We start from the raw sequence: 230,686 nt of genomic DNA, 5'->3' as shown, positions 1-230,686 counted from the left end.
CGAAGCTATAGCCTACAAGATGTACTTTTTCAAGTTCCAGATGATCTATTAAACCTATCAGGTCGGATGACATGTTGCCAAGGTCGTACCCATCCAAAAAGCGTTCACTCATTCCGTGGCTTTTCAGATCGTACATCACCACATGAAAGTGCTTGGCCAGCACAGGGGCAATATTAAAATAATAAATGGACAGGTTACTGAACATCCCGTGGATTAAGACCACGGTTTGTTCGGCACCTTTGTTGAGTTCCTGTATATGAACTTGTCTGTTATTGACAGTGATTATTGGCATTCGTAGATATAATTGATGATCATACTAAGGTCAAGATTAATAAGCTGGTCAAGATCCATAGATGATAACCAACCTGTAAAATCGATCTGATCGCCAAAATGCGCTTTAATCTTTTCGGAGAAAGAGACAATCTCTATACTGTCCATTTCAAGATCCTTCGTGAATGAACTTTCTGGAGTGATGTCCATTTCTTCTACAAATTCAGCACCTATCACTTCAGTAATAAAACCTTTTAATAAAGTAAAAAGTTCTTCGTGGTTCATTTTTAATGTTGTGTTTACAGTGTCCATCCTATGATATAATTTTTATGTTTAATAGTTTTGATTTCAATATTATTGATCCACAAGTGATCGTCTTTTATTTGTTCTACTTCGAAGGCTTTTGGATTTCCTTTCAATCCGGTTCCTAAGAATTTTCCGTAGGCTTCCTTCGCTACCCAGAAACGGGTGGTCCATTCTGCCTGATCTTTTCCTTTTAATAAGGCTAATTCATTATCTGTGAATACCAGATCATAGAATCCTTCGCTACGCTCTTCCATGAGTTCCATATCAATTCCTACGGATTTGCCATATCTCGCAATTCCCACAGCTTCTTTTCCTTTGTGAGCGAGTGAAATATGAATGTCTTCTGTAAAATCACTGATCAGGTATGGTTTCCCTACTTCATCGGAACGAATTTCAAAAGTAATAGGGAAGCACGCATGATTTTTTTCCTGACGAAGAAGATTTCTTACGGCATCTTTCACGGCAACACGGCTTACCATCCAGTTTTTCTTTTTATTTGGTAACAATTGCTGATGATGCTGTTTTTCCGTTTGGTTGAAATATCTTTTCAGAATAAAATCCCATGAGGCAACTCTGGTATAAGCTTGATGGAAGAAAAATACTTCCGGAGCAATCTCTTCAGAAAGACGGTTATGCAGTGGTGACATGGAGACATTCCATAAAGCGGCATCAATTTCCAGTCTTCTGTTTTGCCATCCGGTAATAGCACACCATACTTTTCCGTCTCTTTTAAGGATGATATTGGCGATAGCAAATTCATTATTAAGTTCGGTCAGCATACAGGTACATTCAAAAATACCTTCCTGATCATGCATATTTCCGAAGAATTCAATGTCCCTGATTTTCACCGGGAAGGCGATACGGTCTTTTACCAAGGTAAGCTGTAACCAAAGCCCGAATAATTGTCCGGCATTGTCCAAAAGAGAACCTTTTCCTCCGTTTCCTTTGATCTTTCCTACAATTCCCTTATCTCCAACTGCTGATACTTCAGTAATTCCCTGATACTGATCTCCATGGAACATGTGTGCATCATAGATTTCTTCAGGCGTTCTTTCAATAGGTAAAAGATTACCGATGGAAAGATTGAACGTTGGAGTAAGAACGGAGCCGGATTTTAAGATGACTTCTGCATTGGCAAAGTTCTCAATATCCAGATACGCGTGATTTTCGCCACGCCATTGTCCTTTCACGGTTTTTTCAAAAGGCTGTGCTACGTTCATCCATTGGAATACACTTACATTCATAATTTTATGAACCAATGTTCCCGGGATTTCCGCTTCTGCAATTTCTGCCAATTGTTCAAAGATCATGGTCATTGGAATTACCGGTTCCATATCGGCTACATGAGCCCAACCTTTTGGCTGTCTCAGTAAGCTGTGATCAATAAGGTATGGATGACTTTCCAGCGTTACATAAAGATCTTTTGAGAAAGTTGTGCTTCTTGGCACTTTTGTTACGACCTGTTGTGCGACAGGAGCAACTGATGCAGGATTTGGAACAGTGATTTCCGGACGGTTTTGGAATAAAGTCAAGACTTCTTCCTGCATACGGATCATCTCTGAAACGTTGTCCTGGAATGCCTGTACCAGCGGATGACCATTTTTGGCAGTCATTGCTGAAGCTGAGGCAGTGTATTGTTTTGGTGTTTCAAAGGCTTGAGCTAAGGCTTTCACTTCTTTGAAGTTTCGGATAATAGGTGAACCTAATTCCAGTTTGATCCCTTTTCCTGATGATTTTATTGAATGCTGCTGAATTTCTAAGAAGTCAAGAGCAATGGTTTTCCCTTCTACAAATAGTGAGGCAACAACACGTTGTAACTGTGCCAGTGCAGAACGGGTAGGAACACTGGAAGGGATGGTACTGAATGCTTTTCCTTTCAAGGTATCATCAATAAATCCGATCAGCCCTCCGGTACCCACCTGGATGAATACTCTTGCTCCTTCTTCGTATAATTTATCTGTCAGTTCACGGAAGCGAACAGGTTCAACCAAATGTTCTGCACTCAGTTTTCTGATCGCTGCCTGGTCAGCAGGATAAGGTTCTAAAGTTGTTGCAGACCACAACGGAATTTTTGTTTTCTGGAACTGTGCTTTTTCCATTCCCGCTAAAATCACATCCAGTTTATCAGCGATAAAAGGAGAATGGAATCCGGACTGAAAAGGCAGTACTTGATGGAAGATCTGTTTTGCCTTTAACAAAGGAACCAATTCATCCAATGCAGCATTACTACCACAAAGAATTACCTGATTAGGGCAGTTATCGTTAGAAATATATAAATCTGAAATTTCAGTAATGAAAGGCTGTACAACGTCAATTCCGGCTCCTATGGCAATGAATTTTGAATCTTTTAATTCAAAAGTTTCAGGATTCAGTACATCAATCAGGGCTTTTACAGAATTGGCTTCTGCTAGCTCTGATGAATATCCTGCCAGCCATTCTCCTAAACTGTGTCCTGCATTCATATCCGGAATAATTCCCAGTTTTTTCAGTGAATTATCAAGAATACTGCAGTTGTTGAATACGTTTAAGGCATCAGTTAAAAGACCTTCGCCTTCCGTTTCTATAGGAGCAGTTAATCCGAAATAACGGCTAACGCTGTCCACTTCACCTTTTGCCAGACCGTCTAAGCCAGGGAAAACAAAGGCTACTTTGCCACCATCTTTTAATAATGGGGTAGAAGTATACCAAATGTCCTGTTTATTTTTCCAGGTCAGGTTTTTGGAAACGATTTTAATGGCTTTTTCTATTCTTGCAGGGGTAGGATCAAATATCGCTACTCTGAAGTCTCCTTCTCCTAAAGTTGTATCATTACTTTCCAATGCGGATAATAATTCTGCCTGGGTAGGTCTTGCCAATAGCAATACTTTATCTTTTTTAGGCATATCATAACCCTCAAGAACAACGTGTGCATTGATTCCTCCAAATCCGAAAGCGTTTACTGCTGCTACTTTTGGCAGTCCGGTTTTTGACCAGTTTTTAGGTTCCTGTACAGGCTCGAATCTTGTGTTCTGCATATCCGAAGTCGGATTTTCGCAGTATAATGTTGGCGGTAAGGTATCATGATGTAATGCCAGACAGGTTTTAATTAATCCTGCGATTCCTGCAGCCGGCATAGCGTGCCCGATATTGGATTTTACAGAACCAATTCCTGCTGTTTGAGCAGTTTCTTCTTTTCCGAAGAATTGTGCTAATGTCTGAAGTTCTGTTTTATCTCCCAGCGGAGTTCCGGTGCCGTGGGCTTCAAGGTAACCTACTTTATTTTTATCCAGATCAGCATTGATCCAGGCTTGTTCTAATGCTTTCAGCTGTCCTTTTACGGATGGACTCATAACACTGGTTCCATTACCATCACTGCTGACACCTACTCCTTTGATCACTGCATAGATTTTGTCTTGATCACGAACAGCGTCTTCCAATCGTTTTAAAACGACGAAGCCACAGCCTTCTCCAATCAGCAGTCCATCAGCATCCATGCTAAAGGGCTTGATCTGCTGTTGACGGGACATAGCTCCCAACTGGGCAAAAATACTCCAGAAAGCAGCATTTTGTCCGGTATGTACTCCTCCTGCGATCATAATGTCGGAACGACCTCTCTGAAGCTCCTGTACAGCATGATCAACGGCAATTAAAGCACTGGCACAAGCAGCATCCACTGTGAAGGCAACACCTCCAAGGTCAAAACGGTTGGCTACCAATGACGCTACCAGATTGGGAATCAATCCCATAGCGGTGTCAGCGGCAAAACGTCCTTTACGTTCTTGGAAAGCATGTTTTACCTTTTCAATATCCGCGGAAGATACCTGGGGTAACAGCTCCTGCAATAGTGAGGAAATCTGTTCTCCTGTTCTTACAATTTCAATAGCGCGGGTAGCTCCCGGGCCTGTATAGTTTCCTTTCCCGATGACAATTCCTGTCTTTTCAAGGGAAGTATTCTTTTGAAATATTCCGGCATCTTCTAAAGCTTTCTGAACTAAATCAAGAGTCAGTAAATGATCGGGTTCTGTTCCTTCCACTGCAAGAGGTAAAATTCCAAAAGTGGTAGGATTAAACTCATAATCAGGAATGAAACCACCACGCTGACAGTAGAAACGGTCAACGGGATTTGTAGCATCACTAAAGTGTACCGGATCTATCCTATCAGCCGGAGCCAATTGGGTAGAGTCTACTTTATTGACAATATTCTGCCAAAAAGTGTTGGCATCCTGTGCCCCGGGAAAGACACAGGATAAGCCAATTACAGCAACATCTGTTTTTTTCATACTTAGTTTATACAGAGGATTACCAATTATTTCCTGACATGATAAGCACCTGGCTTTCTGTTCCGTATTTTATTTCGTTAAGGAAGATTTCTTTTCCTTCATCCAATGGAATTAAAGAGATACCACGACGCTCATATTCTGTTTCCAGGGTGGAAGAAACCATTCCTGCTCCTTTCCAAGGTCCCCAATTGATAGAAATTACTTTTCCTTTTAATCTTTTATTCAGAGCGTTCGCGTAATCATCCAGAACACTGTTTGCGGCAGCATAATCTGTTTGTCCTTTGTTTCCATATACGGAAGCAATACTTGAGAATAGTACGACGAACTGACAGTCTGAACGAAGTTGTTCTGCCAATACACGAAGAGGTTTTACTTTGGTATCGAATACACGTCCGAAAGAAGAAGTCGTTTTTTGTTTAAAAAGTTTATCTTCCAAAAGACCGGCTCCGTGGATTACTCCATCCAAACGGTTGTATTTCTCGTAAATACTGCTGATCAAATTGCTTAATCCTTCTTCATCACAAAGGTCTAAGGATTGATAAATAATCGTATTTCCAAGCGCTTCCATATCACGGATGGTGCGAAGGATCTGATTGTTTTTGAAAACTTTTGTCGTTTCTTTTTCTATTTCTGCAGGAGAAGTGAATTTTCCGGACTTGATAAGGAAGCTTCTGATTTCTTCTTTAGTCTTCATTCCTTCGAATTCCTGTGCAGAGGTTTCATTTCTAGGGTCTGCTGATCTTCCTACTAAAATATAAGTACAAGGGTACGCCTGAGACATGTGTTTTGACAGTTCTGCAGTGATTCCCTGTGCTCCTCCAAGTACAAGAACAACAGATTCTTTGTCCAGTTGGATGTGAGCTTCACTTAAACTTGTTGACAACGGGGAAGGGATAATGTCTACCTTATGTCTTTTTTCGTTTTTATAGATAATCTCAGCAGGTTTATCGTTGGTTAAAATTTCCTTTAAAGTAATTTCAGCAATTTGATCGAATTCCTGAGGAGTACTTAAGCTGATTAATCGGCAGATGGTATGATCAAATTCTCTGGCCAGACTTTTGAAAAGTCCAGGATATCCCTGATGATGGCGTAATACACGAGCATCTGTTACTTCCTGAAGATGTGAGGCAATGTCCGAGATTAAATAAACCCACTTTACTTTATCAAAATCGAGTTTTTTAATCAAGTCAACATGATCGATGATGCTTGGTTTATCTGTAGCAGAGAATAGATCCAGCATGATTAATCCATCAACATTCGAAAGATCTTTGCCAGCCTCTACAAGCTCTACGATAGCTCCATATTTTTCCAATTCGTTTTTAATAGCTGAAGTTTGCGCACTGTCATCCTGAGTGATGGCAAAACGTTTTCCCTGCAGAATTTCCGTATTCTGTACAGATAAAGCATCTGTAGGAGTAATATCGAAACGAAGTCGAGATAATACGTTATTGTTTGGTTCTGGAGTGTTTATTTCTTTATTTATAGCAGGTGCTTCATGGGAGTCTCCATTCATTTCACTGATCCAGCTTGCCAAACCGCGAAGGGTTTTAATAGCAGCCAGTTTTTCCATCACATCATCAGCCTGCTCAAGATTTTCGCCAAAACCAATTTTGTTTTTAAGGTCGGCAATGATTTCCATACGTTTGATAGAGTCAATGCTAAGGTCGGCTTCCAAATCCAGGTCTAATCCTAACATTTCTTTCGGATAACCGGTTTTTTCGCTTACAATATCAAGGATAGCATTTTGAAGGTCTTCAACAGAAAATGCAGATGAAGTTTGTGGCTTAGAAGCTACAGGCTCTGTCGCAGAAATTGTGCTTGCTGGGGTAGCTGCTGTATCTGCTCCCGAAAATTCAGTAAGCCATGATACTAAACCGCTTAATGTTTTGATGGCAGCCAATTGTTCCATTACCATATCTTCATTGGTATTACCGTTGGCTAAAGTTCCTAGTTCACTACGAAGTGTTCCTATAATTTCCACTCTTTTGATAGAGTCGATACTTAGATCGGCTTCAAGGTCCATTTCCATTCCCAGCATTTCCTGAGGGTATCCTGTTTTATCGCTTACAACCTGTAGCAATAAGGATTTGATGTCTCTTACCGGAGCTTGTTTTACCGGAGCAGCAACTACTGGCCTTTCCTGATGAACAGGTTGTGCCTGAATGGGTGCTACAGGCTGATGAGCCGGAGCAGGAACAGGTGTGGTATAAATCGGTGCAGGCTGTACCTGAGGATTCTGACCCATAAAGGAAAGCATTACATCTCTCTGTGCCTGAATCATCAGCTTCATACTATTTAAATATTCCTGCAACATACGTTCTGCTGTAGACAGATGTTCGGGAGCCGGGGTTTGTGGGGTATTCGTAAAATTGTTCATGGGAATAGGATTTAAAATTGGCAATGCACCGTTAGAAGGCAAATTACCGTTGGTTGGATGGGCCGTTTGCCCGTTAACGCGCCATATAGCTGGGCTTTTCTTGTAAAGTTCAGGCTGTTCGATATTGATCAGTTTTACATGACGTCCATGGAAAAGTTTTTCAATATTAAAATGACGTCCTGTCCCTAAATACTGTGCAAGCATACAAAGCAGATGGGTAAACTTATTACGGCTGTTGTCTTCAACATATAAAGTCAGCTGATCTTTTTCCAGACAGGATTTTGTCAGTCCTGTAAGAACTTTTCCTGGGCCTACTTCGATGAAGATTCTGGCTCCGTCATTATACATTGCCTGAAGTTGTTCTACAAATCTTACCGGTTGTACCAGGTGATCTGTAAGTCTTTCTTTTATTTCTGATACCGTTGAAGGATATACTTCTGCTGTGGTGTTGGACCACACCGGAATCTGCATTTCTCCAAACGGAACGTCTTTTAATACTTCTGCATATAATCCTTTAGATTTTGCAAGCAATGGACTGTGGAAAGCGCAGGCAACTTCTAATTTTTTGGCGGAAATACCTTCTTGTTTAAGAACTTCCAATAGTTTATGAATGGCTTCAGTACCTCCGGCAATAACGCATTGATTAGGCGCGTTGAAGTTCACGGGATAGCAGCCTTCCACTTTAGCAAGGATAGGTTCCAAACGTTCTTTCGTTGCACTTGCAGCTAACATTGATCCAGGATCGCCACCTTCTACAGAGTCAAGAATAGATTGAGCTCTCTGAATACTTAATTCTACCAGCTTTTCTTCTTCAAATACTCCGGCAAAACATAATGCGGGTAATTCTCCGTAGCTATGTCCGGCCAGCATATCAGGAACAATTCCTAATGATTCAAGGAATTTTGCCAAAGCAAGGTCTACAATTCCTAAAAGAGGTTGTGCAAGACGTGTATCTTTAATGGTTTCTTTCTGTTGTTTTAAAGAAGCTTCATCAAATGTTTTTGATGGGAAAACTACTTTTTCCAGTTCAGGATACTCATCAAGAAGTTTGCGCATTGCAGGGAAAACAACAAATAGATCACGAGCCATATTGATTCTCTGGCTGCCTTGTCCTGGGAACGTAAATGCTACTTTACCTTCTTTTTTATTGACTGTAAAAGTGTCTTTTGTCTCAATCCCTAGCAGTACTAGGTCGAGCTTCATCATTAGGTCTTCCGCTGTGTCTGCTACGATACTGAACTGGATAGACTTTTCTGAACTGATACTTAAGCTGTAAGCGATATCTTTTAAAGGTATACCATCATTAATTTCTAACAGAACTTTCACCTGATTTGCTTTTCCTTTAGCTTCTTCGTAAGAATCACCCCGGAAGACAAATAGCTCTGAAGGCCAGGATTGCATCGCAATGGAATCGTCTTGTTTAGGATGGTTGGCGATCACGGTATGGAAGTTGGTTCCACCAAATCCAAAAGCACTGATTCCAGCGTAACGGTTTTTCTCAGGCCACAATCCACTTTCTGAATGGAAAGAGAAAGGACTCGTTTCTGTATTATAATAAGCGTTAGGCTTTTGTAAGTGAAGGGTAGGTGGCTTTACTCCATGATATACTGCTAATGAAGCTTTAATTAAACCAGCCAATCCTGCAGCACATTTGGTATGTCCAATTTGAGTTTTTACAGATCCTAAGTGTGTCTGCCCAGGAAGAGCTCCCGAACGGATGAATAGGTTCGTTAAAGCGCTCAGTTCGGTTTTATCACCAACTACAGTTCCTGTACCGTGAGCTTCTACCAATCCGACAGAAGCAGCACTGATCCCGGCTTGAGTATAGGCTCGTTCTAATGCTCTTACCTGACCGATTTTTCTTGGAGCAGTAAGTCCAAGAGCTTTACCGTCACTAGATCCTCCCACACCTTTGATTACTGAATAAATACGGTCACCATCGTTCACTGCATCTTCATATCTTTTCAATACGAGAATAGCAATTCCTTCTCCAAGAGCGATACCGTCTGCATCGCTGTCAAACGTAGCACATCTTCCTTTTCTGGAAAGAGCATGGGTACTGGAGAACATCAGGTAATCGTTGATTCCGTTGTGTAGATCTGCTCCTCCTGCAAGAACCATATCAGATTTACCTAATACAAGTTCCTGACAAGCTAAATCAATAGCTGCTAATGAGGAAGCGCACGCTGCATCTACGGTAAAGTTTCTTCCACCAAGATCCAGTCTGTTCGTAATCCTACCTGCGATCACATTGGCCAAAATACCAGGGAAAGAATCCTCTGTAGTATGTGGAAAGGCTTCTTTAACTTCTTCATGAAGTTCACCAAAAACCTGCTTGTAATATCCTCTGAAGCTATAGCTGTTGGCAAGGTCATTTCCACCTTCTGCACCTATAATTACAGATATATTTTCTCTGTTAATATTTTTTTCACCATATCCCGCATCTTCCATAGCACGTTTTGCTACTAATAAAGTAAGCAATTGTGTAGGTTCAATAGCGGCAAGAGATTGTGGAGGAATACCGAATGTTAGCGGATCGAAATCAATTTTAGGAATAAATCCACCCCACTTGGAATGAGATACATCCGGTCCGTCAGAATCTGGGTGATAGTAAAGATCTTTATTCCATCTTTCATCCGGAACTTCAGTAACACTGTCTTTTCCTAAGATGATATTTCTCCAATATTCTTCTAAGTTTTTAGCACCAGGGAAAATACATTCCATCCCTACAATAGCGATGTCGAGCGGTTTTTCGGTAGATACCGGAAGTTCCGACAGTGCTGCATTTTTAATATATTCGTAGTTATCTACTACACTTTGATGAAGAGCTGCCAGAGAAATGACGCGATTGTGCATTGTAGCAACCTGCCCTATCATATACATTCCAAGGTCAAGCTGATCCTCTTTAGGGATGTTGACAAGTTGATCTCCCTGGCGTTCTATTCCTTTAGCGGCAATACGGAGACGTCCTACATTTAATTTTTCAAGTTTTTCCCAGATTTCTTTTTTATCCATTCCTTCAGCCAAAAGTCTTGACTTTTCGGTGTTGAAATGATGGGCAAAAGTTGTATTTAAGCAACGGGTTTCGTGTCCTGGAGCGGTTTCAAGCAAAACAGTATCTTTTGCCTGCATCGCCTGCTGCTGGAACTCTTCCTGAATGGCTCCTGTAAGTACAGCTTCATGAGTATAAAGATAGGCAGTCCCCATCAATACACCAATCTTTACACCTCTTGCTGCCAATGGTGCAGCCATGATGGATACAAATGCAGTTGAGAATGCGTTGTGAATTCCTCCAGCAAAAAATACACTGATGTTTTCAGGATGATCTTCTTTTAAAATACGCTCAATTTGTTTTTCCCAAAGAACCATACTTGAAAGCGGGCCTACGTGGCCTCCACATTCACGTCCTTCAAAGATGAAATTTTGTGCTCCTTCTTTCAGGAAAATATCTAATAGAGCAGGGGATGGAACGTGTAAAAACGATTTTATTCCGGCCTTCTCAAATACTTTAGCCTGTGCAGGTCTTCCTCCTGCGATCAATACTACAGGCGGTTTTGCTTCTAATATATAAGAAGTTTGTTCTTCTCTTAATTCCTGAGGTGCAAATCCTAGAATACCAACTCCCCAAGTTTTATCACCTGCCAGCCTTTTGGTTTCATTCACCAAAGATTTTGCAGATTCTCCTTTCAATAAAGATAAAGCAACAAAAGGTAATGCTCCGGCATCGGCAACAGCATTGGCAAATGAAGGCACATCACTTACACGGGTCATTGGACCCTGAGCAATTGGATATTGCAGTCCAAGCTCTTTAGCCATAGCATTGTTTTTATCAATCACCTGAAGTGCTTTTGCCTGTTTCAAATGACCATACATGGCTTCTTTGAATCCGAAGAAAAGTTTTTTCAGTGTTTTGAAATCCTCATAAAGATCAACGGCTAAAGAAATATCTTGTCCCATTGGGATATAGTTCTTACTCAAATCTAAGCCGTTAAAATATTTTTTCAGATCCTCAGCAGTTACATTTTCCGGTAATGCCGGGGAATTAGGTCTTACCAAAACACGGTGGTTGGCGATGACCTTTGTTTCAGTTCCATTCAGTTTTGAGCATACGTCTTTTAAATCCTGCGGAACAGAGGTTTCCGGGAATAGAGCCAGTTGACTGTCGAGTACAACTCCTGTTGCTCCAAGTGCCTTTACTGCAGCTGCAGTGTGAAGTCCTACTCCTCCCTGTACCCATACCGGGATGTTTTGGATTTCTTTAATGACCCTTTGAAACAGAATAAAAGTTGATTCGTAGCCTACAAGGCCAGCAGCTTCATTACCTTTTATGATAATACCTTTTGCTCCCAAGTTTTCTGCCTGTCTGGCTTCTTCTAAACTGCTTACCTGGTAAACAATAGATAGATCAGAAGTGGTAACTGACATACCCAATGGAAGGATGGCAAATTGTACTTTTTCAGGAATTTGAAGGGAAGTAAAATTGTCGTTGGAAAAGCAAATACCATAAGCTGGTACATCTATTTGTTCAAGTTGATTTAACGCGTCCTGAGCAGCATTCAGTTCATGCCCCAGATTGAGAACGGGAAACGCACCCGCCTGATGCAATTTGGGCATTAGCTTAACATCCGGTCTTTCAAAAGGCGTTAGTCCAATAATGGTTAAGTTTTTCATGGCGTGATAATTATTGAAATGATAGCAAGAGGTCATAACAACGTGTTCCGCTTCAAAATAAAGCAGATGTTACGGTTATGATATAGTAAAATTTGTTTTTGTTATATATTTAGTCATAATCGATATTTTATATCGATTGCATAATAATTCATTGACTATCAAGGGATTGATTGAAATGAGATTGGTTTCCGGCTTTTTAAAGGGTTTTGCCCTTAGTGTTGTCAAGTTTTTCATAACATTTATGGTATTGAAATGATAATATGAAATTTCACAACAAATCACTGTATTCATCAATATATAGAGCGATTTGTTGTTATGAGGGAATAAAAATAATAAAATTATATTATATCTTTAATCATAAATGCAATTTAGTAATAATTTTTTAACAATAAAGTATTAATTATTTAAACGCTATTAAAGTGTATAGTTTATTTTTTTATTCTTAGAAACAAGCGGTTACAATCTTACTAATTATAATTATAAATGATTATAATTATGGTAATGTTAAGCAAATATAGGAATAAAAAATAGAATATTTCAAGATTAAGAGATTTGTTTTTTTTATATTACGAAAAGATAATATGAATAATGATGGGGTAAAAATAAGGGTCAGTAAATTTTGAAAAATGACTGAATTTCATTTTTTGGTTAAAAAATAAGTGCGTTTTGAGGGGTGTAAAAGCCGTGACTTACTGTTAAAGTGAAAGTTATGATTGAGGAAGTATTTAAAGGATATTATAAATTGTACCCAATAGCTTTGTATGCTGAATTTTATAAAGTTTTTTAACTTATTGTTTTACAGTAATTTTAGATTTTATTAATAAAATAAAGTTGTTCTTTCTATCAATTCTTTTTGAATAGTTATAAAATGATGATTCTCTATGAGTTTTGCTTTATCCTTAAAAAAATATTAAAATTTAAAAACAAGAGTTTTGAATCAGAGTTTTTCACTTTCTTCCTTTTTGTTTGGGTAATTCTGTGCTAAATTTGTAGATTTGCCGAATTATAAACTTTCGCATAGTTTTATATCTGTGTGTTTATGCCTACTGCCTGATAATATTTGAATTCTTTTCAAAATATTTTTGCTCCGAATCTTTTGTATCTGGATTTTAAAAGCGAAAATCAAAATTATCAAAACCCATTAACGAATTTTTTTTGTCAATCATTATTTGAATGGTTGAGAATGATTTTGTTGCGTTTTAAGTAAGGAGTTCTATTTCTTGTTTTGGACATACTTTGAGAATTGGTTGCTGGACTCTTCGTGAAAATTTAACTAAAAAATAAATAGGTATGAAACAGAAAACTGTTTTCAAATCAAATGATGATAAAGAAAAAGTATTGATGCAGTATGAAAATTCTTTGTCAAACTTTAATGGAAGTATTCAGCAAGATATTGTTGATACAAGTTTTGGGAAAACTCATGTCTTGAGTTATGGTAATGATGCTCACCCTAAACTTGTACTGCTTCATGGTGCAAATTCTAATGCAACTTCGTGGATAAAGGACTTCTCTTTGTATAGCGAGAAGTATAAAGTGTATGCTGTTGATGTTGTGGGTGAACCAGGGAAAAGTGATCAAAATAGACTTCCTTACGGAAATGATAACTATAGTGATTGGTTGAATGAGGTTTTTCAGAAACTACAGATCGAAAATGCAAATTTGATTGGACTTTCCCAAGGTGGATGGCTTGCTGTGAAGTTTGCCGTGAAATTCCCTAAAAAAGTCAATACATTGATTCTTCTGTCGCCTGCCGGAATTGTAAATACAGAAGGCGGTTTTATTATGAAAGCGGTGTTGTATTCTCTTTTTGGTGGTTTTGGGAAAAGAAAAATAAATCAGCTGATCATGGGGAATCAAAAAGTAGATCAGTCCGTTGTAGATTTTATGGATTTGATGCAGGCTTCTGTGAATTCAAGAATGGATAAAGAGTATATTTTTTCTGACGATGAACTGAGGAAACTTACCATGCCTACTTTCTTCATTGGCGGTGCGAATGATGTTATTCGAAATTCGGTGAAAATTAAAGAAAGACTGACGAGTTTGCTGCCAGATTTTACATTTTATATCGATCCTGAAAAAGGACATGTGTTGATTGGTCTTACGGAAAAAATAAAAGCTTTTTTATCGAAGAATGATTAATAAAATAAAAAGCTCCAAAAACAGATTGTTCTTTGGAGCTTTTTAGTATTTATGTACTATTGATTTTAAAATATACTTAAACCATACTGTTTGACAAGGTCTAAGATCATATGATAGCCTGCCAATGAATTTCCATGCTGGTCTAAAGCTGGGCTAAAAACACCAATTCCTATTTTTCCAGGAACACTCACTGTGATTCCTCCTCCAACACCGGATTTGCTAGGCAAACCAACCATACGGGAATATTCTCCACTGAATTCATACATCCCAGCTGTCAACATTTGCGATTCTATTAATTGGGCAACGTCAGCATTTTTGTATTGGGAATCTCCGTCAAATCTTACACATTGGTTGGCAAAGAAATAGCCTATTTTAGCAAGATCTTCGGCCGTGAGTTCAATAGAGCATTGTTTGAAATAATTATCCAGCTGATCTTCATTTCCGGTAATAAGTCCGCTGTTTTTCATGATGTAAAACATTCCTCGGTTACGATGTCCGGTTGCTTTTTCAGATTCGTAAACAGATTTGCTGTATTCGATAGCTGGGTTTTTGGTGATGTATCGAACCATATCCAGAACTTTAAGAAAAGGTTTTTCCCCTTCTCCGGAAATCAGGGAAGTGGTAAGGATGGCACCGGCATTCATCATCGGGTTTAATGGTTTTCCGGTTGTTTCCAGATTGGAAAAATGATTGAAAGGTTTATCTGATCCGAAATATCCTATTTTGTCAAAAACATGAGCTTCACCTTTTTCATTTACCGCAATCATAAGAGCAATGATTTTGGAAATGCTCTGCATGGTGAATTTTTTTTGTACATCTCCGGTACTGAATATTTTACCGTTTTTATCTACTACAGAAAAAGCAATGGCTTTCGCATCCATTTTTCCCAGCTCAGGAATATAGTCAGCAACTTTTCCCTGGGTATAGTAAGATCTGTTCTTCTCCAGGATCGTGTTTAATGTTTTTTCTGTGATATTGGGAGTATCTGCAGTTTTTTGAGCATTAACGACTGTATTTGCTGTAATACAAGCTGCTATTAGAATCGCTTTTGCAGAAAATAAAGGGCTGTTTTTTTTCATATACATATAAAAGAGGATCTTCAATTTTGATTAACCTAAAAACAAAGATAAAGTATTTCGTTGTGGCTGGCAATTTACCTTTTGTGTTGATGTTTTCAGACGAGTAACTGTTAGACAACTAGAATACTTCCCCGATATTGGCAAAAAAACCATGAGAGTTATTTTGTCCAAAGGCATAATCTATACATAAATTGGTATTGCTGTGCTTGTTGAGCTTGATGCGCAATCCAACCCCATATCCGAGAAGAAGCTTTTTGTATTCATCGGAGAGGTCTGCAGAGAAAGATTGTACATTCGCAAAGACCACGCCTCCTAATAGACCATTTCGGGTAATTCCGAAGCGGTATTCATTTTCGTAATAGTACATATTTCTTCCACGAAACCTGCTTTGTATATACCCTCTTCCTAAATTGTTCTGATCATCCCATCCCGTACTGGGAAGCATGAGATATGGGGGAGCGTTTTTGCTTGTATTGAGCCATGCAAATCCCCAAAAAGCAAGAATGTTTTCCGATTTTGCAGGAAAACGGATATATTTCCTTGCATCTATCTGAAGTGAAGACCAGTTGGATTGGCTGCCTAAGAATGTAAAATTGGGACGGTAGGTGACACTCAGGTATTCGCCGTTTTGAGGATTAATCTGATTAAGTCTGTTATCATATAATGCTTTCAAAGCTATTCCGGAAGCTCGTTCATCGGTTTTTAAATCTCGGGTAAGTAAGTGGCTTATTCTGGTGCCCAGTGAATCGGTGACTTTAATATTCCAAAATTGGTCATAATAAATTCCTCCTCCTGCATATAAGTCTTTTAAAACCTTAAACATGATGGACTGATGAAGTTTTATATATTTAAAATTAACTGTATAAGCCGTATTGGAGTTGGCTTCTATTGAAATTCTTTTGCCTCCTAAACCATATATTTCCGAAGGATAATTAAGATATTTAAAATCAGTGATTAGGTTGATTTTATTGCCCTTTGTCCATATGTTGGCGTACAACGGAAAAATGGTCTGCTTGTATTGTGAGTAGGTATAGCTAGTTGTGATATTAGAAATTTTCTGGTCTTTTGAATTTTGCTGATAGAAGCCAATATTACCACTCACGACTCCTGCAAATCCTGTCTGTAAAGTGTATCCCGCAGCTGGAATTAATGACCAGTTGAATTTTTTTCCTGCACGCACTGTATCTCCGTTACTTTTTTTATGGAGGATTCTGTGGAGGATATCGACAATGTCTTTTTGTGGTATCGCAGATTGTCGCAGGGTGTCGGATGAAATTTGAGACTCGGTGTTCTGAGCCTGGCAGAAGGTAGAAAAGATAATAAGCATAAAGCAAATGAAAGTTCTTTTCATTGTTTTGAATTTGTAATAACAATAATACATATAAATTCCTAGGTGAATATTAAATAATCCAATATTTCTATTTTTAAATACAACTTATAGGTAATTTTTGTTTTAATAATATTTGAATTATTGAAAATCAAGCAAGATTTTGGGTTGAAAAGATGTTCCAAAATTTAAAAAAAGGATCATATTATTTCTTTGATTAATTGTTTTGTTTAAAATTTTCTATATAAAAGTATTTTTAATTAAAATTTTATAATTTTTTATTGATTGATAGAATTTTTTTTGTTCTTTTAAAACGATGTAGGTAAAAAATAAATTTCGGCTTCTGAGGCTTCTCTGAATTGGTTTTTACAAATAACTATAATGCAAGTGAAATAAGTGTTAGTAAAGAATATGTTTATATAATTGATGTATAGGTTTTAATTTCGCAATTGTTTTCACTGTTAAATGATTTTTGTATTAATTTTTTTACTAATTTGGAAGAAAATTAATAACACTTTTTTAATAACTATGAAAAACAACACCTACTTTAGTAGGCAGTGCATCTTCAGATGGCTGCTACTATGTTGGCTTCTGGTGCCGTGGGCACTGCAAGCACAAGCTCGAATTACATGGACCTCTCAGGTCGGTTGCCAGGAATTCCGTGGCGAAAAAGAAGGACAAGGAGATAATGGCGTAGCCACCTCCTACATCAACTCATCGCAATGCCTCCGGGTTTGCGAGAATTCATCGGTTCTGTATACGGTCGCTGGTTCGAACGTGTCCAGTGTCCAGTGGACGGTTTCAGGAGGAAATTCTTATATTTCAGGTACGGGAAATACCTTGGCAAATGTCCAGTGGGGAAACGCAGGCAGTGGTTCTTTACAGGCTGTTATTACGTATAATGACGGAACTGTTGAAAATCAGACCATCTGTATTGAGAAAATCAATAGACCGATTGCCAAGTTTGAAATGGTAAATTTAGATTATTCAGTATGTAAGAATACGACGATCTATTTTGACAATCTTTCTGAACAGAACGGCGGTTCGGATATCATTAACTATTACTGGGAATTTGGAGATGGAACAACATCTACAGCCTTTGAACCTTCCCATGTGTACACCGATCCAGGAATTTATACTATTCGTCTTACGGTTACCAATAAATGCGGATGCGAAAGTTCTTTTAAAAAAGAAATTGAGGTATTAAAAGCTCCTCCGGTAGAAATTACCTGTGCATCAGTAGTATGTGAAGGTAGTGTTGAAAAGTACACTGCTCAGGACGGATGTAAAGAAGGAAAATGGAAAGTAATCGGCGGATCCATTGTAAGCAATAATGGTAACTCGATTGAAGTAAAATGGGATCAGGTAAATCCTGCCGACGGATTTGGTTACGTAATGTACCTGTCAGAATGTGCTTGTCCGGAGTGGACCACCATCAAAATTCCGGTTATCCTATCCAAAGTAGAGATTAAAGGACAGACTGTTGTTTGTGCTAACAAGCAGTACACGTATGCAATTCCTCAGTGGCCTACTACAAGTGTTAAGTGGTCTCTTTCAGGTCCTGCAGGCGGTCAGCTGAATTATACGCAGCAGAGAAATGAAGTGATTTTCTCTGGCAGCCAGCCGGGAACTTATACGCTTACAGCAGATTATCAGAATACATTATTATCATGTGGAGGTAAAGGATCGATTACTATCGTGGTAGAAGATCCGGTAGTGATAAGTGGAGGTACAGACGAAATTTGTGCAGGAACTGCCCAGACCTTTACCGCTTCTCCGAATGTACCGGTTATATGGAAAGTTACCTCAGGAGGTTCAACTTATACATCACCCGCTACAACAGGAGTGTTTGGATACACATTTACAACTCCGGGCACTTACACTATTACTGCTACTAAGCAGGGAGGAGGGTGCGAAAGTAATGTAAGAGTAATTAAGGTAATGCCTATTCCGGCAGCACCAACAGGATCTATTACAGGAGAGAAAAAAGTATGCGCAGGAAAACCTTATGTGTATACAATAAGCTCCGTAGATCCGGGAATGATCCCTGTGTGGGAAGTGACAAACGGAACGATTCAGGGAAGTAATACAGGATCATCAGTAACCGTAATATTCAACTCAACGGCTTCCACCTACGTGGTATCAGTAAGAAACAGAGCTGCAAATTCAGCAGCAGGATGTCTTTCTGCTCCGGTTTCACTGAATGTTTCTAAACTGGATCTGAGTACAATTACAATCAATCCAAACCCTGGACCTTTCTGTCCAAGTAGTACACAGACCTTCAGTGCTAACCTTAATGGTATCGTTCCTGACTTTATGGAATGGAGCTTTGCTAATTCCAGCTTCGGAAGTGTTGTTGGAGGGCAGGGAACTTCAAACATTACAGTAAATTTCAATGAAATTGCAGGTTCAAACAGTAGTACTAACCTTAATTTAAGAATAGTAAAATGTGGGGTTACCTACAATGTTTCTATTCCTGTATCATTATTAACACTTCCTGTTGTTAGCTTTATCAATGTTGGAAACATCTGTTTGGGATCTAATGTTAACTTATCAGTTAACCAGGGAACGATTACTTCAGCCAGCCAGGTTCTATTCAGCTTTCCAAATGGAACGTCGTACCCTGCGACCTTTAATTCATCAGGAAATTATGTTATTCCGTATGGATATATTCAAAATACAACCGGAAGTAACATTACTCAAACGATCACTGTAACTTACAGCGGTACCAATGGTTGTAACTATAAGCCGACGGCAAGTGCAAACTTTACGATATTCCCGGAAACATTTATTACGATTTCCCCTGTCTATAATATTGCAGTTTGTGATCCGCTTACAATGTCTCCTTATACCCTTACTGCTAATAGTTCTACAGGACTTACTAACACGACAGGATGGCAGTGGTATAGAAATAATATGCCAATCTTAGGAGCAACGACTAATGTATATACAATATCAGGAGCTAATGCTATTGGAGTATACAAAGTACAGGCAACAGATCAAAACAACTGTGTTGTCTTTTCTCAGGAGGTTAAAGTAATTCAGTCTTGTCCAAGTAGCAGTGGCTGTACAACAGATCCTCAGATTAATTTTACTCCTCAATGGACGGCTTGTAATACAATCAGTGTTACTAATTTAAGCTATGTAGGAACTCCTAATGAAATTCAATGGGTTTCCGACAGTGTACTTAATCTGGTTTCTCCTCAGGGAGCATCTACTGCAACGTATCAAACGACTCTTGCAGGAGCACATATTGTTTTCGTACGTTTAAGATATGGAACATGCTGGTATACCAAAGGAGTAGAAGTAAGAAAAAATTATGAGCCTAAATTCAATGTAAGCACGGTTTGTAGTGGAAACGGATATAATATCACGCTTCATAATACTTCTACCATCTTTGCTATCACTTCACCGATTACCTATACATTCAGTGGTGGAGGGCAGCCAAGTCAGTCTGGTCAGACGGCTACTTATAATAATCTGGCTCCTGGTACCTATACGTTTAATTTGACGATGTCTGCACCAGGTCTTCCGCCGTGTACTACGACTCAGACGATAACATTGGCGCCATTACCAAGTACTAACTTTATCATTCCAAGTTCTGCTTGTGTAGGAGAAGTTATTAATCTGAGCCCGTCCAGTTATAACCCTGCCAATACTTATACATGGTATTTCTCCACAAGTTCAATAGTGGCTTCTGGAGCCAATACAGCGGTTACGATCAATACGGTAGGAAATACCACTGTGAAGCTTATGGTGAAGACTCCACTTGGATGTGTGTATTATTCTCCTGATGTACCTATTTCCATCAAAGCAGCAGTTCTTGACGGAAATATTGTACCAATCAATGCTGTCGGATGCATAGGAAGTGGTCCTACGATCAGCTTTGTAAGCACTATTGGAACTCCTACAAGTTATATCTGGATGAATGGTTCCCAGCCTGTAAATGGAGCACCTAACTCAATGACATTTACCCCTACACAGTCAGGAAGCTACTGGCCGGTACTGGTATCTGCAGATGGTTGTAAAACAAACATTATGAGTACCAAAGCGGCTACCGTGACACTGAAAACGCCTCCATACGTTAATATCTCCGGAAAAGCGAATATCTGCGCAGGATCATCTACGGTACTTAGCGGTATTGTGACTGATAATACACTGGAATATCAATGGAAAAAGAATGGATCTGTAGTCGCGGCATGGGCTTCTTCTCCTTATCCTATTGTTTATAACACAGGATCACTTACAGCGGGTACGTATGTGTATACGTTAGAAGTAAGAACACCAGGTACTTCAGGATGTACAAGTTCTAAAAACTTTACCCTTACGGTAAGCAATCCACCGTCTCCGGTTTCTATTACATACAGTTTACTGAGCTGTCAGCCTTATCAGGTTAAATTAACGGCATCAGGACCATCTGTAGGAGATTACAACTGGAGCAATGGAATGTCAGGACAATCTATTGTGGTGAATGAAGGAGGTGCTTTCGAAGTAACCTATACCGCACCAAGTGGTTGTAAAGTATCAAGTCAGACTCAGGTGCCTTTAAGTCTTGAAAGTCTGATGTGGGTATTCCCTACAGGATGTTATGATGAATGCTATAGAAAGAGCTATATTCTTGGACCAAAAGGAATATTTGATCACCATGAATGGCAGCTGTTTGGAAACAGTATTCAAAGTGCCAACAATAACTTTATTAACCCACTTTATCTTGGAACATCAGGAACTTATCAGTTACAGATTAACCATTTAGGATGTCAGTATACTTCTGGAAATCTGAATTATTTCCCTGGTAAAGAATGTGGAGTAGAGACAGATTGTAAATTGGATGCTAAAATAAAAGGTCTTGAATGGGCTGGTGATCACTATAACGTTCATGGCGTAATCATTAATAGCGGAAGCCAGGCGATTACTCTGAATGTTTCAAGTGCTAATGGATACGGAAGTTACTTCCCGTCTATTATTACTATTCCTGCAGGCGGAATGTATGATTTGAACAGCAATTCATTTGTGTTCTATCCGAATTCGAATTTCTCAGGATCTGATGAAATTTTATTCATGAATGAAACGTGTAAGTTTATCACTAAAATAGTGGATCCTAATTGGGAAGGAGGTATCAAAGCAAAAAGAGGAGTAAGTGTAACTTCTGCTCCTTCGCTGAAAATGCTGCCAAACCCTGCGAAAGAAAAAGTGAAAATCTCTTATAATACAGGCAATGAAAGTTTACAGGCAAAACAGGTTACAGTTTTTGATGCCATGGGCAATATCAAATTCCGTAAAGAACTGAAAGCATCTTCCGGACAGGTGGATGTAGAAGTTTCCAGCTGGTTGCAAGGTGTTTACATTGTCATTGTACAAACAGGAGATACCTCATTGCAAGGAAAACTAATTAAAAATTAGTGACATATAAATCAGTGTTCTCTTCGGAGAGCACTGTTTTTTATAGGATGTAATAACAAAATGAATATTTATGATACAATTGAAAAACAAACTCTGGGGACTGATGCTGATATTTCCGGCATTATCTTTCAGCCAGACTTATCAATGGCAATGGTCAAAACAGGCAGGTGGGATATCAGGATCTGCCGATCCGGGATTTTCATATCCGTTTGACGAATCTATACGTGATATTGCCGTAGATAACAACAATAATACCTATTATCTGGCTACCATGCGGGAGCAGGGACAAAACCTTAACGGGTCAGCCGTTACCAACTATGGGCTTAGTGATTTGTTTTTATTTTCTACTGATTGTCAGGGAAATATAAGGTGGTCAAGAGCGATAGGAGGTTCTGGAAATGGGGAGAATGCGTGGCATATCAAGGTAGATAATAACGGAGGGGTCTATGTAATGGCAACGCTTTATAATGCGGCGGATACCAATGATCCGAGTGCTGTTCCTATACATTTTGATGATACCCATACCATTCCGCCGTATACCTTTACGGATCTTACCACTCCAGACCCGGGCTATAAATCGGCTTATTTATTAAAATATAATACCTCCAACGGTATATTGGCATGGAGCAAACCTTTACAGGGAGATGTCAATTATCTCAGCAGAATATGTGATGTTCATATGATGTATATGGATTCGTCCAAAAATATTCATGCTGTGTTAGGTTTCAGGGCCGGAACTCATTTGAATGGGCTGATTAATGTGCCATCTAGTTATTCGTCATCCTTTCAGTATTATCTTGTAAAATTCAATTATGACAATGGTAACATGACTCCTTCAACGCCGGTATTGCTTCCTATTACAGGAACATTGAAAGCGGGAGCTACAGAAGGAAAAGTGAATTTGCTGTATGACGAATCCCTAAATCGTTATTATCTTGCGGGAAACAGGATGCAAGAGACTACAGGGTTGGAAGATTTTGCCTATAACAATATTCCTTTTACCAAGAAGGCGTTTCTGCTTGCTTTTGACGGCACTGCAGGAGCAGAATTATGGAGAAAGGAAATTACCACCAACATTACAGGAACTTCTTTGGATGATGAAATTCATTCCATTATAAAAGATCCCACATCTTCGGATATCTACATCTCTGGACGTTATTTTATGATAGGTACAACGCCCACTTTTGGAAACTATACTTTTCCTTCCTCTTCTTATCAGGGGCAAACCCCTTTTGTGATGAAATTAAATTCCGGAGGAAGCGTGCAATGGACGAAGATTGCTGACGGAATCACAAGTTTTGGAGGATATCCTTTTGTAAAAGGAAAGCTCGCTATTAACGGAAATGAGCTGGCCTTTGCCAAAGGAAGCTGGAATGACATTTGGGGAAGCTATTCTATGGTGCGTCCGAATGGGGATAAAGCAGATCCTTTATTAGTACGTCTTAATAAAGATTCGGGAGCCATTATTGGAGCTGCGGAAGTTAAGAGTAATTATGATTCTCAGGATGAATTTACTGCTATTGCTGTAGATAATGATGGAAACTATATCTTGGGAGGTCTTTTTCATGATCAATTATTTACCGATCCTAATGATGGGATCAATACAATGGGAGTGAATGTAATAGGAGGGAAATCTCAATCTTTTTTTACAAAATATGCGAAATCTGCTTGCAGTCAGATGTCAGTTGAAGAAACTGCAGCCCAGGCAGGAATGCAGCTGTATCCAAATCCTGTACAGGATGTTCTTACCGTTAGAAGCAAGGAGCCTTTGGTTTCCTATGAAATTTATGGTGCAACAGGACAGTTGATCAAACAGGGTCCTTTAAATATGACGCAGGAGCAAATAGTATTATCTTCTCTTCAAACAGGAGTTTACTACATAAAATTAAAAACAAAATCTTCAACAGTAACAGAAAAAATACTTAAGAAGTAAAAAACCAAACTGAAAACTAATAACCTTATATATAAAACAGTACTATTCTACGGATGGTGCTGTTTTTTTTATCATATTCAATCTTATGAATGATTCCCAATAACATCAAAAAATAACACAAAAGGAGTATTTCTTTAAGCTCATTTTATGCTTAATTTTATATAACAATCTTATACCAATAGAATAAGACTCTCTTCTTATCATATGAAACCAGATGTTTAATTAAAAAAATAAAGCCATGAAAATCAAAAAACTACTAACGGCAGCTTTATTGCTGATGATCACTTTTTGCTGGGGACAGACTGTTCATGATCTGTTTGCAACCAATTTTATTTCCTTTACTGTTCCTCAAAGCTATGAAGGGCAGATAAGCTATCTCAACTCCAATGATTTGATCGAGAAAAAATCTGTACATGATGTGAAGCATGACAGAACCCTCTTGCCCTCTTTTCCCAATTTGGTATCTAACGTTACCTTGTATGAGGAAAATGGAAACGGAGTACTTTCTTTGATTGGAAACTCCCTGTCTGTCAATAATAAAAGCTACACTGTTATTTATGACTATACCCAAACTCAAACCATTCTTATTAATGATGCCTCTACGAATGTAAATTATTACGCATTGATAGGAATAAGTGTAAGAATGGTTGCTAAGATTGTCTCTAAAAGTTCAGGAATAAACCTTGCCAACCTATATGGACTGAGTTTAGCAGCAGATAAGAAAAAAATTGCAGGATCACTTGAAGTAAGGGTTAATGGTATAAGTTCTCAGCAGATCAATGCGTTGGTTCCCGTTACTACAGATCTGTCTTCTTCCTCAATAGCGAACGCTCTTCAGGCTTTTGCTACCGTGAAATCTCATATCTATGATGCTGAAACCAAAATAACACCGCAGTTTCTGGCTTTTAGTGTTATAGGTAATGATAAAAATAAAGACATTGATATTAATAAACTATCAGAAAAGGTAAGAAGTTTTACGTTTTAAAATAGAACGGTCTAAATTATAGGATTGCGATGAGGTTGACCTTGGTTAAAGTATATAATAAAACAAATACAATCCCTGCCATTCTTCTGATCTATTCCTTATTTTTGTAGATAATTTATTCTAACATATGGACACTGAGTTTTCCGGGAACAGTCAAATAGGTATCGTTTCCTCATTTTCTGAACTGATGAATACCGATTTTCAGGGAAGTACAAATGCTCTTTGCTGGTACAGAAATTTAGCCGGAGACTTTAAAGAAATTGTATCCAAACTTCAGTTAAAAGAAAATATAACAGAAATATCTCCCGAAGACCTTTTGTCCCTCGATTTGTCAGAAAAAGGATGCATTGCAAGGGAAATTATTTTGAATGATTTACAGCAGTTAACAGATTTTGGAGCTTTACCTTCTCTCAATTTATTGAAATCCTATGATCGGGATGAAGAATTTGATTTTATCTCTACAGATGTCTATTCCTTTCATGTAGATCGCTCCCCCGTGGGAACAGATACTTTTCTATGTACTTATTATGGCGCCGCGAGTGATATTTTACCTAATGATCAGGTAGAACAGAAAATTTTAATTCCTGAAATCAGAGAAAAACTTAAAGAACTCCATGATGGCCCTGAATCGGAATTTGAAGATTTTTTGAAAGACTGTTTCTTCGATCTTCATTATCAGCCCAAACCCAATGCAGAGCCAACTAATTTAAAATTAGGCCATCTTTGGCGTTTAGCTGTAGATCATCCAGCACAGAAGGTTTTGCCTTGTGTTCATAGAGCGCCTGTAGAAAATGATGGAGAATATAGACTGTTGCTGATTTGCTAGTGCTCCATAAGTGTTGAAAAAGTGTACTGATTGTTTTAAATCTTCCGAAAGGTGCTGCAGGATCCTGCTTGAATCCATTGATGGAAATACATTCGGTATTGAGCTGAATAGTTACACTTTGAGATCAGTTTCCTATATGTAGGTGGCCAGAACCTAATCTGTATCATTGGCTATTTTTATTAATGCTTTTATAGATAATAACACGAGACTTATTAGTTATCCGTTTAAACCTTTTCTATCGTAGATGTCTTGGTTTAAGATTCAGTGCTGCACTTTCTACGACTTCCTCTATACGCTTTTGCCTGGTTTCTTGTTTTCCGACGAGGATAATCCAGCATAAGATTATTTTTCTTGTTGATTTGCTTAAACTTAAAAAATAATCTTTCGAGCCCTTATGTTTTTTGAAAGCAATTTCTAAGTCGTCCGGAATTATCACTTCTTCTATTTCATCTAAGATTGTCCAATATCCATTCTTTTTTGCGATTTCAATACTTTCATAGCCTTGTTTTGTCATTCTTTTGCTGTCAATGAGCTGCTGAACTTTTTCTTTGTTGATTTTTGACCAGTTGCTTTTCGGTTTACGTTTGCCAAAAAACTGCATAAACGAGATATCGTTAACCTTTTTCCTTGTGCTGTCAATCCAACCGAAACAAAGCGCTTCGTCAACGGCTTCACTCCAACTTAAAGAAGGAATGTCCGACTTTTTTGTATGATAAACAAGCCAAACAGATTGTTTGGACTGATGGTTCTTCTCCAACCATTGTCTCCAATCTGTTTGACTTTGCGGACAATATGTTTCAATTTCCTTATTATGCATTTTGCTGTGCTAACCATTTTACAATTGAACGGTTGGTTTCCTCAGGTTTTTCCTGCTGAATCCAATGACCACAATCTAAACTGACAATGTCAAGATTAGGAACGATATTTTTAAGATTTTCAGACTTTGGAATCGTATCCTGTTCTCCATATATCATCAGAGTTGGCTGATGAATGATTGGCTGTATGTTCGCCATCAGGTGCCAGTTTCTATCAAGGTTTCTGTACCAATTTATAGCTCCGGTAAATCCAGACAATTCAAAGGTAGAAATAAATACAGACAGTTCATTATCTTCCATTAAAGGCTTTCCCAAAGGTTTTTCTTCTCCTGCAAGATTGATCATCAGCATTCCCGGAGCAGGTGGAGCGGGAGGTACGTCTTTTCGAAATAGGTTACGCAGGAATCGAGCTGTATTTTCATGCATGATAGCATCTGCAACTCCCACTTTCTTATTGAAATGAACAAAATAGAAGTCTTCTCCAAATAGGGTTTCCATCAACTCAATCCATGGTTGTTCTCCGCGTTCCTGATAAGGCAGAGCTAAGTTTATGATTTTATTGACCCGTTCAGGATGCAGTAATGCCAGATTCCAGACAACATTTGCACCCCAGTCATGACCTACGAAGGTAGCGTCCTTGTATCCATAATAATCGAGTAGGGCAATAAGGTCATCCGTCAGGTGCTTTATATCATAATCGGTTATTTCGGTTGGGCAAGATGAGTTGCCATAGCCACGTTGATTGGGGATAATGACATGATAACCTGCTTCAACAAGAGCAGGTATCTGATAACGCCAGGAAAATGCATGTTCCGGAAAACCGTGGCAGAGAACAATCGGGTTCTCTGAATTTTGTTTTCCTGCTTCAAATACTTCTAATATCACATCATTGACTGAAATCATAGTAGGCTTTGGAAACTCGGTGGAATTGGATACTGTACTGGATAGGTTTCTCATGTTTTATAGTTTAATAAATTGTTATGAGACAAATTTAAACCTAGCTTGTGACAACAGAATGTCAGGAGTCGAAAGTACTTGGTGATAATTATTTCTCAACCCCTATTTTTTCGAGTCTTTTAATCTTATCATGAATAGATGTGAAAGATCAATTTTTGCCGAATTTACCTTCTTTTTAGAGTACTTTCCGCCCCTTCAAGTTATCCTTATCGGATTTTCTAAAGAATAATTTTCTGTTTTTTAAATTTTTGCAATCGAAAAAAGAATATTATTCTTTTATAAACATATGAGAAGAATAATTTACTGAATTTTAATGGTATTTAATTTAATTGATCTTTTATTTTGAAATTTGCAAATAAAAAAAACTGTTGCCCATTAAATACAATCAATTATGTTACAAGATTTGAAAATAAATGAAAAAAAATATATGGAAGGCACTCGTAATACCATCAATAATGATTTTGTATTCACACTAAAGAGTATTTATTTCAATGAGAATTATATACCGTCCAGCAGTACGCGTACAACAACCAACTTTGCTAACCTGGCAAGAGGCGAAAGTCGTCAGGAAAACTTACGCAACACCATTAATATGATCAACAATCGTTTTAATGCTCTGGCGAACTGGGATAATCCCAATAACGATCGCTATTCGGTTGAATTAGAAATTGTTTCTGTGGATATTGATATTGATGGTAGTGGGGCAACATTCCCATCGATTGAAATTTTAAAAACGCATATTATCGATCATAAAACAGGCAAACATATTGAAGGTATTGTTGGGAATAACTTTTCTTCGTATGTGCGTGATTATGATTTTAGCGTATTGCTTTTAGAACATAACAAGGATAAAGACCAGTTTAGTATTCCGGATAATTTTGGTGAATTGCATGGCAATATATTTAAACATTTTGTAAATTCAGAAAGCTATAAAAACCACTTTGTCAAACTTCCTGTTATCTGTTTGAGTGTATCAGATAATAAAACATATCAACGTACAGGAAACCATCACCCGATATTAGGGTTTGAATACGAACCGGACAGTTCTTCGTTAACAGAGCAATACTTCAAAAAAATGGGCTTACAGGTTCGTTATTTTATGCCAAAAAATAGCGCTGCACCTCTGACGTTTTTTTTCTTTGGCGATTTATTGGCTGATTATACCAACCTTGAATTAATCAGTACCATTAGTACAATGGAAACCTTTCAAAAAATTTACAGGCCCGAAATCTATAATGCCAATTCTGTTGCTGGATTGTGCTATAAGCCTAGTTTGAAAAACCAGGACCATTCTTTAACGAAAATTGTATACAACCGCGAAGAACGCAGCCAGTTGGCAATTAACCAAGGTAAATTTACGGAAGAGAATTTCATTAAGCCTTACAAAAGTGTTTTAGAAAAGTGGTCTGCCAATTTCGATCTTTAAATAATACAAAAAATTAAAACTATTTCTATAATGAAGAATCTATTATTACCAACCTCAATTGTTGGAAGTTTACCCAAACCGGCCTGGCTTGCACCACCCGAAAAACTATGGTCACCCTGGAATTTAGAAGCCGAACAGTTATTGGAAGGGAAACAGGATGCTTTACGTATCACATTGCAGGAACAGCAATTAGCAGGGTTGGATATCGTTTGCGATGGTGAGCAGACACGCCAACATTTTGTAACCACTTTTATTGAGCATTTGAGCGGTGTAGATTTTGAAAACCGTAAAGTCGTAAAAATTCGTGACCGTTATGATGCAAGTGTTCCTGTGGTTGTAGGTGAGGTGGCTCGTCAAAAAGCAGTTTTTGTTGAAGATGCTAAATTTTTGCGTAAGCAGACTGATAAACCTATAAAATGGGCATTGCCTGGCCCTATGACAATGGTAGATACTTTGTACGATAACCATTACAAAAGCAGAGAAAAATTGGCGTGGGAATTCGCGAAACTCCTCAATGAAGAAGCAAGACAACTTCAAGATGCGGGAGTAGATATTATTCAGTTTGATGAACCTGCATTTAATGTATTTTTTGATGAAGTAAACGATTGGGGGATGGCAGCACTGGAAAGAGCCATTGAAGGTTTAAAATGTGAAACTGCGGTACATATTTGCTACGGCTATGGAATAAAAGCGAATAATGACTGGAAAAAGACCTTGGGTTCAGAATGGCGTCAATACGAAGAGATTTTCCCTAAAATTAAAAATTCAAATATAGATATCGTATCATTAGAATGCCACAACTCCAATGTGCCTTTAGATTTGATTGAACTTGTTCGTGGTAAAAAAGTAATGGTGGGAGCTATTGATGTGGCAAGTAACACGATCGAATCTCCCGAAGAAGTAGCGGATACATTACGTAAAACGCTTGAGTTTGTAGATATCGAAAATCTTTATCCTTCTACCAACTGTGGAATGGCTCCTCTGTCCCGAAATGTGGCAAGAGGTAAGCTAAGGGCTTTAAGCGCAGGAGCTGAAATTATCCGCAAAGAATTTGCGGTTTAGTTCCTATGTGTTAATTGATAAATGATTTTGGATCAACGGAAAAATATAATAAGAATCCTTTGAATAAGTTATTAAAAGTATTAAAGAAAGCAGGTTTCGACGGTTTCCTGTTAATGATAGGAACCATGATTCTGCTGGCCTATTTTTTACCGCAGCCTGGTCTGGTCAAAGAACCTGTTTCACTGGAGGAAATTGCCAATGTAGGAGTATCATTTATTTTCTTGTTTTATGGCGTACGACTGAGTGTTGAAAAACTAAAAGCCGGACTCGCCAACTGGAAAATGCATATCGTCGTTCAGCTGACAACCTTTTTATTTTTTCCGCTGATCGTTTTAGCTTCTCGCCCTTTGTTCGTTCATACTAACTTTGAGTTGCTTTGGTTAGGAGTATTCTTCCTGGCGGCTTTACCGTCCACGGTTTCATCTTCTGTAGTGATGGTATCTATCGCTAAGGGTAATATTCCTGCAGCCATTTTCAATGCGAGCATTTCCAGTTTGATTGGAGTAATAGTTACCCCGCTCTGGGTTGGGATGTTCATTGCTTCTGCAACAGGCGATTTTGATGTTACTGATATCTTCATAAAGTTGGTTCTTCAGGTCCTATTACCTGTTATCATCGGGATCAGCCTTAATTCCCGTTTTGGAGCTATTGCTGAAAAATATAAGAAACACCTCAAATATTTTGACCAGGCAATTATTCTCACAATCATTTACACCTCGTTTTGTAAGTCATTTTCCGAACATCTTTTTGAAGGTTTCACCACCCTTGAACTTGCAGGATTAGCCGCGGGGATGATGGTGTTATTTTTTGCCGTATTCTTTTGTGTTGGGCTGATCAGTCGCTTTTTGGGCTTTTCAGATGAAGATCGTATCACGGTATTATTTTGTGGATCTAAAAAATCATTGGTACACGGCACTATCATGTCAAAAGTACTCTTTCAGCAAAGTACCATCACCGGTATCGTATTGTTGCCACTCATGCTTTACCATGCTTTGCAATTGATTGCCGCCAGCATCATCGCTCAGGGTATGGCACGACGAAAAGAAGTATAATTTTTACAAAAATATCTTATGCAGATAGTTCAGGTGATGTATCAAAAACATGTCTAGCTACTGCATAAGAATTGTAAACGGGGTTTAGCTGCCAGCCGTTGACTAGCAGTGAATATAAAAAAAAATAGCGGTATGAAGCTTTTAGAAAAAATACAGTTAGGCAATATCAACCTAAAAAATAGAATGGCTATGGCTGCGATGACCAGAGGTCGTACCGACATAAATGGTTTAGTAGGAGATATGACCGTAGAATACTATACCCAAAGGGCAGACGCAGGTTTGCTGTTTACCGAGGCTATCAGGATTAGTGAAGAAGCTACGGGCAGTCCGCTCACGCCGGGTATTTTCACGGATCAACAAATAGAAGCATGGAAGAAGGTTACAGCGGCAGTACATGATAAAGGTGGTGTTATTATAGCTCAGCTTTGGCACACCGGCCGTATAGGACATTCTATAGATAGGAATGGCAAGCTCCCTTTTGCGCCATCATCTTTGCCTATCCAAGGAATGCAACATTTTACCTCGGAGGGTAGGAAGGACTACGAGATTCCTCAGGAAATGACAATTCTGGATATCAAACAAACTATAAAAGACTATGGTCAGGCCGCAAAAAATGCTATAACAGCAGGGTTTGATGGAGTACAGCTTCACGCTGCCAATGGTTATCTGCCCAACCAGTTCTTAGCCGAAAGTGCTAATCAAAGGACAGATGATTATGGAGGAAGCATCCCTAACAATGCCCGATTTGTACTGGAGGTGATGCAGGAATTGATTGATGCGGTAGGATGGGAGAAGGTGGGGATTAAAATATCTCCTTTCAATTCCTACGGAGATATAGTATTGGATGATTCTGTCGGTACTTATATCTATTTGATTGAAGAACTGAATAAGCTTGACTTTGCTTATGTAGAACTCATGAGGTGCAGCCCCTATTCCGCTTCACCTGAAAATGATGGTGCCAACAATGAAATTGAATTATTTGGTAGCAAGATTCGCCAGACAGTTATTGCTAATTCAGGATACGACAAGACTTCTGCCGAAGCAGAACTCGAAAAAGGCATTGCAAAGCTGATTTCCTTTGGAAGATTATACATCGCAAACCCTGATCTATCTGAACGGTTTGAAAAAAATGCTGCACTTAGTGAGCCGGATAAGACCACAATATATGGAGGCGGAAAACATGGTTATATTGATTATCCTCTTTGGAGCGAATAAAATTTCAAATCAATGAAAGTAAATGCAGTTGATCGACAGCTCGTGATTTATACAGGATTCCTCATTAAGCTGTCAGTTATAATATTCATATTTTTTTTATTTTATCAAAATCTAACAGGATTTTTAGAAAAGGATATGATCTATTCTTCAACAAAATTCTGAACAAACCGTACAACGGAAATTTTACCACCAACAGAACACAGGCATGTGGAAATGTCTAACAGTTCTTTTTTGCCATCAATTTCAAATGAAGAAGTATTTTGCCATTTTATCGGAGCCGGATTACAGGATGATCTTAGAATACTACAAATACCAAAAGGTTTGATATTAGCATGGGGTTGTTTACATCTTCTGTAGCTTGTGGTTTTCCTTCAATATTCATGAAAGACTGACTGGTTACTGTGAGTGGACTTGATGAAGCTCCTTTATCACATTTTAGTAGGGCGGTATCAGTAATGTATTGTGGCATATTATCACTTTTTTGTTTTCCTTTTTAATGCTACTCCAACAATTTTTTTTACATAATTGTCTAGGTCTTTGGATTCATAGAAATCCATACAATTCCAAAAAACATAATTTGCTTTACTATCTTCTAAATTCTCTGAGACTCCCATCTTATAATATTGGGAAGTATTCTTTATAGTAAAATCATTTACCTTATTCAAGATATTAGGATCAGCATTTTTTATTTGTACAATATAGGATGCTGAATAATCGTGACTAGTAAAAGTTGAGTCAATTGAATTATAATTCTCTTTTAAACACTTTTGTAATGCGTATTTTTTTACTATTTGTATTTCTTCTTTTGATTGAGAATATAATGTATTCCCAATTAACATGAAGACTGCTATTATTTTAATTCCCATACTCTTATTCTATTAGTTTGCACAAAATCAAGCTCATTTTTCTTATTTATTTTAAGATATAACATACTAAAGTAATATCTGGGACTTGTAGGATCGTCATGCTCTGGCCCGCCAGGATATATTAAGTGTTGTGTATCCCATAAAGTAAAGTGTCCTGTTGCATCATCCCACCCTGATACATCAAAAACAATTATACCTTTTATTTTTCTAAGATTAGCCCATTCAGTAGTACTTATTACTTTTTTCATTGCTTTTAATTGCTGCCATTCGGTAGAGGTTACATTTTTTCTTTTTTTGTAAACATCAGGCATTTGTATTTTGTCTAACTTAATATCTATTTCAGGTTTTCCTAGATGGTCTGCAAGATATGGACTTAATTCTCTAACGCGTAACCAATACGAAAGCTTATTATCCCCACTCATGATTCCCCCTCCTGTGCCATAGCCCTTATTACTAGCAGGAAGTTTAAATCCGCTCAGATTTAATCCTCGACTCATTCTTATAGCACAGGAATTAGCTAAATAGGATTCTAGTAATTCTTTATCTGTTTTGAATTTTGGAAAATTACCCCCAATATCATTATATAGATCTTTTGATTTAATAGATACATCTGGATAGTTTTTAATCATATCTCTCCAGCTTGGTCTTAAAACCTGAACAGGTCTTGTCTGTTGATTCCCACTTGTTGCAACAATACCTCTCCGTTGTTCAAGTAATGTTGGTATAAAACTATTAATTTTCATGATAAGATTTCTATGTGTTTTCTGTTATAAGTTCAATAGTATAAGCTTTTAAAGGTTCTTTAAAGATGACCATTCCATCTCTATCAACGGCTCCTGATAGATTTAATTCTTGCAAACCTTCTGCAATTGGTTCTTCATACTCAGATTTAATCAGTACCTCTATATTCTCTCCTTCTTCATAATTTCTTGTTTGTACGACCAAATTCATATCAACATAGAATCTTGAGTCATCTATTAATGGAGTATTGTCTTCTCCATATGCCCAATATATATTTACAATCTGTTTCTCTTTTGTATACTCAAACTCCCCATTTTCAGGAAGCTTATTCATTTGTGGAGCTTTGTACTCAATCTTGTCTTTAGCAGTCAATAAAGAGTTAGCTCCATAGACATGCATCCTGTCTTTGGCTCCAAACTCTGTCTGTCCATCTGTATAACCTATGAATTTTTCTTTGCCATAAAGGTCTAAGTGAGCCTTTGCTGATATTTCAGTATTGGTTCCTGCATTAATGATGGTCTTCTTACCACTATCTTGGCTGATCTCCTGCTTGGCAATAATCTTAATATTTTGTCCAACATTCGTATCCATATTCTTTCCTGCTTTGGTTTCAATATTTTCTTCAATATCAAACTTCAGGTTCTTAGATTTTATAGTGATGGTTTCAGGGGCAGTAATGTTAATGTTACTTCCCTCTGTATCAAACCTCAGCTCATTGCCACTTTTATCAGTCAATAAAATACTTTCATCTTCTGTAAACATCAATCTATGTCTGCTTCTGGTCTGTAAAGATTTTACCCGATTATCCATTCCTCCTCCCAATCCTATACCTCCGTGAAACATTCCTCCCATGGCAAAAGGAAAGTCTGGATTATGATATTCAAAACCCACCATTACCTGGTCTCCAATCTCTGGAACCGCTACAAAACCTCTATTCTGGCTTATAACATCCGTTCCTCCTGCATCAGGGCTCATCATGCGAATGAAATGAGTAGTATCATGCAACTGCCAGTCAAATTGAACCTGTATTCTGCCTTGATTCAATGGGTCTATATTGGAAATAACTGTAGCCACTTGTGGTTCTGCTTTTGGAACGGTAAAATTAGGTTTGGGCATGAAACCTGTTCCTTCAGCTATGGCTTCAAAACTTCCAATATAATATCCTCTTGCATCAACTTCATGGTTTACTTCGGTCATCATTAATGTTGTGAAATGAGAAGTCTGGTTACTGTCGTGATTTCTCATATCTATGTCTGCGACACAACCCACATATAAAAAAGGGACTGTTGTCTTTCCGGAAACCGTAAAAACCTCTACTGCTTTACTTCCTCTTGCACTTTTTTGGGAATCGTCCACGTCCAAAAACATATTAGCATTGAGAGGCGCAGGAGTGAGCGATCGTGTTTTGAAAATACGATCGTTTAATTCGTATGCTTTTTGAGATAAATCTCCGAGATGTTTTATCTTGTTATCAGAGCCAAGCATTTTAGCATGACTATCGCTATTGTATCCAAAATATTCGGGTTTTGTATGAATGGCTTTTAACTCTACCTGTACATCTGTAACATTGCTTCCATAAACAAGTTTGATAGGCTGTTCAGATGGAGGAAGTTTTCCAAAATGTAAAATATACCCATCGTAGTAGAACTGTTCTCCATAGGCTTCTGCTAATCTTGCAAGATAATTATAATGGGTTTCGCAGTATTGAGAGCTATAATTGATATATCCTTTATTCTGAGATTCTATTCTGTAATCAAACTTACTGGTTCCCAGAGATTCCTTAATGATTCTGTCGGCAATAATAGAAGTGTTTGCCGATTGATTTCCACCAAAACTCTGGGTATGAGGCGCCGAATCCATTAAAATTGTTGGGCTATATCCTTCCAGAACAATATTTCCAAGACTCATTTGCTTTTGACTAAAAGCGACTTTTGTAATAACCCCTACAAATGTTCTTTCAGGACTTTTACCTTCGTAATCCTTATACTTGAAAGTGACTGTAATTCTTTTTCCTAGAAATTGTCTGGCTTCTTCAAGGTTGTGATTCTGTACCTCACCTAAAGAATCATGAGCTAAAGTCAGTTCAAAATGATGATGCGTTCTGGCGCTTTGCTGTAAACGGAAATGTTTAAAATGACTGATAGATTTCCCTTCAATCACAATGTCAAGCTTAACCACACGGTTAATTCCGGCAATATGATTCTCTGAAATCCTTTCAGAATTAGAAAGATTTTTTTTCATCGATAAAGAGTGATTTGTGTTGGTATCAAATATAGATAATTAGACAATATCACCCATACTAATTTTGAGAAATTTTGAAAGTGTAGTAAAACTACGATCAGAATAAATTGATCTATACCTGTTGCTATGTATTATTGAAAGAAATTCCTCTTTTTAAAAGAGGAATTTCAATACAAGATAAAATATTATTTAAGGTGCTTTAAGTATTTTTTTAAGCCGGGCTATTTTGTAATGATAAAATAATCATATTTCCTAAAGCGGTTATGGTTTGAAGTGCTGCCAGAGATTTTACATTCAAAGTAATTATGTGTAGATGAAGAGCTAAATCATCAATAATTTCATGGGTGGGATTTAAATAAAATATATTTCTTATTTCCCAATACAGAATGTGAACCTCTTTGATCTTCAATCAATTGATAAATCTGGGAGACATTTGAAGGGCAACTCATTGATAAAATGATAATTATCAATTTAAAGATACTTTTTTTTAAAAATCGAGCCAAAAATTTTATGATATTTTTTATCGATTTATTTATTCTCGTAATGTGCTTCTTGATATGAAACTTAGAGTTCAAAACAACCTATTGTTTATCAGTGTGTTAAAATTTACGTTGGACACTTGATTATACGTGAATTTTAATCGCAATAAGTTGGGTTAAAGGTGGGTATGTGATTTGGTTAAAACAAATTTTTTATAAGAATTGTTGATATTAGCTGTATTTATTATTGAACACTAATTTATTTTCATATCGATAAAAATTCAAGTCGTTGGTTTATTAGAGTTTATTGTTTTTTATAAATTTTTCTTCCCGCATCTTGCAAAGAGATAGTACAACCGAGCACTTACTCCCTTTTCTTAATATTTTTAAATGAGATAAGGTAAATCATATTTATACTTGATGCTGTATTATATTATTAGTCGCTTCTTAAAGTGAAAAAGCCTAACTCTTCATCAATCAATACTCTTCTATCCAGGCTTAAGTTCATTTCTTCACAAGCGGTTTCAGAAACTAATGAACAGGAAAAACAAGCAGATAGATTCAAATCAAGAATTCCTTGTCCATCAGATTCCCAACACAAAGGATCAGAAGAACAGTTTTTAGATCTTTGGAGTCCTTTTTTTAAGATTTCTAATATCTTTTCAGGTTCTCCCTGGGATACCAGTCCGCCCATACTTCCTTCAGAACCTTCTGCTGTATAAATCAACACACCGGACATCACTTTTTCAGAAGTATTGGATATATACAATCTTTCTTTTAAACTAGCTGTAGGATAACCGCAAGAAAATTCGAGTTCTCTCATCATTAAATGAGAAAAGGAGTGAATTAGAAAATGCTTTATGCCATTGTTCTTTATTCTCTGTTTTATTCCTGCCAATTGTTCTTTTCCATCAATTTCTTTATTAAGGAAGCTAGAAAACCTTCCTTCCAATTGTGAGGAATTATCTTCTATCCATTTATTGATAGTGTCATCGTTGAATTGAAAAAACAATCCTTCTCCATAGGTTTCATTTGCAGGAAGTACAAATAATTCTTCTTTTTTTATTGAGAAAGTGTTTTGACCAACAGATGCTTCTTCAACAACCTTTTCACCACTTTCATTTATGCGAACTATTCTTTCTTTAGGCCTTACCCTTGTAAAATCTAATTGGATGTTGGTTACTTTTAGTTCTTCAACTTGCTGTATTTTAGTGAAAAATGGCTCTAATTCTGTAGGTAATTGAATATCTTGAAAGTTAAGTCCTTTGTTTTCTTCAATGTCAGAAATAGATGAATTTTGAGATAAACACCTGTATTCTTGCCACCTATATTCTTCGTGTAGGTCTTTTATTTGATCAATATCAACTTTTAAAAACAATTTTTTTAAAGAATCCTCAAACTGAGATTTATCAGTATTTATCACTATTGCATTGTCATCCAAGAATTCATTAAAGTCTGTAGCAACTTTTTTACTCCAAAACTCGTCTTTTGAAATAGGGCTGCTACTATTTTTCCTATTATATCGTTCTTCTAATATTTCAAAAGCATCTATTAACTCTCTTGTTATATCTTCAGCTAGGTGCATTGGAATGAATAAACTGGAAAAACCATTAGCATAATAAACATTGTTTGCTGTTACTAATGAGATTTGCATTTTCTCGCAATCATTTTGCTGTTCACCACGGATATAGCATTTTTCAGGAAGAATAAAATCAGGATTATTTAAGTCCATCTGCCAGGGTCTATGTCCCTTGCAATTAGGCTGTAGGCTATTAATTCCTTCTAAATTAACTTTAGTACCACAGTTTAAGCACTCTATATAAATACTTGCATAACCTTCTGATTTTGTCGAGTTCTCTGTCCATTTTAGATTGGAATTACTGCAACAAGGGCCAATCGGATCATTATCAAATAAGTTTTCACCTTTGTCGCTCGATGGGAGTTGAAAAGAATCTTTTAAGCTTTTCCATTTTAAAAAGTTAGGCCAAGGTATATCGGATAAATGTCCATTAGGGCAAATTAGAATAAGATTAGTCTGTTCAAGTTCCCTATATTCCCTATAATTTATTTCCTGTCCTTCAATATTATATGTTTTGAACTCTTTTATAAAATCCGAAGCATCTCGTGGAGGAGCAAAATCATTAATAGTAGGTGTACCACCATTTTTTTTTCCTTCATTTTCCCACATTTTCTTCCATTTAGAAATTTCTTTTAATTCTCCTTTTCTGTTCTTGAACCATTTTGGAAAATGTGTTCCAACTATCATAAAATCACTTGAAATTCCATTATCACCAGTTCTTTCTAAAGCTGTTTTTATCGGATGATTTTTCCAGTTTGGTGTATTAAAAGACTCACTAAGAGACATATGTGGTATACCTATTAAACAAACTAGATTATTTAACTTTTTTTCATTTCTAATAAAACGAATAAATCGTTGATCATCAATAAATTCAAATCCACGATTAGACATTTCTATCTGGCTAAGTTCATAAACCTTTCTATTGTCAGAATTATTTTTACGAATTAATTCTATTTTAGTATTTGCCCATTTGATGAACTTCCACTTATTCATGTCAGAAATCAATATATAAGATCCAACTTTTGTAGTGATTATAGAGCCTACACCAGCCGTAGAAGAAAGTAATTTATATTTACCGATTCCCTGATTATATTGGTTTGATCTTAGTATTTTCATTTTAAATTGAATTAATTTTAATAGCAGTTTCCGGTTCTATGACTCTTAATGACATAGGAACCTGCCATTTTTTGCTATGAATATTTCCTTCGTATTCTTCAATGTCAACATATAGTTGTTCTTGTTTTCTTTTCTGACTTGTCATATTTTTTTTATTATTGAAGACTAAATCAGTTGTATGGTCTAATCCTTTATATAATGATTTCCACTCATCAAAAGCTTCCTTAATCCATCCTTTAATTTGAATTATATTCTCCTGTTTTAACAGATTATTGATGAGCTTATCGAAATCTGAAAGTCTTTCCTTTCTTCTTTCAAAATAATTAGTCAATTCAGAAACAATTGAAGAAAGCTCATCATCATTAATGGACGAGATATTCCTTGCAGAATCTCTTTCTGTAAATCTTGGAAGTGTATGTCTTATCATTGTTGCTAAATATAATCCCATATATCTTTCAACAGATTTTTTTGTAAATGGGGTAATCGATATTGGTTCAACGTAGCTGTACATTTTTTCATGAAATTCAATGAATTTTTCATAATGTGATACATCTCTTGCTCTAAAAGGATGATGTACTGTAAGTACTAAACCATAACTATTTCTTGCCACACGACTACTTGCCTGAATATATTCAGCTGTATTCCTCGGCATTGAATTCATAATGATCGTATTGAATCGTGATACGTCAATACCCACAGATATCATATTGGTAGCAACTACAAATTCGGGTGGAATATTTCCTTTTGAGGTTTCTCCATTCTGAATATTAGCAAATCTATTCTTCGCAGTCCACTTTGTTTCTACATTTTTCAGTTCATTTTTGACTTCTTCTCCGGATAATCTACCTGTCAATTCTGCATCGTGTATGGGGCCATAAGTATAAAAAGCGTGCATGAGTTTTTGAGGACGGATTACCCGATTATAAACCCTTCTAAGTTCTTTTAGAATATAGGTCTGTACCTGAGATTGAGTTTTTCCAACTTCTTTCAAGCTATTAAAATAGGATATTGTGGTATGATAAAAGTTCATGGCTTTTTCAAACTCCTCGGTATAGCAATCAAAATCAATGGGAGTATTTTCTGATAGTTCCTTGAGTTCAAAAATAGCCCGATGTGTCATAATAATAGCTGACAGCCTCATTTGCATCCAGATTTGCGTCCTGCCTGTAGGTAATACTCCTATGTATTTTCTTTTAGACAAATATTCCTCGCCTATATTTTCTGCATTTGTGAATTTTCTTCTATAAAAGGCAAAGAATGAATCATCGCATTCCACTCCGGGTTTTGGAAATAGATTGACCTTTCTGTCGAACAATGCAGCTATCTGTAGCTGTGTATTTCTTGTTGTTGCTGTTGATGAAATGATTTTAGGCCTTGTACCATCTTCCCGGACGCAGAGCTGATCGACTGCTGATTCGAATAATGCAACTGCTGAACCTAATGGGCCAAGTAATAAATGAAGCTCATCCTGAATTATCAGGTCAGGAGGTAAATAGCCATTCTTGGGTTTGCCCGCTTCCCAATTACCTTTACCAAAAAGACGTCTTGAGTCAGCATTTCTTCCATCACTTTTTCCATTTACTTTGTGAGCCAGTTGGGCAAATTTGTCTACTGTTCCAAATAATAATGTTGGGGGATGTTGATATATAATTTCGTCTGATAAGCATACAGGTATTGCTCCTTGGTCATTACTTCTCGTGGCACTTCTTCTTTTAGGATAGGAAAAGGAACATTTATTATTAACACATTTCAAATGTGCTTTATTAGCAAACCATTGATTTTCTCTGTTACCCAGATTTTCTGTATCTTCTTTATCTTCTCCTTCAATATTACTTCCACACCATGGACAATTTGAAAAGGGTATTTTATTTGATCTTTTATTTTTTAGATTTTCATATTCTTTAGTTAAATCTTCAGTTTTATTAGGTAGTGAGTTATCTCCAACCCACAAACCTATGGTAATAGGTTCTGCACCTAAATTGTATGTACCCCAACGTCTTATTAATTCTAATGCCATTATGACTAAGGTGGCTCTCTGAAATTGTTGCATGGTAAGAAGACGTAATGTATATCTCATGATAGATGCAACACCTCCACCCTGTTCCTTATGAAGCTTTCTGCGATTTATAATTGTAAGGGCTATCAATCCAAGATATGCCTCGGTTTTACCACCCCCAGTAGGGAACCAAACTAAATCTACCCATTCGTTTCTTTTTGACCAGTTTTCATCCGTTTCAAGTTTAAAAATACCATCAAGATTGAGTAGAATAAAGGCCAGCTGGAATGCTCTCCATCCTGCTGATTCTATATCGGAAAATAATCTATCATCTGCTTTTTTATAAAAATCAAGGTCAAAAACCTTAAAATCTCCGTTTTCAATCAGAGGAATTACTTTTCCTTCCTTAACTTTTTCAGCGTGCCATAGTTGCATAAACATCGCTGCATTCATCAAACGAAAAGTCTCGAGGTTGTCTTTATTGCTATCTCCTTGCAATAATTCCTCAATATTCTTTTTCATTCTATCGTAGTCATCTTCACATCTGCGTAGCTCCTGATATGCAATATCTTTCAGTTTGGATTGGTATTTTACATTCTTTTTTTTATTCTCAATCCATTTTCCATAAGAGTCAACAAAGGCGAGTAATCCATCTACAACTTCTTTATTCTTTGCATTAGAAAGTACAGACAGCCATTTGAATTCCTGAGATTGTGAGTTTTCTAAAAATAGGGGAGAAACATAATCTCCATCTTTATTTTTTATTGCCGGTTTGCTTTTATCTCTTGGAATAGGATCAATATCGGGTGTCTCGCATTCTGGAAGATATTCTGTTTCTATTTTATTTGTTGTTTTATCCCATTTTACAGAACATCCATGTCCAACACCATAATCTTCAAACTGATCATAAATGAATCGAGTAGTTGTATCTTCATCATATTCGTTTATTTCATTGGGAATATATTCATAATTCGAATATGGAGCTAAAAATTCGCTTTCGACTGATATTTTAACACCAAAAAAAGCTCTTTGATTTACAATTTCATTGAAAGTTGAATAATACCTACTGTCTTTTTGTTTGTCTAAAACGAATGCTGTACTCGTATTAATTAACTGAATTTTTATAAAAATTTTATCATCATCTTTTCTTGAATCTCTGGTTAATTGCACATTAGCCGAAAGTGAAGCATATTCATTTTTCTTCTCATTCAGATTAAACTTAAATACATTTGATAGTCCATTTTGTTCAATTTCGTTTTCATCAATTACAGTAATATTTTGCTCTTGATTTGGTTTGTTGTATAAGAATGATATTTTATTCTGTGGCTTAGGAAAGTTGATGTTTTTTAACTTAACCACTCTTTTTATTGGAGTAGATTGCCACAGACCATATCCACCAGAATAGATATCTAATAAATTTTTTAAATGATCCGTAATATTTTCAATCAGCTCTATTTCCTGAGATATTTCATAAAGTATTTTTCTTTTTGTATCATCAACAATCAAAGCTTTTAACTCGTAGTATATTGTTGATTTAAGGTTACTTAAATAACACTTTTCTTTGCTTAAAGAAGAAGGCGGACTCATTATCTCTTTCGTTTTATCAAAGAGTTTTTCTGCATATTCTTTTTGAATGTTAAGTAAAATATTCTTTAGATTAGAGATTTCTGCTGTCGTAGTTTTTGATAATAAAATAAAATCATTTTGCCCTACGGTCGTAATAGTAAATTGAGATAATTTATGGAGGTTTAAAAATTCTTCGAAATGTTTTTTATCAACCTCACATAGCAGACCATATTTTTTATTAAATAGTCCTTCCTTGTCTTGTTTAAGTTTTTTATAATATCTGAATGAAACTGTAAATGCTATTTCGTTACTTTCTAAACATTCTTCGTCCAAACAACAGGTTAATCCCATCAATTTTGGAAACATTTGATTTAATTCTATTTCATTTTCTTTGTTTTCTGGGTCTAAGCTATTGTCCTGGGAGTCTTTTTCTTCTACACCATCCTGTTCATCTCTTTTTTCATTATTATCCATAGCAGCTCCTTGACCACAAGTTCCGCTTTTATCTTCCGGAAAAAGAATTCCTGTACTATAAATTGCGGCAGGAACAATGTCTAAAATCTCTGAATCATAGTTGATGTAAGATTCAGTTTTTAGATTTTTTTTTATCAGTGAAGTGTCTTCCAAATCAACATATTTATACCCGTTGATTCCCGGGCCCAATGTTTGTTCACGAATAAAGGTTTCCAAGGAATTTCTTTTCTCTAATATTTTATTCATTATTTGGTCTTTTTGAATTTTCTATTTCTTTTAATCTAATCTCAGGTTTTATTAATTGGACTAGAGCAATTAAATTTTTCCCAAGATATTTTTCATCTATTCCTAATTCATCTAAAGGATGTTTACTTTTATACTTTTCAATATTGGCTGCTATTAACTCACTCAGATTTATCCCATCATCAAAACAACCGTCATTAAATAAGTTCTGTAAAAGCCTGTTCATTTGTTGAGTACTTTGACGGGATGATTGTTTAAGTGTATTACGTAATCGCTGTATGATCATTAAATATTCTCTTGGTAATCCAAGAAAATTACATAATTCGATAAATACTTTTTTACTAAGAGGTGCGATCGAATCGCTTTCAGGATTTAGCCAGTTATTTTGAAAATGATTTAAAGATACTATTTTGAGATCTTTCTTCTCGAAATGCTTTTTCAGATTATCATATACAATGTTTTCTCCTAAAAACTGTGCTTTCTGCTTCAATAAAATCTTCCAAAGTCTCCCAGTAGTTTCATTTTCAACACCAAATTTTTCACGGATAATATTCAATTCCTCCTCATGCTGATTTTTATCTATTATCCTTTCGTATATATTTATGTTTTCTTGTATTTCATCAAGATTATGAACAGAGTATTCACTAACATCATCTGATAGATTAATGATGTCGCTAATTTTTTCTACTCTAAAACTTATGTTATCTATTGAATAAATAAACAAATCCGAACTATTAAAAGTTTTTTCTCGTGCACCTTTTAGTTTTAATTTAATTGTTTCACGCTCAGAACTCCCTGCATATTGTTGTTCTAAGTTCCAATCTATTTCATCTTCTCTTTGTGGCCTTAAGTTATTTATGGAGTCTTTCAATCTTTCCCAATGGAAATATCTCTTTCTAATAGGATGATCTGTAAGCTTGTATATTTCTTTTGATATGTTATGTTTTGCCCATTGGTATCTATTGTAAAATAAAAACTTATGAAATATTGCTTCAACAGCTGTAGACTTAGCAACTGTTGTTTCAATTACATTGGGATAAAAATAGTATGGATATTTTCCTTGATCCTGATAGGATAAGATAATGATTGCTTCGTTTTTAAGGTTTTCGAAAGCAGACCAAGTGACCAACTTATTTTTACCCGTTAATAAAAAAGATGAGGATATCAGGCTACGTAGCTTCTGTGAATTGAGTATGAAATTATCGACTATAAAAATTGTATCACTTTTTATTTTATTGATTATTAGCTGTTTTATGTCAGAACTAATGATCATATTTAGCATATTTTCTAATGATTCTTTTAATGCTGATAAATCATCACTTCTTAGATATAATAGTTTTTGCTTGGTTTCGTCTGATATCAAATATGAGGTTTCTGCTTCTGAGAATATTTCTTGAAGTATATAATCTTTGATTTCCTGACTAAAGCATAAAGAATATAAGTTCATCATCTTTACTGATCTTAGTTCATACAAATCCTGAATGTTCGTTTCAAGCATAAAAGTGTTCCAAAAATGAGATACATCTAATCCAAGGAATGAAATAGGAATGTATTTATTTGATTTGTTTCCTAAAGTGTAGTCAATCTCAGATCGAATGAGGGGATAGCTATTCTCATCAGTTACCTTAAATCTATTCTGTATCAAATTTATTCTATCCCGCAAGTTTTGAGTAGAAGTACTTTTAGTACCAAAGGTTATGATTAAATATTTTTTCAACTTTATCTCATAATCGCTAATATCTTTCAGGGAGAAATATTGCATCAATTTCTTTCTCTCACAATCAAAAAGGATTGTGGTTTCCAAATTATCAATGATAGAGTTATCTATTTCATCTATTTGGTTTAATGTTAATTTTGTATTTAATAAGTTGAATGTAAGGGGGTTCTTTTTACTTTCAATTTCTTTAGCATATGGTCTTGTTTCAAAAATATTGTTCAAGGAATTTGCTAATTGAACCTGACAATTAAAAAGAGTATTAGTAGATATTTCGATGTTGTCATTTAATTGATTATAAAAGCTAATTAATGTTTGTACATCTTTTTTCTCCTTGATCCAGTTTTTATAAATTTTGCTTCCACCTTTAGCTCCCTCGGGACACTTCTCGGATATTCTTTTTTCTATTGATTGTAATCTTATTTTGAATTCTTGTAATTTAGTGATTTCATCATTGTTAATTTTGTTTGTGTTTTTATTTTCTTTAAAAAAACGTATTAAAAGATATTGAGCAATTATTAATAGTGAATCATCATTAAGATCATATTCAAAATGTAAGTGGAGCGTTTTTGTTTCTGATATTTCTTCTGGAAATATCTCATTTAATAATAAATGAATATAATGGAGTAGAAGATAATGATCCTTTTTTACCTCACTTTGGATTATCTCAAAAATGTCATTAAATATCGAATCTCCTTCCTTTTGAAAATGAAGTAAATGTTTACGAATATGTTTATCTACCATGCTCATTACTTTACTATATTTATTTCAAGATTTAGTATTGCACGAGTAATGCCCACAAATATTTCGTACTTGTTGAGATCCGACGGTTCGGAAATCACTAAATAAACATTCTTTTTCTCTAATCCTTTAAATTTCAATATCGAAGTATATCGCAATTTGTTTGCAGTATCTCTAATATTTGATTCGGATAGTTCTTCAATATCTTTGATAATTAGTAATTCTTGCAGGTCTTCTTTTCCTTTATAGTTACCTTTTAAAAAAGTTGACTCAATTAGAATAATACAATCATCACCTTTCAGTGATGAATCGGTTTCACGAATTGGTGTTAAAATATTTTTTACAATATGTTTTTTTACACTTTCTAAATTTTCGTGGTATAAAACAGGTATATCGGGGTATGAATTTTTAAAAGCTGCAGTATTGATTATTCCTGGACTATCCAATACCTCGGAGCTTAATTTTCTAATATCAGGGTTTTGAGCACTTCTTTTTACTTCATTTAATTTGAAATGAGAATAATATTCTGATATCAAATCGGCAAGCTCAGAAACATTCCTTCCACTGTTTGAATAGCTTTGATCAATATCATAGAGAATTAGGGAGTTACCATTTAGAAGTCCTTTTTTATGGTATCCAGAGAATGAGTTTATGAATAAGTCTAATCCTCTATCAAATAAATCCTGTGCTTCATCTATGACTAAGAAATCATACGGAATTAGCTCACTTGCCAGCTCCAATCTTGCAATTGTTTCTTTTACCAGAGCATAAAAATCATCTTCATTGAATGAACTAAGTGTATGATAATCTATATGTTGATTTAACTTTTGAAAATAGCGGAAAAATGTAGTAACCTCTACATTATCCAATATTCCCCTTTCATTTAGTAAGGCCTTGGTGTAATGCATCAGCAAATTGTTCCAACATAAATAAATTCCTTTTTTATTCTGTTGTTTGTCAATAAAGGCTTTTGCAAGAGTTGTTTTTCCGGATCCGGGAGGCCCCTCGAGTAATATTCTTTGGTTTTTATAGAGTCCCTCCAGAATTTCTATATTTTGGATACCAAGCCACTCCAGAGTATTTATAGAATTATTGTGGTTTCTATCTCCTATTATGGGACTAAGGATTTTTTTTATGGTAGTATACTCTTTCAGAGAAAGGTCATTATAACTTCTAAAATGCCTTTTGTGTTTGGTTTTAGAGTGAGTAATAGCATTTAGAAGAAACTTTTCAATAGACTGATCAAAATTACAGGCATTATGTGCTGTCCAAAGCAGATTTGGGTCTATTAATTTTGATTCGAAAGGGTAGTCAACATGAGGAAAGGCAACAACCTCACAAAAAAAACAATTCTTTAAATTGTTGAGTATGTTGTCTTTCAGCGTGAATTTATATCCTTCAACTTGCTTGAACGGATTCTGCTTCATTGGAGTATCAAAGTTCTTTCCATAATAGAACTTGTTCGACATCGTAGAAACAGGTCCTCCTTTTACTTCCAATACAATTAATCCGTGTTTGGAAAGTATTACAAAATCAATCTGAGAACTTGTTTTTTTGTAGTAATTAAAGTGGTCTGAATGTTCAGGTAGTTTTAGATCATGCCAAACATCCCATTCTAATTCACTTTTACTTAAATCATCCCACAATTTTCTATAGATATTTATTTCTCCATGGAGAGGGCTCCCATCTTCTTTTATAAGAATGGTTTCTAAAGCATCTATCGGATTATTGGGATAAAAATGAACTGGCATAATTTTAAATTTATACTACATCTGTTTCGTTTGTAAGTGAAGCTATTTTGTTCACTGCATATAAGGCTAGAATTTGTTTTACAGGAACTTTATCCTTGAATTTGAATATTGTATTTGACAGGTCTTGATTATATAGCTTATTATCTACTTCAATATCATTAATTATTTTTTTGAGATCGTCCATCAACTGCGTAGGTTCTCTTTTTCCATTTTCACATTTTTGATGCTCGTACATTTTTTGCATCAATGATGAATGGGCAATTTTCTCAGAAAAGCCATTGTTTATGATTTTGATAAATAATTCGCCTTTTTTTACTTCCTTTTTTATAATTTTTTCGAGCTTAAGATAGAAATTATCACTGATTTCCTGATGTTTAAACTTGGCTCCTGTACCATATTGAATTGATGTCAGCCATTTGCCAGTCGTTTTTTCATTAGTTGAAATATCGAAATTGGAAAGTGTAACGGTTAGATTTCCATCTTTAAGTGGGTGTCTTCTGTATTTTGAATCTTTATTCCTCTTTGGTGGATTTATAAAGGTACTTTCCGTAAATGTGTTTAAATTTATAATTCCGTCTAATTTGACTTCTTTTTCCAGAACCCATTTTGGAGGAACCGAATAGCTATTTTGTTTTAATACTTCAATAGCTAAAGCTCTACTTATTGATGGACATACTGCATTTCCAACCTGTCTCCATTTCGCATACAGGTTTCCAGTAAACTGATAGGTTATTGGAAACCCCATTATAGACGCAATTTCCCTAACTGTTGGAGATCTATATTCACCATCTCCCTTGCGAGCATAGTCAGATTTATATACTAACCCTTCTCTAGACGTTCCACTCTTAATTGCTGTTACTGTCCTACTGGGTTTTTCTAGATTTTCAGGAAAAGCCATTTTGCCCATACAATGGTGATTGGTTTTCAGCTCTTTGGACTGACGCCATTCACACTCATAAAGACCACTGTCATAAAAGTGATCTGTTAGTTCTAACTTTTTTATTTTAATATCAGGATATATGGGATCAATAATCTCTTCTTTGACTATTTCCTGAGCAGGAGAAGGAAGCATATTAATTAATTGTCCGAGGTTATTCCAAGATTTTAAATCTTCACCTTTTTCTTCATGTGTTGGTTTGGGAGTTATAAATGCTTGTTTAGAAATTATTTCTCCTGATATTGATCTTTTTCTCGCTTGATATGAACCATAGTCGGCTGAATTCATGACAATTGTGTTTGAAAATACTCTTAATGCTTCACTTTTTGGAGATTTGCCAATTGTTTTTGCCCATTCACTAAGATTTAAATCCTTAAAAGTGTAAATTTCCTGTAAATGTTTTTTTGAATTAACAACATTCTCCATAAACCACCCTTGAAGAATTGAATCGGGCTGATGTTTTTTTACTGCAACGATTCTTAAAAACGTCTTTATGAGGCGTAGTCCTAGTTTTTTATCAGCTTTTCCTGATTTATTTGAATTTGAAAAGCTGACACAAGGGGGACTACCCAAGATTATTGAAGTATCAGGTATATTTTGAATTTCTTCAATTGAATACTCAAAATCAAGTATGTTTTTTACTTTACATTGTAAGTTAAAATTATGGTTGTATGTTTCAATTGCTGGATTCCAATTGTCATACCCACAGACAACATTATAACCGACTTGCCTGAAGCCCTCGGAAAATCCACCTGCTCCGCAAAAAAAATCTACTACAGTTAATGATTGGTTATTTTTATTTAGTTCTTTCACTCTTTCAGCTGATATTATTTCGTTTTTAATTATATAGAGGAATATTGTACAGTTTTAAAACGCCATCATTACTTCTGTCTTCATTAATTACATAAATATGATAATTTTTTTAGTTGAAATGTGTTATCCTTTTCAAAATAATCATGTATCAAGCTAGCTAAAGTACTTTTCATCTAATTGATTCTAAACTTAGTAAAAATAAATTAATTTATCTATCTTATGTTACGGTTTTCCGTACTCTAACTTTTAATTTTTTGAATCAGATGTAAAGTCATTTATAAAAAACAAAGCATAATGTTTTTTAATTATTATCATAGTATATAGATTACCAATGTTTGAATGTCAAAATATAAATCGAATAACTCTCAGTTTGCATACATTCCTTTCCAAGAGCAATCTGTTCACATTATGTATTATTACTCAAATCTAATTTAATTTTTTCTGAAGCTTCTTTTGTCAATTCATCTACAATCCTCACATAAACTTCCGTATTTTTAACATCCTTATGTCCTAATAATTTTGATACTGTGTAGATATCAGTGCCGGATGTTAGCTGCAACGTTGCGAATGTGTGACGAAAACCATGGAATGTAAAATGTTTTTTTACTCCAGCATTTTTAAGTTAAGCCAACAGGGGAGGAATTTGGTTACATCAGAATATGCTAGGCCTTCGAAGATTTTTGCATCATATTCACCATGAGGATTCAGTAGAGAAAGAGTATCATCTGAAATAGGGTAATATTCTGCCTTTCCAGTTTTATTCTGCTTATAAAGTATATAATAATTACCAGGAGTTCCCTATATATCGTCCCACTTTAGGTTTTCAATATCACAAAAGCGAAGCCCTGTTAACACAGAAAACAATCCCGCTTTTTTAACAATGGGGGAACTGCACTTGGAATTGGCCATTTTTTGTAATTCATCCTTGAAAAGGTAAGGCCTATGGGGATCGTTTATTTTGATATTATAAATGGTATTTCCGAGATCTGTCGAAATGTATTTGTTCCTATAGGCTTTTTAAGAGCGGATTTAAATCTTGAAAAATAAGTGGTTGCTGTATTCTTTTGAATTTTTCTTCTTGAGCGCCGAAGTGCTGGGGAGGATAATAGATAATTTTTATAGGCCTCGCAGAGCGTTTCATTAAGATGTTTGAATAGAAATACGTTACCCACAAATTTTTTAAAATAGGCAACTGCCATACTCCAATGCACTGATCATGGTCTTTTTTTTGGCTTCTTTTTGAAAAAATTCTATGAAATCGGAGTTAAATTTGGTTTTATTTAAAAATCCATATTCAGCGTTATTGAGGTCAATTTGTTGTTGAGCACGTATGTGCTCAGCCAATGAAAAGGTTTGTTTATTATGGTGTTTTTCAGCCTCAGATCTTGGCCGATTGTAAATGAATAGTTTAAGATAGAATTTTCTAAGTGGCTTGCCGGTTGTTTCACTTTGGATAGGAGGGTAAATGTCTAAAAACAAGCTTTTTCTTCCTTTGCCTATTGGTTTATGGCGTAGGGTTACTTTTGCCATGATTTTGATATTATGGATGAGATTATCGTTGGTCTTTGTCAAATTGACTCATAGCAAATTGCTGTTGAAGTCCTCTAAAATATCATGAATTCAATCTTTCCTGTATTATGGTTATTATTGATTCTAATAAATTAGTGCTAGATCTAATACATTAATTCTTGTTTTTCTCACCGATAGGTTGATCGCTTTTAAACGGCCTGTCGTGATTAAGAAATACACCATTTTTGTCTGCATTTTAATATTGCAGAAGCTTCTTTTATCGTAAGGTATATCAGAGGACTTATAGATTGGTACTTTAGTTCTTCAATATTTCGAACCGTATACTTTGAGTAATCTATTTTTTTATTTCTTTGTTCGAGTTTATAGGCTTTTCTATTACAGGTGTGACTACAGTATCTGGTAACTATAGTTTTGCAATGAATTTTGTAGCACAATATTGGCAGACTCTTTCAATTCTGATATTTGGGCTCATAATCAGATTTTTTTAAGTCCAAAAAAACTTATTTAGGCCATAGGCTACAATAATGGCATTAGGGATGTCATTATACTCCTTTATTCAGGATAATACAATTAAATGGATACAAAATTCAGCCCAAAGAATAGGTCAATCTGTGAAAAATAATTCTAAAATTTAGTTTTTTAGCTCATCCAGATGAAATTAAAAATTTTTAAATTGATTACAATTTTTAAAAATGGTCAAGCAATGGAGTTTATAAAAACATAGTTTCTCCAAATTAAGGGTATATAGAATCCGGTAGTCTTCTTCAAGGATCATTTAATAACCATTAGGTTATTTTAGACTAAGGAATTCTATAACCATTCTATTTTCTTTTGCTCAAATTTTTGTGATTTTATACCAAAGGGACAAGAAAAGGGACAAAAATTGTAGCATTAGAAACTTCAAAATTACATAAAATCAATATATTATGTAAATGATATTAAAAATATCAACTTATTGTTTGTCGGTGGTTTACGCAATCTATTTCCCGATACAAAAATAGTTATTGCTGATTTTCAGTAAATTAAATTTAATAGAAACATTATAGAATCAAATAATTTAAAATTCTTAATCTTAAATGATAAATTTAACAATTTTAAAGAGATTAAGAATTGTAGCATATTGATATTTGAAATAATAAACACTAAAATTATTTGATACCATTTTAAACATATAGAATAATAAAGAGATTTATATTTTAAAAACAAAAAAATAAGTTCCTTTATAGTTTATTACATATCTTAATTCTAATATTATTATTTTAAATGTATGCTCCCTCCTTACTTTAATTTAGATTACAGATTGACAGGAGGGGGTATACCAAAAACTGATTAGATATAGGGGGCTTTCAATTGATATACCTTCTCTATCAAGACATATATCTTTGTATCTAAAATTTGAGAGTTTTATTTCCTGTACTATAATAATCACCAACACAATATTCAGTTCCATCTAGTTTATCAGAAACCATTGAAGTGGTAAAAATGATTTGATGTTCTTTGCCTTTCTTTAAATATTCATTTGAAAACTCTGTTATGATTTCTTGAAAGTTTTGGGTTCTTTCTTTTTCCATTCCTTTATCTTCCATATTATCACACAGAATAAATCTTGGGTATCTCATAAAATCAAATTCGAGACTAGTGAAAAATATCGAAAATAAAACTGCATTTTTAAAATACGTTTTTGAACTCGCCGAAAAGTTATTTCCTCCGTCTAAAGAAAATGTATCCCTTAAAAAATCGACTTCAACATATCTTCCTCTTTTAAATTCATCTTGTCGATCTAAATCACGTTTCAATATTTTTAAGGTTATCTCTTGAATTTTTTCAATAACTAATGTGAATTTGTTTTTCTGCTCAGATTCTTTTTCCGAAATGCTTAATTTTAAATTTTTAATACCTTTTTCAAGCTCAGTAACTTCATTTTTTAATTTTTCGATCAGTTCTACAATCTTAATATTTTTAGTAAGATTTTCAATCTTACCCTCCATAAAGCCAATATTTACTAAAAGAGTATCTATTCGTTCATCTCTGGTAGATTGTGGATCTTCAATAGATAAATCTAAAGCTTTTTGAAGAAATCTCATTTTTTCAACTAAACCAGGTAGCTCTGTTTGAAGTTGAAAATATTTCGACTCTTTCATTTCTAAAAGTTTTTTAGACTCTTTAACTTGTAATTGCATTTCTTGTAATAATCTTTTAGCATTTGTTTTTTCTGCTCCTTGTAAAGTTTTTTTACAAAGTTTGCAACAATCCTCCGGCGTATTAAAGTCAAGTTCCTCTAAACATTGAGGACAATGAGTCAAAGGTAATTCTCCTATGGAATGTCTCGTTAAAATTGAATTATCTAACTCTAAAATTCGCTTTTCAAGAGTTGAAATAAACTGTTTAGAATCTGCTATTTCTAAATCATAGCTGTTAATAAGTGATATTTGATTATTAACCTTATTTTTATATTCGGTCAATTGTTTTTTTATTTGCTCTGTTTTGGTTTCTGTTTTTTTTGTTGTCTTTACAATATTTATCTCTCTTAATTCCTGTATTTGTTTGTTAAATGCTATTAATTGTTCCTTTGCCGATTCTAAGTCTTTTTCAATAATATTTTTGTTTATTGAACCTCCAGAGTGTATTATAACGTTTACCAAATTTTTATATTCCCTTTCCTTTATGTCTAACTGTTTTTCATTATTTCTAAGATTTATTCTATCTGAATATAAACTATCATCATAAATACCTAACAATATTTCTGATATAGTTTTTCGTGTTAATGGAGGGTCAAAATTTTCGTATCTGAATATACTTTGTGGAGGTGTTTCTTGATCCACGTATAGAAGTCTCAGAATTTGATGCATAGTAATATTACTATCTAAATCACTTTTAACTTCAGGAAAATTAAGAGCATTGAAAAGTACATTTGAGAAACTTACTGTGTTTTCTGTGCCTCTATATGGATAAATATTCCAATTAAAATTATCGATTTTAGATTCTTCGTAATTACCCCAAAAAATTTGTAATGGAACCAAAAAGGATTTACCAATATCTCTTCTAAGAGTAAATACTGCATCATTTATTGAAACTTCTGCTGTAACATCTTTACAGTTGTTAGCCTCTGTAGTCCAATTGTCAAATGCACCTCCTAAAATATAAAATATGAAATTTGATATTGTCGATTTTCCTGAGCTATTCTTTCCCCTAATTATATTTACACCTAAATGAAATCTTTCATCGTAAACTATTTTATTTTTATAATCCCTTACAATTAATTCATTTAATATTAAAATAGGTCTACTTTCTGTCATATTTATATTCTATTAAGCCTGTTCTCTCTTTAATTCCCCAAAGTGAAAGATCACTAAAGCCGGTGATTAATTTAATAACATTTGATTTTTCTATACTAATTTCGACTAGCTTTAACTCCAATTCTTTTGGCAATTCCTTATCAGTTCTTTTAATAATATTTTTCAAAAACAAACCACTATCTATCAGCCCATAAGCGGATAAGTATTTCAAGGCAGAAGATTGATAAGGTTTCATCCTTTGGATTATCCGCTGTGGATCTATAAGATCTTCATAAGGATTATTAGCTTTATCTTTAAATACTTTCTTCAATTCTAATAAATCGATAGGAAATTTAATCCTTCTAGCTTCATTTGGAAATGTTAAATAAAAATCCCAAATTCTAATTCGATCAAATTCAACTTCGGTTTGCTTAATATTGTTTAATAATTGAAGCATTCTAAATGCACAATTATATATATCGAATGCTGGATGATATACTAACATATTTCTAATTCCATTTAATATGACAGTTCCCAGTTAAAAAGAAAATCATTCCCATTATATCATCTTCAGTGTATCTAAATAGATTTATCCCTAGATCATCTTGGACTGGCTTAATAATCCTTTCTGTAATTAATTGATTTATTTTTTCTTCTGGTGCTCCATCACAAATTAGACCATAAATTTCCATCATAAATCCCCTTCTTACTTTAGCCAATAAATATATATTTATTTCTTGTGCAATAACTGAAAGTTGAGAATTTTGCAAAAGTTTACGATGAAATGCATCTTTTACGGTTAAAGCATAAAAAAGAATTCTTTCTCTTCCACCTTGTCTAAGTTTCTCCTCAAGCCCAATAACTTGTTCGTCAATTACTGAGTTATAATAATCTAGTTCATCACAAAAATCTTTAAAGCCGGGATTTTCTTTTTTTTCCTTCTCATAACGTTGATAAAGATCTTGTATATATGTAGAGCTTGAATTGGAATAATTATAGTTATAAGTTTTATAACTATCTCTACCGACTAAATCTCCACCAATACTTGAATCTTCAACTTTTACTTCATTATTGTTGTCGTTCATAATTAATGTCTATCACGACCAGTAAAATCTCCGCCAACATTTCCTTTCATGTTAACGTTGGTGTTATTATCACCTTTAATTCTTTGTTTTAGTTTTAAAACTTGGGAAGCGGCAAATATGCTTATTATAAATCCTAGTATTCCGCAAATATCTGAAATTGTAGAAATTGTTTCGTTCATGGTTTGTTTCGTTTTTTATCAAAAATTATTTTAAAAATATAAATATTTTAAAACTCCTACAAAATAATAAATAAAAATTAAATAATTATTTTTTATTAACAAATTGCCTGTAGGCACAAAATTTGTAGTTTTGCGCAAAGACATCAACGAAATTTAATAAGTGTAGACTTATTTGCTTTGTATAGGAAAATTTGGCGATTTAAAAATACAACACTAAAGCAAGAGTCGGACACCACACGATTGTGTGGGCGTTCTGCTTTTGTGTTTGTGGGTTACGCCAAATACCTCCTATACGAAGTGTGAATTGCTCACACTTTTTTTATTTCCTAAAACTTAAAGTATGAATATTTTTAAACTAAGAGAAGAGGTAATAAATTTGGCTAACATTGGAGAAATCCTTTATACTTTGCCCAAATCTGACAAAGATTATAAAAACAACATTTTTATTAGCAATAATAAGATTGAAAGCGTACGATATAGCAACTTCATTGCTAAATCTATTCTAAACTTACATCACGGAATATTTTCACAAAATACTTTTGAGCTGCTCAATACTTATGCAATTCAAGATGTGGAATTACAAAATACAACTTGCAGAAGCGCAATAATTGAAAATATGTTTTTTACCATTTATGGAGGTAAACCTGATTTTAATAGAATAATAAATCAGCCTATATATTCTCAAAATCTAAATAAGATGTTTTCTCCATTTTATTTTGTAGAAGCATTTGATTTGATGTTTGATCCAGACGAATACAGAAGAAAAGTTATTAACAAAATATTTTAATTTATGAAAAAAATCATTTTTACATTAGCATTGGTAGTACCAACTCTTTATTTTGCACAAGACTCTCAAAAAGACAAGAAGTGTGATCTACCCTCAACTTATCAAGAACCTGCACCGGATAAGAAAATACAGTCTTTTCTAAAAAAAGTAGATGCTACAACAGAAGATCTTAGAAAACATATTGCAATCGATAATGATTGTGATGAGAAAGACATTGTTTTTCTTCGTATTTCAGAGCAAAAAGGAAATGGAATTTATGATGTGTGTGTCAAAGGCAAGTCAATGAAATATAAAAGGATGGGATCAGTCTTTATGAAGAATAGTGAAAATCCCTTTGATACAGGAAAATGAAATCAATCAGTTGGGTGCATTACATCGTTAGAATTCAAGAAATATAGTATTTGGGATAATATTTTAATTTTATTAGTGTCAATTACATTTCTTATTTTATACACTGTTTGTGCATTTTATATTATGTATGGTTTAAAATTATTGAGCAAAAGTTTAAAAAGAATTTTTAACTAAGCTAAAAACCTGTCTAATGACAGGTTTACTATTTTATAAAGTAAAAAAACCGTAAAAATACGGATAGATTTCTTCATAGAAAATCCGATATTGTAACAAATAGTAACTTCATGAAAAATATTTATATAGATACAAATGTATATCTAACATTTTATCATTTTTCAAATGAGGATTTGAAGGAATTAAAGAAACTTATAGCATTAATAAACACAGATAACATCTGTCTGTATGTACCAGAACAGACAAAGAATGAATTTGATAGAAATAGAGAAGTTAAGATTGCAGATTCGCTTGACAAGCTTGTTTCCACTAAGTTTAATAATCAATTCCCAATGATTTGTCATAACTATGATGAATATACAGAAATGAAAAAAGCAATAAAAAAATATGAGTCAAATAAAAACTCCTTGCTGAAAAAACTTAAACATGATGCAGAAACTAAAACTCTTCAAGCAGATGAAATACTAAATAAACTTTTTGAGAAAGCTAAAACAATTGAAACAACAGATGAAATAATTAGCAAAGGAATTTTGAGATATAATATTGGCAATCCTCCAGGAAAAGATAAATCATATGGTGATGCTATTAACTGGGAAAGTCTTTTAGATGATGTACCCGATGAACAAGATTTATATTTCATATCTGACGATAAAGATTTCTATTCAAAATTAAATGATAAAAAGTTTAATGATTATTTACTTAGTGAATGGCAAGAAAATAAAAACTCCAAATTATTCTATTATCGAAAAATAACTGACTTTTTTAAAGAGCATTTCCCACATATTGAAATCACCAGTGAGACGGAAACAGAAAAAGAGATAATTATTAAGAATTTATATGAAGCATATTCATTTGATAATGCTAAGTATGTAATTAGAAAACTTAGAAATTATGATAATTTCTCAATTAAACAATTAAATGATATTACAACTGCATTTACTAGCAATAATCAAATATATTGGATAAAAGATGATTCTATTGTTTATTCTGCACGAAAACAAATTATTGAAGAAAATAGAGATAAAATAGATGAAAATCTTTATAAGCGATATAATACTGCTTATTATTAACGTTAATGATAAATCTTAATTTTAAAAACTAATAATTTTAATTATGAAAAAATTATTTGATGGAAATCATCTTTCCAGTTATTTATTAGGTGTAAAGGAAAAAATTACATCACAACTTAATTCCTATCCGGAGGGAGAAATATTAAATCTTGAAAAAGAAAAAATTATTGAAAGTAATTTAAAAGTATTTAGAATTAAAAACATCGGAATTAATTTTGAAAGTAGGACTTCAAAAATAGGAATGATGCCTTTAACGAAAGACCAGTTTCCTTTGCATGCAAGATTTTCTTTAGAAGCTGGCAAGAAATATGATTGTGCTAAAATTACCTATACTTATGATATTACAGGGGATGGTATTTTTTTCTATTTACGTCCAAGTAAATTTTATTACCAGATAAATTTTGATACGGGTATAGTGCAAAATAAGTTGAAAATTAATATTCAAACCACTTATGGATCTGAAAATCTTAGTGACCAAATAAAAAATGAAGTCAAAGGTTTTATGCGACGGTTTGAAGATGAGGTTGTAAAAAATATAGAAACAATTAATCAAGAAATCAACGAATTTAATGAAGAGCTTCCAAAATTCATAAATGATTTAATTGACCAGCGAAAATCAAAAATTATTTCAAAAAAGGATGCTGAAAATGATTTGAATAATTTTTAGTTTAGAATTTCATAAAATAAAACTTAATCTGACAGTTTAATATAGCTTAATTATAACTTATCAGATTAAGTTTTTTAATTTTAATTATTTCTCTAGCTTAAAATAGTAGCTTTTAAAAGTATAAAAATTGCGATACAGAGCCATTAAAAACTTAAAAAATGTGCATTAAAATTGCAGACTTACATTGTTATGTCTCGTTAGCTCTATTTCTTTATTAATTTCTTTAGAAGTAATAAAATTATCTTTTAGCCAGTTTTGAATATCCTTACTATCTTTTAATTCTAAATTATGATTTTTTTCTTCTAACCATTTACTATCGTGAGTGAAAAAAGTATTTGTAATTAACATTCCTGCATTAAAATAATCCACCAAATTCATCGCACCTACAAAATCTCGTACTTCGCCAGCTGTCACTTTTTTGGTAATATTAACTTTATATTTGATTTGGATTGCAATAATAATATTTACAATATCTTTTTTGTATGCTATAACATCTATTCCTCCATCAGCTTTATTGGTACTCCCTGATTTTTCTATACCAAAACCTTTATTTTTTAATAACGTAATAATTAAGTTTTCAAATATATCGGGAGTTATTTTGTCTAAATTTTTGAAATCCTTTCTTATCCATTCTATAATTTCAAAAGTGGGATCGCTTAAGATTATATTAATATTATCATTGTCGTCGGTTTCACTAAATAAAAATCTTAAAGCATCTTCTTCAATTAGAGCATTAGGATTAGCATCAACTTTAAAATTATTTTCTTCCAAAAGCAAAACAAGTCGTGACATGGACATATTCAATTCCTTAACAACTTTGTTTAGTCTCATTTTTTTTGGTATAGCTCTATTTTTAAGTTGAATGGGTTGGCGTATTTTTTTTTGTTTTTCTAGATCTTCTAAATGTTTTAAATGTTTTCGTTTAGCTTTATCTTTTTTAGCAAACTTTTTTCTCATTAGTTTATTTTAAATAAAGATAATAAATACTAATCTTAATAAAAAGACAGAAAGTAGAAAACCCTTCTCTACTTTCTGTAGTTATCAACTCCGGCTTCTATACAATGTCCGTAAACTAACAATCTAATAATTCCGTAAACTTATTATCCATAAGCGATAAGAGTATTTTTTTATTTTCTAATAATTTATTTTTTTCAAAGTATGGGTAAGCCTTTTTCGATTCTAATTTGAAATTATCCTTACTTAGTTCAGACCAATACTTATTTGAGCAATATTTATATAGCTTATTTTTCTTATAATGTGAAAAATCTCTAACCTCGATATTATCAACGCACATTAGTTTAAATTTAACAATGCTATACAATTTGTTATACAGAAAAATTAAATTATCTCGGTCATCTAAATCGCTTAGACAATAAATTCTATTTTTATTGAAATCTCTTTTATCTAAAAATTTGATCTCAACTCTTAAAATCGCTTCTCCATTGCATTGTTGCCTACCCTTATGATAGATTTTAAGTCTATAATTGCCTTTTTGAAATTCTTTATAAACCTGCTCTTCTGTGGGGGGAGGGAATTTTGAAACTTCACAAAAGTCATAGAGAATACATTGTTCCAATATAAATTCATCCAAATCAAATGGCACTCTTAGATTTAATCCAAATTCTAAACCTTGTGAAAGCTCTAGTTTATAAACCGGGAACTTAATCCTATCCTCTAGAAAATCAATTGCATTAACAAGGGAAGAATGCTTAAAATCATTATGATTTCCATCAATTCCATACATTATTTTATTATAAAAATGATGTAAAGAGTTATGAATATATGCTCCTTGATTAGTGATTTTAAGTTCCATATTTTCAAATTCTTTTTTGTAGGTCTCATAGGAAACAAGTGCATTCTCAGCTTTATCAAATCTAGTATAACTTATTTTTTCAAGGTTGTAATTATCTTTCATAATTCCAAAAATTTCATTTTTATTAGGAAAATATGCTTTAATGTAATCTATCATGTCTGTAAGAATTAAGATTAAACATATTTTCTACTATCAAATCCATGATTTACTTCAGCACCAATCATTGTAATTGATTTGTACTGTGTTCCTGACGCAATCTCTTTGATTAGTTCACGCTTCAAAACAAGAAACTTATTAGTAATCTTGCATTTGTAAGCAGGAATTAAACCTGAATTAATCTTTTGAACTATTACTCGCTCGTTCATATCGAGAAGTTCTGCAACATCTTTTACTGTTAAAACAGTTTTTGAAAGAGCTATTTCACTCAATTTTTCTAATTCTGTTGCATAAGCAGTTAAGTATTTAGTTACTTCTGTCTGCACCAATTTTTCGATTATAGAACCGAAATTTTCGTTATGGCTGGATTTCGCCGTCATGACATTATTGTTCATGTCACGAGTGCATCAAGAATTTAGCAATTGTGCCAAAAACGGAAAAACTCCCACTTTACAATGGGAGTTTTAAGTAATTAACAATCAGTATTTTATAATTTAAACTGAAATATCAATTCATTTATAATACCTGATTTTATTAATAAAATGTAATTTTTTTATAAAAAATACAAAGTAAGAGTTTGTTATTTTATGCTTACTACTTCATCAAGAATCCTAAAGCAATTTTCTAAGTTCAAAACATCTGATTGATTTGTTGAGTATTTTAAATCTTTTAGTTTATCAGAATTTACTTCAGCATTATTTTGATAAATGAAAAAATCGGATAAGATCTTCCAATGTGTATTATTTGTTGAAGTAATAATATTTTTATCATTCAAAACTTTATACAAACTTTTTAGTAGTGAAGGTGTTTTAAGCCAAATAATTTTATCTCTTTCTCTTCTTCGATTATTGAACAAATCATCTACTTGCTCATAAGTTGTCAAATTTGAAATGAACCCATTTTCTAACAAACCATTTTTAATAGAATTTATTACAATTTTCCTTGCTTCATCAGTTAATCCCTTTTTAAAATTAGGTCTATTTTCTATCTGAAAAGATTGAACTTCTTTCTTAGAGGGGTAAACAAGTTTTTTTAAAGCATTAAAATTATCTTTAGATAAATAATCGACAAAATTAGAATAGAAATCACGAAAAATATCTAAATAGATCTCTTTAACAGCAATTCCATATTTAGAAAATACATTTTTTTCCTTGCGAATTGCGTCATCTAAATTATTATAATCACTCAACAAAAGTTTAGTAAGTTTGTTAATATAGTTAAACTTATTCTTTGACAGGATATACTCATGCCGAAGCAAAGTTTGTGATTTTGTCTTTTCTTTTAACAAAGCATTATACAAAGGTTCAAAAAATGAAACCATTTTAAGTTCTCCGTCTTCACCTTCAATTCTCATCTTACCTTCAACTTTATACTCAAATCCATATTCTTTAACATTGATAAAGTAATGATATGCTATAAGGTAAAAGTAATCACCTCTAATGAAGATATTTTTAAACATATCAAAGTTTTCTATTTTCGTCTCATCAATATTTAAACCTTTTGGACGTAAACTTTCTTTATTCCAAAAGAAATAACGAAACTTTGAAAATGGGTATACATCGAATGCTTCGTCGTCTTTATTCCCTTCTTCAAAATATTGAAATAGCGGAGAGAAATCAAAATCATCATCTATAACAGGTAAAAATTCTATCATATTCCCAATATTATATTATTAATTGTACTTACTTTTCTTTTATCCACTATTTTAGCATAAATCTCGGTTGTAGTTACATTTTTATGACCAAGCATTTTTGAAATAAGATATATATCTGCTCCGGCTTCTAATTGTGTAACAGCATAGGATGTTCGAAAATTATGAAAAGTGACTTTCTTATCAATTTCTGCCTTCAACAGCCATTTCCTCAAATTATCATTGAGTGAATGATATGCAATTCTATCAAAAATAAAATCTGATTTTTTTGTTCGATCTCCCATTAAATTTACAGCTTCTTCTGAAATAGGATGGTATTGAAATGCTGAGGTTTTTTGCATTCTGAAATATATGTAACTTACCTTATCTCTTACAACGACATCTTCCCATGTTAAATTATTAATATCACTATAACGAAGACCTGTTAAGAATGCAAATATGCAGTATCTTCTTAATGTTTCATCAGAAAATTCTGTTGTGAATAGAGTTCTACACTCATCAATTGTAAGAAAATTCTTCATGACTTCCTCTTCTTCAATCCAGCCGATACGTCCCTTAAAACTTTGTGATAGATAATTATCTTCATAAGCCATTTCTAACACTTGTATAAATCGAATAAAATAACTTGCTGCTGAGTTTCTTCTTAGTTTATGTTTGGTGCTTTTTAGTTGATATGAGTCAAGTAATCTATTTTTGAAATCTTCGATTAAAGTTTTATTAATATCACTGAAAAGGACATTATTATAATATTTGACAAAATACCCGTAACAAGCTTTCCATGCGCCAACTGAATTAGTTGCGTTTTCTGCTTTCTCTTTAAAGTATTCTGTAAATATTTTCTTTTTATTTTCAGCTAATTCTAATGTTTTCAGTTCCGTTTCTGTATAAATATCAGGCTTCGTAATTTCCCTGAATCTTTTGGCTCTAAGTAATTCAATAGCTTCAAGTATTTCTTTATTGTGGTGCTTTTGCGCCGGAGTAAGAGTTAATTTTTTAGGGCTACCCGTTTTATCTGTAATAATTTCAACTTTAGATTGTTTTTTGCCTTTTGAATCGTTGTAATATACAGTCTCGCTTTGGAAGTCATTATACAAAAAGTAACTGGTCTTCTCGTAACGTGTGTATTTCCCTGTCTTTCTATTGAAAACGGGCGGATAGAAGTTTAAAGATAAATTACTTTTGTTGTCTTTTACAAGTTTTTTAAGTACCGTAACTTTTTTACTCATTATTGAAGATTGTATTTACTAAGTTTTTGGGAACATACACATTTTTACCTTTTGGAATTTTCGGAATATTATGTTTTTTGCATAAGTGATAAAATGAACCTGAACTCACTTTAAATGCGTTTAAGACTTCGTTAATCGTGTAATAATTATCATCACAGAAATATGGTAAATCATATTGTTTTTCTTCGTTATTTTCGGCTTTTTGTCTAAAGAGTACATCTAAGTCGATTTTCCTAATTCTAACCGATTTAAAGCCTTCTAATTGGCTTAATCTGCCATCTTTTAACATTCGATAAATAGATGTTCTACTAATATTTAGTAAAAGCATAACTTCTTTGATTGATAAGTAGTCTTTCTTTTGGATTTCTTCAATATCATAACCTTTAATTTGTACTTCCAAATCCTTATCACTCGCTTGAATCTTTTCATCACGTTTTCTCTTTTTGTAGAATTTCTTAGCACAGTCATCGGAACAGCATTTTGTTGTGGTCTTTTTAGCTACAAATCTATTTCCGCAGAATTGACAAATTTTATTGACTTCCATAACGTCTAAATTCTCCCTAAAAATGTTTCACATTGTTTCTTCATGTTTCCCACTGTTTCAAAATGTAACATTTTTTAACGATGAAATAACAAATTGTATTCCAAACTAAATTCATAGAAACGAAATAGAAACAAATACAATGTATATATTCCGCAACGTTAAATTTTGAAACAAAACAAGAGACAATAAAAAACCCCTTAAACATTATATTTAAGGGGTTTTTCGTATTGTTGCAATTGTAACCTATATGCAATCTAAAACATAGTCTACTTTCCGATACAAAACTTAGAGAAAATATTCCCAAGAACTTCATCATTAGTCACTTCACCTGAGATCTCACCAAGATGTTCCAGAGCATTTCTCAGTTCATAGGCCAGCAGTTCTGTCGAAATTTGAAAAGTAATGGCTTCTTTTACTTTATGTACGGCTTCTAAAGATTTTTGTAATGCTTCAAAGTGACGTTGGTTGGTAATTACCACATTATTTTCTTCAGTCTTTAAATGCTCAACATAGGATGAGAGCTCATTCTTTAAATCCTGAATGTTTTGATTTTCAACTGCTGAAATTGTAATGAAATCAAAATCATGAGAAATGGAATTTCTGAAAATAGTTTCTACTGTTTCATATTTCGTAGGAACAACTTCATCAATCTTGGTAGCACAGATAATAAGTTTTAAATCTTCTCTCAATAAAGATTGGATCATCTCAATATCTTCAGAAAAATCTTCCGTAGCGGCGTCTGCCAGGTATACAAGGATATTGGCGTTTTCTACTTTTTCCTTCGCTTTTTTTACTCCGATAGCTTCAATTTCATCTACGGTCTCACGAAGTCCTGCTGTATCTATAAGTCTGAATGCATGACCTTTGATATGAAGAACTTCTTCAATAGTATCTCTTGTGGTGCCGGCGATATTGCTGACGATCGCTCTTTCTTCTTTTAGTAAGGCATTGAGTAGGGTAGATTTCCCGGCATTGGGTTTCCCGATAATAGCAACAGCAGTTCCGTTCTTAATAGCATTTCCATATTGGAAACTTTCTATAAGAGAATTTAGCTTGATTTCAATTTTGTCAAGCAATCCTTTCAGGGCGGTTCTGTCGGCAAATTCTACATCTTCTTCTGCAAAATCCAGCTCCAGCTCAATCAAAGAGACAAAATTAAGAAGATCTGTTCTCAGTAAAGAAATCTCATTGGTGATTCCTCCCTTCAATTGGTTGATGGCTACTTTTCTTGAAGCTTCATTTTCAGAGGCAATCACGTCTGCAATTGCTTCTGCTTGGGAAAGGTCAATTCTTCCGTTAATGAAAGCCCGAAGAGTAAATTCTCCGGCCTTAGCCATTCTTGCTCCGTTTTTGATCAGCGTTTCCAGAATACGTTTTCCAATATGCGGGGAACCGTGAAAGGCTATTTCTACAGAGTTTTCTGTAGTGAAACTTTTCGGAGCCAGAAAAATAGACAGCATTACTTCGTCAATAGCTTCTTCGCCATCCATGAAATATCCATAATGAATGGTATGTGACTTCTGCTTTTCCAGTTTTTTAGCCGGAAAACTTTTCTGAACTATGGGTAATGCTTCATCTCCTGAAACTCTGATAATGCCCAGAGCACCTATTCCATTGGCGGTAGCCAGTGCGCAAATAGTATCGTTATTCATGGTGCAAATTTACGCTTTTAATGGGAATTTATAATCAGGGCTTTTATTCAGATTATCTATTGCTTTGTTAGAATGAAAAATAAGGTGGTTTTTTGAATTTAATGATTAGAATTATAAAGAAATGAGAACATTTTTTAAACGATTTGTACACTTTCTTTGATGCTGTTCATGACGAAGATGCTTTTAGTTTGCCCGATTCCTTCAATTTCGGAAAGTTTGTTGACAAAAAACTCATGGAAGTCATCCATGTTAGGAGCTAAGATCTTTAGCATAAAATCAAAATCTCCGCTGATGTTGTAAAACTCAACAACTTCTTTCAGTTTACTGACTTCTTCAATGAATTTTCCTGCCGTTTTTTTATTGTGAACATTCAGGGCGATCATACAGATAACCATCATTCCTTTATTTACCTTCTTGCGGTCTACCACAGCAGTGTATTCCTTAATGATTCCCTGTTTTTCCATACGTTTAATACGCTCATGAGTAGGGGTGGGACTTAGATTGATTCTTGCCGAAATATCGCGAACACTCATTTTAGCATCTTTCTGAAGAAGCCGGAGGATAGACAGGTCTTTTTCATCGGGAGTGTAATTTTCTGTTGCCATTTTGTTCTGTTTTATGAGTAATTATGGGTTAGAACCGTTATTTTGTTCTTTTAATATATTTATATTAATTACTTTGTTCCAAATTTAAGACTTAATTTTTATATACGTTCTGTTAATTTTAATTTTGCAGGAAATTTGAACATATGGATACAAGGAAGAATATCATTTTAATATTAGCATCAGTAGGGACTTTTGTGGAAGCATTGGATATTGCCATTATTAATTTAACGATTCCTGCCATTCAAAAACAGTTTCAGATTGGAGCCGAAACGGTTCAATGGTTGCAGACTTTGTATGTATTGTTCTTCGGTGGCTTTCTGATTATTGGAGGGAAACTTTCAGATCAGATCGGAAGAAAAAAAATGTTCCTTTGGGGTGCGCTGATTTTTATGTTGACATCACTAGGTGCTGGGCTGTCGGGAAGTTTTGAAGTGTTGGCAGTATTCCGTGCTTTACAGGGATTGGGTGCAGCTTTGGTGATGCCTTCTGCATTATCTATCGTTACCAATACGTTCAGGGGTGAACAGGAGAGGAACCGTGCTATTGGAGTTTTCAGTTCTTTTGCGGCCATTGGCTCAGGAAGCGGACTTTCTGTAGGAGGAATCATCAGTACTTATATGAGCTGGCATTGGGTTTTTCTGATTAACGTGCCTATCCTTTTTGTTACTTTAATTTTATCTTACTATTACCTTCCAGCCGATGAAAAAAATGAGACGGCTCAAAAGACAGACCTGGTTTCCGGTATTATGATGGTATTGGGACTTCTGAGTCTTACTTATGGAACGCACGAGTTGCTTCATATTAAAGAACAGCCTTTGCTTGTAGTAGGTTCTTTAGTTTTGGCGGTGTTGCTTTTATTTATGGCTTTCTATCGATTGAAATCTGTTGCCGAGCCCTTGTTTGATTTAAAATTATTTAAACATAAATCATTAGTGGTTTCCAATGCTGCTTTCTTTACTTTAGGAGCATTTTTTATAGGATTCTTATTCTTGATTTCCCTGATGCTTCAGAAAGATATGGGATATAGCGCAGCTTCTGCGGGATTAATGCTTGTTCCGTTCAGTGTATTGTCTGCACTGACTGCCAAGTTTGTTCTACCTTACATTTCAAAAAGATTAAGTTCTTCTCAGATGGGAATTTTTGGCTGGTTGTTTATGTTGGCAGGAGGGCTGTTGTTATTAACGTCAGTATTTACAGGACACCCTCTGGTAGTGGTTTTGTTGGGGGCGGCTTGTATTTCCGGAGTAGGGATGACCTTCTGTTTTACCGCACTTTCAGTAATGGGAATTCAGGATGTTGACGCTTCAAATTACGGATTGGCATCAAGTTTGAGTTCTACAAGTTACTTCTTGGGAGCTGGTATTGGATTGTCTTTCATGACTTTGATGAGTCAGATCTTTCCTTCAGAATTTGCAGTAGGAAGCCTGAATCTGATTATTTTGATCGGTTATGCTCTTCTGGCACTCGGGATGTTATTTTATTTTATACTAAGAAGCTTAAAGGTGAAGCAGGCAGATATAGCCGTTTCATAGTAAGCGGCCTTAAAATTACACAAACTATATGAGGAAGAATCGGTGCTTAAAGTGTCGGTTCTTTTTTTATTGATGAGCTGAATAATCCTTACCAAAGATTTACTAATTATATGTTTTTTTATTTAACCATAAAAGACACAAAAGTTTTTTAACATTTTAGTTATTTTAAGTTTATAGCTTTGCGGAGATAAAGTACACATAAGCTTTTGAAAATCTTTGATTTTCATCTAAAGTGAACTAACTTATAAAGGAAGATATTAAACTTTCTGAAGTGTACTGAAGTGTTTTTAAATTGCTTCTTACAGAATGACAAAGTATGAGGATAGATGAAAACGCTTTGTTTGTTATTCCGTAGAAATCTGGCTTGAGTTATTTTTCTATTTTTGTACAATGAGAATACAAGTTATCAGCGATCTTCATCAGGAATTCGGAAGCACGGAATTGAATTTTGATCATTCCGATGTGGTAGTGTTGGCTGGTGACGTTAATCTCGGAACAAAAGGTATTGAATGGATAAAGCATAAGATTTCTGATAAACCAGTCATTTATGTCCTGGGTAATCATGAATATTACAAAGGATCTTATCCGAAAACGTTGAATAAAATTAAAGAAGCAGCTTTGGACTCAAATGTTTTTGTGCTGGAAAATTCTTTCGTAGATATCGGCGATATTCGTTTTCATGGCGCTACTTTATGGACGGATTTTTCAATCTTTGGTAACCCTGCTCATTACGGAATGATCTGCCAACCCCAGATGAATGATTATAAAATGATCAGAAGAGATCCTTCTTATTCGAAATTGCGAACAATGGATACTTTTAAAATTCATCAGTTTTCAAGACAGTGGCTGAAAGAAAGCTTAGAAAGTTCAAAAGACCTTAAAAATATTGTTGTTACCCATCATGCGCCAAGTCTTCTTTCTGTTCCTGAAGAGTATAAAGAGGATCCGATAACGTCGGCTTATGCTTCAGATCTTGAAGAGATGATCACAGAATATCAGCCATTATACTGGATTCATGGGCACATTCACACTCCGTGCAGATACAGAATTGAAAATACAGAAGTTATTTGTAACCCTCATGGCTATATCAGTGAAAAGTACAACGGCTATGATAAAGAATTAATGATTACAGTCTAAGAGAGAAGAGCTGTCATTTCATCCATGGGCTCTTGTGCTTTTCAGCAATTTCACCTTTTTTACTACCTTCGTACTTCATAATCCGCTTTCCATGGCTAGAAAATCCCACAAAAAATCTCTTACAGAACCCGAATTTGTATCGCAGCTTGCTTTTGACGAGGTACTCCGACAGGTGGAGTTTGACCTTAGAATCCAGGAATTTGTGGTGATGGAAATTGATCGGGCAGATTATATCATACAACCTAATATTCCTTACAGATCCGATTATTTCTGTATTTATCTGGTACAAAAAGGAGGAGTTACCTTTAGGCTGGATGAGACGAGTTATAAGGTTTCCAAAGGGGATATTGTTTTTTGTCCTATGGCAGAAACCTTTTGGCTGGAGGAGATTGCAGAAGATTATACGGCAAAATATATTTTCTTCTCGCTGGACTTTATTTCTGATGCAGGTTTTAATTATAAATCCAATAACGTGCTCAAAAGCCTTTCTTCAGATCCTACCCATATTATAAGAAAGGAGGCGGATGTATACAGGAGATTGGATTTTCATTTTGATGAGCTTAAAGCATTGAATAATAAAGAAAAAGATAACTATTATTTCAATGAAATGATCTGGCATCACTTTTCGCTTGTTATTTACGAGATTGATAATTACTTTAAAAAGATAGAAAAGCCACATGTGGTTACCCATCGTGAAGATGAACTTACCACCAGCTTTTTTAAATTGGTTCAGCAGTATTTCAAAGAAGAGCATAATGTTCAGTTCTACGCCGATAAACTGTGTATTAGCCGTAAGTATCTTACCAAAGTGATCAATAAAACAGTGTTGAAATCACCAAGAGATATTGTTCATCAGGTATTGGCAGTTGAAGCCAGGCTGTTGCTTAAAAATCCTAATCTTAATGTAAGTGAAGTGGCTTTACAACTAAAATTCTCTGATCAGGCATCATTCAGTAAGTTTTTTAAAAAGCATACCGGCAGATCTCCTTTAGAATATCGTAAAGATGATCTGTATTGATAATCAGTGTTTTATGATTTTAGGTGTCTTTTTGCTAAAATGAGTTATTTTTTCGATTTAAAATATTAAAATATCATATTTATTCTATCTATAAATGATATTTCTCATGTTTTGATCAACAAGGAGTCTTTTTGACAAAACAAGGAGTTTTTTGAATAATCCTATTGAATTTTTTTCGTTCGATTTTTGTGCGGAAAATTTAAAAGGAATATTGTTATGCAAAGATTTTTTATTCAGAAATCAACCATACTTTTCCTCTCGCTCATCGTTTTGGCGGGATGTAGGAAAAATAATCAAAACCAGTCTTATCAGCAGCAGGCACCGGAGCTTCCCGTAGAAACAGTGAAGCAGGGAGATGCCTCTGTTTCCAGAGAATATGCAGCATCTGTAGAAGGAATTTCCAATGTGGAGATCAGACCACAGGTGACAGGGTATCTAAGCAAAATTTTTGTTGACGAAGGAGACTTCGTAAGAGCGGGGCAGGTGCTGTTTAAAATCGAAGATCAGGTTTTTCGTGAGCAGTTGAAAAGCGCTCAGGCATCCTTAATTACAGCCCAGGCCAATCTTTCTAGTTCAAAAATAGATCTGGACAGAAAAAAGGAGCTGTTCCGTAATAAGATGGTGTCAGAAATTCAGGTAAAAGAAGCAGAAGCAGCTTATAATGCAGCGAGAGGGGCTGTAAGTCAGTCAACTTCTTCCATAGAGTCGGCAAAGATCAATCTTAATTTCTCAACCATTAAAGCTCCGGTAAGTGGGTTTATCGGAAGATTCAACTATCGCTTAGGAAGCTTGATGACACCGGGTAATCAGGATCCGATCACGTTACTGTCCGATATTCATCAGGTGTATACTTACTTCAGTTTAAGTGAAAATGATTTTAATAATTTTCAGAAACAATATGTAGGAAGCAGTATTGATGAGGTGATCAAAAATACTCCGGCAGTATCGTTATTGCTTTCAGGAGGAGAGAAGTATGCTGAAACCGGAAAGATTGACGCTGTAGAAGGACAGTTTAACAAAACTACAGGCTCCATTACTTTAAGAGCAAAATTCAATAACCCAAAGAACATTCTGAGAAGTGGAAACACAGGAAAAATTCTGTTGGATCAGTTTTACAGCAATGTTATTTTACTTCCAATTGCTTCTACCAGAACCATTCAGGATAAGGTTTTTGTTTTCACCATCAAAGACGGAAAAGCAGCAATGCTTCCTGTTGAAGTGAATGGGAAGGCAGGTGATCACTTCATCGTATCCAAAGGACTTAAGGCAGGTGATCAGTATATCGCCAGCGGTTTCGACAGGCTGCAGCCCGGAACTCCTGTAGTAGCACAAAAGAAAAACGCTCAACAGAAAAAATCGTAAGAAAGAATCATGCTAAAGAAAATTATAAAAAGACCCGTACTGGCCACGGTTATTTCCGTATTGCTGGTTATTCTGGGGGTTGTAGGGATGGTAAGTCTGCCGATTACCAAATTTCCGGATATTGCACCGCCTACGGTGATGGTTACCGCCGTGTATCCGGGAGCGAATGCTGAAACCATTGCGAGATCAGTAGCACCACCATTGGAAAATGCCATCAACGGAGTAGAAAATATGGATTATATTACTTCTACTGCGAGTAACGATGGAACATTGAGTATTACCGTTATTTTTAAACTGGGTACAGATCCGGATCAGGCTGCTATCAACGTTCAGAATAGGGTAGCGCAGGTTACCAATCAGCTTCCTGCCGAAGTAATTCAGGCGGGGATCACCACGGTAAAAAGACAGAACAGTATGATTGCGATGGTTTCCCTCACCAGTAAAGATGGTTCTATGAACGATCTCTTCCTCGAAAACTATGCAAAAATCAATATTGTACCGGAACTGAAAAGGGTAAAAGGAGTAGGAGATGCAATGGTATATGGGAATAAAGATTACTCAATGCGTATCTGGCTTGATCCTAATAAACTGACTTCCTATAATCTTACTCCTTCCGATGTATCCCGCGCGATTCAGACTCAAAATCTGGAAGCAGCACCCGGAAGATTGGGGGAAAGAAGTAAGGAAGTTATGGAATATGTTCTTCGCTATAAAGGAAAATTCACCGAGCCGGAACAATATGAGAATATTACAATTAAAGCCTTAAATGACGGTTCCGTTTTAAAACTGAAGGATATTGCGAAAGTGGAATTCGGAGCGTACAGCTATACCGTTTCTTCCAATTATAACAAAAAGCCTTCTGTGACGATGGCTATATTCCAGATGGCGGGTTCTAATGCGAATGAAGTACAGATCGCTCTTCAGGCAAGAATGAAAGAACTGGAAAAATCATTCCCGGAAGGAATGGATTATGAGATTCCCTATGCTACAAAAGAAGCGTTGGACCAATCTATCGAACAGGTGATTCATACCCTGATAGAAGCATTTATCCTGGTATTTATTGTGGTGTATATTTTCCTTCAGGATTTCCGTTCAACGTTGATTCCGGCTATTGCAGTTCCGGTGTCTATTGTAGGCACATTCTTTTTTATGAAGGTTTTCGGATTTTCCATCAACATTCTAACATTGTTTGCTCTTGTACTGGCGATCGGTATTGTGGTGGATGACGCTATTGTTGTTGTAGAAGCCGTTCATGCCAAAATGGAACATAAAAAACTAAACCCGAGGGCCGCTACGATGTCAGCGATGAGTGAAATCACCGGGGCTATTGTTTCCATTACGCTGATCATGTCTGCGGTATTTGTTCCGGTGGCCTTTATGAGTGGTTCCACAGGATTATTTTATCAGCAGTTTGCCTTAACGCTTGCGATAGCGATTGTGATCTCTGCTATTAATGCATTAACATTGAGCCCTGCGCTATGTGCTTTATTCTTAAAACAACATCATCCGGGAACACATGAGAAGATGAATTTTAAAGACCGTTTCTTTGCAGGATTTAATGCCAGCTTTAATAAACTGACCTTCCGATACGGAAAAGCGGTATTATTCCTCTTGAAAAGAAAATGGATAGCATTAGTCATCATCGTGGCATTTGGTGGATTGTTTACCTGGATGTCTATGACAACGCCTAAAGGTTTCATTCCCGATGAGGATCAGAGTTTCATTATTGTAACGGCTAACCTGGCACCCGGAGCATCTAAAGACAGAACGTCAAAAGTAGTTTCGGATACCGAAGATCTTTTAATGAAAAATCCGGCTGTTGAAAAAGTAATTTCTGTAGACGGGCTTAACCTTTTCAGTGGATCGATGTCGTCTTCAGCAGCCTCTATCTTCGTTAAACTGAAAAAAGGAGGAGAAAGAGGCCCTGTTAATAATATCAATGAGATCATCGGACAGACTCAGGGAATGCTTTCTCAGGATAAAAGAGCCAACTTCCTCGTGATTAATACCCCAACAGTAGATGGTTTCGGGAATACCAGCGGTATGGAGCTTGTTCTGCAGGACCGTACCAACGGAGAGCTTCAGAACCTGGGAAATATTTCTTACGGAATGATGGGCGCTTTGATGCAGAGACCTGAAGTAGCTGTAGCTTTTACCACTTTTGATGTAACCTATCCTCAATTTGAGGTATTGGTAGATGAGGTAAAAGCAGCTCAGTTGGGTGTAAATGTTTCCGATGTATTGGGTGTAATGCAGGGATATTATGGAAGTATTCAGGCTTCGGATTTCAACAGGTTCGGTAAATATTACAGAGTACTGGTACAGTCTACTCCTGAAACAAGACAGGATAAAGAATCGTTGAATGGCGTTTTTGTTAAAAATAATTTAGGACAGATGGTTCCTATTAACACATTGGTGAGCCTAAAGCAGGTAACCGGTGCAGAGGTGGTAGACCGTTTCAATCTTTTCAACTCTTCCAACTTAACAGTGATGGCAGCTCCCGGATACAGTACAGGGCAGGCAATGGCAGCAATTGAGGAAGTCAGCAAGCAGGTTCTTCCTCCGGGATATACGTATGATTATAAAGGGATGAGCCGTGAAGAGGCAGGTTCAAGCTCACAGTCTGTTATGATTTTCGGATTATGTATTGTATTTGTATTCTTCCTGTTGTCTGCACAATATGAAAGTTATATCCTTCCATTGGCAGTACTTATTGCAATTCCGGTAGGATTATCGGGAGTTTTTGTAGGAATTACATTGGCAGACCTTTCCAACAACATTTATGTACAGATTGCTTTGGTAATGCTGATCGGACTTTTGGCCAAGAATGGTATCCTGATCGTAGAATTTGCCATTCAGAGACGTAGAGCAGGAAAAAGTCTTATTGCTTCTGCTGTAGAAGGGGCTAAAGCGCGTCTCAGACCTATTTTGATGACCTCTTTGGCATTTATTACCGGATTACTTCCATTGGTATTTGTAGTAGGACCTTCAGCGATGGGGAATCATTCTATTGGGTATGCTGCCATTTCAGGGATGCTTTTCGGAACGATCTTAGGAATTTTTGTGGTTCCGGTTCTTTTCGTGGTATTCCAGGCTTTACACGAGAAGATCAACGGAAGAGTAGTAACGGATGCCGACTGGGAATATTAATTCAAATGATTTTAAAAATGAAAATTAAAAATATAGCCTATATCGCACTCATTTCAGGAACAGCGGTTTCCTGTAAAGTTCAGAAGTATGAACAGCCGGAAGTTAAAATGCCTGAAGCTTTCAGGAATGACACTATCGTTGAAGAACACAATGAAAATATCGCTAAGATCAGCTATAAAGATTTTTTTAAAGATCCGGTTTTAGTAGGACTGATCGATAAAGCGATGGCACAGAATAATGATCTTTTGGTTGCTTTAAAGCAGATAGAGTTTGCTTCATTGGCCTATAACCAAAGCAAATGGGCCAATATACCCACTGTAAGCGCCGGAGCCAATGCCAATATCAACCGTCCTTCAGACAACAGTATGAACGGAATGATGGCGGGGCAGTTCATGGGAAAAAGATATATGGAAGATTATACAACCTCCATCAATCTTTCCTGGGAAGCAGATATCTGGGGCAAGATCAGAGGAAGAAAGGAACAGGCTTTAGCGGGATATCTTAAAACTCAGGAAGCTGCAAAAGCGGTGAAAACACAATTGGTAGCTTCGGTAGTGCAGGGGTATTATAACCTTTTGATGCTGGATACCCAACTGGAAATTACAAAGTCTAACCTTACTTATGCGGACAATACCTTACAATTTCTTACCAAGCAGCAGGAGTTGGGATTAACAACAGCGTTAGCCGTTCAGCAGCAGGAAATTGTGAAAGATCAGATCTTGAAAACTATTCCGGCTATTGAAAGCTCTGTCACTACACAAGAAAATGCTTTGAGTCTTCTTACAGGATCCATGCCGGGGAAAATTGAAAGAAAGGTAAGCCTGAATAATGTTCAGTCTCCAGATCAGATTTCTGTAGGAATCCCTTCTGAATTATTGAGCTACAGACCCGATATCAAAGCGGCAGAACTTGAAGTAAGGAAAAGTGCAGCTGCCATTCATGTGGCCAAAATGAGCATGTATCCTTCACTGAATATTACAGCGCAGGGTGGTGTGAATGCTTTTCAGATCAGCAAATGGTTCAGTGTTCCGGGATCTCTTTTTGGGATGGCTGCCGGAGCGATTGCCCAGCCTATCCTTAATGGCAAACAGCTGAAAACGCAATATGAGCAGTCTAAAGTATTGGCTGACCAGGCGGAAATAAGTTTCAAGCAATCGGTTTTGAAAGCAGTTGGAGAGGTTTCTGATGCTTTGGTCCAGATTCAAAAACTGGAAGAACAGCAGAAAATTGCCGAAGGACTGGTACTGAAAACCAACGAGGCTGTTAAAAAAGCGGATATGCTATTTAAATACAATTCAGCCACTTATGTAGAAGTAATTATTGCACAGACCAATAAGCTTCAGGCTGAGCTGGAGCTGGCTTCCCTGAAAACGCAGCGACTGAATGCCATTACAGCACTCTATCGCTCTGTAGGAGGGGGATCACAATAAAGTAAAATTGAACCTGCTTCGTCTTTATTCATGAAGCAGGTTTTTAATCCATTATCATTATGAAAACAACTATACAAGAGGGCATCATTCTTATTCCGGATTTCAGCGGATTTACAGAGTTTGTATTCAATACAAAACTGTATACGGGAGAATATATCGTAAGACAGCTATTGTCTACGCTGATTGACGTGAATGACCAGTATTTTGAAATTTCAGAAATTGAAGGGGATGCTATTTTATTTTACCGTTACGATCAGAACCCTTCTTATAAAAGTATCTCCGGGATGCTTTGGAAAATGAGGAGCGCCTTCAACAGAAAAATAGAAGAACTCAGCAAAAGCCTGAGTACAACAATAGATCTGTCTCTCAAATTTATTGTTCATTATGGATCATTTTCTCAGTATAATATTGGGAATTTCAGAAAACTCTACGGAAAAACCATTGTGGAAGCGCATCAGCTTTTGAAAAACGGGGTGGCAGAACAGCCCTCATATGCCCTTTACAGTAATTCTTTCCTGGAAAATACTCAACGTCAGGAAACTGATTTTAATAAGGATAATATTCACTTACCGGAGGTAGGCGTTATCCATTATTTTGAAAGCTTAAACTAGCACTTATTTTAATATCCTTGTAAATTTGCTATTGCTAGCGGCCCGGGTGAGATCCGGGCTTTTTTGTGGAGTATATTTCCAGAAAATTCTCTGTAAAATTGTTGAAATAGTATTGCAGAAATCCTTTTCTGGATAAGGCTGCCATTGAATTTGAATTCTTTTTTCAATAAAAATTAAATTACAGTAAAACTGGTTTTATAGTTGTTTTCTTTATCAAAATATTTATTATTAACATTTTTTATTATTGAATTTTCATTGTTATTGTATTTATGGTTAATATATATGCTGGTATATTATTGAAAGTTAGATATTTATTTTATTTTTTTTTACTTTTTGATGTAACATTTTTATGTTTATGATGGTCTTATAGGTAAAACTATAATCTCAAATGAAAGTATTATTATTTCCAATTGCATTATTAACGGGTTCTCTGGCTTTAGCTCAGACCCAGGCTGCAAAGGATACTGTAAAGACGAATGCCAAAGAAATAGAAGGAGTTACCATAGTAGCCAGAAAGCCTACAGTAGAATCCAAAGTAGACAGAACTGTTTTCAATGTAGCCAACAGTGCTATTGTGGCAGGAAATACAACCTGGGATGTCCTTAGAATGACTCCTTTGGTGAGTGTTGATAATAATGATGATGTAAAGGCTGAAGGACAGATGGTGACTGTATATATCAACGACAGAAAATCAGTTTTTACAGGAAAAGAACTGAAAGAATATCTTAAAACCATTCCTGCAGACAATCTCCTGAAGATCGAAGTCATTACCAGCCCGTCTTCACGATACGAAACTTCCGGATCTGTGATCAATATTGTTTTGAAAAAAAGAGACGATGAAGGGATGAAGGGAAGTATCTCTCTAAACAACCGACAGAGTACCAAAAACTCACAATACACCAATTTTAACCTGAATTATCATAAAAAGAAATTTACTCAAACTTTAATTGGAAGTTACAGTAACGGAACCTACGTACAGAAAAACGAGACGTTGGATACCCGATACAAAAATAACAGGATCAATACCACCAGCGTAGAAACAGAGATGAGAAACGAAAGTCCTTCTCTTTCTTCCACTTCCGAATTTGAGATCAATGATAAAAACAATATAGGTCTTGTGCTGGAATATTACCAAAACAGGAACTTGTCATTCGGTGAATCTGGCGGAAAGCTTACAGAAGATGGTAAACCTGATGATATTTATAATCAGACCCAGAATACATGGGGATTCAGCCGTACTTTAGGAACGAATGCTTTTTATAAGTATTACGATAAAGAGAAAAACAGAATCCTGGACGTTAATATCGGAACCAATTATACGGGAAATGATAATGATAACCTGATCGATAAGAGAGGAACATCCATCGCAGATAAAATGGGACAGCTGGGAGTGCTCAGCAATAACCAGATGCGTAATTATTATCTGAAAGTGGATTATACGCAACCCTTAGGGAAATCGGGAGGAACAATCGAGGTCGGTGGTAAGACAGAGTTTAACAACCATGTGATTTCCAATGGTCTGTATGGGACAAGTATTAATGATCCTCTATCAGAGTATTTTAACCTTGCAAGAAATGACAGATTCCACTATGAAGATAATCTGAGCTCTTTATATGCTAACTACAGCAAAACATTCTTCAAAAAACTGGAAACCAGAATCGGGATTCGATACGAATACATGGATTTTAAAGTAAGACAGGATGTAGCAGGAACGGAAAGAAAAGATTCATATGGCACCTTTTTACCGAATTTATTGCTAAAGTATAGCTTTTCAGACAAATATGATGTAAGTCTTACCTACAACCGAAGTATCTGGAGACCTTGGTATTCGGAGTTTAATCCTTTTCTTGTTCCTGATATCAACGGAACGTACTCGCGAGGAAACCTGTCCCTGAATCCCAATCCTAATGACCGTCTTTACCTGAAGTTCGGAATTTTGAAGAAGTACTTTATTTCTGCAAGATATATGCATACCAATCAGGATTATTGGACAACTTATGTAACGGAAAATGGAAGAACGGTTTCATTACCGGGTAATTTTGATGGAAAAGTTGAGAAGTATTACCTTTTTGCCAATACGAACCAGAACTTTCTGAAAAATAAGCTGAATGTGAATGTTGGATTTGGATGGTATTACATTAATAATAAAGATTTTAATGAAAAAAATCAATTAGGAGCTAAAGACTATATCAGTTATTGGGGAGGTTCTGCAAATATATCGTATACCAACCTTTTCAATAAAAATATTAACCTGAGTGCATGGATGGAAATTGCGAATCAGAATAACGGAAATTCATATGCGAATAATACCAATGTTTTCCATAATATCTCGGTGACCAAAATATTCCCTAAAACACAAATGGAATTGAGTATGCAGCTGATGAACATCTTTAAAAGGCCGTATGCTGATAATACCACATACAGCCAGGATGGAACTTTTAGAGAATATTCAAAATGGGACTGGTACGGAGTTTCGCTTACTTTTGTGAAACGTTTCGGAAACCAGAAAGTAAAAGAAAATACCAAAACAGATGTTGAAAAGAATTCCGGAGGCGGAAAATAAGTCAAGATGGTTGAGATAAAACAAAAGCAGGTTCCATGGGAATCTGCTTTTTTTTTGAATCTTACTAATGATGAAAGTGCGTAATGAAAAGATTTTAGAAAAACAAAAGCAGGAGTTCCTGCTTTTGTCATAAAATTGATTTCTGATTTTTTATTCAAAATATTTGAATTCCAATATTTATCTTTTGGAAATATTCCATTAACCTAATGCTATTACCTCTTTTTCAACAAAAATCCATTTCCCATTTTTCTGCTTAAAATAATAAATCTCAAATTTCGCTCCACTACCTAAAGATTTAACAACCTCAATACATGCATATTGATTGTTTTTACTGATAATAGGATTAACAAAAGAAATATTTATTACATCAGTTCGTTTTTGAAAAGCATTGTCTTTATCTAAAAAAAGTGAATAGTTGCCTATTTTTACTGGAATTTTTCTAATTTTTATTTGACCGTTGAATATTTTTTCATTATTTAAATTAAATCTATTTTGAAAATTTTTAAGAACAATCTTCTGATCCGATTTAATCTCACCAACATATTGATAAATCCCAACAGATAAAGGAGTATCATTTGTATTAAAATAATCTAAATTATCTAATAAGACGGGTAAGTTTTCCAAAATTAATTCTTTACCTATTTCATCGGTCTTTTCACTATTTTGACAAGAAAATAATGAAAAACAGAGTAAAAAAAACGTTAAATAGTTAAAATTTCTAAACAAAACGTGAGGGTTTATTTATTTTTCCAATACGGAGGAAGATGTGGGAATTAGTTTCCCTTTATATATATATTCTACATCTTGTATTGCAAATTTATCTTCCATTTCATAGGCTTTTAGCAAATAGTATTCTCCTATTTTACTTTTAGTGTCATACTCATATTCTATACCTATACTTTGGATTAGCATATATGTATTGTAAAATGCTCTCTTATAATTATATTTATCTGCCATCATCATGCTGTAATACAAAAATTCTCTTTTATCACCATATACTGTAAAAGTTTTATAAGCTTTATTATAAGATAAGGTATCCCCTTTCTTAATAATATTATTCAATAATATTTTGAGACTATCGCTTTTAGTATCATTTATTTTGAAAGTTTTTTCGGACTCTGTTCCTTTGTCAATGACTTTTCTTTCTTTTTGATTACAGCTTACGATGCTAGCTGTAATGCAAAAAACTATCATATATTTAATTTTCATTTTTAATTATTTAATAAAATCTCTATATAGTTGATGTTTTATGATTATTCCATTGAGATACACTTTAGCCCATCCCCAATTATCCGTTGAGTCTTTAAATCTGTTAACCATTGGAAATCCTGGAACATTAGTGGTGTAAGGTATCCATTTTTCAAAACCTACTACTACTGTTTTGGGGTGCTGAATTGATATTTTTTGCCCTATTGATTGAATTTGCTTATTATCATATCCTGATAGGCATGAATACAGAAGAAGCATTGATTTTTCCATTTTATCTACATTTTTCCAACGAGGGTTTTTACTACCCATAACCTTATCAAATGTATCTGCATCTTTAATTAAATTATCTCCATCCCATATTCCTCCTTCATAGCCATGTGCAAAAACTCTAAAAATTCCATCTCCTTTTGTCATTCCAAAAGTCTTCTGCATTTCCTTAAATTTATCATGAAAAACTTTTTCATCTGTTTTCCCAAAAAAATTCACAGGTTCTTCATCATTCATATCACTACTTGCAAAATAGAAATTACCAACATTCATTTTATACCCTCCATATGGACTATCCGTAAGATCCGTAGAAGTCATTTTATTCTCAAATACATTAGCTGTATAAGATAACCCACCAACAGCACCGCCTAAGAAATTACCTCCTGTAAAGGCAGAATTTAAGCCTCCTGAGACAATACTTGGTAATACAAACTTAAATGCTCCGGGATTGCTAGCTATATTTCTCAATGTTCCTGAGATGGCTGCTCCGCCAATAGCCCCTCCTAATACGGCACTCCATGTCTTCTCCCAGTCCCATTTTCCGGGATTCCATTTCCCACCATTGGCAGCCACTCCATTTAGGTATCCCCCTAATAAAGCACCTCCAAGCGCTAACCAAAATTCACCATCCGGATCATTATACATCAGGGGATTATTCATCACATACCTGTACTTATTATAGTAATACTACAACCAAGTATCTATAAACCAAAAGTAGGAAACTTCCTACTTTTGGTTTTAAGTATTAGTCCTATTTGAAGTCAATTTTTTATTCTTTCTTGTATATAAATCTATACTCTTTATCAATTTCAAAATTATCCACTACTTCAACAGGTTTTCTATTATCTCCTTCCATTCCATTTTTGAAATTTCTTTTGTAAGTAACAGATATTGAAATGTTTTTTCCATCAAAATTATTAATCCTCTTTTCAGTATTTTCATTCCAACTGGCTATTATTAAATTTGATTTGACTTGTTTATTTTTGGAATCATAAATTGTCCAAATCAACTCTTCACTATGTAAATCGAAATGATGTAAATAACACAATATCCAGACATTATTAGAAATTTTAATCTTATAACCTGCATAATACTTACTTTTTAAATAAGATTTCTCATACATTGTTTCATTCACTGGGTAAAAGAAAGTATTAGAGATAACCTCATAAGGAATTATTACAGACTTATTAATCTTAGTAAGATCACCATTTAAATTATCTGTTTTATCTATGAAGTTATTTTCAATGTTATTAAAGTCAAAATTTTTTGATTCATGCGTTTCCATTTCTTTACTATATGTTTTATTTAAGACGTTCCTTGGCTCGTTATTAGAACAGGATATTGCAATGAGTAAAATAAGAATAAACATTTTCATAATAATTAAGGGTATTGTTTGTAATAATAAATGTTATTAGGATTATAGTATTTTCGCAAAGGTATATTTGGCCTGACTTCAGTCATGTAATATATATTATTACCATAACCCTGGCCTGTTATTGTTCTATTGGAGTAAATATACAACCTATTAATTTGAAGATTAGTTGTATTTCCAACGTTATCATAAAAAGAGAAAAAATTTCTATTTGTATGATAATCATACCCCATACCTACTACTGTAATAAAATGATCTGTAATTCTGTTATGATTTCCAACTTCATTCCGAGCATAAGTAACCCCAATTGTTATTGGTTTGTTACTATTTAATTCATTCATGAGGGTTTGAATAGCTGATACATAAGAAAGTTTTAATTGATCTCCACCATGCTTTGCTTGATAAGGATTATCAATAAATGTTTGCAAAGCTTCTAATGGCCCAGAAGGATTTCCTCCACCATTAATTGTTTGAGCTTTCGCAGCTCTAAAACAAACATTACCATTTTCTTCATAAGATTCAAATTTATTACCTTTCAGAACGTTTTCAATCGTTTTGAATTTTTTCCCAAACGGAGCAATCCAATTATCTGAACTTTCTTCGTTATTATAATCTGGAGAAACAAGATATTTATATCCCAAATTAATTCCATCTGTAGAAGTCATTTTATTCTCAAATAAATTAGCTGTATAAGATAACCCACTAACAGCACCTCCTAAGAAATTACCTCCTGTAAAGGCAGAGTTTAATCCTCCTGATACAATACTTGGCAGCACAAACTTAAATGCGCCTGGGTTGCTGGCAATATTTCCCAGTGTTCCTGAGATCGCTGCTCCGCCAATAGCCCCTCCTAATACGGCACTCCATGACTTCTCCCAGTCCCATTTTCCGGGATTCCATTTTCCACCATTGGCAGCCACTCCATTTAGGTATCCCCCTAATAAAGCCCCTCCAAGCTCTAACCAAAATTCACCATCCGGATCATTATACATCAGGGGATTATTCATCACATACCCGTACTTATTATAGTTCTGGGTATTCATAGGATCCTGAATATTCTCATCCGCATTTAAGAACCTTCTCAGCATTGGATCATACAGTCTGCCATTCATGTGGATGATTCCCACGTTCATAAAGTGCTCATGACTGGTATACCCACGGTCTATAAGAAGTGAAGTTTCTGCAATAAGATTTTTATCTGTTATTACGACCCCGTTATTCCCAAATGACAAAGCTGCTAAGCTGCCCCAAGCATCATAATGTCTTTGCTCCAGTTTATTCCCAGCTTCATCGCTAATGGCCAGGATACTTCCTATGTAATCTTTATGAAGGAATTGATAAGAACCGCTGCTCTGATCACTTACTTTCAAATATACGATATCCGATTCATAAGGACTGCCTCCAATGTATAAAATATGCTTTTCCTGCCCTGAAAAAAGATCCATCGTCACTTCAAAGCTTCCGTCTTCACTGTATAGTTTTGTTAAAGTATTTACCCATTTAGGAACACTAGGACCCACGGGGCCATCTGTTGTATTGGGGTCTGCGCCTGCTCCAGTTTTTTTCCGTTTAGCAATATTAACCTGCTGTCTCATGCTCCCCAGTCCATATTCGAAATTTACACGGCTTTTTTCTCCGTCAATCTGCACCGGGTCGTTATTCTCATTATAGGTGATATTTTGGATTAGATCCCCATTATAATTCTGTGTTCCCTCCGCATTTAATGTCATTCCGGTAAGCTGATAAAGCTTAGCAGCATTTTCATACTTCATGATTCCCACCTGGTCATTTTCCTAAATCCTTCCTTTTATATCATAGATATTTCTATTATCTGAGTTCTCCACTCCAGTTGCTGTAAAGGTTTTCTATCACAACTTTGGTTAGAGTGCCCGAGGAGAGTAATAATAAACAAACCCGATTTTGGGAAAAGTCGATAGTACTTTTGGAAGAAACCAAGTATTTATTAAAAAGATAAAAAATAGAAATATGAGAAAATTAATTAAACAATTGAAATTCCACACTGTCGCAGTAGTGGGAGTGCTAATTTTATTAGCGGGAGTAATTATGTATTCCGTAACAGTTGAAAAGAATTCCGGAGGCGGAAAATAATTCAAGATGGGTGAGATAAAACAAAAGCAGGTTCCATTGGAATCTGCTTTTTTCTTGAATCTTTTTGTGGTCATAAAGGTGAGGGATAAAGAGTTTTTAGAAGAATAAAAAAACAGATCCCAAATCGGGATCTGTTTGCATTCTATCAAATAATAATTAAATAGCAGAGCTTATACTCTTACCTTTCAATTTTTTGCTTATTTCAAAGTAAATTTCACTTTCGTTTTGATGGCATCTGAAGAGTTACCGATCTGAGCTTCAAAATCTCCCGGTTCAGCTACCCAGTCGTGTTTTTGGGCATCAAAGAAACTTAATGCCGTTTTATCAATGGTGAAAGTAACTTCCTTTTGTTCACCCGGATTCAGGTATACTTTTTCAAAACCTTTCAACTCTTTTGCAGGACGTGGAACAGACGATTTCAAATCGCTGATATAAAGCTGAGCAACTTCTGCTCCTGCTTTTTTTCCTGTATTTTTAACGCTTACCGTAAAGGTGATCTTATCATTTTGATTGATAACGGTTTTATCAGCGGTTGCCTTTCCAATTTCAAAAGTGGTATAGCTTAATCCATGTCCAAAGCTGAATAATGGTTTAATATTCTTAGTGTCGTGCCAACGGTATCCTACAAAAACGCCTTCATTATAAGTGATGTTGATCGGGTTTTTCTGATCTTTTCCTTTTCCAGCAGCCAATTCATCTTTCTGACCAGGATATTCTCCAAGCTGATGCGCCGAATTGTCTTCAAGCTTCACAGGGAAAGTAAACGGAAGTTTTCCGGAAGGGTTAGCATCACCAGCTAAAACAGCGGCAATAGAATTTCCCGCTTCAGATCCCAGATACCATGCCTGTACAACAGTGGGTACATCTTTGATCCAAGGCATGGCTACTGCATTTCCGGTTACCAGAACAACAGCCAGGTTTTTATTGGCTTTTGCAAGAGCAGAGATCAAATGATCCTGGTTGTAAGGCAATCCGTAGCTTTTTCTGTCGTTCCCTTCGCTATCCTGGAAGTCAGCTTTGTTTAATCCTCCGACAAAGATCACATAATCTGATTTTTTTGCCAGTTCTACTGCTTCATTGATCAATTCAGCTTCTGAACGAGTGTCTTTTAGATCCTGTCCAGATTTTACACCGTTGTATTCTCCGCCAATATCACCCACATATCCTCTTGCATATTGTACGTCAGACTGTTTCCCGAATCTGGATTTGATACCGTCCAAAGGAAGAGCTTCGTATTTTACTTTCAAAGATGAAGAACCTCCACCCACGGTCATGATCTTAATAGCATTTTCACCAATAACAGCGATTTTTTTAGCCTTATTAATATCGATAGGAAGAACATTTCCCTGATTTTTCAGAAGAACAATTCCTTCTTCTCCAATTTCTTTGGCAATGGCCTTATGTTCCTCTGAAGCGATGTTTCCGAAAGGTTTATTGCGGTTCATCGTCGTTTTATAAGCAAGACGAAGTAATCGGGTTACTTTGTCATCAAGCTCTTTTGTACCCACTTTCCCGGATTTAATCAAATCGAGATAAGGTTTTGCCAGGTAATAATTGTCATAAGCATTTTTAGTTCCGGCAGAAAGTCCGTTGGTCCATGAACCGAATTCAAGATCCAAACCATTGTGGATGGCCTGTTCTGTATTGTTTACAGCACCCCAGTCTGAAACAACTACTCCTTTATAATTCCATTCTTTTTTCAGAATATCATTTAAAAGATATTGGTTTTGGCTGGCATACTGGCCTTTATACATGTCGTAAGCACCCATGATCGTCCATGAATCTCCTTCTGTAACTGCCGCTTTGAAAGCCGGTAGATAAATTTCATACAGGGTTCTGTCATCTACTTTTACATTGCTGGTATGGCGGAACATTTCCTGATTGTTGAGTGCAAAATGTTTTACCGAGGTTGCCACTCCGTTAGATTGTACTCCTTTAATGTAAGGAACTACCATTTTTGAGGTCAGATAAGGATCTTCCCCCATATATTCAAAGTTTCTTCCGTTGAGAGGTGTTCTGTAAATATTAACTCCAGGCCCAAGAAGGATATCTTTTTTTCTGTAGCGGGCTTCTTCACCCAAAGCTTTACCATAGTTCCAGGACATTTTTTTGTTCCAGGTTGCAGATAAGGCGGTCAAAGCAGGGTAGGCGATGATAGAGTCATTGGTCCAGCCGGCCTGGTCCCATTCATCCCACATTACTTCCGGGCGTACTCCGTGAGGACCATCTGTTGTCCAGAATTCAGGAATTCCCAGTCTTGGAACTCCAGGTGAACTGAATTTCGACTGTGCATGAAGCATAGCCACTTTTTCTTCCAGGGTCATTCTGGAAAGTGCATCCTGAATACGCTGTTCTACGGGTTTTGATTCATCTAAATAAACGGGTAGAGTAGTATTTGTCTGAGCCATATAAGAAGCAGAAATAAAGGTGAATAAACTTATAATGACGGTTTTCTTTATCATAATTCCTTTCTATTTGATTGAAAACAAAAGTAAAGAAAATTTTTTATTATCTCAAATTGAGAAAATAAATTTTTACGGATAAAAAAACTGCCACTTTATAAGTAGACAGTTGATTATTTACTATTGATTGTATTTGTAAGGTAAAAGGACAGGGAGAAAAAAGGTTTTTCAGGTGTATTATCTAAAAAAATAAAAAAATAAGATGGATGATTTTGTGTATCTGCTTATTATGAAACCTTTAAACCCTGCGATGTATTAATCCCAACCTTTCACAGCACCTCCTTTGAAAATTTCTTTGGCCTTCTTTTCGACTTCTGGGGATTCATAGGCTTTTACAAAGTTTTTCACTTTCTGGCTGTTTTTGTTGTCTTGTCTGGCAACGATCACATTCACGTAAGGAGAATCTTTATCTTCTACAAGAATCCCTTGTTTTTCCTGATCCAGACCTGCCTGAGCTGCAAAGTTATTGTTGATGATTCCTACCACCACATCTCTGTCGTCCAGAACTCTTGGGATTTGTGCGCCTTCAATTTCCATGATCTTCAGCTGCTTTGGATTTTCTGTAATGTCTGTAACTTTTGGAAGAAGTCCGACTCCGTCCTTCAGTTTTAACAGCCCGCTTTTCTGTAGCAGAAGCAGGGAGCGTCCGCCATTGGTTGGGTCATTGGGAATTACAATTGTATTTCCTTCCTGCAGCTGACTGATATTTTTAATCTTTTTTGAATAAGCAACGATAGGATATACAAAAGTATTTCCTACGGGAACCAGATGGTATCCTCTTTGTTTGGACTGTTCTGTTAAATAAGGGATATGCTGAAATGCATTGGCATCAATATCCCCATTGGTAAGTGCTTCATTGGGAACCACATAATCATTGAAAGGGATAAGCTCCACTTCCAGGTTGTATTTTTCTTTAGCTACTTTTTTAGCCACTTCCGCAATTTCCTGTTCCGGACCGTAGGTGATTCCTACACGGATAAAGTTCGGATCGTCTTTTCTTCCTGAACAGGCTGTGAATAGAAGTAATCCGGCAGTTAAAATACTTAAGATCTTTATTTTTTTCATTTTATTTTCTGTTGAGAATGAGTAGGGGTGAAGAATGCCAAGTAGGAGTGAGCCATAAAGTTGATTATTTTTCAATTTCAACTTTCTTCAACCTTCCGATTCTTCAACCTGTTTTATCTATGATCGAAACTTTTTGATAACCTGTCTCCGGCAAACTGGATGATAAATACCAAAAGAACCAGTAATATTAATACAGTATTCATAATGACGATATCATAGCCAATGTATCCGTACTGATAACCAACCTGGCCTAATCCACCAGCACCTACAGCACCTCCCATCGCAGAATATCCTACTAAAGTAATCAAAGTGATGGTTGCATTGTTGATTAATGATGGAAGTGCTTCCGGTAACAATACCTTTTTAATAATCTGTAATGGAGAAGCACCCAATGCTCTGGCCGTTTCTATCAGACCGTGAGGAACCTCAATAAGGCTGTTTTCTACAAGTCTCGCAATAAACGGAGCTGCACCCACACTCAATGGAACCAATGCCGCATTTACTCCAATAGAAGTACCCGCTAAAATTCTTGTAAAAGGAATCATCCATACAATAAGAATGATGAAAGGAATAGCACGGAAAATATTAACCAAAATAGATAAAATTCTGTGGTAAAAAGCATTTTCCATAAGCTGTCCTTTTCTGGTTAAAAACAGCATGATTCCTACAGGAAGCCCAAGGACAAATCCGAAAAATCCGGATAAAAATGTCATATAAACTGTTTCCCAGGTTCCTTTTGCCAAAAGGGCAATTACCGTATCACTAAGCATATCCTTTTACTGTATTTTGAATTTTATTTTGATTAAAATAATAGATCGCCTGCTGGTTTTCTTCTTCCTCACCCTGTAGCTGCAGCAGAAGTTTGCCAAAATTGGAATCTCCCAGATATTCTACATCGGCCTTTAAAAGTCTGTAAGGAATTTTATACTGATTGTATAATGTAGAAAGAATCTGCTCCACACTGATGCTTTCATTAAGTTCTATTTCGACCAGCGGGAATAAACCTTCTTTCGGTTCTTTCTGCAGTCTGTTATTGAGTTCCTGTGGCAGGGTCATGATGTCTGAATTTATAAATTGTCGGATCACCGGATTTTCTTTGTCCGAAATGATTTCGCTTAAAGTACCTTTTGTTAATAATTTTCCTTTGTCTATTACCGCAACATGGTTACAAACCGCTTTTATCACGTCCATTTCGTGGGTAATGAGAAGAATCGTAATTCCCAGTCTCTTATTGATATCTCTTAAAAGCTGTAAGATAGACTGTGTGGTAGCCGGGTCTAGAGCGCTCGTCGCTTCATCGGAAAGAAGAAGGTGAGGGTCGTTGGCTAATGCTCTGGCAATGGCAACTCTTTGTTTTTGTCCTCCTGAAAGGCTTTTAGGATAATCGTTGGCTTTATCTTCAAGGCCTACAATTTTCAGAAGCTCATTCACTTTTGCGTGGATTTGTTCTTTGCTTTTTTGATCCAGTTCCAGAGGAAGTGCTATATTATCAAAAACAGTTCTTGAAGAAAGAAGATTGAAATGCTGGAAAATCATTCCTATTTTTTTGCGTTCCTCAGCCAGTTGCTGAGTACTTAGTTTTGTAAAATCTTTTCCATTGATGATCACCTCTCCTTCATCCGGTCTTTCCAGTAGATTTACGGTGCGGATCAATGTACTTTTCCCCGCTCCGGAAAAACCGATAATTCCTACGATATCTCCTTTCTCTATAGTAAGGCTCACCTTATCCAGTGCCTTAAAAGACTGTTTTTTCTGGTGAAATGTTTTTGATATATTTCTTATTTCTATCATTATGATATAATATACTGTTTAAATAGGCTGATATCGTCTGCCTGCTCTGTTAAAAAATCTTCTTAATCGTCTGATTTTGACCTTTGACCGTTTCGAAAGTCTGAAGTACTTGGTCACATTGGTAAGTAGTACTCCCAGTAATATGATCGACAGACCATACAGCTGACCTCCGTTGATGCTTTGATGAGCAACAATCCAGCCTGCAATAACTGTTACAATAGGATTAATGTAGGTATGGGTGCTTACTAAAGCGGCGGGTTTCACAGACAAGAGCCAAATGTACGACAAATAAGCGACTATTGATCCAAAGAAAATCAAAAACAGAACACCAAACCATGCCGATAATGGAACTGCAGAAAACGAAAAATTAACCCATTCTCCCCTTAATAAAGCAATAGCAAACGATGCCAATCCTGCCACAATAAGCTGTTGAGCAATATTCATGAAAGTAGATTGGGACGCCGGATTTTTCTTGGAATATAAAGAACCCAATACCCATGCTATTGAACTTAGACCTAATACAATAAAAGCAGTGATACGTAAGTTTCCATTCGCTGCCGCGTGGGCTGCATTTGAAGTAACGCTTCCTTTTAAAAACAATATCAATCCTACAAAACCAATCACCAAACCGATTGGGATAAATTTATCAGAAAAATAATATTTCCAGTTTTTCTTATCAATGGCAATAAACCAGAACGGGCCGGTAGCAATGGAGATGGCAGCTTCCGAAGCCGTGACATATTGCTCTCCCCAGGCAACAAGTCCTGTTCCTCCGGCAAGGATAAGAATTCCTGTAATGGCATTTTTCTTCCAGTTGATCAGAGAATTGGCCTTTTCTCCTTTGGACAGAAGATAACTGATCATCAGAACCCCTGCTACCAGAAATCTTAACCCGGAAAGAATGAATGGTGGAAAACCTTTTAAGCCAAATGAAATAGCTAAAAACGTAATTCCCCATATCACATAGATATTTGTAAACGCTAATGGAATCAACCATCTGTTTTTAGAATTGCTCATTTTTTATTTTTTTAATGTTGTTTGTTTTTTTTAATTAAAAAAGGCCCTACAACGTGGTAGGGCCTCAGCAAAATATGTCACATAAAAGTAAGGTCAACCACAGTATTCTAAATGCGTAGGCATACAGATAGCCATCATCATATTTTTGATGGTATGCTTCTTTATTGAATTATTTTTGAATTCTGCCTTCATTTTGTTTTATTTCCTGAATACGTTTGCAAATATATAATATAAATTTTATTAGTCCACTAAAAAAGTAGACTTTTTGAATGTTAATTTATTATTAATTTCTTAATTAATTGATTTTTAATCGTTTGTTTGTTATTTGTTTTGTGTTTTAAAATGCTTTGAGATCATTTAAAACTTCATTTAACTCTCTTTTCATTGAAACAAAGAGTAAAATGAGGTTATAGAAAAAGTAAAATAAATCTGTTTTTTTAAGAATAGTATAAAATTGTGAAGTGTTTTTTTAATCGGAAAAGCATTTATTAAACTAGTTAAATGTGCAGGATTTCCATGAGCTGTAATTTAGCATCAAAATTAAAAGACATGGACAATAGAATATTAGGTCTGCATCATATTACAGCTATAGCAGAAAATGCCAAAAGAAACTTAGACTTTTACACGCAGGTTTTGGGTGTAAGATTGGTAAAGAAAACCGTAAATTTTGACGATCCGGGAACCTATCATTTTTATTTTGGTAATGAAAATGGAACTCCGGGAACCATTTTGACTTTCTTTCCATGGGAAGGAATTGGAAAAGGAACCAATGGAAGCGGTATGGCTACACACATTGGCTACTCTGTTCCGAAAGGAAGCCTTGAATTCTGGGCAGAACGTTTGAAAAGTTTCAACGTCAATGTAGAAGAAGGCGAGATTTTCGGAGAAAAAATGATCTCTTTTAAAGATCCGGATGGTCTGCAGCTACAGTTTATAGAAGCATCAACAGAAGACAACAGAAAGATTTGGACAACGGAGGATATTAAAGATGAAAATGCTTTGAAAGGATTCCACAACGTAACTTTAACTCTGAAAAAAGCGGATCCTACGATCAAAGTTCTGACTGATCTTTTAGGATATACGATACAAAAACAGGAAGGAGAAAGATATAGACTGGCTACAGATGCGATTGATGCCGCCAACCTTATCGATATTATTGAAAATGATAAAATTCCATCCGGAAGAAATGCTGCAGGAACCAATCACCATATTGCATTCAGAGTGAAGGATGATAATATTTTAATGGAATACCGCGAAAAAGCACTGTCTGCCGGATTAAGCATCACTCCGAAAATCAACAGAGACTATTTCTACTCATTGTATTTCCGTGAGCCGGGAGGGGTTTTGTTTGAGATCGCTACAGATAATCCTGGCTTCACTGTAGATGAACCATTGAATGAGTTGGGGACACATCTGAAGCTTCCTGCACAATATGAAGGAATGCGTGGTAAAATAGAAGGAGTACTTCCGAAATTATCATAGATCATCGGCTGCATCGCATAAAGACGCTAATTTTGAATTAATAATTAAAAACAAAAAAATGGAAAGAACAGAAATAGTTTTAGAAGGAAGAAGAGGAGAAATTCAACTTTTCTCAGACAATCATAAAGCAGGGAAAATGGATATCTCAGTGATCGGACAAAAACTGACAGTATATCATACAGAAGTTAACCCTGAATACGAAGGCAAAGGTTTTGCTAAAATTTTACTGGAAAGACTTGTATCTTATGCAAGTGAAAACGATCTCAAAATTGTACCGTTATGTCCTTATGTTCATGCACAGTTCAAGCGTCATCCGGAAGAGTATAACGATGTATGGATGAAAGAAAACTAACATCAGTATAGAAGACTGATCATTCAAAGAGCCTTTATCAACGACTATTAACATTCAATTTTCAACACTATGAATCTTATTACAGGACTACACCACGTTACCGCTATTACCGGCAATGCACAGGAAAATATAGACTTTTATACCGGAGTTTTAGGACTTCGCCTGGTTAAAAAAACGGTTAATTTTGAGTATTCCGATGTCTACCACTTTTATTTTGGAGATGAATATGGAACACCCGGAACAATCATGACCACTTTCCCGTATGGTAAAGATCTGATCAACGGAAGACATGGAAAAGGAATGTTGAATACTACTGCTTTTTCAGTTTCTATAGAAGCATTGGATTATTGGTTGAATCGTCTCGATCAGTTTAATATTCCCTACAAACATCCGCAGCAAAGATTTTCTGATGAGGTATTCATTTACCTGGAAGATTTTGACGGATTGGGGCTGGAATTGGTTTTTACAGATAAAGACGAAAGAAAAGGATACTACAACGGATATATTCCGAGAGAATATGCTTTGAAAGGAATTCACCATGTTGAAATATGGCAGGATGCTTATGAAAGAACAGCTGCTTTATTAACTACTCAAATGGATCACAAAGTGATTGTTGAAAGCCCTGGCAGATTGAGATTAGGTACAGAAAACCTTCCGGGAAAATATGTAGATTTATTATCAACGCCCAATGCGTTGAAAGGACTGGCAGGAAGAGGAACCGTTCATCATGTTGCCTTTGCCACACCGGATGCCCAGTCACAGCTTGAAATGGTAGAACGATTAAACGCTTACGGATTGGAACATACTGAGGTGAAAGACCGAAAATACTTTACCTCAGTATATTTTAAAGAACCTGGCGGAGTATTGTTTGAAATTGCCACTTCAGGTCCAGGTTTCGATGTAGACGAAGAAGCAGCCTTTTTAGGCGAAGATTTGCAGTTGCCTTCACAATTTGAAGAACAGAGAGATCGTTTGATTGAGGTTCTTCCGAAAATACATTATCCAACAGAAAAATTCAGATAACTACAATGAGTCATATAGTAAATATAAAAACAGCAGGAATACTATTAAAACAAGCCCAAAAAGCACTGATTATGGTACACGGAAGGGGAGGAAGCGCTCAGGATATTTTAAGTCTTTCCCAACATTTAGAGGTAAAAGACTATGCATTGCTTGCACCGCAGGCTTTGAATCATACCTGGTACCCTTATTCGTTTATGGCACCGGTTGATCAGAATGAGCCATGGTTGTCATCAGCACTGGAAATGATAGAAGAAACGGTAAAAATAATCGTAGAATCAGGAATACAACCTGAAAATATTTACTTTTTCGGTTTCTCTCAGGGCGCGTGTCTTACGCTGGAGTTTTTGGCCCGTCATGCACAGAAGTTTGGAGGAGCTGTGGCAATTATTGGAGGAGTAATCGGTGATAAAATCAATCGGGATAACTATACCGGAGATTTTGCGGGAACTCCTGTTTTTTTAGGAACCAGTAATCCGGATTTTCATGTTCCGGTGGAAAGAGTATATGCAACAGCCAATATTTTAAGAGAAATGAATGCAGATGTGACCGAGAAAGTATATGCCAATTTCGGACACGCTATCAATGAAGAAGAAATAGAGCTGGTTAATTCAATAATATTTAAAAAAGTAAAAGAGTAAAAATTTGTTTTAAAGATTCATTTTCATTCTTTACCTTCCATTCTCAATTCAAAAGAAATGCACGAACAACTACTTCTAATTCTTGGACTTCTAATGATCGTTATGCTTTTGGTCATGCTGGCACAACGTATCAAAATTGCTTACCCTATTTTTCTGGTCCTTGCAGGATTAGGAATCAGTATGATCCCCGGAGTTCCCGTTTTGAAACTGGACCCGGATATCATATTTCTGATCTTTTTGCCTCCGCTTTTATACGAAGCAGCCTGGTATACCTCATGGAATGATTTCTGGAAATGGAAACGACCTATCAGTCTGCTGGCTTTTGGTCTTGTATTTTTAACTTCTTTGGTGGTCGCTTATACCTCTCAGATGCTGATTCCCGGTTTTACCCTGGCATTAGGCTTTTTACTGGGAGGTATTGTTTCACCACCCGATGCAGTAGCTGCAACAACAGTATTGAAAGGGTTGAAAGTTCCCAAACGGACCATTGCAATCCTGGAAGGAGAGAGCCTTATTAATGATGCTTCGTCATTAATTGTTTTCAGATTTGCTCTGGCTGCGGTTGTAACAGGAGCATTCTCGATGCATGAGGCTACCGGACAGTTTTTTCTGGTGGCAGGAATGGGAATTGTAGTCGGAATTGTGGGTGCCCATATCTTTTATGCCATTCACCGATTTTTACCTACAACCCCGGCGATTGATGCAGCACTTACGGTAATGACTCCCTATATTTTGTTTCTCTCTGCAGAACATTTTCACTTTTCGGGCGTAATGGCTGTCGTAAGTGGAGGATTGTTCATGTCTTTCCGTGCTCATGAAATGTTTAAAACAGGAACTACAAGAATCAATATGACGGGAGTATGGAATACCCTGATCTTTGTGATGAATGCTCTGGTCTTTGTTTTAATAGGTCTGGAGCTTCCGGATATTATCAATGGTTTAGGAGAAACCTCCTTAATGGATGGGATTAAATATGGATTAATTATAAGTCTGATCGTAATTGTAGTCCGTCTTTTATGGATTTATCCGGTTGCCCATATTCCAAGGTGGCTGAGCGAAAAAGCCCGAAAAGACCCAAGCCCGGGATGGAAGAATCCTTTAATTATAGGCTGGGCAGGAATGAGAGGTGTTGTTTCTCTGGCAACGGCATTATCTATTCCGGTGATGATGAATGATCAGGCTCAGTTTCCGATGAGAAATCTTATTATTTTTATTACTTTCATTGTTATTTTTGTAACATTGGTTTTTCAGGGGCTTACGCTTCCTCTGATTATTAAATTAACCAAAATCGGAGAGATCGATTCTATTCTTCCTTCTCATGAGCAACAGGCCGGGATTCAAATGAGGTTGGATAAGTTGGCTGTTGACAGGCTTCATAAAGAATATGAAACTTCCATAGAAACCAACAGTCTGGTAGAAAACCTTAAAAAAGCACTGGAAAATGATATTACCCTTCACCAAAATCATTTAAGTTCCCTTGAAATGTGCAGCAACAGACAGAGTGATATGAAAGAATATCACAAGATCATGCTGGATATTTTTTCTCATCAAAGAAAAGAGCTTTTTAAAATGAAACGCGAAAAGCAGTTCAGTGATGATGAGATCAGAAAAGCAGAGTCGCAGCTGGATCTGAACGAACTGAAAATAACAGGAAATAAACATCTTTAGAAAAGTAAAAAAACGAAAAGGTAGAACCTAATCATAGAGTACTTATAGAACTTTTAATCTCTCAATCATAATGAAAACACTCCATTTTTTAGTCATCGGAAAGAATCAGGAGATTCTGGAAGTTTTAAAAAGAATTATTGAAAACAACGAAGGTTGGACAGCTGAAATCCAAAGCGACGAAAATTTTTGCTATACCTACCTGAAAGAAAATGAAGTAGATATCGTTCTTTTGAGTTCGGGTCTGGAAGATGAATTTGAAAAAAATATCAAAGTATTTTGTGAAAATTTAGATAAAAACGTAAAAGTAATTGACCATTATGGAGGAGGAAGTGGCCTTTTGAAGAACGAAGTTTACAGTCTTTTTCCTAATTTGCGGGAGTAAACTTTATTTTATGTTTGAAAACATCATCAAAAACATTACACGATTCATTACCATTACTCAGGAAGAGGAAAAAATATTTACAGACTTACTGGTTTGCCAGTCATTTCCTAAGAAAACCATTTTATTAAGAGAAGGAGAAGTCTGTCAGTTTGAAGGATATATTCAGAAAGGATGCTTGAGGATGTACTGTTTGGATGATGACGGTTCGGAAGTTACTTTATTGTTCGCTATCGAAGACTGGTGGATCAGCGATATCTCTTCTTTTCAGGAACAGAAGCCTTCTAAAGTATACATCGAAACCCTTGAAGATTCAGAAATTTATATGCTGAATCCGACCACGAAGGAAAAACTGCTTAATGAAGTTCCGAAATTTGAGAGAGTTTTCAGAATGCTTGTACAGAGAAATCTTGCAACACTTCAGAGTCGTTTGGTGAATACGATTTCAAAAACCGCTTCAGACCGCTATCTTGAATTCATCAAAGTATATCCCTCCATTCCACAGCGAGTGGCTCAATATTACATTGCTTCTTATCTTGGGGTTTCTAAGGAGTTTGTGAGTACAATCAGAAAGCGTTTGGCTTCAAAAGAAAAATAGGTACAACTTTATCATAAAAGCGTACCTATAAACGAAATAATTTAATCATCAATCCAAAAAACCATTAATCAACCGGTGCTTGTTTATCTTTTTTTCCACAACCACGAGAATTTTAAGTGATAAACCACCGGTTGAATTAAGCTAATTTGAAAAAATTATATATCGAGTTTTCTATGGTGTTATTTGTTCTTATTTAACCATTCCAATCTTCGTTGATCAGGAAGGTGCTTTACCTGAAAATGTTCAAATTTGGCATTGAAACCATTTCCATCGGGGCAGGCGGCCATTAAGCCAACCATCACAGGCGTATTATCCTGCAGATGAGCATTTCTCATCATAATATAATTTTTGTCATCGAAGGAATAAAAGATCTCAACGGCATCTAAGCGTCGGATTGCTTTAACCCAGACAGATTGCGGCTTGTCTTTCAGTTCAATCACACTCCAGTCACTTGTGTTGTGGGTAACAACGGTACTTAGATTATATTTTCCGTCTACGTATTCGATTCCGAATTTTATATAATTCTGAGGGTCTGTGCGCAGCATCAGACCCATCTGATCAAATCTTACTTTATAATCACCGGTGATTTTTACTTTAACCTCAAACTCACCGCCATAGGTTGAATAATAAAACGGAGCATCATCTACCGTAAATCCATAATGTGAAATTCGCCAATAGTCACTTTGAGGAGTAACGAACATGGATAATGTATTATCCTTTATTTCCCATTTTTCAGGTTCATTGAACCAATTCATTTTTTCTAAACGTTGCGCTCCTACATGGTGTAAGAATCCTGTCATGACAGAAAGGGACACTGCCAGTAATAATTTCTTCATTAAAAATATATTATAAACGTATAATGAAACAGAATATATTTTTTTAAAGTGATATCCTGCTTCATTGAATAACCACTAAAAAATCTATATTTACAAAGGTAATTTGCCCCCAAAAAGAATTCAATAGTTAGTAATAACCATACGATGAATATTAAGGCTCAACTTGACAAAGCATTATTAAACCAGTCTTTTGAAAATAAAGAGACTTCGGAAATCTGTATAAAATACAGATCTATTGCAAAGCTGTACGCTGAAATTGAAAATGCTATCTGTGTACTTACAGACCTTAAGACTAGGAAAAGCGTGATTCATTATGGTGGTATAAGTTCGCTGATCGGGGAAGATCGGAGGGGAGATGAAATAGGAATCTCTTCGATTTGGGAAGATGATATACTGAGTAAAATACATGCTGAAGATGTCAGAAAAAAACTCGTTCTGGAACATTACTTTTTTCATTTTCTGAAAGACATTCCCATAAAAGAGTGGGCAGATTACTACATGGCTATTAATCTTAGAATGCGAAGTAATTCCGGAGAATATATAACGGTTTTGCATCGTATGTTTTATGGTATTGAAGAAGATAAAGTAAGAATGGCGCTCTGCATTTATAATATTTCCGGAAATAATGTAAATGCCTTACTTCACGAAAACGGAGTCATCGTCAATTCTATGAATGGCGCTACACTTTACTACAAAGAATTTACATATAGCGATGTACTGTCGGCAAGAGAAAAGGAGGTTCTTTTGATGATTGCTCATGGTAAAATGAGTAAGGAAATCGCTGAATCACTCGGAATAAGCCTAAACACGGTCAACAGACACCGACAGAATATTCTTCAGAAATTACAGGTGAAAAATTCAATTGAAGCATACAGACTGGCCAAAGCAATGGGAATTGTCTAAACAATAATATACCGAAATAGGAAAATATTTTTTTCATTACAGTCATTTATTAAACTAGTTAAATGTACAGGGATCGTAAGTGGTCTAAATTTGTCATATCAAAAACGAACAAATAAAGAACTTTAGATATGGACAGAAAAGATTTTATAAAAAAAGGATTATTGGGAACAGGAATGTTTGTAACCTCTGCTTCTCTTGCCAACACCATGAAGAATGATATTGACGAGATTGAACCGTTAGAACCTATCGGGTACAATCACTTACCCAACACCCCATCCAAAATCAAGGAAAACTCTGTTATCCATAAAGCAGATTCACGAGGGAAAGCAGATCACGGATGGTTACTAAGCCAGCACACCTTCAGCTTTGCCAACTATCACAATCCTGAAAGAATGCATTTCGGTGTTTTGAGAGTTCTTAATGATGACAAAGTAGAAGGAGGAAGAGGTTTCGGAACCCACCCTCATGATAATATGGAAATCATCAGCATTCCTTTGGAAGGAGATCTTGAGCACAAAGACAGCATGGGAAATACAGCAATTATCAAAAGTGGAGACATCCAGGTGATGAGCGCAGGAACAGGAATTATGCACAGTGAGTACAATAAAAGCAGCGACCAGCTTGTGAAGTTCCTACAAATTTGGGTATATCCGAAGAAAAGAAACTTAGCTCCAAGATACGATCAGATTACATTAGACAAAACCCAAAGCCACAACAGGTTTCAACAGATTCTTTCTCCCAATGCTGATGACGAAGGAGTATGGATCCATCAGGATGCATGGTTTCACCTGGGAAATTTTGAGAAGGATACAGAAACAGTATACGAAATAAAGAAGAAAGGAAACGGAGTCTATTTCTTTATTATTAAAGGAAGCGCAGAGATTGAAGGCCAGAAAGTAGAAGAAAGAGACGGATTCGGGGTGTGGGATATTGAAGAGTTGCGTATAAAATCGACGGCAGAGGAAACAGAAATTCTTTTAATGGAAGTTCCTATGACGATGTAAAAAACAGGTAGAATTTTCGAATAATACAAAACAAACAGCAGCCAGAAATCATGAAAAATATTCTTAATAAAACATCGATCATGGTAGGCCTGATCTTTTCGGCCTTTACTTTTGCACAAACAACCACTACGTCAACTGCAAAAACAACAGCCATCGGAACCTCTAAAAATTGGGGAACCGTAGACGGAATCTCTATGGTAGGGCTCGTACAGGGGCCATCTTCAGCCGATGCCCATCTTCAGGTAGCCTGCGTTTTTGAATATACAGACAGAGATATTTTCAATGCGCCGGCTTTACCCGCCAATTTGAATGGATTGGTACATTTGGACGAAGCTTTGAAAGGGGAGCTAACCAATATCAGAAAATCTGGTCAATTTCAGGGACATTCTTTAGAAACTATTTTAATAACTCCTCCTTCCGGATCTATGTCGGCAAAGAAATTATTATTGATCGGTTTAGGTGATCGAAACAAATTCTCTCCTGACCTTATGACCTCCGTAGGAGAGGTGGCAGCCCGTGAAGCATTAAGATTAGGCGTTACCAATTTTGCTTTCGCCAGCGACCTGAAAGATGCAGGAATAGATTCTCCCACTGCTTTGGTAGTCGGAAACGTAGTAAGAGGAATTGTACATGCCAACCGTTCTGAAAATTACCTGAAAGAACATCAATTATCAGCGACCAAGAAAATCGAAAAAGTATATCTTCTGGCTGGCCCTGCCTTCTTTGAAACCGCAGGAGGCGGGATTTCAGAAGCCATTGCAGAAGTGAAAAATAAATAATGAACTTAGTTTCATTACCATTGTTGACTTGGCCTTCTTTTTATAAGGGGGCTTTTTCATAGTATTTTCTCTATATTTAGAAAATAAAAAAACTGATAACTATTTACTATTTGTATTATTATGAGTGGGAATTTTGAATTTACTAGAGAAAATATTAGACAAGTTGAGCTACTTCTACCTAAGCTTAAATATTCTGTTTTACCTACTGACATCATACGATGGCTGGAAAACTTTGAAGATAAAGATATTCCCCATGCTTTAGATATTTTAAAAGTTTTTGAGTATATCTCTTTTAATGAGTTTATGAATAGAATAAATAGTTTATTAAAAGAAGCCTTTAAATTGATTCCAATCAATGAAAGGGCTATTATTTTCCCTTATGGTAAAGTGGGTAAAAGCGGAACTCTAGTTACTTACCCATTATCACATACAAATACTTATAAGAGAAGAGAAAGAGTATCTAAAGCTAATCTTTCTAAAGCTAAAAAATATGATCATAATATTATTACTCATGATTTAAAAAATATTTCTAATCCAAATGATTTTAAACATATTATTTTTTTAGATGATTTTATTGGTAGTGGTAAAACTTTCGTAAAAGCTATTAATGATGAGGAAACTAAAAAATGGTTAAATACATATAAACTTAATAGTTACTTTTTATTAAGTTCAATCATTATGAATGAGGGAGAAAAATATATTTCCTCGAATTTTCCAAAACAAAAATTAATTATTTGTGGTGAAAGAAGATACAAAGCTTTTGATCCTGAAAATTCTGTGTTTAAATTATTCAATAATAATATAATCATTAAAGATTTGGTAAAAGCATATGGAAATAAAATTATTGTCAATTATAATCCTCCTTTAGTCGCTCCGTTAGGTTATGATAATAGTGAATCATTAATTTCTTTTTTTCATGGAACCCCTAATAATACGCTTTCTATAATTTGGGGTGATAATTCATGGAAACCATTATATCCTCGAGTGGCAGAATTAAGGATTTCAGAAGCTTCTAAATACAAAAGAAGTATCAAGTATCTTTTACTTTTGTGCGAGAAGTTAGGAATAGATATATTTACAGGTATAGAAAAAATTGATAATCTACCAGATAATAGAACTGAAGATACGAAAAAAAGGAAAAGACAAAATCATTCAATTGTTGCCTTGTTGAATTTAAAAAGTAGAGGGTATGAAAATATTTATATTTGTCAATTATTAGGTTTAACCAAAAATGAATTACATGATGTTTATATTGAGGCTAGAAATAAAAAGCTAATAAATTCACAGTATACAGAAATTACAAGGAAGGGACTTGATATTCTTAAAGAGATGAGAGAATTATCAAGTAAGTATATTAATCGTCGTGAAATAGAAGAAAATTTTTTAATAAAAGAAGAAAATAGTATATATATACCTTACACGTTCATGGGAATGAAATAATTTGTTAGCAATTATCTGCAAAGATTTCTCAGTGCCTTGTATTGAGAATTAATAAAGAGTCTTTATGAAAATTAATGTGATTGTATACTGTTATAGGACAGTTGCAATATACCTATAAATGCTAAAAGGAAAGATGTATAAAAGCTCTTATATGAAACCAATTTTAATATTTGTTTTATTTCAAAATTTAATTTCAGAAAAGGTTATGCTATTGGTATCAATAGATTGCTGAAAAAAGAAAGAGAAAAAGAAATAGAATCGGGAAAATGAAAAGGAATGAATGAACTAAGGATTCCACTCCATATTAAAAATAATTTTTAACATTCAAGTAAAGTAGTAACAATGAATTCATTCCCAATTGAACGTTTTATTGCACTAGCAAGAGATAGAGGTCATTCCGAAGATTATATTGAGGCCTGTGTTCAATATGCTCAAAAATTAATAACAAATCAATATCCAGTTCTATTTACCTTAGAGCACTTGGCTATTGCAATGGGAGTTAAGTCTAATTTTCTTAGATGACTTATTGGTGATCTAAAAACTCAAGATATAGTATCAAAAAGAAAATTTGAACTTAAGCAAAGAAGATATAAATTATTTTCAATAAAAAAAAAGAGAGGTGGAAAGAGAGAAATTATGGCTCCTGATAAGGACCTTAAGTATATTCAAAAATGGATTACCTTTAATATACTAGATAAATATCCATTAAAAAATAGTTGTAAAGGGTTTAGACAAAGAGTCTCTATAAAAGACAATGCTTTAGTACATGAGGGAGCATATAGAATTTTAAAAATAGATCTATTAAAATTTTATGATACCATTACGGAAGAGAGGGTTTATGGTGCATTTAAGAATATGGGATATCAAGGGAACTTAGCAGTAAGTTTATCGAAATTATGCACTTATAAACATAGTTCTGAATACTGGAATAGTTTTGAATCTAGAGAAAAAGCACTTTTGTCTACTTATATAAAAGAAATGCCTGCTATTCTACCTCAAGGTTGTCCTTCAAGTCCCATGCTTGCTAATATTATAGCTTCCAAAATGGATCTTAGATTTGAAAAACTAGCAAAAAAGATGAATTTTTCTTATTCTAGATATGCAGATGATTTAACTTTTTCAATTAAAGATACAGGAAGCTTACCATCAATATCATTTATAAATAAAATTATTTCAGACGAAGGATTTTATATTAACAATGAGAAAGTGACATATATGTTAAAAGGTCAAAAACAATATGTTACAGGTTTATCAGTGACGAATGGGGTTCATACTCCAAAGAAATATAGAAAAAAAATAGCAAGACATATTTACTTTTGCCGGAAGTTTGGTGTAGAAGTTCACTTAAAGAAAGTTCGTAAAGATTTTTTAGGATATACAACATTAAATTTTCATGATTGGTTGTATGGGCATATCTGTTTTATTAATTCAATTGATAAAGAGCATAGTGAAAAATTATTAAAAGATTTTAATAAGATTAATTGGTTTATATAAAGTAGTTTACTTTCCCCCAATTTGCAATGTCAAAAAAAATCACGATTTTTGCACTCCTTCAATAAATCCGAGTTCATGAAATTATGTATTGCCGAAAAACCCAGTGTTGCCAGAGATATCGCCAAAGTATTGGGCGCTACCATGCCTAAACAAGGCTATATGGAAGGAAACGGCTATTGCGTAACATGGACGTTCGGACACCTTTGTACCCTGAAAGAACCTCATGACTACGGTCCACAATTCAAATCCTGGAATCTTTTTTCACTACCGATTATTCCCAACAGCTTTGGAATCAAGCTGATCCCGAATAAAGGGGTGGAAAATCAGTTTAAAGTTATTGAAAGATTAGTGGAAGAATGTGATGAGGTCATTAACTGTGGGGATGCCGGGCAGGAGGGAGAACTCATTCAGCGCTGGGTATTGCAGAAGGCAAAATGTAACAAACCGATTCAGCGTTTATGGATCTCCTCTTTGACGGAAGATGCTATTAAAGAAGGGTTTGCGAGTTTAAAGCCTGCAGAAGATTATAAAAACCTTTACCTGGCCGGAAATGCCAGAGCGATAGGAGACTGGCTATTGGGAATCAATGCCACTAGGCTGTTTACGAAGAAATTTGGGGGAAATAAAGCCGTTCTTTCTATCGGAAGGGTACAAACGCCTACACTGGCCATGCTGGTGCAGCGTCAGAAAGAAATTGATGCCTTTACCACAGAAGAATATTGGGAACTGAAAACGAAATATCGTGATGTAATTTTCAATGCAGCGATCGACCGTTTGAAAACATTGGAACGTGCAGAAAAAGGATTGGAATATCTTAAAGTTAATCCTTTTGAAATTGTTTCGTTCGAAATTAAAGAAGGAAAAGAAAAAAATCCACGACTTTTTGACCTTACCGGACTTCAGGTAGAAGCCAACAAAAAATACGGATATTCTGCGGAGAATACCTTGAATTATATCCAAAGTCTTTACGAAAAGAAGCACGTTACGTATCCCCGTGTAGATACCACCTATCTATCCGAAAGCTTATATCCTAAAATAGAAGGAATTCTTCAGAAAATGCATCCTTATCAGGACTTGATCGCTCCTTTGTTAGAAGCTCCGATTCCAAAATCAAAGGCAGTGTTTGATGATGCAAAAGTAACCGATCACCATGCGATTATTCCTACCGAAGTTCCTCCTTCTCAAAACCTGAGTAGAGAAGAAAAACTGATTTATGATCTGATCGCGAAACGCTTTATTGCCGTTTTCTATCCTGAATGTAAAATTTCCAATACTTTAGTAGAAGGAAAAGTAGGAACGATTCCTTTCAAAACCAGTGGGCGACAGATCCTGGAACCGGGCTGGAGAGCGGTTTATGCGAAAGAGCCGAAAGAAGAATCTACAGATAAAGAAAAAGAAAAGGAGGAAGAACAGACCATTCCTGAATTTATTGTGGGAGAAACGGGTCCTCACGATCCTATGATTCATCAGGGGAAAACAACCCCTCCCAAACCGTATACAGAAGCAACATTGCTGCGTGCGATGGAAACTGCAGGAAAACAGGTGGAAGATGACGAACTTCGAGAACTGCTGAAAAATAACGGAATCGGAAGGCCATCCACCCGTGCCAACATTATTGAAACCCTTTTCAAAAGAAAGTACATCGAGAAAAAAAGGAAAAACCTGATTGCCACTCAAACCGGAATTCAGCTGATCGATACCATTGAAGATGAGCTTTTAAAAAGTCCGGAACTTACCGGAGAATGGGAATTGAAACTCCGTAAGATTGAAAAAGGGGAATACGAAGCCAATCTCTTTAAAGAAGAACTGATTCAAATGGTTACAGAACTTACTGATAAAGTGGTGTATGGCAAAGGCAAAGTGATTACCCTTCAGGAAGAGGAAAAAGAAGAAGTAAAGGAGAAGAAAAAAAGAGAACCTGCACAGAAAAAAGAACTTCAGTCTTGGGAAGAAACGAAATGCCCAAAATGTAAAGAGCACAATCTGATCAAAGGAAAAACCGCAGTAGGCTGCTCCGATTTCAAAAATTGTGGTTTTAAAATTACTTTTGAAATTTTCGGTAAGAAATTATCAGATAAACAGCTTTTAGACTTGGTATTAAAAGGAAAAACTTCAAAATTAAAAGGATTTTCTACCCATCCCGAAGCTATTGCAGAAGGTGTTTTGACATTGAGCGACGACTTTCAGACACAACTTAGCTAATCCATAATAAGTTTAATCTGAAAGCCTGCCCACATTGTTCAATCTGTAAGTTTTGCGAATACTCAATTCATCATAACAGACTTATGCTACCTCAATATTATCCTTTTTCTGCTTAAAGAATTGAAAAACAGATCCAGCGATAAAAAGTATAAAAATAACCAGAAGGGTCTGACCAATAATTGGATCCTTGATATCTTTAGCTAAAGGATGTCCTAAGGGAACTCTTGTAAAAGTCTCATTAACAGTGGGGACCAGAGAAAGAAAAAAGCTGAATGACAACAGGAAATTCTCAAAATATCGTGCTTTTCTAACCCCTTTTTTGTTGGAGAAAAGAAAGTAGGCAATAGAGATCAGCACGATGATAAATAATGAGAAGATATGCCCCGCATTGAAACCTCCATGTTTTGAAATACCCAGCGCGGTAAGTGAGGTAATGGCGGTTGCATAAAAATAGACTTTTCCGGAGAGCCGGTCCAGATTGATTTTACCATATTTAATAAACCCTGTAATGGCTCCCACAAGCGCTGTGATGCCAATAATGGTATGGAAAATTCCTAAACTTGATAGATTCATATTGATAGTATTTAAAATGTATACGTATTCAGAGAGAGTTGCAGGCATATTTCTATTCCCTGAAACTGACCGTACAAATTTGCGCTAGAAATACAGAAATGATTTTATGATTTAGTTCAAGAATTTGAGATTTTGGTCCAGAAAAAAGACATCTCTTATTAAAATAAGAAATGCCACTATTATGATATTAAAATACTTCCAATTATTTGTCTTTCTTTTGCTGTCGGTAATTTGAAGGAGCAATGAGAAATTTATCACTGAAATTTTTTGTAAAAGTCGCCAGATCATTAAAACCGCAGTCCAATGCTATATCTGTAATGCGTTCATCCGATATCAACAGTAATTCGGCCGCTTTTTCCAGCTTTTTATTTCTTATGTAGTTGGCAGGCGTATCATCATAGAGTTTTGCAAATTCTCTTTTAAAGGATGATATACTCAGATTGCACTGTTCAGCAAGCTGTTCAATGGTTAGCTGCGAAAACAAATTGGCTTCAATAATCTGCTTAAAAGAATATGTCGTAGGAGAAAAAAGTTGGGAGAGGATCAGCTGAACCGCTTTAGCATTCTGTGACTGAGCCAGCAACAACATGATTTCTTTTAGTTTAAGAATTAATATATCTTCATTAACGAGGGAAGGATTTTCAAAATAAAAAAGGAGCCCTTCTACATATTTTTGGATCAGGAAATCATTATTTATTTTCTCATTCGATTTGTTAGAAACCATATTTGCCGGTTTTTGCAGCAATAGAGGCAACTCTCTGTCATAAATCTTTTTCAGGATATCCGGATAGAAAGTAACGATAACAATTTCACAATGATCCTCTGACTCCGAATTTTGAATATACTTTCCGGAAGTGATACAATTAAGAAACAGCGAATAATTGGCAGCAATAGTAAACTCCTGTTCAGCTGTTTTATATTGAAACTCACCTTTAATTACATACAGAAAACAAGCTTGCTCTGAAACCGGAAAATCAGATCTGAATGGGGCTTTAATATCAATTTTCTGTAATAAAGGTTTTCCAAACAATTCGTGTTTTTTATAATCATTCAGCATAATGGAGGACTTTCGTTTTGAATTCTATCATACGGAAAGTTAAATAAATTTTTGCTGTCCATGCAAAGCAATATTCCTTTTTTATAAGATAAAGTTTTTGTGTCTTTATGCTATTGGTTTACAAAAATAAATCCTGGAAAACCTGATGAAAATGATTTGCGAGCTATTAAATTTTACCAAAAATATATTCAAATGTTAGTTATTTTTCTCTGAATACCATAATTTAGAACATTGAAAACATAATAACGTTGACAAAAAAGTAAAATCGAAATCCATGAAAACACTCTTTATTACCATGTTGCTTTTTACTTTAGCATTTATCAATTGCAACAAAAATAACAGGATCTTAGACCAGGCAAAAGATGATAAAGGGAAGACCTTTTATTTAAATCACGAGATGAGCAATATTGATTACGAGATATTTTTAAATGATATCTTGGTAGGGCAATCGTTCAACAATAATGGTTTGCCTTCTCCCATTAATTTAAATGCTTATATTTTTGAAAACGGATTGCAGAAAGTAAAAATAAAATTAACATCAGCTCCAGGAAAAAAAATAACTCAGGAAGTTATCAGCAGGATTAATAAAAACTTAGCTATTCATTTACTCACTGGTCACGATTATAATGGAATAAAAGAGGTTGTAAAATTAGATTTTCCAGCCATCCTTTCACCTGTACAACAATATGAACATGAATGGTCATTTCAAGCCGATGCGATAAAAGGAATTGATCATCTGAAAGACTCTCAGAATCTTGTCCAAATCAATAAAGAACTGCTGCAAAAAGAGGTACTACAAAAATTTGAAGAACTTCGTAAACTTCTTAATGAAGGTAACGGACAAGCTTTTATGAAGGAAATCGAAACAGCCAAAGAAAACTTTTTTCTTGCCGAAAATATGTCTACAGATAAGCAAAACGAGTATAACGCTGATATGAAAGAATATTTTGATTCTCATAAAGGAACTTTACCTGCTTTGGGAAATTCCACAATGAGAATTATGGGAAATGGCCGAGCAGTGGCATTAGAAAATAACAGTAATCATAAAGGATTGGGTATATTATCTTCCGAAGATGTCGAAAATAATACATTCAATATGAATTACATTATTTTACATAAACCGATAGGTTCTGATCAGTTTAACATATTCAGATACAACTGTAATTATACAAATCTGAAGTAATATAATCAAGATAAATCACAGAACTCAGATTCTACCGGAATAATTTATCATACCATCTGTCAATATCCGCTTTAATGTCCTCATGATATTTGCATAAGATTTTGGCAAGTTCCAGTTCAGATCTATCAGATTTGTAAGGGTTCAAAGTAAGATATCCGTAAAAATTTCCATCCTGATCTACAATGGCCGGAGGATAAGAGGCATAGCTGCTCCACGGTGAATAGGTGCTGTAAGTACCTCCATAATTTCCATAAGAATTCCAGATGGATTTTGAACTGTATACATTTCCAAAGTCTCCATACTTATTCCAAATCGAAGCTTTATCAAAGGTATCGCAATTTAAACAGCCCAGGTATTGCTTCTGATCCGCACCTCCATATAAATGTAAAGTTTGGGCATGGAAAATACATGATAACAGAAGGCTTATCCATACGAAAGATCTTTTGAGGTACATCGTTCTTTCCTTCATAAGTAGTTAGTTGATTTTAAACTTCTTCGGAGATTTTCCGGTGATCTGAGTGAATTTTCTGTAAAAATATTCCAATGTATTGAAGCCCGATTCAAAGCATATATTTTTAATACCTATTTCCGGATTGCTGATCAAAAGCTGCTTCGCGTGTTCTATCCTCAGCTGAATAATATATTCTACAGGAGTACAGTTATAGGAATGCTTAAATTTTTTAAACAGATTAGCTTCACTCATTCCTGCAACAGTCGCCAGTTTTTTTATTGTAATAGGTTCTCTGTAGTTTTGTTTGATAAAATGAACTACCTCCTGAAGCCCGTTCTGCATATTTTCAGCCTTATCAGTATGCAGAAGGATATGTTTCGCATTGGTTTTCATCAGTTCATAGATCAGCTCTTTGAGGCTTAAGCTTAAGAGAAAATCTGATGTCCCGTACATGCTTCCGTCTATTCTTCTGTTATAAAGATTGGTAAGACTTCTCCATAAAGATTCATCCGAGCTTACAAACTTTTTCACGGCATTCTCTTTCATCATAATTCCCGTTCTGTCCCAATCGGGATGCCAGTTTTCAATAACTTCCGAAAAAACGCTGTCAATATATTCCTGCTCTATATCCAGTACCAGGCATTTTGTGGGTTCCCGAAAAACAGGATGAATATCAATGCTCAGCTCCTTATTGCAGGGTGGGATGAATACACTTCTTTCATTAAACTCAAACGTTTCTTCCTCACTGCGTATTATCTTATTACCACTCAGCATCAGCGTTATGACAGGCTTTTCAAAAAAAAAGGGAAAATCGTGGCATACTACATTCGTTTCGAACACATTCAGCTCACCGAAGGGAATACTGAAAACCGTTCTTTCTTCAATCTTTTCCATTATAGCTTAGAGTTTAGGTTAAAAAATATAGAGAATAAGCAAATGATTTATATCATGTTTTCGTCATTTTCGAGCTATGTAAAATACAAAATAATTTAAACAATGGAAAATACATCATTTGTAGAAAAATCCCATATTGCAGATACCTCATTTTTATCTTTAAATCCCTCTACCTTAGAGGTTATTGGTGAAGTTGTCAATACTTCTACAGAAGAAATAGATGCTAAAATTGCAAGAGCAAAGAATGCCCAAAAGCAGTGGTCAGCAAGGCCGGATGAAGAAAGAAAAGAGATTTTACTAAAAGTAGCAGAAGCTCTGCAGAACAACTCGAAACACCTGGCAGAATGGATTACCCGAGAACAGGGAAAACCTCTGAGCGGTCCGGGAGCCAATTTTGAAATGCAGGCATGTGTAGGTTGGACCCAGGTGCCTGCTTCCTTAGACTTACCGGAAGAAGTTGTGTTTGAAGATGATACAAGAAAAGATGTTCTATATAGAAATCCTATCGGAGTGGTCGCTGCAATTGCTCCCTGGAACTGGCCTCTGATGATTGCTATCTGGCAGATTATCCCGTCCCTTAGAATGGGAAATGCTGTGATTATCAAACCTTCAGAATATACAACTTTCTGCAGCCTGGAAATGATAAAAGTAATCAATACTGTTCTTCCAGAAGATCTTTTACAGGTAGTTACCGGTAGAGGAGAAGTGGGAGGTTACCTTACCTCTCATCCGGAAATCGGGAAAATTATGTTTACAGGCTCTATTGCCACAGGAAAAAAAGTTATTGAAGCTTCTGCTAAAAATATGGCGCGTTTAACATTGGAGTGCGGAGGTAATGATGCCGGTATCATATTACCAGGCCTCGATATCGCAAAACATATAGAAAACATTTTCTGGGGTGCCTTCCTGAATATGGGGCAAACCTGTGCCTGTCTAAAAAGACTTTACGTACACGAAGATGATTATGAAAAAGTAACCAATGCCTTGGCAGAATACTCTTCTCACATTCCAATGGGGAACGGAGCAGAAGAAACGAGTGTGCTGGGACCCATACAAAACAAAATGCAATATGATAAGATTCAGGATCTTATCCATGATTCTGAAAATATCGGTGCCGACTTTATATTTACAGGACAAAAGCCTGATCTCGAAGGTTATTTCATCCCGGTAACCTTAGTCGGCAACGTTGACAATGGAGATCGAATCGTAGATGAAGAACAGTTCGGTCCTGTTTTACCTATTATAAAATACAAAACGTTGGAAGAAGCCATCAGTAAAGCCAATGATTCTGAAAACGGATTAGGAGCTTCCGTGTGGAGTGATAATCTTGACCAGGCACAGAAAGTAGCCGCACAGCTGGAAGCCGGTACGGTTTGGATCAATCAGCATGGAGCCATTCATCCGTTTGTCCCTTTTGGAGGAGCAAAACAATCCGGATATGGAGTAGAATTCGGAATCGAAGGACTAAAAGCGGTAACTGTTCCCAAAGTAATCAGCATCAAAAAGTAACAAATTAAATTAAAACTTATGAATTACGATTTTATAGTAGTAGGATCAGGTTCCGCAGGAGCTGTAGTGGCCAACAGATTAAGCGAAAACGAGAATATAAATGTACTTCTCCTGGAAGCAGGGCCGGATGATAAAGTGGCAGAAGTAGAAGAACAGGCGGGCTGGCCTGCCATATGGAATACCGAGAGAGACTGGGCCTATCACACCGTTCCTCAGGAAAGTGCCGGTGGGAATACCAGATATTGGCCGAGAGGAAAAACGTTAGGAGGTTCAAGCTCGATCAATGGAATGATCTATATCAGAGGTCACCAACAGGATTACGACAGCTGGGCGTACAAAGGCTGTGTGGGCTGGGATTGGGAAAATGTTTTGCCTTATTTTAAAAAATCTGAAACCCACGAAGAAGGGGAAGATGACATGCATGGAGGAGAAGGACCTTTGTTTGTAAGCCGTATCAAACATCCCAATGCAATCTCCATAAGCGCCATAGATGCCTGTAAAGAATTGGGCTATCCTTTGACAGACGATTTTAATAAAGAAATCTGGGGAGCAGGTCTCAATCATCTCAGTGTAGGAAAAGACGGGAAAAGATGTTCCACAGCAAAAGCATTTTTGGATCCCATTAAATCGAGAGCCAATTTACATATTGAAACGAGTGCGCTTGCTCAGAAATTAATTTTTGAAGGAGATCAGTGTGTCGGAATTCAGTATACGAAAAATGGAGAATTGTTAGAAGCAAGAGCCGGCAAAGAAGTTATTGTATCCTGTGGAACCATAGAATCTGCCAGACTGCTGATGATTTCCGGGATTGGAGATAAAGAAGAACTAGATTCTGTAGGAATTACTGTGGTAAAAGATCTGAAAGGTGTTGGGAAAAACCTTCAGGATCATCTTTTAACCAGTGTTATTTTTAAAGCTAAAAAACCAATTCCGGCTCCGGAGGCCAATTTACTGGAAGCGCAGCTTTTCTGGAAAAGCAAAGATGAAATGGTTTTTCCTGATCTGCAGCCTTTATTCATGGGGCTTCCTTATTACAGCCCAGGATTCACAGGACCGGAAGATGCTTTTACATTCTGTGCCGGATTTATCAGACCTGCGAGCAAAGGATATATCAGGTTGATCTCTTCGGATCCTGCTGCAGCATTGGAAATCAACCCCATGTATCTCTCCGAAGAATCTGACCTGGAAGCCCTTTACCGTTGTGTAGAAATCTGCCGTGAAATGGGAAGAACAGAAGCCATGAAAGAATGGAATGACGGTGAAATTTATCCAGGAGAAGGAAAAACAAAAGAAGAAGTCATTGATTATATCAAAAAATCATGTTCTACCTACCATCACATGACCGGAACCTGCAAAATGGGAATTGACAGTCTTTCCGTAGTAGATCCGAGATTGAAAGTCTATGGAATAAAAGGCCTTCGTGTGGCCGATGCTTCCATAATGCCCGATGTCGTTTCTGGAAATACCAATGCTCCTACCATTATGATTGGAGAAAAAGCAGCCGATATGATTAAAGAAGATCATCATCTGAATGCTTCATCAACATCCGAAAAGTTATTGTTAGTTTGAAATAGAGGGTAATCCTTAAATAAAGAGCCGTTTCACAACCTGTGAGATGGCTCTTTTCATGAAAATTTTCCCTACCATAGAGATTAAAAAGCCTCTAGCACTTACCTTTGTTTAAAAATAAAATTCATGACACCGGAAAAAAGAAAACTCATTACAGACAGCTTCGGCCGTTCAGAAACATTGCAATTCTACAAAGCAGAACTTTTGGAGGTAGAAACCGATTTTATCTCTATGAAAATTCCTAAAATGGAAATGATGACCCGAAAAGCAGGAATGTTCAATGGAGCTATGATTGCTTCTTTGGTAGATGTTTCGTCAGGTTACGCCGCCGTGAGCCATTATCCCGAAGATTGTTATGTTGTAACTGTAGAATTAAAAGTAAATTATCTTCGTCCCGCAATCGGAGATGCTTTGGTTTCCAAGTCGTATGTCATCAAAGGAGGAGCCAAAATAAGTGTCGTAAGAACAGAGATTTATGTTCAGAATGAAAACTCTGAGTCGGAAAGCCATGTTGCCACATCACTGGTAACGATGATGAAAATAAAATAAAAACATTCGCGTAGCAGGAAAAATAGGAGGAAAAATGGAATGGCTTTTGCACCATACCCCCCATAAACATTAAAAAATTAACAAAATGAACTTTATTATCCGATTATTTGTCACGGCAATAGTTGCTTTCCTATTAACTAAAATTTTACCAGGAGTACATTTTGAAGGATTCTCCTCAGCAATTATATTTGCTATTGTACTGGGTGTTTTAAATATATTTGTAAAACCTATTTTAAGTCTTTTCGGGCTTCCGTTGACTATTATTACATTAGGATTCTTTGCATTGGTCATCAACGCAGCGATTATTCTGATTGCAGATTATTTTATCGATAGTATGACCGTTAGTGGTTTCTGGTCAGCATTTATTTTCAGTATTCTATTGTCTATTGTAACCTCTCTGGCCAACTCTATGTTTTCGGATGGAGATTAAGAATTAAAAGATATATCAATAATAAAAAATCCGCTCTAAGAGCGGATTTTTTATTTCTTAATAAATTTCAATACTACCAGATCTGCCTGTTGATCTTTTAGTTTGATATAATAATTTCCTGAAGGAAGCTGATGAATAGATATCTCCTTCTTAAACCGGTCTTTCACCACTAATTTTCCACTGGCGTCTACAATTTCATACTCCTGGAAATTCCGGTCGGTATTTATTTTTAATACATCTGAAACAGGATTGGGATAAATTTTAATCAGAACAGCTTTATTTTTCTGTAACGTTTCATTGCTCGCTAAGAATAAACAGGAAGGTGGAGAGGTAATCACCCCATCTGTAAAATCATAATATAAAGTACTTCCCGCTGGGATCATGCTTGTACTGATGCTTTGAGGAATATTTTCAAAAAGGGTACAATTATTAAAACGTACATTGGCGTTTTCAAAATTTCGGGTAATCTTATACCAGGATTCACAGCCTGCAGGTTGCATAGCAAGCCCTGGCCAGAAAGTATCAATAGCAAACCCATCAATTGCATTGGGATTTACCATATCGACCATGATACAGCTTCCTGATGTCCAGTTAGAAGGCGCTTTAAAATAAATAGCCGCCTCAGGAATACTTCCAGTATAATATTTCTTACTGATGATGGCTGAAGAATTTCCCTGCCCATTCACCAGAAATGCTTTGATTTCTTTAGTCTGGTTAATAGAGATTTGTACATTGTTGACTGCCGAGCTTGAATTCAGAGTCGGTGTACTTCCGTCAGTTGTGTAATAGATGGTTCCGTTTCCTGAAATAGTGGCCTGATAAGGGTTGGAATAATGTGTCGCAACAGGAGTCATCGTTAGCTGCGAAAAAAAGAATGAGGACACCAAAAATGAAGAAACAAGTAGAAGCTTTTTCATAGAAGATAGGTATTAGTTTATGATTGCAAAACTAATCAAATTCATTACAACATAGAAAGATTATTGAAACTTAAATGTTAATTCTTTCGTCCATTTTTATTTTAAATATTAACTTTGGCAATCTTTGAATGTAATAAAAGGATAAAACAATCGCGCAGATTTTATCCGTTAAAAAAAGAATAGCAATATATGAAACTTAAGTACAGTCTGCTGGCTCTGGCAGCTCCGCTTTTAATGAACGCACAACAACTAATGACGCCTGAAATCCTTTGGACTTTGAAAAAAGTAGGAGTACAGGCTGTTTCACCAGATCAGGCTTCCCTTATCTATAAAGTAGGGCAGGTAGATCTGAAAACAGAAAAAACGAAAAATGAGAACTATTTCCTAAATGTTCTTAACAATCAGTCTACTAGAATTGATTTTGGTAAGAAAGCCCTGATTCAATGGGACAAAAACGGAATCTATGCTCAGGAGGGAGATAAGATTTATCTTTCAAAAGACGCAGGAAAAACCTGGACAGAATTTTATACTATCGGAGAAGCTGATAACATTGTTATTTCTCCAGATGGGAAGAGAATTGCTTTCAGCAGACAGGTTTTAGTAGAAAAACTGATGGGGAAAGATAAATATGCAGATACTCCTAAAACCACGGCTCAGGTATATACAGATCTGAACCACAGACATTGGGACTACTTCAATGAAGGAAAATACAATCACGTATTTGTGGTGAATACCTCAGACAAAGTAGACGCAGCGAAAGACCTTTTAGAAGGAAAAACATGGGATTCTCCTCAAAGACCTTTCGGTGGAGCTGAAGATTTTATCTGGAGCCCGGATTCTACCCAGCTTTTATATGTTACAAAACCCAAAAACGGTAAAGAATATTCAACCAGTACCAATACTGATATTTTCGCGTATGACATGGCTTCAGGAGTGACTAAAAACCTTACTGAATCCAACAAAGGTTATGACGTAAATCCAAAATTCAGTCCTGATGGAAAGTCTCTGGCTTGGCAAAGTATGGCAAGAGACGGTTATGAAGCAGACAAAAATGATGTGAAAATCATGGATTGGAAGACTGGGAAAATCACTAATCTTACAGCTGCTTGGGATGATAGTGTTTCTGGAGATGTTCTTTGGGGAGCAGATTCAAAAACAATCTACTTTACGGCAGCTTTCAGAGGAACAAAACAGCTTTTCTCTTTAGATTCAAAATCTGCAAAAGTACAGCAGATCACCAAAGGAGATTTTGATGTAAATGAAATTTTTACGGATAATAAATCTTCTCTTGTAGTAGGAAGAACAGATGCTAACCATGCGACAGAACTTTTCTCGGTAAATCTTAAGAATGGAGAAATGAAGCAGGTTACCGAAGCCAATAAAGAAACCTATGCTAAACTGGCTCAGGGGAAATCTGAGCTTAAAATGGTAAAAACTTCCGATGGTAAAGAAATGGGGGTGTGGTTTCACTATCCGCCAAACTTCGATCCGAACAAAAAATATCCTACATTGGTATATTGCCAGGGAGGTCCACAATCTGCATTGACGCAGTATTTCAGCGTGAGATGGAACTTTGCTCTGATGGCAGCCAACGGTTATATTGTGGTGGCTCCAAACAGAAGAGGTATGCCGGGATGGGGAACAAAATGGAACGAAGATATTTCTAAAGATTGGGGAGGGCAGCCGATGAGAGATTACCTTTCAGCAACGGACTATGCTAAAACATTACCTTATGTAGATGGAGATAGAGTAGCTGCTGTAGGAGCGAGCTACGGAGGATACAGCGTATTTATGCTGGCAGGAATTCATGAAAACAGATTCAAAACGTTCATTGCACACGATGGACTGTTCGATATGAAATCATGGTATCTGACTACGGAAGAGCTTTGGTTTGCGAACTGGGATCTTGGTTCACCATGGGAAAAGCCATTACCAAAAGCATACACAGAATTCAACCCAAGTAATTTTGTGGAAAAATGGAATAAGCCAATCATGATCGTTCAAGGTGGAATTGATTTCCGTGTACCTTACGAGCAAGGGCAGGAAGCTTTCCAGGCTGCTAAATTGAGAGGATTAAAGTCTAAACTGGTTTACTTCCCGAACGAAAATCACTGGGTACTTCATCCGCAAAACGGATTGGTATGGCAGAGAGAATTCTTCGATTGGTTGAAAGAAACATTGTAAGACAAAATAGGATAAAATATCAATAGAAACGGGCTTTAGCCCGTTTTTTTATGATTAAAAAATCCGATGACTTTTAGTAAAATGTATATATTTGAATATGCAAAACCGTATTTCTTCATTTTCGCCAATTATTGACGACCAATCTGAGATTTTAATTTTAGGATCAATTCCCGGAGTGAAATCATTAGAAAAGCAGCAGTATTATGCACACCCTCAGAACAAATTCTGGAAAATTATTTTTGAATTGCTGCATGAAGAATTTACGGATCATTATCCTCAAAGAATAGATACGATAAAAAAATATCATATTGCCCTTTGGGATGTCATCGATTCCTGTGAACGTAAAGGAAGTCTGGATTCTGAAATAAAAAATGAAGAAGCCAATCAGATCGAGGAGCTATTGGAAGAATATCCAAATATTAAAGTTATTTTTTGCAACGGCGGAAAATCCTATAAAAATTTACAGAAACTGTTAGGGAAGGAATATAAATTGCCTGTCTTTTTATTGCCTTCAACCAGTCCGCTTCACGCCGTTTCTTTTGAAAAGAAATTGGAAGAATGGAAAAAAATCTTAGGCTTTTTAAGCCTGAAAGAATAAAAAGACGGGCAATCATAAAAATTACTGTCCGTAATAGGCCATAATCAGTTTCTCTCTCATTGTATTGAGGTAGTGAATATCTTTTGTGTTGGAGAGAATAATCAAAGTAATACTTTTGTCTGCCAAATGTACCCAGTTGGCGCTGTGGCCATATCCTTCACCTTGGCGTTCCACAAATATTGTATTCACAGCTCCGAACTTTTTAGGATAAACCCAGAAGCCAAGTGCTGTATCTTCCAGCTTTTTATCTGCAGTAAGCATGGTTTCCAACGTTTTTTTATTGAATAAGGTATGATTGAATATCGCCTGATCAAATGCCAGAAGATCTTTCGGAGTCGAATACATGGCTCCTGCTGAGTAGAAATTATCAATATAAGTATTGGTAGGCGTGTGAAGAGCAAATGCATCGTTTTCGTCAGCGGAATATCCATCATCAATATTCTTAATAATGTCATTATGATGAAGAAATCCGGTGTTCTGCATGTTGAGAGGATGTAAAATCTGCTCTTTAAGAACTTCCTCAAAAGATTTGTTGTATATTTTTTCAATAATTTTTCCCAACAGGATAAAATCTCCATTGTTGTAGCTGAACTTGGTTCCTGGCTGATCAATCAGTTTTTCAGAAAGATACGTCGTGATAAAGTCATCAAGATCCCAGATCGTATTGTCATAAGCCTGATGAATAAGCTCCGGAGAGCTGATGTCCTTGTTGTACCTTCCGCTGCTGTAGGTAAGAAGATTTCTTATCGTAGCCTTATGGGCCGCTTCACCTTTATATTCCGGGTAATACTTGGAAATAGGAGCATCCAGATCTATTTTTCCTCTTTCATAAAGCTGCATGATCAGTACGGCTGTAAATGTTTTGGTGAGGGAGAAAATATGAAACCTGGTCTCATCTGAAAAAGGAATATTGTAATGCCTGTTAGACAACCCTTTGTAGGTCAGTAATTCAATTTTTCCATTTTTTGCCAGCAATACAGAACCGTTGAAATTATCTTTTTTGACAAAGGAATCAATGGCCTGCTCAACTTTTTGTGCCTGTGGATAAGCAAACTGGATCATAATCAATAACAATCCGGACAGTTTTTTTTTCATAATAAAAGTTTCTGTAAAGAAAGGAGTTAAATAATAATAGAACTACACTTTGATAAAGATGAGAAAATCTACTGATTGATCCATGCTTTTCTTAAAGCAAGCTGTTTAGGATCTGGATGAGGAATAGTGGTTACTTTTCCGGTCGCTTCATCATAATTTAAACCTGCTTTTTCCAGATATTCTTTCAATGGAATAGGTTGTCCGCCTTCCACAAAATCACGGAAAAATGTACGGATTTCCGGATAAGTCATTTTGGTAATTTCATCAAATAAATCATCATCTTTAAAATATTTCCCTGCTCCATATTTTTTCATCAGCATCAGCATCAGATCCTGAGTCCCCATTTTTCCACCGGAAAGCTCTCTTAGTCTAATGTCTAAACATAATCCCAGTAACGCTCCTTTCTGATAGAAATTCATGTACTGATCCTGTCTTTCCATAGCGTTTTTACTGATTTCTGTGAAAGATAGTTTGTTGTCAAATTCTTTCATGCCCTGTATCTTCTCTTCAATACTTTTTTCAAAATCTTCCAGGCTGATCATTTTTTGTTTGATAGGCATATGGATGGTTGCATACTCTGTCATTCCTTCATACATCCATAAATGTTCAGATAGAGTAGGATTTAAGAAATCATAATGCTGAATTTGCTCAGAATGGATATTCAAAGGAGTAATGATATGGAAGAATTCGTGAGAAGCAACTCTCCTTAAGGCATCAGAGAGAAAATTCATATTTCCGGCATAGTACAGGCAAACGGTAGATTGAGAATGTTCAAGGCCGTCTCCCATATATCCTCTCTGATTGGATGATTCAACATAGATTAGAAAAGCATATTTATTGACAGGCAAAGTTCCTCCCAGATAAGCTTCTTGGTTTTTCAGGATATTTTCGATCTCCTGAGCAATCTTTTTAGAATAATGTCTTTCTTTTTTATTGTAGAATGATACCAGAACTTCGGTTTTACCAATCTTCAGCCAAGTTGTATCGGGAACGCAGTATAGAACAGGAGAATCTACTAACTGTCGGTAATCTTTAGCCCATACCACATCGGTATTTTTGTCTTTCTGTTGATAATCTAAAGCAGAAGAGGCATAAAAATCTTTATTTTTTGTAATTGTAACCTGATAAGGAATGTCTTTTATTTTTTCAAAATATCCCACTAACGAATTATAATTGATCACAGAAACGCTGTCTTTTTTAAACATACTTCCTGGAGATTTAGCGCCTTGGGTCTTCTGTTTTAAAGAATTCCAACCACCCGCTACTTTATACGATATGGAACTTACATTCTTCAGGTCATGAATCATCCAGCTGTTTTTATCCAGACGTTCCGTGGCTACTTTTTTTCCTTTTTTATCCGTAGCAACAAGATTGGAAACATACTGTCCGAAATCCATCGCCTCATAAAATCCCGGTACCAACTTGGGAATAATAAATTTACCTTGTTTAAGATTGTTTTTAGGGGGAGCAAAAGAAACCCTGACTTCATCATTAGACATATGAAGAAGATCTATATTGTATTCGTACTTTTTCTTCGAAGTTTGAGCGATCAGAATATTAGGAAATATAACGATTGCCAGGAATAACTTAATAAGGGTATTCATTTGAAATTGATTTTGTTATGATTAAAATATAAGATGACCTCTTAACTTTGCTTATCTATTTTCCATATAGTAAACCTCTTCGTAAGGCTGAATAAGCACCCATCCATGTCCTGAAAACTTCATTTGGAATTCTTCACCGCTTCCTCTTCCCATAAGGCTTTTGAAAGAAATATTGGTTTTCAGTTCAGGGCTGAGGTTTCCAGACCAGGCAACGGTAGCATTAGGGTCTGTATAAACGGGAGTATCTGGAGTAACAACCAAAGTTAAAGGATCACCATGAGTAGTAATGGCAATATGACCGGTTCCCGAAAGCTTTACCTGAAAAAGACCTCCGGACATTATTCCTGCAATACTTTTAAGCATCGTAATATCACTGTTGATGCTTTGTTCGTGGGCTAAAACATCATTTCCGTTTACACATACCGATTCATTATTCAGATAAAGAATGCGAACCTTCTTTCCTGAATCTGCTACATATAGTTTTCCCGTGCCTTCAGCTTTCATCAGCTTGCTGCCTTCACCGCTGATCGCCTTTTTCAGAAGATTTCCAATTCCACCAGCAAGCATTCCCTGTCTTTCAAAATTGATATTACCTACATAGCTTACCATACTTCCTTTTTTGGTCCATACCGATTGGTTATTAAGGTTGATTTCTAAAAGGTGCTTGGTTTCCAGTTCAAAATAATCTCTTTGCTGAGGATTTTCTTTCGTTTCGTTGATGAATGCTTCTATTGAATATTTACTCATGATTATATATTTTTATTTGTTACATTTTCTACTGTCACTATTTTAGTTTGTCGAGTTTATATTCCCTTTTGTTACTTTCAGGATTATGAAAATCTTTAAATTCAGTATTGAGAATCTGTGCTTTGAACGTATACTTGGAGCTCCGGTCAGAAATATTTTCATCCTCTTCCTCGTTGTCATGATCATCATTTACATACTATTTTTAAGTTTTTAAGTGAAAATCAAACCCTATAGATTCATCTTCATCAATTCACCCACATCAGTAGAATGTGAAAGTTTTATGACCATTAGAAAACAGATTATGAAGGAAATAGATTGTATTGATCGTTTCCATATTTAATTTTAACCCCTCTGAAAATAGGGTTTTTCGACTTTGAAATGCTCTGTAAAATCAAGGTTTTATATTTGATTGAAAATAATACTTGACAAAGGGGTGTCCAATGTCGTATATTTGCACTCCGAAAATTACACCATGTAATTTCAGTAATTTTTAAACCGTAATTTAAAAAATGAAAACATCAGATTTTAATTTTGATCTTCCTGCGGAATTATTGGCAGAACACCCATCAGAGCACAGAGACGAAGCTAGACTAATGGTACTTGATAGAAAAACACAAACTATCGAGCACAAATTATTCAAGGATGTAGTAGATTATTTTGATGAAGAGGATTTATTCATTTTCAACAATACTAAAGTTTTCCCTGCACGTCTTTACGGAAATAAAGAAAAAACCGGTGCTAAAATTGAAGTTTTCTTGTTAAGAGAGCTTGACAAAGAAACCAGAGTTTGGGATGTATTGGTAGATCCGGCAAGAAAGATCAGAATTGGTAACAAATTATTCTTTACAGAAGATGAGTCTTTGGTAGCTGAAGTTATCGATAACACAACTTCAAGAGGAAGAACATTAAGATTCTTATTCGACGGTTCTTACGACGAGTTCAGATCTAAATTAAAAGAATTAGGAGAAACTCCACTTCCAAAATACATCAAAAGAGCAGTAGAGCCGGAAGATGCAGAAAGATACCAAACGATCTACGCTAAAGTAGAAGGAGCGGTAGCTGCACCTACAGCTGGTCTTCACTTCTCTAAGCACTTGATGAAGAGATTGGAAATTAAAGGAATCAATTTTGCTGAAGTAACGCTTCACGTAGGTTTGGGAACTTTCAATCCTATTGAAGTAGAAGATCTTTCTAAGCACAAAATGGAGTCTGAGGAGATCATCATTGATGAGAAAAATGCTGCTATCATCAACAAAGCGGTAGATGCTCACAGAAGAGTATGTGCAGTAGGTACCACTACAATGAGAGCATTAGAGACTTCTGTTTCTTCAAACAAAAAAATCTCTGCATTCAATGGTTGGACAAACAAATTTATTTATCCGCCTCACGATTTCGGAGTAGCGAACTCAATGATCACCAACTTCCACACACCGAAGTCTACTTTGATTATGATGATTGCTGCATTTGCCGGAAGAGATTTTGTAATGCACGCTTATGAAGAAGCTGTAAAAGAAAAGTATAAATTCTATTCTTACGGTGACGCAATGTTAATCCTATAAAAAAAGATATCAGGTAATAGGTTGTAGGTAATACTATCTGCAACCTGTACCTAAGATCTGCAATATACCCTGAAATGAAAGATATCCGTATATTATCACTAGACCAGCTTAAAGACTACTTTGTATCTTTAGGAGAAAAGCCGTTTCGTGCGAAACAGGTCTATGACTGGCTATGGAGCAAAAACCTCCATTCGATTGATGAAATGACGAATCTTTCGAAATCTCTTCGTGAAAGAATTTCAGAGGAGTATACCATTAATCCTGTTTCCGTAGATCTGCTTCAGAAAAGCTCGGACGGAACCATCAAAAACGGAGTGAAACTTCATGACGGGCTGATGGTGGAATCTGTTCTTATTCCAACAGAAACAAGAACCACAGCCTGTGTTTCTTCACAGGTAGGCTGTTCATTGAACTGCGAATTCTGTGCAACGGCAAAACTGAAAAGAATGAGAAATCTTGAAGTTGCCGAAATTGTTGATCAGGTTGCCCTGATTGACAGCCAAAGTAAAATGTACTTTGAAAGACCGCTTACCAATATCGTATTCATGGGAATGGGAGAACCTATGATGAACTACAAAAATGTAGTGGAAGCGATCCGGAAAATTACCCAGCCTGAAGGTTTGGGAATGTCTCCAAGAAGAATTACCGTTTCTACATCCGGTATTCCTAAAATGATCAAAATGCTTGCAGATGACGAGCTGCGTGTGAAACTGGCGTTGTCCCTTCACTCTGCGATCGAATCCAAGCGTAATGAGATTATGCCTTTCTCCAACAAATTTCCGTTAACGGATATTATGGAAGCGCTTCAGTACTGGTATCAGAAAACGGGTTCTGTAATCACTTTTGAATACTGTGTATGGAAAGGAATCAATGATGGAGATGAAGATATTAAAGCGCTAATCAAGTACTGTAAACAGGTTCCTTCTAAAGTTAACCTTATTCAATACAACCCAATCGGAGACGGAAAATATGACCAGTGCAACAAACAGGCGGAAGAAAACTACATTCGCCAGCTTGAAAATGCAGGCGTTACAGTAATGGTCAGAAGAAGCCGTGGAGGGGATATTGACGCAGCTTGCGGACAGCTTGCCAACAAAAATGCAGATTAAAATTTCCTTAAAAAACTCTTAAAGTTCTCTTAAAACCCTACCTTTGCAAAAATTATTTTGTGATGATGGATTTTCTAATGAGCGAGGATGGGCTAGAACACGTGTATGCTTGGGCTGTTCCATTGCATGCTACAGTTATTTTAGCCGAAATGATTTACAGCCATGTTTCAGAAGCGAAACTATATAGTGGTAAAGATCTGGCAACCAATGTTTATCTGGCACTGATGAATTTTGGCCTTGATTTGATCATGAAAGCGTTTGCGATGGGAGTGATGTTTTTCTTTTACAATCACAGACTTTTTTCATGGGATCTTAGTATTTGGTACTTACTGGCTTGTTTTATCATCACAGATTTTGCCTATTATGTGCTGCATTATGTAGATCATCGTTCCAGAGCTTTCTGGGCAGTTCATATTACGCACCACAGCTCAGAATACTTTAATCTTACCACAGGTTTCAGAAGCCCGGTATTACAACCTCTTTACAGATATTTATATTTTTCACCACTGGCTTTTTTAGGATTTAATCCTTGGCACATCATGGTGGCTTATGCAATTGGACAAGTCTATGGAACTTGGGTACATACACAGACCGTGAAGACTATGGGATTCTTGGAATATATTTTGGTAACCCCTTCTCATCACCGTGTACATCATGCCTGTAATGTAAAATATCTGGATAAGAATATGGGAATGTGTCTGATCATTTGGGATAAAATATTTGGCACTTTTCAGAAAGAAGACCCGAATATTCCGGTGAAATATGGTATTTATCCTAAAATGCCGGATAACAGGCCCGATACTGTTTTATTTTATGAATGGCGAAAAATCTGGAAAGATCTTAAACAGCCTGGATTAAAGTTCACAGACAGAATTAATTATATTTTCAATTCGCCGGGATGGAGACATGACGGAACAGGAAAAACGGTAAGGCAATACCAAAAAGAGTATTTTGCAAAACAGGCTAAAAAGAAAGAACAACAGCAAAATCAGAAAGAGCAGAAAACGGCTTAACTTCTGGTTATTATCAATAGAAATCTAAGGGAAAAGCGGGCTATTTTGGCCCGTTTTTCTATTGTAGATAAATAAAGGTAATCAGTCTATAAACCGTATGATTTATATATCCGAAAACCTTCCAACCTCTGAACTCAGAAGAAAATCCTATTTTTGTTGTATGAAAAAATTCGTCCTGATTATTACTTTAATACTTGCTCAATCGGCATTTTCACAACGCCTGGACTATCTGAAGATAAAAAAGTACAGAGTAAGCCATCTGGACGATAGAATAAAAGAGACTTCAGGGCTTAATTTTCTGAACGGAAAGCTTTACACCTTCAACGATAGTGGAAACAATCCTGAATTATTTGAAATCAACAGAACGACGGGAGAAATCGTCCGTATTTTAGAAGTTAAAGGAAAGAACAAAGATTGGGAAGCTCTCACCAATGACGGAACCCACTTTTATATAGGAGATTTTGGAAATAATAACGGGCGAAGAAAAGATCTTGAAATCTATAAGATCCCTGTTTCTAATGACAGTCTCAAAAATGATCAGATCGGCAAAATTCAATTTCAGTACCCGGAACAGGAAGATTATATTTCGGGATATTTGCATACCGACTTTGATGCAGAAGCCATGATTTTTGCCCATGGAAAAATTCATCTTTTTACCAAAGAATGGACCTCAAAAGCGACAACTCATTATACCATTAATCCTGAAACCTATGAAAAGCAGGATGCTGTAAAAACAGAAACTTATACAACCGGTTTTGTTGTCACCGATGCTTCGTATTTTCAAAATAAATTATATCTGGTGGGATATACGAAAAAGACAGAAGTGTTTTTAAATGTTTTTACAGAAACAGAACCGGGGGTGTTTTTTAAGGAAACTCCGAAACGGTATTATCTTGGAAGTGCCTTGTCAATAGGTCAAATTGAGGGAATTGCAGTAGATGAAACCGGGATGTATATCTCAGGTGAAAAGTTCAAATCTCCGTTGGGAAGTACAAAACCATCATTCTATTTTATTCCAAAAGAGCAACTCAAAGATTAATTTTATCTTAAAATTGAGCGAAAAAAATTATCTTTGTGAGAATTAATAATTATTCACCCAGCATTCGCAGATTGTGGCAAATACAGTAGAAGAGATTAAACGACCGATCAATGATGAAATGAAGCTTTTTGAACAGAAGTTTTATGAATCAATGCAGAGTAAAGTAGCTTTATTGGATAAAGTAACCCGTTTTATTGTTACCACAAAAGGGAAACAGATGCGCCCTATGTTTGTGTTTCTTTGTGCTAAGCTGGTGGGCAGTGTGACAGAAAAAACGTATCGCGGAGCTTCTATGATAGAACTCATTCATACCGCTACTCTGGTGCATGATGATGTCGTAGATGAAAGTTTTAAGCGTCGTAATTTTTTCTCAATCAATGCTTTATGGAAGAATAAGATTGCTGTTTTGGTAGGAGATTATCTTTTATCAAAATCAGTATTATTATCTACCGATCATAAAGATTATGATTTACTGGGAGTCATTTCCAGAACCATCCGTGAAATGTCTGAAGGAGAGCTTCTTCAACTTGAAAAAGCTAGAAAACTGGATATTACCGAAGATGTATATTATGAAATTATCCGTCAGAAAACAGCAACGTTAATTGCAGCATGCTGTGAAATTGGTGTCCTTTCTAACAGTACAGACGAAGCTCTTGCGAAAAAAATGCAGGATTTCGGTACCTATACAGGAATGGCTTTCCAGATCAAAGATGACCTTTTCGATTATTTAAGTTCCAATGTGATTGGTAAACCGGTCGGAATTGACATTAAAGAACAAAAAATGACCCTTCCTTTAATTCATACGCTGAAAACAGCAGGAGAAAAGGACAGAAAATATTATTTCGATACCATTAAACGCTACAACAACAATCCTAAGAGAGTGAAAGAACTTATTGAATTTGTTAAAAACTCAGGAGGATTGGAATATGCAATTACCGTGATGAAAGACTTCCAGCAAAAGGCGAAGGATATTCTTAATGAATTCCCTGATTCTGAAGCCAGAAAATCGTTGCATATTATGCTTGATTATGTAATTGAACGAAAATTTTAAATTAAATTATCTTTAGGGTTACAATTATAACGGCTAGAACTATACAAAATAAAGCGATTAAAAATAAATAATCCGCAATAGTCTCAAACGTGTATTCCCGCTTCTTATTTTCTGTTCTGATCGCCAGGAACGAAAAAAAACAGCTGCAGGCAAAAAGCATACAGGCAAACCCTGCAAATTCATCCAGATACGTACTCTGACTTATTCTGGCGATTTTCAAAGATGTGATAATAATCAATGAAAACCCTAAAAGATTGCTCGAAGCATTCAAAATATGGGGCGATTTTTTTTCCATCTTTACAAATTTTATCAAAGTAAAGCACAATTTTATTTATTATCAAATTTTTAAAAAAAATTATTAAAAATTAAAATTAATTTAAAAATTGTATATTAGCAAAATACTTGAAGAATAAAAACTTTTTTACTTAGCTATGCAAACAACCTATATTGAAACACAGCAAATATCCTTTCAAGATTTTAAAAATCAGATACTTGAAGATTACAGGTTAGGAAGGATCTCTCGTGAAATGTCTTATCTTGGAAGAAGAGAAGTACTTACGGGGAAAGCTAAATTCGGAATTTTTGGGGATGGTAAGGAACTTCCTCAGCTGGCCATGGCGAAAGTTTTCAGAAATGGAGACTTCCGTTCAGGATACTACAGAGACCAGACTTTTGCATTGGCAATAGATGCTCTTACAGTAGAAAGTTTCTTTGCACAGATGTATGCAGATACCAGTGTGGAAAGAGAGCCTGCCTCTGCGGGAAGACAAATGAACGGGCACTTTGCAACAAGAAGTTTAAATGAAGACGGAAGCTGGAAAGATTTGACAGCACAGAAAAATATTTCTTCTGATATTTCTCCTACAGCAGGGCAAATGCCAAGATTATTGGGATTGGCTCAGGCTTCTACGATCTATAAAAGCGTAAAATTTGAGGGTTCTGAGAAATTCTCAAGAGAAGGTAATGAAATTGCTTTCGGAACCATTGGAGATGCTTCTACAGCAGAAGGTCATTTCTGGGAAACATTAAATGCTGCCTGCGCGCTTCAGGTTCCTATGATTGTTTCAATCTGGGATGACGGGTACGGAATTTCGGTTCCTACAAAGAATCAAAGAGCTAAAGGTGATATCACCGAGATGTTGAGCGGTTTCCAAAGAAAAGAAGGAGAAAACCAAGGATGTGAGATTATTCAGGTGAAAGCTTGGGATTATCCTGCATTATTGGATGCTTATGCGAAAGCAGAACATTTTGCAAGAACAGAAAGTGTACCTGTTGTAGTACATGTTGTGGATGTAACGCAGCCACAGGGACACTCAACTTCAGGATCTCACGAAAGATATAAAAACGAAGAACGTTTAGCTTGGGAAGCTGAGTTCGACGGACTGGTGAAATTCAAAGAATGGATTTTGAATTATTCTATCGAAATTGACGGAAAAGAGGAAGTAATTGCTACTGCTGAAGAATTAGATGCTATTGACGAAGAAGCCAAAAAAGCAGCTAAGACAGGTCAAAAATTGGCTTGGGAAAACTATCAGAAAGCTATTACAGAACTTATTCAGTCTATTTTACCTTTAGTAGAAAACCTTAAAGGGCAGAATGCTGAAGTAGAAACATATATCGCTCAGTTTAACAAATTGGTTTCAAAAGCTAAAAAAGATATCTTCCATTTGGTGAGAAAATCTTTACTGGCAACAAGAGGAACCAACTCTGCAGAGAGAAATCAATTGATGCAGAAGTACAACGAAGCTTCGGCTGTTGAAAAAGATAACTATTCTTCTCACTTATACTCTCAGTCTGAGTGGAAAGCTGAAAACATCAAAGAAATCAAGCCTGTTTATTCCGACAGTTCTGAAGATGTAGACGGTAGAGTAGTGATCAGAAATAACTTTGACAAAATTTTTGAAAAATATCCTGAAACTTTAATCTTTGGTGAAGACACCGGAAACATCGGTGACGTAAACCAGGGATTGGAAGGAATGCAGGAAAAATACGGTGCATTGCGTATTGCTGATACAGGAATTCGTGAAGCAACGATCCTTGGACAGGGAATTGGTATGGCCATGAGAGGATTGAGACCTATTGCTGAAATTCAGTATTTAGACTATGTTCTTTACTGTTTACAGGGAATGAGTGATGATTTAGCAACTGTTCATTACAGAACCAAAGGAGGACAGAAATCTCCGCTGATTATCAGAACAAGAGGACACAGATTGGAAGGAATCTGGCATTCAGGTTCTCCAATGGCAGGGATTCTTAACCTTTCAAAAGGTATTTTGGTGTTAGTGCCAAGAAACTTAACAAAAGCGGCAGGATTCTACAATACCATGCTTCAGGCTGACGAACCGGCAATCATCGTAGAGTGCCTGAACGGATACAGACTGAAAGAAAAACAACCGGATAACTTAGGAGAATTCACAGTTCCGGTAGGTAAAATTGAAGTAACGAAAGAAGGAAAAGATGTCACTTTGGTAACATATGGTTCTACTTGGAGAATTGTAACGGAAGCAGCCAATGAATTAGAAAAATTAGGAATTTCTGCAGAAGTGATTGATGTTCAGTCTTTAATTCCTTTCGATTTATCTCACGAAATTGCTGAAAGCGTTAAGAAAACCAACAGATTAGTCGTAATTGACGAAGACGTAGAAGGAGGAACTACAGGATTTATTCTACAGCAGATCCTTGAAAAACAGAAAGCTTTCAGATACCTGGATTCAGATCCGTTGACGATTTCTGCAAATGATCACAGACCGGCGTATGCAAGTGATGGTGACTATTTCAGTAAGCCATCTACAGACGATATGGTAGAAAAAATCTATGCAATGTTTAATGAAACAAATCCTCAGAAATATCCAGCGATATTCTAATTGGGATTTTAGATAAATTTTAAAACCGCTTCCTTTTGGGAGCGGTTTTTAGTTTATATTTGCTTGAATCATTCAATGATAAACCATGAAAACTAGACTCTTATATTTGCTATTAATTATAAGTTGTAAAACAGAGGATAAAAAAGAAGTATTGCTGGCAGACAGAGAAGCTCCTTTAGGCTGGATGTATTTAAAAATGTATGATGATAAAAGCTTCGAATTTATCTCTCAAGGAATGATGCGAGATAAAGATGTGTATACCGGAAGTTATGGTTTAAAACATGATACCCTTTATTTTGAATATAAAGATTCAATTCCTAAAGCAGGTTCAAAAGCTGTTATAAAAAAAGGATTTGTGAATTATATTAATGGTAGTTATCATGAAAGCGTTCAAATAAAACTTAATAAATTATCAATTCCCAAATAAAAATAAGTACATATGGGCACCTCTTTATTGATTAATCTCCCTTCGCTAAAGTAATTCTCAGTTTATTCAAAGTATTCATCAGAGTTATACTTGCTGTAAGTTCTACAATCTCTCGTTCTGTAAATTGATCTATCAGCTTTGCTTTTATTTGTTGCCAATTATCTTTACTGTAAATAACAGCCTCTGCCCATTCTAAAACAAGCTTTTGCTGATCATTGAAGACTTGGGTGTGTTTCCAGCCTGGGAGCCTGTTAATGATGTCCTGTTCAAAGCCGAAATCAGATAATTCTTTAGCATGATAACTACAGCAATAAGCACAGCCATTAATCTGAGATATCCGAAGTTCTACTAACGCAATCAGTTTTTGATCAATTCCTGATTTTCGGATGCTATTGTGGGCTTTATATAGATTCCCAATCGTTTCTTTTGCAATGTCTTTGTAATTCATAATTAAAATTTTTCTGCAAAGTTGTATCAGAAATAGTGTTGAACCTATATACTTACCTTTTCGTTCTATACTTACCTTTTTGAAAGTGGCTAGATATTAGATTCAATTTTAAGCACAAAAAAAGCGATCAGATATTGACCGCTTTTTTCATTTTTTTCTGTTCTAAAAGAGTTTTACAATCCTCTGCTTTATCAGGATCATAAACATGATATTTTGTTTCCCATTCTTCCAATTGATATAAAATCGGTAGCAAAGCCAGCCCTTTTTCTGTAAGGGAATATTCTACTCTTGGGGGAAGTTCTTTAAACTCTTCCCGAATCACCAGACCATCAGTTTCCATTTCTCTCAACTGATCGGTCAATACCTTTCTGGAGATCACATTAATGCGTACAGCAAGCTCTCCAAAACGTAATTTTCGGTCTTTAATCACCAATACAATGATGGGTTTCCATTTGCTCCCCAGTGCGGCCATTGCTTTACCTAGCGGGCAGCTGTATTGCATTAATTCGTTCTGTTTCATAAAGAGAATTTTTGTTAAAGTGGAAATGAAACCGGAATTTCATATGTTACTTTCATGTTACTAATGTAAGTTACTGCGAAGTTACCACTATTTTTTTAATAAAAGATACAAAAGTGAACTATTATTAGTTACTTTGTGTAACAATTATAAAATACAATATTAAATATGAGTACATCATCATTATTTAAACCTTTTCAATATAAGAATTTAGAGCTTAAGAATAGAATCGTAATGGCTCCTATGACCAGAGCTCAATCTGATAATGGAGTTCCTACACAGAATATTGCTGACTATTACAGCAGAAGAGCGGCTTCTGAAGTGGGATTGATCCTTTCAGAAGGAACTGTGATCAACAGACCCGGCTCAAAAAACTTACAGAATATTCCCGATTTCTATGGAACTGAAGCTTTAAACGGCTGGAAAAATGTAATTGATGCCGTTCACCACAATGGCGGTAAAATGGGACCTCAGATCTGGCACGTAGGAGATACGAGGATGTCAGAAGAGTATCCTTTGGTTCCTATGGAGAAGGCTTCTACAATGACTATTGAAGATATTCAGGATACGATTGCTCAGTTTGCGGCTTCTGCAAAATCTGCCAAAGATCTAGGCTTCGATGTTGTTGAGATTCACGGGGCTCACGGATATCTTATCGACCAGTTTTTCTGGGAAGTAACCAATACAAGAACGGATGAGTACGGCGGTAAAACCTTAAAAGAAAGAAGCCGATTTGCTGTAGAGGTAGTAAAAGCCATCAGAGCAGCAGTAGGAGAGGATTTCACTATTATTATCCGTCTTTCCCAATGGAAACAGCAGGATTATAAAACCAGACTGGCATTTACTCCTAATGAAATGGAAGACTGGTTGTTACCGTTAAAAGAAGCGGGCGTAGATATTTTCCACTGTTCGCAGCGTCGTTTCTGGGAACCTGAATTTGAAGGTTCTGACTTAAACTTTGCAGGATGGGCTAAAAAAATCACAGGTCAGCCAACTATTACTGTTGGGTCTGTAGGATTGAACGGAGACTTCCTAAATGCTTTTGCAGGTCAGGGAACAGAAAAAACAGATTTAACAGAATTGATCAGAAGACTTGATAATGAAGAGTTTGATCTTGTGGCTGTTGGCCGTGCGATTTTACAGGATTATCAGTGGGTACAAAAGATCAAAGAAGGAAATACAGAAGCGCTTCTTGACTTTTCAGCAGAAAGTATGGGCGTATTATTTTAATATCAATAATGAGTAGAGAATTTGCTTTGCCGTCATTTTTTTTAACAGCATATTTTATGGCTGGTAAGGCAAAATCCATCATTCATTCCTGGTATTAAATTATCATAATTCACTTTATTTTATATTTAATTTTCACCTATTTATTAAACGACGGGCTTTCAGATTTTCTGGAAGCCCGTCATTTTTTTGATCAGCATATGAATAATTATACAGCAATAACCAGAGTGGTATCAATGTAAAATCAAACCCACTTCCGAATTCAGAAATGGGTTTGACGATCTTATGGGCATTCCATGGTATCTGGTACACATCTCCAACGTGGAGGGATTCCATTGCTTCCTGGAATATAGCACGCTGTAGTTCCTTCCGGACAGTTAGGAGCACTTCCACCATTGATTTTCTTTAAATCACGTTTTGCTAATTTTATTAGATTTTTCATGAATAATATTTTGTTGATTCCTACAAATATAATATTTTTTATAAATTAGACAATACTTTGCACATTCATTTGAAATATAGGTTTTATTGAGTAATTGCTTTGCTGAAACTGTTATATTTATATTCTTAACAATAAGCATATGTCTCAAATAACAACATACTGGAAACAGTTTACAGACAGTTTAAATAATAGTTCTTCAGAATTGCCCGAATTAACGGGTTTCTTTCATTTTGGAGGAAAAGAAGACGCTACATCTATTGCAGATCTTGTTATTTCTGGACTTAAAACTGCTACCGGTTCTTTGCTCTGGGTTTATGAGCATGAAAATACCCCGATTCCTTCTGTCGGAGAATATAATATCATTACAGATTCTGATGACTGTCCGGTTTGTATTATTCAAACTACAGAATTAACGGTTATTCCTTTTGATCAGATAAATAATCAGTTTGCTTTTGATTGTGGAGAAGGTGACAGAACCTTAAGTGACTGGCGGGAAATCTATCTGGAATATATTCAGTCTGAATGTCAACGCATCGGAAAAAGACCTTCGGCTGATATTCCTATGGTTTGTGAGTACTTTAAAGTGATATACAAAGAACCTTTGGCTGAAAGAAATATTTTATCATAAAAACAACCCCGCTCCCGAAATTTTCGGGAGCGGGGTTTAACAGATTTAAATATCTAGACTGCCATCATTAAGACAGTAGAAGTGATTTTTTTACAAACCAATATTCTTAGTTGGTTTCAATTGCTTCAAAATATTTTTTGGAATAGCATTTTTGTGAACAAGGATCGCCGTAGATTTATACTCAACGTAAGGTCTTGTTACATAAAGATATCCAGCGAAATCGTTGGTTACACCCCAAGAATTTTTCACCATATAATATTCTTTACCTGTTTGGTCTTTTGCCAAACCTACGATGTGCATACCGTGATCATCCGTTGTAGAAAGGTTGTTAAGAGCTTTCTGACGCATATCTTCAGTAATCGTTTTGTCTTTCTTAGGTTCTGTGAATAAAGTCTGCTTATTCTCAGCATTGATTTGGTCTAGATCCATATCCGGAACGTAAGCCACTCCATTTTTATAAGAGAAATAAGGCTCAGAAACATCGGTTGCCCAACCTACAGAATATCCTTTAGTTACCGCATTATCTATAATGGCAGTAAGATCTTTCATAGGAACATTCCAGTCAGAATCGTGGCTCCAGTTATCAGGAATTGGAACAACAAATTTTTGATAATAAGGATAATCTTTGTACGAAGATAATTCCACATAATCTTCAGGGTTGATTCCTACCACTTCCTTAGCAAATGTTTTTGGAGTGTAGTTTTTCCCTTCATAAGTGAAATTAGCAGGTACTTTTCCTAAATATTCGTCAAGAATGGCATCCACAGAATCCATCCAGTTATCAGTAAGCTTCCCTTTTGAAGATGCCTGAACAAGGCTGTCAAGAACTGGTTTCAGTTTTCCCTGCATCTCCTTAAAGTTGTTGGTCGTCTGTCCAGATTTCAAACCTGTGTACACATCTTGTGGAACAGCTCCGTACTTTTTGTACATATTAATTACATCATGAAGCTCTCCTCCATCACCCCAGCTGATTGCTCCATTATTCAAAACGTATAATTTCGCCTTATCATGGTAAGAATTTCTTGCCGTGAAGATCTCAGCAAGATCTACAGGCTTTTTGCCCATCCTCTGCATTTCAGATTCAAGGAAAGAGTTTCCTGAATAGCTCCAGCAAGTTCCTGATGAACCTTGGTTCTTTACAGAAGTTGCGCCAACGTCTTTTAACGTTGTGAACTGGAAATTAGCATTTTGTGAGTGGTTGTTTTTTAACTTGTTGATCAAGTCATCTTGGGCAAACATCATACTTCCTGCAGACAAAACAAAAAGTAATGATGCAATTTTCGCGTTTTTCATTACTATAAAAAGATTATTTGAATTAATAGTCGTTCATAGTAAAGATATGTTACAAGAGGAAAAGTTAAATTTGAAATGAATTTTTTATGAAAAAATATATAACTAATAAAACCAATCACATGATATGATACACAAGCTTCTTTGCTTTCTGTTCTCCATTTGCTTTCTTTGTTTATTCATATGACATATTATTTGAAAAAAAGTTGATCATGTTTCCAACCTTTATAAAAAAAGCCGCATCTACTATAATATAACTCCTGACTATGGAAAGAGAATTATTATTGGAATGCCAGCGTAGCAACCGCAAAGCACAGCGGGTGGTTTACGAGAAAATGGCGGGCAGGCTTTACTCAGTCTGCAGACGCTATTTGAAAAATGATGAAGATATTGAAGAAGTATTAGCCGATACATTCTATAAAATCTTCACGAAGATCAACCAGCTACAGACCCTTGAAACTTTTGAAGCGTGGGCCAAAAAAATTGCGGTGAATGAATGTTTGCAAAAACTGAGAAGTAATAAGACCTCTTTTATTTCTTTGGAAGAAAATGACATTCCACCTTCCACAGCCAGCGTAGAAAATCTCTCATTTGAAAAAGATATGATGAACCTGCTAAACTTTCTCCCTGAAGGCTGCAGAGCCATTTTTAATCTTTTTGCGATTGAAGGTTATCCTCATAAAGAAATAGCTGCCATGCTTTCTATCAGTGAAGGTACATCGAAATCCCAGCTCAATTTTGCAAGAAAAAAATTGCAGGAACTTCTAGCGAATCAACATATCTAAACTTTTACAACAATGGAAAATAATCATATAGATCAACAATTCAATGAAGCCTCTAAGCTTTCAGAAGAACCAACAGTTTTTCCTGGTTTTGAAAAAGTGTGGGGAGAAATTGAAGAGAAATTAGATAAAAAAGAAGAGAAAAAGAGAATCATTCCTCTTTGGCTGCCATATGGTATTGCTGCAAGTCTGGTCATCGGGATGGGTGTATTTTATTTTGTGAATAAAAAAGAAACTGCAAAACCTTTAATAGTAGAAAGCCAAACCCTCAGAGGTCCTATTAACAAAAAAGATATTGCCAAAATAGACCGCACAATAAAGGAGAATATCAGAAAAGAAGAATCATTACCTATTCCGTTGGTACATCAGGTTCCATCAGTTGTAGAAATAGATGTGTACACATCTCGACATACCTGCAGTATTCCAGCTGTAGAGGCTCCTCCTAGAATAACAACAGCTTTACCTAGAATATATCATGATAGTTTAAAAGAAACGAATATAGATGAAGTCGTTGTCATGGGGTATGGTAGAAAAGTTAAGAAAGAGATGGTAACATCATCTTCCACAATAACGATTGCTTCTACTGATAAAGTGCCTATGAAGCCCTCTGCTGTATTATCTTCTTTAAGCGGAAAAGTACACGGAATCGCAGTTGCATCTGCCAAAACAAAAGAGGGTATATCAATAAGAGGAGCAAAAAGTATTGATGGTAGCTTTTCCATTCCACTATATGTGGTTGATGGAGTGGTAATAGGAAATAAATCTGGCTTTTTTGATGTATTGGAAGCCGGAAATATTAAAGAAATAAAAGTGCTAAAAGGTACTGAAGGCAGTGCTTTATACGGAAGCAAGGCCAGTAATGGAGTTGTTATAATTACGACTAAAGGCTTATCCAAAGAAGAAATTGAAAAACTTAGAGAAGCTTCTGACAAAAGTGAGAAAAAGCTTGAGGAGCCGGAAAAAGAACTTCCAAAAGCAGGACAGCTTACAGCAGGAGAAGTCAATGATTTTTCAAAATGGAATTATTGGAAAGATATTGCGGTTCCTACCTTGGATGAATATAAAAATACCTGGAAGTTTTTCCCTGACAGGAGGGTTTCTGTTCAGCTGGTTAATCAAGATAAGAAACCGGTTGTTGGCCAGAAAGTAAAATTGTTGGATGAATATAAGAATGTAATTTGGGAAGCTGTTTCAGATAATTTGGGAAATGCAGAGTTATGGATTTCGCCGATTACGGATAAAAATTCAGTTTCAGAAAAATATTATTTGACAGACGGTTTTGGGGAGGTCATCAGTTCCAATCTTCAGGAGTTTAAAAACCGACAGAATGTAATTATATTGAATAAGCCCTGCCTGGAAAAACGAAATTTAGATTTAGCATTTGTAGTGGATGCCACAGGCTCTATGGGAGATGAAATCTCTTATCTGCAATCAGAACTATTGGATGTCTTAAAAAACGTTGAAAAAAAATTACCCCATACAAAAGTACGATATGGATCAGTATTTTACAGAGATGAAGGCGATGAATACATTACCCGGAAATTTGATTTTTCAGATCATGCGGAAGATCTGATCGGTTTTATCAAAGAACAAAATGCCTCAGGCGGCGGAGATACTCCTGAAGCTGTCGTAGAAGCAATGCAGGTTTCTATTGATGAACTGAAATGGACAGATGGAAATTCCACAAAGATTATGTTTTTGATTTTGGATGCTCCTCCCCATCAAACAGAGGAAAATATACAAAAACTGTATGATAAAATAAAAAGCGCAGCCCAAAAAGGAATAACTATCATTCCTTTAGCAGCTAGCGGTATAGATAAACAGACAGAATATCTCATGAGAACTTTCGCTTTGCTGACGAATGGAACCTACACATTTCTTACCGACGACAGCGGAATCGGAGACAGTCATATAAAACCTACCATCGATTCTTATGAAATTGAAAAGCTTAACGATTTATTACTACGGTTAATTCTTCAACGAGCTGTTCTTCCGGCTTGCAGTACAGGAATTTCCAACGATAATATCAATAAAAAAATGGAAACAGAAATAGGGAATCATACAGATAGCAAAACAGTGATATTTCCGAATCCTACAAAAGGTGTATTGCAGGTGAAAACCAGGAAATCTATAGAAGAGCTATTTATATATGACCTTGCAGGAAAAATTATTATGAGAAAAGAAAAACTGCCTGAAGGTAAAAACACAATTGATTTAATTGCTTATCCACAAGGTGTTTATCTGATCCGTGTTCTTACGGATGGAAACTGGGAAACATTTAAGATCATTAAAAACTAACTATAGTTGAAAAAAGAAATTTCCCCGGAAATTTCTTTTTTCATATTTTTAAGCATACTAATCACCAATGAAAAAGAATTATTTGCTGCTGCTTCCATTTACTATTACTGTATTTCACGCTCAAAACTCACAATTATATTACTCAGGGAAATTTTTAAACTCAAAAAATAAATCAGAGAATTTTTTAAAGATCCATAATAAAAACAGTGGAGTTTATGAATTGACTGACGAAAAAGGATTTGCCATTATAGCCGCCAAACCTTTTGATACTCTGGTATGGAATCAGGGTAAAAACAGCCATGTGATAACAAACTATCAGCTGAGAGAATTAAAAGATATTTTGGAACAGCAAACAGAGAAGAAATATGTAGAAAATATTTACAGTAAAGTTTATGACAGCCTGACTTCAAAACAAAACAAGGACGATTTCAGCATAGAAAAAGCGATAACGACTCTCGGTAAGGGATCCAACAAATACTTTGATAAAGTAAGAAAACTGAACCAAAAGAATGACGAAACTTTTACGTTAAAAAAACTAAATCACAGAACACTCACTTTAAATGGGAACTTCCTTACCTCTTTGGATGTTAAAAGCAGAAACAATATTCCGGAAACTCAGGATCGGTATGTTCAGGGTAGATCAGAAAATGGAACTTTAATTTGGCGAGGACCGGAAACCAATGAAATGTTCAGTTTCGGACCGGATATTTCCTCTCTGGGATTTGATGGTTCACCTTATGAATACGATCAGAATGGAAGGTTGGTTCCATGGGCAGATGGCCTTCGGAATGCCAAAAAGTATAACAATAATCTTTTCAAAACAACGGTAGGATACAATAACCAGCTTAGTGTAAATGCAGTTGTAAAAGAAAATTATGTAGAAAAAACGCGACTTTCACTGAATCTGGGGCAGCAGAAAAATCAGATGTACTTTATAGACCAGTATGATATTATCAATACTTTTAAAGCTAAACTGAGCAAAAATTTTCATGGATACACTTTTGATTTTGCTTTTAATTATCAGGATAATAAAGCTACAAATACCAATAGAATAGGGCTCTTTAATCGTGTGTATCAGAATTCATTGCTGACGCCTGTTTCTTTTTCAAACGATCAGCAGATTTTTTTGAATAACGGCTCACAGAGAAGCTACAGCAAATATGCAGATAATCCTGTATATCTTTTTACTCAGGACAGCAAGTACCGTTATCAGAACAATCAGCGGCAGTATAGTTTTAATGCCAATAAAACATGGGGTGATTTTAAACTGAATCTCAACCAGTCTTATGAAAACAACACTATAGAAAACAGGGATCAGTATCAGCCGTCTACTCATGGTTTCAGTAACGGGATATGGAATGAAAGGACACAAAATAACAGGCTGTATCATTCCAACATCATGGGAAGTTATTCATTGGGTGGCTATGATTTTAAGAATGATTTTAGTCTGAATTTTATTTTAAATGACAGAAAATCTGATGTATACAATAGCTTTACAAACAAAAAGTATCTGTATCAGAGAACTTCGCAGGATTATATTTTTAATTATAATATGCATATTAGTGATTATTATTCTGATTTTGAGGCAGATTTTAATCTTGGAAATTCATTCTATATTTCCAATACTTCCCTTAAAAACAATTACTGGCTTCCAAAAGCAGGTGCTTATTTAAATTTTAGAAGGATCTTCAACTGGTCAAATTATGATTTTAAGATCCTGGGAGGGTATACTCAATTGAGCTCGGAGCCAGAGATTACAAGATCATATGCTTCTTATGCTACCACTTTACTGAATGCAGAAAATTCTTATCAGTATTTCCCAATACAGGAAGTCGAAAGTTACAGAGGACTTTCCAATATCAATACCAAAGAATGGAAAGCCGGGGGAAGATTGAATATAGGATATAAGATCAGTTTTGAAGGAGAGTATTTCAGTAAAAAAATAACGGATGATATATTTCCCGTGTTTGAAGACGGCCTGTTGAAGCTAAAAAATACGGTAGATCATACGTACCACGGATTTGAATTCAACTTTGCATATGACCGTCTTTATCTTGGCCAGGATTTTTATACCAGCAATAAAATTTCATGGTTCAAGTACAGAGATATTGTGGACAGAGTTACTCCGGAATATCAGAATCTTGCGGTTTCCGGATTTAAAGATATTTATAAAACACTCTCGGAAGGCCAGGTTCTCGGAGCTGTTATGGGAAGCTATTTTGAACGGAATAAAGAAGGTCAGCTTATCATTGATGAATTCGGATATCCCAAAAAAGCTGCAGGGATGAAAATTATTGCAGATCCTACTCCCGATTTTGTCATGAAATTCAATCATACAATCAACTATAAAAATCTTTCTCTGGATATCAACTGGGAATGGAAAAAAGGCGGCCAGCTGTGGAACGGAACGCAGGCTGTACTGGATTATTATGGTCGTTCTTATGGATCCGGAGAAGAGAGAAATATAAAAAATTATGTTTTTCAGGGCGTACAGGCCAATGGAAATGTCAGTCAGATTCCTGTCGATTTTTATGATCCGAACAAGAATGTTCAGGAGAACCGATGGTCGAGATACGGTTTTACAGGCGTTGCAGAACAGTATATTCAAAAGGCAGATTATATAAGAATTAATAATATTTCCCTGTCTGCCAATTTTCCAGTGAACTTCAGTAAACAGTTTGTGAAAATTACTTTGTATGTGAATAATATTCTGCTGTGGCAGGCTAATAAAGGCGTAGATCCTAACCAGAGTTTTTATGATACGGACAATGGTCGAGGATTGGATTTTTTCAATCTTCCTTCTTTTAAAACAATGGGCTGTATTGTTTCATTCAAATTTTAACTTATGAATCTCAAATTTAAATCATATATCATTCTGCTGAATATCCTGCTTTCAAGTGTTTTTATACACGCGCAGCAGTCATTTCAGAATTTTGAAAAAGAAAAAACGTACATCCAAACAAACCATGTTTTTTATAAACCGGGGGAAGGGATGTATTTTAAAATTTATGTGGTAAAAGGGAAAGATAATCTCCCCGCCGAAGATAGCCGAGTCGTTAATCTGGAAATTCTGGAACCCGATGGAAGTGTGTTCAAAAAACAAAAATATGAGATAACGAATGGCTATGCTCAGGGATATTTTTATTTCTCAGACGACATGAAAGGGGGAATTTATAAACTTCGGGCTTACACCAACTGGATGCAGAATGAAGAAGGAAAAAACATTTTTGAAAAAGAGATTACTCTTCAGAAAATAGTATCACCAAGAATTTTGATGAAGCTTGATTTTCCTAAAAAAGGATATGGCCCGGGAGATGAGGTGACTGCCGATTTTTCTATGAGAAGTCTCAGCAACCTTCCAATTCCTTTCTATGAAGCAGATTATACGGTGATGCATAATGGTGAAACTGTTTCAACAGGCAAACTGACCACAGATAAAGAAGGGAAAAAGGTCCTGAAATTTAAACTTCCGGATACATTAAAAAATGCAGATGCGTTGTTGAATATAAAAGTCAATTTTGATGGCTTCACAGAGTCAATTTCAAGAAATATCCCGATTGTTCTGAATAATCTGGATGTTAAAATGATGCCTGAAGGCGGAACTTTTATCAACGGAATTGAACAGAATATCGCTTTTAAGATCGTTGATGAATTTCAAAAACCGGTTGATGCCGTTTTGGGAATTTACAATCAGAAGCATGAAAAAATACAGGAAATCCAGTCTTATAATTTTGGAATGGGAAGCTTTCTGTTCACTCCCAAACAAGGAGAACATTATTATGCAAAAGTGATAAAACCCGAAAATATCACCCCAATTTATCCTCTTCCTGAAGCTCAGAATGATGGAGTGGTTTTTAATAGTAAGAAAGAAAATAAAAAACTCCTGTTAACAATTGTTTCTACCCAGGAAAGAACGGTTAGCTTGAAAGGAAGCTTCCGCGAAAGAGAGGTCTATGCTAAAGTTTTATCATTAACGAAAGGAATCAATCAGTTTGAACTTTCTGAAAAAGATTTTCCGGTCGGTATTTGCAGATTCACCGTTTCGGATACGCAGGGTCCTATTGCAGAACGTATTATTTTTACCAATAAAACCAATCAGCTTACCGTAAAAATTAAACCTGTAAAACAGTATTATTTACCCAGAGAAAAAGTGGTTTTGGATATTGAAACTACAGACGAAAACAACAAGCCTGTTACTGCCAATCTCGGAATAAGTGTTGTAGATGATAAATTATGGACGTATGCCGACGACAAACAAAATCACATCATTTCGTGGTTGCTGATGGATTCTGAATTGAAAGGCAAAATTGAAAAGCCACAGTTTTATTTCGATCCAAAAGAAGAAAAAGCAGACAAAAGTCTTGATCTTGTAATGCTGACCAATGGCTACAGGTATTTTGAACTGATTCCGGATGTCCTTAGAACCAACAAATACAAATATCTTCCTGAAAAGAAAAATACTGTGTATGGCACTGTAGAAGATGAAAATAAGAAAGCGGTAAAAGCAGAGGTTTTTCTTACAGATGGTAATAAAATCCTTAAACAGACGACTTCTGAAAATGGGAAATTCTATTTTTCTGACTTACAGGGAGGTGTAGATTATAAAATCATTGCCAAATCTTTTCAGCCCAAGCATACAGTAAAGATTAAAATTTCATCGTACAATCTGGACATTAATCCTTTAACGAAACAAACTCTAAGCAATATAGAGGTACAAGAAATTGTTAAAGAAGCAGAGTTAAAAGAAGCCGCGAAAATAGAAAACAGACCGAATATTGCACACCTGAACAAGCCTGAAAATTTAGAATTTGACACAATGGGTTCTCAAAGAATTGAAGAGGTAATAGTGATGGGGTATTCTATGGCAAAGAAAGATTATAAATCAGCTTCTGTGGTTACTATAAACTCTAATGTAGAAATTCAGAACCCAGATATAACTTCATTATTGAATGGAAAAGTTGCAGGACTTATCATAACTCCTACTGGAGAAGCAGGAGCCAATACTCAGGTAAGAATCCGAGGAGAATCTTCTGTGACGAACAAGAACCCACTATTTATTGTAGACGGTGTTCCAGTGGAAAATTTTAATACCACCATCAACTCGAATGACATCAGCAGTATTACTGTTCTTAAAGATGCGGCTGCAACATCTATTTATGGGAGTAGAGCCGTCAATGGGGTGGTAATTATGAATTCTTTTAAAAACGATACCTCAAAGATCCAGTTTGATATTACTCCCAAAACCTATTTTGCCGTAGAAAGAATTCCTTCCGGGAATTTTACATACTATGCGGAAGCCCGTCAGTTCGCTTACCCGGAGTATACCAGTACCAGCACTTCGCATCGTTTTGATTATAGAGAAGCTCTTTATTGGAATCCCGTGGTAGAAACCGATAAAAACGGAAAAGCAAAAGTTGAGTTTTATAATTCCGATGCCAACACGACATTCAGAATCATTACAGAAGGGATTTCTGATGCAGGGCTCTTAGGAAGAGATGAAACTACATACGCTGCAAAGAGTCTGATTTCAATAGATGCTAAAATTCCGCAGTATCTTACCAGAACAGATCAGATGATGATTCCCGTTGTCATTAAGAACAATTCTAAGGAAACTAGAAAAATGACGATGGATGTGGTGGTTCCTAATGATGTAAAACTCATAAAAGCAGACAGCCTGATCACCTTAAAACCATTGGAATCAGGAAGACTTTTTGTAACCATACAAACCGATGAAGTGGTAAAATCCAATCTTCAGTTGATTATAAGATCAGGAGATTTCAGAGAAACGGTTATTTTGCCTTTTAACGTTGAAGAAAAAGGATTTCCGCACAAATATTCTCTTATCAACAATACAACGGAAGATCTCAAAATCAATATTCCTGAGTATATCAACGGAAGCTTTTTCTCCTCTTATTACATATTTCAGAACGCTGCTTTGCAGATGTTTGAAGATCTGGAACGCTTGAAAAGAGAACCTTATGGCTGCTTTGAACAGCTTTCGGCAACCGTTTATCCGAATATTTTTATTTTGGATTTTCTAAAAGCCACACAGAAAATAGATTCTTCCACAGAAAGTTTGGTCATCAGAAATCTGAAAAAAGGATTCCAGAAAATGTTAAGTTATAAAAATAATGATGGAGGGTTTGGGTATTTCAATAGTTCAGAGTCTGATGTCACATTGTCCGCATTTGCATTACTGGAGTTTAAAGATTTACAGAAATATGTGACAGCAGATCCGAAGCTTATTCAGAAATTATCTGCCTTTATATTATCCAAAAAGAATGCTACCGGATTGTTTGAGGTAAGAAAGAACTATGAATTCAAGACGGCAATGACTGAGTATTCATGGTCCAGAAATATGTATATCCTATATGCGTTATCAAAAATTGGATTTAAAAGCGAGATTGAAGATTCTTATAAAGTAATGCTGAACAGAGCCCTGGCTACCAAAGATTCCTATCAGCTGGCTTTACTTGCCAACGCATCTGCCAAGCTCAACAAACATAAGGAATATGATGATCTGATGGCTATTTTGAACAAACAATATGAAACGGAAAAACTGAATACCGAGGCTACTTTTACCCATTCCGGCGGAACTTCAGCCAGTGCAGAAACTTTGTCTTTGTATCTCATGGCTCTTCAGAAAAATGAAAAAAATAGTGAAATAAAAATAGCAGCTGTAGCAGATAAATTAATCGCACTCAATGGATATTATGGATTTGGTTCAACTCAGGCTACCAGTCTCGGGATTGAAGCATTGTCTGAATTCTTCTCAAAACATGAAAAGCTGTATGGTAATGATAAACCTGTGATTACTGTCAATAAAGCTCATACTTCGCCATCTCAAAGTCTTTCTTCAGCATTTAAAGTAGGAGAAAACCAGATCGGCATACAGTATTCCAATCAAAAAGGACTTCCCTATAAGTTAGATTACGAGTATTATACCTTGCAGGTTCCAGAAAGTAAAGACATTCCTTTATTATTGGAAACAAAACTTGCCTCTGAATCTTCAAAAGTAGGAGAGACCAACAGAATGACGGTAAAGGTCAAAAATAAAATCAATGGTAACTTACCCATGACGGTCGCAAAAATTGGTATTCCAGCAGGATTGACACTTCAAAATGCTTTGCTTAAAGATATGATCGATAAAAAACAGGTTTCTTATTACGAAATCTTTGACAATTATCTGGTCTTGTATTGGGAACACCTTGAGGCAGAAGAAACAAAGGTTATCAATCTGGATCTGAAGGTGGAATTTGCTGGAACATATACCGGAAAATCAAGCAATGTATATCTGTACTATATGCCGGAATCAAAATATTGGAATCAGGGAATTACGGCAAAAGTTGAACCTTAATGTGTTCTTTATTTACATAGTATATAAATCAAAATTAGTTAAAGCAGATACTTTTCGGAGTGTCTGTTTTATTTTAAAAATTAATTTTCAAAAATTATTGAAAATTCAAAAATTATAATTACATTTGTATCAGAAACTTTAAAGAATAGAAGATGCAGCTTTCAGAAGCAAAAGAAAAATACATTCAGACCTGGGGAACCTTTGCTACCAATTGGGGGATCAACCGTACAATGGCACAGGTGCATGCTCTGCTTTTGGCGAGTGATAAGCCACTTTCTACCGATGAGGTGATGGAGCAGCTTGAAATTTCAAGAGGAAATGCCAATATGAACCTCAGAGGACTTATTGACTGGGGAATTGTAAAAAAAGAACTTATAAAAGGAGATCGAAAAGAGTATTTTGTGGCTGAAAAAGATGTTTGGTATCTCTTCAAGCAAATTACCAAGGAAAGAAGAAAAAGAGAAATTGAGCCTGTGATTTCTTTCCTGGAAGAACTCAAGAATATTGAAGATAAAGACTCTGCAGAAGCAAAAGAATTTATTAAACTGATGGATGATTTCAGTTCTGTAACAGGAAAAATCAACAATATTATGGATCTTGCGATAAAAAGTGATGACCATTGGCTGGTAGGGAAAATTACCAATCTGTTGAAATAGAAAGAGGATGAAAATCCTTTTTTATTTCAATATTATTTTCAAAAATTATTGAAAGTATAAAAATTATAAAATGTTTAATATTATTTCATATGTCGTTTTCCTGTGCATCAGTTCATATATAACCATTGATGTAGGAAGAAGATGCTACCACGAAGGAAAGGCTTATCTTCAATATTTACTCCATGACGATGATCTTTGTCTTACGATTAACAGGATACTTCTTGGGTGCTATTATTTGGTGAATCTGGGGTATATCGCAATAAGCCTTACTACCTGGACTACCATCAACAGCATAGAAGATATGATGACGGTTACAGCTACAAGAATTGGTTTTATTATTTTGATTCTATGTGCATTACATTATTTGAATATTTTCATTCTTTACTTTCTAAGAAATAAATTAACACTAAAATAACACTATTATGGCAACTACAGTTTTAACCACAACGTATAACTTTTCAGCGTACATGATTTATTTGCCAATCGTAATCAGCCTTACTATATTGGTTTCCCAGTTTCTATTTAAAAACTCAAAAACATTCATGGTTGATATTTTTCATCAGAAAAAAGACATTGCTATGGCAACCAATTCTCTTTTTAAAATAGGTTTTTACCTTTTAAATATAGGTTTTGCCCTTTGCATCATTGAATTCTTTCAAATTGAAACCGTAGAAAGACTGGTGGTGGCACTGAGTAAAAAAATAGGCGGGTTTTCCATTTATTTGGGCGTAATGATGCTTCTCAATCTATTATTATTCTTGAAAGGACGTAAACAGGCGTTGAGAAAAGAAAAAACAGAAGACGATCAGATAAGTGGTATTCAAAGAAACTAATTTTTATTTGGAATAATCTTTCAAAAATTCCTGAAAATTTTAAATAAATAGTAATTATGAAAAATTTTATCATTCACCTATTTCTGATTCTTTATTTCAGAAAAAAAGGTTCACATTAAATTGTAATAGCCATGAAAACATTTGTAAAATATGACTTTTATATTCAGTTGTTCTTTTTAATGGTGTGGCCACTGACTCTTTTATTGGTAGGGGGACCAGCAATAATCTGGTTTTATTTTATGGTTGGATTTCCACAGCTGATCAGCTTTTTAATCAAGCTTTTCCTCAGATTAAAAAAAACACTACCATTTTATATCTATGGCGCTTTCATCATTCCAGCCTGGATTTCTCTAGTGTTGATTGTTGTTTTCAATATAGAGGGGGCTTGTAGAGAGATTCCCGAAATGATTCTTATGATGGCCATTTTATACAGCCCTCCTTTGGCCATATTATACATCTGTGAAAATTATGATTTGTATCAATCTTTACATCACTACAGTGAAAACAATCAAGAATAGATTTTATTATTAACTTTTATAAAAACCCTTTGGAAAATGTCAAAAATTTATTTAGTAACCCTTATCAATGCTGATATTCATGATGTTTTTGATCTGGCCCGCAATATTGATCTGCATCAGAAATCAACCGCAAAAACTAATGAAAAAGCCATTGCCGGACGCACAACCGGATTGATTGAAGTGAACGAAACGGTAACCTGGAGAGCAAAACACTTGGGAGTATACCAGAACCTTACTACAAAAATCACGAGTATGGACAAACCTCATCAATTTACAGATGAAATGCAGAAAGGAGCCTTCAAATCTATGAAACATCAGCATATTTTTAAAATGATCAACGACAATACATTAATGATAGACATCTTTGAATTTGAATCTCCATTGGGAATAATAGGACGATTCTTTAATAAGATTTTCCTTACCCATTATCTTGAAAAATTTCTGTTGGAAAGAAACGCTTTAATAAAAAGTACAGCAGAAGCTTCCAAGATCTATACAATAGCAACTTGAAGTCAGAAATAACAGCTGATCTTTCCTTAATCATTAAAAACACGCAATTATGAATTTTTTAAAAGCAGAATGGCGGAAACTAGCCATCATCAATTACGAAATCGATCCTCAGATACTGCTGAAATATCTTCCTAAAGGCACCGAACTTGATTTTTATCAAGGGAAATGCTATGTAAGCCTTGTGGGATTTATGTTTTTAAACACAAAACTGTTGGGAATTCCCGTTCCTTTTCATCGCGATTTCGAAGAAGTGAACTTAAGGTTTTATGTGAAGAAAAAAGAAAATGGAGCCTGGAAGAGAGGTGTGGTTTTCATCAAGGAAATTGTTCCGAAACCTGCACTCAGCTTTATTGCCAATTCTGTGTACAAAGAAAATTATCATACCCTGCCGATGAAGAATTGTATTCATGAAAAAGAAGGTGAGCTATTGATCAAATATTCCTGGAAAGACAAAAACTGGCACTCTATACAGATCAAAGCCGATTCAACCGCTCAACCCATGGAAGACGGTTCTGAATTTGAATTTATCACAGAGCATTACTGGGGATTTACCAAAAAAGAAAACAGAACATCAGAATATGAAGTCTGCCACCCAAAATGGGATTTCTATTCAGTAAAAGAACATCAGCTGGAAATTGATTTTGAGAAAATCTACGGAAAGGACTTTGAGTGTTTAAATCATCAGAAACCTATTTCAGTAATGCTGGCAGAAGGTTCCGGAGTTCAGGTGAAAGTCAAAAGTAATGTGGTGTAAAAGCCATATGATCAGATACTATCGTAGTAAATTCAAGTAAAATAATACACGATTCAATTCTTCAATTTTAAAATTCAAACAATGAAAATAATTATCGCAGGCGGTACCGGATTTCTTGGCGAACATTTAGAAAGATATTTTACGGAAAAAGGAAATCAGGTTTATATTTTTACCAGAAATCCAAAACGTTCTAACGAAATATACTGGAATGCAAAAGACCTTGGGGATTGGAAAAATAGACTTGAAAACGCAGATGTCTTAATCAATCTTACCGGAAAATCCGTTGATTGCCGTTATCACGATAAAAATAAGCAGGAAATTTATACCTCCAGAATTGAAAGTACGCATGTTTTACAAATAGCATTAGATGAATGTATGAATCCTCCTAAAATATGGCTAAATGCAAGTTCTGCCACTATTTACGTTCACTCAGAAACACATGTGAATACTGAAGAAAACGGAATTATAGGTGATGATTTCTCTATGAATATCTGCAAAAACTGGGAAAAAGAATTCTTTGCAATTAACAACGAAAAAATAAGAAAAGTAGCACTTCGTACTTCAATAGTGCTGGGCGATAAAGGTAGAGCTTTTCCAAAGCTGAAAGCAATTATCAGAATGGGCTTGGGAGGAAAACAGGGAAGAGGAAATCAAATGGTCAGCTGGATACATATCGGAGATTTTTGTAAAGCCGTAGAATGGATCATTCAAAATGAAGAAATTTCAGGACCCATCAATATAACGGCTCCAGAGCCTATATCAAATGAAACCATGATGAGAACATTAAGGAAAAAGCTCAATATTCCATTGGGATTAAATGCTCCGGTATGGCAGTTAGAAATAGCATCCATCTTCCTGAAAACAGAAACCGAACTGCTTTTAAAAAGTCGGAATGTTTACCCTGAAAACCTCATAAAAAGAGGATTCCGATTTGCTTTTCCGAACTTCGATCAGGCACTTGCTCAATTGTTGAAACCTTAATGTTTGTAGATTAAGCAGAGGATAAGTAAATTAGCAAAAACTATTTCCATATGCTAATCAGGCCCAAAGCAGGAATTCTGCTCTTATCATTACTGCTCACCGGTTCATTTTTATTTTCACAGGCTCATAACGTTTCCGAAGGCTATCAGAAACCTACCGATCCACTTGTTGTTCAGAATCTGGAACAGTGGCAGGATTTGAAATTCGGACTTTTTATGCATTGGGGAACCTATAGCCAGTGGGGGATTGTTGAAAGTTGGAGCCTGTGTACTGAAGATGAATCGTGGACGCAAAGAAAACCTGAACATGGTGCTTCTTACTACGAATATGTAAAAAACTACGAAAATCTTCAAACGACTTTCAATCCGACTCAGTTCAATCCACAAAAATGGGCCGACGCGGTAAAAAAAGCTGGAATGAAGTATGTTGTTTTTACCACCAAACATCATGATGGTTTCGCTATGTTTGATACCCAACAGTCTGATTACAAGATTACCTCTGCAAAAACTCCTTTCTCACAAAATCCAAAATCCGATGTTACGAAAGAGATTTTCAATACGTTTAGAAAAGAAGGATTTAAAATTGGTGCTTATTTTTCAAAACCCGATTGGCATTCCAATGATTACTGGTGGTCTTATTTCCCTCCGAAAGACAGAAATGTGAACTATGATCCGAAGAAATATCCAGAAAGGTGGGACAACTTTAAAAAATTTACATTCAATCAGCTGAACGAACTTACTTCCAACTATGGGAAAGTAGATATTCTTTGGCTGGATGGAGGTTGGGTTCGTCCCTTTCATACCATAGATCAAAAAGTTGAGTGGCAGAGAACCATCAAAGTAGAACAGGATATTGATATGGACAACATCGGTACCATGGCCAGAAAAAATCAACCTGGGATTATCATTGTAGACCGTACCGTTCCTGGAAAATGGGAAAACTATGTGACGCCCGAGCAAGCCGTTCCTGAGAATGTTCTATCCATTCCGTGGGAAAGCTGTATCACGATGGGAGATTCGTTTTCTTACGTTCCGAATGACAATTATAAAAGTTCTCAAAAGATCATTGAAACCTTGGTTAAAATCATTTCAAGAGGAGGAAATTATTTGATGAATATTGCCCCAGGACCCACAGGAGATTACGATGCCATCGTTTACGAACGCCTAAAGCAAATTTCTGCATGGATGGAGAAAAATCAATCTGCGGTTTTTGCAACAAGAGCGGTTGCTCCTTATCACGAAGGAAGTTTTTATTATACGCAAAGCAAAGATGGAAAAACGGTTAATATTTTTCATTTAGATGATAAAGCAGATTATATCGCTCCTTCAACCTTACATTTTGCAGTTCCTGAGAATTTTAAGCCAAAGTCATTGAAAATATTAGGATTATCGAATAAAATTCACTGGAAAATATCGGATAGGTTTATTGAAATAAATCTGCCAAAAGAAAGAGATCAATTAAAATATGCAACCGTAATTCAAATTACTCAATAATGAAGTTGAGATATACTATAGTGGGAATCTCATTATTGAGTTCTGTTTTTATAGCAGCCCAAAAACCTTTATATAAAGATTCAAAACAATCTGTTGAAGCCAGAGTTCAGGATTTACTGAAAAGAATGACCCCTGAGGAAAAATTCTGGCAATGTTTTATGATTCCTGGTGATTTGGATAACGTTCCCAAAGGACAATATTCTCATGGAATTTTTGGATTACAGGTGAGTGCCGGGAATTTAGGAGGAGGAGCTGCCGGGCAATTATTGAAATATAACGCGAATGAAGATGCTGAAAAACTGGCAAAAAAAATAAATGCGATTCAGAAATATTTCGTGGAAGAATCAAGGCTGGGAATTCCTATTATTCCCTTTGATGAAGCCTTGCACGGACTGGTACGCGAAGGAGCCACTGCTTTTCCACAGGCGATCGGACTGGCCGCGACTTTTAATCCTCAACTGATGAGTACTGTTTCAACAGCAATCGCTAAAGAATCAAAATTGAGAGGAATTTGTCAAATTCTGACTCCGGTTGTCAATTTGGCCAATGATGTAAGATGGGGAAGAACAGAGGAAACTTACGGTGAAGATCCTTTTTTGACTTCCGTAATGGGGGTATACTTTGTCAGTTCCTTTGAAAATCTGGGAATTATTACCACACCCAAGCATTTTTTAGCCAATGTAGGAGAGGGAGGCAGAGACTCATACCCAATTCATTGGAGTAAAAGATATCTTGAAGAGACGCATTTGGTTCCTTTTTACAATGCTTTCACAAAAGGAAAAAGCAGATCGGTGATGACATCTTATAATTTGCTTGATGGTAGGCCTGCGACAGCAAACCATTGGTTACTGACCGAAAAGTTAAAAAAAGAATGGAATTTTCAGGGTTTTGTGATCAGTGATGCAAGCGCAGTAGGGGGTGCAAATGTTCTGCATTTTACAGCAAAAGACTACGATAATGCTTCTGCACAGGCTATAAATGCCGGACTGGATGTGATTTTTCAGACAGAATATAAACATTATCAGCTGTTTATTCCTCCGTTTTTGGATGGGAGAATTTCTCAGCAAAGAATAGATGATGCTGTTTCCAGAGTTTTGAAAGCGAAATTTGAACTCGGATTGTTTGAAAATCCATATGTATCTCTTAAAGAAATCGAGGAATTAAAAAAGCTCAATCATAAACCTTTGGCAGAGAAAGCCGCTGCTGAATCTTTCGTTTTGCTCCAGAACAATGGGGGAACACTTCCCATTCCGGGAAATGTGAAAAAAATTCTGGTGGTTGGCTCGGATGCTTCGGATGCGCGACTGGGTGGATATTCAGGGCCGGGAAATCAAAAAATAAGTCTTATCGATGGAATTAAAAGTTTTACTAAAAACAAAAATATTGAAATTCTTTATTCAAAAGGAATCGACTGGAATATACAAGACTTTATCCCGGTTTCTAATGAATTTATATCTTTTGAAAATAAAAAAGGTTTAAAGGGGACTTATTTCTCCAATTCTGATCTGAAAGGAAATCCTGCCTTCGAAAGACAGGACGGGCAGATCAATTTTAAATGGACATTATATTCTCCCGATCCTGAAAAACTTCAACCGGATAATTACAGTGTTCGATGGACCGGAAAACTGGAAGCTCCGGATTCTGGTCAATATCAATTGGGACTTCGGGGGAATGATGGTTTCAGATTGTATCTGGACGGAAAATTAATGATTGATCAATGGGAAAAACTGAGCTATTCCACCAAAACTATCAATATAGATTTTATAAAAGGAAAAAAATATGACCTTGCGATAGAATTTCGTGAGAATCGGGGAGAAGCCAATCTTGATTTGATCTGGAATTATGGTTTACCTCCTTATCAAAAAGAATATAATGAAGCCTTACATCTAGCTCAAAATGCTGATTATATTATTGTAGCGGCTGGAATTCATGAAGGAGAATTTCAGGATCGTTCATCATTAAGTCTCCCGGGAAATCAGGAATCGTTTATTCATGACGTTTCAACTTTGAAAAAACCAACTGCTGTGGTTCTTGTTGGAGGTTCTGCAATAAAAACAACATCGTGGAAAGACAAGGTAGGAGCAATTCTTGATATCTGGTATCCTGGAGAAGAAGGTGGAAATGCCGTTGCAAAAGTTCTTTTCGGAGCCGAAAATCCATCCGGTAAATTACCTATCACTTTTCCCATTGAAGAAGGGCAGTTACCGCTGAGCTATAACCATCACCCTACAGGAAGAGGAAATGATTACCATGATTTGAGTGGTGAACCTTTGTATCCGTTTGGTTTCGGGTTAAGCTATACCTCTTTTGAAATCTCAGATTTGCAGGTTAATAAAGCTCAATATTCCGAAAATGAAACTATTACAGCCAAAGTGAAGGTGACCAATACAGGTTCCAGACCTGGAAGTGAGGTCGTTCAGTTGTATGTGAAAGATTTACTGTCTACGGTTTCAAGACCGATCATTGAATTAAAAGGATTTCAGAAAGTAGAACTAAAGCCCGGAGAATCAAAGTTAGTTACTATAGAGGTTCCGGTGAAGCAACTTCAGTTTTTGAATGAAAAAATGGAATGGATTGTAGAAAAAGGAATTTACAGAATTATGGTGGGGAATTCTTCTAAAAACCTTACATTAAAACAAAATGTTGAGGTTTTATAGATTGATACCAAGAAATCAAAAGGAGCAGAAACACATCTGCTCCCTGGTGAAAGTAAGTGATTGAAGTCCTTAATATTTTCTCGCTAAAAGGACATTTAACAAAAATGTTCCTGTCCAGTTACTGTTATTTGATCCATTATTTCCTATAAAATCAATACGTGCAACTGATACGGTAAGTCTGGTTCTTCCAGCAGTTCCATTATTGGCAAGACTTACAAATGATGCTGTAAATACATCCGGAAAACTCGAGTTATTTCCTGCGGTAAGAATAGGATACATATTGGCCACATTAAATGGTGTTCCCTGATATTCATACACAAGAGTCATTCTACTTGCATTGGAATAAGCTGCTGTGTGAGCATGATCTATTGATCCTTTACTGATGATCCACCATCTGTCATTAGTGGCTCCGGTATCGTATGACGCATTGGCATGAGCTGTCCAGTCTGCAACAGGAGCTGTTCCAAGAGCATGAGGAGGAATAGCAAGCTGTGTACCATAAATTTCCACATTACTTGGTTTGGGAAGGACAGTAAAAGAAAGATCCCAGGTACCGCCTGAAGTATTGCTGTTATTTACTACCTCGGCATAGGCTCCTGTGGGAATTACAAATGAGGAAACGGGAGTATTGTCGATTCTTAATGTATTACCACTTGATGCCTGAAGGGTAATACCTGCCGTCGAAATGTTTTTGATTTTGTAAATTCTTCCTGTATAACTTGTGGTTCCAGTTCCAATAACCGGTAGGGTAAAGGTGGCATCGCCTGTTCCATTATAAGTAATGTAATGATCTGTTGCCAAGATACTGTAAGTTGTAGTAGTAATTTCTTTATAGCCAGCACCTAGAGAACCGTTAATGGCTAATGTACTGTTAGGAGAAGTGGTGTTAATACCTACTTGTGCATTTGAAGACGCTCCTACAAACAGAAGAATTAAGAAGTACTTTTTCATATAAATTTTTTTTAATGTTTTGTGTGATTAATGAAGATGGATTTTTTTTATCTTATAATATATCAGTGTTTTATTTTTTTTGATTTTATATTTTCGTTTTCAAAAAGTCTATACCAATCTGCAGGGAACTTCAAGATCTTCGGTCAGATAATAGCTGCAACATAAGCGGTGATAACCGTCAGCAATGATCAATTCATTTTGACCTCTTACCAGTAAAATGGGGGAGAGTTTTTTATTTTTCTCTACTTTTTTTAGATTTTCTTTTACATGAATGTTGGTTTCGGGAAGTAATGCGAGTTTGCTGGCTCTCAGAATATCTTTAGATTTTTTATTGATAGTGGTAGCTTTCTTCAGTTTTTCCACCAGTTTTTGTGCCTGTTCCGGTTCAAAGAGAAGCTCCAGATAATCCTGAGCTGCTGGGAAATCATGAGGTTCAGGATCCTTTAGCCAAATTCGGTCTTTGCTAAGTAAATTTTTCTTCATGGGTGTGATCAAATGTAAAATATTAAATAAATTTATGAAAAAAGATTCATAATCAGAACTTTAATTATTGAAATTGTTTGCTGAAAATTATTCTTTGCAGAGGAAATAAGATCAACTTTATGTATTTTTTAAGAAAACGTTGGTACGATATATGTAGAATACCTTACGAACCTGAATGTTTTTCATCAGTTTTTATAGCTTGATGAGATTCATTTGCAAAATATAAATATCATGAGAAAGTATTTAATTTCAACCTTATTCGTATTAGGTTTAGCCATGAATGTTTCAGCCCAGAAACATCCGCCAGTTCCGCCACATCCTTCAAAAAATGAGCTGGTCAATATTAAAATGCAAGAGCTTACCAAAAAATATAATACGGAGAAAAAACTTATCCTTAATCACCCACTTGCAACCAAACAGATGAAGAGAGATCAGATGAAAGCCTTGAATGAAAGATTTGCAGCTGAAAAACGATTACTTAGACAAGCAAAATAATTGATATTTCTTGCTGTTTTTAAAATCAAAAAAGCCTGTTTTTATGCGGTGAGTTTTGTAATATTTTTAATATAATTAGAAAAATATTGAAAAAGGACATGTTTTGTGTCCTTTTTCTTTGTTTAAAATTGAATGAAAATAGTATTATTAATGCATTTTAAGATCAGATTTCAGAAACATAAAACATCCAATATTTTTCCTTAAATTCGCATAAAAATTTTTAAAGTAATGAATTACGATATTATTGTCATTGGAAGTGGTCCTGGTGGATATGTTACCGCGATCAGAGCAGCACAGTTGGGTTTCAAAACTGCAATTATCGAGAAAGAAAACTTAGGAGGAATCTGCTTGAACTGGGGATGTATTCCAACTAAAGCTTTATTAAAATCGGCTCAGGTTTTTCATTATATCAACCATGCTGAAGATTATGGTTTGAATAAAGTGGAAGCAAGCTTCGAATTTCCGAATGTAATCCAGAGAAGCCGTGGTGTTGCCAGCAAAATGAGCAAAGGAATCGAGTTCTTGATGAAAAAGAACAAGATTGACGTAATTCTAGGTACTGCAAAAGTACAGAAAGGAAAAAAAGTTTCTGTTACAGATAAAGAAGGTAAAGTAACTGAATATACAGGTACTCATATTATTATCGCAACTGGAGCTCGTTCAAGAGAATTACCAAACTTACCTCAGGATGGTAAAAAAGTAATCGGATACAGACAGGCATTATCTCTTCCTGAGCAGCCAAAATCTATGATTGTAGTAGGTTCTGGAGCTATTGGAGTAGAATTTGCAGATTTCTATAATACAATGGGAACAAAAGTAACTGTTGTTGAATTTATGCCAAATATTGTTCCTGTAGAAGATGAAGAAATCTCTAAACACTTAGAGAAATCTCTGAAAAAGACAGGAATCGAAATTATGACCAATGTTTCTGTAGAAAGCGTTGATACTACAGGTGAAGGCGTAAAAGCTACTGTAAAAACAGCGAATGGAAACATTACCCTTGAAGCTGATATCTTATTATCTGCTGTAGGTATTGCTGCTAATATCGAAAACATCGGTTTAGAAGAAGTAGGAATCCAGACAGATAAAGGAAGAGTATTGGTAAACGAATGGTACGAAACTTCTGTACCAGGATACTATGCAATTGGTGATATCATTCCAACTCAGGCATTAGCTCACGTTGCTTCTGCTGAAGGAATCACTTGTGTTGAGAAAATCAAAGGAATGCACGTTGAGAAAATCGACTATGGCAATATCCCTGGATGTACTTACTGTCACCCTGAAGTAGCTTCTGTAGGTCTTACAGAAAAACAGGCGAAAGAAAAAGGATACGAAATCAAAGTAGGTAAATTCCCTCTTTCTGCAAGTGGTAAAGCGACTGCAAACGGAAATACAGATGGTTTCATCAAAGTAATTTTCGATGCTAAATATGGTGAGTGGTTAGGATGCCACATGATTGGTGAAGGAGTAACAGATATGGTTGCTGAGGCTGTTGTAGCAAGAAAACTTGAAACTACAGGTCATGAGATCATCAAGTCTATTCACCCGCACCCAACGGTTTCAGAAGCGATTATGGAAGCTGCTGCCGCTGCTTACGGTGAAGTGATTCACATTTAATCTTTCAACAGATAGTATTTAATATATAAAAGCTCAGAGATTTCTGAGCTTTTTTTATTTGTTGGATTGTACATCGATTTCAGTATCTTATTATAGAAGTCAATTAAAGTCATATTTATTCTCTACATTTTAAAATTTTATAAGGGACTTTTTGACTATTTTGTATTCACTTTCATTAAAATAATTTTAAAATCGGCATATTTATAAAAATTAAGCCATTTATCTCATCGTGTTTTCTTAATTTTATTCAATGAATTTTGAGAAAGTAGGTCTTGTTTTATCAGGAGGTGGTACCAAAGGGATCGCCCACGCAGGAGTATTAAAATTCCTGAAAGAAAAAAACATAGAAACCGATATCCTTTCCTGCTGCAGCGCCGGATCTATCGTAGGGTGCCTTCATGCAATAGGAAAAACGCCGGAAGAAATTCTGGACTTTTTCAATTCAGTCTATTTTTTCAACTGGAAGCATTTTACCTTTAATCAGCCGGGATTGGTTTCTTCCATCATCTTCAGAAACTATCTTAAACCGATCTTTCACGATATGAAATTGGGAGATCTGGATATGGAAGTGAAGATTGTAGCCACAGAATTGGTCTCCGGAACTCAGAAAATTTTTGATAAAGATTTTGAGATTGTAGATGCTATTATTGCCTCCTGTTCCATTCCGGGAATTACAACTCCTTACATTATTGGCGATGAAATGTATTGTGACGGAGGTGTTCTGAACAATTTTCCGGCAGATATTATCAGAGAAGATTGTGATAAACTTATCGGGGTATTTGTATCGCCGCCAAGTGATGCCAAAATCAAAGACCTTAATTCTATCAAAGCTATTGTTTCCCGTTCATATGATCTTCTTTCTTACCGAATAGAAAAAGTAAAGTTTGAGTATTGCGACTGGTTTATTTCATCTCAAAAACTGGCTACTTATGGAACTTTTGAAAGAGGAAAAGACCGGTTAGAACAAATTTTTAATATAGGCTATAAAGCGGCAAAAGAGAGCTATGAATCCAGTGGCTTTCTTACTGAACTGAAACAGTCGGGGACATAAAAATATCTTCTCACTAGCTTTATACTTTTAATCATTCTTACTCTAACAATACACTAAAAGCTATATAGAACATTAAAAAGGCCATCTTAAAAGTAAGATGACCTTTGTTTTTTATAAATGTAAGATAGCATATGGCTATTTCTTCACTACATATCCATCCTGATTTACAATTTCATGATCGTTAGGATCATTTACCACAAGGGTATAAGGTGCTTTTTTCGCAGAATCTGTAAGATAATTTCTCCATACCTGATAGGTATGTCCTTGATTATTAAACAAAATATAATAATTACCTCCGCTTCCATCCGGAACCAGCTCACCGTCACTGATAATCATATTGGGTTTGGTGGTAATGTTAGCATTAGCGCTCCAGGATTGATACAGATACTTACCGTTGGGTTGTTTATCAATTCTTATCTTAAACTTTTTAGTTTTAATAATAACTGTTTTAGGAATCTGCTGAAGAGTAGAAGAGGTTCTAAAGCTATTATTTTCTGAAACATAAGGTACTTCTTTAGCATAAGCAAAAGAAAACTGAGCCAGGCAGAAGGCTCCTAATAAAAAATGCTTGACCATAGGTAATCAGTTATTGGTTAACAAGCAAACTTTATCAAATATAACGCCATCGTTACTGAAAATTACCGGAAATTATTTCTTGATTATTTTCTTAAAAAACTTTTTGCCAATACTCATGAAATATATCCCCGAATTTAAATGTGAAACATCAATTTTTTCATTTGAATTTCGAATTACCTTTTGCAAAACCAATTTTCCGCTAGAGTCGTTTAATTCAATAGTATTACTCAATACATCTTTATTAAGATCTTTGATATTGATAATATTGCCAACAGGATTGGGATAAATAGATATAGTAGGTGAAGCATTTTCTTTTACAGATAAGTTGGTGTTTACATTCACCTCAATCAGATAGCTTCTATAGGGATTTCTCCCATTATTTATATTATTGAAATCATACTTTTTAGTAAGAACTTCGTTGGAAAGGTCATATTCGAATATCACTCCGTCTGAAGTGGACCCTCCCCAGTAGGTCATACCATATACTTTGTTGTTTGAAGCCTGCATGAGACTTCCAAAAGGCATTCCTCCTATTGTATCTTCATTAAAATCTACTTTTTTCGAATATAAATTGGTACCGGGATTCAATTCGTATAATACTCCATTATTATGAGCTCCTCCATACATTGTCATTCCATATAAAGAACCGTTCGTAGCCTGCATTAATGTCCCTGTAGACTTTGTCCCGTGAGAATATTCAAAACTTTTTATTTGGGTAATAGTATTGGTTGCTATATTGTATTTATAGATTGTTCCCCAGCCATTATATCCTTTATCATTAGTTGCCCCGTAAAGATTACCATCGGCTGCTTGTAGCAAGTCACCTGTGGGTTGGGAACCATGGTCATAGTTAAGGAAATTTACCTTTTTAGTCAGAACCCCGGTGTTGATATCAAATTCAAACAAAACACCACTATCTGTGTTGCCACCAAACCCTGTAGTACCATAAACCTTTCCATTCGAAGCCTGTAATAAGCTTCCCATGGGTCTGTTTCCGTTCGTACTATTAAAGTCTACTTTTTTTATATAAATACTGGTGATAGGATCGTATTCGAAGAGTGCTCCATTGTTGTTTACACCTCCGTACTGAGCGAGGCCATACAATTTTCCGTTGGTAGCCTGTATCAAATGTCCCGTAGGAACTTTTCCATTGGAGGTATTTTGAAATTCATATTTTTTGGTCAGTGTTCCAGTATCCAGGTCATACTCAAATAAGACTCCATTATTATAAGCTCCTCCGTATTCGGTAAGTCCGTATAATTTTCCGTTTGAAGCCTGTATCAGACTTCCTGCGGGGTTAGTTCCATTGCCAGCTCCGTTGAAATCGATTTTTTTAATGTTTTCGTTGGTATTATAATCGTATTCGAACAACGTTCCTTTATCAGAAATTCCACCTCGGAAAGTCATGCCATAAAGTTTTTTAGTCTGAGCGGGAAAAGTTAAAATTGAGAATACTGAAAATAAAAGAATAATTTTTTTTGACATCAATTATATTTTTGCTGTATAGTTTGCAAAAGCTTCTTCCAGACTTTCAAACTTACCTTTAAACTCATCAATAGGGCAGTCCTGCAGAATATTTCCTTTATGAATAAGAATTACTCGAGAACAAAGCGCTTCCACTTCCTGCATGATATGGGTAGATAGTAAAACAGTTTTTTGCTGACCAATTTCTTTCACTACATTTCTGATTTCAATGATCTGATTAGGATCCAAGCCATTGGTCGGTTCATCCAGAATCAGAAGATCCGGCTGATGAATAATCGCCTGCGCCAATCCTACACGTTGCTTATATCCTTTTGAAAGCTGACCGATTTTCTTAGATTTCTCCGGAGTAATTCCCACCAATTCAATGACTTTATCTACTCTGGATTCAGAAATTTTATGAATATTGGCAACAAACTGAAGATATTCCTTTACATACATTTCCAGATAAAGCGGATTGTTTTCGGGCAGGAAACCTATTTTTTTCTTGCTTTCAATTTCGTGGTCGGAAATATTTACTCCGTTAAAGATGATCTCTCCCTGATCTATTTTTAACGCTCCTACAATAGATTTCATCAGCGTAGATTTTCCGGCTCCGTTGGGCCCCAGAAGACCGATGATCTCATTTTTTTCAATAGATATGTTGATGTTATTAAGAGCAGTTTGTTCACCAAATTTTTTGGTTAGATTGATTATCTGAAGCGGCATAATTTTTAATGTCTTTTTGCAAAAGTAAAATAAAAAAACTCATCCGTTAGAATGAGTTTCGTATTATTTATAAAATATAATTATTTTTTCGATTTTTTTCCATTTCCGGCGCCGCTGCCTGTATTGTTACCTGCCTTGTTGGATCCATTATTGTTGATAGCAGCAGGTTTTTCATACATAGCGAATTTTCCATTGGTTCTTCCAAACACTTTTTCTACCTGTTTTTGGGTTAGAAACTGAGATTTTCCAATATATTTTCTGTTTTTATTGATGACCTGGATAAACTGTACAGTCTGTTGCCCGTAGTTTCTCTCATAATGAAGCTCAATGATATCATTGGGAAGTTCAAGAATGATGTTTTCATCCGGTACATTGGTAAAACCATCTGTGATGAGTTTGTACAAACCTGTCACATCGCCATTCAGATTTTGGAATGAAAAAGATCTGATAGTGTTCAGATTGCTGGTGTTTAAATCCTGGTAATTGATGGTGAATTTATCATCCTTTTTATACAAACCAACGGAGTTGTCCTTACCGATTTCCACCAAACTTTCATTTTTCAACACTTTGATCTGTGAGAAAACTGAAATACTGAATATACATATAATAAGTAGAATTATTTTTCTCATGGGGTGAATTTTAATGTTTTATAAATTTGGTGCACATAAACTTACTAATAAAAAAGCTAAAAAGCAATTATATTCATTGTGACAAAAATAACATTTTTTTTTAATATTTGTAAGGCTTAATCGGCTAATATCACTAGGTTTTTCAATGATGTAACGACTTATTAATCATATGATTGTTCTGTTTTGAATAAAAATACTTTTGACAGGAAGAGTTGAAAAACAGAAAAATAAATGGTAGATAATGTGCTGAAAAACAGATCAAAAATATCTTCACTTTATGTTGAATTAAAATTTATTTTAAATAAATGTTAAAATAACACCCGAGAAAATAAAAAACTTGTCATTAAGGTTGTAAAGTGTTTATAAACAGTGTTATATCAATTTGTTTTTTAGAATGGAGGCCGTAAAAGAATCATATTCCTGCTTATAACTTCTTCCTACAGGAAGCTCATATTTTCCAAGAAGAACTTCATCGTTACTAAAAGCAGTGACAAATTCTCTGTTGATAATAAATGATCTGTGAATTCTTACAAATCCTTTATTGGCTAAAATCTTTTCAAGATCTGCAAGTTTATGCTTTGAGATGATATTTTCTGAGGTATTCAGTACCATTTTCACATCATTTCCCTGGCTTTCAAAATAGATAATTTCGGAAAGAGGAAGCTTTCTGTTCATGCCTTCTGTTTTAATAATGATAAAATCTTCTTTCGTATCGGTTGTCTTTCTCAAAAGGCGTTCTACAGCTTTGAAAAAGCGTTCAAAAGTAATGGGTTTCAAGAGATAATCGACTGCTTCGAGTTCAAAACCTTCAATGGCAAAATCCCGGTAAGCAGTTGTAAAAATGGTTTGGGGTTTGTTGGAAAGAGATCTCAGAAAATCGATCCCGTTTAAATGAGGCATCTGAATATCAAGAAACATAAGATCTACCGATTGGCTGTGAATCATTTTGTAAGCTTCCAGGGCATTGGTTGCTTTTCCGTAAAGATGCAGACCATCAATCTTGGAGATATGGTTTTCCAGCAATGAAGCTGCTAAAGGCTCGTCGTCTACGATGATACAGTTAATCATGTTGGGAAGGAGTGATGAGTTCTACTTTAAAGATAAGGTTTTCCTGTGAAATATTGCATGTGAAATTTCCAGGATAGTGGTGCTGAAGCTGTCGCTGTATATTTTGAAGACCAATGGCTTTATCATTTTTTGTCTGATTTGGAGAGACTGTATTTTCTATTCTAAAAAGAGAATATTTCTCATCTGTTTCAACCTGAATGGTTATTTCTGTAGGTTCTGAAGTTTTTCCCGCTCCATGTTTAAAGGCATTTTCAACCAAAGTAAGATAAAGAAGTGGCGGAATCGTATTGGTAGAATTGATAGTAACGGTCTTATTTATTTTTAATCTTTCAGAATGATAGCGAAGACTTTCTAACGCAATATAATCATTGATAATGGAGAGCTCATCGGTAACAGAAACCCATTTTTTCTGACCTTTATAGAGAATGTAATCGAGAATGTCTGAAAGCTGACTGATGGATTGGGACGTGTTATCAGAATGGCTGATAGAAAGCGAATAGATATTATTCAGGGTATTAAATAAAAAGTGGGGATGAAGCTGAGACTTTAGAGATTGTAGCTCAAGCTCGGTTTTTTCCTTTTGCAATCGGACACTGTTTTCCTTTTCATCTTTATAACGTATGATAAACATGATGGAAATGAATATAAATGCACCGCTGATAACAGGAAAAGTATAGTGAAGAAGAAGATACTTAATGTCGGTGAAAATACTGAAAAAACTGTCTTGATCTTCCGTTACAAAAAAAGGTTCGGCGATATAAACAATAAAAATTCTGTTGATCACAGAAATAATATAAAGGCTGGCCATAAGATATAAGGAAAATTCAAAATATCTTTTTCTGTCAAAAAAATGACGAATCAGAATATAATAGATAAAATTGGCTCCCATGATCTGAAAAATCCAGTGGCAGAAATTATAAATCACCAATTCCTTTAGCGGTCCATCGCTATATTCACCATAGATTCTCCCTATTCCAAATACAAACAGAGCAGGCCAGAACAATAACTGAAAGTAAAAGCTTGGGTTGATAGGATTGTTCTTTCCATTTTTCGTCATGATCAAAAATATAAAAATGTAAGGGATAACGTGTGAAGCTCATGCAAAAAGCATTAAAATAAGTCTAAATAACATATTTCACAGTTCAGACAGCAAAGATTGCATTTGGCATTCATATTCAGGCTTTCCAAATGTTGTGGCAGAAATATATACTATCATTTATCAATATTTGCAGAAAAAATAATGACAGAATTTTCAAAAAGGCTGTATGGACTGGATCATCTTAGAGCCGTTGCCATTGTATTGGTCCTCATGTTTCATTACCGTGCTTTCAGTCATCCGGAATGGATTGATACTATGGGTAAATTTGGATGGACAGGCGTAGATCTGTTCTTTGTATTAAGCGGTTTTTTGATTTCGGGACAATTGTTTCAAGAGCTTGAAGAAAAGGGACAGATTCATGTAAGGGTATTTTATACCAAGCGTTTTTTCAGGATTATTCCGGCTTACTTTTTTACCGTTTTTCTGTATTTTGCATTTCCTTTTTTCAGAGAAAGAGAAGCTTTGTCTCCTTTATGGAAGTTTATGACTTTTACGCAGAATTATGGATTGGATGTTATCAACAGAGGTACTTTTTCTCACGCCTGGTCTTTATGTATTGAAGAACAGTTTTATTGGGTTCTTCCGGTAATCCTTAGCGTTATGGCCCGGATCAAGGTATTGAAATATCTGGTGATTCTGATTGTTTGTGTCATTCTTTTTTCCATTCTTTCAAGAGTTGTGATGTGGAATGAATATATTGTTCCTACAGATAAAGAGTCTTCTGATTTCTGGCTTTTGTGGTATATGAAAATCTATTATCCTACTCATACCAGACTCGATGGATTGGGAATTGGAGTTCTTGGAGGTTATCTGATGCAATATTCATCTTGGTTTAAGCGCATAGTCCATAACAACGGAAATATACTCTTTATTTTGGGAATGAGTATGTTAGGAGTTTCGTTTTGGCTTTGTAGCGATCAGGTTTCGAAAATGGCTTCTATTTTTGGGTTTACTATGGTTGCTGTAAGCTATGGCGTGATCGTGATTTCCGCTGTTTCATCATCTTCTTTCCTGTATCGGTCAAGATCTTATCTTACTTCGCAGTTGGCCGCTTTATCCTATGCTGTTTATCTTTCTCATAAAGGAATTATTCATATGGTACAGGCCCTAATTCATTATTTTGATGGCGAGACTTCAGATAATACCTGTCTTATTATATGTTTGTTGGCCTGTATTTTGGGTGGATTATTGTATCGATTTTTAATAGAAAATCCTTTTTCAGCCATCAAGGCGAAAGTTTTAAAAAGAAAACAATAAGTAAAAAAGTGGTCTCAAGAATCGATTTTTTGATTTTTGAGACCACCTGCTTTTTATAATGAAATTCGCCAGAAAGCTATTTTGACGTCATATTTTTCAACACTACATTTTTAATGGCCGCTTCCTGAAAACTCCAGTTCTCACTGTTTTTAGGCATTTGATTTTCAAGAATAATCAATGAGGTATCTGTAGAAGGGAAATAGACATTCAGGCAGGTAAATCCATCTCCAAGACCGGTTACTCCATAATACGTAAGCCCTGCTTCTTTAATAATTCTTACATTATATCCAAATCCCATACTTTCTTTCCCAAAAACATTATGCTGAGACATTGTAGAAGGGAAGAGCATCTGCTTCTTAAACTGTGGAGAAAGAAGGTTCCCTTTGAAAAGAGCCTGGTCCCATTTTGCAAGATCCTCTACCGTTGAAACAATCCCTGCAGAAGGTGCTATTTCATTGGTTATAAAAGATTCTTTTACCTTTTCAAACTGATTGTTTTCACTTTTGAAACCTGGTACCAGTGACTGATTGTTTTGAGTATTGTAAACAAAAGTACGGTTCATTTTCAGTTTTTTGAAAAGCGAATCAGCCAGTTCTGTGAATGTTTTTCCGGTTGTTGTTTTTAGAATATCTCCTAAAAGTGCATACGAGAGATTTCCATATTTAAACTGTGATCCAGCTTTGAAAAGTGTCGGTTTTTCGGTATCTGTAATACCATGAGTATGGTTCAGAAGATGATGTATTGTCACAGTATCTGCCCACGGCTGTGTAAGAGAAGGAAGGTACTTTTTGATTGGGGTATGAAGATCCAGTTTTCCCTGCTCTGCAGCCTGTAATACCAAAACAGCAGTTATCTGTTTAGAATTGGACATCACTTCAAACTGATCGTCTGTTTTCAAAGGGATCTTTTTTTCAAAATCTTTATATCCTTTTGCTTTCAGATATTGTATTTTCCCTTTTTGAGAAACTAAAACAACTCCATTGAATGTAAGCGGAGAGGTAGCAGCCATAATGCTGTCTATTTTATGAGTATAATTCTTTGTTTTCTGCGCGTTTGCCGTAAGGGATAGAAAGACAGAAAGTGTGCAGGTTAGAAATGTTTTTTTAGAAATCATTGTTTATTTTTTGTTGTAGTAATCATAAGTGGCTTTGGCAATATCTGCGATAATTCCTTCCGCATCTTCAAATTTTTCGAAAGTGTCATGAACAAAAACGGCAATATATATTCTCCTTTTGCCGGGAAGTTCAATGATTCCGAAATCATTGATGGCTCCTGTCATTCCTGTTTCATTCGTAAAAGATGTTCCCGTTCTGTGGGCTAACTTTACGGTATGGGGAAGCTTGCCTTTTAATCTTTTGGTTCCTGAAACATTATTGAGCATTGCGGTATAAAGCCATTGTGTATGTTCTTTGTTCAGGATTTTACCAGTATAGAAGTTCTGAAGCTGTCTGGTAGCTTCTTTGGGCGTTATGGTATTGATAAACTGAGATTCCCAGTCTTTGTGCATATCTTCTTCGTTATTTTGAATAATGAAGTTCTTACTTTGAAGCATTTTTTGAACAGGCTCTGTACCGCCAATCAGTCTCAGAAGAATATCCGTTAAATTATTATCACTGTAAGAAACCATCCACTTCATGGCATCTTCAAGAGTGATCTCTATATTTCCGCCAGGATGTTTTTCTTTAAAGGGGCTCCAGGTATTCTCTAAAAGTTCTTCTTTTTTGATGAATAATTTCTGTTGCATAGACAGTTCCCCTTTTTCTATTTTGTGAAGAATAGTTAAAGCAATAGGGAATTTTACGGTACTCAGCATGGGATAAGGTTTCTCACCATTTACCTGTACTGCCGTTTTTTTAGAAAGCTCAACAATGGAGACTCCTACATCAGCTTTTTTACTTAAAATGATAGAGTTAATAGTTTCTGTCAGTTCTTTTGGGGTTTTGGTTTGAGCAAAAAAAGGTGAACTTAGTAGTAAGGTAAATACAATGAAAATAAAATTATTTTTCATGTTGAGTCTGGTTGGTTTTGTGTTTTTTTGTTTTCAAATATAAGCTTTTCAGGTATATTTTTTGACGGATAGGTATAAAATTAATGAAAAAGATGGAGATCTGTTTTTATAGCATATTTTCAATGTGTAAAGGTTAAATACATGATACTATTGACTTATTTATCGCAAAAGAATTGAGGCTGGCTCATTTTGAGCCAGCCTCAATCTTCAGAATATATTAAAATTGTTGTGCTTTACAGCAACGTGTTTACTTATCTATTCATTTTGTTTGATTTGCGGGTTATTATTAATCTCTTTATTCGGAATCTGAAATTTGAATTTATCCGGCGCCAGGTTAAACCTTCCAAAGGTATGATTGGTTCCTGTATACACTCTTTCCAAAGGAACATTCAATCTCTTCATATCAAACCAGGCGTAGCCTTCACCCCAAAGTTCTATTCTTTTCTGAAGGATAATTTCATTGATCAAATCATTGCCGGATTTTGTAGATAGGGTATAAGTCACATTCCTTTTAGAAGTAATATCAAACAGAACTTGTCTCGCTTCCGCTTCTCGTCCCTGTCTTGCAAGAGCCTCCGCCTCTATATAATACAGTGAAGAAGCTCGGATATAGATATAATCTCCTTCAAAAAGTGTAGGATCCTTAAACTTCCAGCTCACATAGGCCGGATAGTTTTTGGTTTTTCCGTTGAAAGTGTATTGAGCATTCTGGCTTCCATTGAACACCTTTTTACGGTAATCCGTATCCGGAATGGCTTCATAAAGACGTTTGTCTATCAGCTTACGGATTTGAGCGGCACCTGCATATCCTTCATTGGTATTATCAAACATAGAAAAAAATGACGCATAATAATTTCCAATGCTCATGGTGGCAGTTGTATTATGGAATCCCCAGATTACCTCAGGATTATTGATATTCGAAAACCCGGTTGTTGTATAGTCATTTTCCGTCATCAGAGCAATCCCCTGTTTACTTTCCTGAGCATATTTAGCAGCTTTTGTATAATCTCCTGTCTGTAAAAATACATCTGCGGCAATTGCTTTTGCGGTTCGTTGATCAATCTGAGCTCTTGATGAACGTGCAAAACTGTCAAGGAGTGTTATAGACTCTTCAATATCCTGAGTGATTTGAGCATATACTTCAGCGACTGTTGATCTTGGAAGTCCCTGGCTGGGATTGCTGCTCGTAAGGACTAATGGAAGCCCCGGATCGGACTGATGGTTTTTATAATCATTAGCATAAAAACGGATCAGATGAAAGTAGGAATAAGCCCTTAAAGCAAGCAATTGCCCCTTAATCGCTCTGTTTTTGGTACCGGTATCATTTTTGAGATCGTCCAGCAGTTTATTGATCACAAATATTCTTGCATAAAAAGTAGTCCATACAATTTCTGACGCAATGTTACTGGCATTGGTCGCTTCATAGTTATAAAACATTCCCAAATGCTGATTGGTAGATTGTATAACATCATTGGACATCAAATCTGCTCCAGCTTTTATCCCCATAATTCCGAAATCAGAGTGTACCGTTGTTCCTCCGGCACCGTTGCTTCTTAGATCAAGGTAAATTCCACCCAGAATTTTCTCGGGCTTAGACTGGTCTTCATTCAGCTGTTCACCGGATATATTTCCTTCCGGTAAAGTATTCAGATCGTTGGCACAGCTTTGGGTTAGGAGGCTGATACCAGCGAGTGCTATAAAGTATTTTATTTTTTTCATTGTCTTCTTTTAAAATGTTAGTTTAAAACCTAGAGAAACGCTGGATAGCAGAGAATATCTGTAAGGATCAGATACTCCTGTTAAAGAGGCTCTCGGGTCGTATCCTTTTCTTTTTGACCATAAGTAAAGGTTGTTTCCTGTCACATATAGTTTTAAGGCCGACAATCCTACCTGTCTGGCAAAATCATCCGGCAGCTGATAGGATAAGCTCACATCCTGAAGGCTGATATAGTCTGATTTTATCAGGTATAGGGTAGAATTTCCATTCTGATTGGTAGAAGTAAGATCTACTCGTGGCAGTTCTGCATTAGGATTTTCCGGCGTCCAGGTTTTGCTCAGATCAGTTGAATAATTGGAACCATAGGTATCTGAATGGAACAGGCTTCTGTAAATATCATCATACCCATAACCGCCAAACTGGTAAGCAAAATTAACGGCCAGGTTAAAACGTTTGAAAGTCACGTCAGTTCCGAATCCTCCATATACTTTTGGAATAGCAGATTTTCCGGTATTGTAATCTGTAGCTTCCTTATAGTTGTTGGTGATGGTTTTCTCTTCCTTTTGGGTGATCGGGTTGATGGTGGTACGGTACCATAAAGCATCCCCATTGTCAGGATTCACACCGGCAAACTCTTTAAGGTAATAGGTATATCGGTCTCCTCCTTCTGTCAGAATGAATAAACCTGTTACAAGCCCTGTATTTCTTTGCTCAGCAGGTAACTTTGTGATGGTATTTTTGTAATGAGTAGCATTGGCGTACACATTCCACTGGAAATCTTCTGTACGGAAAATATCTACGTTGATGTTGGCCTGAACACCACGGTTGGTCATATCACCTATATTTCCGTATTTCACATAAGAACCGGCATTGGATGGAGGCAATGGCAGTGCATAGATCATATCTGATACTTTTCGTTCAAAATAATCAGCATTCAAGCTAATTCTGTTCTTTAAAAGAGAGATTTCAAACCCTGCATTCAGGTTTTTGGAGGTTTCCCATTTCAAATCCTTATTTCCCTGTTTCTTTAATGACAAAACAGGTTTTCCATCTCCGAAATTATTGATTCCGTAGATGTCCTGATAGGCGTAATAATCTCTGTTGGATCCATCCAGAAGTATATTGTCATTTCCTTGCTGTCCGTAAGAAGCTTTTAATTTCAAGGAATTGATGACAGTATTATCCTTCAGAAAATTTTCTTTTGCAATATTCCATGCCACTCCCAATCCATAGAAATTTCCCCATCTGCTTTCCGGAGAAAAAACAGAAGAGCCGTCTCTTCGTATATTGGCGTTGAAGAAGTATTTCCCGTCATAATTATAAAGTAATCTTGAGAAATAGCCTTCTACAGCGTATGTATAACCATTTCCTGACAGATCTGTTATTTTTACAGCATTGTCAAAAGAGGCAGAGTTAGGTAATAAAAGCTGTTGCTTTGATCCGGAAAAACCTTCATTTTTTATTTTATTGAGTTCATGTCCTACAAGAATATTGAAGTTATGTTTATCCAGTTTCTTCTGATAAGTAAGCAATTGCTGGTGGTTCAAAGTATATCTGAATGTAGAACCTTGTGATATGGTACCTCCTACCGATGAGGACGTTCCTCCCTCTGTATTTCCAAACTGAAGATTTTTTACATTTTCCAGATACGCTCCGAAATTATAGGTGAAATCCAATCCTTTGATGATCTCATAATTTAATCCGAGATTGATATTGGTACTATTATTAACCGTCTGAGATTTATTTTTCTGAAGATTTCCTACAGGATTTTCAAAAACGGCATAAGATCTCGTGCTTCCGTTGGGACCTTGCCCGTCTCCATAATCGTATAATGCATCTCCATGAATATCATAAAGCCTTTGGTAATTGTTATCTCTTAAGAAAACAGGATAGAAGGGTGCTATATTTCTCGCAAATTGAAAAGGATTGGAAAAACCGCCTGTTTCTCCAAAGTCCTGCTTGCTGTAAGTATAAGACAGAGCACTTGTTAATTTCAATTTTGACGTAATGGAGTAGTCTACATTAGACCTGATTCCAAATCGTTCAAATCCTGAAGAGATTAGATATCCTTTATCATCCAGATAATTTAAGGAAGTGTAAGATTTTACCTGATCACTATTAGCATTGATCCCAACGGTGGCTTCCCGTCTCAAAGCCGGCCTGAAAAGAAGTTTTTTCCAGTCGTCCTGATACAATAATTGAGCATCTTGATTAAAAGAACCGTCTTTTCCAATCAGCTTATTGAAAGGAACATTGTAAGCATTATACCCCAGTTTATTTAAAGCTGTAAGACCTACATCATGAGGACTAGCTCCTGAAGGAACGGCTCCTGGTTGTTTTAATCTCGCTATTTCTCCAATTCTGGCTCTGTTGTAATAGGCCGTGTAATAATCTTGTGGAGATGTATAAACCGAATAATCTTCAATAGATCTGAAGTTAACTCCGGTTCTGATATCCGCATCAATGCTTAGCCCTTTATTTTTACCTCGTTTGGTATTCACAATGATGACACCATTTGCTCCTCTGGAACCATATAGAGCGTTGGAGGAAGCATCTTCAAGGAAAGATATACTTTCAATATCTGATGCTGCAATACTGTTGAGGTTTCCACTGTAAGGGATGCCATCTAATACAATCAGAGGATCGCTGGAGGCATTAATGGAACCAATACCTCTCATTCTGATCGTAGGCTGTGAACCCGGCTGACCTGACGAGATTACCTGTACTCCTGCTACTTTACCGCCAATTCCCTGCAGTACATTTCCGTTTTGAAGGCTGGACAGATCTTTGGCTTTTAAAGATTGTACAGAACCTGTTATTTCTTCTTTTTTCTGCTTTCCGAAAGCTACCACCACCACTTCTTTGATGGAGGTTTCGTTGGAAAGACTGTCTTTACTCTGTGCAAAGCCGTATTCCGCAAATAGCAGCAGGGCCAATACACCAAGTTTGCATTGTTTCTTTTTCATTATATTAATCTAGGTTTAAAATTAAAGGTGGATTACTGCTGATCTTTCTGCACAGGAAATAGAAATCTCTGCCTCCTTTCAATGGGAGGTTATCGCAAGATGGAATGTTAAAAATTATACAGGAGACTTTACCGGATTCAATAAGGGGTAAACTTATTGGCTTTAATTCCTACAGTAATGGATGTATTTCTTTGAAAGTTTAGAACATCATCATGTTACACATCATATCAAAACACATATTCTGAGAAATAGAGTTGTGTAGTGACAGGCCGCAATGTGCAGAAACTTCTTTCTGAACAGACACTGGAGCCATGATGGTGCATAGGTAAGAATCAAAGTAGTTCTTATTCATGAGAATAAATTTTATGTTTTTTTTAACTGTGTCAAAAGTATTTAATAATTCACAAAACACTATTAACATGTCATATGAGATAAATCATATAAGTCTACTAATTTAGTAGGGTATTTGATTTTGATATAAAATATTGGATTTAGTTAATTGTAAATCAGTTGTTTGGTGTTTTGTGTTTAAATGTTTGAAATATTTTTTTAATGATTATTTTAACAGTGAATAAAAATTAACATGATAAGTCTATTGTTTTTGTAGACTTTTTCATTACTTTGCCGCGCAAAATGATTGTACCGTTCGAAGTTCTTTTACCCGAAAAAATAATCTATTTTTGAAATAGTTTTCTTTTGCACATTTTTTGCTTCTGTGAACTACTCTTACAGCGATTAAGCATAATCGCTGATACAAATACAACCAATATATGATGAAAAAATACCTTACTTATGTTTTACTTTTGGGATCTCCCTGGTTTTGGGCTCAAAATAAAACTGTTGAAAAACCTACCTACCAGCAAAATTGGCTGCAGGCAGAAAAGGAAAATGAAGCTGTTGCTTTTGATTCTGATCTTAAGCTGTCTGATGCTGAAAAAACATTGGATAACAAATTACAGCAGATAAGAAAGCAATTTCTTGCTGAAACTGAAAAACAGAAAATACCTTTATATAATCACTCTTTTACCCAGATAAAATCACTCATCGAAAGCAGTAGGCTATTTGAGGTTATACAGGCAATGCCCAAAGGAAGTCTGCTTCACACTCATAGCGGAGGGATAACCGACGTAAAGTGGGTCATTTCTACAGCAAAAGAATATAAAGAATGTTATGTTTATGATCAGGCAGATAACAAGGATTTTATCTTTGGACAATTGGGCTTTTTCAAAGAAGGGGAGATTCCAAAAGGATTCGTAAATCTGAAAGATAAATTATCTTCACATCCTGAGTTTGAAAAAGAACTGCAGAAACTTCTGATTCTGAAACGCGATCAGCTTTGTGATTATTCAGATTATTGGATTGAATTTGAAAAACGGTTTAAACGTATTAGCCTTTTGCTGTCTTACCGTCCGTTCTTTAAAAAATATTATCTGAAAGGTTTTCAGGATCTGGCAAAAGACAAGGTACAAAATGTAGAAATCCGATTTATTTTTGAAGAGCTCTATGATTTTCAGCATGGCAAGTATCCTTTAAAAACTTCTATTACAGATTTGCAGGATGTTGTCAAAGAAATGCATCAGTCATATCCGGAGTTTACGATGAAGCTGATTTATTCCAGTTTTAAATTTTTAGATTCTCCAAAAGTAGAAGAGCAGCTTATAACGGCTTTTGAATTGAAGAAAGAGTTTCCGGATGTTATTTCAGGTTTTGATCTCGTAGCAGATGAAGCTGCAGGGAATAGAATCAACTCATTCCAGAAAAACTGGGAAACGTTGAATATACTGACGAAAAAATACGGGGTAGCCATGCCTCTTTTTCTTCATGCCGGAGAAAGTACTTCTGTTTTGAATAAAAATATTCTGGATGTAGGATTATTAAACAACCAGAGAATTGGCCATGGACTGAATCTGATCTATTTTCCAAAAACAATGGAACTCATCAGAAAGCAGAGCAAATTGGTGGAAGTAAGCCCGATCAGTAATCAGGTTCTTGGCTATGTAAGCGATTTGAGAAATCATCCTGCAAGAGTTTTGCTGAGCAACGGAATACAGTGTTCTATCAATAGTGATGATCCATCCGTATACGGTTATGAAGGGCTGAGTTATGATTTCTGGGTAGCTTTTGTCTATTGGGAATTGGATGTAAAAGCATTGAAGAAACTTGTTTTCAACTCTATTAATTATTCTTCTTTAAGCGAAACTGAAAAGAAAAAAGCTCTGGCACATCTAAATAAAGAATGGAATTATTTTGTTCAAAAAACGAATTCTACATTAAAATAATTCAGATTTTGCCCTTAGAATAGAAGTTAATCCCCTTACCACATACAAAAAGCATCATTAAAACTAATGATGCTTTTTTATATGGCTATATAATTCTGGTTTATACTGATGGGTCAGGGTCAACGAATTATTTTTTAGGCTGTAAAGATAAGTTGTCCAAATACACGGCCTGATGAACTCCATTCAACAAAACCTTGAAACCTAAACGGGTATCTTTTTTAAGAGAGATGTTGTATGTTTTTTTATCGCCTGTTATTTTCGATGCTTTAGCAATAGAAGCAAAAGATTTAGTATCAGACGGATTATCTACAGAGAACAGTTCCAGGGTAGTTTCTCCTCCGTTGTCTGAAACATCAAGAGTTAATGTATAGCTTCCTGCTTTCACTTTTGGAGTTACCAAATACATATTTTCTCTTGGATCGTTCATAGAGTAAAATATGATTTTTTTGTCACCCGCATAAAGCATTGCTTTCCCTGCCTGAGCTGTCCAGCATTTATTGATCTCCTTCCAGCTGTCAAAATTTTCTGAAAGTTTGTTTACAGTAGTACACTGTGCTTTTGCCGTTAGAAATCCTGCTAGGGTTACTATTCCTGCAAATACGATTTTTTTCATATATTATTTATATATTACGAGGTAAAAATAACTAAAAATGGTCAGATCAGAAAGCTATTGTGTAATAAACCAGATTAACTTTGGCTTTTTCTTTCTTTTTAGACTGACTTAAACAGGATAAAGAATAAAATTAGGGAAATAATACAGGATTACCTGTTTTTTTTAATTCATTTTTATGTTTCTTTAGAGATGTTCCTTTGTGTCTTTTGAAAAACTTATTGATATGGCTTTCGTCAGCGAATCCGAATTCATCGGCTATTTCGTGAACTCTTTTATTGCTGAAACGTAAACGGTGCTCTATTAAGCGAATCCGGTAGGATGAAATATACTGCAGTATCGATTCATTGCATTGTTTACGGAAATAATGACCCAAATAAGTTGGCGAAAATCCAAATTTTTCTGCAATTACCGGAACTTTTAAACAATCCGGCTGGCGGATATGTTCTTGTATGTAATCTAATATTTGCATCAATCTGATATCGGGATGAGGAGCAATATTCTGGGGTTGTATCACCGCAATATTTCTTGCAGCAATCACAATAATGGTATTAACCAGATGTCGGATAAGATCCTCTCCATACATCCCGTCGCGTTCAACAGCTTTCTGAAGATTTTCAATTAACATATTCACCATCTGCTTATCATCTTTATTCGTAAGGATAGATCCTGATAAATGGGAAGCGTGATACAGCAGACATTCAATATGATCTATACTTTTCCACTGATATTCCCTGATGTATTTTTCACCAAAGCGCACCACCATAAACTCATTGGTTCCCTCCAGATCAAAACCATGAGAATCATAAGGCGTAATGAGGAATAAATCTCCTTTGTCATAAGAAAGTTGATGATCATTCACAATATGTTTACCCCTGCCTGAAATAACATAGACCATTTCAAAAAAATTGAATTTCCTGTCCCGAAGCGGACAATCGTCTACCTTTTCATAAAATACTTCAAGGGAATTATGGATATTTTCTCTTGCCATAGAGTAAAGATACCTAAAAAAGCTTTAAATGTACCTGTTTTTGATGTTTTATGCGGTCTATTTTTGTCTCAGTAAATGGAATACACGCAAACTGATCATTGTATGCAACAAATGAAAATGAAATGTTAGAACCCATTAATGAATAATATACTAAGAATATGAAAAAAATTGTAGTGATCAATGGTCATCCCGACAAGGATAGTTATAATAGTGCTATTGCTGTTTCTTACAGAGAAGCTGCTAAAGCCTTTGGCGCGGATTTACGGTATATTGCCATCGGAGAATTGTACTTTAATCCTAATCTTCAGTTTGGATATCGACAACGGATGGAACTGGAACCCGATCTTGTTACAGCATTGGAAGATCTTCACTGGAGCGATCATCAGGTATGGATTCATCCCATATGGTGGCTGGGAATGCCCGCTGTTATGAAAGGTTTTCTTGACAGAGCTTTTCTTCCGGGTATTACTTTCAAAAGAAATAAAGATGGAACCAGTGAAGGACTATTTAAAGCCAAAACAGCAAGAATTATTACAACAGCAGGAGATATCTCAACAGACGATTATGATGAAGTGTATAAATCGAGCGGGCTGGTTCAACTGCAAAAAGGAATTTTAGAGTATTGCGGAATTTCATCCTTTAGCAATGATTATATAGGACCTTTGCATGAAATGAATGATGATGACCGGAAAAAATGGATCGAACGGATAAAAATTGTAGCAGTGGAAGATTCAAAGAAAAAATCTTTTGTGGAGTAATGATAATCCTATATTTTAAATTTAGAATCCGGGCCAATATCGAAGATATTGGCCCGGATTCTCTGATACATGGAAAATATAGCTTTGCTTGATAAAGTTGATTTTTATCCAGGTATGATCATTACCTTCAACATTAAATATTTATTTGTAAGAATTACTTGGGTAGGGTTCCCATAAATTCAAATATTTCAGCACCTATTTCTGCGGCATGTGTTTCCAGTGCGAAATGACCGGTATCGTAGAACTTAAGCTTGGCTTTTGGAAGATCTTTCAGATACGCTTTGGCTCCTTCAGGAAGAAAATAGGGATCTTTGTTTCCCCATACGAGTAGTAATTTAGGCTGATATTTTCTAAAATACGTATGAAACTGAGGATATAACGCTACATTTGTTCTGTAGTCTTTTACCAGATCCAGCTGTATTTCAATATTGCCAGGTCTGTCCAGAAATTTTTGATCCAGTGTATACGTTTCCGGAGCAATTAAAGAAGGATCGGAAACTCCATGATAGTACTGAAAAGTGGTGGCTTCCTTAGAAACAAAATCTTTTAAGGCAAGCCTGTTAGCCTCTGACGGATCTTTCCAGTATTTTTGTATAGGATTCCACTCATTGCTCAGCCCTTCCTCGTAGGCATTTCCGTTTTGAGAAATAATACCGGTAATTTTTTCAGGATTATTCATAGCCAGACGTAAACCTATCGGTGCGCCATAGTCAAAGATATAGACGGCAAAACGTTTTACCTTTAATTGATCAATAAACCCCTGAACCACTTCGGTCAGATGATCAAATGTATAAGAAAACTGTTGATGATCAGGTGCATCTGAATAACCAAATCCAGGAAGATCCGGAGCGATGACATGATACTTTTTACTTAATAGAGGGATGAGATTTCTAAACATATGAGAAGAAGTCGGATATCCGTGTAAAAGGAGTAGGGTTGGAGTATCAGCAGGACCTGCTTCTCTGTAAAATACATTGAGTCCGTTTACTTTGATGTTGCGATAGTGAATGGTTTGGTTTTCCATAATGTGATGATTTGAAATTGTTTTTTGATTAAGTTGTGCATGAACCATTTGACTTGAAAGTAAGCCAAGTGACAGAGCTGTAATGATTTGTCTGAATATCATTTCTATTTATTTTTTGTAATGTCAAAATTAATACGGATATTTGATTATTAAAAACGATTAATTGTAATCAATGTAATCACTTTTAATGATTAATAAAAATGAATCTAAACGATCTGAAAATTTTTGAAGCTGTTGCAGAAACGGGGAGTTTTACAAAAGCGGCTACAATGACATTTACCGTTCAGTCCAACGTTACTGCACGAGTGAAAAGTCTTGAGGAAGAGTTTAATACAAAGCTTTTTTTACGAACCTCCCGCAAGGTGGAACTTACTGCTGAAGGGATGATTCTTATGGAATATTGTAAACAGATTCAGCATTTGATGGAGGAAGCAAAACATACAATCCAAAGCGCGGAACATATCAGAGGTTCTCTGAAAATTGGATGCATAGAAACGACTATGGCTTTAAAAGCTCCTGAAATATATCGTGTTTTTGAAGAGAAATATCCGGATGTTGAACTGGAATTTAAGTCAGATACCAGAAACTCGCTTATATTGGATGTTCTAAACTACAGATTGGATGCAGCCTTTGTTTCTGCTCCTATTAACGTTAATGGACTTGAAAAGATTTCCATTAAAGAAGAGCAGCTTGTTATTTTAACATCATCAAAGGGACCACAGCTTCAGACATTGCTTGAAAAAGAGCCATTAAAGATTGTTGTTTTTGATGAAGGATGTATTTTTAGAGAAAGATTAGAATCCTGGCTGAGCCATAAAGGCATTCTCAATTACAAAAGTACGGTGGTGAATTCTATTGAAGGGATTATCAATTTCGTAGAAGCAGGTTGGGGAATCAGTATGTTGCCGGAAGAGATTGTTGACGAACATTATGCGGGAAGAAAAATTAAAAATTACAGACTCAACAGACAGTTGGGAACCATGAATACCGTACTTGTATTTAGAAAAGACGGGCCAAGGTCGAGAGCTTTACAATCTTTTATTAATATGTATTTGTAATTGCTGATTTCATAATGGCTTCCAAATGGTTTTTAAACCTGTACCAGACTGATTTATTGCAAACAAAGCAGATGAATCAGAAATAAAATAATATTATTTTTTGATGAACAATTTGATGAATCCATCAGAAAGACATACTTTTGCATTCTGCAATATAAAATCATTATTGATGATAATATTGTTTTCACCAAAAAACTAAAAACCAAAAACTAACATTGAAAACTAATTCAACCATGAGAAACACACACACTTTATCCATTCAACAAAACTAATTGTTTCCAACAATTAATCTACAATAGTAAACTTTTCAGAATTATTGAAATCCCCATGTCGTAATAACGGATAGGGCTTCTAGAGTTATTTTCTGTCATCAGACGAAGACATATCTAATAATGAAATGATAGGTATTCGGCTCTTTATTAAGAATATAGAAAATATACTTTAGCAATAGAGACGAAAATTTGCTGTTGTCTCAGTTACCATGCTACAACACTATAGGATTCATGAAAATACTTTTAAAATCAATGGTTATTCATTGATGATATCTCCTGTTTTGCAAGAACTCAATCTATTTTGAACAGAATTTCCATATTCTGATCATGTTTGATGGAGCTCGGATACTATTGAAATGAAGCACAGTAACTCAAAAAATCAAAGTATACTCAGTATTAAAACCATTTAATTTTTACACTATTATGACAAAAAAATTACTTATCATTGTCTTAACAGGTTTATTCAACACGGTGGCTTTTGCAGCCGATCTTTATGTGAGAAATGCCGGAGCAGGCGGTGCCTATTCTACAGTAAGTGCAGCGATTAGCGCAGCGTCCGATGGAGACCGGATTATTATTCAGCCCAAAACAAACGGGACTGCTTATGTAGAAAATATTACCATCAACAAATCTCTGACTTTTATCTCTGAAACCAGTTATAATAAATATTTCATTCAGGGAACCGTTACCATCAATCCGGCTGCCGGAAGGGTAGTAACGATCAGTAATCTGAGTTCAGGAAACTTTACTATCTATAACGTAGTGGCCAGTGGCCCTACAACAGGGGGAAGAACTACGATCAACCTTTACAATTGTTATTTAAATAAGGTTATTACCAACCAGGCCAACACGACTACCAATATTTCTGGTTCTGTTGTATCCGGGGAAATTAATTTTTCTCATGGAAGAGTTACAGCTAATAAAGCGCAGGCTATTTCTATCAACTCTACCACTGCGGATACCAGTCTGGCTTCTTCAGATATAGAGGTATATGGGAATGCGGCAAGTTTCGGTATAGTGCACACACAATCCAATTACAATTTTAAACTTTATAATAATTTTTGTCGTGGAGTATTTGTTTATGCTATTAAAACAGGGAGTAATAACGAGATCATTAATAATACAATCTATGATCCGAATGGGGGAGATGTAGCTCCATTTTTTATCAATTTAAGTAATGGAAACACCGGAAATATTTCCATCATGAATAATGCAGCTTCTTTTGTAGTAGGAACAACTAATGTCTGCATTAAAAACAATAATATCGCAGCAGTAAATGCCAGCTATAATGTATTTACCAACCCGTTTGTAACAGAAGGAACAATAACCCAAAGTAACAACTCAGGATCCGTGAATATGAATTTCAACAATACAGACTATACCATAAGCGGTATGAATGTAAATGCAGGAAATCCTGATGTAATATATACAGATTTAGATTTAACCAGAAATGATGCCGGACATTATGGCGGTTCCAACAGCTGGGCGAATTACTGGCCTACAGACAGCGGTGCTAAACCTCAGATCAACTATCTGGTAACTCCAAGAACCATCAATAATGGTACTTTGAATATCATCGGATCAGGTTTTTCTAAATAATTCTTAATCATACAATAAGATGAATAAATATATCTATAGTATAATCGCTTTGTTTATGGTTACGTTGTGCTGGGCACAGACGTACGTAAGCCAGGCAGAGTATTTTTGGGACACCGACCCGGGAACAGGAAACGGAACTGCTGTTCTGGCTACCGACGGAAGTTTCAACAGTGCTTTTGAGCAATTGACCAGAACGGGGGTTTCGGCACCTGGTAATGGTTTACATAAATTAAGCATCCGTATCAAAGACAGCAATGGAACTTGGGGACCGGTTTTTACGAACATTATTAATGTTCAGCAAAGTCAGCTCCCTTCGGTACTATCGCTTACACAAGCGGAATATTTCTGGGACACAGATCCGGGAACAGGAAACGGTACAGCAGTTTTGGCTGCTGATGGTAATTTTGACAGCTCTTATGAGCAATTGGTAAAGACAGGAATTGCCTTGCCATCCGTTGGATTGCACGTGTTTAATATTCGTGTTAAAGACAGCAATGGTACGTGGGGACCTGCTTTTAAGAATGTTATTGATGTACAGGCTCCTGGGCCTGCAGGGTGTTGGCAGAGTCTTTCTTCGGGAGCTACCCATTCTTTAGGAATAAAAACAGATGGAACCCTTTGGGCTTGGGGTTCAAATGGTTATGGTAAATTGGGAGACGGAACCACTACTCAAAGAAATGTTTCCGTACAGATAGGTACGGCCAATAATTGGAAAAAAGTAGCTGCTGGTATAGACTATTCGGTAGCGATAAAAACAGATGGAACATTATGGGCCTGGGGAGGTAACAGTATAGGCCAGCTAGGAGATGGAACGACAATTAACAGAAACGTTCCTACACAAATCGGTACCGCTACCGATTGGGTAGATATTGCTGCAGGAATTAGACATACAATGGCTATAAAAGCCAATGGTAGCCTTTGGGGCTGGGGTTATGGTACGTTCCTGGGTGATGGAACTTATACAGACAAAACTGTACCTACACAAATTGGAACATTAACCAATTGGAAGAGCATATCATTAGGAGAAAATTTCTCTTTTGCAATAAAAACAGATGGTACCCTTTGGGGCTGGGGAGTTAATAGTTTTGGAATACTGAATAGTGGTACCACAACAATATTACTTAACCCTGTACAAATTGGAACAAGCACAAACTGGGCTAGTGTTTCAGCAGGATATTCCCATGCTGCAGCATTAAATACCAATGGGCAGCTTTATACCTGGGGACGAAATAATAAAGGACAGCTAGGTGATAATACCAATACTGACCGAACGACACCGAATTTTGTGCGTAATGGAATTCAAAGTGTTAGCGCATTATTAAATCATACCTTGGCCGTCACAACAACCGGAAATTTAATTGCTACTGGTGCTAATGAGAGTGGACAGCTGGGTGATGGTACTGGGGTAGATAAGAAAAACTGGATTACCATAGGAAATGCCACTAATTATAAATCAATTGGTAGCTCTATGGTTTCTGACTTTAGTTTAGTGCTGGATAATGATGCTTTTCTGAAGGTAAGCGGAACTAATCAGTCAGGGCAATTAGGGGATGGTACTACTTCTTACAAATATACCCTAACTTCTGTTGTCTGTACTTCAAACTGTACTGCTCCAAGCCAGTTGTATACTTCTAATATCACTTCTACGGAAGCTGATCTTAATTGGTTCCCTGCTGCTGCTGCACCTAGCAATGGATATTTATATGCTTATGGTACTTCTTCAACAATAGGGAGTTCAAATGGTAATACAGTTTCTACAACAGTAAACTTAACGAATTTATTACCTTCTACTACGTATTATTGGTGGATAGCTTCTAGATGTGGATCCAATATTATTTGGACGCCGGGAGGAAGTTTTACAACACTTCCTTTCTCAGGCTGCTTTGAAGAAATAGAGGCTGGCGGTTCACGTAGTTTTGCTGTGAAGCCCGATGGTACCCTTTGGGGCTGGGGCTATGGCTCAAACTTAGGAGAAGGTACCAATGTGAATTATAATATGCCAAAAAGAATTGGCACTGTCACGAATTGGAAGAATGTAGTCTCAGGTGGGCAACATGCTGCCGGTTTAAGAAAAGATGGTACCCTATGGACATGGGGTTTCAATAATTCCGGACAATTGGGATACGGCAATAATGTGGCCATTTTTACACCTAAGCAAGTGGGTACGGCTACCGATTGGAAAAGTGTAACAGTGGGATATGAAACCACATTAGCTATTAAAACAAACGGTACCCTTTGGGCTTGTGGACGTAACAGTAATGGGGCTTTGGGAGATGGCACTCTGATAAGTAAGTCAAGTATGATACAAATAGGTACTGCAGCTGACTGGGAGGATGTGTCTACTGTAGGAGAAAATGTTGTCGCTTTAAAAACGGACGGCACTCTTTGGACATGGGGATATAATGCAGATGGTCAGTTAGGTAATGGCAATACTACCAATGTTCTGGTACCAACACAGATCGGAGTGGCTACTAACTGGAAAAAGATAAAAGCTGCTGTAGGTCATACCTTAGCAGTAAGAACAGATGGTACGCTTTGGGCTTGGGGAATTAATGCCTATGGTCAATTAGGTGATGGAACCACTACCAATAAAAACGTACCTACACAAATTGGTACAGAAACTAATTGGAGAGATATTGATACTTATACAGATCACTCACTGGCTATTAAAACAGATGGTTCACTTTGGGCTTGGGGTAAAAATAATGAAGCTCAGTTAGGTGATGGTACCTACGCTAACAGAACTGCACCGAAACGTATTGGACTATCCTACAGCTGGTACAGTATCTCAGCAGGAGATTACCATTCGATGGCTATAAACAATAATGGAACTTTACATACTTGGGGGTATAACAATTTTGGTCAATTAGGTAATGGTATTACCGGATTTCAGGCTAATATACAAATACCAGCAGCGATAGCTTGTCCTACAGACTGTCCTGTTCCAAGCCAGTTGTCAGCGACAAATATTAGTTCTACTGCAGCTACGTTTAACTGGGTAGCGCCGGGAACAGTACCAGCCGGAGGATATATATATAAATATAGTACTTCATCAAATGTAGGAAATAATAACAATGCCATTAATACTGCTGGTTCTACAATCGCAGCAGTAACCAATCTGTTACCAAGCACTACCTATTATTGGTGGGTAGCTTCTCATTGTGGATCTACGCAGAGTGATTGGATATCTGGAGGATCTTTTACGACATTACCTCCTGCAGGTTGTTGGCAAAATGTTTCTGGCGGAAGTAACCATTCTGCAGGGGTAAAATTAGACGGTACCCTTTGGACTTGGGGTACGAATAGCGATGGGCAGTTAGGTGATGGAACAAATACCGACAAACACGTTCCAACGAAAATTGGTACAGATACCAACTGGAAAAAAGTGGTAACCGGGGTTCAATATTCAATAGGACTAAAAACTAATGGAACATTATGGGCTTGGGGATACAACTCTTCAGGTCAGCTAGGAAACGGAACCACTACCAGTACTAATATACCTGTACAAATTGGCACAGCTACGGACTGGTCAGATATTGGCAGCGGGAATAATCATACTTTAGCCATAAAAACAAACGGTACTCTTTGGGGCTGGGGAAATAATGGAAACGGACAATTAGGCGATGGTACCATTTTAAATAAAACAGTACCTACAAAAATAGGCACCGCAACCGATTGGAAAAACATTACCGGAGGTGATAGTTTCTCTTTGGCAATAAAAACTTCAGGTACTCTTTGGGGATGGGGCTTAAACAATTATGGACAGTTAGGAGACGGTACAACAACAGATAGAATTCTACCTACACAAATAGGAACATCTGCAAGCTGGATAGATGTTTCAGCCGGATATACCCACTCTATAGCAAGTAGTAATGGAGGATCTGCTTATACCTGGGGAAGAAATGACAGAGGTCAACTTGGTGATGGCACCAATACGAATAAGTTAATTCCTACTTTTGTATATTCTTCTACTAAAAGTATAGCGGCAGGGGCATATCATACCGCTGTAATAACTAGTGCCGGAAAATTATATGTTTGTGGAGCCAATAATTTTGGCCAGCTCGGAAATAATACGACAACTAACAGCTCAACCTGGGTTTCTATAGGAAACGATAGTGATAATGCAGTAGTTTCTGCAGGAGCAATGCATACATTCGTTTTAAATACAGACCGCTTCTTAAAAGCATCTGGAAATAACGATGGAGGACGATTGGGTGATGGTACTACTATTCAGAAAAATACATTTGTTTCTGTTACCTGTACTCCATGTAATCCTCCAAGTCAGATGTCAGCTTCCAATATAAACTCTACAACAGCTACACTGAACTGGGTTGCATCAAATTCAGCACCTAGCGGAGGATATATATATGCTTATGGTACTTCTGCAACTATGGGAAGTCCTAATGGAAATACAATTGCTACATCAGCTGATATTACCAACCTTTTACCTAATACAACTTATTATTGGTGGGTAGCATCAAGTTGTGGCTCTAGCCAAAGCAGCTGGGTATCAGGAGGTTCATTTACCACACTCCCTCCTTCAGGGTGCTGGCAGACCATTTATGCAGGTGAAACTCATTCATTAGGAATCAAAACAGACGGAACTTTATGGGCATGGGGAAGTAATCAGTATGGCCAGTTAGGTGATGGAACAATTACCAATAGAAATACTCCTATTCAGATTGGTACAGACAATAATTGGAAAAAAATTGTTGGAGGTGCTCAGTACTCAATAGGATTAAAAACAGATGGTACGATTTGGTCTTGGGGGTACAACTCAACAGGCCAGTTAGGAAGCGGAACGAATACCAATGTATCGATTCCAACAAAGATAGGGGTGAATTCCGACTGGCTGGATATTGCAGCAGGGAAGACACATGCCTTGGCTATCAAATTAGGCGGAACCCTATGGGCATGGGGAAGTAATCTTTCCGGACAGTTAGGTGACGGAACCAATGCCAATAAGAACGCGCCTGTACAAATAGGTACAGCAACCAATTGGAAGAGTATAGCAGCAGGAACTGACTTCTCTCTGGCAGTAAGAACCAATGGAACATTATGGACCTGGGGAAATAACCAATATGGGCAGCTAGGTGATGGGACAACGGTTAATAAAAATATCCCTACACAAATTATCACGAATAGCAGTTGGGCAGATGTTGCAGCCGGATTTATGCATTCCGTAGGGAAAACAACCAATGGAATCATGTATACCTGGGGAGATAATAGTCAGGGACAATTAGGTGATGGTACTTATGTAAACAAATTAATACCAACCCTTGTTTATGATGGAGTTCAGAGTATTGATGCAGGAGGACATCATACGGTAGGAATAACGACTACCGGAAATATGTTGGCTTCCGGGTATAATTATTTTGGGCAGCTGGCGAACAGCACAACTAATAATAACTCAAGCTCGTTCTCTGTATCGAATGCCAATGACTTCAGTATGATCTCTGGAGGAGGATACTATACATTAGCTTTAAATACTGACGGCTTCCTGAAAGCTGCAGGAGCCAATGAAGCAGGTCAGCTAGGAGATGCAACTACAGTTCAAAAGAATGCATTTGTTTCTATTGTATGTACTACAACCTGTCTTTCTCCAAGCCAGTTGTATACTTCAAATATCACTTCTTCATCGGCCACTCTTAACTGGGTAGCCCCGGTATCTGCTCCTAATGGAGGATATGTGTATCTTTATAATGCGAGTCCGGTTTTAGGAGGAATAGGAGGAGCTGCTGTTTCTACAACAGCTAACCTGGCCAACCTATTGCCAAATACGACTTACTATTGGTGGGTGGCCTCTAAATGTGGATCCAGTCAGAGTGATTGGACTCCGGTAGGTTCCTTTACAACACTTCCTGCAGGGACAACAGGCTGTTGGGAAAGTGTGAGTTCAGGATTCAGCCATTCTTCTGGAATCAAAACAGATGGAACATTATGGACATGGGGAAGCAATTCCTTTGGACAGCTTGGAGATGGTAGTACAATCTCAAAACAAGCCCCTGTACAAATTGGAGCTTCTAATAACTGGTTGAAATTATCGAACGGAATGCATCATACAGTAGCCGTTAAAACAGATGGGACTCTTTGGGCATGGGGAAGTAACCAGTATGGTCAGTTAGGAGATGGTACGATGGTCAACAAAATGATTCCTACTCAAATCGGAACCGAAACAGACTGGGTGAGTATCGCCAATGGTGATAATTTTACAGTAGCCTTAAAATCCAATGGAACTCTTTGGGCGTGGGGTATGAATAATTACGGACAATTAGGAGATGGAACAGTAATCGATAAAAATACTCCAACACAAGTCGGAACTGCCAATGATTGGAAAATTATGGCTCCTGGAGTATCACATACTATTGCTATAAAAACCAACGGTACCCTTTGGGCTTGGGGATGGAATAGTTTTGGTCAGTTAGGAGATGGAACACTAGGTAATAAATCTGTTCCTACACAAGTTGGAACTGCAACCAACTGGAAAGTTGCTGTCGGAGGATTTTATCATTCGGTCGGAGTTAAAACAGATGGAACACTTTGGACATGGGGAGCCAATAGTTTTGGCCAATTAGGAGACGGAACCCTAAGCGATAAAACTATTCCTACACAAATTGGTGCCGCAACCAACTGGAAGAGTGTAAATGCTGATTATCTTCATTCTTCTATGGGAATCAAAACAGATGGAACTCTTTGGGCTTGGGGACTTAATAGTAGCGGACAATTGGGAGATGGAACGTCAACCAACAGAAATGCTCCGGTGCAAATAGGAACCGCAACTGATACCAAAAGCATCGCTGCCAATATGTATAACAGACTTGTTATCAATAATAATGGGTTTTTAGCAGCATGGGGTCCTAATAATGCAGGTCAGGTAGGTGATGGAACGCTTCTACCAAGAAAGATTTTCACCCCTGTTGGTTGTCCTATAAGTGCTAACTTAAAAGTTGAAGATGTTTCTGTGAAGACAGATCAACTTAAAGTTTTCCCAAATCCTGTACGTGACATTCTGACGGTTTCTTTTGATCAGAAGATTCTTCTGGTAACTGTTTTCAATATGGCAGGTCAGCAGGTTCTTACGAAAGAGATCAATGCTAATAAAGGAACGATCGATGTTTCTGCTTTCCCATCTGGAGTATATCTGATAAAAGTGAATGCAGCCAACAACTTTGTAAAAACGGTAAAAGTCATTAAACAATAATCTTTGAAAGTTAATTCATAATGAAATCTAGTGAGACCTAAGCATCACTTTATAAAGTATCTTTTCTTTAGGATCACAAATAATGATTAACCTTTTTTATAAAAATAGCGCCACTTATTTATAAGTGGCGCTATTCTTTAGAAACTAATTAATACTTTTGAATGTCTCAAATGAATAGATCATTAAAACTTAGAGTAATGAAAAAAATAACAATCATTGGCTTCTTTCTATTCAGCTTTTGCGTGGCTAATGCGCAGACTATAGAATCTGGGAGCCACATTGCAACAGGCTATATCAAACCTGATGGAACTATTGAGAATAGCAGTCATATTACAGTAGGGTATATTAAATCAGACGGAACAATCAGGAATAAAAGTCATTCCACGATTGGTTATATCAAAAACGATGGAACCATCGAAAACAGTAGCCATATTACCGTAGGGTATGTCAAAAAAGACGGTACAGTAGAAAGCAACAGCCATTCAATCATTGGGTACATCAGAGATAATGGACCTGTAGAGAGCAACAGTCATATTACCATTGGGTATGCCAAAGGAATTAAAAAAGAATGGGCAGCAGTTCTGTATTTCTTTTTTAAATTTGATTAACTTTCACTGTTATAGAACAAAAAAAAGCTTAAAAACTGAAATTTTTATTGAAATACGACATAGTTCACAGTATCTACACCTGTATTTCCGGTTGAAGGATCATAAGCATAGACCGTAACCTCATAATTTCCCGGTTTGGAAATATTGAAATTACCTTCAAAAAGATTGGTAGACAGTAATTTAACATTAACTTCGTCAATCTTTTTCCCATCTAGCTTGATAATAGCTTTAGTTTCGAAGGTGTCGGAATTCCAGATTCCACCTTTGTCAATTACACAACCACACATCATAACAATATTGGCCTGAATCTGAAAAGGTTTTCCAATGATGGATTTCAATGCAATATATTGATGAGTTCGAGGGCTCAGAATATCTATGATAAAACCAGGAATTTCCATGATGATCCCTTCACCCATAATATCTTTTCCGGGAATAAGCCACATTTCTGAAGTGACCTTAGACTGTGCCTGTTTATTGTTGAATGGTGACAGAACTTCAACGCTGATAAAAGTTGGATCTTCAATATTAATTTTGGCTACAAATTTAGCCGTGGCATCGTCTGTAATGGAGGCATTTCTTTCTTTGGGAAATTTCATAATCAAATCAGTATTGCCGGTACTTCCGGTTGTTTTGCCTTCTGCGAGAATGCTGTTGTTGGTTTTATTGCGAATAATAACATAGGCACCCCCCAAAGAGCTTCCGATAAATTTGGCATCTTTAGCTTTTACTCTTACAGTTACGGTGGTTTCTTTTCCATATACTGATAAACAGAATAGACAGAAAATTAAGGCTATTACATTTTTCATGAGATTATTTGTTTTCATTGTTATATTCTTGTTTAAATCTATAGTAAAATGACGTTCTTTCCAGTGCATCATCCATTTGATCTAGGTAGTCAATAATTCCGAAGTCATGATCTATCAACTTTAAAATAGCGGCTTCACAACTGTTCCATAGTATTTCAAACTGCGGCATCATCTCAATTGACTTTTGGGATAGGGATATCATTTGCTTTCTTTTATCAACCGGATCTTTTTCAACGATAAGATAACCCTTGGAATTCATATTTTTTACCGTTACTACCAGAGTAGGATGGGCATACCCTAATGCTTCTGCTATTTCTGCAATAGATAATTGTCCCCGGTCTCTCAAAAGCATAAAAACAAGATACCAATGAGGTTCTATTTCTATTTTGTGATCCTTGTATAGTTTTTTGACACTATAGGCTATTTTATCACTTATTCTCTTCATTCGGGAATCCAGTGCTTTGTAGCCCATTTGTTTTATAAAATCAGTATCCATTTGTTTTAATTTGAATTCAAAGATATAAAAATATTTTAAACTATATAGTTAACTATATAAATTTAAGCAAATAAATTTTAAACCAATCTTTGCGAGCCTTGATTTGCTATTGCTGTTTGTTCATGGATCAAGGTTTTAAACTTTACACCATAAATTTAAGTCATTCTTGTAGCGGATCTACTGATAGTTTATAGCTAAAATATATGCAAAAGGGTTGAAAGCAATCTTACCTGGGCCATTCTTCCCGCAGAACAGCATAAATAACATCATCTACCCAATTGTTTTTCCAGAACAGGCTTTTCACGAAATGACCTTCTTTTCTTAAACCTATTCTTTCCATAAGTTTCATTGAATCAGTGTTGTCAGGATCAATAGAAGCCATAATTCTGTGTTTGTGCAGATCATTAAAAAGAAAATCGATGATCCCTTTTAGTGTTTCCGAAGCATAACCTTTACCTTGAAACGATTGGTTCAGCGTAATTCCCAATTCTACCTGTAAATTTTCGCTTCCAAAAAAATGAATTCCAACATCACCAAGGACGGCTTTTGTCTCTTTATCCGTAATTAAAAGCTGGTACCAACTTTCCGGTTGATTGAATTCTTTTGCATTTCGGTGAATAAAACTTTCCACATCTTCCAAACTCTCAGGAATCCAGCTCTGGAATTTATTCGCTTCTGCATCGGAACGGTAATCAAAAAGAGCTTGTTTGTCCTCTAGGGTAATATCGCGTAAGAGTAATCTTTCTGTATAGACTTGCATGATTTTGCTGTAATTTTAAACAAAAATAGAACAATTTGATAAAAAAAATCAGTGTCAATAAGTGTTTGTATGATATTTTACATTTTTAATGGCGATTTTCTGTAGCAGTATGACCCCGATCATATTTAACTATACATCCGACACCTATATTTGAGAATCCTTAACATTCATAATTCTAAAAAAACAATTTCCTCCTTCTATTCGGGAGGTTTTTTTATGGGAAACAATTCATTTGCTGAATTTTACAGGAAATCCTTTATTGGATATAACGAATGTCATTTTTCCATTCTATCTTTGTTGATAAGACCCAAAATACTGATCTTTTTTGAATCTAAAATAGAGCTTATGAATATAGAAGAACTTCGTGAATTTTGTATGTCTATTCCTTTAGCCACTGAGGATATGCCCTTTAAAGACGAATATCTGATGTTTCGGGTGTATGATAAGTGGTTTACCGTGATTCCGTTGGATGATACCGATCTGAATATCTCTGTAAAATGCGATCCTGATTATGCCATCGAACTCCGTGAGAAATATAATGCTGTTTCTCCCGCATGGCATTTCAATAAAAAATACTGGAACAGTATACAATTGAACGGTGATGTAAGCGATGAATTGGTTAAAAAGCTCATCCTGCATTCTGTAGATGAAGTATTGGCTAAATTACCCAAAAAACAACAGGCAGAATATCAGGCACTGAAAAATGGGCAGATCAATACATAATTTTTAACCATAAAATTAAGTTGTATTCACAATATCACTGTTGATGGCTACAATACGACTGTTTGCGTATTTTATTTTATATAGAATTATGAACGGACTACCTTTGCAGCAGCAAATTAGAAAACTATAAAAGATACCTTACATATCTTTTTACAAATCTAGGACAGGATACAATGAAACTCTTTATAAAGCAAAACTGGAAAAAAATACTGATTATCTGGGTGCTATATACCTGCTGGTCGATGATTGCATTTCTATTTCTGGTTGCTTTGCAGGGACGTGCACTCACCTTGGAACAGTTTGGAGGCAAAAACATTTTTTGGAACTTCGCACATTCTATTCTCAAAGGAACTGTGGTGTACTATCTGTTAATTTTCAGGATCATTATCCCTTCATTAGAAAGGAAAGACTGGAAAAAATTAGGATGGCAAATCGCTCTGTTTTTTATTGTACTTACCCTTTATGAATACATCTGGGCATTCCATATAGACACACCAATCGTTTTGGATCAGCATCATACTACGGTCCGTACCTTTGTTTTGTCAATCATTATGTTGGATGTGCTGATTCTTTTGGTATCTATCTTTGCCGCCGTTCTTATGATCTCCAATGAAATGAGCCAACGGAAAACAGAACTCGAAAAACAGAAACTGAAAGCTGAATTAGCCGCCGTGAAATATCAGATCAATCCGCATTTTCTTTTCAATTCATTGAGTTTTATTTATACAAAAACCTACAGAACTCAGCCTGAAGCTGCTGAAGCCGTACAGCTCCTGTCTGAAATTATGAGCTATGCATTGGAAGATTGGGGAGAATTGGGAACCGTTCCGCTGATGTCTGAGGTAGCTCAAATGCAGAAAGTAATAACCATGAATCAAATTCGATTCAATCATCAATTGGCGATTCAGTATCATGAGGAGATCGGGTTTAAAGAAGTTCAGGTACCCATTCTTGTTTTTGTTACTCTCATAGAGAACGCTTTTAAGCATGGTGATTTAACAGACGCACAGAATAAACTGAACATTGAACTCAAGGTTACAGAAAGCCAGGTTCATTTCTTACTACAGAATAAAAAGAAAAAAGGAAATAAAGAACCTTCAAAAGGCATTGGTCTCAGCAACGTAAGAAAACGGTTGGACCTGATGTATGGTTCCAGGCATTCTTTCACCATAAAAGAAGACGAACAGTTTTATTCCAATGAAATAACGATAAACCTTTAAGCTATGATTACATGTATTGTTGTAGATGATGAAGCGCATGCCATAGAACTGTTGACATTGCATATTCAGCAGACACCCTTTCTAAAGTTAGTGGGAACTGCCGGTAATCCGATGGAAGCACTTCAGCTGCTGAACACAGAAGAGGTAGATCTTATTTTTCTTGATATTCAGATGCCGGGAATGTCTGGGATTGAGTTTCTTCCTCTGTTAAAGAGCAAAAGCAAGGTTATCCTCACCACTGCATTTAGAGAATATGCTTTAGAAGGGTTTGAACATAATGTAGTAGATTATCTGCTGAAACCTATTTTCTTTCCAAGGTTTCTTCAGGCAGCACAGCGCGCTCAGGAAAATATAAAGCAATCCAAGCTGGGGAATCATTCAGAAGAGAATGACTTTATGCTCATCAAAACAGAATATAAAGGAAAGCTGGTAAAAGTAAGGATGAACGATATTGTCTATATAGAAAGCAAAAGTAAGTACGTCACTTTTCATACAAGAGAAGGAGAGAAGATCACCACTTTGCTCAATATTGGGAGTCTGGAAGAGAAACTATCCAGCGTCCGATTTGTAAGAATACATAAGTCTTTTATTATCGCGGCTCCTTTTATTACCATGATTCAGGGGAATACGGTTCATCTGGAATATACAGAAGATATAATTCCGATTGGGCAGACGTATCGTGAAAGTTTTATGAAAGCCATGTCTGGGAAAGTAGTATCTAATAAAAACAGCACAGATCCTTCGGTTTCGGAAAATTAATCAATAAAAAAATAACAAAAAAATCAATGAGAATGAAAACAATTAATTTCATTAAGGGGATTGCTATGTCCTTATTTTTCCTGTCAGTTTCGGTATGGGTATCGAAAGTTAAAGGTCAGGCTTATCTTGGGAAAAGCTATACTCCCACAGAAAAAGTAGATGTGTATCTGGAAGCAGAAAATATAAAAAGACCTTATGAAGTAATGGGGAAATCCAGTGTTAACCAGGGATTCAAATCTTTACAGAAAACACAGGATCAGGTTATTAAGCTAGGAAAGTCTAAAGGGGCAGATGGTGTCATCGTGAAGCTGGTAGAGGAAGTAACCGGAAGCCAGAAAAATGATTTCGGTTCTCTGAACAATGGCAACAAAAACTCCAATACATTCAGCGCAAGTTCGTCCACCATGGATGTGAAAGTAAAAAAGATTGAAGCCGTTTTTATCAAGTATAAAGATTAATTCATTCCCCCAGGCAGCACTATTTCTATATAGTGCTGTTTTTTATAATGTGAGAAGAGATTCAAAAACTAGCGTACAAGAAACCATATTCCGACACCAATGGCGGCGTAAGCTGTAACAGTAAGAATATCAGCTATAGGTTGTGAAAAACGCTTTTCAGCAATTTTATCAGCGTTGATCTGGTTCTTGTGGAATTTCAGAACTTTTTTGGCATTGCGAACGGGATGTGCAACAAGGCTGTCTCCCTGCCATTTGTCAACAATTACTTTATAACTCTGTCCATCTACTTCAATCTTAACATTTTTACCCGATGCAAGCTTATCCTGAATATTGACAGGAGCGGCAGGCTGTGGCTGTAGGCTCAGATTTTGAGATCCCGTCGGAGCGCTGTTCATTTGCGGAGAAGCGGGATTGGCAAGAGCAGTATTCTTTTTAGGGTCCTGTTTGTTATCGGTTGCCGGGTCCGGTTGCTTCTTTACCTGATAAGTATAGCAGCTGGTAAGAGAACATAATAGAATGATGAGATAAAGGTTATTTCGCATTAGCCAAATTTAAGAATTAAACGGAATACTTGGGAGTTTCTTTTGAAAGATCCTGTTTTTTTTGAAAATTTCCCCCTTATTTATTCATCCTTTGTGGTTCCGGATATATCGGTTGGGGTCTTGTAACCCTGTTTTGAGGTTCCGAACTGCTTCTTTAAGGTCCTGAACTTCTGCGGATAGGTTCAGGACTCCTAATTTGGGGTTGGGAGACCCCAACGGAGGGGTTATATATAGGTCCGGCGTGGTTCCGAACTTCTTCGGATAGGTTCAGGACTCCTAATTTGGGGTTGGGAGACCCCAACGGAGAGGTTATTTATATGTCCGGAGTGGTTCGGAACCGGAAAAGAATATTCTGGAACCGGAAAATAAGGCTCAGAGTAAAAGACAGAGTACTTATTTTGCTATTGTAAGGTCAACGCCTTAATTGAAAATAAAACTAAGTAGATGAGACAAAATTCTCCAGCTTTATGAAAAATTTGATTAATATAGTTGAGGGATTGAAATAAAATCCCCGAAGTCGGAGACTTCGGAGATTTAAGAACTCTTTACTATTTAGCTACAATGTACCCATCAAAAGAAATTCTATTTACAGAAAGAATGATTGAGTTTCCTGTATCTTTAATTCCAACATTTATTGGAATATAACCACCATCTTCTTCTTTCTTATAAACTTGAATTAAATGTTTCCCTGGTTCTTCTTTTTCAATTAACATAATAAAAGTATCACCTGCATTGGTCCAGTGATCTTGTGTAAATTCGTGGATCATAATTATTTTTTTTTGTTCGGTTCAAATATACACCTAAGAATGAATTAGGAATTACGGGTTTCCGTAGTGTTATTTTAATAGAAGAAAAAAGGTAATTCATTTTATTGATTTACGTGTAGGTTTGGTTGCTCTCTAAATTTTTTTATCTATAGAAGATTTGACTTTTTCTTTATATTGAATAGAATTAAAAGGGTAGAGGAGATCATTACATTAATGAAACACCCGTTTATCCAACATCCCATCCTTATATATTTCAGTATAAATCAGTTTCCCTTTCTTCCTTGTTTTAAAGATGGGTTCACCGGTTTTTTCATTGTATTTTTGCAGTAATTTATAGCAGTTCCAGCTTCCAACAGGTATGCCATCTTTGTATTCTGCTTCCAGGTACGTATACGTGTCGGTAAAGTCAGGATATTCTTTTGAATCTATAAATCTGTTTGATCTGAGTTCTATCCACTTTCCTTCTCTATGATGATTTTTTACCATTCCCTGTTCTTCATTATTTTTATAAGGACCATCGTTGTCGTAATATCGGGAAAACCATCCGGAAGGAAGAAGCTGATATTTACGCAAAGGTTTTACCGTAAAAGGATTCTCGGAAAATTCATAATCCCGTATCGAGAGGATGTGGTTGGTATCGATATTAAATAGGGTATAGTTGGCAAGCCCCATTTCTCCTTCATGGTGAAGATATATCCTCTTCATATCAAAAGGTTTGTTGTCCTTTGTTGAAATTAAATATATTTTTTCAATGAATGGTTCCGCATAACGAACAGTATTATAGACCGCCATAAAATAGAATGAATATTTTCCATAACATATAAAGTGTGATGAAATCCTGAGCTGGTCATATTTTTCATTGAGATCTTTGAGGAACGGTCCTATAACATCATAATCTTCGGGAATGATGATACGATCTTTTTTGAGGTCTGTGTCAAATTGTAGATCGGTTATTTGCTTTAATTTATTTTTATCCTGTATAGCAGATAGCACAGCATCAACCGTTACCTGTTTGGAAATATCTGAATATCCGAAAGGCACTGTTATACAATCCTTGGTATTGCTGTTGAAGGGAATTGATTTGGCATTCGGAGATTGAGGTTCCTGATGAATGACTGTATTTTCCGTTTGAGCATGGATGCAGCTTGGAAAAATGAACATTAACACTGTAAAAAAGGCAATATGGGTCTTAAGCATAGATATCTAATATTGGGGTGAAACCATGAACATGCAAATGGTTATTATGTCTTGGGGTAGCCGTATGAGTGGTATGGGGCAATCTTGTCGTGGTATTGTCTGCAGCACTGGCATTGGAGGTGTTGGAGAAGTCTTCGGACCGTCCAGATTCAAATCCGAAATCATAGAGAATATTCCGAAGAATAACCTGATTGTCATAGTCAAAGTTGGCTGCCGTAAGAATGGTATTGACTCCATCCTGCTGGGCCGTTAATAAATTCAAATCTCCTGCTTCTCCGTTCACGTGTTCTGCACTGGGATAGCACGATGCATCAGAATAGGAAAATCCTTGAGATACAATATAATGACTGTGTCCCTGCTGTCTGAATTGAGCTAATGCTCCCAGGAAACCGGAAAATAAATCGGGTTGAATACTTCTTCTTCGGGTATGCTGAAATCCATATCGGATGATCACTCCGTCCCGGTTATAGTTGAATGCTTCGAAAATCTGTGGGCCAACGCCCGCGTTTCCTATAATATCCATATTCACCAGTTCTACATTTCCCTGCTGATTGGCGTACCATTTATCGGTGGCACCATCACCAAGAGTTCCGTTGGAATATACCAATAACTGATGAGCATCAATCTGCTCTCCGGCAGCTCTGTTCGCAGTAAAATCTATGGTCTGTATAAGGTTACCTCTTTGGGCCAAAGGAGGGATGGTATTCACTCTTCTTTTTCTGGTTACACTTTCTTTTGTTCTGGAACAGATCCTGTGTTCGTTATCGTTTTGGTCGTGATAGAAAAAGATAATTTCGCTAGAGTGGTTATTCAATACTTTCTGAATCCTTCTTCTTCTTTCCGGATTTGTACTGATGACAGCTAAGGTATTATAGGTATTTTCACCATGATGAATATTGTATAGGTTTTTATTAACCACCCTGAATCTTCCTGTGTCATCATTGAGGAAAATACCGGCTCCGTTTACTTCTTGCTCCGAATCTCCATAGGCACAGGGATTATTGTCTGTCCTTTCTACGGCAACTTCTAAATTGATTGTGCCGTCCGCGAGTCTCTGGGTCCATGTATCAAATGTAGCCCTTGAATCAGGTCTTAGCTGTAGCTTAATGATGGCTTTATTGATATGGTCACTTTGAAGGTTGGTATAATGAGCATGGCTTCCCGATCTGTTGTTCAGGGCATCAAAATTTCCTACCTGTACGGTGAATAGCCTTTGTGCTTCATATCGGTTAGGGGATAGGAAACGCATGAGCTGTAATGTGTCTGTATTTCCTGTAAGGGTATCTGCGGATGGTCTTATCACGGCATCAATGCTCAGGTCTGTCATATTGCTGGTTTCTATCACCAGATAAACTGTTTTTCCCAATATGGCATCGTATGGAATAGCCTGATTGAGATGATCCTGCTGTGCGTGTGCAGAATCAATTTTTGTGAAACTTACTCTTGCTCCGTTGTCTGCGGTCACCTTTTTAGCAAAATAAACAGCAGTAATACGCTGTATGGAGTCATCGGGAGTATCCGGAGCCAATGGCCCGTTTAACGTTTGCGTCTGCCCGGAGTCTGTTATTGTAATACGTGTTGCCATGGTAAGATTTTTCTTTTTTTTAATACAGGAGTTTTCAATCAGTTTGTATTATCGCTATTACAGTGATCTTTTTATAGGTCTTCATGACTTATTTCTTTGATATGATAGATGATCTTCTTCTGATAGTTTTCTCCCAGAGAGAATTCTATAGTAAGTTTATGCTCCAATACTTCTTTGGTTGTAAAGTCCAATAGCATCTGCCCTTTATATTTGTCTAATTGCGGAATATCTTTTTCCCTGTTATAAGCTACTTGTTTTCTTTTCATTTCGCCATAAAACATTTCCCAGTTTTTATCAGAAGGAATAGCGCCGGTATATTGTAACAGCAATAACTCTTCATCATAACGCATAGCCTCCGTTTGTACCGTTTCATCTATATCGATTACTGTATGAGTCATAAAATTGTTGTAACGTACCCTATGCTTTCCCTCATTCTCCTGTTCATACATTCCATAAAATGGATGGAGGATCATCCCAAAATGGTTCTTCTTTAAAAAGTCTTTGCCTACTAAATTCTCCTTTTGATAAAACTCTTTTAAAAACCGATAAAGTTCTTCTGCCTGTTTGCCCACATACGATCTGGAGAGCTTTTCTACCGTTTTTGCCACTTTATGCTGAAGAACAGATAATCCCTGTATATTTTTCAAACGGGCATATTCGTCTGTCAGGAGTACGACTTCATTATTGATATCTGCAATTTGGGCTAAAAAATCTTTTTCAGACGGCGACAGTTCTTTATCCAGATGAACTCTGTCAAAAATATCAATATGGTATTCAAATCCTTCATTTTCCAACCGTTGTAAAGAAACATGGAGATTCTTGTTGAGCTCACTTCTGTGAGTCTTTCCATGGGTGGTGGTATATTCATTATAAGTATAACGGTAAAATTTCTTTCCTTCCGAAAGGTTTAATTTGACATTTATGGGAAACATTGGTTCCATAATTTTTACCTGGTTTTATAATTTATAATCGCAATCATTGTTTTTTACTCAAAAAATAACTTTTCCACCGGAAGAGATCCATTGGCTTTTTTTGTTCCAGACTCCATCACAATCCTGCTGCATTTGTTTTACTATTTTTGCTTTTTGCAGATCGATAATGGCACACGTATAGTTTTCGTGGAGCGTACTGTCTTTATCACTTTCATGCACATAATCTTTAATGATAGCATCTACTGCAACATAGTTTGCATTAGGAGAAAGTCGGGAAAACAGTTCACTTCCAGAGCCCTTATACTTATTTCCTTTGTCTATTTACTGCCAATGAAATTGGGCGTTCGCTTTCTTCTTTTCCAAACATTCCTGAACACTGTATTTTGATGGGCACAAAAAACAGTTCTCACCATCATTTATAAAATAGTTATTCAGATTAATTTCCCGATCATATAATAAAACGTAATTGACATTTTTTTCACAGATGGATGTGGCTGGATAATCAGCATAATCATTTTTGGAAATTTTATGATGATTCACAGCAGAGCTAATTTTGGTTACTTTGGCAATTGCAATAGTATTTTTGTTTTTTCTGATCATAAAAATATATGAATCAGAACTAGTAAGACTGTTATACTTGATTGAAAGCCCGTTTTTTGATTGATTTACTAAAAGCTCATAATCTTCCTGAAAAATATTCTTATTATTAATATTATTTATAGAGACGGGGATCTTAAATGTAAGATTTTTATCTTTTATTTTTACGGTTCTAATGGCATAGCAACTGTCACATTGAGCATCAGCAGCTTGGTTTATAAATCCTACTTTTTTCTTGTTCTCTACAACCGGAATATCGTTACTCGTCGAAATACTCTGGCAGTTTTGCAGAGAATAGAAAAGAAGAAAGAAGAGGTATATTATTTGTTTACGCATTCTGTATCATATTTAAAAAATTCTCTAGTCCATTTCGTGTAGTCTTTTCTTTCGGCTATATTGGTTTGCCCTCCGTTAATAGCCGTTGTCACTTTTTCAACATCCGAGTCCTCCAATCCATTATCCATTGCTTTAATCGTAGCGGTTTTATAAATAGTGGAATACCAGCCGGCAGAATTGAAAGCATGGAATAAATTCTCGGAAATGTTTTTAGCATATGTTTTTAAATCTTCATAAAAGGCTTCTGTGAGTCCGTTTTCGCGCGCTTTCGGCCTGTTTTGTACACATTCGCCAACACTTTCATACCCTGATCTGAATTTCATATAGGTGTCTGAGTGGCTGGTATTATTAACATAGTCATAATAGGCCAGGTAATTATAGTCATGGGTTATTTGCTTCATTCCTCTTCCCTGAAATGCTACACCACCTTTATAATTATCGGGTACAGAGTCTCTGCTTTCATAGGTATAAGTAAAACTTATGGTTTCCAGATACATTTGACCTAGAAAATGAATTTTTCTTCGGCAGGTTTTAATGTCAAATTTCTTAAACATGGCATTCATTTCATCGGTAAAGAGTTTTATTTTATCTCTGTTTTCTGAAATCTTTCCACTTGTAATACTAATGGTTGTTATTTTTTCTTTACCACTATTAAAAAACGAATCTCTTTTTGACTTATAATTTTGTTTATCTCTTAAATGATAAATCAGATCTATCATCTCATCCACTGTGATGTTTCTGTTACAGTAGCAAGGAGTTCCTTTAATTTCAAATCTGTCGTTTTCCTTATTTAAAAATTCGTGGGTATCATCTGGATATATTACTGTATCCTGAGTTTCCTTTACTTCAGCTTTGAAGAACAGAAAGGCGTTTACCTCTGTTCTTTTACTGAATTTTTCTATCAACTTCTTTACATCCTGATCACTCTTGGGACGCATTGTTATTTCCTTAGCATATACAAGTGTTCCATTGATACTGAATTCAAGAGTACTTTTTTCTGTCTCACCATCTAAGAATTTTACAGGATTATCATATACGTTTTCTGTATTTGTTAATTTATTTTCATGGATTTCTACTGAAAGCTTTCCACTGTTTCCCTGACATTCTGCAACTACCCACACTTTCTTCTTTATGATTGCCTGATCGATTCTTTCATAATCAAAATCGGGACTGCCATCCGCTTTTTTGGCTTGTACTTCTTCTTCCCAGGTGACTTTTACCGATTCTTTTGCTGTCAATCTTACAGAATCCTCTTTATCAGCCTGAATATTTCTTCTCCCTTTTTTCTCATATTTCTTTTTTACATCCGATACAAGACCACCACTTTTGACGGTATAAGTCTCTTCTTTGGTTTCCCAAGTCATTTTAGGAACCTGTTTCGCAAAATATATTTTCACCACATTCACTTCATGATCTGTCTGATGAGGCATATCATAAACCTTTTGATTGGGGTTTGCAGAATAATTGTCTTTTTCTTGTACTTCACTCATAGCATCATATTTTGAGCCTGTTAGTAGAAATTATTGGAGTTCTTATATTGTACCTCTAGGTATTATTATTAATTAGAGCCTTATAATTTTTAAGAATAAAAAATGATACTGCAAAAACTAACAAATTAAATGGTAAGGCACTTAAAATAGCAAGTCCACCCCAGGTTAAACCATAAAACATATCTAAAAATATTTTTTTGAAAAAATCGGCTCCCTGAGGAAAGTAACCGGCATTCATATCAAAAAAAGACCACAGTAACCCGGAAAAAGCCAAGGAAAATAGGATCCAGATTACATAAAAAGTCAAATAAAACATACCGTTGCGGGTGGCCTTTTTATTTCTTAGCAACAACATTGTTATCATAAAAAAAGCAGCAAATACCATAATAAATGAATAAGGATGTGCCCAGTGATAAGCAGAACCCCAGGGAGAGCCAACGACTTTCCCAACGATCTTATTCAAAATAAAATACAGTATTGATATAATGACAAAAAAAACAGCACTATATACAACAGTGTATGATAGTTTATTCAATTTCCTGAGGGGCAGCATAAAATTCATGATTTACATTTAAATATTTTACATCGGTATATAAGTTAAAGTCCATTCCTTTCTTATAATCTTTTCTCCAGTCTCTATAGGATTTATTTTCTATTTTATAGTAAGTACTCATGGTAGGTCCATATGGATTTACAGATACTTTATTCTTTTTAGGCGACCAATCACCCAGATATTCATCTTCAGTAATAAAATCGAAACTATCCTTTATATAAACTCCGATTTTTGTGATTTTAACCAGATAATTCTTTAAATCTATTCCTAGGGGAGATTTCCAGCTTTTTCTCGTAATGGTCCCAAATGCAATGACTCTGAACTGGCAGCTTGCCAGTGCGCCGAATAAATCATCTAAAGGCTCCATGGCAAGAATATTTCTGCTGATATTATAGGAAACACTTTGATAATAAAACCGTTCAAATAATGGCATTATTTCCGAAGCTTTTTTTCCTCCTAATTTAGGTTGATCAATATTATCAAATTTTTGTAAGTCTTTTCGAGAAACTCCAAAGCTGATAGTTTCGTTCTCTTTTGTAGGCAGCTTTAATCTTATAGCAGGATCTTTCACCATTTCTTTAATCCTTTTCTTGAGAAGCTTTACTGCATTTTCTGATTTCCATTTTCCTGTGATAATTTTATCATATTCAGTTTTCATTCGGGGATACGATAATACCCAGTCCATGGATAATAAATCAACCTTAGGATCAATTAACCAAGGTTTATCATTTTCATTACCGTTAAACCATATTTCTTGTAACTTTTTAGCGTTTGTCCATTGTAATGTGCCTTCTATTTTAGGAACAAATTCAACGGCGTGAATTTTAAGATAATCAGTTTCCTGTGGCAGTTCATAAGTGGTGCCTTCCAGTTTAATTTCTGCATATAGCTCTAATATGCTTTCTTCCCCTTTGGTAAACAAATCTGCTGTTAAAGGAATGGTTATGGAGCTTTTTTCATGGGCAATTGTATAGTTTTTTTGATATAAATTATCATCATTTAATGGCCCCGAGTCTGACTCATATACTGTAAATGTCATCTTTTTCCCTATTGCCGCTTTATTGGCTTCAAAGTAAAAATGCAGCTCATCATCCCCGTAAGGATGCAGTTTTATTTTTTTATTGTTTTTATTCACCCAGTATCCTAAAATGATGGTAGGCTTTTCATCTGTACTGGAAGCTATACTTGCAGCTTTCGGAATAGGTGAAGCCACCGCAGTATTGAAGTCCGGATTACAACTGATATAGGATTCTTTTACCAAAACGGTCTGCTCCTGTATAATAGATGTTCCCAGATTTTGCCACGGACTCAGTTTGATAACACTCATACAGGGTGGGGGAGACATATTTTTAGCAGGCCACTTGGGGTGCCCACAGGTTCCTTTAAACTGAAGATTCACCATATTGTTGCCGTCACCCTTTGTTGCAAAGAGCTTATCCTGAAGATTTATTTCGTTGGAGGTCACTTTCAGGTCTCCTGGTGCCTGAGCATAGGGACACTTCAACTTCGCTCCATGCATTACCATTTCTCTTTTTTCTAAAGGAGAATCTTCACTGGCTTTTTTCTTTCGCTCTGCTTTTTTTGCAGAAAGCTTCTGGTCATGCGCTGAAGTCTTTTGCTCTTCCATGTGTTACTATTTTGAATTGGATTCAATTGTTGAGGTTGAAATCTTCCGTAAAAGCTTAGCCTTTACTTACTTTAACATCTTTTCCTCCCTGGAATACAGCTAATGTTGTTCCCCTCAGTTTTAAATCACCTTTAGAAGTTTGTATATCGGCTTCACCGGAGGTACTTTTAAACACATTGCCTGTACTTTCTGTTTGATCCTGTCTTACCGTAATGATTTTATTTTCTGATGTTTGGGTGTATCTTTTGGTAATAGATTCGGTATGGTCATTTCCAATATTCAGGGTGCTGTCCTGCCCAACTTTCGTGGTCATATTCCTGCCCACCGAAATATGCATGTCTTCTCCGGCTGTAAAAGTCATATTCTTAGGTGCTGTAACGTGAATATTTCCCTGTCCATCCATAAAATAGGTATTCCCGCTAGGGTCTTTAATTGTTACACTCTTTTCTGCATCATTCATTAAAACCTTAATACCGCTTCTCGTCTGTATAGATTTCAGATGGTTATCCAAACCTCCGCCCAGAGCTACCTGCCCATGAAACATTCCTCCCATTGCAAAGGGAAAATCGGGATTGTGGTATTCAAATCCTACCATTACCTGGTCGCCAATTTCAGGAACCGCTACAAAGCCTCTGTTTTGGGTAATGGCGTCTGTACCTCCTGCATCGGGGCTCATCATTCTGATAAAGTGAGTCGTATCATTTAATTGCCAGTCAAATCTCACCTGTATTCTTCCTTGGTTCAGCGGATCTACATTGGAGATAACCGTGGCTACCTGGGGCTCTGCTTTTGGCATTTCAAAATCAGGCTTAGGCATAAAACCTGTTCCTTCGGCTATTGCTTCAAAGCTTCCTGTATAATATCCTCTTGCATTTACTTCATGATTGACCTCTGTAATCATAAGTGTGGTAAAATGAGAGGTTTCATTGCTGTCTGTTTTTCTCATCGCGAGATCGGCAACACAGCCAATGTATAGGAAAGGAACTGTTGTTTGCCCTGAAACAGTAAAAACCTCTACAGCTTTACTTCCTCTTGCACTTTTTTGAGAATCGTCAACATCGAGGAACATATTGGCATTAACGGGAGTAGGAGTTAATGATCGGGTGGTAAAAATACTGTCATTCAGTTCATACGCTTTGGAAGACAATTCTCCTACATGCTGTATACGGTCGTCAGTACCAACCATTTTAGTGTGATTGCTGCTGTTATACCCAAAATATTCCGGTTTGGTGTGAACTGCTTTTAACTCAACAGTCACATCATTTACGTTACTGCCATAGACCAACTGGATTGGTTTTTCAGAAGAAGGAAGTTTCCCGAAATGAAGGATTTCCCCGTCATAGTAAAACTGTTCTCCGTAGGCTTCGGCAATTCTTGTAAGGTAATTATAATGAGTTTCGTTGTACTGTGAACTGTAACTGATGTAGCTTTTGTTCTGAGTGTCTACTCTGAAATCAAATTTGTTGGTTCCAAGGGTTTCTTTGATAATGCGGTTGGCAATAATTTGAGTATTCACGGTTTGGCTTCCTCCAAAACTTTGGGTATGGGGAGCTGAATCCATCAAAATTGTAGGACTTTTTCCTTTTAAGACAATATTCCCCAGACTCATTTTTTCCTGACTAAAGGCTACCTGGGTAATGAGACCTACAAAAGTTCTTTCAGGGCTTTCACTTTCAGCATCTTTATATTTAAAAGTAATGGTGATTCTTTTTCCCAGGAACTTTTGGGCCTGTGCAAGGTTGTGGTTTTGTACCTCACCCAAAGAGTCATGGGCCAATACCAGTTCAAAATCATGGTGCTTTCTTGCACTCTGTCGTAAACGAAAGTGTTTAAAGTGATTGATCGCCTTGCCCTCAACCACAATGTCCAGCTTTACCACCCGGTTGATACCCGATATGTGGTTTTCTGAAACTTTCTCAGAATTTGAGGTTTTTTTCATAATATTTGGTGCGTTTTTTTTGGTATTATGTCACCGAAGTTAGATAAAAAACACATTACTCAATACAAAATTGTATTAAATCTGAAAAATTGTAGTAGAACTACGATCGGATGAAATGATTAGTTAAGTGGCTTTGTACTAGTGACTTGTAAGAAATGTTGTGGGAGAGGAGATTCAGTATTGTAAACAGACTTTTTAAAAGAATCCCTGTGAGCTTTTCTAGGTAGTATGATAAGGGGCTGTACCCACTTGTGTAACGGTCTAAAGCCGGTTCAGAAGTCCCGGGACCCTGTTCTACAAGTGCCTCTACCCCCTTACCTAAGGGGGGAGAGACACTTCCTAAAGGGGGTAAAGGCCGTTCAGAAGACCCTCTAAGGGGTTAGGTAAGTCCCTGGAGTCCCTTTGGTAACGGTCTGGAGGTGGTTGGGAAGCCCTTAGAGCTATTTCTATAGCTGTTGATACTCACTTACTCCAATGGTTTTAGGCAGTTTGAAAGACCCTCTAGAGAGCAAGGAAGTCGTTGAAGGCCCTTTTATAATTTGTCCAACTTGCATAGATGTAAGCCAATTTTTATTCCTTTAAACCTCTTTTTATTGAACTTGATTCTTTCTATGGAGTTCAAAAGAGTGATCAATTCTTTTTAATTTTTGGATTCAACAAAATACTAATCTATAATATATAAAGATTTACCTTCGAATATAATATAGTCATTATTGATGGTGATGTTTTCTAAGTTCCTAAGCAGATATACTTCTTTATTATTCAGACTGTAGTCATCTATAAATTCATCCAATAGGATGTATATAAAATAGCCACTTACCGTTTGTATTTTTTGATCGCTTGTCAGATTCATAAACATGGTAAAATCAGGATAATGTTCTGCGCCGTCGTACATGGGTGTAAAATCGTTATTGATCTCATCATCTTGAATATATTCTTCAAGGAAAGCATCATACTTTGGCTTTATCTTATGGATAAAATCATCGATAGTGATTAATATTCTATATTCATTATAGTCAACATTCGGATTTAGTTTGCCAAAATCTATTTGGGAATAGTTGATGCTTTTTATATTGATTTGATTGTTGTCGATATATACTTTAGTCATAATAAGTGATGGTTATTTTTAAACGCAAAAATTTACAGGTAAGGCTGTTTATTATGAAGGAGCAAAGAGTCAATCAATTTTTTCTAAGCGTTGGAATAATGAGTAAGAAAAAGGAGAGCATCCATTACTTTTTGCTCCCCTTTTGCTGTATTTTCAAAATCTTCTTATTATTTTAAGATTTGCTGATCATAAAGAATATTGTCGTCTTCATCAAAGCTAATGATCAGTACTTTGTATTGTTTTGCGCTGTCGTTATTGAAAAACTTAATTCTCGGTGGAACGTAATCGCTGTCAAACAAATTAGGATTCCAGTATAGCGTTTCACGGCTGTCGTTATCAATTTTAACATTCTCATCCAGCATTTCAACAAGGAATTCTGAAGGTTTATCATATCCTTTTATAATGGCGGAGTTGTTATTTTGTTTCGTTTCTTTTGCATTACTTTTGGTCTTCATATCGCCTCTCATGGTGTAGATGGCTACTGCATCACCTAGTAACCCGGAATTTTTAATGATTTTCACCATCGCAATATTGGTGACAGGAAGGTTGGCAATCATGGAAGCATCAGTAAGGACCTCATCCAGATAGAGCTTAGCCTGCTGACCACGGATATAAGGTACATTCGCCCCGGAATTGTTTCTCTGGAAAGTTAAACCGGCAGCTCTTCCCTGCAGCCAGTCTAATATATTACTGGATCCTGTGGCATGCTGATCTTCATTCACGAAATCAAATACCGTAGAATTCATAGAGCTGAACATTCCGGTGGATAGTTGTTTGTCTAGTTCTTCCTTTGGATCTTTCTTTTTTCCTACCAGTTTTACCTGTTCAATTTCTATATCGGCACTTTCTATTTTCTTATTATTCTTTTGGGTGTTGATCGCTCTTGAAATGCTTGGTGGAAGCGTTTTATTTCCGGAAGCTTTTACCAGTGTATATTTTGTACCGGGGAAACTTCCTTTAAATTCTGTAGGATTGATCAATGGTTCGGCTGTAACAAATAAATTATCTGTACTTGATTCTTGATTCTTTTCTGAATTGGCATATAATGACACACTAAGAGGTTCATCATTATTAAGTTCATTTAAATAAATATACCCGTTCTGATCTGTTTTAAAAGGAGTGATGCTTGGCTCATTTTTACCCATTCTGACCGCTAAAATGACATTAGAATTAACCATCAAAGCATTATTCTTAATAGGTTTTACTTTGTAAGAAAGGTATTTTGAAGAATTGCTTTTAATGGATGGCGTAGCTCCTGTAAGCACAGAATTCCAGTCAAATCTTTTCCATTTTTCAGAAATAAGAAGAGCGTCCAAGGCTTCGGTATTGGCGTTCTTTGAGAAATACTGAGCTGGTCTGTCTATTCTATCGGTAAAATCTCCTGTCAACCAAAGTCCACTCAGGAGATTTTCTTCTTCCGGAGTGTTGCTGCCGTCATCTTCATTTACCAGAACAGTGTAATTTTTGAAATAAGACTCCGGAGACAGATCAATGCTGTTGAAAGATCTTGGGGTTGGTTTCAGGCTTTGTGCAACAATATCTGCTTTTTCAATTTTTAAATCACCAGGTTTTATAAAGCAAAGCCTTTGAGCAACCAGATTGTCGTTCTCATCAAAAATAGCCAATTGTAAAATAGCGTTTGCACCGTTACTTATTTTGGTAGGAATAAGACTTGAAATCTCACCCGTCAGCTGTTTAATATTAGCTCTATAGGCAAGATGATTGTTGATGGTTCCTACGATTTTATAATCTTGAGGCTGCTGCTTTAGATTGACTCCTTTTAAGGTATATTTGATTCCTTCTTTAGAACTCTGAACTTCCAGATGAATTCCGTTATCTGCAACCTGTGGCAGATCAATTGTCTGTTTTTTTCCATTATTATCCTGAATGATTGCCTGATATTTTTTTCCAGCTGCAGGAGTTATTGTGAAAGACGCCACATTTTTATCAAAAGATTTGAATGTAGTAATGGGTGTATTAGGATTTTGGGCATCTATTACTTTTCCTGTCCAATTTTCCGGGAAGGAATTTGTGGTAGATATTCTTATGGCAAACTTTGTAGGGATTCCGTTAATCAGGCTTCCTCCTTCCGGAGAGGCTTTGGCTGACCAATCGGAGCTTTTAGAAACAGCTAAAGATTCTGTGGAGTTTGGGTTGTAAACCGGAATAGTTTTAACAATCTGGAAATCTTCACTAAAGTTGGTCATATAAGGTGTATACGCCCTTACGAAATATACCTGTTCAGGAAGGTCTTCTTTCAGTTGAAAATCTCCACTGCCTTCACCATTAGTTAAAAGTACTGTTTTCCAGTCGATTAATTTCTTATCAGAACTATACAGTTCTACAAATAAAGTAGTAGAAAGGGGAGAGCGGTTGTAGCCATCAAATATAAAACTTTTGAACCAGATTTTATCCCCTGCGGCATATTGTGATTTGTCGGTAAGTAAGTAAACTTTCTCCTGATCGTAATTATTCTCAAGATTGGTAAGAGCTTTATCCAGTTTGGTTTGTGCCATTATAGGCTGTACCATAGAAAGAAGCAATACACAGAATATATTTTTCATAGAAATCTCAGCGCATTTTAATTCTATGCTAAATTAAACATTAAATCAGTTCAACAATTGATATTACCTTCTTATTTATATTGTTTTCTAAATATAGGGTAGTGTTTTGGTAAAAATCAAAAGATAATACTACTTTGTTGTAATCTTTTGACGCAATTTTAGCAATGATTTTCTCAATCGTTTCCGTGAAAATAGGAGCTTCATTTTATAACTGAAATCCCAGGAAAGAATACCTTTTGAAAGGTTAAAAGAGTATAGGTTGAAATAGTGAATTAATATGGAATGTATTGTAAATTAAAAAATTAGATAGAAATAATTAATCAACATTCGGTGATAAAAAACGAATTGAAAGAATATTTTTATTAAATTTATAAAATAAACTAAAACATGAAAACAAATGAAATTTATTCAAATCACGATATTTATTTCAACATAATATCCTAAAATAATCTTTTTTACTTTTTGATTAAATAGTAAGCCTCATCTAAGGACAGGCTTCTCTCTTCATGGGCAAAAAAGAATCTTTTATTACAAACTAATATCAGTTAACTGAACATCAACTACAATCAAACCCAATTAATTTTATGGAAAATTTACATGACCACACGCATGGCTGCACCCATTGCTCTTGCAACAATCCTGTTTTAGAAATTCTAAAAGAAGAAATCTTCAGTGCAGAGAATCTGACAAAAATAAACCCAGGTTCCGGAAAACCATCTCACGAAAAACCGCAGGCGCTTATGATCAGCGGAGGAATTATCAGACCAATGATTGACGGATCAACCGATACCGTTGAAGCCATTGGAATAGCTGATGGAAATGTGGTAATAACCGGTAAGAAAAATGAGGTAAAAGATCATATGAACAAGCATTATCCGGGATATACTAGCAGAGAACTAACCAGCCGCCAGGCTTTACTTCCGGGCCTTATTGAACCACACGTTCATATGGTTCCTAAAGCCATGATGCAGGGCTGGCTGGATGTGAGCCCTTTTGATGGACAGAATTTACGGTCTGTATATGATCTGTCTTTCGTAGGATCAAAAATAAACGAACATATTCCTGAAATTCCGGGTTATTTTATCCTAGGAAGAGGGTTGGATCCGTCATTAATGCCATTTGAAGTTTTAAATGATAAAAATGAACTCATAACCATCAATAATACAGTGCTTGATGACATTAATGCAGATGTACCCATAATGCTGTTAAGTGCTTCTATGCATACACTTTATCTTAACACCAAAGCATTAACATATGTATATGATCACAGCCCTGAAGTGAAGCGTAATTACTCTTCTGCCGATGATTATATCAAGAAAACTAAAGGTCAGCTGCAGGAAGGCCTACAGATGACACCTGCATTGAAGGTAGTAAAGCTGCAGATCATCGCGATGAGCCTACAGATTAATAGTTATCTTACCCATCTTTTTCAAACCGCCAACAAAAGAGGAGTTACCTTTATGTATGATGCAGGACTGAATAAAGGTTCGAAAATACTGTTAAAAGCCTATTTCGATACACACCAAGAAAGGGTAAGAACAGGTGGAGCATATCTTTGTTCGGGACAGAAAGAAGTAGATGACCTTGATCATTACACAGAACCTAGTCAATACAAACCTGTATATTATGGACATATTAAAGTCGTTTCTGATGGTTCAAACCAGGGACTGACGGGTTATCAGAGTGCGCCTTATCTTTGTGATCCTGTGAATAATACGGGAGTCTTCAATTTTCCACAGGCGGGTATTCCTGCCCATACGATTCCACCAAGCTATAATACATTAATTAATACCGTAGTAGCGGTTAAAGGCTGGCCACTTATGGTGCATGCGAATGGTGATCAGGCGGTCACATTTGCCATCAATGCTTATCAACGAACTCTTGCCCAGTACAGAGGTCCTGAACTTCGTAACCGTATAGAACATTGCTCGCTTCTGACATCAGAGCAAATTACCAATATGCTTCAAATGGGCGTTTCACCAAGTTTCCTTATCGGTCACGTAGGATACTGGGGATATGCTTTTAAGAAAGTAATTTTCGGGGGAAAAGCTCAGATGCTGGATCTTTGCGGTTCAACGCTTGCCGCAGGGATGAGAATTTCTCTGCACAGCGATAATGAAGTAAGCCCATTGGGCCCTTTGAGAATGATGGAACAGTCTATTACCAGAATCATGGAAAAGAATACATCAACTATCGAAGTTTTAAACAGTAATGAGTGTCTTACTCCAGAACAGGCACTGGTTGCCGTTACCTATGATGCCGCTTGGCAGTGCTATGCAGACAACTGGGTAGGCTCTTTAAAGAAAAACCATTTTGCTGATTTCGTTATATTGGATCAGGACCCTCTTTCAATGAAAACTCAAACATCACAATATATGAAAATGAGAGATATCCCGGTACTGGAAACCTGGGTGGGAGGTATTGCAGTCTATAACAAAGCGGATGATGAAAAAGTAGAGATTGGAAAAGGAGCAACAGTTTCAGAAAACTCATAGAGAGCAAAAAAAATCACTGATTCTTTTATCAGATAAAAATCAGAGTAGATTATTTTCTACTCTGATTTTATATTTTTTAGATAAAGCAGATGGGATTTGCGTAAGGAAAATTTATCTATACTATTATTCAATCCAAAAATGTCCTACAGAATACGTTCTGGCGGTACCTGCTACAATCACTCTCTCGCTTTTATTTTCACAATAAAGCTGACCGCCTCTTTCCGATAGCTGCCGGGCAAAAAGCTTATCTTTTCCCAATCTTGATGCCCAGAAAGGAATCAACGAACAATGGGCAGATCCGGTTACAGGATCCTCAAGAATAGATGACTGTGGGGTAAAGTATCTTGAAACAAAGTCGCTGTCTTTTCCTGCAGCAGTTACGACTACACCTCCGGGATCCAGATTGATAAGATCAAACAAAGATCTTTCAATTTTTATATTCTTGATCTCTTCCTCAGATTCATAAACGAGAACATAGTCTCTTGATTGGAAGACTTCTTTAGGCTGGATATTCAGAGATTGTGCTATACTTTCAGGTAGAGTAGAGGCTTCGGGCATTCTTGAAGGGAAGTCCATATAATAAAATCCATCTCTCATATCCACTGTCAGCTCACCACTTTTGGTTTGGAAAACAATTCTGTCGTTCTGATAATTGAGAATAGAAGCCAGGCAATGTGCCGTAGCAAGGGTAGCATGACCACATAGATCCATCTCTATCTCAGGCGTAAACCATCTCAGGTGAATAGTATTGCCATTATCAATAAAAAAAGCGGTTTCTGCTACAGCATTTTCGCGGGCTATTTTTAAAAGAACTTCATCAGGTAACCAGTTTTGCAATGGAACAACACAGGCAGGATTTCCGTGAAAAATTTCTTCTGTAAATGCATCTATTTGATATAGTTCTAACTTCATAACTGATAATTTGAGGTCTCTAACAAAGATAACTGTTTTGTCAATATAGATGAGGTTTAGAACAACTTTATATAAACTTCTCAATGCTCTTTGAGTATCTGAATAATGGTTTCAATTTCAATATTTTATAATAGGATAGAAAAACCTGAATAAATAAATAGACAATGTTGTCTATTTATTTGCTTAGATTTGTACCATGAAACAGAGAGGACAAGTCGTCATTGATAAAATACTCGATACGGCTGAAAAATTATTCTATTCGCAAGGCTATAGCAATACAGGCATCAATCAGATTATTGAGGAAGCTGATATTGCCAAGGCTTCCTTATACAAACATTTTGAAACAAAGACAGATCTTCTGATCGCATACGTTCAGCGAACACACCAACTTTGGTTTTCAAGGCTGGAGGCTGCCGTTGAGAAAGTTTCCGATCCTAAAGGGAAAATTTTAGCTCTTTTCGATCATCATACCCAACGCCAGGAAATAAGGCAATTCGGAGGCTGTCCCTTTATTAAAGCGAATGATGAAGCAGAAACAGATGACCCTCGCTTTTTGGCGGAGATTCAGGCTGCGAAAATGCACAGCAAAACATTCATAAAAATGTTGGTCGAAAATTGTAATCATAAAAATATATTATCGAATGGAGAGTTGTCGGAAACCATCTATGTGATGCTAGAAGGCTCTATAGTAACGGCTTCTGTTTTTAAAAAAGCCGATGAAATTCAATCGGCAAAAAGAATTATTGAAAAACTGATTTAAAATGAACGAAATTAAAAATAAATGGCTCGAACTTATCATTGTTTTATCCGCGCCATTGCTCTCTGTAATTGATGTATTTATCATTAATGTAGCTATTCCGACGATTAAAAGAGGAGTGCATGCAACCGATGGAGAAGTACAGCTTGTTATTGCCGGCTATCTTCTGGGGTATGCTGCTTTTCTGATAACTGGAGGCAGGGCAGGAGATCATTTTGGAAGAAAGAAAGTGTTTTTTTTGGGGATGTTTGCCTTTACCATAGCTTCGTGTTTGTGCGGTTTATCTCAAACAGCTTTACAATTGAATGTCACAAGAATTTTTCAGGGATTAAGCGCTTCGTTTATGGTTCCGCAGACCATCGCATTTATTCAGCTTTTGTTTACCGATACAAAAGAACGTGCTAAAGCATTTGGCTTATACGGAATTACTCTGGGAACAGCAGCAGTGATCGGGCAGGTTTTAGGAGGGTATTTGTCCGATTTACATTGGTTTGTAGAAGGATGGAGACTGGTTTTCTTTATCAATTTGCCTATCGGAATTGTTACCCTTTGGGCAACTCATAAATTTGTGACAGAAACCGTAAAACATCAAAATACAAAATTCGATTATACAGGAATTTTGATCTTAACAGGGGCGCTGTTTTCGCTTATTTATCCTTTAATACAAGGGCGTGAGGCAGGTTGGCCATTATGGAGTTTTGGTTTGCTTATTTTATCGGGTTTACTTTTTGTATTTTTCATTTATAATCAAAAAATCAAGCTTTCCAACAATGAAAATCCATTAATTGACGTGAGATTATTTAGAATAAAAGATTTTAATATCGGTCTGGTAGCGGTATTGTTCCACTTTATGTTGCATACTGCTTATCTTTTGCTGAGCGCAGTTTATCTGCAAAATGGTTTGGGAATTTCTGCATTAGACTCAGGGGTGTACTTTGTTGTTCCGGGAATTTTATTTATCACATCTTCCGTAATGGCATCGAGATTGATTGTGAAATTTGGAAAAAGAGTATTACAGGTTGGAGTTATCATTTTGTTGGTTGCATTTTCTCTTCAGATGATGCTTTGGAAACCGGGAATAAGCACTTGGCTGATTATTGGATTGATGGGCATTTGGGGATTCGGAAACGGATTGGTGCTTCCGTCATTATTAAATGTTGCTCTGAAAAACGTACCTTCACAATATGCAGGAGCAGCGGCAGGAATTTATTCTACTTTTCAGCAAACGGCTTCCGCATTGGGAGTAAGCATTATTGGCGGGGTATTTTTTTATTTTTCGAAAAATGGCTGGCAAACGGCATATCATTTTGGAATGATCTGTTTATTGATCTGTGTCTTTATGGTAGGAATAATGCTTCAATTACTTCCCAGTATGAAAACTGACGCTGAAACCTCCAAAAAAATGATTAAAACAATATGAAAGAACAAAAACACTTGATGTATAAAGATATCCCGTCGCCGGTTGGGTTGATAAGGGCCATTGCGTCCGATAAAGGATTGGTAGCAATTATCTGGGAAGGAGAAGATTATAAAAGAACGAAGCTTTCAGTCCCTGTGAAAGACGAAAATCATTCTATATTACTGCAGACCGAACATCAACTGAATGAATATTTTGAAAATAAAAGAACTTCTTTTGAAATCCCTCTTGATTTTGAAGGCACCGAATTTCAGGTGAGGGTTTGGGAAGCTCTCCTGAAAATTCCTTATGGTGTCACCAAAACATATGGTGAATTGGCAAAAATTCTGGGAGACATAAAAGCTGTTCGTGCGGTGGGAGGTGCTTTAAACAAAAATCCGATCTCGATTGTTGTACCATGTCACAGGGTTGTAGGAGCTTCCGGAAAGTTGGTAGGTTTTGCAGGCGGTCTGAATAACAAATCGATTCTTATTGAATTGGAACAAGGTTTCAGGATGCCCAGTTTATTTTAAATTTAAAAAAATATAGATGAAAACACGGATGGAAAAGAATACCCTGCACGAAATTGAAACTTTCAACCTTGAGAATTTTCAGGAATTATGTGATCATTTGGCCAATAATGACCCAGATCTTCATTTGATCTTAAAGAACCATGGCTATCCTCCCATGTGGACGCGCAGGAATACTTTTGAAACACTGGTGCATATTATTTTGGAGCAACAGGTTTCTTTAGCTTCGGCATTGGCTGCTTTAAACAAACTGAAAGAAAAACTCGAAGAAATTACCCCCGAAAATATTCTCAAACTGAATGATGAGGAAATGAAAGAATGCTATGTAAGTCGCCAGAAAAACATCTATATCAAAGGTTTGGCTAATGCTCTTATCAGCGGTGAGATGAGTATTGAAAATCTTCCGGAACTATCCAATGATGAGGTTCGAAGAAGATTAGTTGCTTTGAAAGGAATTGGAAACTGGACGGTGGATGTATATTTAATGTTCACGCTTCAACGAACTGATATTTTCCCGATTGGCGATTTGGCTGCGGTAAATGCAGTGAAACGATTAAAACAATTAGAATCCAAAACCACAAAAGAGGAAATTCTTGAAATCAGTGAACAATGGAAACCTTTCAGGTCTGTAGCTTCGATGATGCTGTGGCATTATTATCTTTCCAGTGCAAAAACTAAGTAAATTTTATCAGAACAAATTGATGCTGAATGCTTACTTTTTTTAGTGAAAAATTTCTGATAATGGAAGCTGTGAAGTCATTGCTTTTGTCGGATTTTAGCTTTGTGTCAGGGTATCAGTGAAATATAAATTTTATTTTCTATACCTTTGCATCCGAAAACTAATATCTATAAAATTAAAATTACGACATGCAATCTAAATTGCCATTCCATTTTGATATGGAAACTGCGGATCCCGATGATCCGATGACCCTGGCTATTCTCGCTACTCATCCCAAAGTTAATCTCATAAGTGTTTCTGTACATCCGGGAGGAACAGACCAAATAGGTTTTGTACGCCATGTTCTAAGAATTCTTGGCCGGGAAGATGTGCGTATTGGAGCTGGAACTCCCAAATCTATCGCCAGCCGGGTTTCTGGCTTTTACCGCAAATGGGTAGGCCGTTTTGAACATTCAGAAGCAGACGATACTGCGGCAAATATTATGGCTGAAACCCTTCGTAAGTTTCCAGACTGTACTCTGTTAACAGGTGCTGCACTTACCAATCCTTATGCTTTATTTGAGACTGGAGTTTTCTTTGACCGCTGGTTCTGCCAGGGAGGTTTTGTAGGAGATAATATCGTTCCGAAAGAATATCGTTTGGAAAAATTTGACGGAAAACGTACGTGTGCAACTTTTAACCTCAACGGTAATCCATTGGCTGCTGAAACTCTGCTTTCAATTCCGATGACGGAAAGAAGGATGATTAGTAAAAATGTCTGCCATGGAGCTGTTTTTACCAAAGAAGATGCTGAACTTCTGATCCCCTACCGAGATCATAATAAAGGTCTTAAACTATTCCTGAAGGCCGTAGAACTAAAAGAAAAAGCACTTCACGATACTGTAGCTGCTTTATTGGCTATTGACCCTTCAAAAGCCCTTTGGGAGGAAGTGATTCCGTATAGAACACGAGGAGAATGGGGCTGTGTGGAAGCAAAAGAACACCCGGAAAAACCATCTTCACTCATCACGACTTATATTCCGGATCTAAAAGATCTTTGGATGGTCATTAAGCCTTAAAAGCAATATATAGGGATCAATTTTTTATAATATTAATGAATTTATCCCTAAATAATTACAATAGAATAATGAACAAGGACGAAGAAATCATAAGTATCCTAGAAAATAAAGATATCGAAGCTTTAAAAGCCTGGATCAATAAAGGAGGAGATGCAGCAATGATCCTGGGAAAACTTCGGGAAAGTTTGATCCAGTACGCTTTGGATGAAATAGAAGATGATGAGGATACCTATATAAAAATGATAGAAATTTTAATAGAAAACGGTGCTGATGTTAATTTTACCCATGAAGCATATAACGCGCCGGTTTTCACGGCCATCTATTTTAACAATCCGAAAATACTAAAGCTGCTTTTGGATCATGGAGCTGATGTCAACCTGGTTGGAGAGGAACGCGAAACTCCTTTGATAACAGCTGCTTTAGATGGAAATATTGAATTGCTGAGGTTATTATTGCCCTATTCCAGCGAAGAATTTATTAATAAATCAGGATCTCATCAGACCAAAACACCTTTAGGCCTGGCTTTTCATTTTTATTATCAGAATTTAGAAATGATAGAATTATTGCTGCAATATGGAGCCAATCCTTTTGTAAATGATGGAGAAGGTTATTTAACCATCGAAAATATACGAGAAGGGATTGATGAAAATCTGAGAAAAAAGATTCTTGATTTGGTAGATCAGTATACTGCGAAATAAAATGGTATAATTGCTTTTATAACAATACCTTAAACGATACATACTCCTATGAAGCATACTATTTCTTATCATCTTGAGGAAAACAGTTTTATACTCTATATCGATATAACCAATACCGGAGATGAAAAACGAACTTTTTATTTTTACAATGACAGTGGTGCATTGGCTAGGAACGGGATAAGTCTTTTCACTGCAAAAGATGAGAAAATGAGGGCTTACGAAAGAGCTTTTATGTCTCCTGTGTACAATGGCGAACAAATAAAAATAAACATGTTGTCTCCCAATGAGACACAAAGGTTTGAACTGCCTGCTAAGATCTTTGAGGAAGATGGAGAATTGATTTTAGGCTTTAGAGGAATTTCATTCAGAATTTCCAGAGGTGAAAAGTTTTATATTACCTTTAGCTTTTCAGGGATCACTTCCAATAAATTGGAAGTAATGCTTTGAAGGGAAGAAAATAATGACAAAGTTTTAATCAAATGAATACAGAAATAGAAAACTTGTTGTATTATTATCAAGAGGATGGAAATGAAGGATACGATCTGAGCGAAGTACAGCTTTTAGAAATAAAAGATCCCGATAGAATTGAAAGGTTAAAAGATCTTCTGCTACACGATAATCGGTATATTGGTTATCAGGCAATGCTTATTCTCCTTGCATGGGCCATTCCGGAAGGATTTGAATTCCTTAATCGGTTCATCAACGAAAAGTGGGACCAGCAAGAAGAATTTGAACCCCACAGAATCTATGGAGAAGATAATGTATATGATGTGATGGCCGACGCGTTGTATATTTCAACCTTTAATGGAAAAAACGAAGAGGAATTATATCCTTATATCCAACAGCTTTTACATCTGTATGGCAGCTGTTTTTTTGAATCGGATCTAAAGAATCTGCTGTTGAAGAAAGAATTCAGTTCTCTTATTCAAGAAATAAAACAGGCGATGCAGGAAGCTTTACAGCATCACAAATATTATCAGGCCAGTCAGCTGTTTCCGGTGCTTGTTCATTATGATAAAAGTAATTTCAATGAATATAAGGAAATGTTCACCTCTTTAATAAACCTGGATAATAGAATTACGTACAATATAGAAGAATCGGAGAAAATTAAAAGTCTTACGAAATAAATATGAGCAATTTTGACGAAACATTTATACTTCTGAAAGAAGAACAGAAACCTCTGCCATTTATAACAAACCTCAATAAAAAATTGAAAACCATACACGTTTTGCTTCAAAAAAGTGATTATGAATTGGTCGCATTTAATGATACCCGCGATGAGGAAGAAAAGGAACCAATTTGGTTGGATGAATCCATGACCGATGAAGAGGTTATAGATTTGATCTGCTCCTGGAAAGGCTTAGGGATGCTCACTTACAGGAATCCGGATTTCCTGTTTGACATAGGAGTTGCTTTCATGACATGGAATGACGAACATATTCAGGGTATTATGATCTCTTTTGCTGAAAAAGATACTGTATTTGAACGTGAGGTAAAACATAGAGAACTGATCGTTAAAATCTCTCAGTTTCTGGATTGTGAATACGTAGTCGGTGACATTGGCAACACTTCTAGAAGCTACATAAGTATGGAAGAAAGCTTAGATAAAATTAAAGAACATATTTCGAAAAGCTCTTTTACAATTGACAGCAGAAGTTGGTAAATTGATAAAATAGAAGAAATAAGATAAATTAATGTAAACAAATATGGGACATTTTTCAACAGAAACAATTTTTGTCATAGAAAAAACACGATCCGAAGATATTGTGAGCATCGTAAATGAAGTGATGTTGGAAAATAATCTTACCATTAGCTCCCGTCATAATATTTTTTACTTTGAAGATACAGATCCTGATAGCGATGTGGATGATTCAAGAAAAATAGAACCGGAGACACCCGAACAAGCGCAACAGGCATGGGAAGAATTTAAGAAACATCCTACAGGCGGATATTACGAATATGAGATGCATTGGGGATATAACGAACAAGGAAATGAACTTGGATATACTGTGCTAGTCGCTTTTCTATCATTTGATCAAAAGAATATAGAAGCCATTATTTTTGATGTCAATGATAGAGTATTTGAAATGGCACACGAAAAAGAACTGAAAAAAGTATTTGCAGAAATCAATAAACGGGCAGACATAATCATGGCTACACAGGCAACAGATTATTACACAGAATATTATCACGGACTTGATGTCATCGCAGAAATCCTTTCCGGAAATATTGAGACCAAATTTGAATATAAATTTGCCGAGCTGTAGTAGCCAAAGCTTTAGCTAATTATTAATCTATTCTTTGAACATTACCTTTAATGATAATATAATCCCCGATTTGATTGAAGTAAAATACTCCTCTTATGATCCAATAGTAAATAGGGTTTTTCTCATTAAGATATTCCTTGAAGATTTGTGAAATGAAGAATGTGTTCATAAAGCCCATTTTTTCAGCCATATTAACCTTAGTATCAATCAATATTTCATCATAAGAAGGATATTCTGTAAGGGTTTCAAATAATTCTAAAGCAAAATTTTCACCCACTTTTTCGTCATCTTCAATCAGTTCATCCCGTAATTCCTCATATTTCGGTTTCATTTTTTCATTGAAATCCTTAATGGGAATTCTGATTTCAAACTGACTGATTTCTTTACCCTCGATATATTTCTCAAAGTAATATTCGTCATAGCTGATATGATGAAAGTCGGTTTCCTGTTCATTGATAAATACTTGCATAGGGGAAGAATTATTTAGTGATTATCAGTCTTTATTCATTTTTCCTGGTTGAGTATTGCCAAATTCCTTCTAAAAACAACAAGTATCTTCCGGGTTGATATTCTCCATAAGAAAAAAGGTAGATCGTATTATTGCTTTTGAAATAGTAGATTTCCAACCCATTTTCAGAAGTATATCTTTCAATAAAACGATTGTTTACGCTGAAATTACTTCCTTCAACTATACTCTCAAAACTTTCACCATCAATTTCTTTCTTTAAATTCCTCAACGGATTGTTGTAGAAATCAGTCAATGAAATCCTTTGATTTTCGATTTCGAAAACGGTAGGTAAACTCTGTTCTTCTTCTCCATCGAATAATTTTTGCCTGCTGATTTCAATCTTTTTAACCATACTTAATGAATTTTCGAACGGATGTGTTCATTGTGTTGTAGAATTTTCCTCTCCGGAACTTTTCTGAACATCAGTATTGTTTGACCTTTCTATAGCACTTTGAGTTGCTGGCGCAACATTCTTCTTTTTTTGAGCATTCATGTGAACTCCTGATAAAATCATCAAGGCCGTTAGTCCAGTTAATTGGGGATATTTCATGGTATTTTTTTACAATGTTAAATAATTTATTAATGAAAAAAAATAGATTTGAAATTTTTCAATGTTTTTATTGTACTTTCGGGAAAAAGAGAGTTTCTTACTTTGGAATTATGGGAATATCTGTGCTATCAGGAAATTTTAAAATATGATTAATAAGATGATCGAAGTAGACCAACTTATGGATGCTATAGCTTCAAAATATAGAGTTGAAACTTTAAATCATAAAAAAATAAAACATCTCTGGGAAGAAGAAACACTGGGAATTATGAAAGACGCAGCATTTATAAAAGATGAAGCATATTTCTATTTTTTAAGTGAATACGGAGGCTGTAATATTTATGGTGATAGTTTTGACGCAGGGATTTTTGGGTTTGATGATTGGCTGAATCCTAGTCTTCTTACTTCTCCATTGCTTAACCATTCTGGAATATATATATTGGCAGATCTTATGTATGAACATCATGATGAACCTGTTTTTTATGGCTATCATGCCACACAAGAAAATGAAAACTCCATATGGTTTTCTGAAGATCTTGAATTTGGATATCAACCTGTTTGTAAAAATTTTGTAGACTTTTTAAAATATATTGTAACCCTTGAAAATGAATCATAATATGATAAACGGCCTTTTGTACCAGGATGATTTTTTGAGTATTGAAGAAGAGAAATCAATCTTGTCGGAAATAGACAATGCCATATGGGATGCAAACCTGAAGCGCAGAGTTCAGCATTATGGATATATTTATGATTACAAGAAAAAGAATATCAATCAAGAATTGGAAATAGGAAAATTACCTGACTGGCTTCTTTCGTTAGAAAATAAGATTAGAATAAACTTTACTCTTGAAAACTCCTTTGACCAGGTTATAATTAATGAATATGAACCGGGACAAGGAATATCCAACCATATAGACTGTATCCCTTGTTTTGAAGATACCATTATTTCCATTAGTCTGTTATCTTCCTGCATCATGCAGTTTTCAAAAGAGGAACAGAAGGAGGAAATACTTCTACAGCCTAGAAGCCTTTTGCTATTAAGTGATGAAGCAAGATACAGTTGGAAACATGGTATAAAAGCTGTGAAAAATGATAAATGGATGAATACCATTATTCCCCGAAAAAGACGAATATCTATCACCTTCAGAAAAATAATGATGTGAAAATAAAGGTAAAGTTGATTGAATGTTGTGATTTGGGAGAGTAGAATAGGAGGTTGTATTACTTTAAATTTTTCAAATATTCAAAGTTTTCCAAATCTTCCGTGTATCCCACTTTTAGTAAATCATCTTTGATACTTTTGAGAAGATTATTCCATTCACTGATAAAATGATCGAAACCGATTTCGATATTTAAATCTAACTGTCGTATCTCTTTCATATCAAGATATCCATCATTGTGTTTTATCGCTACTTCAAAAAATTGAGGACTAATGGTAATCCTATTCTTTTCAACCCGGAAATGCCAGTATGCGGTAAACCCACTACATAAAAAACTGCTGGTGAATTGGGTATTTCCTGCATTGAGCTCATCCAATAGGTAAATAAGATCATTGTAAATATCGCTGATGGTTCCTCTTTTATCCAATTCTATTTGGTAGTCTTTCCAATGGATAAATACATCATTGTCGTAATAAGGATGAATGGACCATATTGCTTCACTTACAGAGGTGTCTTCTGTATCTATTTCTCCTAATTCTGTTGTGGTATTAAATTCTATTTTAAACATATATGATTGGCATTTTATAACCTGATATCAATATCAAACTTTTTATTTTTTATATAGTCTAGATTATATTCTAAACCTAAATCCACTCTAAATTCATCTTCACTATTACCAATACTCCCTACTGCCAATAAGGGATTGATAAATTCAATGATCTTGAGAAGGATGTCATCCTTAATGTGGTCCCTATTGGTATAATTTTCTGCGGATAATTGATAGGAAATCTCCAGACCTTGTAAATACTGATCATCCCAAGAAATATAGTTGATGAGGAAAGGGAATTCAATATTGATATGCCTATAAGACAAAAGCCCCAGGCCTTTCCAGGAAGATAGCAAACCGATGACTTCTTCATCTGTATGAGACTTTTGTAGCGTAATAGGTTCTTTTTCTTCCTCATTCCGGCTATCATTAAAAATGATCCTTGCATAATCACTTTTTTGAAGCAGAATACCGATCGATTTCAAATTTTCATTAAGCTCCAGAATCATTGATGCCGGAGCTTTTTTTTCTTTTAATAGAATGAGTGTGCTGTTGAAAATTCCCATATTTCCCTCGTCTTAATTATTGAGTGTATTTATTTGATAATTAGTTTTTTATGTGAAGTATCCGTGTGTATTTTTTTTAGTTTTGATTCATTTATTGTAAGTTTCTTCTGAATTGATTGGGAGATATATTGGTTTTATTTTTAAATAGTTTGGCAAAGGATTGTGGATGTTCAAATCCTAACTCATAAGATATCTCACTAATCGTCATATTGGTGGTAGATAATTTGATTGTAGCCGTTTCAATCAACTTATCATGAATATGCTGTAGCGTTGTTTTCCCTGTAATTCTCTTGAGCATATCGCTGAGGTAATTTGTGGATACATTCAGTTGTTGCGAAACAACTTTTACACTAGGAAGCTTTTCATTTTCCAATATTCTATTGTTCAGCCAATCATCCAATAAACGGTTTAATCTGTCAACCAATTCGTTAGTTACTGTTTTTCTTGTCATAAACTGACGGTTATAAAATCTCTCTGCATAATTTAGCAGTAATTCTACATAGCTGATGATAATTTTAGGGCTGCAATCATCCATAGAATGTGTAATTTCCCAGTCAATTTTTTGCATAATTTCATCAATAATCATTTCTTCCGCATCTGATAAATGTAATGCCTCATGAATGGAATAAGAAAAGAACCCCCGCTGCCTTATTGTACTTGCCAGTGGACTTTGTAGGATGAATTCCGGAACAATCATAAGCCACCATCCTCTATGAGATACTTCACCTTCATCATAATCAAACAACTGTCCTTCTTCAAAAAAACTCATAGAACCTGCATCGAAATCATAAATCTGTTGTCCATATTTTAATCTTCCGCCTTGATAATCTTTTTTAAGCCAAAGGGAAAAGAAAGGCAAAATAAGACTTTTGGGTACAGAGGTTGGTATTTCTTTGATATCCTCAAATCTAACGAGACTGATTAAAGGAGCCTTAGGCTCAGGTAACTGCATCAGAAAATGAAATTCCTGAATAGATTGAATAGGGTATGGACTGATGCTTTTTTTCATGAGATTATCTGCTAATGAACATTGATGATGCGTCCATTAATGATGCCAAAGATAGACCTTTCATACGCTGCCACAACTTTAGATCCTTCTACGGGAATAAAACCGGGAAAGTAAGGATGATAATCTTCAGACTCCTTCAGAACGTTTGGACTGACGCAGTTGATTCGTATTCCTCTCGGCAGTTCGAAACATAATCCTTTAACAAAACCTTCTACAGCCAAGTTAACCATAGTACCAATAGCGCCACCAGCAATAGGTTCTTCCGTTAAAATTCCGGAAACCAGCGTAAAAGAACCTTTTTCTGAAATATAAGGAAGGGCTGTTCTTACTGCATTAACCTGTCCCATAAGTTTACTACTAATGGCAAATGCAAAATCTTCATCAGTCATCTGATCTATAGGACCATTCACTACATCCCCGGCAGTCATCACAACCGCGTCAAAATGGCCGCATTTTTTGAATAATGCCTCCATGCTGGATTTGTCTGTTATATCTACGGGATATTGGGCAGAACTTCGGAAAGCTTTAATAACCTCGTGCCCTTTCAATTCTAATGAGCTGGCTAATAATTGACCGATAGTACCACTTGCGCCTATTACGATAATCTTTTTCTTTTCCATTTTTTCTTTGTTTTAATGATGGATCAAAGTTCCTTAAAAGATAAGAAAAAAAACGGAGCCATATTACTGAAATCCTAAGTCATTTTTGTAACGGTAAACTGTGAGAATTTCTAATTTTAGATAAAATCAGGAAAATGTCTGAGGCAATTACTTCCATAAAATCTATCGCAGATCTTCATCATTTTTATAAATATGAAAGTCCGAAGCATCACTTGTCCAATCTTTCAAATCAGGCATCTGTTTTCAGGCAGATATTGGCTTTTTCATGATAAGAGGTATAGAGCTGAAAAACGGTTTCTGCAATAAATTCCCTCTTAAAACGGAGAGCCCAAATATCACATTTACCATCTTTAATGATAGGCCTTACACGATGGAGCTTTCCTTGAGCTATGAAACTGACAAAGGGAGCGTCAATCAGTTGAGATTTTTTAATATGATTTACTTTTTGAAAACAAAATAATATTCCATTGACGTTCTGGCCCCCATCCAAATAGTTCCATCTTCTTTTAAAGCAACGCTGAAAGTTTCTCCCTGTGAAAATTTTTTCCATCCGGTTAAAGTACACTGGGCGTTTGTCATACCGAACCTTAGAAAAATGTCAGAAGACAAAGTAGACTGTTTTTAAATGATTTAATTTTTTTAATAGTGATGATAATGTATTATGAGTTTAATGATTTTTAAGAGGTCATTTTTCTCCTTGGTATAGCACGAGTTTACTATATGATTAAGAGAAAATAGATTTCAAATGGATTAGTTATTTATTTTCAATATTATCACTATTGAGAGAAGTAATAAATAAGTAGATATGCTGAATTTAGAATTTTACAACTGTGTTTTTGTGTTTAATTTTGTGTCTGTTAGTTGCTGTTTTATATTGGGTGTTTTTTTGTTAAAGTGTATGGAAACAACGTTTTAAATGGCTTGAGCTATAGGTGGAATATTGAAATAATATAAGTGTTTTTTAAAAATAGAGCTATAATAGACCCTGTCATTTTCTGATGGGTAAGTTTTTGTTTTTTTCTTTGTATGGTGAAATTTCTAATGAATTTAAGTAGTACTGCAACTTTTTAAAAACACAAAGAAGAATGAATAAGCATACACAAAAACTTAGAAGTCTGATTGAAAAGCATCTTCATCAGCCTAAAAATCAAATTTTAAGAATTTTTGGAAGACCATCCGAAAAATCTGATAGTGAGGTTTGGTTTTATAGAAAGTTTCGCTTTAGCCCTTTTAATGAAGAAATAACTTTTGTTTTTGAAAACGAAAGGGTGGTAGATATTTCTCTGAATCAATATTTTCTTTGGATGGAAGTATTAAGTGTCTATTATTTTGAAGGACAATCTCCAGAGTATAAAATTGTATCATTGACTGGTTTAAAAAAGAACAAATCAAAAATATAAATGAAGGCCGTTTATTCCTCCAGAGAAAAAATGCTTACCAAAGAAATTATAAATTTTAATGAATTTTTTTAAAATAAAAAGACAGTAGTAAAAAATGTTTTAATTGAATATGTTTTTTTTATAAAGTATTTACGTTTAATTTTAACAATCTGTTTATCATATTATTAAATTAAAATAGATACTTGATGGATACTCTCAAATTCATCTTTTCAATCTTCTTCTGGCTATCTTTGTACCATAAAACCAAGTGATGAGAAAAAATTATGCATTTTATAATTTCATAATCTTTTTTCAAAAGCGGAAAGGATATTTACGCTTTTTACTTTTACTTCAAAAGTAAAATATTCCATAAAAACTTCTGCTGTATTTTATTTTATTCTTTTACACGAGTAGCGAAAGGACAGCAGAAGGTTGGAATAAATATTTAAGGCTTTTGGGAGCAATTTCCCTGCAACATATCCAATCTTTTTCCGATAATAATGGCTTTTTAAAAAATATTTTCATCGCTCATTTTAAACCCAAACAAAAAAATGGATTTTAAAGACATTCATATTGGCTCTCTTATCAAAAAGAAAATGGAAGAAAAACGAATTGATTCCCATCGTATTTGTAATTTTTTGAATGCATCCAATAAAGAAGTGGAAGATATGCTGAATTCTCATAGTCTTGATTCTAAAACACTGTTGAGATGGTCTAAATTATTGGAGTATGATTTTTTTAGAATTTACAGCCAGCATTTAATACTTTATGCACCTGTTACCCATTTTTCTGAAAATAATGTGAAAAATTCTGAAGTATCGGTTTTACCTGTTTTTCGAAAGAACGTTTATACACTTGAAATTATTGATTTTATCCTTGAACAGATAAGATCGAAAGCATTGACAAAAACTGAAGTCATAGAAAAATATAAGATACCAAAAACCACATTATATAAATGGACAAGCAAGTATGGAAAGTCAAATCTTTGATGGAGATCAGAGAATAGATCCTGTGTTTGACTGAATATTTCCTTTGACAGGAAATAAATGTTATGATTAAGAATAACAGATTCCCGAATATAAAGTGATTTCATAATTATGATAGAAAAAGAAGAAATTGACAGAAGACCCAACTACAAACTGATATTTTTAGATATCATTGAAAAGAAAAATCCACAAAAGATGAAAGACTGCGAAAGCATTCTTAAAAAAGACGATCTATCAGTTTTTGACATCATTAAGCTTAATGATATTATTTTTGGTTTATCAGACAAATCCACAGAGAATTTTAATCAAAAACAACGTTCTTATAAAAAGAGAGATATTTTAGAAATCATAAATTATCAAAAGAAGAATCATTTGAATAATATTCAAACTGCTTTACAATTTAAAACAAGTCGGAATACCATCGCAAAGTGGAACAGGTTATATGGCGAAATGTAATTTTGTAGATTTTCATAATCTGATTTTGTATAAGACAACAGATCAGGAATAGACTTTTTTAATTTACATTTCAATTTTATTAGGTATCTTATGCCTTGTGAAATTCAAATATTTATCTATGCATTTGAATAAAATAATAACGATTCTTCTACTCATCTTTTTTTCTGACTTTTACTTTGCACAGAATTCAAAGAAGGAGCTGGATTCCTTATTTAATAAAAAGGTAAAAGTACTTTTTTCTGAAGGTAAGCTGGATGAATCTCTTGTAGTATGTAAGCAGGTGATTGCTGGATATGATCAGTTGGGAGACGATAAAGCATCTTTGCAAGCGAACATGTTTGCAGCTAGTATTTGCAGCAATTTGTTCAGAACAAAAGAAAGTCTGAAGTATCTGGATATTGCATCGCAAAAAAATACGATTGTAAATGATGAAAATATAGGATCAAAAATTACTGCTGAATATGGTAGAAATTACAAGAATATCGGTTTTTTTGATTTGGCATTAGAGTATTATGATAAAGCGATTGACGTTGCTCGAAAAGAAAAAAACAAAAAAAGTCTGGAGTATTTCTATAGTCTTCAATCTGTAGTTTTTGAAGAGCAGAAAAAATCTGATAAATTCTATGTAAGTCTTACAAAGGCTCATCAATCCTTACCCACGGTTTATAATTCTGCAAGGCTTGCCAAATATTTTCTGGTTTTCAATAAAAATTTAGACTCAGCAAAGTTCTATTTGGATTTGGGTGATAAAATGGCATCAACCAATACTTTTCCAGTATTTCAAGAATCTATTTTGGATAGAAATTGGGGAAGATATTTTATAGAAACTCAAGACTATAGAAAAGCAGCTAGCTATTTGGAAAAATCTTTAGAAATTTCAAAAAAATTAAATAAACCACAAGATATTAAAGATACTCACCGAATGCTGGCTGATGTATACAAACTAATTGGAGATTATAAAAAAACGACTCAAAGCCTTGAAAAATATACGGTAATTACAGACAGCCTTTCAAGTGAAAGGGAAGAAATACAGCATCTGCCTTTGCAAAAAATAGTGAAGGAAAAGGACCTTGCATCCAAAAAGTCTTTTAACCTGCTTTATCTTATCATCTTTGCTATTAGTATCGTATTTCTTATTGTATATCTTGTTTTGAGAAAAAGAAAACAGGACCAGATTAAAGAAAATGAGGTGAAAATTCATTTAAAAGAAGAAGAAAACAGGATGCTTCATCAAAAGGTGAATGAAAAGTTTGAAGATGTCATACAACTGGCAAAAAACAATAGCCCTGAATTTTTCACAAGGTTTCAGGAAGTTTACCCTCAGGTTATAGGAAATCTTTTGAAGCTGGAACCAAGAATGAGAGTTTCTGAACTTACTTTGTGCGCTTATATTTATTTGGGCTTCAACACCAAAGATATTGCCAACTATACTTTTCGAACAATAAGTACGGTGCGAAACAGAAAACATAATCTGAGAACAAAACTGAATATTCCCAGTGAAGAAAGTACCGAGCTTTGGTTTAAAAAACTTGGACAAAATTAATGAAACGCTGTTTAAGCATTTCTTTGCTAATACCGCTCTTTTCCATATCATCTTCCATTCAGACTAAGATTGTAAAAGAGCGGATATAGCTTTGTATATTGACAAAAAGTTTATTCATAAACAATTTTGCTACTCAAGATATTTATTTTGCTGAGAAAATAGTATCTGTAAATTCCTGATATTCCTGTTCGGAAGTCGTACGGCGGGCATCCAGAATCGGTTGAATATCATTGGTAGGAGAGTAGCGCAGTCTGTTAGTATCATCAGTAGCAGCTTCATAGATCGCACTTACTACTTTTTCAACGGCATCTGCATCTGCAGCATCTTGCATACCTCCATACACTTTACCGATTTGTTCTAAAAACGGCAGATAATCTTCTATCAGCTGCAAACCTGCACTTTCACCACCTACACGATTCATGAAGCTAGTCTGTATGGCACCGCCCGGTTCAATGATCTTTGCAGTGATACCTAACGATGCCAATTCATATCTTAACCCTTCTGTCCATCCTTCGAGAGCAAATTTTGATGAACTGTAAATTGACGCCATAGGAAATCCAATAGCTCCAGCCCCAGAGCTGATATTAATGATAACTCCGGACTGTTTTGAACGGAAATGGGGAAGAATGGTTCTGGTTACATCCATCGCGCCAAAAACATTCACATCAAATTGATTTTGAATGGCTTCACGGGAAGCACTTTCAAAAATTCCGAAAAGGCCATATCCGGCATTATTTACTACTACATCAATTGTTCCGAAGTGATGAATGCCTTCATTAATAGCCTTCTCAATAGAGATTCTGTTCTGTACATCCAATTCTGTTACAAAAATATTTTCTGTTTTGTCAAGATTTCCATTTTTGCTGATGTCTCTCATTGTGGCAATAACGTTCCAGTCTTTAGATGCGAAATAGTTAGCTGTAGCAGCTCCAAATCCTGATGATGTTCCGGTGATCAATACTGTTTTTTTCATTTTCTTATATTGTTTGGATAAACATTTTTAATAATGCAAATATCTGCAGTATAAATACACCCGAATAAACCGAAACAAGGCAATGATTAGCCAAAACAAAGATGTGTTTTATTCGCAGAAAGATCCATTTTATGGTAGTGATTGCTTTTTGCTGTCATAATGATGATAATCTGTGTAACCTTGCTCTCCGCCCTGATAGTAAGTATCCGTATCTGCTGTTGCCAATGGCCAGTTGTTTTGAAAGCGATCTGTCAAGTCAGGATTAGCAATATAATAAGTACCGAAAGAAACTAAATCTGCATTGTTTTCTACGAGAATAGTATTCGCTTTTTCCAGTGTAAAACCCCCATTGGCCATTAATGTACCGCTGTAATGTTTTCTGAAGAAAGCAAAATAATCATCTTTAATAGAACTTAATGGAGTATCCGACAAATCGATGCCTGGAGCTACGATATGTACATATGCCAAATCATAGTTGCTGAGTTTGCCGAGGATATATTGATAATCTGACAGTGTATCTTCTTGAGGACGAATGATTCCCGTGCTGAAAAATGCAGGCGTAAATTTGATACCCACTCTATCAGTGCCAAAAACAGATATTGCAGCATCTAAAATTTCAAATAATATTCTTGAACGGTTTTCAATAGTTCCTCCATACTCATCGGTTCTCTGGTTGGTAAGGCTACTCAGAAACTGCGGAATCAGTGTGAATATCTGAGCATGAATTTCTATCCCATCAAAACCTGATTTTAATGCATTCCGGCTTGCTTTCCTATAATCTTCAATCGTATTCCGAATATCCTGAAGCGTTAATTCTTCGGGGGTCTCGGTATCTTTAAATCCCTGTGGCGTAAAAGTCTTTTCCTTTGGATTGATAGCGGAAGGACCTTTGGGCTTATTCCCATTGAAAAAATCAGCATGAGAAACGGAGCCGCTGTGAGATAGCTGTAAGAAAATTTTTCCACCTTTACTGTGTACAGCTTCGGTCACTTTCTTCCAGCCGGTCACCTGCTCGTCGGTATAAATACCAGGAATATTGATGAATCCTATGGCATCTTTGCTTACCCACGCACTTTCGGTCAGAATTAATCCTGCTGAAGCTCGCTGTGCGTAATAAGTGGCATGTAAATCTGTAGGGACCAATCCTTGGTTTGTCGTTCTGCCGCGCGTAAGTGAAGACATTATCACGCGATTATTGAGTTGTAGATTTCCTTTTGTATAAGGAGACAAAATATCCTTTGTTGTCATTGTATTCAGAATTTAATAGTACAAATTTGTGATATCTCTTCTGTAAGAACAATAGGAGACTTTTTAAACCTACGGGGACAAATTTATCTATATTCTGGCAAAGGATCTTTTGACGCTTTAGATCGAGATGTTGTGAAAACATCTTATGTGATCTGATCAACTTATTCTCTATTATTAATTGATCTGATCTCGAAATTCAAGAGGAGTTAATCCTGTTTTATTTTTAAATAGCTTATTAAAAGACTGTGGATATTCGAATCCAAGTTCATAAGCAATTTCAGCAATATTCACTCTGGTAGTTGATAGTTTTTGTTTGGCAACCTCAATCAATTTTGCGTGTATATGCTGTTGTGTATTCATTCCCGTTAGATTTCTGAGCAGGTCACTCAGGTAACCTGAAGAAACGTTCAGCAGATCTGAAAAATATTGTACTGAAGGAATTCCTTTTTTGGAAGATTCTCCGGTAGAGTAATAATTATTCAAAAGCATTTCAAAACGTTCCATTATTGGACTGTTTGCAGGTTTTCGGGTGATGAATTGTCTTTTGTAGTAGCGATTA

General features: G+C 35.8%; 194 protein-coding genes and 1 pseudogene (2 of these 195 only partly in view). 95 read left to right on the top strand and 100 right to left on the bottom strand.

From position 1 onward, the window contains the following. The 4 genes in view from ACL9RH_RS10710 to ACL9RH_RS10695 are tightly spaced (at most 19 nt apart) and all read right to left on the bottom strand, a layout consistent with a single transcriptional unit that may run on beyond the window. On the bottom strand, window positions 1–292 hold the 5' end (the start) of the coding sequence (locus ACL9RH_RS10710; RefSeq protein WP_422693351.1) for an alpha/beta fold hydrolase. 491 nt of this gene lie to the left of the window's left edge; 292 of the gene's 783 nt are visible here — the first part of the coding sequence; its start codon is at window positions 290–292; its stop codon lies off the left edge, out of view. Beyond that, complete coding sequence (locus ACL9RH_RS10705) at window positions 283–582, bottom strand: acyl carrier protein (RefSeq protein WP_422693350.1); 300 nt, start codon at window positions 580–582, stop codon at window positions 283–285. The genes ACL9RH_RS10710 and ACL9RH_RS10705 overlap by 10 nt, the downstream gene beginning before the upstream one ends. Continuing rightward, window positions 570–4,835 (bottom strand): beta-ketoacyl synthase N-terminal-like domain-containing protein, encoded by a 4,266-nt coding sequence (locus ACL9RH_RS10700; protein WP_422693349.1) that lies wholly within the window; start codon window positions 4,833–4,835, stop codon window positions 570–572. Before ACL9RH_RS10700 ends, ACL9RH_RS10705 begins: the two co-directional genes overlap by 13 nt. Window positions 4,836–4,854: 19 nt before the next feature. Further along, window positions 4,855–11,772: an SDR family NAD(P)-dependent oxidoreductase gene (locus tag ACL9RH_RS10695; protein ID WP_422693700.1), complete on the bottom strand. Its 6,918-nt coding sequence runs from the start codon at window positions 11,770–11,772 to the stop codon at window positions 4,855–4,857. A gap of 1,401 nt (window positions 11,773–13,173) precedes the next feature. Here ACL9RH_RS10695 and ACL9RH_RS10690 point away from each other — a divergent pair. Beyond that, window positions 13,174–14,022 (top strand): alpha/beta fold hydrolase, encoded by an 849-nt coding sequence (locus ACL9RH_RS10690; RefSeq protein ID WP_422693348.1) that lies wholly within the window; start codon window positions 13,174–13,176, stop codon window positions 14,020–14,022. Window positions 14,023–14,087: 65 nt separating this feature from the next. Here ACL9RH_RS10690 and glsA read toward each other — a convergent pair whose 3' ends face one another. Together glsA and ACL9RH_RS10680 are read right to left on the bottom strand one after the other, a co-directional pair. Further along, a complete protein-coding gene (glsA, locus tag ACL9RH_RS10685) occupies window positions 14,088–15,101 on the bottom strand; it encodes a glutaminase A (RefSeq protein ID WP_422693347.1) in 1,014 nt (337 codons plus the stop codon). Between the two features lie 118 nt (window positions 15,102–15,219). Then, window positions 15,220–16,452, bottom strand: a complete 1,233-nt coding sequence (locus ACL9RH_RS10680) for a BamA/TamA family outer membrane protein (RefSeq protein ID WP_422693346.1) — start codon at window positions 16,450–16,452, stop codon at window positions 15,220–15,222. A 504-nt stretch (window positions 16,453–16,956) separates the two neighbouring features. Between ACL9RH_RS10680 and ACL9RH_RS10675 the strand changes: the two genes are divergently transcribed. The 4 genes from ACL9RH_RS10675 to ACL9RH_RS10660 all read left to right on the top strand — a co-directional run bounded on the left by ACL9RH_RS10675 (window position 16,957) and on the right by ACL9RH_RS10660 (window position 25,572). Then, window positions 16,957–21,828, top strand: coding sequence for a PKD domain-containing protein (locus tag ACL9RH_RS10675; protein ID WP_422693345.1), 4,872 nt, complete (start codon window positions 16,957–16,959; stop codon window positions 21,826–21,828). Window positions 21,829–21,898: 70 nt separating this feature from the next. Next, window positions 21,899–23,761: a T9SS type A sorting domain-containing protein gene (locus ACL9RH_RS10670; RefSeq protein ID WP_422693344.1), complete on the top strand. Its 1,863-nt coding sequence runs from the start codon at window positions 21,899–21,901 to the stop codon at window positions 23,759–23,761. 238 nt (window positions 23,762–23,999) lie between these two features. Next, window positions 24,000–24,746, top strand: a complete 747-nt coding sequence (locus ACL9RH_RS10665) for a hypothetical protein (RefSeq protein ID WP_422693343.1) — start codon at window positions 24,000–24,002, stop codon at window positions 24,744–24,746. A 127-nt stretch (window positions 24,747–24,873) separates the two neighbouring features. Next, window positions 24,874–25,572 (top strand): DUF1826 domain-containing protein, encoded by a 699-nt coding sequence (locus ACL9RH_RS10660; protein WP_422693342.1) that lies wholly within the window; start codon window positions 24,874–24,876, stop codon window positions 25,570–25,572. A gap of 235 nt (window positions 25,573–25,807) precedes the next feature. Here ACL9RH_RS10660 and ACL9RH_RS10655 read toward each other — a convergent pair whose 3' ends face one another. Together ACL9RH_RS10655 and ACL9RH_RS10650 are read right to left on the bottom strand one after the other, a co-directional pair. Continuing rightward, window positions 25,808–26,389, bottom strand: coding sequence for a YdeI/OmpD-associated family protein (locus tag ACL9RH_RS10655; protein ID WP_422693341.1), 582 nt, complete (start codon window positions 26,387–26,389; stop codon window positions 25,808–25,810). Beyond that, window positions 26,382–27,344, bottom strand: coding sequence for an alpha/beta fold hydrolase (locus ACL9RH_RS10650; RefSeq protein WP_422693340.1), 963 nt, complete (start codon window positions 27,342–27,344; stop codon window positions 26,382–26,384). The genes ACL9RH_RS10655 and ACL9RH_RS10650 overlap by 8 nt, the downstream gene beginning before the upstream one ends. A gap of 391 nt (window positions 27,345–27,735) precedes the next feature. Between ACL9RH_RS10650 and ACL9RH_RS10645 the strand changes: the two genes are divergently transcribed. The 4 genes from ACL9RH_RS10645 (at window position 27,736) to ACL9RH_RS10630 (ending at window position 32,099) form a co-directional block, all read left to right on the top strand. Beyond that, a complete protein-coding gene (locus ACL9RH_RS10645; protein ID WP_422693339.1) occupies window positions 27,736–28,770 on the top strand; it encodes a DUF1852 domain-containing protein in 1,035 nt (344 codons plus the stop codon). 30 nt (window positions 28,771–28,800) lie between these two features. Further along, window positions 28,801–29,832 carry a methionine synthase gene (locus ACL9RH_RS10640; RefSeq protein WP_422693338.1) on the top strand — a complete coding sequence of 344 codons (1,032 nt, stop codon included), beginning with the start codon at window positions 28,801–28,803 and terminating at the stop codon, window positions 29,830–29,832. Between the two features lie 59 nt (window positions 29,833–29,891). Further along, on the top strand, window positions 29,892–30,884 hold the full coding sequence (locus ACL9RH_RS10635) for a bile acid:sodium symporter family protein (RefSeq protein ID WP_422693337.1): 993 nt from the start codon (window positions 29,892–29,894) through the stop codon (window positions 30,882–30,884). Window positions 30,885–31,016: 132 nt separating this feature from the next. Next, window positions 31,017–32,099, top strand: coding sequence for an alkene reductase (locus ACL9RH_RS10630; RefSeq protein ID WP_422693336.1), 1,083 nt, complete (start codon window positions 31,017–31,019; stop codon window positions 32,097–32,099). Between the two features lie 140 nt (window positions 32,100–32,239). On the opposite strand, the gene ACL9RH_RS10625 is transcribed toward ACL9RH_RS10630, so the two are convergent. The 17 genes and pseudogenes from ACL9RH_RS10625 to ACL9RH_RS10545 all read right to left on the bottom strand — a co-directional run bounded on the left by ACL9RH_RS10625 (window position 32,240) and on the right by ACL9RH_RS10545 (window position 55,425). Beyond that, window positions 32,240–32,401 carry a PAAR-like protein gene (locus ACL9RH_RS10625; protein WP_422693699.1) on the bottom strand — a complete coding sequence of 54 codons (162 nt, stop codon included), beginning with the start codon at window positions 32,399–32,401 and terminating at the stop codon, window positions 32,240–32,242. After that, window positions 32,395–32,568 carry a hypothetical protein gene (locus ACL9RH_RS10620; protein ID WP_422693335.1) on the bottom strand — a complete coding sequence of 58 codons (174 nt, stop codon included), beginning with the start codon at window positions 32,566–32,568 and terminating at the stop codon, window positions 32,395–32,397. Before ACL9RH_RS10620 ends, ACL9RH_RS10625 begins: the two co-directional genes overlap by 7 nt. A gap of 4 nt (window positions 32,569–32,572) precedes the next feature. Beyond that, window positions 32,573–32,965 carry a hypothetical protein gene (locus ACL9RH_RS10615; RefSeq protein ID WP_422693334.1) on the bottom strand — a complete coding sequence of 131 codons (393 nt, stop codon included), beginning with the start codon at window positions 32,963–32,965 and terminating at the stop codon, window positions 32,573–32,575. Then, entirely contained in the window at window positions 32,950–33,708 is a 759-nt protein-coding gene (locus ACL9RH_RS10610) for a T6SS effector amidase Tae4 family protein (RefSeq protein ID WP_422693333.1), read from the bottom strand. The genes ACL9RH_RS10615 and ACL9RH_RS10610 overlap by 16 nt, the downstream gene beginning before the upstream one ends. Before the next feature lie 10 nt (window positions 33,709–33,718). Further along, the gene (locus ACL9RH_RS10605) at window positions 33,719–35,947 is read right to left on the bottom strand and encodes a type VI secretion system Vgr family protein (protein ID WP_422693332.1); all 2,229 of its coding nucleotides are present in this window, start codon (window positions 35,945–35,947) and stop codon (window positions 33,719–33,721) included. A 915-nt stretch (window positions 35,948–36,862) separates the two neighbouring features. Further along, the gene (gene drmB / locus ACL9RH_RS10600) at window positions 36,863–39,121 is read right to left on the bottom strand and encodes a DrmB family protein (RefSeq protein ID WP_422693331.1); all 2,259 of its coding nucleotides are present in this window, start codon (window positions 39,119–39,121) and stop codon (window positions 36,863–36,865) included. 1 nt (window position 39,122) lies between these two features. Continuing rightward, window positions 39,123–43,403 carry a helicase-related protein gene (locus ACL9RH_RS10595; RefSeq protein WP_422693330.1) on the bottom strand — a complete coding sequence of 1,427 codons (4,281 nt, stop codon included), beginning with the start codon at window positions 43,401–43,403 and terminating at the stop codon, window positions 39,123–39,125. Continuing rightward, entirely contained in the window at window positions 43,396–45,858 is a 2,463-nt protein-coding gene (locus tag ACL9RH_RS10590; protein ID WP_422693329.1) for a hypothetical protein, read from the bottom strand. Before ACL9RH_RS10590 ends, ACL9RH_RS10595 begins: the two co-directional genes overlap by 8 nt. Before the next feature lie 5 nt (window positions 45,859–45,863). Further along, window positions 45,864–47,606 carry an NERD domain-containing protein gene (locus ACL9RH_RS10585; protein WP_422693328.1) on the bottom strand — a complete coding sequence of 581 codons (1,743 nt, stop codon included), beginning with the start codon at window positions 47,604–47,606 and terminating at the stop codon, window positions 45,864–45,866. A 10-nt stretch (window positions 47,607–47,616) separates the two neighbouring features. Then, window positions 47,617–49,356 (bottom strand): DNA cytosine methyltransferase, encoded by a 1,740-nt coding sequence (locus tag ACL9RH_RS10580; RefSeq protein WP_422693327.1) that lies wholly within the window; start codon window positions 49,354–49,356, stop codon window positions 47,617–47,619. A gap of 406 nt (window positions 49,357–49,762) precedes the next feature. Further along, window positions 49,763–49,963: pseudogene (locus tag ACL9RH_RS10575) on the bottom strand (tyrosine-type recombinase/integrase); the annotation flags it as partial. Between the two features lie 346 nt (window positions 49,964–50,309). After that, window positions 50,310–50,555, bottom strand: a complete 246-nt coding sequence (locus ACL9RH_RS10570) for a phage integrase SAM-like domain-containing protein (RefSeq protein WP_422693326.1) — start codon at window positions 50,553–50,555, stop codon at window positions 50,310–50,312. After that, on the bottom strand, window positions 50,536–50,886 hold the full coding sequence (locus tag ACL9RH_RS10565) for a hypothetical protein (protein WP_422693325.1): 351 nt from the start codon (window positions 50,884–50,886) through the stop codon (window positions 50,536–50,538). Before ACL9RH_RS10565 ends, ACL9RH_RS10570 begins: the two co-directional genes overlap by 20 nt. Window positions 50,887–52,274: 1,388 nt before the next feature. Then, entirely contained in the window at window positions 52,275–54,182 is a 1,908-nt protein-coding gene (locus tag ACL9RH_RS10560) for a hypothetical protein (RefSeq protein WP_422693324.1), read from the bottom strand. Next, window positions 54,169–54,618, bottom strand: coding sequence for an ABC-three component system middle component 5 (locus ACL9RH_RS10555; protein ID WP_422693323.1), 450 nt, complete (start codon window positions 54,616–54,618; stop codon window positions 54,169–54,171). The genes ACL9RH_RS10560 and ACL9RH_RS10555 overlap by 14 nt, the downstream gene beginning before the upstream one ends. 52 nt (window positions 54,619–54,670) lie before the next feature. Then, the gene (locus ACL9RH_RS10550) at window positions 54,671–55,246 is read right to left on the bottom strand and encodes an ABC-three component system protein (RefSeq protein WP_422693322.1); all 576 of its coding nucleotides are present in this window, start codon (window positions 55,244–55,246) and stop codon (window positions 54,671–54,673) included. Window positions 55,247–55,248: 2 nt separating this feature from the next. After that, complete coding sequence (locus ACL9RH_RS10545; RefSeq protein ID WP_422693321.1) at window positions 55,249–55,425, bottom strand: hypothetical protein; 177 nt, start codon at window positions 55,423–55,425, stop codon at window positions 55,249–55,251. Between the two features lie 340 nt (window positions 55,426–55,765). Between ACL9RH_RS10545 and ACL9RH_RS10540 the strand changes: the two genes are divergently transcribed. The 4 genes from ACL9RH_RS10540 (at window position 55,766) to ACL9RH_RS10525 (ending at window position 58,474) form a co-directional block, all read left to right on the top strand. Continuing rightward, the gene (locus ACL9RH_RS10540; RefSeq protein ID WP_422693320.1) at window positions 55,766–56,212 is read left to right on the top strand and encodes a hypothetical protein; all 447 of its coding nucleotides are present in this window, start codon (window positions 55,766–55,768) and stop codon (window positions 56,210–56,212) included. Window positions 56,213–56,215: 3 nt separating this feature from the next. After that, a complete protein-coding gene (locus ACL9RH_RS10535) occupies window positions 56,216–56,563 on the top strand; it encodes a hypothetical protein (RefSeq protein ID WP_072952853.1) in 348 nt (115 codons plus the stop codon). A 284-nt stretch (window positions 56,564–56,847) separates the two neighbouring features. Next, window positions 56,848–57,807 (top strand): PIN domain-containing protein, encoded by a 960-nt coding sequence (locus ACL9RH_RS10530; protein WP_072952852.1) that lies wholly within the window; start codon window positions 56,848–56,850, stop codon window positions 57,805–57,807. 43 nt (window positions 57,808–57,850) lie between these two features. After that, a complete protein-coding gene (locus ACL9RH_RS10525) occupies window positions 57,851–58,474 on the top strand; it encodes a hypothetical protein (RefSeq protein ID WP_422693319.1) in 624 nt (207 codons plus the stop codon). 165 nt (window positions 58,475–58,639) lie between these two features. Here the strand turns inward: ACL9RH_RS10525 and ACL9RH_RS10520 are convergent, their stop codons facing one another. The 8 genes from ACL9RH_RS10520 to ACL9RH_RS10485 all read right to left on the bottom strand — a co-directional run bounded on the left by ACL9RH_RS10520 (window position 58,640) and on the right by ACL9RH_RS10485 (window position 66,121). Continuing rightward, complete coding sequence (locus ACL9RH_RS10520) at window positions 58,640–59,431, bottom strand: restriction endonuclease (protein WP_422693318.1); 792 nt, start codon at window positions 59,429–59,431, stop codon at window positions 58,640–58,642. A 115-nt stretch (window positions 59,432–59,546) separates the two neighbouring features. Then, window positions 59,547–60,443 (bottom strand): hypothetical protein, encoded by an 897-nt coding sequence (locus ACL9RH_RS10515; RefSeq protein ID WP_422693317.1) that lies wholly within the window; start codon window positions 60,441–60,443, stop codon window positions 59,547–59,549. Window positions 60,444–60,460: 17 nt separating this feature from the next. Next, on the bottom strand, window positions 60,461–60,823 hold the full coding sequence (locus ACL9RH_RS10510) for a helix-turn-helix domain-containing protein (protein WP_422693316.1): 363 nt from the start codon (window positions 60,821–60,823) through the stop codon (window positions 60,461–60,463). 200 nt (window positions 60,824–61,023) lie between these two features. Beyond that, window positions 61,024–62,097 carry a hypothetical protein gene (locus ACL9RH_RS10505; protein WP_422693315.1) on the bottom strand — a complete coding sequence of 358 codons (1,074 nt, stop codon included), beginning with the start codon at window positions 62,095–62,097 and terminating at the stop codon, window positions 61,024–61,026. Next, entirely contained in the window at window positions 62,094–63,320 is a 1,227-nt protein-coding gene (locus tag ACL9RH_RS10500) for a tyrosine-type recombinase/integrase (protein ID WP_422693314.1), read from the bottom strand. Before ACL9RH_RS10500 ends, ACL9RH_RS10505 begins: the two co-directional genes overlap by 4 nt. Next, entirely contained in the window at window positions 63,313–63,864 is a 552-nt protein-coding gene (locus ACL9RH_RS10495; protein ID WP_422693313.1) for a helix-turn-helix domain-containing protein, read from the bottom strand. Before ACL9RH_RS10495 ends, ACL9RH_RS10500 begins: the two co-directional genes overlap by 8 nt. Before the next feature lie 266 nt (window positions 63,865–64,130). Beyond that, window positions 64,131–65,516, bottom strand: a complete 1,386-nt coding sequence (mnmE, locus tag ACL9RH_RS10490; RefSeq protein ID WP_422693312.1) for a tRNA uridine-5-carboxymethylaminomethyl(34) synthesis GTPase MnmE — start codon at window positions 65,514–65,516, stop codon at window positions 64,131–64,133. A 134-nt stretch (window positions 65,517–65,650) separates the two neighbouring features. Then, window positions 65,651–66,121 (bottom strand): Lrp/AsnC family transcriptional regulator, encoded by a 471-nt coding sequence (locus tag ACL9RH_RS10485; RefSeq protein WP_422693311.1) that lies wholly within the window; start codon window positions 66,119–66,121, stop codon window positions 65,651–65,653. A gap of 143 nt (window positions 66,122–66,264) precedes the next feature. Between ACL9RH_RS10485 and ACL9RH_RS10480 the strand changes: the two genes are divergently transcribed. The 8 genes from ACL9RH_RS10480 to ACL9RH_RS10445 all read left to right on the top strand — a co-directional run bounded on the left by ACL9RH_RS10480 (window position 66,265) and on the right by ACL9RH_RS10445 (window position 78,924). After that, entirely contained in the window at window positions 66,265–67,653 is a 1,389-nt protein-coding gene (locus tag ACL9RH_RS10480) for an MFS transporter (RefSeq protein WP_422693310.1), read from the top strand. A 390-nt stretch (window positions 67,654–68,043) separates the two neighbouring features. Next, the gene (locus ACL9RH_RS10475; RefSeq protein WP_422693309.1) at window positions 68,044–68,790 is read left to right on the top strand and encodes a metallophosphoesterase; all 747 of its coding nucleotides are present in this window, start codon (window positions 68,044–68,046) and stop codon (window positions 68,788–68,790) included. A 91-nt stretch (window positions 68,791–68,881) separates the two neighbouring features. Continuing rightward, on the top strand, window positions 68,882–69,808 hold the full coding sequence (locus ACL9RH_RS10470) for a helix-turn-helix domain-containing protein (protein WP_422693308.1): 927 nt from the start codon (window positions 68,882–68,884) through the stop codon (window positions 69,806–69,808). 216 nt (window positions 69,809–70,024) lie between these two features. Next, on the top strand, window positions 70,025–71,170 hold the full coding sequence (locus tag ACL9RH_RS10465; protein ID WP_422693307.1) for an efflux RND transporter periplasmic adaptor subunit: 1,146 nt from the start codon (window positions 70,025–70,027) through the stop codon (window positions 71,168–71,170). A 9-nt stretch (window positions 71,171–71,179) separates the two neighbouring features. Next, complete coding sequence (locus tag ACL9RH_RS10460) at window positions 71,180–74,320, top strand: efflux RND transporter permease subunit (protein WP_422693306.1); 3,141 nt, start codon at window positions 71,180–71,182, stop codon at window positions 74,318–74,320. A gap of 17 nt (window positions 74,321–74,337) precedes the next feature. Next, complete coding sequence (locus ACL9RH_RS10455) at window positions 74,338–75,750, top strand: efflux transporter outer membrane subunit (RefSeq protein WP_422693305.1); 1,413 nt, start codon at window positions 74,338–74,340, stop codon at window positions 75,748–75,750. A 59-nt stretch (window positions 75,751–75,809) separates the two neighbouring features. Then, complete coding sequence (locus ACL9RH_RS10450; RefSeq protein WP_422693304.1) at window positions 75,810–76,361, top strand: DUF2652 domain-containing protein; 552 nt, start codon at window positions 75,810–75,812, stop codon at window positions 76,359–76,361. Between the two features lie 388 nt (window positions 76,362–76,749). Continuing rightward, on the top strand, window positions 76,750–78,924 hold the full coding sequence (locus ACL9RH_RS10445; RefSeq protein WP_422693303.1) for an outer membrane beta-barrel family protein: 2,175 nt from the start codon (window positions 76,750–76,752) through the stop codon (window positions 78,922–78,924). Between the two features lie 198 nt (window positions 78,925–79,122). Here ACL9RH_RS10445 and ACL9RH_RS10440 read toward each other — a convergent pair whose 3' ends face one another. The 5 genes from ACL9RH_RS10440 to ACL9RH_RS10420 form a co-directional block, all read right to left on the bottom strand. Then, window positions 79,123–79,650 carry a hypothetical protein gene (locus tag ACL9RH_RS10440; RefSeq protein WP_422693302.1) on the bottom strand — a complete coding sequence of 176 codons (528 nt, stop codon included), beginning with the start codon at window positions 79,648–79,650 and terminating at the stop codon, window positions 79,123–79,125. Between the two features lie 15 nt (window positions 79,651–79,665). Beyond that, window positions 79,666–80,133 carry a hypothetical protein gene (locus tag ACL9RH_RS10435; RefSeq protein ID WP_422693301.1) on the bottom strand — a complete coding sequence of 156 codons (468 nt, stop codon included), beginning with the start codon at window positions 80,131–80,133 and terminating at the stop codon, window positions 79,666–79,668. 6 nt (window positions 80,134–80,139) lie between these two features. Next, window positions 80,140–81,060, bottom strand: a complete 921-nt coding sequence (locus tag ACL9RH_RS10430; protein ID WP_422693698.1) for a hypothetical protein — start codon at window positions 81,058–81,060, stop codon at window positions 80,140–80,142. Window positions 81,061–81,169: 109 nt separating this feature from the next. Beyond that, complete coding sequence (locus tag ACL9RH_RS10425) at window positions 81,170–81,685, bottom strand: hypothetical protein (RefSeq protein ID WP_422693300.1); 516 nt, start codon at window positions 81,683–81,685, stop codon at window positions 81,170–81,172. A 95-nt stretch (window positions 81,686–81,780) separates the two neighbouring features. Further along, window positions 81,781–83,544, bottom strand: coding sequence for an RHS repeat domain-containing protein (locus tag ACL9RH_RS10420; RefSeq protein ID WP_422693299.1), 1,764 nt, complete (start codon window positions 83,542–83,544; stop codon window positions 81,781–81,783). A gap of 214 nt (window positions 83,545–83,758) precedes the next feature. Here ACL9RH_RS10420 and ACL9RH_RS10415 point away from each other — a divergent pair, with 214 nt between their 5' ends. After that, entirely contained in the window at window positions 83,759–83,881 is a 123-nt protein-coding gene (locus tag ACL9RH_RS10415) for a hypothetical protein (RefSeq protein ID WP_422693298.1), read from the top strand. Window positions 83,882–84,078: 197 nt separating this feature from the next. Here the strand turns inward: ACL9RH_RS10415 and ACL9RH_RS10410 are convergent, their stop codons facing one another. The 5 genes from ACL9RH_RS10410 to ACL9RH_RS10390 all read right to left on the bottom strand — a co-directional run bounded on the left by ACL9RH_RS10410 (window position 84,079) and on the right by ACL9RH_RS10390 (window position 90,216). Beyond that, window positions 84,079–86,289: a glycoside hydrolase family 3 C-terminal domain-containing protein gene (locus ACL9RH_RS10410; RefSeq protein ID WP_422693697.1), complete on the bottom strand. Its 2,211-nt coding sequence runs from the start codon at window positions 86,287–86,289 to the stop codon at window positions 84,079–84,081. Window positions 86,290–86,598: 309 nt separating this feature from the next. Continuing rightward, complete coding sequence (gene metQ / locus ACL9RH_RS10405; protein ID WP_422693297.1) at window positions 86,599–87,408, bottom strand: methionine ABC transporter substrate-binding lipoprotein MetQ; 810 nt, start codon at window positions 87,406–87,408, stop codon at window positions 86,599–86,601. 113 nt (window positions 87,409–87,521) lie between these two features. Further along, on the bottom strand, window positions 87,522–88,178 hold the full coding sequence (metI, locus tag ACL9RH_RS10400) for a methionine ABC transporter permease MetI (RefSeq protein WP_422693296.1): 657 nt from the start codon (window positions 88,176–88,178) through the stop codon (window positions 87,522–87,524). Beyond that, window positions 88,171–89,199, bottom strand: a complete 1,029-nt coding sequence (locus tag ACL9RH_RS10395; protein ID WP_422693295.1) for a methionine ABC transporter ATP-binding protein — start codon at window positions 89,197–89,199, stop codon at window positions 88,171–88,173. The genes metI and ACL9RH_RS10395 overlap by 8 nt, the downstream gene beginning before the upstream one ends. A gap of 18 nt (window positions 89,200–89,217) precedes the next feature. Further along, window positions 89,218–90,216 carry an EamA family transporter gene (locus tag ACL9RH_RS10390; protein ID WP_422693294.1) on the bottom strand — a complete coding sequence of 333 codons (999 nt, stop codon included), beginning with the start codon at window positions 90,214–90,216 and terminating at the stop codon, window positions 89,218–89,220. A gap of 549 nt (window positions 90,217–90,765) precedes the next feature. Here ACL9RH_RS10390 and ACL9RH_RS10385 point away from each other — a divergent pair. The 7 genes from ACL9RH_RS10385 to ACL9RH_RS10355 all read left to right on the top strand — a co-directional run bounded on the left by ACL9RH_RS10385 (window position 90,766) and on the right by ACL9RH_RS10355 (window position 96,356). Continuing rightward, window positions 90,766–91,698: a ring-cleaving dioxygenase gene (locus ACL9RH_RS10385; RefSeq protein WP_422693293.1), complete on the top strand. Its 933-nt coding sequence runs from the start codon at window positions 90,766–90,768 to the stop codon at window positions 91,696–91,698. A gap of 58 nt (window positions 91,699–91,756) precedes the next feature. Further along, window positions 91,757–92,050 (top strand): GNAT family N-acetyltransferase, encoded by a 294-nt coding sequence (locus ACL9RH_RS10380; RefSeq protein WP_422693292.1) that lies wholly within the window; start codon window positions 91,757–91,759, stop codon window positions 92,048–92,050. Window positions 92,051–92,119: 69 nt separating this feature from the next. Then, window positions 92,120–93,073 (top strand): VOC family protein, encoded by a 954-nt coding sequence (locus tag ACL9RH_RS10375; protein ID WP_422693291.1) that lies wholly within the window; start codon window positions 92,120–92,122, stop codon window positions 93,071–93,073. A gap of 5 nt (window positions 93,074–93,078) precedes the next feature. Next, window positions 93,079–93,711 carry an alpha/beta hydrolase gene (locus ACL9RH_RS10370; protein ID WP_422693290.1) on the top strand — a complete coding sequence of 211 codons (633 nt, stop codon included), beginning with the start codon at window positions 93,079–93,081 and terminating at the stop codon, window positions 93,709–93,711. 57 nt (window positions 93,712–93,768) lie between these two features. Further along, a complete protein-coding gene (locus ACL9RH_RS10365) occupies window positions 93,769–95,379 on the top strand; it encodes a Na+/H+ antiporter (RefSeq protein ID WP_422693289.1) in 1,611 nt (536 codons plus the stop codon). Window positions 95,380–95,449: 70 nt separating this feature from the next. Continuing rightward, window positions 95,450–95,761 (top strand): hypothetical protein, encoded by a 312-nt coding sequence (locus ACL9RH_RS10360; protein ID WP_422693288.1) that lies wholly within the window; start codon window positions 95,450–95,452, stop codon window positions 95,759–95,761. 10 nt (window positions 95,762–95,771) lie between these two features. Beyond that, the gene (locus ACL9RH_RS10355; RefSeq protein WP_422693287.1) at window positions 95,772–96,356 is read left to right on the top strand and encodes a Crp/Fnr family transcriptional regulator; all 585 of its coding nucleotides are present in this window, start codon (window positions 95,772–95,774) and stop codon (window positions 96,354–96,356) included. 179 nt (window positions 96,357–96,535) lie between these two features. Here ACL9RH_RS10355 and ACL9RH_RS10350 read toward each other — a convergent pair whose 3' ends face one another. Next, window positions 96,536–97,192 carry a DUF1349 domain-containing protein gene (locus tag ACL9RH_RS10350; RefSeq protein ID WP_422693286.1) on the bottom strand — a complete coding sequence of 219 codons (657 nt, stop codon included), beginning with the start codon at window positions 97,190–97,192 and terminating at the stop codon, window positions 96,536–96,538. A gap of 144 nt (window positions 97,193–97,336) precedes the next feature. Between ACL9RH_RS10350 and ACL9RH_RS10345 the strand changes: the two genes are divergently transcribed. The 6 genes from ACL9RH_RS10345 (at window position 97,337) to ACL9RH_RS10320 (ending at window position 105,014) form a co-directional block, all read left to right on the top strand. Beyond that, complete coding sequence (locus tag ACL9RH_RS10345) at window positions 97,337–98,095, top strand: response regulator transcription factor (RefSeq protein WP_422693285.1); 759 nt, start codon at window positions 97,337–97,339, stop codon at window positions 98,093–98,095. 128 nt (window positions 98,096–98,223) lie between these two features. Beyond that, window positions 98,224–99,099 (top strand): pirin family protein, encoded by an 876-nt coding sequence (locus ACL9RH_RS10340; protein ID WP_422693284.1) that lies wholly within the window; start codon window positions 98,224–98,226, stop codon window positions 99,097–99,099. 50 nt (window positions 99,100–99,149) lie between these two features. Beyond that, complete coding sequence (locus ACL9RH_RS10335) at window positions 99,150–99,878, top strand: M17 family peptidase N-terminal domain-containing protein (protein WP_422693283.1); 729 nt, start codon at window positions 99,150–99,152, stop codon at window positions 99,876–99,878. A gap of 120 nt (window positions 99,879–99,998) precedes the next feature. Further along, window positions 99,999–101,318 carry a phosphoribosyltransferase-like protein gene (locus ACL9RH_RS10330; protein ID WP_422693282.1) on the top strand — a complete coding sequence of 440 codons (1,320 nt, stop codon included), beginning with the start codon at window positions 99,999–100,001 and terminating at the stop codon, window positions 101,316–101,318. Window positions 101,319–101,843: 525 nt separating this feature from the next. Then, window positions 101,844–102,812, top strand: coding sequence for a reverse transcriptase family protein (locus tag ACL9RH_RS10325; RefSeq protein WP_422693696.1), 969 nt, complete (start codon window positions 101,844–101,846; stop codon window positions 102,810–102,812). Window positions 102,813–102,887: 75 nt separating this feature from the next. Further along, entirely contained in the window at window positions 102,888–105,014 is a 2,127-nt protein-coding gene (locus ACL9RH_RS10320) for a DNA topoisomerase 3 (protein WP_422693281.1), read from the top strand. An 81-nt stretch (window positions 105,015–105,095) separates the two neighbouring features. On the opposite strand, the gene ACL9RH_RS10315 is transcribed toward ACL9RH_RS10320, so the two are convergent. Both ACL9RH_RS10315 and ACL9RH_RS10310 read right to left on the bottom strand, forming a co-directional pair. Continuing rightward, on the bottom strand, window positions 105,096–105,587 hold the full coding sequence (locus ACL9RH_RS10315; RefSeq protein WP_422693280.1) for a hypothetical protein: 492 nt from the start codon (window positions 105,585–105,587) through the stop codon (window positions 105,096–105,098). Window positions 105,588–105,789: 202 nt separating this feature from the next. Continuing rightward, window positions 105,790–106,644, bottom strand: coding sequence for a helix-turn-helix domain-containing protein (locus ACL9RH_RS10310; RefSeq protein ID WP_422693279.1), 855 nt, complete (start codon window positions 106,642–106,644; stop codon window positions 105,790–105,792). A gap of 274 nt (window positions 106,645–106,918) precedes the next feature. Between ACL9RH_RS10310 and ACL9RH_RS10305 the strand changes: the two genes are divergently transcribed. Next, a complete protein-coding gene (locus ACL9RH_RS10305) occupies window positions 106,919–107,827 on the top strand; it encodes a hypothetical protein (protein WP_422693278.1) in 909 nt (302 codons plus the stop codon). Window positions 107,828–107,858: 31 nt separating this feature from the next. Here ACL9RH_RS10305 and ACL9RH_RS10300 read toward each other — a convergent pair whose 3' ends face one another. Continuing rightward, complete coding sequence (locus ACL9RH_RS10300; RefSeq protein WP_422693277.1) at window positions 107,859–108,296, bottom strand: hypothetical protein; 438 nt, start codon at window positions 108,294–108,296, stop codon at window positions 107,859–107,861. A 6-nt stretch (window positions 108,297–108,302) separates the two neighbouring features. Continuing rightward, entirely contained in the window at window positions 108,303–109,172 is an 870-nt protein-coding gene (locus tag ACL9RH_RS10295) for a helix-turn-helix domain-containing protein (protein ID WP_422693276.1), read from the bottom strand. Between the two features lie 102 nt (window positions 109,173–109,274). Here ACL9RH_RS10295 and ACL9RH_RS10290 point away from each other — a divergent pair, with 102 nt between their 5' ends. The 4 genes from ACL9RH_RS10290 to ACL9RH_RS10275 all read left to right on the top strand — a co-directional run bounded on the left by ACL9RH_RS10290 (window position 109,275) and on the right by ACL9RH_RS10275 (window position 113,229). Then, window positions 109,275–110,681 carry an aldehyde dehydrogenase family protein gene (locus tag ACL9RH_RS10290; RefSeq protein WP_422693275.1) on the top strand — a complete coding sequence of 469 codons (1,407 nt, stop codon included), beginning with the start codon at window positions 109,275–109,277 and terminating at the stop codon, window positions 110,679–110,681. 18 nt (window positions 110,682–110,699) lie between these two features. Beyond that, window positions 110,700–112,250, top strand: coding sequence for a GMC family oxidoreductase (locus ACL9RH_RS10285; RefSeq protein ID WP_422693274.1), 1,551 nt, complete (start codon window positions 110,700–110,702; stop codon window positions 112,248–112,250). Between the two features lie 126 nt (window positions 112,251–112,376). Next, a complete protein-coding gene (locus tag ACL9RH_RS10280; RefSeq protein ID WP_422693273.1) occupies window positions 112,377–112,799 on the top strand; it encodes a PaaI family thioesterase in 423 nt (140 codons plus the stop codon). An 85-nt stretch (window positions 112,800–112,884) separates the two neighbouring features. Continuing rightward, a complete protein-coding gene (locus ACL9RH_RS10275; RefSeq protein ID WP_422693272.1) occupies window positions 112,885–113,229 on the top strand; it encodes a phage holin family protein in 345 nt (114 codons plus the stop codon). A 50-nt stretch (window positions 113,230–113,279) separates the two neighbouring features. Here ACL9RH_RS10275 and ACL9RH_RS10270 read toward each other — a convergent pair whose 3' ends face one another. Beyond that, window positions 113,280–114,146: a chitobiase/beta-hexosaminidase C-terminal domain-containing protein gene (locus tag ACL9RH_RS10270; RefSeq protein ID WP_422693271.1), complete on the bottom strand. Its 867-nt coding sequence runs from the start codon at window positions 114,144–114,146 to the stop codon at window positions 113,280–113,282. 189 nt (window positions 114,147–114,335) lie between these two features. Here ACL9RH_RS10270 and ACL9RH_RS10265 point away from each other — a divergent pair, with 189 nt between their 5' ends. Together ACL9RH_RS10265 and ACL9RH_RS10260 are read left to right on the top strand one after the other, a co-directional pair. Then, window positions 114,336–116,330 carry an alpha/beta fold hydrolase gene (locus ACL9RH_RS10265; protein ID WP_422693270.1) on the top strand — a complete coding sequence of 665 codons (1,995 nt, stop codon included), beginning with the start codon at window positions 114,336–114,338 and terminating at the stop codon, window positions 116,328–116,330. 97 nt (window positions 116,331–116,427) lie between these two features. After that, window positions 116,428–116,928 carry a DNA-deoxyinosine glycosylase gene (locus ACL9RH_RS10260; RefSeq protein WP_422693269.1) on the top strand — a complete coding sequence of 167 codons (501 nt, stop codon included), beginning with the start codon at window positions 116,428–116,430 and terminating at the stop codon, window positions 116,926–116,928. Window positions 116,929–116,949: 21 nt separating this feature from the next. Here the strand turns inward: ACL9RH_RS10260 and ACL9RH_RS10255 are convergent, their stop codons facing one another. From ACL9RH_RS10255 to ACL9RH_RS10245, 3 genes are all read right to left on the bottom strand, one after another. After that, a complete protein-coding gene (locus tag ACL9RH_RS10255; RefSeq protein ID WP_422693268.1) occupies window positions 116,950–118,023 on the bottom strand; it encodes a serine hydrolase domain-containing protein in 1,074 nt (357 codons plus the stop codon). Window positions 118,024–118,091: 68 nt separating this feature from the next. Next, window positions 118,092–119,627, bottom strand: a complete 1,536-nt coding sequence (locus ACL9RH_RS10250) for a hypothetical protein (RefSeq protein WP_422693267.1) — start codon at window positions 119,625–119,627, stop codon at window positions 118,092–118,094. Between the two features lie 51 nt (window positions 119,628–119,678). Further along, window positions 119,679–120,374, bottom strand: a complete 696-nt coding sequence (locus ACL9RH_RS10245; RefSeq protein WP_422693266.1) for an AIM24 family protein — start codon at window positions 120,372–120,374, stop codon at window positions 119,679–119,681. Between the two features lie 509 nt (window positions 120,375–120,883). Here ACL9RH_RS10245 and queA point away from each other — a divergent pair. From queA to ACL9RH_RS10220, 5 genes are all read left to right on the top strand, one after another. Then, on the top strand, window positions 120,884–121,933 hold the full coding sequence (queA, locus tag ACL9RH_RS10240; protein ID WP_422693265.1) for a tRNA preQ1(34) S-adenosylmethionine ribosyltransferase-isomerase QueA: 1,050 nt from the start codon (window positions 120,884–120,886) through the stop codon (window positions 121,931–121,933). A 74-nt stretch (window positions 121,934–122,007) separates the two neighbouring features. After that, window positions 122,008–123,042, top strand: a complete 1,035-nt coding sequence (gene rlmN, locus ACL9RH_RS10235) for a 23S rRNA (adenine(2503)-C(2))-methyltransferase RlmN (RefSeq protein ID WP_422693264.1) — start codon at window positions 122,008–122,010, stop codon at window positions 123,040–123,042. Window positions 123,043–123,104: 62 nt separating this feature from the next. Then, on the top strand, window positions 123,105–124,055 hold the full coding sequence (locus ACL9RH_RS10230) for a sterol desaturase family protein (RefSeq protein ID WP_422693263.1): 951 nt from the start codon (window positions 123,105–123,107) through the stop codon (window positions 124,053–124,055). A gap of 160 nt (window positions 124,056–124,215) precedes the next feature. Continuing rightward, window positions 124,216–125,094 (top strand): hypothetical protein, encoded by an 879-nt coding sequence (locus tag ACL9RH_RS10225; RefSeq protein WP_422693262.1) that lies wholly within the window; start codon window positions 124,216–124,218, stop codon window positions 125,092–125,094. A 73-nt stretch (window positions 125,095–125,167) separates the two neighbouring features. Continuing rightward, complete coding sequence (locus ACL9RH_RS10220) at window positions 125,168–126,145, top strand: polyprenyl synthetase family protein (RefSeq protein ID WP_422693261.1); 978 nt, start codon at window positions 125,168–125,170, stop codon at window positions 126,143–126,145. A gap of 1 nt (window position 126,146) precedes the next feature. Here the strand turns inward: ACL9RH_RS10220 and ACL9RH_RS10215 are convergent, their stop codons facing one another. Further along, window positions 126,147–126,440: a hypothetical protein gene (locus ACL9RH_RS10215; RefSeq protein WP_422693260.1), complete on the bottom strand. Its 294-nt coding sequence runs from the start codon at window positions 126,438–126,440 to the stop codon at window positions 126,147–126,149. A gap of 136 nt (window positions 126,441–126,576) precedes the next feature. Here ACL9RH_RS10215 and ACL9RH_RS10210 point away from each other — a divergent pair, with 136 nt between their 5' ends. Further along, on the top strand, window positions 126,577–129,009 hold the full coding sequence (locus ACL9RH_RS10210; protein ID WP_422693259.1) for an alpha-ketoacid dehydrogenase subunit alpha/beta: 2,433 nt from the start codon (window positions 126,577–126,579) through the stop codon (window positions 129,007–129,009). Between the two features lie 85 nt (window positions 129,010–129,094). Further along, window positions 129,095–129,436 carry a hypothetical protein gene (locus tag ACL9RH_RS10205; RefSeq protein WP_422693258.1) on the top strand — a complete coding sequence of 114 codons (342 nt, stop codon included), beginning with the start codon at window positions 129,095–129,097 and terminating at the stop codon, window positions 129,434–129,436. A 31-nt stretch (window positions 129,437–129,467) separates the two neighbouring features. Here the strand turns inward: ACL9RH_RS10205 and ACL9RH_RS10200 are convergent, their stop codons facing one another. Together ACL9RH_RS10200 and ACL9RH_RS10195 are read right to left on the bottom strand one after the other, a co-directional pair. Further along, a complete protein-coding gene (locus ACL9RH_RS10200; RefSeq protein ID WP_422693257.1) occupies window positions 129,468–129,884 on the bottom strand; it encodes a carboxymuconolactone decarboxylase family protein in 417 nt (138 codons plus the stop codon). A 127-nt stretch (window positions 129,885–130,011) separates the two neighbouring features. After that, on the bottom strand, window positions 130,012–130,404 hold the full coding sequence (locus ACL9RH_RS10195) for a winged helix-turn-helix transcriptional regulator (protein WP_422693256.1): 393 nt from the start codon (window positions 130,402–130,404) through the stop codon (window positions 130,012–130,014). 165 nt (window positions 130,405–130,569) lie between these two features. Here ACL9RH_RS10195 and ACL9RH_RS10190 point away from each other — a divergent pair, with 165 nt between their 5' ends. Then, window positions 130,570–131,631, top strand: coding sequence for an NADH:flavin oxidoreductase (locus ACL9RH_RS10190; RefSeq protein WP_422693255.1), 1,062 nt, complete (start codon window positions 130,570–130,572; stop codon window positions 131,629–131,631). 280 nt (window positions 131,632–131,911) lie between these two features. Here the strand turns inward: ACL9RH_RS10190 and ACL9RH_RS10185 are convergent, their stop codons facing one another. Further along, entirely contained in the window at window positions 131,912–132,070 is a 159-nt protein-coding gene (locus tag ACL9RH_RS10185; RefSeq protein ID WP_422693254.1) for a hypothetical protein, read from the bottom strand. A gap of 139 nt (window positions 132,071–132,209) precedes the next feature. Between ACL9RH_RS10185 and ACL9RH_RS10180 the strand changes: the two genes are divergently transcribed. Next, window positions 132,210–132,698 (top strand): ASCH domain-containing protein, encoded by a 489-nt coding sequence (locus tag ACL9RH_RS10180; RefSeq protein ID WP_422693253.1) that lies wholly within the window; start codon window positions 132,210–132,212, stop codon window positions 132,696–132,698. A 90-nt stretch (window positions 132,699–132,788) separates the two neighbouring features. Here the strand turns inward: ACL9RH_RS10180 and ACL9RH_RS10175 are convergent, their stop codons facing one another. After that, on the bottom strand, window positions 132,789–133,991 hold the full coding sequence (locus tag ACL9RH_RS10175) for an aminopeptidase C (RefSeq protein ID WP_422693252.1): 1,203 nt from the start codon (window positions 133,989–133,991) through the stop codon (window positions 132,789–132,791). A gap of 263 nt (window positions 133,992–134,254) precedes the next feature. On the opposite strand from ACL9RH_RS10175, the gene ACL9RH_RS10170 reads away from it, so the two are divergent. The 13 genes from ACL9RH_RS10170 to ACL9RH_RS10110 all read left to right on the top strand — a co-directional run bounded on the left by ACL9RH_RS10170 (window position 134,255) and on the right by ACL9RH_RS10110 (window position 152,827). Further along, window positions 134,255–134,773, top strand: a complete 519-nt coding sequence (locus ACL9RH_RS10170) for an RNA polymerase sigma factor (protein WP_422693251.1) — start codon at window positions 134,255–134,257, stop codon at window positions 134,771–134,773. Window positions 134,774–134,785: 12 nt separating this feature from the next. Then, window positions 134,786–137,068 carry a T9SS type A sorting domain-containing protein gene (locus ACL9RH_RS10165; protein WP_422693250.1) on the top strand — a complete coding sequence of 761 codons (2,283 nt, stop codon included), beginning with the start codon at window positions 134,786–134,788 and terminating at the stop codon, window positions 137,066–137,068. 67 nt (window positions 137,069–137,135) lie between these two features. Further along, window positions 137,136–139,910 carry a hypothetical protein gene (locus ACL9RH_RS10160; RefSeq protein WP_422693249.1) on the top strand — a complete coding sequence of 925 codons (2,775 nt, stop codon included), beginning with the start codon at window positions 137,136–137,138 and terminating at the stop codon, window positions 139,908–139,910. Between the two features lie 3 nt (window positions 139,911–139,913). Then, window positions 139,914–144,425, top strand: coding sequence for a TonB-dependent receptor plug domain-containing protein (locus ACL9RH_RS10155; protein WP_422693248.1), 4,512 nt, complete (start codon window positions 139,914–139,916; stop codon window positions 144,423–144,425). Between the two features lie 152 nt (window positions 144,426–144,577). Next, window positions 144,578–145,081, top strand: coding sequence for a GbsR/MarR family transcriptional regulator (locus tag ACL9RH_RS10150; protein ID WP_422693247.1), 504 nt, complete (start codon window positions 144,578–144,580; stop codon window positions 145,079–145,081). A 70-nt stretch (window positions 145,082–145,151) separates the two neighbouring features. Beyond that, the gene (locus ACL9RH_RS10145; RefSeq protein ID WP_422693246.1) at window positions 145,152–145,496 is read left to right on the top strand and encodes a hypothetical protein; all 345 of its coding nucleotides are present in this window, start codon (window positions 145,152–145,154) and stop codon (window positions 145,494–145,496) included. Window positions 145,497–145,503: 7 nt separating this feature from the next. Next, complete coding sequence (locus tag ACL9RH_RS10140; RefSeq protein WP_422693245.1) at window positions 145,504–145,914, top strand: hypothetical protein; 411 nt, start codon at window positions 145,504–145,506, stop codon at window positions 145,912–145,914. A 131-nt stretch (window positions 145,915–146,045) separates the two neighbouring features. Next, on the top strand, window positions 146,046–146,432 hold the full coding sequence (locus ACL9RH_RS10135; protein WP_422693244.1) for a hypothetical protein: 387 nt from the start codon (window positions 146,046–146,048) through the stop codon (window positions 146,430–146,432). 36 nt (window positions 146,433–146,468) lie between these two features. After that, window positions 146,469–146,942, top strand: coding sequence for an SRPBCC family protein (locus ACL9RH_RS10130; protein WP_422693243.1), 474 nt, complete (start codon window positions 146,469–146,471; stop codon window positions 146,940–146,942). A 49-nt stretch (window positions 146,943–146,991) separates the two neighbouring features. Beyond that, window positions 146,992–147,696 (top strand): YqjF family protein, encoded by a 705-nt coding sequence (locus ACL9RH_RS10125; RefSeq protein ID WP_422693242.1) that lies wholly within the window; start codon window positions 146,992–146,994, stop codon window positions 147,694–147,696. A gap of 81 nt (window positions 147,697–147,777) precedes the next feature. Further along, window positions 147,778–148,677, top strand: coding sequence for a TIGR01777 family oxidoreductase (locus ACL9RH_RS10120; RefSeq protein WP_422693241.1), 900 nt, complete (start codon window positions 147,778–147,780; stop codon window positions 148,675–148,677). Between the two features lie 50 nt (window positions 148,678–148,727). After that, the gene (locus ACL9RH_RS10115) at window positions 148,728–150,170 is read left to right on the top strand and encodes an alpha-L-fucosidase (RefSeq protein ID WP_422693240.1); all 1,443 of its coding nucleotides are present in this window, start codon (window positions 148,728–148,730) and stop codon (window positions 150,168–150,170) included. Next, window positions 150,170–152,827, top strand: coding sequence for a glycoside hydrolase family 3 N-terminal domain-containing protein (locus tag ACL9RH_RS10110; protein ID WP_422693239.1), 2,658 nt, complete (start codon window positions 150,170–150,172; stop codon window positions 152,825–152,827). The genes ACL9RH_RS10115 and ACL9RH_RS10110 overlap by 1 nt, the downstream gene beginning before the upstream one ends. Window positions 152,828–152,896: 69 nt before the next feature. Here the strand turns inward: ACL9RH_RS10110 and ACL9RH_RS10105 are convergent, their stop codons facing one another. Then, window positions 152,897–153,778, bottom strand: coding sequence for a hypothetical protein (locus tag ACL9RH_RS10105; RefSeq protein WP_422693238.1), 882 nt, complete (start codon window positions 153,776–153,778; stop codon window positions 152,897–152,899). Window positions 153,779–153,886: 108 nt separating this feature from the next. Next, complete coding sequence (locus ACL9RH_RS10100) at window positions 153,887–154,261, bottom strand: hypothetical protein (protein ID WP_422693237.1); 375 nt, start codon at window positions 154,259–154,261, stop codon at window positions 153,887–153,889. Between the two features lie 231 nt (window positions 154,262–154,492). On the opposite strand from ACL9RH_RS10100, the gene ACL9RH_RS10095 reads away from it, so the two are divergent. The 3 genes from ACL9RH_RS10095 to ACL9RH_RS10085 all read left to right on the top strand — a co-directional run bounded on the left by ACL9RH_RS10095 (window position 154,493) and on the right by ACL9RH_RS10085 (window position 157,424). Then, a complete protein-coding gene (locus ACL9RH_RS10095) occupies window positions 154,493–154,756 on the top strand; it encodes a hypothetical protein (RefSeq protein WP_422693236.1) in 264 nt (87 codons plus the stop codon). Between the two features lie 228 nt (window positions 154,757–154,984). Then, window positions 154,985–156,373 carry a dihydrolipoyl dehydrogenase gene (gene lpdA, locus ACL9RH_RS10090; protein WP_422693235.1) on the top strand — a complete coding sequence of 463 codons (1,389 nt, stop codon included), beginning with the start codon at window positions 154,985–154,987 and terminating at the stop codon, window positions 156,371–156,373. A gap of 250 nt (window positions 156,374–156,623) precedes the next feature. Then, window positions 156,624–157,424 carry a patatin-like phospholipase family protein gene (locus tag ACL9RH_RS10085; protein WP_422693234.1) on the top strand — a complete coding sequence of 267 codons (801 nt, stop codon included), beginning with the start codon at window positions 156,624–156,626 and terminating at the stop codon, window positions 157,422–157,424. A 135-nt stretch (window positions 157,425–157,559) separates the two neighbouring features. On the opposite strand, the gene ACL9RH_RS10080 is transcribed toward ACL9RH_RS10085, so the two are convergent. The 6 genes from ACL9RH_RS10080 to ACL9RH_RS10055 form a co-directional block, all read right to left on the bottom strand. Continuing rightward, entirely contained in the window at window positions 157,560–158,000 is a 441-nt protein-coding gene (locus ACL9RH_RS10080) for a hypothetical protein (protein WP_422693233.1), read from the bottom strand. Window positions 158,001–158,072: 72 nt separating this feature from the next. Next, window positions 158,073–159,485 carry a choice-of-anchor tandem repeat GloVer-containing protein gene (locus ACL9RH_RS10075; protein ID WP_422693232.1) on the bottom strand — a complete coding sequence of 471 codons (1,413 nt, stop codon included), beginning with the start codon at window positions 159,483–159,485 and terminating at the stop codon, window positions 158,073–158,075. 3 nt (window positions 159,486–159,488) lie between these two features. Further along, window positions 159,489–160,190 (bottom strand): ABC transporter ATP-binding protein, encoded by a 702-nt coding sequence (locus ACL9RH_RS10070; protein WP_422693231.1) that lies wholly within the window; start codon window positions 160,188–160,190, stop codon window positions 159,489–159,491. Between the two features lie 80 nt (window positions 160,191–160,270). Continuing rightward, window positions 160,271–160,819, bottom strand: coding sequence for a hypothetical protein (locus ACL9RH_RS10065; protein ID WP_422693230.1), 549 nt, complete (start codon window positions 160,817–160,819; stop codon window positions 160,271–160,273). A 372-nt stretch (window positions 160,820–161,191) separates the two neighbouring features. Continuing rightward, window positions 161,192–161,887 (bottom strand): LytR/AlgR family response regulator transcription factor, encoded by a 696-nt coding sequence (locus ACL9RH_RS10060; protein WP_422693229.1) that lies wholly within the window; start codon window positions 161,885–161,887, stop codon window positions 161,192–161,194. Further along, the gene (locus ACL9RH_RS10055; protein WP_422693228.1) at window positions 161,880–162,944 is read right to left on the bottom strand and encodes a sensor histidine kinase; all 1,065 of its coding nucleotides are present in this window, start codon (window positions 162,942–162,944) and stop codon (window positions 161,880–161,882) included. Before ACL9RH_RS10055 ends, ACL9RH_RS10060 begins: the two co-directional genes overlap by 8 nt. A 183-nt stretch (window positions 162,945–163,127) precedes the next feature. On the opposite strand from ACL9RH_RS10055, the gene ACL9RH_RS10050 reads away from it, so the two are divergent. Beyond that, window positions 163,128–164,243: an acyltransferase family protein gene (locus tag ACL9RH_RS10050; protein ID WP_422693227.1), complete on the top strand. Its 1,116-nt coding sequence runs from the start codon at window positions 163,128–163,130 to the stop codon at window positions 164,241–164,243. 76 nt (window positions 164,244–164,319) lie between these two features. Here the strand turns inward: ACL9RH_RS10050 and ACL9RH_RS10045 are convergent, their stop codons facing one another. The 5 genes from ACL9RH_RS10045 to ACL9RH_RS10025 form a co-directional block, all read right to left on the bottom strand. Beyond that, entirely contained in the window at window positions 164,320–165,357 is a 1,038-nt protein-coding gene (locus ACL9RH_RS10045; protein ID WP_422693226.1) for a serine hydrolase domain-containing protein, read from the bottom strand. Between the two features lie 3 nt (window positions 165,358–165,360). Then, window positions 165,361–166,251, bottom strand: a complete 891-nt coding sequence (gene bla / locus ACL9RH_RS10040; protein ID WP_422693225.1) for a class A beta-lactamase — start codon at window positions 166,249–166,251, stop codon at window positions 165,361–165,363. 255 nt (window positions 166,252–166,506) lie between these two features. Continuing rightward, window positions 166,507–167,970: a RagB/SusD family nutrient uptake outer membrane protein gene (locus tag ACL9RH_RS10035; protein WP_422693224.1), complete on the bottom strand. Its 1,464-nt coding sequence runs from the start codon at window positions 167,968–167,970 to the stop codon at window positions 166,507–166,509. 9 nt (window positions 167,971–167,979) lie between these two features. After that, on the bottom strand, window positions 167,980–170,934 hold the full coding sequence (locus ACL9RH_RS10030) for a SusC/RagA family TonB-linked outer membrane protein (protein WP_422693223.1): 2,955 nt from the start codon (window positions 170,932–170,934) through the stop codon (window positions 167,980–167,982). 199 nt (window positions 170,935–171,133) lie between these two features. Continuing rightward, window positions 171,134–171,286 carry a hypothetical protein gene (locus ACL9RH_RS10025; RefSeq protein WP_422693222.1) on the bottom strand — a complete coding sequence of 51 codons (153 nt, stop codon included), beginning with the start codon at window positions 171,284–171,286 and terminating at the stop codon, window positions 171,134–171,136. A 418-nt stretch (window positions 171,287–171,704) separates the two neighbouring features. On the opposite strand from ACL9RH_RS10025, the gene ACL9RH_RS10020 reads away from it, so the two are divergent. Further along, on the top strand, window positions 171,705–173,213 hold the full coding sequence (locus tag ACL9RH_RS10020) for an adenosine kinase (RefSeq protein ID WP_422693221.1): 1,509 nt from the start codon (window positions 171,705–171,707) through the stop codon (window positions 173,211–173,213). A 127-nt stretch (window positions 173,214–173,340) separates the two neighbouring features. On the opposite strand, the gene ACL9RH_RS10015 is transcribed toward ACL9RH_RS10020, so the two are convergent. Both ACL9RH_RS10015 and ACL9RH_RS10010 read right to left on the bottom strand, forming a co-directional pair. After that, window positions 173,341–173,826: a hypothetical protein gene (locus tag ACL9RH_RS10015; protein WP_422693220.1), complete on the bottom strand. Its 486-nt coding sequence runs from the start codon at window positions 173,824–173,826 to the stop codon at window positions 173,341–173,343. A gap of 130 nt (window positions 173,827–173,956) precedes the next feature. Then, on the bottom strand, window positions 173,957–174,814 hold the full coding sequence (locus ACL9RH_RS10010) for an AraC family transcriptional regulator (RefSeq protein ID WP_422693219.1): 858 nt from the start codon (window positions 174,812–174,814) through the stop codon (window positions 173,957–173,959). A 158-nt stretch (window positions 174,815–174,972) separates the two neighbouring features. Between ACL9RH_RS10010 and ACL9RH_RS10005 the strand changes: the two genes are divergently transcribed. Further along, the gene (locus ACL9RH_RS10005) at window positions 174,973–175,572 is read left to right on the top strand and encodes an NAD(P)H-dependent oxidoreductase (RefSeq protein ID WP_422693218.1); all 600 of its coding nucleotides are present in this window, start codon (window positions 174,973–174,975) and stop codon (window positions 175,570–175,572) included. A gap of 154 nt (window positions 175,573–175,726) precedes the next feature. On the opposite strand, the gene ACL9RH_RS10000 is transcribed toward ACL9RH_RS10005, so the two are convergent. Then, a complete protein-coding gene (locus ACL9RH_RS10000) occupies window positions 175,727–176,698 on the bottom strand; it encodes an alpha/beta fold hydrolase (RefSeq protein WP_422693217.1) in 972 nt (323 codons plus the stop codon). Window positions 176,699–176,796: 98 nt separating this feature from the next. On the opposite strand from ACL9RH_RS10000, the gene ACL9RH_RS09995 reads away from it, so the two are divergent. The 4 genes from ACL9RH_RS09995 to ACL9RH_RS09980 all read left to right on the top strand — a co-directional run bounded on the left by ACL9RH_RS09995 (window position 176,797) and on the right by ACL9RH_RS09980 (window position 187,334). After that, on the top strand, window positions 176,797–177,654 hold the full coding sequence (locus ACL9RH_RS09995; protein ID WP_422693216.1) for a LysR family transcriptional regulator: 858 nt from the start codon (window positions 176,797–176,799) through the stop codon (window positions 177,652–177,654). A 695-nt stretch (window positions 177,655–178,349) separates the two neighbouring features. Further along, window positions 178,350–179,525: a hypothetical protein gene (locus tag ACL9RH_RS09990; RefSeq protein ID WP_422693215.1), complete on the top strand. Its 1,176-nt coding sequence runs from the start codon at window positions 178,350–178,352 to the stop codon at window positions 179,523–179,525. A 19-nt stretch (window positions 179,526–179,544) separates the two neighbouring features. Continuing rightward, on the top strand, window positions 179,545–186,726 hold the full coding sequence (locus ACL9RH_RS09985; RefSeq protein ID WP_422693214.1) for a fibronectin type III domain-containing protein: 7,182 nt from the start codon (window positions 179,545–179,547) through the stop codon (window positions 186,724–186,726). 197 nt (window positions 186,727–186,923) lie between these two features. After that, on the top strand, window positions 186,924–187,334 hold the full coding sequence (locus ACL9RH_RS09980; RefSeq protein WP_422693213.1) for a 5-fold beta-flower protein: 411 nt from the start codon (window positions 186,924–186,926) through the stop codon (window positions 187,332–187,334). Window positions 187,335–187,378: 44 nt separating this feature from the next. Here the strand turns inward: ACL9RH_RS09980 and ACL9RH_RS09975 are convergent, their stop codons facing one another. The 3 genes from ACL9RH_RS09975 to ACL9RH_RS09965 all read right to left on the bottom strand — a co-directional run bounded on the left by ACL9RH_RS09975 (window position 187,379) and on the right by ACL9RH_RS09965 (window position 189,396). Further along, window positions 187,379–188,140, bottom strand: a complete 762-nt coding sequence (locus ACL9RH_RS09975; RefSeq protein WP_422693212.1) for a hypothetical protein — start codon at window positions 188,138–188,140, stop codon at window positions 187,379–187,381. A gap of 4 nt (window positions 188,141–188,144) precedes the next feature. Beyond that, window positions 188,145–188,636 carry a MarR family winged helix-turn-helix transcriptional regulator gene (locus ACL9RH_RS09970; protein WP_422693211.1) on the bottom strand — a complete coding sequence of 164 codons (492 nt, stop codon included), beginning with the start codon at window positions 188,634–188,636 and terminating at the stop codon, window positions 188,145–188,147. A gap of 226 nt (window positions 188,637–188,862) precedes the next feature. Then, window positions 188,863–189,396 carry a GNAT family N-acetyltransferase gene (locus ACL9RH_RS09965; protein WP_422693210.1) on the bottom strand — a complete coding sequence of 178 codons (534 nt, stop codon included), beginning with the start codon at window positions 189,394–189,396 and terminating at the stop codon, window positions 188,863–188,865. Window positions 189,397–189,741: 345 nt separating this feature from the next. On the opposite strand from ACL9RH_RS09965, the gene ACL9RH_RS09960 reads away from it, so the two are divergent. The 4 genes from ACL9RH_RS09960 (at window position 189,742) to ACL9RH_RS09945 (ending at window position 192,556) form a co-directional block, all read left to right on the top strand. Beyond that, window positions 189,742–190,119 carry an MmcQ/YjbR family DNA-binding protein gene (locus ACL9RH_RS09960; protein WP_422693209.1) on the top strand — a complete coding sequence of 126 codons (378 nt, stop codon included), beginning with the start codon at window positions 189,742–189,744 and terminating at the stop codon, window positions 190,117–190,119. A gap of 173 nt (window positions 190,120–190,292) precedes the next feature. Next, window positions 190,293–191,339, top strand: a complete 1,047-nt coding sequence (locus tag ACL9RH_RS09955) for a sensor histidine kinase (RefSeq protein ID WP_422693208.1) — start codon at window positions 190,293–190,295, stop codon at window positions 191,337–191,339. Window positions 191,340–191,342: 3 nt separating this feature from the next. Then, window positions 191,343–192,098, top strand: coding sequence for a LytR/AlgR family response regulator transcription factor (locus tag ACL9RH_RS09950; protein ID WP_422693207.1), 756 nt, complete (start codon window positions 191,343–191,345; stop codon window positions 192,096–192,098). A gap of 32 nt (window positions 192,099–192,130) precedes the next feature. Then, window positions 192,131–192,556 carry a hypothetical protein gene (locus ACL9RH_RS09945; RefSeq protein WP_422693206.1) on the top strand — a complete coding sequence of 142 codons (426 nt, stop codon included), beginning with the start codon at window positions 192,131–192,133 and terminating at the stop codon, window positions 192,554–192,556. Between the two features lie 68 nt (window positions 192,557–192,624). Here the strand turns inward: ACL9RH_RS09945 and ACL9RH_RS09940 are convergent, their stop codons facing one another. The 13 genes from ACL9RH_RS09940 to ACL9RH_RS09880 all read right to left on the bottom strand — a co-directional run bounded on the left by ACL9RH_RS09940 (window position 192,625) and on the right by ACL9RH_RS09880 (window position 207,793). Further along, window positions 192,625–193,098 (bottom strand): hypothetical protein, encoded by a 474-nt coding sequence (locus ACL9RH_RS09940; RefSeq protein ID WP_422693205.1) that lies wholly within the window; start codon window positions 193,096–193,098, stop codon window positions 192,625–192,627. Between the two features lie 548 nt (window positions 193,099–193,646). Beyond that, window positions 193,647–193,865: a hypothetical protein gene (locus ACL9RH_RS09935; RefSeq protein ID WP_422693204.1), complete on the bottom strand. Its 219-nt coding sequence runs from the start codon at window positions 193,863–193,865 to the stop codon at window positions 193,647–193,649. A 210-nt stretch (window positions 193,866–194,075) separates the two neighbouring features. Further along, window positions 194,076–195,062, bottom strand: a complete 987-nt coding sequence (locus ACL9RH_RS09930; RefSeq protein WP_422693203.1) for a hypothetical protein — start codon at window positions 195,060–195,062, stop codon at window positions 194,076–194,078. After that, entirely contained in the window at window positions 195,055–196,647 is a 1,593-nt protein-coding gene (locus ACL9RH_RS09925) for a hypothetical protein (protein WP_422693202.1), read from the bottom strand. The genes ACL9RH_RS09930 and ACL9RH_RS09925 overlap by 8 nt, the downstream gene beginning before the upstream one ends. Before the next feature lie 71 nt (window positions 196,648–196,718). Further along, the gene (locus ACL9RH_RS09920; RefSeq protein ID WP_422693201.1) at window positions 196,719–197,588 is read right to left on the bottom strand and encodes a hypothetical protein; all 870 of its coding nucleotides are present in this window, start codon (window positions 197,586–197,588) and stop codon (window positions 196,719–196,721) included. Between the two features lie 48 nt (window positions 197,589–197,636). Beyond that, window positions 197,637–197,798, bottom strand: a complete 162-nt coding sequence (locus tag ACL9RH_RS09915) for a hypothetical protein (protein WP_422693200.1) — start codon at window positions 197,796–197,798, stop codon at window positions 197,637–197,639. 102 nt (window positions 197,799–197,900) lie between these two features. Next, window positions 197,901–198,512 carry a hypothetical protein gene (locus ACL9RH_RS09910; protein ID WP_422693199.1) on the bottom strand — a complete coding sequence of 204 codons (612 nt, stop codon included), beginning with the start codon at window positions 198,510–198,512 and terminating at the stop codon, window positions 197,901–197,903. Continuing rightward, window positions 198,497–200,002 (bottom strand): hypothetical protein, encoded by a 1,506-nt coding sequence (locus tag ACL9RH_RS09905; RefSeq protein ID WP_422693198.1) that lies wholly within the window; start codon window positions 200,000–200,002, stop codon window positions 198,497–198,499. The genes ACL9RH_RS09910 and ACL9RH_RS09905 overlap by 16 nt, the downstream gene beginning before the upstream one ends. A 55-nt stretch (window positions 200,003–200,057) precedes the next feature. Further along, window positions 200,058–200,465, bottom strand: a complete 408-nt coding sequence (locus tag ACL9RH_RS09900; RefSeq protein WP_422693197.1) for a hypothetical protein — start codon at window positions 200,463–200,465, stop codon at window positions 200,058–200,060. Window positions 200,466–200,529: 64 nt separating this feature from the next. After that, a complete protein-coding gene (locus ACL9RH_RS09895) occupies window positions 200,530–202,182 on the bottom strand; it encodes a DUF6402 family protein (protein WP_422693196.1) in 1,653 nt (550 codons plus the stop codon). Between the two features lie 55 nt (window positions 202,183–202,237). Further along, complete coding sequence (locus tag ACL9RH_RS09890; RefSeq protein WP_422693195.1) at window positions 202,238–204,121, bottom strand: type VI secretion system Vgr family protein; 1,884 nt, start codon at window positions 204,119–204,121, stop codon at window positions 202,238–202,240. A gap of 664 nt (window positions 204,122–204,785) precedes the next feature. Next, window positions 204,786–205,229 carry a hypothetical protein gene (locus tag ACL9RH_RS09885; protein ID WP_422693194.1) on the bottom strand — a complete coding sequence of 148 codons (444 nt, stop codon included), beginning with the start codon at window positions 205,227–205,229 and terminating at the stop codon, window positions 204,786–204,788. Between the two features lie 167 nt (window positions 205,230–205,396). Continuing rightward, window positions 205,397–207,793: a hypothetical protein gene (locus tag ACL9RH_RS09880; RefSeq protein WP_422693193.1), complete on the bottom strand. Its 2,397-nt coding sequence runs from the start codon at window positions 207,791–207,793 to the stop codon at window positions 205,397–205,399. 584 nt (window positions 207,794–208,377) lie between these two features. Here ACL9RH_RS09880 and ACL9RH_RS09875 point away from each other — a divergent pair. Next, window positions 208,378–210,288 (top strand): amidohydrolase, encoded by a 1,911-nt coding sequence (locus ACL9RH_RS09875; protein WP_422693192.1) that lies wholly within the window; start codon window positions 208,378–208,380, stop codon window positions 210,286–210,288. Between the two features lie 123 nt (window positions 210,289–210,411). Here the strand turns inward: ACL9RH_RS09875 and ACL9RH_RS09870 are convergent, their stop codons facing one another. After that, on the bottom strand, window positions 210,412–211,200 hold the full coding sequence (locus tag ACL9RH_RS09870) for a PhzF family phenazine biosynthesis protein (protein ID WP_422693191.1): 789 nt from the start codon (window positions 211,198–211,200) through the stop codon (window positions 210,412–210,414). A 196-nt stretch (window positions 211,201–211,396) separates the two neighbouring features. Between ACL9RH_RS09870 and ACL9RH_RS09865 the strand changes: the two genes are divergently transcribed. The 10 genes from ACL9RH_RS09865 to ACL9RH_RS09820 all read left to right on the top strand — a co-directional run bounded on the left by ACL9RH_RS09865 (window position 211,397) and on the right by ACL9RH_RS09820 (window position 218,585). Next, window positions 211,397–211,960 (top strand): TetR/AcrR family transcriptional regulator, encoded by a 564-nt coding sequence (locus ACL9RH_RS09865; protein WP_422693190.1) that lies wholly within the window; start codon window positions 211,397–211,399, stop codon window positions 211,958–211,960. A 1-nt stretch (window position 211,961) separates the two neighbouring features. Continuing rightward, window positions 211,962–213,377 (top strand): MFS transporter, encoded by a 1,416-nt coding sequence (locus ACL9RH_RS09860; RefSeq protein ID WP_422693189.1) that lies wholly within the window; start codon window positions 211,962–211,964, stop codon window positions 213,375–213,377. Continuing rightward, window positions 213,374–213,886, top strand: a complete 513-nt coding sequence (locus ACL9RH_RS09855) for a methylated-DNA--[protein]-cysteine S-methyltransferase (RefSeq protein WP_422693188.1) — start codon at window positions 213,374–213,376, stop codon at window positions 213,884–213,886. The genes ACL9RH_RS09860 and ACL9RH_RS09855 overlap by 4 nt, the downstream gene beginning before the upstream one ends. 16 nt (window positions 213,887–213,902) lie before the next feature. After that, window positions 213,903–214,565, top strand: coding sequence for a DNA-3-methyladenine glycosylase family protein (locus tag ACL9RH_RS09850; RefSeq protein WP_422693187.1), 663 nt, complete (start codon window positions 213,903–213,905; stop codon window positions 214,563–214,565). Between the two features lie 185 nt (window positions 214,566–214,750). Further along, complete coding sequence (locus tag ACL9RH_RS09845) at window positions 214,751–215,620, top strand: nucleoside hydrolase (RefSeq protein WP_422693186.1); 870 nt, start codon at window positions 214,751–214,753, stop codon at window positions 215,618–215,620. A 68-nt stretch (window positions 215,621–215,688) separates the two neighbouring features. Further along, the gene (locus tag ACL9RH_RS09840; RefSeq protein WP_422693185.1) at window positions 215,689–216,318 is read left to right on the top strand and encodes an ankyrin repeat domain-containing protein; all 630 of its coding nucleotides are present in this window, start codon (window positions 215,689–215,691) and stop codon (window positions 216,316–216,318) included. A gap of 48 nt (window positions 216,319–216,366) precedes the next feature. Further along, entirely contained in the window at window positions 216,367–216,765 is a 399-nt protein-coding gene (locus tag ACL9RH_RS09835) for a hypothetical protein (protein WP_422693184.1), read from the top strand. A gap of 32 nt (window positions 216,766–216,797) precedes the next feature. After that, window positions 216,798–217,445: a hypothetical protein gene (locus ACL9RH_RS09830; protein WP_422693183.1), complete on the top strand. Its 648-nt coding sequence runs from the start codon at window positions 216,798–216,800 to the stop codon at window positions 217,443–217,445. Window positions 217,446–217,447: 2 nt separating this feature from the next. Then, a complete protein-coding gene (locus tag ACL9RH_RS09825) occupies window positions 217,448–217,981 on the top strand; it encodes a hypothetical protein (protein WP_422693182.1) in 534 nt (177 codons plus the stop codon). Between the two features lie 43 nt (window positions 217,982–218,024). Next, on the top strand, window positions 218,025–218,585 hold the full coding sequence (locus ACL9RH_RS09820) for a hypothetical protein (protein WP_422693181.1): 561 nt from the start codon (window positions 218,025–218,027) through the stop codon (window positions 218,583–218,585). A gap of 22 nt (window positions 218,586–218,607) precedes the next feature. On the opposite strand, the gene ACL9RH_RS09815 is transcribed toward ACL9RH_RS09820, so the two are convergent. Both ACL9RH_RS09815 and ACL9RH_RS09810 read right to left on the bottom strand, forming a co-directional pair. Beyond that, window positions 218,608–219,054 carry a hypothetical protein gene (locus ACL9RH_RS09815; protein ID WP_422693180.1) on the bottom strand — a complete coding sequence of 149 codons (447 nt, stop codon included), beginning with the start codon at window positions 219,052–219,054 and terminating at the stop codon, window positions 218,608–218,610. Window positions 219,055–219,085: 31 nt separating this feature from the next. Next, entirely contained in the window at window positions 219,086–219,445 is a 360-nt protein-coding gene (locus tag ACL9RH_RS09810) for a hypothetical protein (protein ID WP_422693179.1), read from the bottom strand. Between the two features lie 343 nt (window positions 219,446–219,788). Here ACL9RH_RS09810 and ACL9RH_RS09805 point away from each other — a divergent pair, with 343 nt between their 5' ends. Both ACL9RH_RS09805 and ACL9RH_RS09800 read left to right on the top strand, forming a co-directional pair. Then, entirely contained in the window at window positions 219,789–220,256 is a 468-nt protein-coding gene (locus tag ACL9RH_RS09805) for a hypothetical protein (protein ID WP_422693178.1), read from the top strand. Window position 220,257: 1 nt separating this feature from the next. Next, a complete protein-coding gene (locus tag ACL9RH_RS09800) occupies window positions 220,258–220,803 on the top strand; it encodes an alpha-ketoglutarate-dependent dioxygenase AlkB (RefSeq protein WP_422693177.1) in 546 nt (181 codons plus the stop codon). 58 nt (window positions 220,804–220,861) lie between these two features. On the opposite strand, the gene ACL9RH_RS09795 is transcribed toward ACL9RH_RS09800, so the two are convergent. The 5 genes from ACL9RH_RS09795 to ACL9RH_RS09775 form a co-directional block, all read right to left on the bottom strand. Continuing rightward, a complete protein-coding gene (locus ACL9RH_RS09795; protein ID WP_422693176.1) occupies window positions 220,862–221,368 on the bottom strand; it encodes a hypothetical protein in 507 nt (168 codons plus the stop codon). 14 nt (window positions 221,369–221,382) lie between these two features. Next, the gene (locus ACL9RH_RS09790; RefSeq protein ID WP_422693175.1) at window positions 221,383–221,913 is read right to left on the bottom strand and encodes a hypothetical protein; all 531 of its coding nucleotides are present in this window, start codon (window positions 221,911–221,913) and stop codon (window positions 221,383–221,385) included. A 91-nt stretch (window positions 221,914–222,004) separates the two neighbouring features. Next, window positions 222,005–222,922: a helix-turn-helix domain-containing protein gene (locus ACL9RH_RS09785; protein WP_422693174.1), complete on the bottom strand. Its 918-nt coding sequence runs from the start codon at window positions 222,920–222,922 to the stop codon at window positions 222,005–222,007. Window positions 222,923–222,933: 11 nt separating this feature from the next. Then, complete coding sequence (locus ACL9RH_RS09780) at window positions 222,934–223,542, bottom strand: short chain dehydrogenase (protein WP_422693173.1); 609 nt, start codon at window positions 223,540–223,542, stop codon at window positions 222,934–222,936. Window positions 223,543–223,771: 229 nt separating this feature from the next. Beyond that, the gene (locus ACL9RH_RS09775) at window positions 223,772–224,092 is read right to left on the bottom strand and encodes a hypothetical protein (RefSeq protein ID WP_422693172.1); all 321 of its coding nucleotides are present in this window, start codon (window positions 224,090–224,092) and stop codon (window positions 223,772–223,774) included. 535 nt (window positions 224,093–224,627) lie between these two features. On the opposite strand from ACL9RH_RS09775, the gene ACL9RH_RS09770 reads away from it, so the two are divergent. The 4 genes from ACL9RH_RS09770 (at window position 224,628) to ACL9RH_RS09755 (ending at window position 227,906) form a co-directional block, all read left to right on the top strand. Beyond that, a complete protein-coding gene (locus tag ACL9RH_RS09770; protein WP_422693171.1) occupies window positions 224,628–224,942 on the top strand; it encodes a hypothetical protein in 315 nt (104 codons plus the stop codon). Between the two features lie 530 nt (window positions 224,943–225,472). Next, complete coding sequence (locus ACL9RH_RS09765) at window positions 225,473–225,910, top strand: transposase (protein WP_422693170.1); 438 nt, start codon at window positions 225,473–225,475, stop codon at window positions 225,908–225,910. Between the two features lie 108 nt (window positions 225,911–226,018). After that, the gene (locus tag ACL9RH_RS09760) at window positions 226,019–226,363 is read left to right on the top strand and encodes a helix-turn-helix domain-containing protein (RefSeq protein ID WP_422693169.1); all 345 of its coding nucleotides are present in this window, start codon (window positions 226,019–226,021) and stop codon (window positions 226,361–226,363) included. A gap of 124 nt (window positions 226,364–226,487) precedes the next feature. Beyond that, a complete protein-coding gene (locus tag ACL9RH_RS09755; RefSeq protein WP_422693168.1) occupies window positions 226,488–227,906 on the top strand; it encodes a hypothetical protein in 1,419 nt (472 codons plus the stop codon). Between the two features lie 142 nt (window positions 227,907–228,048). Here ACL9RH_RS09755 and ACL9RH_RS09750 read toward each other — a convergent pair whose 3' ends face one another. The 3 genes from ACL9RH_RS09750 to ACL9RH_RS09740 form a co-directional block, all read right to left on the bottom strand. Continuing rightward, the gene (locus tag ACL9RH_RS09750) at window positions 228,049–228,879 is read right to left on the bottom strand and encodes an SDR family oxidoreductase (RefSeq protein WP_422693167.1); all 831 of its coding nucleotides are present in this window, start codon (window positions 228,877–228,879) and stop codon (window positions 228,049–228,051) included. Between the two features lie 129 nt (window positions 228,880–229,008). Continuing rightward, window positions 229,009–230,127, bottom strand: coding sequence for an alkene reductase (locus ACL9RH_RS09745; protein WP_422693166.1), 1,119 nt, complete (start codon window positions 230,125–230,127; stop codon window positions 229,009–229,011). 174 nt (window positions 230,128–230,301) lie between these two features. Then, a protein-coding gene (locus ACL9RH_RS09740) for a helix-turn-helix domain-containing protein (protein ID WP_422693165.1) crosses the window boundary here: on the bottom strand, window positions 230,302–230,686 show its final stretch. The gene runs 533 nt beyond the window's last position; 385 of the gene's 918 nt are visible here — the last part of the coding sequence; its start codon lies beyond the right edge, outside the window — the gene reads right to left on this strand; the stop codon is at window positions 230,302–230,304.

Source organism: Chryseobacterium sp. Mn2064 (assembly GCF_049319685.1).
GTDB lineage: Bacteria > Bacteroidota > Bacteroidia > Flavobacteriales > Weeksellaceae > Chryseobacterium.
This window is presented reverse-complemented; position numbering and strand designations above follow the sequence as displayed.

Coding starts and splice junctions, on each gene's coding strand:
- ACL9RH_RS10705 (WP_422693350.1), bottom strand. CDS start 582: ATGGACACTGTAAACACAACATTAAAAATGAACCACGAAGAACTTTTT.
- ACL9RH_RS10700 (WP_422693349.1), bottom strand. CDS start 4,835: ATGAAAAAAACAGATGTTGCTGTAATTGGCTTATCCTGTGTCTTTCCC.
- ACL9RH_RS10690 (WP_422693348.1), top strand. CDS start 13,174: ATGAAACAGAAAACTGTTTTCAAATCAAATGATGATAAAGAAAAAGTA.
- glsA (WP_422693347.1), bottom strand. CDS start 15,101: ATGAAAAAAAACAGCCCTTTATTTTCTGCAAAAGCGATTCTAATAGCA.
- ACL9RH_RS10680 (WP_422693346.1), bottom strand. CDS start 16,452: ATGAAAAGAACTTTCATTTGCTTTATGCTTATTATCTTTTCTACCTTC.
- ACL9RH_RS10675 (WP_422693345.1), top strand. CDS start 16,957: ATGAAAAACAACACCTACTTTAGTAGGCAGTGCATCTTCAGATGGCTG.
- ACL9RH_RS10670 (WP_422693344.1), top strand. CDS start 21,899: ATGATACAATTGAAAAACAAACTCTGGGGACTGATGCTGATATTTCCG.
- ACL9RH_RS10665 (WP_422693343.1), top strand. CDS start 24,000: ATGAAAATCAAAAAACTACTAACGGCAGCTTTATTGCTGATGATCACT.
- ACL9RH_RS10660 (WP_422693342.1), top strand. CDS start 24,874: ATGGACACTGAGTTTTCCGGGAACAGTCAAATAGGTATCGTTTCCTCA.
- ACL9RH_RS10655 (WP_422693341.1), bottom strand. CDS start 26,389: ATGCATAATAAGGAAATTGAAACATATTGTCCGCAAAGTCAAACAGAT.
- ACL9RH_RS10650 (WP_422693340.1), bottom strand. CDS start 27,344: ATGAGAAACCTATCCAGTACAGTATCCAATTCCACCGAGTTTCCAAAG.
- ACL9RH_RS10645 (WP_422693339.1), top strand. CDS start 27,736: ATGTTACAAGATTTGAAAATAAATGAAAAAAAATATATGGAAGGCACT.
- ACL9RH_RS10640 (WP_422693338.1), top strand. CDS start 28,801: ATGAAGAATCTATTATTACCAACCTCAATTGTTGGAAGTTTACCCAAA.
- ACL9RH_RS10630 (WP_422693336.1), top strand. CDS start 31,017: ATGAAGCTTTTAGAAAAAATACAGTTAGGCAATATCAACCTAAAAAAT.
- ACL9RH_RS10620 (WP_422693335.1), bottom strand. CDS start 32,568: ATGCCACAATACATTACTGATACCGCCCTACTAAAATGTGATAAAGGA.
- ACL9RH_RS10615 (WP_422693334.1), bottom strand. CDS start 32,965: ATGGGAATTAAAATAATAGCAGTCTTCATGTTAATTGGGAATACATTA.
- ACL9RH_RS10610 (WP_422693333.1), bottom strand. CDS start 33,708: ATGAAAATTAATAGTTTTATACCAACATTACTTGAACAACGGAGAGGT.
- ACL9RH_RS10605 (WP_422693332.1), bottom strand. CDS start 35,947: ATGAAAAAAAATCTTTCTAATTCTGAAAGGATTTCAGAGAATCATATT.
- drmB (WP_422693331.1), bottom strand. CDS start 39,121: ATGAAAATACTAAGATCAAACCAATATAATCAGGGAATCGGTAAATAT.
- ACL9RH_RS10595 (WP_422693330.1), bottom strand. CDS start 43,403: ATGAATAAAATATTAGAGAAAAGAAATTCCTTGGAAACCTTTATTCGT.
- ACL9RH_RS10590 (WP_422693329.1), bottom strand. CDS start 45,858: ATGGTAGATAAACATATTCGTAAACATTTACTTCATTTTCAAAAGGAA.
- ACL9RH_RS10585 (WP_422693328.1), bottom strand. CDS start 47,606: ATGCCAGTTCATTTTTATCCCAATAATCCGATAGATGCTTTAGAAACC.
- ACL9RH_RS10570 (WP_422693326.1), bottom strand. CDS start 50,555: ATGGCAGTTGCCTATTTTAAAAAATTTGTGGGTAACGTATTTCTATTC.
- ACL9RH_RS10565 (WP_422693325.1), bottom strand. CDS start 50,886: ATGGCAAAAGTAACCCTACGCCATAAACCAATAGGCAAAGGAAGAAAA.
- ACL9RH_RS10560 (WP_422693324.1), bottom strand. CDS start 54,182: ATGACAGAAAGTAGACCTATTTTAATATTAAATGAATTAATTGTAAGG.
- ACL9RH_RS10555 (WP_422693323.1), bottom strand. CDS start 54,618: ATGCTTCAATTATTAAACAATATTAAGCAAACCGAAGTTGAATTTGAT.
- ACL9RH_RS10550 (WP_422693322.1), bottom strand. CDS start 55,246: ATGAACGACAACAATAATGAAGTAAAAGTTGAAGATTCAAGTATTGGT.
- ACL9RH_RS10545 (WP_422693321.1), bottom strand. CDS start 55,425: ATGAACGAAACAATTTCTACAATTTCAGATATTTGCGGAATACTAGGA.
- ACL9RH_RS10540 (WP_422693320.1), top strand. CDS start 55,766: ATGAATATTTTTAAACTAAGAGAAGAGGTAATAAATTTGGCTAACATT.
- ACL9RH_RS10535 (WP_072952853.1), top strand. CDS start 56,216: ATGAAAAAAATCATTTTTACATTAGCATTGGTAGTACCAACTCTTTAT.
- ACL9RH_RS10530 (WP_072952852.1), top strand. CDS start 56,848: ATGAAAAATATTTATATAGATACAAATGTATATCTAACATTTTATCAT.
- ACL9RH_RS10525 (WP_422693319.1), top strand. CDS start 57,851: ATGAAAAAATTATTTGATGGAAATCATCTTTCCAGTTATTTATTAGGT.
- ACL9RH_RS10520 (WP_422693318.1), bottom strand. CDS start 59,431: ATGAGAAAAAAGTTTGCTAAAAAAGATAAAGCTAAACGAAAACATTTA.
- ACL9RH_RS10515 (WP_422693317.1), bottom strand. CDS start 60,443: ATGATAGATTACATTAAAGCATATTTTCCTAATAAAAATGAAATTTTT.
- ACL9RH_RS10510 (WP_422693316.1), bottom strand. CDS start 60,823: ATGACGGCGAAATCCAGCCATAACGAAAATTTCGGTTCTATAATCGAA.
- ACL9RH_RS10505 (WP_422693315.1), bottom strand. CDS start 62,097: ATGATAGAATTTTTACCTGTTATAGATGATGATTTTGATTTCTCTCCG.
- ACL9RH_RS10500 (WP_422693314.1), bottom strand. CDS start 63,320: ATGAGTAAAAAAGTTACGGTACTTAAAAAACTTGTAAAAGACAACAAA.
- ACL9RH_RS10495 (WP_422693313.1), bottom strand. CDS start 63,864: ATGGAAGTCAATAAAATTTGTCAATTCTGCGGAAATAGATTTGTAGCT.
- mnmE (WP_422693312.1), bottom strand. CDS start 65,516: ATGAATAACGATACTATTTGCGCACTGGCTACCGCCAATGGAATAGGT.
- ACL9RH_RS10485 (WP_422693311.1), bottom strand. CDS start 66,121: ATGGCAACAGAAAATTACACTCCCGATGAAAAAGACCTGTCTATCCTC.
- ACL9RH_RS10480 (WP_422693310.1), top strand. CDS start 66,265: ATGGATACAAGGAAGAATATCATTTTAATATTAGCATCAGTAGGGACT.
- ACL9RH_RS10475 (WP_422693309.1), top strand. CDS start 68,044: ATGAGAATACAAGTTATCAGCGATCTTCATCAGGAATTCGGAAGCACG.
- ACL9RH_RS10470 (WP_422693308.1), top strand. CDS start 68,882: ATGGCTAGAAAATCCCACAAAAAATCTCTTACAGAACCCGAATTTGTA.
- ACL9RH_RS10465 (WP_422693307.1), top strand. CDS start 70,025: ATGCAAAGATTTTTTATTCAGAAATCAACCATACTTTTCCTCTCGCTC.
- ACL9RH_RS10460 (WP_422693306.1), top strand. CDS start 71,180: ATGCTAAAGAAAATTATAAAAAGACCCGTACTGGCCACGGTTATTTCC.
- ACL9RH_RS10455 (WP_422693305.1), top strand. CDS start 74,338: ATGAAAATTAAAAATATAGCCTATATCGCACTCATTTCAGGAACAGCG.
- ACL9RH_RS10450 (WP_422693304.1), top strand. CDS start 75,810: ATGAAAACAACTATACAAGAGGGCATCATTCTTATTCCGGATTTCAGC.
- ACL9RH_RS10445 (WP_422693303.1), top strand. CDS start 76,750: ATGAAAGTATTATTATTTCCAATTGCATTATTAACGGGTTCTCTGGCT.
- ACL9RH_RS10435 (WP_422693301.1), bottom strand. CDS start 80,133: ATGAAAATTAAATATATGATAGTTTTTTGCATTACAGCTAGCATCGTA.
- ACL9RH_RS10430 (WP_422693698.1), bottom strand. CDS start 81,060: ATGAATAATCCCCTGATGTATAATGATCCGGATGGTGAATTTTGGTTA.
- ACL9RH_RS10425 (WP_422693300.1), bottom strand. CDS start 81,685: ATGGAAACGCATGAATCAAAAAATTTTGACTTTAATAACATTGAAAAT.
- ACL9RH_RS10420 (WP_422693299.1), bottom strand. CDS start 83,544: ATGAAGTATGAAAATGCTGCTAAGCTTTATCAGCTTACCGGAATGACA.
- ACL9RH_RS10415 (WP_422693298.1), top strand. CDS start 83,759: ATGAGAAAATTAATTAAACAATTGAAATTCCACACTGTCGCAGTAGTG.
- ACL9RH_RS10410 (WP_422693697.1), bottom strand. CDS start 86,289: ATGGCTCAGACAAATACTACTCTACCCGTTTATTTAGATGAATCAAAA.
- metQ (WP_422693297.1), bottom strand. CDS start 87,408: ATGAAAAAAATAAAGATCTTAAGTATTTTAACTGCCGGATTACTTCTA.
- metI (WP_422693296.1), bottom strand. CDS start 88,178: ATGCTTAGTGATACGGTAATTGCCCTTTTGGCAAAAGGAACCTGGGAA.
- ACL9RH_RS10395 (WP_422693295.1), bottom strand. CDS start 89,199: ATGATAGAAATAAGAAATATATCAAAAACATTTCACCAGAAAAAACAG.
- ACL9RH_RS10390 (WP_422693294.1), bottom strand. CDS start 90,216: ATGAGCAATTCTAAAAACAGATGGTTGATTCCATTAGCGTTTACAAAT.
- ACL9RH_RS10385 (WP_422693293.1), top strand. CDS start 90,766: ATGGACAATAGAATATTAGGTCTGCATCATATTACAGCTATAGCAGAA.
- ACL9RH_RS10380 (WP_422693292.1), top strand. CDS start 91,757: ATGGAAAGAACAGAAATAGTTTTAGAAGGAAGAAGAGGAGAAATTCAA.
- ACL9RH_RS10375 (WP_422693291.1), top strand. CDS start 92,120: ATGAATCTTATTACAGGACTACACCACGTTACCGCTATTACCGGCAAT.
- ACL9RH_RS10370 (WP_422693290.1), top strand. CDS start 93,079: ATGAGTCATATAGTAAATATAAAAACAGCAGGAATACTATTAAAACAA.
- ACL9RH_RS10365 (WP_422693289.1), top strand. CDS start 93,769: ATGCACGAACAACTACTTCTAATTCTTGGACTTCTAATGATCGTTATG.
- ACL9RH_RS10360 (WP_422693288.1), top strand. CDS start 95,450: ATGAAAACACTCCATTTTTTAGTCATCGGAAAGAATCAGGAGATTCTG.
- ACL9RH_RS10355 (WP_422693287.1), top strand. CDS start 95,772: ATGTTTGAAAACATCATCAAAAACATTACACGATTCATTACCATTACT.
- ACL9RH_RS10350 (WP_422693286.1), bottom strand. CDS start 97,192: ATGAAGAAATTATTACTGGCAGTGTCCCTTTCTGTCATGACAGGATTC.
- ACL9RH_RS10345 (WP_422693285.1), top strand. CDS start 97,337: ATGAATATTAAGGCTCAACTTGACAAAGCATTATTAAACCAGTCTTTT.
- ACL9RH_RS10340 (WP_422693284.1), top strand. CDS start 98,224: ATGGACAGAAAAGATTTTATAAAAAAAGGATTATTGGGAACAGGAATG.
- ACL9RH_RS10335 (WP_422693283.1), top strand. CDS start 99,150: ATGAAAAATATTCTTAATAAAACATCGATCATGGTAGGCCTGATCTTT.
- ACL9RH_RS10330 (WP_422693282.1), top strand. CDS start 99,999: ATGAGTGGGAATTTTGAATTTACTAGAGAAAATATTAGACAAGTTGAG.
- ACL9RH_RS10320 (WP_422693281.1), top strand. CDS start 102,888: ATGAAATTATGTATTGCCGAAAAACCCAGTGTTGCCAGAGATATCGCC.
- ACL9RH_RS10315 (WP_422693280.1), bottom strand. CDS start 105,587: ATGAATCTATCAAGTTTAGGAATTTTCCATACCATTATTGGCATCACA.
- ACL9RH_RS10310 (WP_422693279.1), bottom strand. CDS start 106,644: ATGCTGAATGATTATAAAAAACACGAATTGTTTGGAAAACCTTTATTA.
- ACL9RH_RS10305 (WP_422693278.1), top strand. CDS start 106,919: ATGAAAACACTCTTTATTACCATGTTGCTTTTTACTTTAGCATTTATC.
- ACL9RH_RS10300 (WP_422693277.1), bottom strand. CDS start 108,296: ATGAAGGAAAGAACGATGTACCTCAAAAGATCTTTCGTATGGATAAGC.
- ACL9RH_RS10295 (WP_422693276.1), bottom strand. CDS start 109,172: ATGGAAAAGATTGAAGAAAGAACGGTTTTCAGTATTCCCTTCGGTGAG.
- ACL9RH_RS10290 (WP_422693275.1), top strand. CDS start 109,275: ATGGAAAATACATCATTTGTAGAAAAATCCCATATTGCAGATACCTCA.
- ACL9RH_RS10285 (WP_422693274.1), top strand. CDS start 110,700: ATGAATTACGATTTTATAGTAGTAGGATCAGGTTCCGCAGGAGCTGTA.
- ACL9RH_RS10280 (WP_422693273.1), top strand. CDS start 112,377: ATGACACCGGAAAAAAGAAAACTCATTACAGACAGCTTCGGCCGTTCA.
- ACL9RH_RS10275 (WP_422693272.1), top strand. CDS start 112,885: ATGAACTTTATTATCCGATTATTTGTCACGGCAATAGTTGCTTTCCTA.
- ACL9RH_RS10270 (WP_422693271.1), bottom strand. CDS start 114,146: ATGAAAAAGCTTCTACTTGTTTCTTCATTTTTGGTGTCCTCATTCTTT.
- ACL9RH_RS10265 (WP_422693270.1), top strand. CDS start 114,336: ATGAAACTTAAGTACAGTCTGCTGGCTCTGGCAGCTCCGCTTTTAATG.
- ACL9RH_RS10260 (WP_422693269.1), top strand. CDS start 116,428: ATGCAAAACCGTATTTCTTCATTTTCGCCAATTATTGACGACCAATCT.
- ACL9RH_RS10255 (WP_422693268.1), bottom strand. CDS start 118,023: ATGAAAAAAAAACTGTCCGGATTGTTATTGATTATGATCCAGTTTGCT.
- ACL9RH_RS10250 (WP_422693267.1), bottom strand. CDS start 119,627: ATGAATACCCTTATTAAGTTATTCCTGGCAATCGTTATATTTCCTAAT.
- ACL9RH_RS10245 (WP_422693266.1), bottom strand. CDS start 120,374: ATGAGTAAATATTCAATAGAAGCATTCATCAACGAAACGAAAGAAAAT.
- queA (WP_422693265.1), top strand. CDS start 120,884: ATGAAAACATCAGATTTTAATTTTGATCTTCCTGCGGAATTATTGGCA.
- rlmN (WP_422693264.1), top strand. CDS start 122,008: ATGAAAGATATCCGTATATTATCACTAGACCAGCTTAAAGACTACTTT.
- ACL9RH_RS10230 (WP_422693263.1), top strand. CDS start 123,105: ATGATGGATTTTCTAATGAGCGAGGATGGGCTAGAACACGTGTATGCT.
- ACL9RH_RS10225 (WP_422693262.1), top strand. CDS start 124,216: ATGAAAAAATTCGTCCTGATTATTACTTTAATACTTGCTCAATCGGCA.
- ACL9RH_RS10215 (WP_422693260.1), bottom strand. CDS start 126,440: ATGGAAAAAAAATCGCCCCATATTTTGAATGCTTCGAGCAATCTTTTA.
- ACL9RH_RS10210 (WP_422693259.1), top strand. CDS start 126,577: ATGCAAACAACCTATATTGAAACACAGCAAATATCCTTTCAAGATTTT.
- ACL9RH_RS10205 (WP_422693258.1), top strand. CDS start 129,095: ATGAAAACTAGACTCTTATATTTGCTATTAATTATAAGTTGTAAAACA.
- ACL9RH_RS10200 (WP_422693257.1), bottom strand. CDS start 129,884: ATGAATTACAAAGACATTGCAAAAGAAACGATTGGGAATCTATATAAA.
- ACL9RH_RS10195 (WP_422693256.1), bottom strand. CDS start 130,404: ATGAAACAGAACGAATTAATGCAATACAGCTGCCCGCTAGGTAAAGCA.
- ACL9RH_RS10190 (WP_422693255.1), top strand. CDS start 130,570: ATGAGTACATCATCATTATTTAAACCTTTTCAATATAAGAATTTAGAG.
- ACL9RH_RS10185 (WP_422693254.1), bottom strand. CDS start 132,070: ATGAAAAATCTAATAAAATTAGCAAAACGTGATTTAAAGAAAATCAAT.
- ACL9RH_RS10180 (WP_422693253.1), top strand. CDS start 132,210: ATGTCTCAAATAACAACATACTGGAAACAGTTTACAGACAGTTTAAAT.
- ACL9RH_RS10175 (WP_422693252.1), bottom strand. CDS start 133,991: ATGAAAAACGCGAAAATTGCATCATTACTTTTTGTTTTGTCTGCAGGA.
- ACL9RH_RS10170 (WP_422693251.1), top strand. CDS start 134,255: ATGGAAAGAGAATTATTATTGGAATGCCAGCGTAGCAACCGCAAAGCA.
- ACL9RH_RS10165 (WP_422693250.1), top strand. CDS start 134,786: ATGGAAAATAATCATATAGATCAACAATTCAATGAAGCCTCTAAGCTT.
- ACL9RH_RS10160 (WP_422693249.1), top strand. CDS start 137,136: ATGAAAAAGAATTATTTGCTGCTGCTTCCATTTACTATTACTGTATTT.
- ACL9RH_RS10155 (WP_422693248.1), top strand. CDS start 139,914: ATGAATCTCAAATTTAAATCATATATCATTCTGCTGAATATCCTGCTT.
- ACL9RH_RS10150 (WP_422693247.1), top strand. CDS start 144,578: ATGCAGCTTTCAGAAGCAAAAGAAAAATACATTCAGACCTGGGGAACC.
- ACL9RH_RS10145 (WP_422693246.1), top strand. CDS start 145,152: ATGTTTAATATTATTTCATATGTCGTTTTCCTGTGCATCAGTTCATAT.
- ACL9RH_RS10140 (WP_422693245.1), top strand. CDS start 145,504: ATGGCAACTACAGTTTTAACCACAACGTATAACTTTTCAGCGTACATG.
- ACL9RH_RS10135 (WP_422693244.1), top strand. CDS start 146,046: ATGAAAACATTTGTAAAATATGACTTTTATATTCAGTTGTTCTTTTTA.
- ACL9RH_RS10130 (WP_422693243.1), top strand. CDS start 146,469: ATGTCAAAAATTTATTTAGTAACCCTTATCAATGCTGATATTCATGAT.
- ACL9RH_RS10125 (WP_422693242.1), top strand. CDS start 146,992: ATGAATTTTTTAAAAGCAGAATGGCGGAAACTAGCCATCATCAATTAC.
- ACL9RH_RS10120 (WP_422693241.1), top strand. CDS start 147,778: ATGAAAATAATTATCGCAGGCGGTACCGGATTTCTTGGCGAACATTTA.
- ACL9RH_RS10115 (WP_422693240.1), top strand. CDS start 148,728: ATGCTAATCAGGCCCAAAGCAGGAATTCTGCTCTTATCATTACTGCTC.
- ACL9RH_RS10110 (WP_422693239.1), top strand. CDS start 150,170: ATGAAGTTGAGATATACTATAGTGGGAATCTCATTATTGAGTTCTGTT.
- ACL9RH_RS10105 (WP_422693238.1), bottom strand. CDS start 153,778: ATGAAAAAGTACTTCTTAATTCTTCTGTTTGTAGGAGCGTCTTCAAAT.
- ACL9RH_RS10100 (WP_422693237.1), bottom strand. CDS start 154,261: ATGAAGAAAAATTTACTTAGCAAAGACCGAATTTGGCTAAAGGATCCT.
- ACL9RH_RS10095 (WP_422693236.1), top strand. CDS start 154,493: ATGAGAAAGTATTTAATTTCAACCTTATTCGTATTAGGTTTAGCCATG.
- lpdA (WP_422693235.1), top strand. CDS start 154,985: ATGAATTACGATATTATTGTCATTGGAAGTGGTCCTGGTGGATATGTT.
- ACL9RH_RS10085 (WP_422693234.1), top strand. CDS start 156,624: ATGAATTTTGAGAAAGTAGGTCTTGTTTTATCAGGAGGTGGTACCAAA.
- ACL9RH_RS10080 (WP_422693233.1), bottom strand. CDS start 158,000: ATGGTCAAGCATTTTTTATTAGGAGCCTTCTGCCTGGCTCAGTTTTCT.
- ACL9RH_RS10075 (WP_422693232.1), bottom strand. CDS start 159,485: ATGTCAAAAAAAATTATTCTTTTATTTTCAGTATTCTCAATTTTAACT.
- ACL9RH_RS10070 (WP_422693231.1), bottom strand. CDS start 160,190: ATGCCGCTTCAGATAATCAATCTAACCAAAAAATTTGGTGAACAAACT.
- ACL9RH_RS10065 (WP_422693230.1), bottom strand. CDS start 160,819: ATGAGAAAAATAATTCTACTTATTATATGTATATTCAGTATTTCAGTT.
- ACL9RH_RS10060 (WP_422693229.1), bottom strand. CDS start 161,887: ATGATTAACTGTATCATCGTAGACGACGAGCCTTTAGCAGCTTCATTG.
- ACL9RH_RS10055 (WP_422693228.1), bottom strand. CDS start 162,944: ATGACGAAAAATGGAAAGAACAATCCTATCAACCCAAGCTTTTACTTT.
- ACL9RH_RS10050 (WP_422693227.1), top strand. CDS start 163,128: ATGACAGAATTTTCAAAAAGGCTGTATGGACTGGATCATCTTAGAGCC.
- ACL9RH_RS10045 (WP_422693226.1), bottom strand. CDS start 165,357: ATGATTTCTAAAAAAACATTTCTAACCTGCACACTTTCTGTCTTTCTA.
- bla (WP_422693225.1), bottom strand. CDS start 166,251: ATGAAAAATAATTTTATTTTCATTGTATTTACCTTACTACTAAGTTCA.
- ACL9RH_RS10035 (WP_422693224.1), bottom strand. CDS start 167,970: ATGAAAAAAATAAAATACTTTATAGCACTCGCTGGTATCAGCCTCCTA.
- ACL9RH_RS10030 (WP_422693223.1), bottom strand. CDS start 170,934: ATGAAAAAGAAACAATGCAAACTTGGTGTATTGGCCCTGCTGCTATTT.
- ACL9RH_RS10025 (WP_422693222.1), bottom strand. CDS start 171,286: ATGAATAAGAACTACTTTGATTCTTACCTATGCACCATCATGGCTCCA.
- ACL9RH_RS10020 (WP_422693221.1), top strand. CDS start 171,705: ATGATGAAAAAATACCTTACTTATGTTTTACTTTTGGGATCTCCCTGG.
- ACL9RH_RS10015 (WP_422693220.1), bottom strand. CDS start 173,826: ATGAAAAAAATCGTATTTGCAGGAATAGTAACCCTAGCAGGATTTCTA.
- ACL9RH_RS10010 (WP_422693219.1), bottom strand. CDS start 174,814: ATGGCAAGAGAAAATATCCATAATTCCCTTGAAGTATTTTATGAAAAG.
- ACL9RH_RS10005 (WP_422693218.1), top strand. CDS start 174,973: ATGAAAAAAATTGTAGTGATCAATGGTCATCCCGACAAGGATAGTTAT.
- ACL9RH_RS10000 (WP_422693217.1), bottom strand. CDS start 176,698: ATGATATTCAGACAAATCATTACAGCTCTGTCACTTGGCTTACTTTCA.
- ACL9RH_RS09995 (WP_422693216.1), top strand. CDS start 176,797: ATGAATCTAAACGATCTGAAAATTTTTGAAGCTGTTGCAGAAACGGGG.
- ACL9RH_RS09990 (WP_422693215.1), top strand. CDS start 178,350: ATGACAAAAAAATTACTTATCATTGTCTTAACAGGTTTATTCAACACG.
- ACL9RH_RS09985 (WP_422693214.1), top strand. CDS start 179,545: ATGAATAAATATATCTATAGTATAATCGCTTTGTTTATGGTTACGTTG.
- ACL9RH_RS09980 (WP_422693213.1), top strand. CDS start 186,924: ATGAAAAAAATAACAATCATTGGCTTCTTTCTATTCAGCTTTTGCGTG.
- ACL9RH_RS09975 (WP_422693212.1), bottom strand. CDS start 188,140: ATGAAAAATGTAATAGCCTTAATTTTCTGTCTATTCTGTTTATCAGTA.
- ACL9RH_RS09970 (WP_422693211.1), bottom strand. CDS start 188,636: ATGGATACTGATTTTATAAAACAAATGGGCTACAAAGCACTGGATTCC.
- ACL9RH_RS09965 (WP_422693210.1), bottom strand. CDS start 189,396: ATGCAAGTCTATACAGAAAGATTACTCTTACGCGATATTACCCTAGAG.
- ACL9RH_RS09960 (WP_422693209.1), top strand. CDS start 189,742: ATGAATATAGAAGAACTTCGTGAATTTTGTATGTCTATTCCTTTAGCC.
- ACL9RH_RS09955 (WP_422693208.1), top strand. CDS start 190,293: ATGAAACTCTTTATAAAGCAAAACTGGAAAAAAATACTGATTATCTGG.
- ACL9RH_RS09950 (WP_422693207.1), top strand. CDS start 191,343: ATGATTACATGTATTGTTGTAGATGATGAAGCGCATGCCATAGAACTG.
- ACL9RH_RS09945 (WP_422693206.1), top strand. CDS start 192,131: ATGAAAACAATTAATTTCATTAAGGGGATTGCTATGTCCTTATTTTTC.
- ACL9RH_RS09940 (WP_422693205.1), bottom strand. CDS start 193,098: ATGCGAAATAACCTTTATCTCATCATTCTATTATGTTCTCTTACCAGC.
- ACL9RH_RS09935 (WP_422693204.1), bottom strand. CDS start 193,865: ATGATCCACGAATTTACACAAGATCACTGGACCAATGCAGGTGATACT.
- ACL9RH_RS09930 (WP_422693203.1), bottom strand. CDS start 195,062: ATGCTTAAGACCCATATTGCCTTTTTTACAGTGTTAATGTTCATTTTT.
- ACL9RH_RS09925 (WP_422693202.1), bottom strand. CDS start 196,647: ATGGCAACACGTATTACAATAACAGACTCCGGGCAGACGCAAACGTTA.
- ACL9RH_RS09920 (WP_422693201.1), bottom strand. CDS start 197,588: ATGGAACCAATGTTTCCCATAAATGTCAAATTAAACCTTTCGGAAGGA.
- ACL9RH_RS09910 (WP_422693199.1), bottom strand. CDS start 198,512: ATGCGTAAACAAATAATATACCTCTTCTTTCTTCTTTTCTATTCTCTG.
- ACL9RH_RS09905 (WP_422693198.1), bottom strand. CDS start 200,002: ATGAGTGAAGTACAAGAAAAAGACAATTATTCTGCAAACCCCAATCAA.
- ACL9RH_RS09895 (WP_422693196.1), bottom strand. CDS start 202,182: ATGGAAGAGCAAAAGACTTCAGCGCATGACCAGAAGCTTTCTGCAAAA.
- ACL9RH_RS09890 (WP_422693195.1), bottom strand. CDS start 204,121: ATGAAAAAAACCTCAAATTCTGAGAAAGTTTCAGAAAACCACATATCG.
- ACL9RH_RS09885 (WP_422693194.1), bottom strand. CDS start 205,229: ATGACTAAAGTATATATCGACAACAATCAAATCAATATAAAAAGCATC.
- ACL9RH_RS09880 (WP_422693193.1), bottom strand. CDS start 207,793: ATGAAAAATATATTCTGTGTATTGCTTCTTTCTATGGTACAGCCTATA.
- ACL9RH_RS09875 (WP_422693192.1), top strand. CDS start 208,378: ATGGAAAATTTACATGACCACACGCATGGCTGCACCCATTGCTCTTGC.
- ACL9RH_RS09870 (WP_422693191.1), bottom strand. CDS start 211,200: ATGAAGTTAGAACTATATCAAATAGATGCATTTACAGAAGAAATTTTT.
- ACL9RH_RS09865 (WP_422693190.1), top strand. CDS start 211,397: ATGAAACAGAGAGGACAAGTCGTCATTGATAAAATACTCGATACGGCT.
- ACL9RH_RS09860 (WP_422693189.1), top strand. CDS start 211,962: ATGAACGAAATTAAAAATAAATGGCTCGAACTTATCATTGTTTTATCC.
- ACL9RH_RS09855 (WP_422693188.1), top strand. CDS start 213,374: ATGAAAGAACAAAAACACTTGATGTATAAAGATATCCCGTCGCCGGTT.
- ACL9RH_RS09850 (WP_422693187.1), top strand. CDS start 213,903: ATGAAAACACGGATGGAAAAGAATACCCTGCACGAAATTGAAACTTTC.
- ACL9RH_RS09845 (WP_422693186.1), top strand. CDS start 214,751: ATGCAATCTAAATTGCCATTCCATTTTGATATGGAAACTGCGGATCCC.
- ACL9RH_RS09840 (WP_422693185.1), top strand. CDS start 215,689: ATGAACAAGGACGAAGAAATCATAAGTATCCTAGAAAATAAAGATATC.
- ACL9RH_RS09835 (WP_422693184.1), top strand. CDS start 216,367: ATGAAGCATACTATTTCTTATCATCTTGAGGAAAACAGTTTTATACTC.
- ACL9RH_RS09830 (WP_422693183.1), top strand. CDS start 216,798: ATGAATACAGAAATAGAAAACTTGTTGTATTATTATCAAGAGGATGGA.
- ACL9RH_RS09825 (WP_422693182.1), top strand. CDS start 217,448: ATGAGCAATTTTGACGAAACATTTATACTTCTGAAAGAAGAACAGAAA.
- ACL9RH_RS09820 (WP_422693181.1), top strand. CDS start 218,025: ATGGGACATTTTTCAACAGAAACAATTTTTGTCATAGAAAAAACACGA.
- ACL9RH_RS09815 (WP_422693180.1), bottom strand. CDS start 219,054: ATGCAAGTATTTATCAATGAACAGGAAACCGACTTTCATCATATCAGC.
- ACL9RH_RS09810 (WP_422693179.1), bottom strand. CDS start 219,445: ATGGTTAAAAAGATTGAAATCAGCAGGCAAAAATTATTCGATGGAGAA.
- ACL9RH_RS09805 (WP_422693178.1), top strand. CDS start 219,789: ATGATTAATAAGATGATCGAAGTAGACCAACTTATGGATGCTATAGCT.
- ACL9RH_RS09800 (WP_422693177.1), top strand. CDS start 220,258: ATGATAAACGGCCTTTTGTACCAGGATGATTTTTTGAGTATTGAAGAA.
- ACL9RH_RS09795 (WP_422693176.1), bottom strand. CDS start 221,368: ATGTTTAAAATAGAATTTAATACCACAACAGAATTAGGAGAAATAGAT.
- ACL9RH_RS09790 (WP_422693175.1), bottom strand. CDS start 221,913: ATGGGAATTTTCAACAGCACACTCATTCTATTAAAAGAAAAAAAAGCT.
- ACL9RH_RS09785 (WP_422693174.1), bottom strand. CDS start 222,922: ATGAAAAAAAGCATCAGTCCATACCCTATTCAATCTATTCAGGAATTT.
- ACL9RH_RS09780 (WP_422693173.1), bottom strand. CDS start 223,542: ATGGAAAAGAAAAAGATTATCGTAATAGGCGCAAGTGGTACTATCGGT.
- ACL9RH_RS09775 (WP_422693172.1), bottom strand. CDS start 224,092: ATGGAAAAAATTTTCACAGGGAGAAACTTTCAGCGTTGCTTTAAAAGA.
- ACL9RH_RS09770 (WP_422693171.1), top strand. CDS start 224,628: ATGAATAAGCATACACAAAAACTTAGAAGTCTGATTGAAAAGCATCTT.
- ACL9RH_RS09765 (WP_422693170.1), top strand. CDS start 225,473: ATGGATTTTAAAGACATTCATATTGGCTCTCTTATCAAAAAGAAAATG.
- ACL9RH_RS09760 (WP_422693169.1), top strand. CDS start 226,019: ATGATAGAAAAAGAAGAAATTGACAGAAGACCCAACTACAAACTGATA.
- ACL9RH_RS09750 (WP_422693167.1), bottom strand. CDS start 228,879: ATGAAAAAAACAGTATTGATCACCGGAACATCATCAGGATTTGGAGCT.
- ACL9RH_RS09745 (WP_422693166.1), bottom strand. CDS start 230,127: ATGACAACAAAGGATATTTTGTCTCCTTATACAAAAGGAAATCTACAA.